This is a genomic window from Anaerocolumna sp. MB42-C2 (assembly GCF_030913705.1).
In the GTDB taxonomy this organism is placed as follows: domain Bacteria; phylum Bacillota; class Clostridia; order Lachnospirales; family Lachnospiraceae; genus Anaerocolumna.
Window position 1 is genome coordinate 3,730,514 of record NZ_CP133190.1, and the last position, 230,686, is coordinate 3,961,199.

The 230,686-nt window shown below is 37.0% G+C and carries 212 protein-coding genes, 2 pseudogenes and 1 other annotated feature (2 of these 215 cut by a window edge); of the genes and pseudogenes, 184 read left to right on the forward strand and 30 right to left on the reverse strand.

From position 1 onward, the window contains the following. From RBU59_RS16560 to RBU59_RS16575, 4 genes are all read left to right on the forward strand, one after another. Positions 1 to 773, forward strand: partial view of an L-threonylcarbamoyladenylate synthase gene (locus RBU59_RS16560; RefSeq protein WP_308143615.1) — the 3' portion only. The gene continues 283 nt to the left of window position 1, outside the view; only the last 773 of its 1,056 coding nucleotides appear in the window; its start codon lies beyond the left edge, outside the window; its stop codon occupies positions 771 to 773. A 75-nt stretch (positions 774 to 848) separates the two neighbouring features. Next, on the forward strand, positions 849 to 1,307 hold the full coding sequence (locus RBU59_RS16565) for a low molecular weight protein arginine phosphatase (RefSeq protein WP_308143616.1): 459 nt from the start codon (positions 849 to 851) through the stop codon (positions 1,305 to 1,307). After that, entirely contained in the window at positions 1,304 to 1,732 is a 429-nt protein-coding gene (gene rpiB / locus RBU59_RS16570; protein ID WP_308143617.1) for a ribose 5-phosphate isomerase B, read from the forward strand. The genes RBU59_RS16565 and rpiB overlap by 4 nt, the downstream gene beginning before the upstream one ends. 237 nt (positions 1,733 to 1,969) lie before the next feature. Next, complete coding sequence (locus RBU59_RS16575) at positions 1,970 to 2,779, forward strand: YwmB family TATA-box binding protein (protein WP_308143618.1); 810 nt, start codon at positions 1,970 to 1,972, stop codon at positions 2,777 to 2,779. A 152-nt stretch (positions 2,780 to 2,931) separates the two neighbouring features. Here RBU59_RS16575 and RBU59_RS16580 read toward each other — a convergent pair whose 3' ends face one another. After that, a complete protein-coding gene (locus RBU59_RS16580; RefSeq protein WP_308143619.1) occupies positions 2,932 to 4,689 on the reverse strand; it encodes a hypothetical protein in 1,758 nt (585 codons plus the stop codon). 327 nt (positions 4,690 to 5,016) lie between these two features. On the opposite strand from RBU59_RS16580, the gene RBU59_RS16585 reads away from it, so the two are divergent. The 3 genes from RBU59_RS16585 to RBU59_RS16595 all read left to right on the forward strand — a co-directional run bounded on the left by RBU59_RS16585 (position 5,017) and on the right by RBU59_RS16595 (position 9,964). Continuing rightward, positions 5,017 to 6,216 carry a class I SAM-dependent methyltransferase gene (locus tag RBU59_RS16585; RefSeq protein WP_308143620.1) on the forward strand — a complete coding sequence of 400 codons (1,200 nt, stop codon included), beginning with the start codon at positions 5,017 to 5,019 and terminating at the stop codon, positions 6,214 to 6,216. Positions 6,217 to 6,228: 12 nt separating this feature from the next. After that, a complete protein-coding gene (locus RBU59_RS16590) occupies positions 6,229 to 8,766 on the forward strand; it encodes a hypothetical protein (RefSeq protein WP_308143621.1) in 2,538 nt (845 codons plus the stop codon). An 82-nt stretch (positions 8,767 to 8,848) separates the two neighbouring features. Continuing rightward, the gene (locus RBU59_RS16595) at positions 8,849 to 9,964 is read left to right on the forward strand and encodes an aminopeptidase (protein WP_308143622.1); all 1,116 of its coding nucleotides are present in this window, start codon (positions 8,849 to 8,851) and stop codon (positions 9,962 to 9,964) included. Positions 9,965 to 9,972: 8 nt separating this feature from the next. Here the strand turns inward: RBU59_RS16595 and RBU59_RS16600 are convergent, their stop codons facing one another. Continuing rightward, a complete protein-coding gene (locus RBU59_RS16600; protein WP_308143623.1) occupies positions 9,973 to 10,326 on the reverse strand; it encodes a helix-turn-helix domain-containing protein in 354 nt (117 codons plus the stop codon). Positions 10,327 to 10,579: 253 nt separating this feature from the next. Here RBU59_RS16600 and RBU59_RS16605 point away from each other — a divergent pair, with 253 nt between their 5' ends. Continuing rightward, on the forward strand, positions 10,580 to 11,596 hold the full coding sequence (locus RBU59_RS16605) for a glycosyltransferase family 2 protein (protein ID WP_308143624.1): 1,017 nt from the start codon (positions 10,580 to 10,582) through the stop codon (positions 11,594 to 11,596). 59 nt (positions 11,597 to 11,655) lie between these two features. On the opposite strand, the gene RBU59_RS16610 is transcribed toward RBU59_RS16605, so the two are convergent. Next, positions 11,656 to 12,327, reverse strand: coding sequence for a phosphatase PAP2 family protein (locus RBU59_RS16610; protein ID WP_308143625.1), 672 nt, complete (start codon positions 12,325 to 12,327; stop codon positions 11,656 to 11,658). Between the two features lie 390 nt (positions 12,328 to 12,717). Here RBU59_RS16610 and RBU59_RS16615 point away from each other — a divergent pair, with 390 nt between their 5' ends. The 4 genes from RBU59_RS16615 to cysK all read left to right on the forward strand — a co-directional run bounded on the left by RBU59_RS16615 (position 12,718) and on the right by cysK (position 16,852). Further along, positions 12,718 to 13,887, forward strand: coding sequence for a phosphopentomutase (locus RBU59_RS16615; protein ID WP_308143626.1), 1,170 nt, complete (start codon positions 12,718 to 12,720; stop codon positions 13,885 to 13,887). Between the two features lie 9 nt (positions 13,888 to 13,896). After that, entirely contained in the window at positions 13,897 to 14,343 is a 447-nt protein-coding gene (gene dtd / locus RBU59_RS16620) for a D-aminoacyl-tRNA deacylase (RefSeq protein ID WP_308143627.1), read from the forward strand. A gap of 259 nt (positions 14,344 to 14,602) precedes the next feature. After that, positions 14,603 to 15,511, forward strand: coding sequence for a hypothetical protein (locus RBU59_RS16625; protein ID WP_308143628.1), 909 nt, complete (start codon positions 14,603 to 14,605; stop codon positions 15,509 to 15,511). 408 nt (positions 15,512 to 15,919) lie between these two features. Beyond that, positions 15,920 to 16,852, forward strand: coding sequence for a cysteine synthase A (cysK, locus tag RBU59_RS16630; RefSeq protein WP_308143629.1), 933 nt, complete (start codon positions 15,920 to 15,922; stop codon positions 16,850 to 16,852). A 109-nt stretch (positions 16,853 to 16,961) separates the two neighbouring features. Here the strand turns inward: cysK and RBU59_RS16635 are convergent, their stop codons facing one another. From RBU59_RS16635 to RBU59_RS16655, 5 genes are all read right to left on the reverse strand, one after another. Next, positions 16,962 to 17,774 (reverse strand): ABC transporter permease, encoded by an 813-nt coding sequence (locus RBU59_RS16635; protein WP_308143630.1) that lies wholly within the window; start codon positions 17,772 to 17,774, stop codon positions 16,962 to 16,964. 17 nt (positions 17,775 to 17,791) lie between these two features. Further along, positions 17,792 to 18,565, reverse strand: coding sequence for an ABC transporter permease (locus tag RBU59_RS16640; protein ID WP_308143631.1), 774 nt, complete (start codon positions 18,563 to 18,565; stop codon positions 17,792 to 17,794). Then, entirely contained in the window at positions 18,558 to 19,481 is a 924-nt protein-coding gene (locus tag RBU59_RS16645; protein WP_308143632.1) for an ABC transporter ATP-binding protein, read from the reverse strand. The genes RBU59_RS16640 and RBU59_RS16645 overlap by 8 nt, the downstream gene beginning before the upstream one ends. Positions 19,482 to 19,604: 123 nt before the next feature. Next, positions 19,605 to 20,522 (reverse strand): sensor histidine kinase, encoded by a 918-nt coding sequence (locus RBU59_RS16650; RefSeq protein ID WP_442871714.1) that lies wholly within the window; start codon positions 20,520 to 20,522, stop codon positions 19,605 to 19,607. Positions 20,523 to 20,531: 9 nt separating this feature from the next. Continuing rightward, positions 20,532 to 21,233, reverse strand: a complete 702-nt coding sequence (locus tag RBU59_RS16655) for a response regulator transcription factor (protein ID WP_308143633.1) — start codon at positions 21,231 to 21,233, stop codon at positions 20,532 to 20,534. A 301-nt stretch (positions 21,234 to 21,534) separates the two neighbouring features. On the opposite strand from RBU59_RS16655, the gene RBU59_RS16660 reads away from it, so the two are divergent. From RBU59_RS16660 to RBU59_RS16670, 3 genes are all read left to right on the forward strand, one after another. Then, positions 21,535 to 21,771 (forward strand): helix-turn-helix transcriptional regulator, encoded by a 237-nt coding sequence (locus RBU59_RS16660; protein WP_308143634.1) that lies wholly within the window; start codon positions 21,535 to 21,537, stop codon positions 21,769 to 21,771. Next, positions 21,758 to 22,144: a hypothetical protein gene (locus RBU59_RS16665; protein WP_308143635.1), complete on the forward strand. Its 387-nt coding sequence runs from the start codon at positions 21,758 to 21,760 to the stop codon at positions 22,142 to 22,144. The genes RBU59_RS16660 and RBU59_RS16665 overlap by 14 nt, the downstream gene beginning before the upstream one ends. Before the next feature lie 291 nt (positions 22,145 to 22,435). Beyond that, on the forward strand, positions 22,436 to 22,801 hold the full coding sequence (locus RBU59_RS16670) for a NusG domain II-containing protein (RefSeq protein WP_308143636.1): 366 nt from the start codon (positions 22,436 to 22,438) through the stop codon (positions 22,799 to 22,801). A gap of 227 nt (positions 22,802 to 23,028) precedes the next feature. Here RBU59_RS16670 and RBU59_RS16675 read toward each other — a convergent pair whose 3' ends face one another. After that, complete coding sequence (locus RBU59_RS16675; RefSeq protein ID WP_308143637.1) at positions 23,029 to 24,186, reverse strand: FMN-binding protein; 1,158 nt, start codon at positions 24,184 to 24,186, stop codon at positions 23,029 to 23,031. A 506-nt stretch (positions 24,187 to 24,692) separates the two neighbouring features. Here RBU59_RS16675 and RBU59_RS16680 point away from each other — a divergent pair. The 8 genes and pseudogenes from RBU59_RS16680 to RBU59_RS16715 all read left to right on the forward strand — a co-directional run bounded on the left by RBU59_RS16680 (position 24,693) and on the right by RBU59_RS16715 (position 29,181). Then, complete coding sequence (locus RBU59_RS16680) at positions 24,693 to 25,166, forward strand: acyl-CoA thioesterase (RefSeq protein WP_308148594.1); 474 nt, start codon at positions 24,693 to 24,695, stop codon at positions 25,164 to 25,166. 152 nt (positions 25,167 to 25,318) lie between these two features. After that, positions 25,319 to 25,579, forward strand: a complete 261-nt coding sequence (spoIIID, locus tag RBU59_RS16685) for a sporulation transcriptional regulator SpoIIID (protein WP_308143638.1) — start codon at positions 25,319 to 25,321, stop codon at positions 25,577 to 25,579. A 161-nt stretch (positions 25,580 to 25,740) separates the two neighbouring features. Continuing rightward, positions 25,741 to 27,093, forward strand: coding sequence for an APC family permease (locus RBU59_RS16690; RefSeq protein ID WP_308143639.1), 1,353 nt, complete (start codon positions 25,741 to 25,743; stop codon positions 27,091 to 27,093). Between the two features lie 104 nt (positions 27,094 to 27,197). After that, positions 27,198 to 27,683, forward strand: coding sequence for a ferritin-like domain-containing protein (locus RBU59_RS16695; protein WP_308143640.1), 486 nt, complete (start codon positions 27,198 to 27,200; stop codon positions 27,681 to 27,683). Between the two features lie 293 nt (positions 27,684 to 27,976). After that, a pseudogene (locus RBU59_RS16700) lies at positions 27,977 to 28,123 on the forward strand (sporulation transcriptional regulator SpoIIID); the annotation flags it as partial. 119 nt (positions 28,124 to 28,242) lie between these two features. Continuing rightward, complete coding sequence (locus RBU59_RS16705) at positions 28,243 to 28,464, forward strand: DUF3791 domain-containing protein (protein ID WP_308143641.1); 222 nt, start codon at positions 28,243 to 28,245, stop codon at positions 28,462 to 28,464. Next, positions 28,454 to 28,942 carry a DUF3990 domain-containing protein gene (locus RBU59_RS16710; protein WP_308143642.1) on the forward strand — a complete coding sequence of 163 codons (489 nt, stop codon included), beginning with the start codon at positions 28,454 to 28,456 and terminating at the stop codon, positions 28,940 to 28,942. The genes RBU59_RS16705 and RBU59_RS16710 overlap by 11 nt, the downstream gene beginning before the upstream one ends. Continuing rightward, the gene (locus RBU59_RS16715) at positions 28,939 to 29,181 is read left to right on the forward strand and encodes a hypothetical protein (RefSeq protein WP_308143643.1); all 243 of its coding nucleotides are present in this window, start codon (positions 28,939 to 28,941) and stop codon (positions 29,179 to 29,181) included. Before RBU59_RS16710 ends, RBU59_RS16715 begins: the two co-directional genes overlap by 4 nt. Before the next feature lie 180 nt (positions 29,182 to 29,361). Here RBU59_RS16715 and RBU59_RS16720 read toward each other — a convergent pair whose 3' ends face one another. Beyond that, positions 29,362 to 30,369, reverse strand: a complete 1,008-nt coding sequence (locus RBU59_RS16720) for a LacI family DNA-binding transcriptional regulator (RefSeq protein ID WP_308143644.1) — start codon at positions 30,367 to 30,369, stop codon at positions 29,362 to 29,364. A 279-nt stretch (positions 30,370 to 30,648) separates the two neighbouring features. Between RBU59_RS16720 and RBU59_RS16725 the strand changes: the two genes are divergently transcribed. The 5 genes from RBU59_RS16725 to RBU59_RS16745 all read left to right on the forward strand — a co-directional run bounded on the left by RBU59_RS16725 (position 30,649) and on the right by RBU59_RS16745 (position 36,443). Then, complete coding sequence (locus tag RBU59_RS16725; protein ID WP_308143645.1) at positions 30,649 to 32,019, forward strand: ABC transporter substrate-binding protein; 1,371 nt, start codon at positions 30,649 to 30,651, stop codon at positions 32,017 to 32,019. 83 nt (positions 32,020 to 32,102) lie between these two features. Further along, entirely contained in the window at positions 32,103 to 32,987 is an 885-nt protein-coding gene (locus RBU59_RS16730; RefSeq protein WP_308143646.1) for a carbohydrate ABC transporter permease, read from the forward strand. 10 nt (positions 32,988 to 32,997) lie between these two features. Continuing rightward, complete coding sequence (locus RBU59_RS16735) at positions 32,998 to 33,822, forward strand: carbohydrate ABC transporter permease (RefSeq protein WP_308143647.1); 825 nt, start codon at positions 32,998 to 33,000, stop codon at positions 33,820 to 33,822. A gap of 220 nt (positions 33,823 to 34,042) precedes the next feature. Further along, on the forward strand, positions 34,043 to 35,056 hold the full coding sequence (locus tag RBU59_RS16740) for a LacI family DNA-binding transcriptional regulator (RefSeq protein ID WP_308143648.1): 1,014 nt from the start codon (positions 34,043 to 34,045) through the stop codon (positions 35,054 to 35,056). Between the two features lie 142 nt (positions 35,057 to 35,198). Beyond that, positions 35,199 to 36,443, forward strand: coding sequence for an alpha-L-fucosidase (locus tag RBU59_RS16745; protein ID WP_308143649.1), 1,245 nt, complete (start codon positions 35,199 to 35,201; stop codon positions 36,441 to 36,443). Positions 36,444 to 36,598: 155 nt separating this feature from the next. Here RBU59_RS16745 and RBU59_RS16750 read toward each other — a convergent pair whose 3' ends face one another. Continuing rightward, entirely contained in the window at positions 36,599 to 37,546 is a 948-nt protein-coding gene (locus RBU59_RS16750; protein WP_308143650.1) for a magnesium transporter CorA family protein, read from the reverse strand. A 281-nt stretch (positions 37,547 to 37,827) separates the two neighbouring features. Here RBU59_RS16750 and RBU59_RS16755 point away from each other — a divergent pair, with 281 nt between their 5' ends. Beyond that, the gene (locus tag RBU59_RS16755; RefSeq protein WP_308143651.1) at positions 37,828 to 39,246 is read left to right on the forward strand and encodes an NCS2 family permease; all 1,419 of its coding nucleotides are present in this window, start codon (positions 37,828 to 37,830) and stop codon (positions 39,244 to 39,246) included. A gap of 114 nt (positions 39,247 to 39,360) precedes the next feature. Here RBU59_RS16755 and RBU59_RS16760 read toward each other — a convergent pair whose 3' ends face one another. Next, positions 39,361 to 41,550 carry an ABC transporter substrate-binding protein gene (locus tag RBU59_RS16760; RefSeq protein ID WP_308143652.1) on the reverse strand — a complete coding sequence of 730 codons (2,190 nt, stop codon included), beginning with the start codon at positions 41,548 to 41,550 and terminating at the stop codon, positions 39,361 to 39,363. Between the two features lie 187 nt (positions 41,551 to 41,737). Here RBU59_RS16760 and RBU59_RS16765 point away from each other — a divergent pair, with 187 nt between their 5' ends. The 48 genes and pseudogenes from RBU59_RS16765 to RBU59_RS17000 all read left to right on the forward strand — a co-directional run bounded on the left by RBU59_RS16765 (position 41,738) and on the right by RBU59_RS17000 (position 96,279). After that, positions 41,738 to 42,409, forward strand: coding sequence for a response regulator transcription factor (locus RBU59_RS16765; RefSeq protein ID WP_308143653.1), 672 nt, complete (start codon positions 41,738 to 41,740; stop codon positions 42,407 to 42,409). Between the two features lie 2 nt (positions 42,410 to 42,411). Beyond that, complete coding sequence (locus RBU59_RS16770; RefSeq protein ID WP_308143654.1) at positions 42,412 to 43,698, forward strand: sensor histidine kinase; 1,287 nt, start codon at positions 42,412 to 42,414, stop codon at positions 43,696 to 43,698. Between the two features lie 230 nt (positions 43,699 to 43,928). Further along, entirely contained in the window at positions 43,929 to 44,300 is a 372-nt protein-coding gene (locus tag RBU59_RS16775; RefSeq protein WP_308143655.1) for a GntR family transcriptional regulator, read from the forward strand. Between the two features lie 149 nt (positions 44,301 to 44,449). Next, positions 44,450 to 45,304, forward strand: coding sequence for an ABC transporter ATP-binding protein (locus RBU59_RS16780; protein WP_308143656.1), 855 nt, complete (start codon positions 44,450 to 44,452; stop codon positions 45,302 to 45,304). 4 nt (positions 45,305 to 45,308) lie between these two features. Continuing rightward, positions 45,309 to 45,944 (forward strand): ABC-2 transporter permease, encoded by a 636-nt coding sequence (locus tag RBU59_RS16785; protein ID WP_308143657.1) that lies wholly within the window; start codon positions 45,309 to 45,311, stop codon positions 45,942 to 45,944. A 267-nt stretch (positions 45,945 to 46,211) separates the two neighbouring features. After that, complete coding sequence (locus tag RBU59_RS16790) at positions 46,212 to 46,400, forward strand: hypothetical protein (RefSeq protein WP_308143658.1); 189 nt, start codon at positions 46,212 to 46,214, stop codon at positions 46,398 to 46,400. A gap of 51 nt (positions 46,401 to 46,451) precedes the next feature. Then, positions 46,452 to 47,954 carry a recombinase family protein gene (locus RBU59_RS16795; RefSeq protein WP_308143659.1) on the forward strand — a complete coding sequence of 501 codons (1,503 nt, stop codon included), beginning with the start codon at positions 46,452 to 46,454 and terminating at the stop codon, positions 47,952 to 47,954. A 215-nt stretch (positions 47,955 to 48,169) separates the two neighbouring features. Next, positions 48,170 to 49,414, forward strand: a complete 1,245-nt coding sequence (locus tag RBU59_RS16800) for an HD domain-containing phosphohydrolase (protein WP_308143660.1) — start codon at positions 48,170 to 48,172, stop codon at positions 49,412 to 49,414. Between the two features lie 89 nt (positions 49,415 to 49,503). Further along, positions 49,504 to 49,668, forward strand: a pseudogene (locus tag RBU59_RS16805) (sporulation transcriptional regulator SpoIIID); the annotation flags it as partial. A gap of 430 nt (positions 49,669 to 50,098) precedes the next feature. Continuing rightward, entirely contained in the window at positions 50,099 to 52,129 is a 2,031-nt protein-coding gene (locus RBU59_RS16810) for an NAD(P)/FAD-dependent oxidoreductase (protein WP_308143661.1), read from the forward strand. Continuing rightward, a complete protein-coding gene (locus RBU59_RS16815) occupies positions 52,122 to 53,102 on the forward strand; it encodes a polyprenyl synthetase family protein (RefSeq protein WP_308143662.1) in 981 nt (326 codons plus the stop codon). The genes RBU59_RS16810 and RBU59_RS16815 overlap by 8 nt, the downstream gene beginning before the upstream one ends. 155 nt (positions 53,103 to 53,257) lie before the next feature. After that, positions 53,258 to 54,178, forward strand: a complete 921-nt coding sequence (locus tag RBU59_RS16820; RefSeq protein ID WP_308143663.1) for a UbiA family prenyltransferase — start codon at positions 53,258 to 53,260, stop codon at positions 54,176 to 54,178. 194 nt (positions 54,179 to 54,372) lie between these two features. Beyond that, positions 54,373 to 55,482 carry a hypothetical protein gene (locus tag RBU59_RS16825; RefSeq protein ID WP_308143664.1) on the forward strand — a complete coding sequence of 370 codons (1,110 nt, stop codon included), beginning with the start codon at positions 54,373 to 54,375 and terminating at the stop codon, positions 55,480 to 55,482. Positions 55,483 to 55,705: 223 nt separating this feature from the next. Further along, on the forward strand, positions 55,706 to 56,782 hold the full coding sequence (locus RBU59_RS16830; protein ID WP_330698352.1) for an FAD:protein FMN transferase: 1,077 nt from the start codon (positions 55,706 to 55,708) through the stop codon (positions 56,780 to 56,782). A 255-nt stretch (positions 56,783 to 57,037) separates the two neighbouring features. Beyond that, the gene (gene rsxC, locus RBU59_RS16835) at positions 57,038 to 58,357 is read left to right on the forward strand and encodes an electron transport complex subunit RsxC (protein ID WP_308143665.1); all 1,320 of its coding nucleotides are present in this window, start codon (positions 57,038 to 57,040) and stop codon (positions 58,355 to 58,357) included. A 19-nt stretch (positions 58,358 to 58,376) separates the two neighbouring features. Beyond that, on the forward strand, positions 58,377 to 59,381 hold the full coding sequence (locus RBU59_RS16840) for an RnfABCDGE type electron transport complex subunit D (protein WP_308143666.1): 1,005 nt from the start codon (positions 58,377 to 58,379) through the stop codon (positions 59,379 to 59,381). Continuing rightward, on the forward strand, positions 59,374 to 60,015 hold the full coding sequence (locus tag RBU59_RS16845) for an RnfABCDGE type electron transport complex subunit G (RefSeq protein ID WP_308143667.1): 642 nt from the start codon (positions 59,374 to 59,376) through the stop codon (positions 60,013 to 60,015). The genes RBU59_RS16840 and RBU59_RS16845 overlap by 8 nt, the downstream gene beginning before the upstream one ends. Before the next feature lie 15 nt (positions 60,016 to 60,030). Beyond that, entirely contained in the window at positions 60,031 to 60,801 is a 771-nt protein-coding gene (gene rsxE / locus RBU59_RS16850; RefSeq protein ID WP_308143668.1) for an electron transport complex subunit RsxE, read from the forward strand. Positions 60,802 to 60,816: 15 nt separating this feature from the next. After that, positions 60,817 to 61,392 (forward strand): electron transport complex subunit RsxA, encoded by a 576-nt coding sequence (gene rsxA, locus RBU59_RS16855; RefSeq protein WP_308143669.1) that lies wholly within the window; start codon positions 60,817 to 60,819, stop codon positions 61,390 to 61,392. Positions 61,393 to 61,405: 13 nt separating this feature from the next. Continuing rightward, positions 61,406 to 62,281, forward strand: a complete 876-nt coding sequence (locus RBU59_RS16860) for an RnfABCDGE type electron transport complex subunit B (protein WP_308143670.1) — start codon at positions 61,406 to 61,408, stop codon at positions 62,279 to 62,281. A gap of 97 nt (positions 62,282 to 62,378) precedes the next feature. Further along, positions 62,379 to 63,023 carry a Gx transporter family protein gene (locus RBU59_RS16865; protein ID WP_308143671.1) on the forward strand — a complete coding sequence of 215 codons (645 nt, stop codon included), beginning with the start codon at positions 62,379 to 62,381 and terminating at the stop codon, positions 63,021 to 63,023. Between the two features lie 90 nt (positions 63,024 to 63,113). Continuing rightward, positions 63,114 to 64,136: a LacI family DNA-binding transcriptional regulator gene (locus tag RBU59_RS16870; RefSeq protein ID WP_308143672.1), complete on the forward strand. Its 1,023-nt coding sequence runs from the start codon at positions 63,114 to 63,116 to the stop codon at positions 64,134 to 64,136. 412 nt (positions 64,137 to 64,548) lie between these two features. Beyond that, positions 64,549 to 64,698: a 50S ribosomal protein L33 gene (gene rpmG, locus RBU59_RS16875; protein ID WP_161836870.1), complete on the forward strand. Its 150-nt coding sequence runs from the start codon at positions 64,549 to 64,551 to the stop codon at positions 64,696 to 64,698. Positions 64,699 to 64,831: 133 nt separating this feature from the next. Further along, positions 64,832 to 65,041 (forward strand): preprotein translocase subunit SecE, encoded by a 210-nt coding sequence (gene secE / locus RBU59_RS16880; RefSeq protein ID WP_308143673.1) that lies wholly within the window; start codon positions 64,832 to 64,834, stop codon positions 65,039 to 65,041. Positions 65,042 to 65,056: 15 nt separating this feature from the next. Continuing rightward, positions 65,057 to 65,572: a transcription termination/antitermination protein NusG gene (gene nusG, locus RBU59_RS16885; RefSeq protein WP_308143674.1), complete on the forward strand. Its 516-nt coding sequence runs from the start codon at positions 65,057 to 65,059 to the stop codon at positions 65,570 to 65,572. Positions 65,573 to 65,738: 166 nt separating this feature from the next. Then, positions 65,739 to 66,164, forward strand: coding sequence for a 50S ribosomal protein L11 (rplK, locus tag RBU59_RS16890; protein WP_308143675.1), 426 nt, complete (start codon positions 65,739 to 65,741; stop codon positions 66,162 to 66,164). Between the two features lie 124 nt (positions 66,165 to 66,288). Beyond that, entirely contained in the window at positions 66,289 to 66,981 is a 693-nt protein-coding gene (gene rplA / locus RBU59_RS16895) for a 50S ribosomal protein L1 (RefSeq protein WP_308143676.1), read from the forward strand. Between the two features lie 57 nt (positions 66,982 to 67,038). Then, positions 67,039 to 67,173, forward strand: a sequence feature (ribosomal protein L10 leader region). 65 nt (positions 67,174 to 67,238) lie between these two features. Further along, entirely contained in the window at positions 67,239 to 67,733 is a 495-nt protein-coding gene (gene rplJ, locus RBU59_RS16900; RefSeq protein ID WP_308143677.1) for a 50S ribosomal protein L10, read from the forward strand. Between the two features lie 85 nt (positions 67,734 to 67,818). Next, positions 67,819 to 68,187, forward strand: a complete 369-nt coding sequence (gene rplL / locus RBU59_RS16905; RefSeq protein ID WP_308143678.1) for a 50S ribosomal protein L7/L12 — start codon at positions 67,819 to 67,821, stop codon at positions 68,185 to 68,187. A 515-nt stretch (positions 68,188 to 68,702) separates the two neighbouring features. After that, a complete protein-coding gene (gene rpoB, locus RBU59_RS16910) occupies positions 68,703 to 72,533 on the forward strand; it encodes a DNA-directed RNA polymerase subunit beta (protein ID WP_308143679.1) in 3,831 nt (1,276 codons plus the stop codon). Between the two features lie 110 nt (positions 72,534 to 72,643). Then, a complete protein-coding gene (rpoC, locus tag RBU59_RS16915; RefSeq protein ID WP_308148596.1) occupies positions 72,644 to 76,381 on the forward strand; it encodes a DNA-directed RNA polymerase subunit beta' in 3,738 nt (1,245 codons plus the stop codon). A gap of 504 nt (positions 76,382 to 76,885) precedes the next feature. Then, positions 76,886 to 78,976 carry a ribonucleoside-triphosphate reductase, adenosylcobalamin-dependent gene (nrdJ, locus tag RBU59_RS16920; protein ID WP_308143680.1) on the forward strand — a complete coding sequence of 697 codons (2,091 nt, stop codon included), beginning with the start codon at positions 76,886 to 76,888 and terminating at the stop codon, positions 78,974 to 78,976. Positions 78,977 to 79,133: 157 nt separating this feature from the next. Further along, positions 79,134 to 79,553 (forward strand): 30S ribosomal protein S12, encoded by a 420-nt coding sequence (gene rpsL / locus RBU59_RS16925; protein WP_308143681.1) that lies wholly within the window; start codon positions 79,134 to 79,136, stop codon positions 79,551 to 79,553. A gap of 271 nt (positions 79,554 to 79,824) precedes the next feature. Continuing rightward, on the forward strand, positions 79,825 to 80,295 hold the full coding sequence (rpsG, locus tag RBU59_RS16930; protein ID WP_308143682.1) for a 30S ribosomal protein S7: 471 nt from the start codon (positions 79,825 to 79,827) through the stop codon (positions 80,293 to 80,295). A gap of 180 nt (positions 80,296 to 80,475) precedes the next feature. Continuing rightward, positions 80,476 to 82,596, forward strand: a complete 2,121-nt coding sequence (gene fusA / locus RBU59_RS16935) for an elongation factor G (RefSeq protein WP_308143683.1) — start codon at positions 80,476 to 80,478, stop codon at positions 82,594 to 82,596. Positions 82,597 to 82,798: 202 nt separating this feature from the next. After that, complete coding sequence (gene tuf / locus RBU59_RS16940; RefSeq protein ID WP_308143684.1) at positions 82,799 to 83,992, forward strand: elongation factor Tu; 1,194 nt, start codon at positions 82,799 to 82,801, stop codon at positions 83,990 to 83,992. A gap of 225 nt (positions 83,993 to 84,217) precedes the next feature. Further along, on the forward strand, positions 84,218 to 84,346 hold the full coding sequence (locus tag RBU59_RS16945; protein WP_308143685.1) for a hypothetical protein: 129 nt from the start codon (positions 84,218 to 84,220) through the stop codon (positions 84,344 to 84,346). 15 nt (positions 84,347 to 84,361) lie between these two features. Continuing rightward, complete coding sequence (locus tag RBU59_RS16950) at positions 84,362 to 84,715, forward strand: LytR/AlgR family response regulator transcription factor (protein ID WP_308143686.1); 354 nt, start codon at positions 84,362 to 84,364, stop codon at positions 84,713 to 84,715. Continuing rightward, complete coding sequence (locus RBU59_RS16955; protein WP_308143687.1) at positions 84,712 to 85,998, forward strand: sensor histidine kinase; 1,287 nt, start codon at positions 84,712 to 84,714, stop codon at positions 85,996 to 85,998. Before RBU59_RS16950 ends, RBU59_RS16955 begins: the two co-directional genes overlap by 4 nt. Positions 85,999 to 86,645: 647 nt before the next feature. Continuing rightward, positions 86,646 to 87,917: a uracil-xanthine permease family protein gene (locus tag RBU59_RS16960; protein ID WP_308143688.1), complete on the forward strand. Its 1,272-nt coding sequence runs from the start codon at positions 86,646 to 86,648 to the stop codon at positions 87,915 to 87,917. Between the two features lie 425 nt (positions 87,918 to 88,342). Beyond that, on the forward strand, positions 88,343 to 89,332 hold the full coding sequence (locus tag RBU59_RS16965) for a rod shape-determining protein (protein WP_161836858.1): 990 nt from the start codon (positions 88,343 to 88,345) through the stop codon (positions 89,330 to 89,332). Between the two features lie 73 nt (positions 89,333 to 89,405). Then, positions 89,406 to 90,179: a flagellar basal-body rod protein FlgF gene (flgF, locus tag RBU59_RS16970; protein WP_308143689.1), complete on the forward strand. Its 774-nt coding sequence runs from the start codon at positions 89,406 to 89,408 to the stop codon at positions 90,177 to 90,179. A gap of 31 nt (positions 90,180 to 90,210) precedes the next feature. Next, positions 90,211 to 91,026 (forward strand): flagellar basal-body rod protein FlgG, encoded by an 816-nt coding sequence (gene flgG, locus RBU59_RS16975; protein ID WP_308143690.1) that lies wholly within the window; start codon positions 90,211 to 90,213, stop codon positions 91,024 to 91,026. A gap of 13 nt (positions 91,027 to 91,039) precedes the next feature. Then, positions 91,040 to 91,375 carry a rod-binding protein gene (locus RBU59_RS16980; protein WP_308143691.1) on the forward strand — a complete coding sequence of 112 codons (336 nt, stop codon included), beginning with the start codon at positions 91,040 to 91,042 and terminating at the stop codon, positions 91,373 to 91,375. A gap of 168 nt (positions 91,376 to 91,543) precedes the next feature. Next, on the forward strand, positions 91,544 to 93,766 hold the full coding sequence (gene recD2, locus RBU59_RS16985; protein ID WP_308143692.1) for an SF1B family DNA helicase RecD2: 2,223 nt from the start codon (positions 91,544 to 91,546) through the stop codon (positions 93,764 to 93,766). 395 nt (positions 93,767 to 94,161) lie between these two features. Continuing rightward, positions 94,162 to 95,070, forward strand: coding sequence for a nucleotidyltransferase family protein (locus tag RBU59_RS16990; protein WP_308143693.1), 909 nt, complete (start codon positions 94,162 to 94,164; stop codon positions 95,068 to 95,070). 59 nt (positions 95,071 to 95,129) lie between these two features. Then, positions 95,130 to 95,852: a ComF family protein gene (locus RBU59_RS16995; protein ID WP_308143694.1), complete on the forward strand. Its 723-nt coding sequence runs from the start codon at positions 95,130 to 95,132 to the stop codon at positions 95,850 to 95,852. Positions 95,853 to 95,865: 13 nt separating this feature from the next. Further along, entirely contained in the window at positions 95,866 to 96,279 is a 414-nt protein-coding gene (locus tag RBU59_RS17000; RefSeq protein WP_308143695.1) for a flagellar protein, read from the forward strand. A 152-nt stretch (positions 96,280 to 96,431) separates the two neighbouring features. Here RBU59_RS17000 and RBU59_RS17005 read toward each other — a convergent pair whose 3' ends face one another. Together RBU59_RS17005 and RBU59_RS17010 are read right to left on the reverse strand one after the other, a co-directional pair. Further along, positions 96,432 to 97,379, reverse strand: coding sequence for a CvfB family protein (locus tag RBU59_RS17005; RefSeq protein WP_308143696.1), 948 nt, complete (start codon positions 97,377 to 97,379; stop codon positions 96,432 to 96,434). Between the two features lie 106 nt (positions 97,380 to 97,485). Then, the gene (locus RBU59_RS17010) at positions 97,486 to 98,187 is read right to left on the reverse strand and encodes an acyl-[acyl-carrier-protein] thioesterase (protein WP_308143697.1); all 702 of its coding nucleotides are present in this window, start codon (positions 98,185 to 98,187) and stop codon (positions 97,486 to 97,488) included. A 258-nt stretch (positions 98,188 to 98,445) separates the two neighbouring features. Here RBU59_RS17010 and RBU59_RS17015 point away from each other — a divergent pair, with 258 nt between their 5' ends. The 3 genes from RBU59_RS17015 to RBU59_RS17025 all read left to right on the forward strand — a co-directional run bounded on the left by RBU59_RS17015 (position 98,446) and on the right by RBU59_RS17025 (position 101,031). Then, positions 98,446 to 98,823: a RidA family protein gene (locus RBU59_RS17015; protein ID WP_308143698.1), complete on the forward strand. Its 378-nt coding sequence runs from the start codon at positions 98,446 to 98,448 to the stop codon at positions 98,821 to 98,823. A gap of 549 nt (positions 98,824 to 99,372) precedes the next feature. Next, positions 99,373 to 99,909: a class I SAM-dependent methyltransferase gene (locus RBU59_RS17020; RefSeq protein WP_308143699.1), complete on the forward strand. Its 537-nt coding sequence runs from the start codon at positions 99,373 to 99,375 to the stop codon at positions 99,907 to 99,909. A 6-nt stretch (positions 99,910 to 99,915) separates the two neighbouring features. Beyond that, the gene (locus tag RBU59_RS17025) at positions 99,916 to 101,031 is read left to right on the forward strand and encodes a CPBP family intramembrane glutamic endopeptidase (protein ID WP_308143700.1); all 1,116 of its coding nucleotides are present in this window, start codon (positions 99,916 to 99,918) and stop codon (positions 101,029 to 101,031) included. A 224-nt stretch (positions 101,032 to 101,255) separates the two neighbouring features. On the opposite strand, the gene RBU59_RS17030 is transcribed toward RBU59_RS17025, so the two are convergent. Further along, positions 101,256 to 101,432 (reverse strand): YjfB family protein, encoded by a 177-nt coding sequence (locus tag RBU59_RS17030; protein ID WP_308143701.1) that lies wholly within the window; start codon positions 101,430 to 101,432, stop codon positions 101,256 to 101,258. 176 nt (positions 101,433 to 101,608) lie between these two features. Between RBU59_RS17030 and trxB the strand changes: the two genes are divergently transcribed. The 15 genes from trxB to RBU59_RS17105 all read left to right on the forward strand — a co-directional run bounded on the left by trxB (position 101,609) and on the right by RBU59_RS17105 (position 119,720). Continuing rightward, positions 101,609 to 102,532 (forward strand): thioredoxin-disulfide reductase, encoded by a 924-nt coding sequence (trxB, locus tag RBU59_RS17035; RefSeq protein ID WP_308143702.1) that lies wholly within the window; start codon positions 101,609 to 101,611, stop codon positions 102,530 to 102,532. A 231-nt stretch (positions 102,533 to 102,763) separates the two neighbouring features. Then, positions 102,764 to 104,065, forward strand: coding sequence for a C40 family peptidase (locus RBU59_RS17040; protein WP_308143703.1), 1,302 nt, complete (start codon positions 102,764 to 102,766; stop codon positions 104,063 to 104,065). Between the two features lie 1,184 nt (positions 104,066 to 105,249). Next, positions 105,250 to 105,777 carry a ribosome hibernation-promoting factor, HPF/YfiA family gene (gene hpf / locus RBU59_RS17045; RefSeq protein ID WP_308143704.1) on the forward strand — a complete coding sequence of 176 codons (528 nt, stop codon included), beginning with the start codon at positions 105,250 to 105,252 and terminating at the stop codon, positions 105,775 to 105,777. Between the two features lie 405 nt (positions 105,778 to 106,182). Next, entirely contained in the window at positions 106,183 to 108,753 is a 2,571-nt protein-coding gene (gene secA, locus RBU59_RS17050) for a preprotein translocase subunit SecA (protein ID WP_308143705.1), read from the forward strand. 28 nt (positions 108,754 to 108,781) lie between these two features. Beyond that, positions 108,782 to 109,892, forward strand: a protein-coding gene (gene prfB / locus RBU59_RS17055) for a peptide chain release factor 2 (protein WP_308148597.1) whose coding sequence is annotated in 2 segments (ribosomal slippage) — positions 108,782 to 108,856 and positions 108,858 to 109,892 — 1,110 coding nt in all. Because the reading frame shifts where the segments join, the coding sequence is not laid out codon by codon here. 75 nt (positions 109,893 to 109,967) lie between these two features. Beyond that, positions 109,968 to 110,453, forward strand: a complete 486-nt coding sequence (locus RBU59_RS17060) for a chemotaxis protein CheW (RefSeq protein WP_308143706.1) — start codon at positions 109,968 to 109,970, stop codon at positions 110,451 to 110,453. 626 nt (positions 110,454 to 111,079) lie between these two features. After that, positions 111,080 to 111,520 carry an ACT domain-containing protein gene (locus tag RBU59_RS17065; RefSeq protein ID WP_308143707.1) on the forward strand — a complete coding sequence of 147 codons (441 nt, stop codon included), beginning with the start codon at positions 111,080 to 111,082 and terminating at the stop codon, positions 111,518 to 111,520. A gap of 86 nt (positions 111,521 to 111,606) precedes the next feature. Continuing rightward, positions 111,607 to 112,824: a homoserine dehydrogenase gene (locus tag RBU59_RS17070; protein ID WP_308143708.1), complete on the forward strand. Its 1,218-nt coding sequence runs from the start codon at positions 111,607 to 111,609 to the stop codon at positions 112,822 to 112,824. 150 nt (positions 112,825 to 112,974) lie between these two features. Continuing rightward, complete coding sequence (locus RBU59_RS17075) at positions 112,975 to 114,177, forward strand: cofactor-independent phosphoglycerate mutase (protein WP_308148598.1); 1,203 nt, start codon at positions 112,975 to 112,977, stop codon at positions 114,175 to 114,177. A gap of 85 nt (positions 114,178 to 114,262) precedes the next feature. Further along, complete coding sequence (locus RBU59_RS17080; RefSeq protein ID WP_308143709.1) at positions 114,263 to 115,471, forward strand: aspartate kinase; 1,209 nt, start codon at positions 114,263 to 114,265, stop codon at positions 115,469 to 115,471. A gap of 87 nt (positions 115,472 to 115,558) precedes the next feature. Then, on the forward strand, positions 115,559 to 116,206 hold the full coding sequence (locus tag RBU59_RS17085; protein ID WP_308143710.1) for an MBL fold metallo-hydrolase: 648 nt from the start codon (positions 115,559 to 115,561) through the stop codon (positions 116,204 to 116,206). Positions 116,207 to 116,336: 130 nt separating this feature from the next. Next, positions 116,337 to 116,969: a formate/nitrite transporter family protein gene (locus RBU59_RS17090; RefSeq protein WP_308143711.1), complete on the forward strand. Its 633-nt coding sequence runs from the start codon at positions 116,337 to 116,339 to the stop codon at positions 116,967 to 116,969. A gap of 55 nt (positions 116,970 to 117,024) precedes the next feature. Continuing rightward, a complete protein-coding gene (locus tag RBU59_RS17095; RefSeq protein WP_308143712.1) occupies positions 117,025 to 117,747 on the forward strand; it encodes a GntR family transcriptional regulator in 723 nt (240 codons plus the stop codon). Positions 117,748 to 117,756: 9 nt separating this feature from the next. Then, positions 117,757 to 118,428: a deoxyribose-phosphate aldolase gene (deoC, locus tag RBU59_RS17100; protein WP_308143713.1), complete on the forward strand. Its 672-nt coding sequence runs from the start codon at positions 117,757 to 117,759 to the stop codon at positions 118,426 to 118,428. Between the two features lie 236 nt (positions 118,429 to 118,664). After that, entirely contained in the window at positions 118,665 to 119,720 is a 1,056-nt protein-coding gene (locus tag RBU59_RS17105; protein ID WP_308143714.1) for an NAD(P)-dependent alcohol dehydrogenase, read from the forward strand. Positions 119,721 to 119,962: 242 nt separating this feature from the next. On the opposite strand, the gene RBU59_RS17110 is transcribed toward RBU59_RS17105, so the two are convergent. Next, on the reverse strand, positions 119,963 to 121,750 hold the full coding sequence (locus RBU59_RS17110) for a sigma-54-dependent transcriptional regulator (RefSeq protein WP_308143715.1): 1,788 nt from the start codon (positions 121,748 to 121,750) through the stop codon (positions 119,963 to 119,965). A gap of 315 nt (positions 121,751 to 122,065) precedes the next feature. On the opposite strand from RBU59_RS17110, the gene RBU59_RS17115 reads away from it, so the two are divergent. The 9 genes from RBU59_RS17115 to RBU59_RS17155 all read left to right on the forward strand — a co-directional run bounded on the left by RBU59_RS17115 (position 122,066) and on the right by RBU59_RS17155 (position 131,780). Next, a complete protein-coding gene (locus RBU59_RS17115; protein ID WP_308143716.1) occupies positions 122,066 to 123,346 on the forward strand; it encodes a four-carbon acid sugar kinase family protein in 1,281 nt (426 codons plus the stop codon). Beyond that, positions 123,322 to 124,476: an iron-containing alcohol dehydrogenase gene (locus RBU59_RS17120; RefSeq protein ID WP_308143717.1), complete on the forward strand. Its 1,155-nt coding sequence runs from the start codon at positions 123,322 to 123,324 to the stop codon at positions 124,474 to 124,476. The genes RBU59_RS17115 and RBU59_RS17120 overlap by 25 nt, the downstream gene beginning before the upstream one ends. Positions 124,477 to 124,525: 49 nt before the next feature. Beyond that, positions 124,526 to 125,419: a 4-hydroxy-tetrahydrodipicolinate synthase gene (gene dapA, locus RBU59_RS17125; protein ID WP_308143718.1), complete on the forward strand. Its 894-nt coding sequence runs from the start codon at positions 124,526 to 124,528 to the stop codon at positions 125,417 to 125,419. A gap of 104 nt (positions 125,420 to 125,523) precedes the next feature. Further along, on the forward strand, positions 125,524 to 126,528 hold the full coding sequence (gene pdxA, locus RBU59_RS17130) for a 4-hydroxythreonine-4-phosphate dehydrogenase PdxA (RefSeq protein ID WP_442871715.1): 1,005 nt from the start codon (positions 125,524 to 125,526) through the stop codon (positions 126,526 to 126,528). A 91-nt stretch (positions 126,529 to 126,619) separates the two neighbouring features. Then, entirely contained in the window at positions 126,620 to 128,260 is a 1,641-nt protein-coding gene (locus RBU59_RS17135) for a hypothetical protein (protein WP_308143720.1), read from the forward strand. A gap of 84 nt (positions 128,261 to 128,344) precedes the next feature. After that, positions 128,345 to 129,310, forward strand: coding sequence for an ABC transporter permease (locus RBU59_RS17140; RefSeq protein WP_308143721.1), 966 nt, complete (start codon positions 128,345 to 128,347; stop codon positions 129,308 to 129,310). Positions 129,311 to 129,331: 21 nt separating this feature from the next. Next, positions 129,332 to 130,228: a carbohydrate ABC transporter permease gene (locus RBU59_RS17145; protein ID WP_308143722.1), complete on the forward strand. Its 897-nt coding sequence runs from the start codon at positions 129,332 to 129,334 to the stop codon at positions 130,226 to 130,228. A 54-nt stretch (positions 130,229 to 130,282) separates the two neighbouring features. Beyond that, complete coding sequence (locus RBU59_RS17150; protein WP_308143723.1) at positions 130,283 to 131,470, forward strand: sialidase family protein; 1,188 nt, start codon at positions 130,283 to 130,285, stop codon at positions 131,468 to 131,470. Then, positions 131,442 to 131,780: a hypothetical protein gene (locus RBU59_RS17155; protein ID WP_308143724.1), complete on the forward strand. Its 339-nt coding sequence runs from the start codon at positions 131,442 to 131,444 to the stop codon at positions 131,778 to 131,780. The genes RBU59_RS17150 and RBU59_RS17155 overlap by 29 nt, the downstream gene beginning before the upstream one ends. Positions 131,781 to 131,887: 107 nt before the next feature. Here the strand turns inward: RBU59_RS17155 and RBU59_RS17160 are convergent, their stop codons facing one another. Both RBU59_RS17160 and RBU59_RS17165 read right to left on the reverse strand, forming a co-directional pair. Beyond that, a complete protein-coding gene (locus RBU59_RS17160) occupies positions 131,888 to 132,790 on the reverse strand; it encodes a GNAT family N-acetyltransferase (RefSeq protein ID WP_308143725.1) in 903 nt (300 codons plus the stop codon). 292 nt (positions 132,791 to 133,082) lie between these two features. Beyond that, entirely contained in the window at positions 133,083 to 133,904 is an 822-nt protein-coding gene (locus tag RBU59_RS17165) for a PocR ligand-binding domain-containing protein (RefSeq protein WP_308143726.1), read from the reverse strand. Between the two features lie 254 nt (positions 133,905 to 134,158). Between RBU59_RS17165 and RBU59_RS17170 the strand changes: the two genes are divergently transcribed. The 14 genes from RBU59_RS17170 (at position 134,159) to RBU59_RS17235 (ending at position 150,059) form a co-directional block, all read left to right on the forward strand. Next, positions 134,159 to 135,079, forward strand: coding sequence for a sugar phosphate nucleotidyltransferase (locus RBU59_RS17170; protein ID WP_308143727.1), 921 nt, complete (start codon positions 134,159 to 134,161; stop codon positions 135,077 to 135,079). 24 nt (positions 135,080 to 135,103) lie between these two features. Continuing rightward, positions 135,104 to 136,234, forward strand: coding sequence for a phosphotransferase enzyme family protein (locus tag RBU59_RS17175; RefSeq protein ID WP_308143728.1), 1,131 nt, complete (start codon positions 135,104 to 135,106; stop codon positions 136,232 to 136,234). Between the two features lie 311 nt (positions 136,235 to 136,545). Next, complete coding sequence (locus RBU59_RS17180; RefSeq protein WP_308143729.1) at positions 136,546 to 138,690, forward strand: Tex family protein; 2,145 nt, start codon at positions 136,546 to 136,548, stop codon at positions 138,688 to 138,690. A 344-nt stretch (positions 138,691 to 139,034) separates the two neighbouring features. After that, a complete protein-coding gene (locus RBU59_RS17185; protein ID WP_308143730.1) occupies positions 139,035 to 139,718 on the forward strand; it encodes a hypothetical protein in 684 nt (227 codons plus the stop codon). Further along, on the forward strand, positions 139,687 to 141,105 hold the full coding sequence (locus RBU59_RS17190) for a sugar transferase (RefSeq protein ID WP_308143731.1): 1,419 nt from the start codon (positions 139,687 to 139,689) through the stop codon (positions 141,103 to 141,105). Before RBU59_RS17185 ends, RBU59_RS17190 begins: the two co-directional genes overlap by 32 nt. Positions 141,106 to 141,115: 10 nt before the next feature. Then, positions 141,116 to 141,862: a CpsB/CapC family capsule biosynthesis tyrosine phosphatase gene (locus RBU59_RS17195; protein ID WP_308143732.1), complete on the forward strand. Its 747-nt coding sequence runs from the start codon at positions 141,116 to 141,118 to the stop codon at positions 141,860 to 141,862. A gap of 205 nt (positions 141,863 to 142,067) precedes the next feature. Continuing rightward, positions 142,068 to 142,853, forward strand: coding sequence for a YveK family protein (locus tag RBU59_RS17200; RefSeq protein WP_308143733.1), 786 nt, complete (start codon positions 142,068 to 142,070; stop codon positions 142,851 to 142,853). After that, positions 142,840 to 143,529: a CpsD/CapB family tyrosine-protein kinase gene (locus RBU59_RS17205; RefSeq protein ID WP_308143734.1), complete on the forward strand. Its 690-nt coding sequence runs from the start codon at positions 142,840 to 142,842 to the stop codon at positions 143,527 to 143,529. The genes RBU59_RS17200 and RBU59_RS17205 overlap by 14 nt, the downstream gene beginning before the upstream one ends. A 47-nt stretch (positions 143,530 to 143,576) precedes the next feature. After that, positions 143,577 to 144,404 (forward strand): hypothetical protein, encoded by an 828-nt coding sequence (locus RBU59_RS17210; RefSeq protein WP_308143735.1) that lies wholly within the window; start codon positions 143,577 to 143,579, stop codon positions 144,402 to 144,404. Between the two features lie 55 nt (positions 144,405 to 144,459). Further along, positions 144,460 to 145,188, forward strand: coding sequence for a CpsB/CapC family capsule biosynthesis tyrosine phosphatase (locus tag RBU59_RS17215; RefSeq protein ID WP_308143736.1), 729 nt, complete (start codon positions 144,460 to 144,462; stop codon positions 145,186 to 145,188). A 317-nt stretch (positions 145,189 to 145,505) separates the two neighbouring features. Next, positions 145,506 to 147,515 carry an Ig-like domain-containing protein gene (locus RBU59_RS17220; RefSeq protein WP_308143737.1) on the forward strand — a complete coding sequence of 670 codons (2,010 nt, stop codon included), beginning with the start codon at positions 145,506 to 145,508 and terminating at the stop codon, positions 147,513 to 147,515. A gap of 78 nt (positions 147,516 to 147,593) precedes the next feature. Next, positions 147,594 to 148,469: a hypothetical protein gene (locus RBU59_RS17225; RefSeq protein ID WP_308143738.1), complete on the forward strand. Its 876-nt coding sequence runs from the start codon at positions 147,594 to 147,596 to the stop codon at positions 148,467 to 148,469. Then, complete coding sequence (locus tag RBU59_RS17230) at positions 148,466 to 149,140, forward strand: class D sortase (protein WP_308143739.1); 675 nt, start codon at positions 148,466 to 148,468, stop codon at positions 149,138 to 149,140. The genes RBU59_RS17225 and RBU59_RS17230 overlap by 4 nt, the downstream gene beginning before the upstream one ends. A 49-nt stretch (positions 149,141 to 149,189) precedes the next feature. After that, positions 149,190 to 150,059: a hypothetical protein gene (locus RBU59_RS17235; protein ID WP_308143740.1), complete on the forward strand. Its 870-nt coding sequence runs from the start codon at positions 149,190 to 149,192 to the stop codon at positions 150,057 to 150,059. A gap of 244 nt (positions 150,060 to 150,303) precedes the next feature. Here RBU59_RS17235 and RBU59_RS17240 read toward each other — a convergent pair whose 3' ends face one another. Continuing rightward, complete coding sequence (locus RBU59_RS17240) at positions 150,304 to 150,651, reverse strand: helix-turn-helix domain-containing protein (RefSeq protein ID WP_308143741.1); 348 nt, start codon at positions 150,649 to 150,651, stop codon at positions 150,304 to 150,306. A gap of 308 nt (positions 150,652 to 150,959) precedes the next feature. Here RBU59_RS17240 and RBU59_RS17245 point away from each other — a divergent pair, with 308 nt between their 5' ends. The 20 genes from RBU59_RS17245 to RBU59_RS17340 all read left to right on the forward strand — a co-directional run bounded on the left by RBU59_RS17245 (position 150,960) and on the right by RBU59_RS17340 (position 170,685). Beyond that, a complete protein-coding gene (locus RBU59_RS17245) occupies positions 150,960 to 151,163 on the forward strand; it encodes a hypothetical protein (protein ID WP_308143742.1) in 204 nt (67 codons plus the stop codon). Next, positions 151,160 to 152,572, forward strand: a complete 1,413-nt coding sequence (locus tag RBU59_RS17250; protein ID WP_308143743.1) for a sugar transferase — start codon at positions 151,160 to 151,162, stop codon at positions 152,570 to 152,572. The genes RBU59_RS17245 and RBU59_RS17250 overlap by 4 nt, the downstream gene beginning before the upstream one ends. A gap of 91 nt (positions 152,573 to 152,663) precedes the next feature. Next, entirely contained in the window at positions 152,664 to 154,382 is a 1,719-nt protein-coding gene (locus RBU59_RS17255) for an Ig-like domain-containing protein (RefSeq protein ID WP_308143744.1), read from the forward strand. 173 nt (positions 154,383 to 154,555) lie between these two features. Continuing rightward, positions 154,556 to 155,365: a hypothetical protein gene (locus tag RBU59_RS17260; RefSeq protein ID WP_308143745.1), complete on the forward strand. Its 810-nt coding sequence runs from the start codon at positions 154,556 to 154,558 to the stop codon at positions 155,363 to 155,365. Positions 155,366 to 155,383: 18 nt separating this feature from the next. Beyond that, positions 155,384 to 156,067, forward strand: a complete 684-nt coding sequence (locus RBU59_RS17265) for a class D sortase (RefSeq protein ID WP_308143746.1) — start codon at positions 155,384 to 155,386, stop codon at positions 156,065 to 156,067. Then, on the forward strand, positions 156,064 to 156,906 hold the full coding sequence (locus RBU59_RS17270; RefSeq protein WP_308143747.1) for a hypothetical protein: 843 nt from the start codon (positions 156,064 to 156,066) through the stop codon (positions 156,904 to 156,906). Before RBU59_RS17265 ends, RBU59_RS17270 begins: the two co-directional genes overlap by 4 nt. Positions 156,907 to 156,946: 40 nt before the next feature. Continuing rightward, a complete protein-coding gene (locus RBU59_RS17275; protein WP_308143748.1) occupies positions 156,947 to 157,678 on the forward strand; it encodes a CpsB/CapC family capsule biosynthesis tyrosine phosphatase in 732 nt (243 codons plus the stop codon). A 10-nt stretch (positions 157,679 to 157,688) separates the two neighbouring features. Next, complete coding sequence (locus RBU59_RS17280) at positions 157,689 to 158,474, forward strand: YveK family protein (protein ID WP_308143749.1); 786 nt, start codon at positions 157,689 to 157,691, stop codon at positions 158,472 to 158,474. A 6-nt stretch (positions 158,475 to 158,480) separates the two neighbouring features. After that, the gene (locus tag RBU59_RS17285) at positions 158,481 to 159,185 is read left to right on the forward strand and encodes a CpsD/CapB family tyrosine-protein kinase (RefSeq protein ID WP_308143750.1); all 705 of its coding nucleotides are present in this window, start codon (positions 158,481 to 158,483) and stop codon (positions 159,183 to 159,185) included. Between the two features lie 708 nt (positions 159,186 to 159,893). Then, entirely contained in the window at positions 159,894 to 160,343 is a 450-nt protein-coding gene (pssD, locus tag RBU59_RS17290; protein ID WP_308148599.1) for a PssD/Cps14F family polysaccharide biosynthesis glycosyltransferase, read from the forward strand. 12 nt (positions 160,344 to 160,355) lie between these two features. Then, positions 160,356 to 160,871 carry a glycosyltransferase gene (locus RBU59_RS17295; protein WP_308143751.1) on the forward strand — a complete coding sequence of 172 codons (516 nt, stop codon included), beginning with the start codon at positions 160,356 to 160,358 and terminating at the stop codon, positions 160,869 to 160,871. Next, positions 160,868 to 161,596 carry a glycosyltransferase family 32 protein gene (locus RBU59_RS17300; protein WP_308143752.1) on the forward strand — a complete coding sequence of 243 codons (729 nt, stop codon included), beginning with the start codon at positions 160,868 to 160,870 and terminating at the stop codon, positions 161,594 to 161,596. The genes RBU59_RS17295 and RBU59_RS17300 overlap by 4 nt, the downstream gene beginning before the upstream one ends. Before the next feature lie 13 nt (positions 161,597 to 161,609). Next, a complete protein-coding gene (locus RBU59_RS17305; protein ID WP_308143753.1) occupies positions 161,610 to 162,563 on the forward strand; it encodes a glycosyltransferase family 2 protein in 954 nt (317 codons plus the stop codon). A gap of 21 nt (positions 162,564 to 162,584) precedes the next feature. Next, positions 162,585 to 163,835 carry a hypothetical protein gene (locus tag RBU59_RS17310; RefSeq protein ID WP_308143754.1) on the forward strand — a complete coding sequence of 417 codons (1,251 nt, stop codon included), beginning with the start codon at positions 162,585 to 162,587 and terminating at the stop codon, positions 163,833 to 163,835. A gap of 644 nt (positions 163,836 to 164,479) precedes the next feature. Beyond that, positions 164,480 to 165,292, forward strand: coding sequence for a glycosyltransferase family 32 protein (locus tag RBU59_RS17315; RefSeq protein ID WP_308143755.1), 813 nt, complete (start codon positions 164,480 to 164,482; stop codon positions 165,290 to 165,292). Positions 165,293 to 165,403: 111 nt separating this feature from the next. Continuing rightward, complete coding sequence (locus RBU59_RS17320) at positions 165,404 to 166,816, forward strand: lipopolysaccharide biosynthesis protein (protein ID WP_308143756.1); 1,413 nt, start codon at positions 165,404 to 165,406, stop codon at positions 166,814 to 166,816. After that, positions 166,817 to 167,944: a polysaccharide pyruvyl transferase family protein gene (locus RBU59_RS17325; RefSeq protein WP_308143757.1), complete on the forward strand. Its 1,128-nt coding sequence runs from the start codon at positions 166,817 to 166,819 to the stop codon at positions 167,942 to 167,944. It begins immediately after the preceding gene. A gap of 36 nt (positions 167,945 to 167,980) precedes the next feature. Next, positions 167,981 to 168,946 carry a Coenzyme F420 hydrogenase/dehydrogenase, beta subunit C-terminal domain gene (locus RBU59_RS17330; protein ID WP_308143758.1) on the forward strand — a complete coding sequence of 322 codons (966 nt, stop codon included), beginning with the start codon at positions 167,981 to 167,983 and terminating at the stop codon, positions 168,944 to 168,946. A 137-nt stretch (positions 168,947 to 169,083) separates the two neighbouring features. After that, positions 169,084 to 169,284: a 4Fe-4S dicluster domain-containing protein gene (locus tag RBU59_RS17335; protein WP_308143759.1), complete on the forward strand. Its 201-nt coding sequence runs from the start codon at positions 169,084 to 169,086 to the stop codon at positions 169,282 to 169,284. Between the two features lie 384 nt (positions 169,285 to 169,668). Beyond that, positions 169,669 to 170,685 carry an acyltransferase family protein gene (locus tag RBU59_RS17340; protein ID WP_308143760.1) on the forward strand — a complete coding sequence of 339 codons (1,017 nt, stop codon included), beginning with the start codon at positions 169,669 to 169,671 and terminating at the stop codon, positions 170,683 to 170,685. Between the two features lie 311 nt (positions 170,686 to 170,996). Here the strand turns inward: RBU59_RS17340 and RBU59_RS28805 are convergent, their stop codons facing one another. Beyond that, positions 170,997 to 171,113, reverse strand: a complete 117-nt coding sequence (locus tag RBU59_RS28805; RefSeq protein ID WP_442871691.1) for a winged helix-turn-helix transcriptional regulator — start codon at positions 171,111 to 171,113, stop codon at positions 170,997 to 170,999. A 102-nt stretch (positions 171,114 to 171,215) separates the two neighbouring features. Between RBU59_RS28805 and RBU59_RS17345 the strand changes: the two genes are divergently transcribed. The 16 genes from RBU59_RS17345 (at position 171,216) to RBU59_RS17420 (ending at position 184,513) form a co-directional block, all read left to right on the forward strand. After that, positions 171,216 to 171,356 (forward strand): hypothetical protein, encoded by a 141-nt coding sequence (locus tag RBU59_RS17345; RefSeq protein ID WP_308143761.1) that lies wholly within the window; start codon positions 171,216 to 171,218, stop codon positions 171,354 to 171,356. Between the two features lie 624 nt (positions 171,357 to 171,980). Further along, a complete protein-coding gene (locus RBU59_RS17350; RefSeq protein WP_308143762.1) occupies positions 171,981 to 172,352 on the forward strand; it encodes a trypco2 family protein in 372 nt (123 codons plus the stop codon). 78 nt (positions 172,353 to 172,430) lie between these two features. Further along, positions 172,431 to 173,336 carry a hypothetical protein gene (locus RBU59_RS17355; RefSeq protein WP_308143763.1) on the forward strand — a complete coding sequence of 302 codons (906 nt, stop codon included), beginning with the start codon at positions 172,431 to 172,433 and terminating at the stop codon, positions 173,334 to 173,336. A 22-nt stretch (positions 173,337 to 173,358) separates the two neighbouring features. After that, a complete protein-coding gene (locus tag RBU59_RS17360) occupies positions 173,359 to 173,865 on the forward strand; it encodes a hypothetical protein (protein WP_308143764.1) in 507 nt (168 codons plus the stop codon). Positions 173,866 to 174,010: 145 nt separating this feature from the next. After that, on the forward strand, positions 174,011 to 174,874 hold the full coding sequence (locus RBU59_RS17365; protein ID WP_308143765.1) for an aminoglycoside 6-adenylyltransferase: 864 nt from the start codon (positions 174,011 to 174,013) through the stop codon (positions 174,872 to 174,874). 200 nt (positions 174,875 to 175,074) lie between these two features. After that, positions 175,075 to 175,941, forward strand: coding sequence for an AraC family transcriptional regulator (locus RBU59_RS17370; protein ID WP_308143766.1), 867 nt, complete (start codon positions 175,075 to 175,077; stop codon positions 175,939 to 175,941). Between the two features lie 4 nt (positions 175,942 to 175,945). Continuing rightward, a complete protein-coding gene (locus RBU59_RS17375; RefSeq protein ID WP_308143767.1) occupies positions 175,946 to 176,401 on the forward strand; it encodes a GyrI-like domain-containing protein in 456 nt (151 codons plus the stop codon). Position 176,402: 1 nt separating this feature from the next. After that, positions 176,403 to 177,353: an ABC transporter ATP-binding protein gene (locus RBU59_RS17380; protein ID WP_308143768.1), complete on the forward strand. Its 951-nt coding sequence runs from the start codon at positions 176,403 to 176,405 to the stop codon at positions 177,351 to 177,353. After that, on the forward strand, positions 177,353 to 178,108 hold the full coding sequence (locus RBU59_RS17385; RefSeq protein WP_308143769.1) for an ABC transporter permease: 756 nt from the start codon (positions 177,353 to 177,355) through the stop codon (positions 178,106 to 178,108). Before RBU59_RS17380 ends, RBU59_RS17385 begins: the two co-directional genes overlap by 1 nt. 874 nt (positions 178,109 to 178,982) lie before the next feature. Further along, positions 178,983 to 179,588 (forward strand): lactate utilization protein, encoded by a 606-nt coding sequence (locus RBU59_RS17390; protein WP_308143770.1) that lies wholly within the window; start codon positions 178,983 to 178,985, stop codon positions 179,586 to 179,588. 163 nt (positions 179,589 to 179,751) lie between these two features. Continuing rightward, a complete protein-coding gene (locus RBU59_RS17395) occupies positions 179,752 to 180,192 on the forward strand; it encodes a GNAT family N-acetyltransferase (RefSeq protein WP_308143771.1) in 441 nt (146 codons plus the stop codon). Between the two features lie 247 nt (positions 180,193 to 180,439). Next, entirely contained in the window at positions 180,440 to 180,619 is a 180-nt protein-coding gene (locus RBU59_RS17400) for a hypothetical protein (RefSeq protein WP_308143772.1), read from the forward strand. 218 nt (positions 180,620 to 180,837) lie between these two features. Next, entirely contained in the window at positions 180,838 to 181,968 is a 1,131-nt protein-coding gene (locus tag RBU59_RS17405; RefSeq protein ID WP_308143773.1) for a hypothetical protein, read from the forward strand. A gap of 151 nt (positions 181,969 to 182,119) precedes the next feature. Next, complete coding sequence (locus tag RBU59_RS17410) at positions 182,120 to 182,755, forward strand: hypothetical protein (RefSeq protein WP_308143774.1); 636 nt, start codon at positions 182,120 to 182,122, stop codon at positions 182,753 to 182,755. Between the two features lie 63 nt (positions 182,756 to 182,818). Beyond that, positions 182,819 to 183,829, forward strand: coding sequence for a phosphotransferase enzyme family protein (locus RBU59_RS17415; protein WP_308143775.1), 1,011 nt, complete (start codon positions 182,819 to 182,821; stop codon positions 183,827 to 183,829). 72 nt (positions 183,830 to 183,901) lie between these two features. Continuing rightward, complete coding sequence (locus tag RBU59_RS17420) at positions 183,902 to 184,513, forward strand: histidine phosphatase family protein (protein WP_308143776.1); 612 nt, start codon at positions 183,902 to 183,904, stop codon at positions 184,511 to 184,513. Positions 184,514 to 185,264: 751 nt separating this feature from the next. On the opposite strand, the gene RBU59_RS17425 is transcribed toward RBU59_RS17420, so the two are convergent. After that, on the reverse strand, positions 185,265 to 186,632 hold the full coding sequence (locus RBU59_RS17425; RefSeq protein ID WP_308143379.1) for an ISNCY family transposase: 1,368 nt from the start codon (positions 186,630 to 186,632) through the stop codon (positions 185,265 to 185,267). A gap of 577 nt (positions 186,633 to 187,209) precedes the next feature. On the opposite strand from RBU59_RS17425, the gene RBU59_RS17430 reads away from it, so the two are divergent. From RBU59_RS17430 to RBU59_RS17475, 10 genes are all read left to right on the forward strand, one after another. Then, the gene (locus RBU59_RS17430; protein ID WP_308143777.1) at positions 187,210 to 189,402 is read left to right on the forward strand and encodes a helix-turn-helix domain-containing protein; all 2,193 of its coding nucleotides are present in this window, start codon (positions 187,210 to 187,212) and stop codon (positions 189,400 to 189,402) included. A gap of 214 nt (positions 189,403 to 189,616) precedes the next feature. After that, entirely contained in the window at positions 189,617 to 190,597 is a 981-nt protein-coding gene (locus RBU59_RS17435) for an ABC transporter permease (protein WP_308143778.1), read from the forward strand. A gap of 12 nt (positions 190,598 to 190,609) precedes the next feature. After that, positions 190,610 to 191,479, forward strand: coding sequence for a carbohydrate ABC transporter permease (locus RBU59_RS17440; protein ID WP_308143779.1), 870 nt, complete (start codon positions 190,610 to 190,612; stop codon positions 191,477 to 191,479). A 38-nt stretch (positions 191,480 to 191,517) separates the two neighbouring features. Continuing rightward, positions 191,518 to 193,101: an extracellular solute-binding protein gene (locus tag RBU59_RS17445; protein WP_308143780.1), complete on the forward strand. Its 1,584-nt coding sequence runs from the start codon at positions 191,518 to 191,520 to the stop codon at positions 193,099 to 193,101. A gap of 64 nt (positions 193,102 to 193,165) precedes the next feature. Beyond that, positions 193,166 to 193,306, forward strand: a complete 141-nt coding sequence (locus RBU59_RS17450) for a hypothetical protein (RefSeq protein WP_308143781.1) — start codon at positions 193,166 to 193,168, stop codon at positions 193,304 to 193,306. 54 nt (positions 193,307 to 193,360) lie between these two features. Beyond that, positions 193,361 to 195,277, forward strand: a complete 1,917-nt coding sequence (locus RBU59_RS17455; RefSeq protein WP_308143782.1) for a right-handed parallel beta-helix repeat-containing protein — start codon at positions 193,361 to 193,363, stop codon at positions 195,275 to 195,277. 38 nt (positions 195,278 to 195,315) lie between these two features. Beyond that, positions 195,316 to 196,908, forward strand: coding sequence for a hypothetical protein (locus tag RBU59_RS17460; RefSeq protein WP_308143783.1), 1,593 nt, complete (start codon positions 195,316 to 195,318; stop codon positions 196,906 to 196,908). Between the two features lie 73 nt (positions 196,909 to 196,981). Further along, positions 196,982 to 197,980: a hydroxyacid dehydrogenase gene (locus tag RBU59_RS17465; RefSeq protein WP_308143784.1), complete on the forward strand. Its 999-nt coding sequence runs from the start codon at positions 196,982 to 196,984 to the stop codon at positions 197,978 to 197,980. 286 nt (positions 197,981 to 198,266) lie between these two features. After that, a complete protein-coding gene (locus tag RBU59_RS17470; RefSeq protein ID WP_308143785.1) occupies positions 198,267 to 199,058 on the forward strand; it encodes a sugar phosphate isomerase/epimerase family protein in 792 nt (263 codons plus the stop codon). A 50-nt stretch (positions 199,059 to 199,108) separates the two neighbouring features. Continuing rightward, on the forward strand, positions 199,109 to 199,609 hold the full coding sequence (locus RBU59_RS17475) for a hypothetical protein (RefSeq protein ID WP_308143786.1): 501 nt from the start codon (positions 199,109 to 199,111) through the stop codon (positions 199,607 to 199,609). 66 nt (positions 199,610 to 199,675) lie between these two features. On the opposite strand, the gene RBU59_RS17480 is transcribed toward RBU59_RS17475, so the two are convergent. Beyond that, positions 199,676 to 200,194 carry a transposase family protein gene (locus RBU59_RS17480; protein ID WP_308143787.1) on the reverse strand — a complete coding sequence of 173 codons (519 nt, stop codon included), beginning with the start codon at positions 200,192 to 200,194 and terminating at the stop codon, positions 199,676 to 199,678. A gap of 554 nt (positions 200,195 to 200,748) precedes the next feature. After that, entirely contained in the window at positions 200,749 to 200,934 is a 186-nt protein-coding gene (locus RBU59_RS17485) for a hypothetical protein (protein ID WP_308143788.1), read from the reverse strand. Between the two features lie 148 nt (positions 200,935 to 201,082). Here RBU59_RS17485 and RBU59_RS17490 point away from each other — a divergent pair, with 148 nt between their 5' ends. From RBU59_RS17490 to RBU59_RS28810, 7 genes are all read left to right on the forward strand, one after another. Continuing rightward, positions 201,083 to 201,268 (forward strand): hypothetical protein, encoded by a 186-nt coding sequence (locus tag RBU59_RS17490; RefSeq protein WP_308143789.1) that lies wholly within the window; start codon positions 201,083 to 201,085, stop codon positions 201,266 to 201,268. A 600-nt stretch (positions 201,269 to 201,868) separates the two neighbouring features. Then, positions 201,869 to 203,233 (forward strand): ABC transporter substrate-binding protein, encoded by a 1,365-nt coding sequence (locus RBU59_RS17495; RefSeq protein ID WP_308143790.1) that lies wholly within the window; start codon positions 201,869 to 201,871, stop codon positions 203,231 to 203,233. A gap of 17 nt (positions 203,234 to 203,250) precedes the next feature. Beyond that, positions 203,251 to 204,171, forward strand: a complete 921-nt coding sequence (locus RBU59_RS17500) for a carbohydrate ABC transporter permease (RefSeq protein ID WP_308143791.1) — start codon at positions 203,251 to 203,253, stop codon at positions 204,169 to 204,171. After that, on the forward strand, positions 204,168 to 205,007 hold the full coding sequence (locus tag RBU59_RS17505) for a carbohydrate ABC transporter permease (RefSeq protein WP_308143792.1): 840 nt from the start codon (positions 204,168 to 204,170) through the stop codon (positions 205,005 to 205,007). The genes RBU59_RS17500 and RBU59_RS17505 overlap by 4 nt, the downstream gene beginning before the upstream one ends. Before the next feature lie 343 nt (positions 205,008 to 205,350). Continuing rightward, positions 205,351 to 206,895, forward strand: coding sequence for an alpha-N-arabinofuranosidase (locus tag RBU59_RS17510; RefSeq protein ID WP_308143793.1), 1,545 nt, complete (start codon positions 205,351 to 205,353; stop codon positions 206,893 to 206,895). Positions 206,896 to 206,913: 18 nt separating this feature from the next. Continuing rightward, entirely contained in the window at positions 206,914 to 207,168 is a 255-nt protein-coding gene (locus RBU59_RS17515; RefSeq protein ID WP_308143794.1) for a DUF6171 family protein, read from the forward strand. Between the two features lie 451 nt (positions 207,169 to 207,619). After that, complete coding sequence (locus RBU59_RS28810; protein WP_442871692.1) at positions 207,620 to 207,892, forward strand: DUF6171 family protein; 273 nt, start codon at positions 207,620 to 207,622, stop codon at positions 207,890 to 207,892. Positions 207,893 to 208,093: 201 nt separating this feature from the next. Here the strand turns inward: RBU59_RS28810 and RBU59_RS17520 are convergent, their stop codons facing one another. Continuing rightward, positions 208,094 to 208,417, reverse strand: a complete 324-nt coding sequence (locus tag RBU59_RS17520) for a type II toxin-antitoxin system RelE family toxin (RefSeq protein WP_308143795.1) — start codon at positions 208,415 to 208,417, stop codon at positions 208,094 to 208,096. Position 208,418: 1 nt separating this feature from the next. Next, positions 208,419 to 208,742, reverse strand: a complete 324-nt coding sequence (locus RBU59_RS17525) for a type II toxin-antitoxin system Phd/YefM family antitoxin (protein WP_308143796.1) — start codon at positions 208,740 to 208,742, stop codon at positions 208,419 to 208,421. Positions 208,743 to 209,156: 414 nt separating this feature from the next. Here RBU59_RS17525 and RBU59_RS17530 point away from each other — a divergent pair, with 414 nt between their 5' ends. The 4 genes from RBU59_RS17530 to RBU59_RS17545 all read left to right on the forward strand — a co-directional run bounded on the left by RBU59_RS17530 (position 209,157) and on the right by RBU59_RS17545 (position 212,560). Next, positions 209,157 to 209,756, forward strand: coding sequence for a DUF421 domain-containing protein (locus RBU59_RS17530; RefSeq protein ID WP_308143797.1), 600 nt, complete (start codon positions 209,157 to 209,159; stop codon positions 209,754 to 209,756). A gap of 718 nt (positions 209,757 to 210,474) precedes the next feature. Beyond that, on the forward strand, positions 210,475 to 211,476 hold the full coding sequence (locus RBU59_RS17535; protein ID WP_308143798.1) for a glycoside hydrolase family 43 protein: 1,002 nt from the start codon (positions 210,475 to 210,477) through the stop codon (positions 211,474 to 211,476). An 86-nt stretch (positions 211,477 to 211,562) separates the two neighbouring features. Further along, positions 211,563 to 212,018 carry a VOC family protein gene (locus RBU59_RS17540; protein ID WP_308143799.1) on the forward strand — a complete coding sequence of 152 codons (456 nt, stop codon included), beginning with the start codon at positions 211,563 to 211,565 and terminating at the stop codon, positions 212,016 to 212,018. Further along, positions 212,015 to 212,560, forward strand: coding sequence for a VanZ family protein (locus tag RBU59_RS17545; protein ID WP_308143800.1), 546 nt, complete (start codon positions 212,015 to 212,017; stop codon positions 212,558 to 212,560). Before RBU59_RS17540 ends, RBU59_RS17545 begins: the two co-directional genes overlap by 4 nt. Positions 212,561 to 212,653: 93 nt before the next feature. On the opposite strand, the gene RBU59_RS17550 is transcribed toward RBU59_RS17545, so the two are convergent. Continuing rightward, positions 212,654 to 212,881 carry a hypothetical protein gene (locus RBU59_RS17550; protein WP_308143801.1) on the reverse strand — a complete coding sequence of 76 codons (228 nt, stop codon included), beginning with the start codon at positions 212,879 to 212,881 and terminating at the stop codon, positions 212,654 to 212,656. 76 nt (positions 212,882 to 212,957) lie between these two features. Between RBU59_RS17550 and RBU59_RS17555 the strand changes: the two genes are divergently transcribed. The 3 genes from RBU59_RS17555 to RBU59_RS17565 all read left to right on the forward strand — a co-directional run bounded on the left by RBU59_RS17555 (position 212,958) and on the right by RBU59_RS17565 (position 218,081). Further along, entirely contained in the window at positions 212,958 to 216,608 is a 3,651-nt protein-coding gene (locus RBU59_RS17555; protein WP_308143802.1) for a DUF4073 domain-containing protein, read from the forward strand. A 300-nt stretch (positions 216,609 to 216,908) separates the two neighbouring features. Beyond that, the gene (locus RBU59_RS17560) at positions 216,909 to 217,511 is read left to right on the forward strand and encodes a hypothetical protein (protein WP_308143803.1); all 603 of its coding nucleotides are present in this window, start codon (positions 216,909 to 216,911) and stop codon (positions 217,509 to 217,511) included. Between the two features lie 15 nt (positions 217,512 to 217,526). Beyond that, positions 217,527 to 218,081: a hypothetical protein gene (locus tag RBU59_RS17565; protein ID WP_308143804.1), complete on the forward strand. Its 555-nt coding sequence runs from the start codon at positions 217,527 to 217,529 to the stop codon at positions 218,079 to 218,081. A 105-nt stretch (positions 218,082 to 218,186) separates the two neighbouring features. Here the strand turns inward: RBU59_RS17565 and RBU59_RS17570 are convergent, their stop codons facing one another. The 4 genes from RBU59_RS17570 to RBU59_RS17585 all read right to left on the reverse strand — a co-directional run bounded on the left by RBU59_RS17570 (position 218,187) and on the right by RBU59_RS17585 (position 221,759). Further along, entirely contained in the window at positions 218,187 to 219,194 is a 1,008-nt protein-coding gene (locus tag RBU59_RS17570) for an FkbM family methyltransferase (RefSeq protein ID WP_308143805.1), read from the reverse strand. Positions 219,195 to 219,402: 208 nt separating this feature from the next. Then, on the reverse strand, positions 219,403 to 219,546 hold the full coding sequence (locus tag RBU59_RS17575) for a hypothetical protein (RefSeq protein ID WP_308143806.1): 144 nt from the start codon (positions 219,544 to 219,546) through the stop codon (positions 219,403 to 219,405). 178 nt (positions 219,547 to 219,724) lie between these two features. Continuing rightward, on the reverse strand, positions 219,725 to 220,306 hold the full coding sequence (locus tag RBU59_RS17580) for a response regulator (protein WP_308143807.1): 582 nt from the start codon (positions 220,304 to 220,306) through the stop codon (positions 219,725 to 219,727). Positions 220,307 to 220,391: 85 nt separating this feature from the next. Continuing rightward, the gene (locus RBU59_RS17585) at positions 220,392 to 221,759 is read right to left on the reverse strand and encodes a sensor histidine kinase (protein WP_308143808.1); all 1,368 of its coding nucleotides are present in this window, start codon (positions 221,757 to 221,759) and stop codon (positions 220,392 to 220,394) included. 624 nt (positions 221,760 to 222,383) lie between these two features. Here RBU59_RS17585 and RBU59_RS17590 point away from each other — a divergent pair. The 6 genes from RBU59_RS17590 to RBU59_RS17615 all read left to right on the forward strand — a co-directional run. After that, positions 222,384 to 224,759 (forward strand): putative bifunctional diguanylate cyclase/phosphodiesterase, encoded by a 2,376-nt coding sequence (locus RBU59_RS17590; protein ID WP_308143809.1) that lies wholly within the window; start codon positions 222,384 to 222,386, stop codon positions 224,757 to 224,759. A 461-nt stretch (positions 224,760 to 225,220) separates the two neighbouring features. Beyond that, on the forward strand, positions 225,221 to 226,756 hold the full coding sequence (locus RBU59_RS17595; RefSeq protein ID WP_308143810.1) for a serine hydrolase domain-containing protein: 1,536 nt from the start codon (positions 225,221 to 225,223) through the stop codon (positions 226,754 to 226,756). Between the two features lie 36 nt (positions 226,757 to 226,792). After that, on the forward strand, positions 226,793 to 228,322 hold the full coding sequence (locus RBU59_RS17600) for an ABC transporter substrate-binding protein (RefSeq protein ID WP_308143811.1): 1,530 nt from the start codon (positions 226,793 to 226,795) through the stop codon (positions 228,320 to 228,322). A gap of 100 nt (positions 228,323 to 228,422) precedes the next feature. Continuing rightward, positions 228,423 to 229,319, forward strand: coding sequence for a carbohydrate ABC transporter permease (locus RBU59_RS17605; RefSeq protein ID WP_308143812.1), 897 nt, complete (start codon positions 228,423 to 228,425; stop codon positions 229,317 to 229,319). Further along, positions 229,316 to 230,164 (forward strand): carbohydrate ABC transporter permease, encoded by an 849-nt coding sequence (locus RBU59_RS17610; protein WP_308143813.1) that lies wholly within the window; start codon positions 229,316 to 229,318, stop codon positions 230,162 to 230,164. Before RBU59_RS17605 ends, RBU59_RS17610 begins: the two co-directional genes overlap by 4 nt. 245 nt (positions 230,165 to 230,409) lie before the next feature. After that, on the forward strand, positions 230,410 to 230,686 hold the start of the coding sequence (locus RBU59_RS17615; protein ID WP_308143814.1) for a LacI family DNA-binding transcriptional regulator. It continues 701 nt past the right edge of the window; 277 of the gene's 978 nt are visible here — the first part of the coding sequence; it begins with the start codon at positions 230,410 to 230,412; its stop codon lies beyond the right edge, outside the window.

A 230,686-nucleotide genomic window follows, 5' to 3' on the forward strand; every position in this document is an offset into this window, starting at 1 on the left:
GGCCGGGCCCCCTTACTTTAATCTTTAATAAGAGCAGCAAGGTGCCGTATAGTACAACCGGAGGCCTGGATACGGTAGCTATTCGAATGCCGTCCCATCCAATAGCATATGAACTGATACGAAAGTCCGGTATTTATATAGCTGCTCCCAGTGCTAATGTTTCAGGAAGACCCAGCCCGACAAAAGCGGAACATGTTATAGAGGATATGAACGGAATTATTGATATGATTATTAACGGTGGTAAAGTAGATATTGGATTAGAATCAACGATCGTTGACGTAACCGCTGAGATACCTACGATATTAAGACCTGGTTATATTACGGAAGAAATGATTAAGCAGGTGGTAGGTGAAGTAGAATATGACAAGGCTGTTCTGTCCCGGGTGCAGGACGCTGGAGTGAAACCGAAAGCACCGGGTATGAAATATAAACATTATGCTCCCAAAGGAGATCTTACCATATACGAAGGAAATATAAAGAGCGTTATAGATGCCATTAATCAATCAGCTGAAGAAAAACTTAAAGCTGGGTTTAAGGTAGGTATCATAGCAACGGATGAAACTTTCTCATACTATCAAAAAGGGTCAGTCAAAACCATAGGGACCAGAAAAGATGAAAGTACCATTGCAAGAGGTTTATTTGAAATTTTAAGGGATTTTGATTCAGAAGGAGCTGATTATATATTTACAGAAAGTTTTTCTAATAATAGATTAGGACAAGCTATTATGAATCGATTGCTAAAGGCAGCAGGATATCATATAGAAAAAGTTTAACTTGGAAGAATTTATATAGCAGCTTATTTACGGATAATTCGGCTTCCGAATTGTATATCCAGAAAAGAGGTTTATATGATAAAATATGAAAAAATCATATTTGTATGTACCGGTAATACTTGCAGAAGTCCAATGGCAGAAACAATATATAAAAGCCTGGAAACCAACAGTGATATAAAGGTGATGTCCAGGGGACTGGTAGTTTTATTTTCCGAGCCATCCAACCCCAAGGCAGATACTGTACTGAAAAGCCATAATCTGCAACTGGAGGGGCATATATCCAAAGGATTAAAAAATTCTGATATTGATGAGAATACCCTTATTTTAACTATGACGGACAAACAAAAAAAGAGTATTATAGATAATTTTGAGAATACGGACAATGTGTATACCATAAAAGAATTTGTAGGAGAAAACGGTGATGTAACCGATCCTTACGGTGGTACTTTGATTGATTATGAAGAATGTTATGTTGAACTGGCACGCTTAGTGAAAAAAACCGTATACAAACTTAACGAGGAGGAAACAGTATGATAGCAATCGGCAGTGATCATGGCGGCTTTGAACTGAAAAAGGAAGTAATGGAGCATTTAAAGGAAAGAAATATAGAATTCAAGGATTTTGGAACTTACTCAAAAGAATCCTGTGATTATCCTGTATATGCTAAAAAAGTTGCGGAAGCAGTTTTAAGTAAAGAATGTGAACTAGGGATCTTAATTTGCGGTACAGGAATTGGAATTTCCATAGCCGCTAATAAAATAAAAGGAATAAGAGCAGCACTCTGCCATGACTGTTTTAGCGCAGAAGCAACAAAATCCCACAATGATGCTAATATATTAGCAATGGGTGCAAGGGTAGTCGGACCTGGGTTGGCACTTAAAATAGTAGATACCTTTTTAGATACGCCGTTTTCCAATGATGAAAGGCACATAAGAAGAATTAATTTAATCGAGGATTAACTTATATTGACAATTACTTATATTAATAAACGCGCATGCGGACCGACACACTCGCAAAGCGCGTTTTTTCTTATATAGGTAAGTTCTCCGGGTGCGTTAACACTCCATTTGTATAAACTTTTAAATTAAGGATAGAATACTGGAAAAGATTTATTTTTGTTACTCAGTAATCAGAACTCGATTTAGATTTGAACGGTACTAGGCAATGCAGTGACCGTTAATTTGGAGGTTACCAAAATGAATGCGGCAAATAGTCTATCAAAGCAGTTGAAGCAATTGTTATTTGAGAAAAAGACAAAATTAACAATATATGTTATTGGAATATTATGGATTGCAGTTATTATGCAGGTTGCAGTTAATACAATGCTGCGGCCGCAAAGTAATATCCTTGAAGCTTTTGTCAGTACGAATTCAGAAGTTTCATCTTTTGAGTTGGAAATGGCAGCAGATTATGGAACAGGTTATTTAAGTGAAGCAGACAAAAAGGAACTTATTTTATATGTTGCTAATCAAATTGGACTTAATGTGGAGAAAGAAATAAATGTAAATAAAAACGGTGATGATAGTGAAGTATATACCGAGAAAATAGGTAAAAACGCTGAAACGTTAATTAAAATTGTAAGTATAAAAAAAGAAAATTCTTCCGGGTCAGATGAGATGAATCATTATCTTATGGTTAATCTTAAATTATATAAAAATATGGATAATTTATTAAAATATCGTGATTTATTAAAAGAAGTATTCAAAGATTTGAATACTAAAGAGGTTCAAACAACGATGCAGTTATCCAGTAACTATAAAGGTAAGTTAAGTCTGGATACTATGAATAAGATTGCGGATAATATGATTCAGAATCTGGAAGGAAAGGTTGCTTATGAAAACAGGAAAGAGAATTTATTTACTATTTACGCATATAGCGGCCTGCTAGATGAATATGTAACTTCAATGGGTACAAAGATAAACATTCATGTAGCTATGAATTATGATGAAGCAATGGATACCACTCATGTATATTTAGGAACACCGGTCATAAACGGAGGTTATTAAATATTTATTAAGATAATATCATGAAGTATTATAAGAATACTCCCCTTTGTAAACTACTATAAAGGGGAGTAACTTTTTAACATAAGAGCCGGAAGATAAGGATATCTTGATATTCATATAAGCAGACTGGCTTTTGATATAAGATATCGATTCTAGAACCAGCGTCTTCTTCCTCTGTAACGTCTGCGGCGGTTCAAAATTTCATTAAATAATAATACTTCAATTAGATCTCTTAGCCATCTTGGACGGCGGTCTCTATGATCCCTACGATCACGACGCCAGTCTACATCATATTGGTTGGATTTAACCGACTTTTCTTTATTATCGTAATCAGATTTTACAGAAGAGATGCTTTCAGCACTTATTTCGTTTTCATCTTCCATGTATTGGAATTTGGTATAAATTCTGTCAACAATTCTTCCTAAATAAACTTTATCAGGATATTCGTCAAACATACAGCTGCCATCATACTCTAATTTGTCGCATTCATCTTCAATTTCCCTAAGTAACTTCTTAGCGGTAACCGGATACATTTGTTTCATATAATCCCAGTCTTTATCACCATCTTCACAGTTGTCATATCCATATAAAGGCATCATAGGAACACCCATAGGTACGCGGTATGGGTTCATATCTGCCATATACATTCCGTTGTTCCCATATACAGGAAAAGCGGAATAATCGTAATCTGTATTACCGTTTCCAACGTAGTTATTATAGGATTCCTGATAGCGTGGTTTGTTATAGACATTTGACTGAAAAGCCATATTTTGACTGGTTGCGCCGGGAGTAGATGGAATAGCCGGAGCAGTAGTTCCAGGCTGTGAACCTGGGGTCGTTATATTTGGCATTGATGGCATTCCTGGTGTAGTGGTTCTTGGAGGAGTAGTCATGCCTGGAGTAGTGGGAGCGGTACCAGGCATACCAGGAGTCATACCCGGAGTAGTGGTTCTTGGAGGAGTAGTCATACCTGGAGTAGTGGGAGCGGTACCAGGCATACCAGGAGTCATACCCGGAGTAGTGGTTCTTGGAGGAGTAGTCATACCTGGAGTAGTGGGAGCGGTACCAGGCATACCAGGAGTCATACCCGGAGTAGTGGTTCTTGGAGGAGTAGTCATACCTGGAGTAGTGGGAGCGGTACCAGGCATACCAGGAGTCATACCCGGAGTAGTAGTTCTTGGAGGAGTAGTCATACCGGGAGCAGGGGGAGCGGTTCTAGGCATACCCGGAGAGGTACTTGGAGTAGTCGGAGTGGTACCAGGCATACCAGGGGTCATACCTGGAGTGGTGGTTCTGGGAGTACCAGGTGTTGCGGGAGGGGTCATACCCGGAGTGGTAGTTCTTGGAGGAGTGGTCATGCCAGGAGTAGTGGGAGCGGTACCGGGCATACCAGGGGTCATACCCGGAGTAGTAGTTCTTGGAGGAGTAGTCATGCCAGGAGTAGTGGGAGTGGTTCTAGGCATACCCGGAGTGATACTTGGAGTAGTCGGAGCGCTACCAGGCATACCGGGAGTCATACCCGGAGTAGTTCTTGGCATGCCCGGAGTTGTTGAACCTGGCATTGTAGGAGGCTGAGGACCAGGCATAGCAGGTGTAGTAGAGTTACCATTACCATTGGAGGGAGTTGTGCCTGGTACCATGGTATCCGGTATCATTGGACTGGTAGTCCTAGGTTGAGTCTGCATAGTGGAGTATTCTGGAAAAGGTTGTATCGTATTACCAGCCATGTCCGAGTAATATGGATTAGCTAACGGTTTATAATAATATCCAGTTGAATTATTTGGCAATACAGTTGTATAATTTGGTATACCTTTTCTTGATGCAGCCTTCATACTGCCTTTGAAGCTGATATTCGATTCTTGATCATTTGGGTTATTAAAGGGTGAATATTCGGGCAAGGAATATTTCATTAGATCCTCCTTAAAGTTCAATATCATTTTATTTACCAATATATGCGATGTAAGGTGAACCGTGCATAAATTAAGATTAGGAAGTTTTTAAAAATAGTAGGAATATTTTAACTAGTATGATAAAATACTTAATGGAGAATTGCAGTGCCAAAACGCTGCCTCCTCGTTTTGTGTGCATCGCGAAGTCTGTTATTGTTCACGGAACTGCTGCTTTTTGCAGGAGAGTGAACCAGTAAATTCTTAAGAAATAATTGATTGATTTTTAAGAATTCTTTCTCATATCTGAGTTAACATTGTGTTACAATTTAAATGAAGGGTAAATATTGAATGGATCAGAATATACTCGAAATAATCAGCAATAATTTAGATATAGATTTTATAGATATGATACTTAGTAATCCGCCGGCAGGCTCGGAAATTAATAAAATTAAGATCCGCCCGGTGTTACTGAAAGAGAAATTCATATTTCAGGTTTCTGAATTTAAAAATAAGCAGGTCTTCCATAGTAACTATACTAAGGATGAGCTGCTTAGCCGGTTGTCAGAATGGTTAGATAACTATATGAAGCAGGTTCTTTTGAGAAGACAAACCAAACAGTTAACCATATTGATCAGTAAAAAAGGTAAAGCTACCATAAAAACTAAGATCTTTGATAAAAAAGATACGATAACTGAACTAACACCTGACTTAAGCCATAACCGGGAGAAAGTCTATATCCTGAAAGAGGGCAGTCCGGTTCCTTTTCTTATAGACTTAGGGGTAATGACTGACGAGGGTAATATAATTAAGGCAAAATATGATAAGTTTAAGCAAATCAACCGTTTTTTGGAGTTTGTGGAGGATATAATACCTCATTTGGATACGACGAGAGAACTAACGATTATCGATTTCGGGTGCGGTAAATCATATCTGACCTTTGCCATGTATTATTATTTAAAACAATTAAAAGGTTATCCCATAAAAGTAATCGGGCTGGATTTAAAAAAGCAGGTGATTAACGATTGCAATAAACTGGCATCCCGTTACGGTTACGACAAATTAACTTTTATTGAGGGTGATATAGCTTCTTACGAGGGTGTGGATAAGGTTGATATGGTAGTTACTCTTCATGCCTGCGATACTGCTACGGATTATGCCTTATATAAAGCTGTTTTATGGAATGCAGATGTAATTTTATCCGTACCCTGCTGTCAGCATGAATTAAACTCTCAGATGGATAATGATATGTTAAAACCTGTATTTCGTTATGGATTGATTAAAGAGCGTATTGCATCATTGACAACGGATGCCTTAAGAGCTGAACTTTTAGAGATTATCGGGTATAAAACACAAATACTAGAATTTATTGATATGGAACATACGCCAAAGAATATTCTTATTCGTGCCGTAAAAAAGCAAGTGAGCAATGCTAAAAATTCGATAGTAGATGAGAAGCTAAATTCTTATGAAGAATTAAGAAAGTTTTTGGGAGTTCAGCCGACTTTATATAAGCTGTTATCTGATCATTTTATACCACGAAAGCAGTAAGGAAGTGAAACTATGTTAAAATTATTATACAGAATTATTATTTTATTGGCTGTCTTTGCTGCCTCTCTATTTTATTTCGGGCGGGATATTAAAGAAGAGGTGTATGATATACAGAAAACCATTGAAATGGGTGAAACCTCTTTTCCTATACTTACTATAAGATTAGATAAGAATGAAATAAACCTGCTGCATGGCTATAGTAATAACCTGAGTGCCAATTTGGTCAGAGATTCTATTACTCCCTTAGATGCAGTACAAAGCTTTGATGTAGTAATTGATGGGAAAGAAAATGATGTAAAACGTGTTATTTATGAATTACGTTCCGTATCAGATAATAATTTATTAGAGACGGACACGATAAATGCTTTAGAAAAAGAAGAAAATAAAAAGACAGCCAGGATAAAATTCAAATCAGAATTAAAAGAGGAAACTGAATATGCAGTCAAGATCACTCTGGTCACCAGTGAAAGCAGAAAAATGAATTATTACACCAGAGTAAAATTAGAGCCGTCCTCCCACTATCAGGAAAAGATGGATTTTGTAACGGATTTTCATAATGCTATTATGGATAAAAAAAAGGCAGAGAATATAGCAATGTATCTGGAACCCGATGGGGATGCGGATAATACATCATTAGCCTATGTTAATATACATTCCGGTTTTGATTTAATACATTGGGGAGATCTAAAGCCAAAGGTAATGGGAGATGTTATACCCACAATTAATGAAATTAATGATGACACCGCTTCTATTATGTTAAAATATATGGTTTCGGCAAAAACGGAATCCGGTGATGAGTTATATTATGTGAAAGAATTTTATCGTGTACGTTATACAACTTCAAGGATGTATCTTTTAGATTATGAACGAACCATGGAGTCCGTATTTGATATTAAATTAACCAGTTTAGTTAAAAGTCAATTAAAACTTGGCATCACCAATCAAAAAGATACGAATCTAGTAACCAGTACCGATAATAATAAACTTTCTTTTGTCAGCCAAAGAGAATTATGGTATTACAATTTAGCTGAGAACCAGGCAGTTAAAGTATTTTCTTTCCGGCAAAAGAATACAGATTATGTCAGGGATATTTACGATGAACACGATGTTAAAATTCTGAATATGGATGAGGACGGTAACATTGACTTTTGTGTATATGGCTACATGAACCGGGGTGTTTATGAAGGCCGGGTAGGTATTGTTTTATATAAATATTACAGCGGGGAAAACCGTATAGAAGAATTAGTTTATATACCAATGAATGTTACTTACCAGATGTTAAAAGAAGAACTGGATAGTTTTAGTTATGTAAATCAACTGGATGTTTATTATTTTGCTCTTAACCATAAAATTTACTCTTATAATCTGATCACAAAAGCTTTAACAGTGATAGCCTCCAATATAAGCAGCGAGGACTATGTTGTTAATAAGAACGATCATTTTATTGCATGGCAGAATAACAGTAATCCAAAGGAAGCCACTGAAATTATAATTTTGGATTTAGAAAGCGGTACAAAACAAAAGATTACGGCACCTACCGGTGATAATATAAATTTACTAGGTAAAATAGATAATAATTTTATCTACGGTTATGTTAAGCATAATAGCATTTCCGAACAAATAGACGGAAGCTTATTGGTCCCCATGTATAAAATAGATATTGCTGATTCTAAGTCTCAGATTCTTAAAGAATATTCCAAGGACGGTTTTTATGTATCGGATATAACGGTAAAAGACAATGTGATAACCTTAAAACGAGTAAAGAAAAAAGGAGCTAATAAATTTGAGCCCTGTGAAGCGGATAATATTTTAAATACTGTAACCGATAAAGAGGAAACAATCGGGTTAACCGCAAGAGCAATGCAGAAAACAATGACGGAATATTATATTTCAATGCCATCCGGTTTTAAAATGGAGAAAAAACCAAAGTCCTACAGTACGATTAACACAATTATTAATGAGGATACAACCCTTAGGTTAGAGGATTCGGAAATCATAGTCGAACCCTACACAGTTTATGCGTTTGGGGGTATAGCCGGAATATATGAACAAGCGGGGGATGCGATTAATCAGGCATATAATACCTCGGGTGTTGTATTGAATAAAAACCAGCAGAAGGTATGGGAAAGGGGTGTAAGAAGCAGTATAAAAGCTTTAAACAATATTACGCCTGTCTATACGTCAGGCGGTGTCGACAGTATTAAAGCATGTGTTCAGATGCTTCTTAATTACCGAAGCGGCGGTTTTAATTCAGGGAATATCAAATCAGGTACGGTTAATGAAATGCTGAACCAGAATATTGGCAATTCTGTATTAAATTTAACAGGGTGCAGTCTGGATGAAGTACTTTATTATATTGATAAGAATATTCCGGTCATAGGCATGAAAGATCAGGATAATGCCGTATTGATTGTGGGTTATGATACCTATAATATAACAGTGATTGATCCGAATCTTCACCAGTCCAAAAAGATTGGACTAAATGACGGAACAGCAATGTTTGAACAGGCCGGAAATTTGTTTTTCAGTTATTTAGCAGATAATAAATAAGTTATTATTTATATTCAAATAAATTTTAGTAACCAGTTTGACTGGTTATACAACATTCTAATTTAGAAAGGGAGATTGTAACATGGATGAAAGAATAAAAGTTTTAGCTCATAATTTAGTGAATTACTCCATGAGTGTAAAAAAGGGAGAAAAAGTTTATATCCATTATGTTGGTAATTCTACAAAAGAATTGGCTGGACAAATTATTAAAGAAGTATATTTGGCCGGCGGGCTGCCATTTCCTCATTTTACCGATCAGACGATTCAAAGAGAAATGCTCTTAAATTGTACGAAAGAGCAATTAAGCCTTATGGCAGAAGTAGACGCGAAAGAAATGGCTCAGATGGATTGCTTTGTGGGTGTCCGTGGCACAGATAATGCATCTGAATTAGCGGATGTTCCTGCAGAGAATATGGAGTTATATGAAAAATACTATAACACTCCGGTTCATCATGATATTCGTGTAAGTAAAACCAAATGGGTTGTATTACGTTATCCAAATTACGCAATGGCACAATTAGCGAATACCAGCCTTGAGAGCTTTCAGGATTTTTATTTTAATGTGTGCAACCTGGATTATTCTAAGATGGGAAAAGCTATGGAAAGTCTGGTAGCATATATGGATAAAACAGATAGGGTTAAAATTGTGGGGCCTGGAACCGACCTTACTTTTTCCATCAAAGGAATTCCGATTATTCCTTGCGCCGGTGAGTGTAATATTCCTGACGGTGAAGTATATACTGCCCCGGTTAAAGAGTCCATTAACGGCACCCTTTCATATAATACACCGGCTGTATTCCAGGGCTTTACTTATGAGAATATTAAATTGACCTTTAAAGACGGTAAAATTATTGATGCAACTGCGAATGATACGGAGAGAATTAATAAAGTATTTGATACGGATGAAGGTGCAAGATATATTGGTGAATTTGCCATAGGAGTTAATCCATATGTATTAACTCCTATGAAAGATACCTTATTTGATGAAAAAATCATGGGATCTTTCCACTTTACTCCGGGCAATTGTTACGACATAGCTCCAAATGGCAATAAATCAGCAATTCACTGGGATTTAGTATGTATCCAGACTCCTGAATTCGGCGGTGGTGAGATTTATTTCGATGATGTTTTAATACGAAAAGACGGACGTTTTGTTATCCCTGAATTAGAATGTTTAAATCCGGAAAACTTAAAATAAATATGTGGTTAACTTGTTTTTTTGAATAGTACTTTATCAGTGCTTATATCCCTGTCAAGGATAAGAGTCTTAATTATAAGCAGGCATTGTTCCTTATCCTGAGCAGAAAGGGAATCGAATAAACGGTCAAATTGTACCTTGGGGGATTCAGGATTCTCTGATTTAATAATATGACCTACTAACCTGTCAATGGAAATTTCAAAATAGTCAGCTATCTTTACAAGAGTATCAATGTTAGGGGAGGAGATATCTTTTTCATAACTGCTTATCATCTGCTGTGTTATGCCAAGGGTACTCCCTAACTTACTCTGGCTGATTTTATGTTCTTTTCTCAATTTTTCTAAATTTAGACCGAATGACATATATAACCTCCGGAAATTATTTGTAATATTTCTTAGTAAAAATGCTAAGAATTAACTTAGTATATTACTATGCTTGGTATTCCTCATCCGCTTTTATTATATCATTGGGTATATGGCAAAACAATGAAATATTTCTTACATTTACCTTACTAAAAGTTAATATTTCTTAATTTATCGGAATACTGTTTTATGTTTAAATTTTATGTTTTATAATTAGGTATGGATTTTATAATCATTAGGAGGAAGATATAAAATGAAACTATTAAGTGTGGCAATACCCTGTTATAATTCAGCTGCCTATATGAAACACGCCATCCAAACATTATTAACCGGTGGTAATGACGTAGAGATTATTATCGTTGATGATGGATCAGTGGATGACACTGCAAAAATAGCAGATGAGTTTGCCGCCAAATATCCTGAAATAATCAGAGCAATTCACCAGGAAAACGGAGGACATGGAGAAGCAGTTAATACCGGACTTCTAAATGCGAAAGGTTTATACTTTAAGGTGGTTGACAGTGATGATTGGGTAAATGAAGCTGCTCTTAGAAAGGTGCTTGATAAATTAAGGGAATTAGTTCAAGACGGGCAAAGTCTGGACCTTATGCTGGCAAACTATGTTTATGAAAAGCCAAGTATCAATAAACATAAAATAATGGATTATAAAACAGCTCTGCCACAGGACCGACTCTTTACCTGGAATGATATTATGTTTTTTAAACAGAGCCAGCAAATTATAATGCATGCAGCAATTTACCGTACAAAATTATTAAAAGATTGTGGATTGAAATTACCGAAACACACCTTTTATGTGGATAATATCTTCGTGTATCATCCCCTGCCCTATGTAAAAACCATGTATTATATGGATGTTAATCTGTACCGTTACTTTATAGGCCGTGAAGACCAGTCAGTAAATGAAAAAAATATGATAAAACGTATTGACCAACAGATTTATATTACGAAAATAATGATTGATGATACGGACGTTATGTTAATTAAAAATAAAAAATTGCGGAATTATATGATCAAATATCTGTGTATGATGATGACGGTTTCTTCCGTTTTTCTAATAAAAGAAAATACAGAGGAAAGTCTGGCTAAAAAACAGGAACTTTGGGATTATTTAGAGAATGCGAATAAAAAACTGTTTGTAAAGATTTATAACAGGTTCTTAGGCAGATCCATGAATCTGCCTGGTAAAGCAGGTCGTAAAATAGTTGAAGTCGGATATAAAATTTCGAGAAAAATATATGGTTTCAGTTAGTTAACTGAAACCATATATTTTAATCTTTTTATATTATTCAATCATATATAATGTTAATATTAATACTGTGCATATACTTTCTTTTCTTTGGTTTTCGCTGCCTGCTTATAGTCACTCCAGCCATAAACCAAATAATACATTACTATACTTAATGCAATGGCAGCAATTGCGTCAAAAGCAGAATGCTGTTTTAAGAACATGGTTGAGAGAGATATTAAAACGGTTAGAATTGTAGAACCTATTCTTAACCATTTATATTTTTTTAATTGTTCACATCGAAGTATAGCTATGTTAGCACCAATCGAGTTAAATACATGAATACTGGGACATACATTCGTTGAGGTATCTGTAGCATAAAGTGCTTTAACAACCCGAATAAATATATTATCCCTACCGATAGTGGATAAATCCGGTCTTAAGTTTTGACCATTCGGCCAAATTGTATAAATAATAAGACAAATGGTCATTCCTATAAATAAAAAGGCTGTGACTTTATAAAAATCTTCTTTTGACTTTAAGAAAAAATAAGCCACAGTTGAAAATATAAAGAAAAACCATAAATAATACGGTATTACAAACCATTCATTAAAGGGAATATAATCGTCCAACCATATATGAACGGGTGTATAATTGGTTGTTACTTTCTTTTCAAGTAAAAAAAACCATATTATATAAATAAAGAAATACGATAATATCCAACCGTGTTTATATTTTTGAATTAGATCTTTCAACTAAATCAACCTTTCTGGAATTTTGCGTTAAGCATATCCATAGACAGTATAGTTAATATAGTACAAATATATTATTGTTACTCATTCGCGATTATAGCACAAAGCGCTTCGTATCACAATATCTATTAAAGAATATTCAAATAAATTAAGGAAAATGTAAGAAATGTGAAGCCAGGTCATAACAAATGCGGCTATTCTTCAGGATTTATGCCCATAAGGCATGGGCGTTAGTGTGAAAAAAGAATTTTAAGATGCCGAATAAACGGCATCAGAACAAGAACAGTGAAAGAAAATATAAATCAGGAAAGGATGCCACATAATAATCTTTCACTATACTTTTATTGTGGCGGTACCGTTGATCCCATCTTCGGTATGTTAGGGTGACATGTTATGAAAAGAGTTTTTCTAATTGTTTTAGACAGTTTTGGTGTTGGTGAAATGCCGGATGCTGCTGATTTTGGTGATACCGGAAGTAATACATTAAAAGCCGTGTCAGGCAGTAAGGCTTTTCATGTACCGAACTTAGCTGAATTAGGTTTATTTCATTTGGACGGAGTGGATGTGAAAGAACAAAGGGCCGAGAAAGTTTTAGGAGCTTATGCAAGAATGGCGGAAGCCTCTAAGGGTAAGGATACCACGATCGGACACTGGGAAATAGCCGGTGTTATTTCTAAAAATCCTATGCCAACTTTCCCTAATGGGTTTCCGGATGCGCTGCTTCAGGAATTTTCAAAGCGTACCGGCAGAGGTATAATCTGTAACAGGCCATATTCCGGGACCGAGGTAATTAAAGATTACGGGGAAGAACATATGAGGACCGGAGATCTGATTGTATATACTTCTGCGGATAGTGTATTTCAAATAGCAGCCCACGAAAAAGTCGTACCGATACAGGAATTATACCGTTATTGTGAAATAGCCAGAAGTTTATGTCAAAATGACTGGGGGGTTGGCAGAATTATTGCCAGGCCGTTTGAAGGAGAAGCCCCTGATTTTAAGAGAACTTCCAGGAGGCATGATTACTCCCTTACACCACCTGAAGCCACCATGCTGGATGAAATAAAAGAAAAAAATCTGGATGTACTGGCTGTGGGTAAGATAAATGACATATTTGCCGGTCAGGGTATTACGGATATGGTCAGAACGGCAAACAATGCAGAGGGTATAGAGCGTACTTTGGAATATATGAAAAAAGACTTTGAGGGTTTATGTTTTACAAATCTGGTTGATTTTGATATGGTTTACGGACACCGGAACGATGTTGAGGGATATGCGGCTGCATTAACTTATTTTGATACCAAACTGCCGGATATCATGGCAGGACTAAGGGAAGAAGATATTTTATTAATAACTGCGGATCATGGTTGTGATCCAAGCACAGAATCCACGGATCATTCCAGGGAATATATCCCCTGTTTAATTTATGGTGCTCCTGTAAAACAGGGTATAAATTTAGGAACCAGAAGTACGTTTGCCGATATAGCCGCTACTGTACTGGACTATTTAGATATTAAGGGAAACATTGCCGGCACTTCTTTTTGGAGTGAAATTGCAAAATAAGGAGTTATTATGAGAATTGTAATACAAAGGGTAAAACAGGCCTTAGTAACTGTAGACGGAACCTGTATCGGCAGAATCGGTAAGGGATTATTATTACTGATCGGTATCGGCAGGGAAGATACAAAAGAGGTAATTGATAAATATATTGATAAACTGTTAAAGCTTAGAATTTTTGCTGATGAACAGGGTAAAACGAATTTATCTCTCAGTGACATACAGGGAGAAGTGCTGGCTGTATCCCAGTTCACCTTGTATGCTGATTGTAAAAAAGGTAACAGGCCTAATTTTTTACAGGCTGCCGACCCGTTAAAGGCTGAGGAGTTATATTTATATTTTCTTAAAAGCTGCAAAGAAAAATTAGGTAAAGTGGAAGCCGGTGAATTTGGAGCAGATATGCAGGTGGATTTAATAAATGACGGGCCTTTTACAATTGTGTTGGATGAAACCGCTTTTTAATCTACATTTACTTAAGAATAGATTAGATTCGCCCTTATTATGATAATAGAATTTGGCTATTACAGATAGGATAATACAAAATATAGGATTGAATAAGTGATTTTTAGTAAAAATCCGTTGCATTTCATCAAAAAAGGTGTGATGTTGCCGTCGAACGATTTCCCCCGTTTTCGTTTGTAACCGGTTTGTATTTAAGGTATAATTAATTGCTGTAAAAAATTGGATAAGGCAAATATCTTATATAAATCGGAGGATTGTCATGAAAGGGAATAATTTAATCCATAATTGGATTATCCTGTTTGTATTAGGTCTAAGTATGTGCAGCCTTTGCATCTTTTATGCGACAACGGTGGAGGCAGATACGAATTTAAATAAAACCAATGTAATCAACTATATTTTTTCGGAAGAAAACCCGGATGATTTTAATATTAAATTAATTTCTAATGCAAAAGACGAGGATATAATTGATCATGCCAAGCAAGATATCGGTTACCCTTTGGAGACTTATATTGAACATAATTATAAAACTTTGAATATTGGCGGAGTTGAGGCTTTTCATTTAGAGGATTTTAATAATGGACTGGTTAATCTGGCTATTGACTACTCTTTGACCAAGGAGAAAGATAGGGAGTCATCAGAGAGTGCCAAAGCGGGTATTTATGATCTGGGCAGTATACCTTTCTTTTATACCGGGGAAAATCCCTATTGGCGTATTGTAAATCATAACGGATCCTGGGGTATTGGTATACCTGACATAGGAATACCGGATAAAATTCTTGAATTAATTCCTGAAAATTTAACTGGTTTTAGTGGTTATAATATGGTGAATTCTATTAATCAAGATGCAGTAAAAGGAACTGTTGTTATCGGAAAATTTTCACCTCATACCGGAGAAATTACGGAGATAAAATTAAGCAGCTTAGGATTACCGCAGAAAATAAATCAGGAACTCTGTGCAAACGGTGAAAAAGAAAGTACTTTAGAAATTAAAACGAATTATTATTTTAGTGTACCGTTGGGAATAAATGAGAAAACCAGTAATGAAATGAGAATTCCCACTATGGCGGCCAACTTGCAGTTCCTTACCAATCATCCGCAGATTCAGGGTAAAATTACGGTAACAATAAATATAAAAGTAATACATGATACGGAAAACAATATACCTTGAAATAACAACAGGAATTATAGAGATAAAAATAACCACTATAAAATGATAAGAATTCGGGCTGTTGCAAAATTAATTAACTTAACGTGCCTGAGACCGTAACACAATTCATATTCGGTCCCGGGCAAGATAGGTAGAATTTTGCGGCAGTCTCTTTTAGTTAATATCCTGAATAAAAAAATAAATTAAATAATACAATAATCACAGTATTAAAACGGAACTTATATAAATTCGTTACAGCTTAGTCATTGGCTCAAATAATCTCAATCTTAAATTCATACTAATCATATATGAAATATAAAAATAATCATTGACAATTAATTAGTACTGTGATAGATTATATATAAACCAAACGAATTTAATGAATTCATTATATATTTCTAATAATAAAAAATAAAGGAGAATCATAATATGGCAAAAATAGCAAAGAGTTTAACAGAATTAATCGGAAGAACCCCTCTCTTGGAATTATCAAATTATGAAAAAGCAAATGATGTGGCTGCTAAAATTGTGGCTAAATTAGAATATTTTAATCCAGCAGGAAGTGTGAAAGACAGGATTGCAAAAGCAATGGTTGATGATGCAGAGGCAAAGGGCATCTTAAAACCAGGTGCAACCATTATTGAGCCTACCAGTGGTAATACCGGTATCGGTCTTGCCTCCGTAGCAGCGGCAAGAGGGTATAAGATCATCTTAACCATGCCGGAAACAATGAGCATTGAACGTAGAAATCTATTAAAAGCTTATGGTGCCGAATTAGTTCTTACCGAAGGTGCTAAAGGTATGAACGGTGCCATTGCCAAAGCGGAAGAATTAGCGAAAGAAACACCGAATTCCTTTATTCCGGGACAGTTTATCAATGGAGCTAACCCGGAAGTTCATAGAAATACCACCGGACCTGAAATTTGGGAAGACACCGACGGTAAGGTAGATTTCTTTGTAGCCGGCATTGGAACAGGTGGTACAATAACAGGTGTTGGTGAATACTTAAAGAGTAAAAATCCTGATGTGAAAATTATTGCTGTTGAGCCGAGTGCTTCTCCTGTTTTATCAAAGGGTACTCCGGGACCGCACAAGATTCAGGGTATTGGTGCAGGATTTGTACCGAAAGTTCTTAATACAGAGATTTATGATGAAATTATAACAGTTGATAATGAAGATGCTTTTGCAACCGGTAAAGCAATCGCTAAAAACGAGGGATTATTAGTGGGTATTTCTTCCGGAGCAGCAACCTGGGCAGCTACACAACTTGCCAAACGACCTGAGAATGCCGGAAAAACTATTGTAGTATTACTTCCGGATACGGGAGAAAGATATTTATCAACTCCGTTATTCGCTGAATAATAAACACATCATCAGAAAGAAAGCTCCCCGAAATGCACATCGGGGAGCTTTCTTAACAATTTGGATAAGGTTTTTCTCTAAAATCACTATCCTTTTCCAGCGTTTGTAATCATCGGCCTTTCTGCCCCGCACGGAGGAACAACCCTGCTGTTTTGGCTTTTTTACGTTGAAAGGCTGCCTGTGGCGGTTTTATAAGCATCACTATGACGATTGAAAATAAAAGCATGGCGGTCAAAGATAAAATGGCCAAATCAAGACTCCCAGGTTCTGAAGTATTCATGAATGTTCCCGTGTCAAATCCCATAACAGTCAGTCCAGATAGGACCGGGTATAGGCTGCGCACTGTGGCATCTTTGATGAACATGGCGCAATAGCCAAATAGAAACGCTACGATAACGCCACCCATATAAATCCCCGGTTTCCTGCTTGTAAAAGCAACAATGGGCAGAATGGCAAGGTATGTGAAAGCCGCTGTTCCTAACATCTGAAAAAGCCCAGTGAACAGAACAGTAGTATTAAGCCCGGCAATACCGGAAAACAATCCGACGATCAGTGTTACTGCATAACTGTATAATCCAAACAGCACACTTAAGATTCCTATCGTCAGCAGTTTCCCGAACAGCAGGCGCCTAAAGCTTACCGGAACAGGAAAAATAATTTTAAGCGTGTTATCTGTGTATTCCCGATTGATAAGATATCCGCCTATCAATGTAAAAATAACAGGCATAAAAATCGTTGCACTATTCCATATGGTACTGCTAAAGAGAGAGGAAAATTCAAAAGTTCCTGCCGCAGCTTCCGGGGTCGCAACTGCCTGTGTGAATACAGATAAGATGGCGGGAAATATCATACCGATTAGGCCAATGAGTAGAATATGAAATCTCTTTAATTTTAAGAATTCGGTTTTTATAATACGAAGCATAAAAGATACCCCCTTTCTCAAATTTCCCTACGCTGGTAGATACGTATCATCAAAAAAAGACAAACGGCCGCTTCCATTAAGAGCACCCCAAAGCATATAGGTGCCGACACAAAATATTGGCTGAAACGGTTGTAAAACTTGGTTTGTAATTCACCGGCAGGTGTATAAAACTGGTACAACCATCGAAAAATCATAGGAACAGGCATAAGCGTTCCCGTATTTAGGCCAAAAGGCTGCATCATAACCGCATCACTGAAATGCATGACATAATTCAACAGTGTGTAAAAGAACACGATAATCACAGAGAGGATGTAGCTTTTATTAAACCATACAACCAGTACTACACAGGGAAGAGCTGCCGCCCACATAAGCACCCCTGTTGAAGCGGTGAGCGAAAGTTGAATTCCCAAATTATTCAAAGGAATATTCTGAAAAGCAGCAATTACTGTACTGATTACAAATCCCGTTAATTGGAATACAATTGAAAAAATCAACAAAACCAGCAGCTTTACAAAAACCAACTGATTTTTTGATACCGGTATACTCAGTAGATTTTTTAAAGTGTCATTATCCTGCTCTACAAAAAATAGATTTGCCGCTAAAATAATTAGCAAGGGCATCAACAGTAAAAAGGCGTTATCCTCTCTAACTCCGGATTGGATACTTGCAAAATTAGAATCCGATAGTAATACGGCATTAATAAGCGGAAAAATGATAGCTGCCAATAATCCGAACAGAAATATCTTCTTTCGTTTAAATTTCTTAAATTCATAGAGAAGCAGGTTACGCAATACCCTCACCTCCGGTTATACGCTTAAAGTATTTTTCTAAAGTATCTTCACAGGTGTGCGCTTCGGATACTTCCAATCCGTTTTCAATAAAAGCACGGTTAAGAGCAGCCACGGAAAGTTTGTTATCATATAAACGAAGGCTATGATCATTTTCCACCGTAAAACTTTTGGCTCTAAAATTTCTCTCCATAATTCTGGCTGCCTGTGCTGTGTCGGAGACGATGAAATGAATGTATTTGCCGTTCTTTACTTCCAGCTCGGCAAGACTTTCTTCTTCCAACAGTATGCCGTGATCGATAATACCGATATTATCAACCAAAAGCGCTATTTCCGAAAGAATGTGGCTGGAAATCAGAATCGTTTTTCCTCTTGTGTCGCACAAATCCCGGATAAATGAGCGCACTTCAGCGATACCGATGGGGTCTAGACCATTAATTGGTTCATCTAGAATTAATAGTTCCGGATCATGCATGATAGCTAGGGCAATCGCTAAACGCTGCTTCATACCAAGGGAGTATTGGGAGAATAGCTTCTTATCGCCATAGGGAAGCCCTACAACTTCTAATGCATCTTTGACTGCGGTAGACTTGGATACACCTCTGAGCTGCGCAAATATTTTCAGGTTTTCTGTGCCTGTCAGGTTTGGATAAAACCCCGGGGCTTCAATCAAACTGCCAATGCGGGGCAGAATTTTCTTTTCGTTTCCCTGAATGCTTTTGCCAAAGATCTGGACTTCTCCGGAAGTGGGTCGTGTCAGATTTAACAGCATTTTCATGGTGGTGGTTTTTCCTGCGCCGTTCCTGCCGAGCAAGCCATAAATACGCCCTTTTTCGATATGTATATTCAGATTAGCAACACTTTTCTGCTCACCATATTGTTTGGTGAGATTTTTGGTTTCAATGATAAAATCACTCAAATAAAGAACCTCCTTTTCTTAATGGGATCAGTTTATCATGCCAATCTTGCATTAACCTTGCCGCATCCTTGCATTAACCTTGCAATTAAAAAAAACGATCCCTTCCGTTAGCCAGGGATTCGCTCAAGCATCAAAAGGAAAGAAAACAGTGAAAATGGTATATTGGTTCTGCTCACTTTGTACCGTGATTCGACCATTCATTTTTTCCACCATCTGACGGACAATTGCAAGACCTAATCCGCTTCCCTTGTCCGAACGCCCTTTATCACATTTGTACAGTCTTTCAAAAATATGCTGTAAATCGTATTTATCAATTCCGATTCCATTATCCGATATGCGGATTTCAATTTCATAGTTCTGTTTTACCATTTTAATTTTGATCTGTGTAGCCTGACTATGATTTATAACATTTTGAACTAAGTTATTGATAATGCGGGCATATCCATCCAAATCCACTTTTGTAAACAATGGTTTTTCCGGAAGCTCAATTTCATAATTCAGATTTTTTTCCTCAAAAATAGGAATCCAGTCTTTGAGGATATTGCGAGTCAGTTCCGCAAGCTCCGTCTGCTCTATGGATAAAGAGAATTCACTGGAGTTAAGCTTAAACCAATCAAATAACACATTGATATATTCTTTTAGATTATATGCTTTTCGTCTCGCTATTTCTAAGTAATCCTCGCGCATTTTTCCGGTAACAATCCCTCTGTGTACAGCATCCAGGTAACCCAGCAGAGTTGTAAGCGGCGTTCTCACATCATGGGAAAGGCTGGTCATAAGCTGACGATTCGTTTCATCCGCTGCCCGCAGTTTAGAAAGCTGTTCTTCATAAGCATATACGATTTCATTCATTTTATATGAAAGCTCTGCGGTCAGTTCATTGTCTGCTGCGAGGATTTTTCGATTGCCGTTTCCGGCCTGAATATCACTCAAAGCCTCAGTCATATCGCTAAGCTGCCGTTTTACACTCATTAGCTTTATACAGCACATAATACTAAACAAGAGGGCAAAGCAAAATAATATGCCCAAAATCACATCCAGAAGCATAGTCTATACCTCCTTGTTAAAGCGATATCCAATTCCTTTTACTGTTTGGATATACAACGGTGCTCCGGGGTCAGGTTCAATCTTTTTACGAAGTCTGCTGATGATAGCCATAATATTGCTGTCATCATAGACATAAGGCTCACCCCAGACTTCTTCATAAATTTGCTGCTTGGTTAAAATTCTACCCTGATTTTTAACGCAAAAGAGCAGCAAATCAAATTCTTTTGGCGGCAATACAAAGGTACCGTTTTGCGTGGTCACACTTCGGCTGTCTAAGTCTATGGTCAGCCCTTTGTAAACAAGAGGCTGTGAATAATAAGCAGGTGAACTAAAGCGTGTGTATCTGCGTATTAAAGAAATGATTCGGGCAACCAGTTCTTCCATATCAAATGGTTTCGTTAAATAGTCATCTGCACCGGACCGCAGTCCCTGTACTTTTGACATGCTGTCATTTTTAGAAGTGAGCATCAGAATGGGTATGCTGCTTTTCGCTCTTATTTTCTCCATGGTCTTAAAACCGTCCATTCCCGGCATCATCACATCTAAAAGAACAAGCTGGTAATCGTTTTTTTCAAGCAAAGCAAGTCCATCTGTACCGGAGTAGCAGCAATCAGAATTTATTTGCTCTTTCAACAGACTTTGTTTAATTAAAGCGCATAATTCTTTGTCATCGTCAATAACTAAAATATTGTATGTCAAGTTCATCCTCCTTTTTTATTTTCTATTTAGGCATTTCGGCCTCTGGGCAAGATTCAGCTCTGAAATTGTTTTACTGCATCCATTTTGATATAATTAAGCATTTGCATTCTGCCATTTTGCATCTATGACTTTTAGTGTAAACGTCGATGCAAATAAAATCAAGAGAATAAATTTTAACTTTATCAGCAGCTCAGTATTAAATTACTGTTAAATTCTTACTTCTTAGACTTGACAAAATATCATAAACGGTTTAATATGAAATAAAGTTCACGTGAAGTTTATTTCACTATTTTCTGGAGGTGACAGTTTGAAGAAAGAAATACCTGTATTACTATCCAATAAAATTAGAGAGTATCGAATCGAAAAGAAATTAACACAACAGCAGCTAGCGGATTTGGTGGAAGTATCGTCAAGAACAATTATTTCTCTTGAAAAAGGTCAGTACAATCCATCAGTATTACTTGCTTATAATTTAGCACAGATATTCGACTTAACAATTGAAAATTTATTTAATTTTGAGGAGGTAGACCATGAGAAAGAGTAAAAAATGTTTTGCTTTGATTGTAATTGGTGTCGGAATAATTATGTTAATTTTAAGTTTAATAAAAGCATTCCCAACAGAGTTTTTTATCGCCATAGGAGCTATGTTTATAGGGTGGGGAATTGTCAGCTTTGCTATTGAACATTTCGTCCATAAAGTTGCGCGAGCGAAAATCATGGACGATGATGAAAGAAATATCCTTATTAATGGAAAAGCCTATACAATAACTTCAGAATTCTCAAATTTAGGTATAGCGGCACTGGGACTTTATCTTTATCTAAAACATGATATGACAGGTTTCACTTTAGCAATTATATTGTTTTTGTTGCTCCAATTTGTTTTTGTAATCGCTTTTAGATATTTTGATGTGCATTAAAAGAAAGTAATATTCAAAAAAAGCAAAATCAGCGATTTTGATGTAGAAAGCAAAGTCTCTGTTTTTGCTTTTTTTAAACGGAATAGCATCCTCTACAGTATCAGGGATAGGAAAATCTTAGCTACTATTCACGGAACTGCTGCTTTTTGCAGGGGAGTGAACAGTAACAAATCTTAGGTATTTTAACAGTTTCTATCAAGAATGCATTGCATAATGAACGGTCATCATTGTATAATAGGGAAAGCTTAATCGGACTGATTGTCTTAATAAGCAGAAAGGTTTGGTGTTGTGATGAAACGAAATGATATCATATTAATTATAATTATATTAGTATTTGCTGCTGCCGGTTTGCTATTTATGAATTTCACTAAGAAAGACGGGGATATGGTAGTTGTAAAAGTGGATGGGAAAGTATACAAAGAATTACCATTGAATAAAGATACAACCTTTGAAATAACTGGAGTTAGAGGAGGACGAAATCTCCTTGTCATAAAAGACGGGCATGCAGATGTCGTAGATGCAACTTGTCCGGACAAGCTTTGTGTAAATCAAAGACAAATTGATAAGGATGGGGAAACCATAGTATGTCTTCCGAATAAAGTAGTTGTTGAAATTGAAAGCTCCAAAGAAAGTGATGTAGATGCGGTAGCACAATAAAATAGAAGAATATTTTTTGATAGCATGATACAAAAAGATTAGTTCATTCGGAGCCGGACATATGCTTTTATGAAGTAAACAGCGGTAATAAAGCTTAATTACAGGGGTATATTATGTACCGCGGTTTCTTACGGCTGTTTTTGAACTATATTCTGTATCATGCCAAGTTTATGTAAATGTATAATTTGAAGAATGTAAATTATTGGTCTGTTCCCTGAATTATAGGGTTATTTGGCCATTACAAAATCTTTTATAAAAGACTGTGCCTGATTAATACCATTAACAATTGCAGTTGAAGATATAGTGGCACCTGATACGGCGTCAATTTGTCCCGGTACCGTTTTAGTCTCATCCTTCGTTGAGGTAACCTCAGAAGCTGTTGAACCGGAATTTTCCGCTGTGTCTTTAGTATTGGAATCCAAAGATTCGGCAGTATTATCAGAAGTATTATCCAAAGTATCCTCAAGTGTTGCCACAGGAGCCGCTTTTGTTAAACATTCCTTAACTAAGCTGATAAAATCATTTATCGAGATACTGGCACCGGATACGGAATCAGTTATCCCGTCTTTATTTACGGAAAAGGCATCAACAGATTGGTTCTCAATTAAGAAATTAGCTATGGCAATCGATTGCTCCTGCCAGGTCGGCCCGTGTTCAGTCATTTCATAAGCACCGTCTGCAGATAAGACACTTTTTAATTCCCCTTTATCGTTATAAGCGTCCCAGGTAACTTCCGTTATTTTATTATTCTGAATCGTTAAGGTTACTTTATCTTTATAACCCTGATCATCAAATTCCGCTTCTTCCGCCTCATATGTACCATCAGCCCATACATTGCCTTTTTCTGTGGTATTATCTGAAGTACTCGCATCTGTTGTTTCAGTTTCTGCAGTATCCTTTGTATCATTGCCTGTTTCGGTCGTTTGCGCATCTTCTGAATCGACAGTAGAGGGATCGGCAGCTGTTTGTCCTTTTAATGAAATGGGAGCAGTTATGCCCATAAACTGGATTAAGAAAGCATTATCAGTAATCTTATCTCCATAACCCTCTGATTCTTTCTGATCTTTTATATTGATTGATTTAACCGTATTACCGGTATTATCAAAGGTAATATCCATTAAAATATTTCCGTTGTAACCCTTACTGGAAACCGTAACCAGATAACCATCGATTTTACCGTCCCCTGTATAGAGATAAGATGCGGATTTGATTACAACATCGCCTGAATTGGAATAACCGGTAAGGTCAATTGCACCCGGGTTATCAGCATCCATGCCGGAGGTTTTTTTGGTCAGGTTGAAAATAAGGAAACCGCAGATTATTACTGCCAGCAAAATGATAATTACAACACTTACGATTCCTATCTTTTTTTTATTTTTGTTCATTTAAATACCCATTGCATAACACATCTGCGTAGATGTATTATTGTCATACAATAATATGTGAAACATATTTCACGAAGGAAAAGAGTCTATGTATGACATACCTTTCTTTAATCAAAGTTTAATGGCTGCGTTTGTTTTTTTGAGAGACAATTTTTACGAATTATTGGGGATTATATTCATTAGTTGCCGCTGTGTTATTTTATTTATTAGAAAAATAATAGATATGGACTTGTTAAATATTTTATCATAATATGGTTATGCAGTAAAGACTTTCCCCAAAAATCTCAGCTTTTATCGATAAGAAATAAGTGGACAATTGACTGCAAAGCAGTATATAATATAATGTCTGTAATTAATTTAGTTACATGATTTGTGGATCAAAAACATACAAATGTTTTACATTCATTACATTAGTGTGATGATGAATTTAGGTCGAAAAGTAACTGTACAATCACAGTTTCAATACAAGGAGAAAAAAAGTGAAAGAAAATATAGAAGAGTCTAAAATGGAAAAAGTAAAACGGGTGGAAGATTCCCTTACGGAGCAAATACAGCTGCTGATGCCTCAGCATATTAACGGAACCGGAAGGTTATTTGGGGGTAAACTCTTAGAATGGATCGATATAGTAGGCGGAGTAACAGCCAGAAGACATTCGGAATGTGATGTTATTACTGCTGCTATTGATAACCTGCAATTCAAAGAGGGAGCTTATCAGAACGATACACTGGTTTTAATCGGGAGGGTTACTTATGTCGGAAACTCCTCTATGGAGGTCAGAGTAGACACTTATGTTGAGGAATTAACAGGAATCCGCAGACCGATAAACCGGGCTTATATGGTATTTGTAGCACTTAATAGAGAAGGAAAACCAACCCGTGTGCCTCGATTAAGCATTGAAACGGAAAATCAGCGTGGCGAATGGGAAGGTGCATTAAAACGCAACGAATTACGTAAAATAAGAAGAACAGAAGGGTATTAGTAAATAGTACAACCTTGCATAGATTTCACTTAAATCTGCACCCGTTATTATCGCTGGTACTGATATTAAACGAACTTTATGCAAGGCTGTACTAGACATAACATGGGACAAACAAGCATATATTAGAAAAAACAAGCTTGGGGGCCCATAGGATGCAGCAATACATTGAAGATAGAATAATCGAGCTGGCTTATTATACCATTGAGACAAAAGCAACTGTAAGAGAAACGGCTCTAAAATATGGGATCAGTAAATCTACTGTTCATAAAGATCTGCAGGACCGTTTACCTTATGTCAATAAACAGTTGTATCATGCCGTTAATGAAATACTCATGACGAATAAGTCGGAAAGGCATATTCGCGGCGGGTTGGCAACAAGGCAGAAATATCGGAGTATTGTTGAGACAATGTAAAACCAAAGGGTGTCTTTGTAAACATGGATCGAAGGCACCCTGATATTTTTTTACCGGGTATTAACTGGCCGGTAAAATATAAATGTTTTAATTTCATTTTAAAGGATACAAGCAGCAATAACAAAAAACAATTGATAAAATTCTAAAAAACAGGAGAAATTATGGAAAATAAAAAGGAACATTACGGATTATTAACCGCAACTACCATGATTATTGGTATTGTGATTGGTTCGGGTATTTTTTTTAAAAGCGATGATGTGTTAAGTTACACAGGGGGAAATATTGGGTTAGGCATCCTGGTATTATGTATCGGAGCATTCAGTATTATTTTTGGAAGTCTGACACTTGCAGAGCTGTCTATGAGAACTAAAAAAAACGGAGGATTTGTAGGATATTACGAAGATTTTATATCAAAAGGAGCAGCCTGTGGTTTTGGATGGTTTCAGACTTTTGTCTATTATCCTTCTCTCATAGCGGTTGTTGCATGGGTATCCGGAATTTATACCGCTTCGCTTTTTGGTATAAAGGGCACCTTGGAGAATCAAATAGTCGTCGGTTTTTGTTTTATGACCTTATTATTTGTAGTTAATATTATGTCTTTAAAACTCGGAGGATACTTTCAAAATCTCTCCACTGTAATTAAATTAATCCCCTTATTGGGTATTGCTTTATTGGGTGTTTTTTTAGGTTCTGCTAATCCTGAAATTCCTAAGGGCATTGAAGTGATTGGAAAAAGCAATGTTGGATTCGGCTGGCTTGCCGCACTGGCTCCCATAGCATTTTCCTATGACGGCTGGATCATTGCAACCAGCATTACTAACGAAGTAAAAAAACCGGAAAAGAATATGCCGCTTGCTTTAATCATAGGACCCCTTGTAGTACTTGGGGTTTATCTTCTGTATTTTCTGGGGATTACTAATATGCTGGGCACCAGTTATATTCTCTCAACCGGTAATGACGCCGTAAATAAGGCCGGTGAGATCCTTTTGGGGGATAATGGAAGTAAAATTATTTTGATTTTTATCATTATTTCTATCCTGGGGGTAGTAAATGGGATAACATTAGGAAGTTTAAGAATGCCCCAAGCACTTGCAAGTAAAGATATGATACCCGGCGCCAAGAAAATAGCTGAAATACATCCTAAATATCAATTATCCTTAAAGTCCTGCCTGTTATCGTATCTGATTACTCTTATCTGGATGGCACTTCATTATATTACACAGAAAAGCGGTGTAATCGGAAAAAGTGATGTGAGTGAAATTGCTATTGTATTCAGTTATGTATGTTATATAATATTGTATTTGAAAGTTATGAAAATGAAGAAAGATAATATAATAAAAAGTACATTTAAAGGAACGATATGCCCGATTTTCGGTATATTGGGTTCTGTAATAATTTTGATCGGAGGTATTGTCTCCAATCCTTTCTATGTACCTGTATTTATACTGTTCTGTCTTATTGTAGGCAGTATAGGTTATTATTATTACTATTTAAAAAATAAATCCAGGGCATAATTTTATGCTTAGAGCTGCTGTTTATTGATGTGAGAATCTTGACAAAAAAAGTAAAAACCGATATGGTTAAGATATAAAATTCAAAAGAAAAGGAGCAGATGGATATGGACACTTTAGAATTAGCACTTTCACTGGAGTTTGATCTTGAGAAGTATTATGGGGCACAGGCAGAGAAGAATAAAGGTAACAGCTTATTCGTTGTTTTCACTATGCTGGCGGAAGAAGAGCAAAAGCACACGGAGATTTTATTAGGAAAAGCAGATGTACTTGATCTTAATATTCAGGATAAAAACATTCTTAAGGAAGCCAGAGAATTATTTTCCCAGATGAGGGATTTTAAAAGTGATATTAAGGAACTTCCGAGTCAGTTAGATTCCTACCGGATGGCTCTTGAGATGGAAGAAAAAAGTTTGAAGTTTTATAAAAACCTCCGTGATATGGCCGAAACGGATAAGGAAAAAGAAACCTATCAGTATTTGATCAAGCAGGAGGATGTCCATTGTATTATTCTGGAAGAACTGGTTAAGTTAACAACCAGGCCGGAAGAATGGGTGGAATCTGCCGAATTTGGATTACGGGAAGACTATTAAGCTGCATTTATATTTTGCTAATTGAATATATGAAATCCTTTATTATAAGGGGTTGCTGCAAGGCTCTAAAATAAAACCTGCGGGAGAATATACGATACTCCTTGCTGATTAAAGAGAGAAAGGCTTTGTAACAACCCCTTAACTATTAATAAATAATAAATTTTAGAACAAATTTTTTCTAAAAAAATAGAGATGTTGTTATTTTTTCAACTAAGTTAGTAAGACTAAATAGGATATAATTTATAGCATTCACGCATACAATATAGAAACAAGTACAATAGGGGGATATCCTTTTGAAAGGCTATATAGAAGAACGGGCAGTAGAAATTGCCAATTACATAATCGATAATAATGCAACCGTGAGGCAGACGGCCAAACAATTCGGCATTTCGAAATCAACCGTACATACGGATGTAACAGAAACGAACGTTTTTATAAACAGGAAGTAATATTTTATTTATTATGAGTGGATTAATTTAATATTAAAAATTAAAATAAGTTCATTATCTGCCTTTTGATTAATATAAATAGTATAGGGAAATGTATTGGAGTGGCGTTTTTGAACCAGGCAGAGCGAGATATGAATTTAATGGTTGTGGAAGCAATAGAGGGTTATGCTTACAATCATAAACTAACTGCAAAAGAGGTATATGAATTCTTTTTGAAAAAGGGTATTATACCTTTACTTCGTTCTCAATACCAGGCTTTACATACACAAAGTCTGGAAGAGAGCATCTATTTTGTGGAAGATGTTTTAAGGAGAGAACGAAATGATGGATGATAGGATTGTATTCCACGGTACCAATGTAGTATTTAATCAGGTTGATCTGGAACATTCCAAGGATAAACGGGATTTCGGTAAAGGATTTTATACCACTACCGTGGAGGATTATGCAGCGAATTGGGCTGAGAATATGTACATTCGTTATGGCGGTGAAGGCAGATATGTAATGAAGTTTAAATTAAAACCGGATCCGGGATTAAAAGTGAAAACTTTCAATGGGTTAACCAGAGAGTGGCTTACCATGATTAAAAATAACAGGATGTACGGCGGAATACAACATGATTATGATATAGTAATTGGTCCGGTAGCCAATGATAATACAATGCGAACAGTGGCTTTATATGTAGCGGGCATTTATAATGAAGAAATGGCAATCGAGCAGCTGAGAACATATGAAGCTCATGACCAGGTTTCAATACATACGAAAAATGCATTAGAATGTCTGGAGTATCTAGGGAGGGTTACGATATCATGATTAATCGGTATTTATATAAAGGTCAGGATATTACATTGGATATAATTATGAAAATTGAACATGTAGTACGCATAATATCTGAGCAGACCCAGAAACCATTTGATGAATGCCTTTATGAATTCTACCAGTCTAAAGTCTATGAAGCATTACAAAAAACAGGTTCTCTTATGTGGTGCGAAAGTGCTGAATTCATTGTAGATGAGTATTTCAGAGAAAAAAGAAAGGAAGACAGTATATAAAATTTAATAAGGTTGGTGCAAAAATGAACTATTTATCTTGGCCGGAGAGTGCTAATAGCAGGCTGAAATAACAGCTTTTTGAATTGCACCAACCTTTTTAGGCCTTATTAGTAGTATCGGTAGGCCTTTCGTATAATATCAACCGATTTGACTAATGGAAACTTATCCAGCGTATTTTTGCTACATTGTTGATATGTTAGCAACAGATTTCCGAACGATTAATTTTGTTTCTATCATTTTTGTCTCCGGATATAATTCATAATCACCGTTAATGCGCTTTATCAAAAGCCCGGTGGCCTGTCTGCCGATTTCATTTAAATTTTGTACCACCGTTGTGATCGGCGGATTAAAAGCAGAGAATATCTCATCGTCGTCGAAGCTAATCAGAGAAAAATCCTTTGGTATCTGCAGGCCAAGCTCACTTAAGGTGAGTATGGTTCCAAGGGTATAGTTATAACTTAACATAAGCATAGCAGTCGGATGATTTGGCATACTCATTATATTCCGGAAAAAATCTGCACTGGAAGCAATGTCTCCGCCGTATATATATAAATTATCTTCAGGAATGTTATATTCCCGGCATGCATCACGCATACCGCTAATGCGTTCTTTCATGGTGTAACTTGTAAGGTCTCCGCCAATTGCACCAAATATTTTATGACCATTTTCCAAAAAATATTTTGTTGCCTGATAAGCGGAGGTACGGTTGTTTGATGTTACAAAATCAGAGGACAGTCCGTTTAATTCCTGATCCAGGCATACAAATGGAATATGAGCTTCTAAAAGTAAAGACGGAAGAGTGATAGATCCACTGTATTCTGGTACAAGTATTACTCCATCAACCTGTTTGCTTAAAAGAAATTGTAATTCCGAGGTATTATCATCTGAAAAAGCATCATAAGAAGAGATTATGGTTGAGTAATTATATTTCCTTAAATATTCTTCCATGATACTGCAAAGGAATCCCCAGAAATAATCTCCTATAAAAGGTAAAAGGATGCAGATTGTATTTGTCTTTTTAGAACGCAGGTTTTGGGCTGTCTTATTTGGCTTATAACCCAATTTTTTAATACTTTCCTCAATTAACTTCTTATTTTCCGGCAGAATATTCTTACCATTCAAGTATTTTGAAATAGTTGCAAGAGACAGATTCGTATCTTTTGCAATATCTTTTATCGTGCTCCCCATCAGCGTTCCTCTTTCTACATAAAAAGTTATTAATAATATAACATGTAAAACGTTTCGTTGCAAGTAATATAAAATATCACAATATAACGAAACGTTTTATTATATAATATGAAAAAAATATGTTAAATAAAGCTATAAAATATATAATATGAAAAAATAAATGTATAAAATAAACAAATATATGTTGACAAATAAAAGAAGACGAAATAAAATGTAAATGTAATCGCGAAACGTTTTGCTTTATAACTTGTAAATTATTATTTTATGGGAGGACGCATTATGAGAAAAAAAGTAATTGCATCATTACTAGCAGGAATTATGGTAATGTCGTTGGTAGCCTGCAGCAGTAGTTCAACAAAAACTACAGACAATACGAACACCGCCAGCAGTAACAATTCAAGTAATTCACAGTCAGAATCTTTAGAAGCTGCTTCCGATAAGGAAGTAATAACAATTAAGGTTGCTTCCAGATATGGATCGGACGTACCGGATGAGAAGTATTACAGAGACAAGGTAGAAGAATTTAATAAACAGAATAAAGGAATCAAGGTGGAGATGGATAATATACCTACGGAATCCGATTATCTTGATAAACTGAGAACTTCCTTTGCTAACGGAGATACTCCTAATGTTTTTATTGAATATGGCGGTTCCAGAGTACTGGATTATGTAGAAAGTGATGCGTTAGTAGATATGCAGCCTTATTTCAGAAGTGATCCTGATTGGTACAGCAGTTTTTATGAAAGTATGTTTGGAGATTTGCAATACGACGGATATGATGGAATCTGGGGTGTTCCGTTTAAATCCTATACGGTCAGCTTATTCTACAATAAAGAAATTTTCGATCAACAAGGGCTTGCCGTTCCAACGAGCTGGGATGAACTTATGAATGTGTGCAAGAAATTAAAAGATGCAGGAATTAAACCGTTCCAGGCAGGTGAAAAAGATGTATGGAGACTTGGGCATTTACATAACAACCTGGTTATTAAATCACTTGGAACTGATGCGGTAGCTAAATTAGCAGACAGAAGTTTAGCTTATGACAGTCCCGAAATGATTAAAACCTATCAGTTAATATCGGATCTTGTATCTAACGGATATTTAGGTGATGACATTCTTAATACAGATTACAATACGGAAAAATCCACTTATGCAGCAGGTGATTGCGCTATGAGATGGGATGGATCCTGGTATGTATCTGAAATTTACGGAACAGACATATATGATAAAACAGGTGTTGCCCCATTTCCTTATATAGATGAAAAATATAAGGATCAGGCCCAGGGCGGAGCTTCCGATATGTGGTTTGTCTCTAAATTGAATAAATCAGAGGAAGAGATTAAGGCATCCATAGAATTTGTTAAATATATTACTTCACAAGAGTATACCGCAGGGAATAACGAAGTGGCTTCAGTTATCTATCCGATAAAATTTACTCCAACTGATAAAACACCTGCTAATCCTATGCTTGATGAGATTAAAGGTTTTGTTGAAGGATATACGGCTATGAAGTCGGATATACAGAACAGTGATCCGGAATCCTTTATGCTTGATACGGTAAGAAATGCGTTGCAGGGCCTTGCAATGGGTAATGCACCGGAACAATGCGGGAAAGAAATTGTAGACCGAATTGCCGAGGGCAGTGAATAAGAAATAGCTTTTAGTTTAAGATTATAGGGGCTTTTGTAAATATACCCTCTACAAAAGTCCCTTTAGGAATAGGAGATGGTATTTTGCGCCAGAGAAAAAAGAATGAAAATGTTATCGTTGTCACCTTTTTATTGCCGGCATTAATCCTGTTTTTTGGACTTATCGTTTATCCGGTAATTAATACAATCTTTTTATCTTTTCACAGCTGGAAAGGGGTGTACGGCGCAGCTAAGAAGTTTGTCGGATTAGCTAATTATGCAAAGGTATTATCAAGTGAAAGTTTTTGGAATGCAATGCTGAATTCAGTTTATTTTATGATCGGCGGATTTGTTATTCTCATGCCGCTGGCATTTGGACTGGCATTGCTTATTACTTCGAAGCTTAAAGGTACTAAATTAATGAAAACTGCATTTTTTATGCCGGTTATGCTGTCAACAACTGCAGTTGCATTAATGTGGGTATACATTTTAAATCCAAGTTTTGGCGCAATCAATGGTTTGTTAAGATCTGCCGGTTTAGACGCCTTGTGCAAAGACTGGCTGTCTACACCTACATTAAATGTTTGGTGTGTGGTTTTGGTTAATGAGTGGATGTATGCCGGTTACAATATGCTGATATTTGCAGCCGGTCTGGTAGCAATTCCGGATTCCTTATATGAAGCAGCGGAAATAGACGGATGCTCAAAATGGAATAAAATCCGGCATATAGCAATACCGTTATCAAAAGAATCTTTTAAAATATTCTCTGTATTATGCGTAACCGGATGCCTGAAAGCGTTTGATTTAATTTGGGCTATGACAAAAGGGGGACCGAATCATACTTCGGAAACCCCGGCAACCTTATTATATAATGAAGCTTTTACATTTAAGTCATTTGGCAAAAGCAGTGCAATCGGTGTAGTTCTTTTAATATTGGGGGTTGTTTTAAGTCTTTTATTGAATCGTATGTTTAAGCAGGAAGAAGTGTAGGAGGTGGAAAATGAAATTAAAAATAGGTAAAGCATGCAGTTATTTATTAGCATTATTATGGGGGCTGATTACCATTTTTCCGTTATTCATTACCTTTCTGTCTTCGGTAAAAGATAACCAGGGTATTAATCTTGGGATGTTTAAACTTCCTGTAAAATGGCTGTGGTCAAATTATAGTGCAGCATTTGTAAGTGCCAATATTGGGAAAGCAGTTTTAAACTCTGTTTTTCTGGGAATCGTATCTACATTAATTGTTACAATCGTAGGAATGCTTGCAGCGTATGTGCTGTCCCGAAAAAAGTTCAGGTTAAAATCCATAGTATACAGTTTATTTATTGTAGGTGTCATGGTTCCGGTACATTGTACCATTATTCCTATTTCCAGTTTAGCCACAGGAATTGGAGGGAGAAACTCCTATTGGTATCTTACACTGGTTTACGCTGCATTTAACTTATCACAGGCAATATTCTTATTTACCGGATATCTTAACGATATAAATAAAGAATTGGATGAAGCGGCTATTATAGACGGCTGCAATGATATTCAGCTGTTGTTTAGGGTATTGACACCGGTGTCCATACCAATTATTTCTACCCAGGCGATTTTAACCTTTATCTATGGCTACGGTGAACTGATATTTGCTATGATACTGATTTCAGATGAAAAGAAATACACAGTATCACGTGCAATGCTTTCTTTCTCTGGAGGATATCAGCAGCAGTTGGGTCCAATCTTTGCATGTATTATTGTAGCGGTTCTTCCAATGATTATACTGTACATATTATTTCATGAAAAAGTCCAGTCCGGTATGTTATCGGGTGCAGTTAAAGGTTAATAAACATTTGGATGGGGTAAAAAGTTTATAGGATTTAACGAAAGCAATTGTTCCGGTTTGTTTTTAGCCTGATTATATAATACTGTATTGTCTGTCCGGTCTGGGTATATAATAATTACTTAATCCAGCTGGTATTGTTGAATAAACTAAAATATGATATGATTCAGTCAAAAGCAATACGGTATAAAAAGTTAAATTTATAATAAAAAGGGGCTTAAATATGGCGGTTACAATAAAGGATGTAGCAAAGGAAACAAATCTGGCAATATCAACGATTTCGAAGTATATGAATGGGGGAAATGTACGCCCGGAAAATCAAAAATTAATTGAAGAGGCGATCAGAAAATTAGGGTATCGTCCTAATGATAATGCAAGAGGTTTAAGGAATTCAAAAACATATACCATAGGCGTATTGATTGATTCTCTGGGAAGTCAATATTTTGCCAAGGTTACGCAGATGATAGAAAAGATCTTAAAAAAAGAGGGATATTCCGTTTTGGTATGCTGTCATAAAGATAATGTAACGGCAGCTAAGAAAGCGATTGAATTTTTAGCATCAAAACAGGTAGACGGTATTATTATAGAACCGGTGGCAAGCGAGGAAGATTATACGGCACCGATTCATTTTAATAAAATTCCTGTTGTGGCGATAGACCGGGCATTAAGTTATGTGCATTGTGACCGTGTCATGTCTAATTCAACTTTTGGTGCCTATCAGGCTACCGAATACTTAATTCAGAACAATCATAAGCGAATAGGTATTATCAGCGGAACCTCAAAAAAAAATCTTGGTTTGTTAGCTGCAAAAGAACGGCTTAGAGGATATCTAAGAGCGATGGAAGATTATGAGCTTCCTATTCTGGATGAGTATATTATGCAGGGAGATTTTAAGTTTGAATCAGGATATCAATGTATGCAGAAGCTCTGGAAAATGAAAAAACGGCCAAGTGCGGTATTTGTTTCTAATTATAATATGTGCTTAGGAGCAATGACAGCAGTCCATAATATGAAAATCAGTATTCCTGAGGAATTATCATTAATAACATTTGACGATCTGGAATTTTCCGTAATATCAAATCCCAAGCTTACCGCTATCAGGCAGCCTATGGAAAAAATAGCAGAAAAAGCAGTAGAGCTTGTATTAAAAAGAATTGACGGTGATTACGGAGAGTATCCGCAAAATATAAAACTACCAACGGAATTAGTGATACGTGATTCAGTGGTGAAAGTTTGACTAAAATGGAGGTAAGAGTGAAAGAAAATTTAGAAAAGGAAAGGTTGCCACATATGAATCTTTCACTCTGCGAAACTTTTGTTTCGCATTTTATTCTGTGGCAGTATCGCAGGCCGCCTGCGATATGCAATGGGTGTAAAATATGAAAGACACAAAACAGCAATGGTTTAAAGACGCAAAATTTGGTTTATTTATTCATTGGGGGCTATACTCAATTTTGGCAGGTGAATATAAAGGAAAAAAGACGGACCGTATAGCAGAATGGATTATGAATCATTTAGATATACCGGCAGAAGAGTATGAAAAGCTTGCTGCCCAGTTTAATCCTATAGAATTTGATGCCGAAAAAATTGTTAAGAAAGCAAAAGAATGGGGTATGCATTACATCGTTTTTACATCAAAACATCATGAGGGATTTGCAATGTATCATTCCAAATGCAGTAAATACAATGTAGTTGATGCCACTCCTTTTAGACGGGATATTCTAAAGGAATTGCAGCTGGCCTGTGAAAAATATGAGATGAAATTAGGTCTTTATTATTCCCAGGCACAGGATTGGCATGATCCGGATGGATTTATGTACGGAAAAGATAATTCCCATAAAGATTATCAGGCATATTTGGATCGAAAAGTAATGCCCCAATTACGTGAGATATTAACTGATTATGGTGAAATTGCTCTTATCTGGTTTGATACCCCTATGGATACTACAATGGAACAAAGCCAGGCTATGATTGATCTGGTAAAATCCATACAGCCTAATTGCATTATCAGCGGCAGAATCGGTAACCAGATGGGCGAATATATGACTACCGGGGATAATTTTATACCGAGACTTCCCTATGAGGGTGACTGGGAATTGCCGGCAACTCTTAACGATACCTGGGGATTTAATAAACATGACCATAATTGGAAAAACCCGGACGATATTATAAGATTATTGTTGAAAATTAACAGCAGGGGCGGAAATTATCTGCTTAATATTGGTCCGGACAGCCTTGGAAGAGTCCCGGAGGGAAGTATTAAAGTTTTGGATACGGTTGGAAAGTACGTACAGGAAAATGCAGAAGCTATATTCGGAACGAAACGTGTTGAAATATATGCCTATGAATTAGAGTGGGCTCAGTTTACCAGAAAAGATTATAAGCTGTTTGTGCATATGCTTGAGCCGAAAGTACGTATTGAACTATTGAATGTAGGAAACCATGTTAAGCGTGCGTATCTTGTGAAAGACGGTGCAGAATTGCCATGTAAGGTTATGACAGTGTGCGAAGGGGATTCCATGATAGAAGTAGAACTCCCTGAGTATTTACAGAATCAGAAAAATTATTGTGTATGCATTGAAACGGAAGAAAAAGATCCGATATTTGAATCCATAAAGGGTTAAAATAGGGATCGCTTGAAATTCCAAAATGGATTCTATAAATAAAGATTATTGCAAGGTTTATTTTATTAACCTGTTACCCGGAATATGTGTTTTTATCTTGGATAAGATACATATTCCGGGAATGAATAAGATGATTTGATAAATTGCATATATTCTTATAAAAATTTTTTCTTCTTAAAGTAAAAAATACATAGAATAGCCACTATGATGCTGATTATAATTACAAACAGATAACCGTATTTCCAATGCAGCTCAGGCATATAGGTGAAATTCATACCATACCAGCCTACAATCAGGGTAAGGGGAAGGAAAATGGTAGTTACTACGGTAAACATCTTCATAATGTTATTCAGGTTATAATCCAGCTGGGCATGGTAAGAATCCCTTACATGGTCACTGTAGTCCTGAAGCATTCTGGTGTTATTGCTAAGGCGGGTGACCCGGTCTGTAAATAATTTAAAATACCTCAGATTATCTGCACAGAAGATATCTATTGCGTTTTCTTCCAATTCTTCACCGATTACAATCAATTGCTCGTAAAAATTATCTAGGAGAAGCAGTCTTTTTCGAATTCCGGTTATTTCATAATTGAAATTCCGGTCTAAACGGTTATCGTTTATTTTGTCTTCATGATCACTAATCTCTTCTTCGATTTTCTCCAGAGAGGAATAGTTATTGAGTATCAGCCGTTCCAGGAAACCATAGATCAAACGCTCCAAGGTTACTTTTGAAAGGTTGACATGTTTTAAGGATTCAAACAATTCCACTCTCATACTGTCGTCCTGGTCTTCTATCACTACAATCAGAAATAAATTACTTTTTATATAGATTCCGATTCGGTCCTGGACTCGGATAAAATGTTTGGTTTCGATACCGGTTATAATTCCAAAGTGGTAATCGTCATAAACTTCAATCTCACCATGAATTTCATGGGTATCATTTTTACATTCCATAACGGTAGCAAGAGCAAAACCAAAACTTTCATAGCACTCATCCAATTCGTCCAGGGTAATGATTCCGAAAGTTAAGATATCCGGGTTATAATCCTTAAGGGTTATAGGTGATATTTCATTTTGTATCTGATAATACATGGTTTGTTTCATTTCCTTTCATCGGCAATATTATTCTGAGTATATCATACTTCCAAAAAATTGAAAATAAGATAAAATGAAATATAAATAGAAATAACCTATATGAATCTATATCAAATATAGGCATTCAATAAGTGATTAATTAATTTTTTTAATAAAGTCTTATTAAAAAGTTATTTAAATATGAAAAATAATCATGTATAATATACCATGTTATAAATATTTTATAAATTTTATTACAATAATATTAAGAGGAAAACTCTTAAGATAAAACAAGTTAAAAGGAGAAAGTTATGGAAAAATTTTTCAAACTTAAGCAAAGTGGCACTACAGTATCTACGGAAGTAGCTGCCGGATTTACAACCTTTTTTGCAATGGCCTACATTATCTTTGTTAACCCGCAGATGTTAAGCCAGACTGGAATACCAAGTGGAGCGGTATTTCTGGCGACCATTATAGCATCCGCCACCGGTACCCTGATTATGGGACTTTTTGCAAATGTTCCGTATGCACAGGCTCCGGGTATGGGATTAAATGCATTTTTTACTTACACAGTATGTTTTGGTTTGGGATTTTCCTGGCAGCAGGCTTTGGCAATGGTATTTTTATGTGGTTTAATCAATATCCTTATTACCGTTACCAAAATACGTAAATTAATAATTAAAGCAATTCCTGTCAGTGTACAGAATGCAATCGGCGGCGGAATTGGTATCTTTATCGCTTATATTGGTATTAAAGACGCAGGACTTCTTCAGTTTACCTCTGACCCAGGTAAAAATATTGTATTAGACAGCGGTACCGTTGTTGCTGACAGCAGTATTGTACCTGCTTTAGTTAAATTTAACAGCCCCGCTGTTGTTTTATCCTTAATCGGAATTTTAATTATGTTTGTACTCTTAATTTTAAAAGTAAGAGGTGCAATTTTAATCGGTATCGCTGCAACGACGATTATCGGAATTCCAATGAGAGTTGTTAATTTATCAAGCGTTAGTGCAACTGCTGGTTTAGGTGATTCATTCACCCAGCTTGGGACAACCTTTGGTGCGGCTTTTGGCAAGGAAGGTCTATTGACTTTATTCAGTGATACAGCTAAGATACCACTGGTTCTGATGACAATTTTTGCATTTAGTTTATCCGATACCTTTGATACTCTTGGAACATTTATCGGAACAGGCAAAAGAACAGGAATTTTTGATGATGCTGATGAAAAAGCACTTCAGGAAGGATCCGGATTTAAATCCAAGATGGACAAGGCATTATTTGCTGACTCTGTTGCTACTTCCATCGGTGCTATCTTTGGTACCTCCAACACAACCACTTATGTTGAAAGTGCAGCCGGTATTGGTGCCGGTGGACGTACCGGTTTAACTTCCGTAGTTACTGCTGCTTTATTCCTTATCAGCATGTTTCTTGCTCCGATTGTAGGAATCGTTCCCGCACAGGCAACGGCACCTGCTTTAATCGCTGTTGGTATCATGATGTTATCCTCCTTTAAAGAAGTTAACTGGACAGATTTAGATGAGGCAATTCCTGCATTTTTTGCCGCAATCTTTATGGCATTCTGCTACAGCATTTCCTATGGTATTGCTGGCGGATTTATCTTCTACTGTTTAGTTAAGATCTGTAAAGGCAAAGCAAAAGAAGTACATCCGGTTCTCTGGGTTGCAACGGGATTATTTATATTAAATTTTATTATTTTATCTGTATTATAATAAACCATACTAACTCATAAATTTTATTATAAGGGGCTTATATACCATGCTTTACTCAGCAATGGCGTATAAGCCCCTTAATTGATAAGGAAGATCAATATATTGAATTTGTTCTTATTCGTTAAGATATGTTTTCAATTTATGTATTATATTATCTGCGGTTTCATCAGCGGTAAGCTTTCCTAAAAAGAAATCTTTGGTCTGCTCTTTAAATACCTTAACAAGCTGCTCATTACTTTCGGCTTTAACAGACACGGTAGAACAATAATGAACAAGCTGGTCAATTTGCTGCTTTGTGGGTGGGTTAAAAACAATACTGCTATAACTCCCATCTTCATTTTCAATATCTGAGGAAGCACTATCATTTGATCTGTCATTCTTTGAGGCAAGTAATAAAGCCTTTCTATTAATTGAAAAACCATCATATAAATCATATTTTTGTACTTCTTCCGATAATAACAGGGTTATAAATTCTTTACAAAGGTCTTTATTTTTGCCGGCATTATTGATTCCAATTTCATTTAAAGGTGTAAAGGAATTTTCAAAAACTGTAAAACTGCCTTTTGCATAGTCCACGATTCCCAAAGTAAATATAGAATCCAGAAAGCCAGAACATTGATTTATATTTGCTTTAATACTACTGGCAAGTTCCCATAGATTACTTCCTCTCCCTTTTGGCGGATAACTATCTATAAGATTACTGTTATCTGCAATTTTTTTTAAGTAATTTAATAAGGTAACCAGTTTTTCTTTATCAATAGTATTATCACTGCTTATAATATTTCCTGAAAAATATGGAGCAAATGTTGATATAAAATCATTTACAGTCATAGTGCCCAGTAATGTTTTATTTTTTGACACCGGATTATAATCAGCCAAAGCAGCAATTGAATTCAGGTTTTTAAACTCTTGTTGGTCAGCACATAATAAGTTAAGAGCAAATCGGATTGGTACAAAATAAAATTTATTATTCTTTTTGTAATTATCAATAATATTGGGATACAATTCCCCTTTCTCAAGCATTGGATTAATTATATCCGATATATCTGCAAGCACTCCTTTTTCAACAAAAGCGTCAGCAGGAAGTCCGGTAAGCATTAAAATATCCGGTCCATTGCCTGACAATAGTTCCGTATTTAAGGCACGTACATAATCCTCCCTTATGGTGGAATCCGCAGAATCATATTCCTCCTGAGTCATTTCCGCTGTAATAATAACCCTGACTTCGGGATGGATCTGCCCGAATAAAGCCGCGGCCTGCCTTATGGTGGAATTATCCGTTAATGCATATAATTTCAGCTCTATGGACGGAAGAGCGGCAACTGTTTTATCAAAGGTGTATTTCATTAAGGAATAACCTGAGTTATCTAAGTTATACAGTATGTAGTAATCAGCTGCTTCAGTTGCAAGAAACCCAACAGGCCATATGGTCTGCAATGCTAAGGAGGTCATAGTTCCGTCCATAACTGTCTGCCATAGAGAGGTCCCATTTTTCAATACATGTACTCCATTCGTATTACACATAATCAGATCTTTCCTGCTAGTTGTATCAATGTAAGAATCCCCGGTTAGGACTGAATTTATGGGATAATTTGTTTGTTTATCCTTATCTAGATCATAAATAGCTACACCTGTTGTTTTATGAGACTCATCAATTGTTCCTATTATCAGGGATTGGTCCATGGATAATAAGGAATTTTGTGAATATACGGTACCGGTGATACTCCTTTCTTTCTTCATGGTTTTACCATTATAGAAATAGATGTTTCTGCCGTGATATATAGCAGCTATGGTTCCATCATGTAAAACACATACATTATCTGGTGCATCATAGAAACCATCCTTAGTCTTATCTTCCCAACCCTCCGGTTTAAGGGTTTTGCAGGTTTTTAAATCATCTGAACAGAAAAGGTTACCTTTAAAACAGTCATTAATAATTTCAATATAATATAGATACTGTGCTCCGCTCAAATTATCAAATATTTTAAATTGATAAATATTTTTGTTTATTTTTATTTCTTTTAACCATTTTGGAGTAGCTTCTATCCAAGAGCCATCCTTTTCCATTTGATATCCGGTTATGGTTCTGGGATTCACAGCTTTAAGTACATACAAAAAAGGTTTATCATCTTTTTTCGTAAGCTGTAACTTATCGTTTGGATTAATACCTTTGGGTAGAGAAAGTTGTGATTCTACGTATCGCCCCATTAAAACTTTTTCCGTATCATTGACGTCCCTTTTGCTACTGCATCCATAAGCTGAGAACATACAGAAAATAAGTAATGTTAGAATGACTTTTTTCATTTTATAATTCCTTTCCTATAAAACTTGAGTGTTGCATTCAATTTATAAATATGTTATAACGTGCTTATCTCTAAATAACCTTAAATTGGCAAAAATAAATAGCATCATTTATAATAATACACAATATATGATACAAAACAATCAGAAAGCAATAAAAGTAATTTCTAAAGATGGAGGAGTTAAAATCTTGAGAATTTTAGTGATTGAGGATGATAAGGAATTATGTTCTATTATTGAATACCAACTAAAAAAGAATGGAATGGAAGCAGATTTTTGTTTCAATGGGGAAGATGCTTTATTTTATGGTTTAAAACAAACTTACGATATTATAATGTTAGATCGAATGCTTCCGGGAATGGACGGTATTACCATTCTGAAAAAAATAAGAAATGAAAGAATTACCACACCTGTAATTATGGTTACAGCCATGAGTAATCTGAATAACCGGATTGAAGGGCTGGATACTGGTGCAGATGACTATCTTGTTAAGCCATTTGAAATGGAAGAATTACTTGCAAGAATCCGTGCATTAGCGAGGAGACCCACAAAAATAGAAAACGTAAACGAATTTTATTTTTCTGATTTCTGTCTAAATGAGGGAAAAGTACAGTTGATTCGGGGGGATGAAATTTGCAGCTTATCTAAAAGGGAAAGTGATCTTTTAGCGTTTTTTATTAAGAATAAAGGGCAGGTATTGACCAGAGAATTGCTGTTAACCAGAGTATGGGGTGCAGACAGCTTTGTTACGGATGGTAACTTAGATAACTTTATTTGTTTTCTTCGAAAGAGATTAAAATCTGTACATAGCCATGCATCCATTAAAACGATTCGCTCTGTTGGTTATCAGTTGGAGGATTAGATATGTTTCGTAAGCTCAAGAGTCGTCTGGTTTTATTATATGGATTAACCTCCAGCATCATACTTACCACGATTGTTGCCGGTGTATTCCTTCTTAATTTCAAACAAAATCAAGATCAGATCCGTCTGCTTTTTGAAAAAAATATGGAACAGATTATTGAAAAAATACGTACGGATAATGTAGTAAGCAGCAGTTGGTTATCAAAAATGCATTTGGAAAATCACATACTGATTTTCATTGACAGCAATGGAAGATCTCTCACTGATATAAAACATTCGAAAACATTGCCTGATCTGGATACTTTACTAAACAGAATTAAAAATAAATCAGAAGAAAGTGGTATTTACCTTGATCGGAAACAGCCATTGAATACCATGAAAAAAACACCCGTGTATAGTCTCAGTAATAGGAGCCCTTATATTTCACTGGGTATGGCCGCTATTATCTCGGATAAGGAAAACTGGGTAACCATTAGGGGTATTTATTATGATACATATGGAATCTATAATTTTGTCAGACAAATCATCCTATTTACTTTTATTGATTTAATTGGAGTCGCTGCCTTTTTTTTAATCAGTTCGCTGTATATCGGAAAAATATTAACTCCATTAGAAGAAGGACAGAAAAAACAAAATGCTTTTGTTGCAGCGGCATCCCATGAACTACGCTCTCCGCTTACCGTAATAAAAGCCGGTATCTTATCCATAAAGGAGGATATCACTAAAACAGAGCAGTTTCTTCCTCATATCGAAGGAGAATGTAATCGTATGACACGTCTTATCAGCGATATGCTTTTACTTGCTTCTTCAGATTCTAAATCCTGGAGTCTTAATAAGGAACCGGTGGATATGGATACACTTCTGATCGAAAGTTATGATATGTTCTGTACCTGTGGTAATAATAAGAATCTTAACCTTACGCTGGAATTGTCGGATCAAAACCTTAAAAAAGTGTATGGTGACAAAGAACGTATCAAACAGATACTTACTATTTTAGTGAATAATGCCATGGATTATACACCTCCCAACGGAACAATAGTGATACGGGCATATAACCAGAAGCATTATGTTACAGTAGAGATCGAAGATCATGGCCCTGGGATCAGTTTAAAAGATAAAAAGCTTGTGTTTGAACGTTTCTATCGTGGAGATGAATCACGAAATGATAAGAAGCATTTTGGACTTGGTCTTAGCATAGCGAGAGAACTTGTTGAACTTCATGGCGGTGACATAAGCCTTAAGGATACCGCAGGAGGCGGGGCTACTTTTATGTTTCGCCTGTTGTGCTAATTTAGTCTTACGAGTAAGCAGCGCAGCAGTCCTTAGAATGATTGTTTTGACTTTCGCATTACTAAAAATCCCTTACTTAAAAGTTTGGGATTTTTTTTAATCGTTTTTAATTCCTGGATAGACGAAGTAATTTCTATTAGTTCTTAGAATCTTGTTGACAAAACAGAAAAATAAGTATATATTGTATATAATGAATATACACAATAATTACACGTGAAAGAAGTGAACAAGTGGAGATCATTATCAGTAACTCAAGCGGAAAACCGATATATGAGCAAATTACCAATCAGATTAAAAATATGATAATAAGCGGAGAATTAAAGTCAGGGCAGTCCCTGCCATCAATGAGGCTTCTTGCTAAAGAATTAAGAATCAGTGTCATTACGACCAAGCGGGCCTACGAAGATTTAGAAAGAGACGGTTTTATTACAACTCTGGTTGGAAAAGGAAGTTACGTTTCAGAAACAAATACAGAATTTGTTAAGGAAGAACAGCTTAAAGTAATAGAAGAATATTTGCTTAAAGCTGCAGAAAGTGCCAAGGTAAGCGGAATTAAACTGGAAGAATTACATGCTATATTAGACGTAATTTATAACGAGTAAGAGTAATGCCATGCTGCTACCGGCATCGGCATGTTAAAACGAGTGAAAGAAAATATAGAGAAAGAAAGGTTGCCACAAGTGAATTCTTTTACTCCTTATTGTTTGTGGCAGTATCGCAGAATACCTGTGATATGCAATAGGTGTAAACTATGGATAATGCAATTGTTTTAGATGGTGTTACGAAACAATACAGTAACTTTAAATTAGATAAAATCTCATTTTCTGTGCCCAGGGGAAGCATTATGGGTTTTGTAGGAGAGAATGGAGCAGGTAAGACTACAACCTTAAAAACAATCTTAAATCTGGTTCATAAAGAGGCAGGTAATATCAGGGTTTTTGACCTGGATCATATTAAGGAGGAACGTAAAATAAAGGAACAGATCGGAGTTGTATTTGATGAAAGCTATTTTCATGACAATCTGACACTTGGACATATATCTAAAATAATGAGTAAGATATATTCTACTTGGGAGGAAAATACTTTTGAAAAATACACAAACCAGTTAAAGCTGCCGGGGGATAAGACGATTAAAGAATTTTCCCGGGGGATGAAAATGAAGTTATCAATCGCGGCGGCACTTTCCCATAAGGCGAAGCTCCTTATATTGGATGAGGCAACCAGTGGATTGGATCCTATTGTGCGGGATGAGATATTGGACATTTTTCTGGATTTTATTCAGGATGAAGAGCATACTATTCTGATTTCTTCCCATATAATCAGTGATTTAGAGAAAATTGCCGATTATATTACCTTTATCCATGAGGGTAAAATCGTATTCAGTAAAAGTAAAGATGACCTGATATATAATTACGGAATTGTACGCTGCAGAAAAGAGGATTACGATAAGCTGGATAAAAACCACATAGCAGGTGTACGCAGAAGCCAATTTGGTTATGAAGTTATGGTAGATAATAAAACAGAACTGGAACGTTTTCGAAAAGACCTAATCATTGACAGCACGTCAATTGAAGATATTATATTATTTAAAGTAAAGGGGGAATAGGAGGATGGCCGGATTATTTATTAAAGATTTATATAATATAAGAAAATACGTAAAACAAATCGGTTTAACCGTTATACTTTTTGCTTTTTTTGCAATTAATCTAAAAAGTCCATCCTATTTGGTAGGGATGATAGTTATGATGTCATCTATGCTGGTTATAACAACCATGTCTTATGATGATATAGCAAAATGGGATAAATATGCCTTAACTATGCCGATTGTAAGAAAAGATATCGTATTATCAAAATATATATTTTTATTTTTCACTGTAGTTACGGGAACCGTGATATCCGGTATAGCAGCAATGATTATGTCAGTGGTTATGAAAATACAAAATCCAATGGATAACCTGCTCTCAAGTGGTTTTATTGCTTTAATAGCAATATTTATGTTTAGTATTTTATTGCCTATTTTATTTAAATATGGAGTAGAAAAGGCGCGAATCATGATGTTTGCAGTGTTTGCAATTCCTTTTTTGGCAGTGGTGGGGCTGGTTAAGTTATTAGAACGTTTTAATATTCCAAAACCCGGTATGGAACAGTTGAAAATGTTTGGATTTGCTTTCCCGGTGATTGTATTAATAGCAGTGTTTATATCCTATAATTTATCTGTAAAAATATACAGTAAAAAAGAATTATAGAAGACTTAAACGTTCCATTCATGAAATACAGGAAATAATATTAGATATACTTACAATAATACCTGGATAGCAATTGAGAAAAACAGTCCCAGGTTGATGTGCTCCCTTGCGGTATGCGGTTTAAATAATAAAACTGTATACCACAAGAGGAGCATATTTTTATGGAAAGAAAAGCAGGAATCCGACAGCCTTAAGATTTCATATTAAAACAAGCATATCTAAAATAATACAATCATAGTATGTACAAAATGTAAATTGGCAGAATAAATGGAATTGAATAAACAATATCATCTTAATTATCAGAATGGACAGGAAACAAAAACAGAAAGACAAGCAAAAGGGAGGAAGAATAAAAATGAGGAACTACAGATATCTTTTCATAACCCCAACTCTGAACTGGATACAGCGAAATTTATAGCCAGATTAATATTAGATAGTCTGGACAAACCGGAATGAGATACGAGGGAGGCAAAAAGCCTGATAAGTACCAAGGAAAGGAGACAATCGATGAAAGCGGTGGCTTATTGCAGAGTATCTACAAATAAAGACGAACAACTGGACAGTCTGGAGAGCCAACAGAATTTCTTTGCTGAATATGCGGCGAGAAATGCATATGATTTAGTTGATATCTATGCGGATGAAGGGAAAAGCGGTACCAAGATAAAAAACCGAACCCAGTTACTAAAACTGTTAGCGGATGCAGGTTCAGGTAAATTTGAGATCGTCCTGATAAAGGATATATCCAGACTGGCAAGAAATACGGTTGATTTCTTAACCAGTATAAGGAAATTAAAAGCTCTTAATATTCGAGTCATTTTTGTAAATTATGATCAGACTTCCTCGGACAGTTCAGAATTTATGCTAACTATGTTAAGTGCAATAGCACAGGAAGAGAGTGCCAATACTTCTAAGCGTGTCCGATTTGGAAAAAAACAGAATGCCGAACATGGAAGGGTACCAAACTTAATCTATGGATATGATAAGATAACCGGAGATTATTTTCATCTTAATATTAATATTGAAGAAGCAGACGTGGTAAGACGGATATATGACCTTTATACCAATAAAAATATGGGTACAAACCGTATCGCTTCCTTATTAAACCGGGAGGGAGTTCGTACAAAGCGAAACTGCTCCTGGACCCAGAATGCGGTAAACCGCATATTGTCCAATGAAATTTATGTGGGAAAAATAATAAACGGAAAAGAGGAAATTGAAGATTTCTTAACCGGCAAACGAAAAAGCAGGAATGAAAACCAATGGATGATTGTAACAAATCCGGACCTGAGGATTATATCGGATACCACCTTTTTAAAGGCAAAAGAAATACGTAATAAACGAATAAATTCCTTCCCCCCAGATACCGGTTCAAATAAATATATATTAAGCCAGCTAATTAAATGTAAATACTGCAAATCAACGTTCCGCAGACTTGCAAGAACCTATAAAAATACATATGTAACCTGGGTATGCAACGGACGTAACAGCAAGGGTACCTGCTTCTGTAATAATTCAACATCTATAGAAGAAACAAAATTACTGGAAGCTATTAAGAATTATTTTATAACCATATTAAAAAACAATCCCGAAACCTGCCGGATTTTTGTGAAAGAGTATAATAAGAAATTAAAAAGAAAAGAGCGGACATCCGATAAAGAAAAAGAAAAGGAAGCGAGAATTAATAAACTAAACAGAGAAAAACAGAAGTATATGGAATTGTATACCAATGATCTTATAACTATGGAAGAGTTAAAAATTAAGGTAAATTCCATACAAGAAAAAATAAAGGAGTACCGGATGGTTGAGCAGGAGGCTAAAAAGCTTTATAATACTCCTGCATACAATATTGATTTACCCCGGTATCTGGAGGAGTTTTTAAAGGACAGTAATGTGGCTTCCGTTCTATTACTCAGAAATCTTCTGGACAGGGTAGAAGTAGATATAAATGGGAATATTGATATATATCTGGGGGTATATCCTGTTATGAAAGAAGAAAACCATAAGTTATAATTTGTGGCACTATCAGCTTCCGTTGATAGTGCTTTTACTTTTTTGTGTATTTTTTTTGCCAATATAACTTGATTAAACAGCAAGAATAATGGTATAATTTGTCTAAAAAGCAAGAAAATTACAAAAATGATGTAAACCGTGGGAGGGTTTGTTTCAACAGGAAATAGAATATTAGAGTCTATTGTCTGATAACAATTTTGTCGGGGGTTATTATAATGTCATATAAAATCAGGGAACTGCTTGATGTTAATTTATTGGAGAAATCAATACATGATTTTTATAAGTTAACGCATGTACCAATATCATTTGTTGATATAAACGGGGAAGTGATTTACAATGCCGGATGGATGTCTGCATGCTCCAATATCGAGTGTAACTATCAAGAGTTTCAAAATTTATGTATTAGAGAATGCTGGAAAAACAATGATACCTGTTTACAGTCTGAAAGAGAAATCAGTTGTATTTGCGGTTTAAAGATGTATAGAATACCGGTATGTATAATGAATTCTGTTATTGCTAATATTTTTTTATGTGAGATCAAAGAAGAAACCTGTATAGATGTTTCAAAAGCGGCTGAATCTGCGGAATATACTGCATCTGATTTTTCACAGCGAAAGTGTAAGGATTTTAATACATTAATCGATTTTATGGAACGAAATATTCATTTATTCAGCGATTTTTTCTCCAGACAGATGAAAGAACAGGAAATGGGCAATAAACTTCTGGATAATTATGCAGAGATGAAACTATCCTATGATCAACTGATAACAGTTAATAATGAGCTTAAGTTTAACATTTGGGAACTACAACAAAGAATTAATAGAGAAGAAATGATCAGAAACCCAAAGATAAGACCGGTTGAAAAAAAGTATTTTATGAATACAGTAACGGCACTGGGATTACTGATAGAAAAAAAAGATACTTATACAGCCAGGCATCAGAGAAGAGTTGCTTATCTGGCATGCAGAATTGCTACGAAAATAAAGCTGGAAAGAGAACGTTTTGAGGGGCTGTACGTAGCGGCTATGCTTCATGATATAGGAAAAATCGGAATACCATCGGAAATTTTAGCAAAACCGGATAAGTTAACGGATGCAGAATATGAATTAATCAAAACACATGTGGCAATTGCATATGAAATATTGAGCAAAATAGGATTTCCCTGGCCGGTGGCAGATATTGTTTTACAGCATCATGAGAAGATAGACGGCAGCGGTTATCCGAACGGGCTTTTAGGAAAAGACATACTTCTGGAAGCAAAGATTATCTCAGTTGCCGATGTTGTAGAAGCTATTACAGCCCACAGGCCATATAAACCTGCTTTAGGTATAAATTATGCCTTGGAAGAAATAAAGAAATATTCCGGTATCTATTATGACCCTGAGATTGCGGAGGTATGTATTCAGGTATGTACCGATATGAACTGGGATATTATATATCAGGATAAGAGGTTTTATTAAGTTTTATATTACTGGTAAATGTTTACACCCAAGTCAATAGTTTATGATCAATAATTTGGTAAACATTCTAAACGTTCGTTTCTGTAACATCCATACATAAAGACGTTACAGAGCGTCTTGGGCAGATTAATCCATCCCTTGCCAACAGAGCCAGAGTCGTTTTGGACCTCAACAAATCTGAAAGGCATATAAGAGGAGGCTTGGCAACAAAAGAAAAATACCTTCATAAATCAAAATACAGCCAGATCTATTAAGTAATTTTATGAGTGAAATGCAGCCTCTAAAGAAAATTGAGAATTGTAGATATAGGATGACATAAAAAGGAACCGGTTTAAGGACCGATTCCTTTTAACGTTACCGAGAATTTCTAAGTGAAATAACAAATTTTTTTAGAGTTGTTTGACAATTCTGCAATATTAAGGTAATTGTTTGCAGATGATTAAATTTTTTGTTGAATAAAGAGTATTAAATTTTTAAATTATATGTTATAATGGTATCATTAAAAAAATGCGTAAAATTGTATTTGTCGATTTTTGAAAAAATTTGGTTATTGTTCACAGTTTTTCGCAGGAGAGTGAACAGTAACAAAGTATGAAATCGATGATTAATATTTTAACAAATACAATTGACGGATGCAAATAAATTTGATACAATTCATCTGTAATTTTGGCGAAGGAGAAGAAGATGGAGAAAAAGATAGTAATTATCGGTGCAGGGTATTCCGGTATCCTTACGGCTAAAAAATTAGCCAAAAAATTTAAGAAAAACAGTAACGTAAGTATAACAATCATTGATAAGAATCCATTTCACACTATGCTGACAGAGCTTCATGAAGTAGCAGCCAGCCGTGTAGATGAGGACAGTATAAAGATCAGCCTGACAAAGGTTTTTGCAGGAAGAAACGTTGATGTAAAGCTCGATACCGTAACCAGTATAGATTATAACGGTAAAACTGTAATTGGTTCCAATGCATCCTATAAGTATGACATTTTAGTATTGGCAGCGGGTTCCAAACCTACTTATTATGGTGTGCCGGGTGCAGAAGAATATACGTTTAAATTATGGTCTTATGAGGATGCTGTTATATTAAAAGATCATATTCATAATACGTTTCGCAAAGCAGCTTGTGAACCAAATACAGAAGAAAGAAGAAAGATGTTATCTTTCTATGTGGTTGGTGCAGGTTTTACCGGTGTTGAGATGATTGGTGAATTAGCAGAATATGTACCGATTCTGTGTGAAAAATACGGTATTAATAAAAGTGATGTAACCATGTTTGATGTGGACGGGTTAAGCAGACCTATTCCGAATCTGCCCGAGAAGTTATCGGATAAAGTTGCAAAACGTTTGGATAAAATGGGCGTTCAGCTGATTATGAATGCTACTGTAAGCAGTGTTGGAACTGACTATATTGAATTAAAGCAGAATGATAAAATATTACACAATACAGCAGGTACCGTTATCTGGGCAGCGGGTATCCAAAGCACGGATGTTACTCAGAACTCAGGAAGCGCGCTGGAGATAACCAGAGGCGGACGTGTTCAGGTAGATTCTTACCTGCGTTCCACCAAGAATGAAAATGTATATATTACCGGTGATAATATGTTCTATATTCCGGAAGGAGAAGAACGTCCGGTTCCTCAGATGGTAGAAAACTGTGAGCAATGTGCAGATGTGGCCGCACATAATATAACATGTGCGATTAACGGACAAGGTAAGATGGAAGTTTACAAACCTGCTTTCCATGGGGTTATGGTTAGTATCGGCGGACGTTATGGTGTGGCTCATGTTGGTTTGCCGGGGCATTTCTTCAGCCTGCCTTCATTCCTTGCAATGTTTGCAAAACATTTTATTAATATCATTTACTTTATACAGGTTCTTGGATGGAATAAAATATTCAGTTACGTAAAACACGAATTCTTTACGATTAGAAATTGCAGAAGTTTTGTAGGAGGTCATTTCTCCAACAGAACCCCTAGCTTTTTGCTTGTTCCTTTACGAGTATGGCTTGGCGCGGTTTGGGTTTTTGAAGGTATTATGAAGATTGCAGAGGGCTGGTTTAATAAGGCCATGCTTACTGACTTTTTCGGTGGCGCAAATTCATGGTATAACAGCATATTAGGTATCACAAATACCCCAGGCGGTACAGATGCCGTATCAAGCGCTACCACAGCAGCGGCGGAAAAAGCAGCACCCGCAGCGGATGCGGTAACAGCAGCAACAGGAGCTGCCGCCGATGCAGCAGGAGCAGTTGCCGATGCGATTGGTAAGGTTTTAGTTCATTGGGATATCTTGGGATTGGTTAAAGTTATATTTGTAACCGGTAAAGATTTAGCAAGTTCTACAATCAGTGACTATGCATTTAAATTAGATATTCCGGTTATGAACTGGTTTGTCCAAACGTTAATACTGCCGAATTCCGGTGTACAGATTGCAATGCAGATATTTATTGTACTATCTGAAATTCTAATCGGTCTGGCATTAATGGGAGGTTTATTTACAGCTCCTGCAGCAGCATTTTCACTAATACTAAATTTTATGTTTGTAACGACAACCGGATTATATTTAAATACTTTCTGGATGATTTTTGCCGCTATAGCAGTATTGATCGGAGGCGGAAGATCCTTAGGACTTGATTATTATGCAATGCCTGGACTTAAGAAATTATGGAAGAGAATACCACTTGTAAGAAAGTTGTACATTTATAATGATTAATGATAAAACAAAAGTGAATGATACGATTCAGTTGATAAAATTTGATGATGCGCTTGAGCTTGTGAAAAAGGAATCGGATACGGTTTTATCCAAGTCACCGCTTATAATCAGGGGATACACCAAACATCTCATGGCATCAAGGGGAAAGTACATCCGTGCAATGTCTGTAATTATTTGTGCAGAAGATAAAAACGGGATGGTTCACCCGAATGCCGTTAAAATAGCAGCTGCAATAGAAATATTGCATCTTGCTACCCTGGTGCACGATGATGTTATTGATAATGCGGATCTACGAAGAGGTGATGTAACTCTTCAAAAAAAATACGGAAAAAGAACCGCAGTTATATGCGGGGATTATCTCTTGTGTGCGGCGCTGAATTTAGCAGGTTCCATATCAGGTAAACAGGACTACCTGGATTTAGATATGCCTGACTATATGGGGAAAGTATGCCTGGGTGAATTAAACCAGCATATTAACAATTCCAATTTAAATTTATCCGTATATCAGTATTTAAAAATTATTTCCGGTAAAACGGCAGCTTTATTCGAAGCATCTTTTCATGCAGGCGCAATTTTTTCTGACTGTGATAAGTCAGAATGCAGAAAGTATAAACAATTAGGGTATCTTATAGGTATGATTTTTCAATTAACGGATGATTGTATTGACTTTGAAGATACGATGGAATCAGCAAAAAAACCGGTGCAATCGGATTATGAACAGGGAGTAATTACCCTCCCCCTTATACATGCTTTAAAAAATATAAGCGGGTTCAGTGAAAAGGCAGCAAATTCCGGTATATCAAGAACTGAAATCAATGAGGCGGTTTCAAAAGCCGGAGGATTGAACTTTACTCATATGGTAGTGAAAAAATATTATAATAAGGCTGTAAAAATAATAAATGGTTTAGAAGTTTCAGATAATAAAAAAGAGAAACTTATGACCATATTAAGCAAAGCGGCAAGAGCAATCTGATTAGACGATTCTGAATAATATTATACTTACCTGTTATAATAAATCATACGAATACCAGAATCAGACTTTAAAGGCTACTAAAACGATGGAATTCGTATTAATTATAGGGTATATGGAAAAGATGATAACCTGGCAGATGAATATGAGGAAGATTCATGATTAGAAAGTTCTTAAACTATGTTGAGATCAGAACGAAAATAACCAGTACTTTTACATTCGCAATGGCAATTGCTTTTCTTATGTATCAGGGACAGGTAATAGACTGGAAGCTTACGTTACTGTTTTTTGTTTCCATGTTTTTATTTGATTTAACTACAACCGCTATTAATAATTATATTGATTCAAAGGGTAATGAGCAAATATTACCGGGTAATGTGCAAATATTACCCTTTGAAAGAAAAACGGCTTTGGTTTTGATTTATATTTTATTAGGGGCAAGTATTTTACTTGGTTTAACGCTTGCTTATTTTACTGATATGGTCATTCTGATAACCGGCGGAGTCTGTTTTTTATGCGGTATTTTATATACTTACGGCCCAGTTCCCATATCCAGACAACCATTAGGTGAGGTTATGTCCGGAGCGTTTTACGGAATTTTAATTCCGTTTATTATATTCTATATAAATACACCAAAAGGTACTTACATTACACTTAGTTTAAGTTTAAGTACGATTTCTTTTACATTACAGGTAGTACCAATTTTGACACTTCTGCTATTTGCTGTTATACCTTTTTGCTCAACAGCAAATATTATGCTGGCAAACAATATCTGTGATCTGGAAAAAGATATTGCCGTGAAAAGACATACATTGCCCTATTACATCGGTAAAAAAGCACTTGCGCTGTTTGCGTTGCTTTATTATGGGACATATGCTGCAGTTTTTATTATGGTTGTATTTAAGATACTATCTCCCATTTGTCTGCTATCCTTGCTTACTTTATTTGCAGTGCAGAGGAATATTAATAAATTTTATAACAAACAGGAGAAATCCACTACATTTATATTGTCTATCAAAAATTTTATAATTATTATGGGTACTAACGTTTTGCTGATTCTAATCAGCGTTTTTGTTTAACAGGAAGATTTTCTGAACTCCTCTGTTAAATAAAAATACTGGAAGTGAGATGCTGATTCGTTTGATTTATATACGTTTAATTTGTAGGATTTTTGTCAATATGTTGTATTTTAGCAATTAAGGTTTATTCTTCCGGTTCTTTAATTAATCAGAATCGGATTGAAATAAAAAAAATATTTAGGAGGAAATATTATATGAAGAAATTATCAGCTTTATTACTTAGCTTAATTCTAGTGGTTACAATGATTACTGGATGCGGCAGCAAATCATCACAGACGAATGGTGATGCAACAACAGCTACAGTAGAACCAACAACTGCAGCTGCAACAACAGAAGATACGGCTGCAACAGAAGAAGAAACAGCCAGCACCGGAACACCGGTTAAAACTGGTCTTGCAGTAATCAATGATATCAGTTCATCTACATCTGCAACTGCTGATGCTGATGGTGTAAACCAGACAAATTCCGTAGTAGTGGCTGTAACAGTTGGCCAGGATGGTAAAATCTTAGATTGCAAACTTGATATGGCTCAAACAAAGATCAATTTCTCTAAAGAAGGTAAATTAACTACATCTGCTGAATCATTTAAATCAAAACAAGAACTTGGTGCGGATTACGGTATGAAATCTGCTTCCGGTATCGGTAAAGAATGGTTTGAACAAGCAAATGCTTTTGCTGATTATGTAACCGGTAAAACTGTTGACGAAGTAAAAGGGATCGCAGTGAATGAAGAAGGCGTACCTACTGATGCTGATTTAGCATCATCTGTAACAGTACATATCGGTGATTTCGTTGCCGCTGTAGAAAAAGCAGTTGCCAATGCACAGGATTTAGGTGCTACAGATGCTGATAAACTTGGTCTTGGTGTTACAACCAATATGGAAAACTCCAAAGATGCTGCAGCTGATGCTGATGGTGTAGCTCAGGCTTATTCTTATTATATCGTAACTACTTCAGATGCAACCGGTAAAATCACAAGCTGCCTTATTGATGCTTCCCAGGGTATTGTAAACTTCGATGCAACCGGTAAAATCACAAATGACATTACAGTAGCTCCTCAGACAAAAGATGAGTTAAAAGAAGCTTATGGCATGAAGAAAGCATCCGGACTTGGTAAAGAATGGTATGAAGAAGCAAATACCTTTGCTCAGTATGCTGTTGGTAAGACAGTTGATGAATTAAAAGGAATCGCTGTTAATGAAGAAGGCGCTCCTACTACTGCTGACTTAACAAGTTCTGTAACAATTGACATCAAAAACTTCGTAACATCAATTGAAAAGGCTGTTGCAAATTCAGCACAATAACTTATAAGTAATTGTTTTTCTGTTTTGTGTTAAAAGATATTAATTAATATAGGGCTGTTGCATAGTTTATAAGCTTAATTACTTGCGGAAGAATTAGTGTTGTGTTTCGCATATATATTACAACATGGATCCAGCTTCAAGTTCGGCAGGTTGTAGATTTTGCAGCAGCCCGATTTTTATGATAAAAAACCGGCAGCCGGTAACATTTAAAGAGGTGATTAATTTGAGAAAAAAATTAATAGCATGTTTATTAACCATAGTTTTTGTCTTTAATTTAACAGGCTGTTCAAAATTTAATTTACCATATTCAACAAAATTAAAGCGTTTCGATGCGAGCTTTCTGGAGTTGTTTGATACGGTAACAACAATTACCGGTTATGCAAAAGATAAAGAAGAATTCACAAATTATGCTCAGATGATTTATGATAATTTAAAAGAATATCATGAACTTTATGATATATACAATGATTATGACGGAATTAATAATGTTAAAACAATCAATGACAATGCCGGTAAAAAACCGGTTAAAGTTGACCAGAGAATTATTGATTTATTGAAATTCTCAAAAGAAGCCTATAAGCTTACAAACGGGCAGATGAATGTTGCGTTTGGGGCTGTACTTAGTGTTTGGCATGATTACCGCACCAGGGGTGTGGATGATCCTGGGAATGCCAAATTACCTCCTATGGATCTGCTTAAGGAAAAAGCGAAACATACAGATATTGATAAAGTAATTATTAATGAAAAAGATTCAACCGTGTACCTTAAAGATCCGGAGATGAGCCTTGATGTTGGGGCAGTAGGCAAAGGGTTTGCAACGGAAAAGGTTGCTGATATAGCATATAAAAATGGTTTTAAAAGTGGCTCCATAAGTGTGGGAGGTAACGTACGTACCTTAGATCCCAAAGCAGATACCGGTGAAGCATGGAGCATAGGTATTCAAAATCCTGACTTGGAAAGTAAAGATAAATATTTATATATATTAAACTTAAAGAATATGTCACTGGTAACCAGCGGCGTTTATGAAAGATATTATACGGTGGATGGGAAACAGTATCATCATATTATTGACCCGGATACTTTAATGCCGGCTAAAGGTTACTTATCTGTTTCCATCGTGACAAAAGATTCCGGAATGGCAGATGCTCTGGCTAAAGTTATTAATATGCCCTTTGAGGAAGGGCTTAAACTAATAGAAAGTATTCCGGATACGGAAGCAGTGTGGGTATTTGAAAACGGAGATATTAAATATAGCTCGAATTTCGAATCTTATATAAAAAAGTCCTATGTTGTAAAATAAATATTTAACAATAAAAGCTGGTGCTCCCTGGTGTTTTTTTGGGAACCGGCTTTTGTTGAATTCTTAAATTACTTGAGTTAATGCAAAAATATGCTCCATTTGTTTAAAAAGTGTTTGTTAAAAATTTAATTATACGACAATTCACAAAAAAAACTACAAAAAACATTTGTTTTGTGTTATATTAATATACATGACTGCAATTTTTCAGCATAAAGATTCAATTACTATATTAAAAATAGAAAGAAGGAAATAAATATGGGAACAGCGACATTTATAGGCGGCATTCATCCCTATGAAGGTAAGGAATTATCGAAAGATAAGCCAGTCACCGAATTAGTGCCCAGGGGTGAAATGGTATATCCATTGGCTCAGCATATTGGTAAACCGGCGATGCCGCTCGTATCTAAAGGTGATTATGTTTTGATGGGGCAAAAAATTGGGGAAGCCGATGGATTTGTTTCATCCAATATAATAAGCTCCGTATCGGGTACCGTCAAAGGAATCGAACCAAGACTGACAGTGTCCGGCATTATGGCATCTGCTATCATTATTGAAAATGATAATAATTATAAAGCTCTGGAAGGACTGGGGCAAAAGAGGGATTATAGCAAATTAAGTAAAGGTGAGATTAGGGATATCATAAAAGAAGCCGGTCTTGTAGGACTTGGTGGTGCAGCTTTTCCTACTCATGTTAAATTAACTCCTAAGGATGACAATAAAATTGACTATGTAATTGTTAATGCGGCAGAATGTGAGCCGTATCTGACCTCTGATTACAGAATGTTAATCGAAGAACCTGAAAAATTAGTTGAGGGTCTTAAAATTGAATTGAGCCTGTTTCCTAATGCAAAAGGTATTATTGCCATAGAAGATAATAAGCCGGATGCGATTGCTAAGATGCAGGAATTAGTAAAAGAGGAATCCAGAATTGAAGTAAAACCTCTTAAGACGAAATATCCTCAGGGAGGAGAACGTTTTCTGATCTATGCTGCAACCGGACGCAAGATAAATTCTTCACTTTTACCGCTGCATGCCGGATGTATTGTAAATAATGTTGACACTGTAATTTCGATTTATATGGCTGTTGCAATGTCAACTCCTTTAATGCGCAGAATAGTTACGGTTACGGGGGATGCCATAAAAGATCCCAGGAATTTTAATGTAAAGATAGGTACGAATTACAGAGAATTAATTGAAGCGGCAGGAGGATTTATAAAAGAACCGGAAAAGGTAATATCCGGGGGTCCCATGATGGGTCAGGCTTTATACTCCTTAGATATTCCGGTTACAAAAACTTCCTCAGCACTGCTTGCCTATGGGAAAGACAGGGCGGCCAGAATGCAGTCTTCAGCCTGTATACGTTGCGGCAGATGTGCAGCAGCCTGTCCTAGTCGTATTATACCCCAAAAATTATATGAGTATTCACAGCGGTTTGACAGTGAGAACTTTATTAAATTTAATGGAATGGAATGCTGTGACTGCGGCAGCTGTACCTTTGTGTGCCCAGCAAAATTAAACCTGAATCAATCCTTTAAAGAGATGAGAGCCAGTATACTAAGCAGCAGAAAAAAGTAGAAAGAAAGAGGTGCCGATTTTGAGCAATTTGTATAATGTGTCCGCTTCTCCTCACACAAGAAGCCGGGTGACCACAACAACAATTATGCAGGATGTGGCGATTGCGCTGATTCCTGCCAGTATATTCGGAATTTTTAACTTTGGTTTGAAAGCCTTATTGATTATCTTAACATCTATTGTAACCAGTATATTAACGGAATATGTATACGAAAAGGCGATGAAAAAACCGCTTACGACAGGGGATTACAGTGCTGTTGTCACAGGTTTATTATTAGCCCTTAATCTTTCAGCTTCTGTGCCGTTATGGATTCCGGTAATAGGTAGTATTTTCGCTATTCTTGTTGTAAAAATGCTCTATGGCGGTATCGGTCAGAATTTTATGAATCCGGCTCTGGCAGCAAGGTGTTTTTTATTAATCAGTTTTGCCGGAAGAATGAATAACTTTCAGATATCTGCAATTACGGACACTGGATCCGCACCAAATCTTTTCCAGTATTTAAGTAAAGGCGTAATAGCCATAGACGGTGTATCCGGTGCAACTCCTCTTGCAGCTTTACGCGCGGGAGAATCAGTTGATATCATGAATCTGTTTATCGGAAGAACAGCCGGGACCATAGGTGAGACCAGTGTAGCCGCAATCTTAATAGGTGCTGCTTATTTACTCCTTAAGAAAGTTATAACCTGGAGAATTCCGGTAATGTATCTGGCTTCTTTTTCCTTATTTGTTGTATTATTCGGAGGAAAAGGATTAGATCCGAACTTTTTAATCGGCCATCTGTTCGGAGGCGGCCTTATGTTAGGCGCTTTCTTTATGGCAACGGACTACTCCACCAGCCCAATTACTACTAAGGGGCATATTGTATACGGAATCATCCTGGGTATTATGACCGGACTGTTCCGGCTATTCGGGGCATCTCCGGAAGGGGTATCCTTTGCAATAATATTCTGCAACTTATTGGTTCCGCTGATTGAGAAATTTACTCTGCCAAACATGTTTGGAAAGGAGGCCAAAGCAAATGAGTAATGAAATAAATGTAAGTAAAAAAGGCACAATTTTAAAGGATGCCTTAATACTGTTTGCCATCACTTTAATTGCGGGATTTGCTTTAGGCTTTGTACATGAAATTACAGTCCCTGCAATAGAGGAGCAGAATCTAAAGGCTAAGATGGAAGCTTACCAAACAGTATTTCCGGGAGCTTTAGAGTTTAAAGAAGATAAAACATTGACACTTAAAACCGGTGAAGCAGCTAAAGTATTAGAGCCAAAGGGGTATACCAATATAAGTATTGATGAAGCGCTTATTGCAACGGATGAAGCCGGTAACAAGCTTGGTTATGTGGTAGTAGTTACCACACAGGAGGGTTATGGCGGAGCGATTACCTTATCCTTAGGTTATGCTGAGGATGGTACGGTTAAAGGAATGGAAATTCTATCCATGAATGAAACAGCGGGACTTGGTGCAAAAGCTTCGACAAAAGAATTTAAACAACAGTTTGCAGACAAAAAAGTCGCTGAATTTGCTTATACCAAAACCGGTGCAAAAAATGAAAATGAAATCGATGCTTTAAGTGGTGCCACAATTACCACAAGAGCAGTGACAAATGCAGTGAATTCAGGATTATGCTTCATTACGGATTTAGTGGAAGCAGGAAATTAAAAAGGAGGGGATAGGATGAGTCAGAATAACGAAAACAGTAACAAACTGCAAAAAGAAGAAAAGAAAAATTACCTGGAACCTTTTATGAACGGACTTATAAAAGAGAATCCTACTTTTATCTTAATGCTTGGTTTATGCCCTACTTTAGCTGTTACAACCTCGGCTAGCAATGCAATCGGAATGGGGTTGTCTTCCACTGCGGTATTGGTATGCGCTAATTTTTTGGTATCCTTATTAAGAAATATCATACCAAGTAAAGTAAGAATGCCTTCTTATATTGTTATTGTAGCTTCTTTTGTTACAATAGTACAATTTTTATTACAGGGTTATGTACCGGCCATATATGAATCGCTGGGTATTTATATTCCACTTATCGTAGTAAACTGTATTATCCTCGGCAGGGCGGAAGCTTATGCAAATAAGCATTCTGTGGGTCTTGCCGTTATGGATGGTTTAGGAATGGGATTTGGCTTTACGATAGGTCTTCTGTTTATAGGAATGTTTAGAGAGATACTTGGAGCAGGGACAATCTTTAATATTCAGATTATGCCAAAAGCATTTGAGCCGGCGACAATCTTTATCTTGGCTCCGGGAGCTTTCTTTGTATTGGCAGTCTTAACAGCGCTTCAGAATAAGTTTAAATTAAAATCTGCTACCAATGGCTCGTCCCCGGATTCAAACCTTGCCTGTGGGGGAGATTGCCAGGCCTGCGGTGGGATTTCCTGCATGGTTAACAGAGAAAAGTTAGAATTCGATAAAATAAATAATAAAGCAGATAAAGAATAAGGAGGAAAGATTTAGATGGGAGAATTATTACTGATCTTTATAGGATCCGCATTAGTCAGCAATGTCGTACTAAGTCAGTTCCTTGGCTTATGTTCTTTTGTCGGCGTATCCAAAAAAGTAAATACGGCAATGGGAATGGGGTTTGCAGTTATCTTTGTAACTACAATTGCTTCAATCTGTACCAGCTTAATCTATAAATTTATATTAATACCCAGTGGTCTTGAATATTTGCAGACAATAGTGTTTATCTTGGTTATAGCAGCTTTGGTGCAATTTGTAGAGATGGTTATTAAGAAATACAGTCCTGCACTTTATAATGCACTGGGTGTATATCTGGCCTTAATTACAACCAATTGCGCCGTATTAGGTGTGGCCCTCATTAATGTTAAAAAAGATTATGGTATTCTTACCAGTATTGTTAATGGTGTGGGAACAGCAGTCGGTTACCTGATAGCCATAATTCTTTTGGCGGGTATCAGGGAAAGAATCGAACACAACGATGTCACGAAATCATTTCAGGGAATGCCCATCGTACTGATAACGTCAGGACTTATGGCAATTGCATTCTTTGGTTTCTCCGGTTTAATATAGGAGGTAGGAATAGATGAATATAACAATTATAAATGGTATTCTGCTAAATAGTTTTCCTGTTTTAGCTCTTAATTTAGCCGGAGTAGGAGTAGCAACCCTGTTAATCAGTGCGACCGGAATTATCATCGGCCTGTTTCTTGGCCTGGCTGCTAAAAAATTAGAAGTTGAAATAGATGAAAAAGAACAGTTAGTACGAGAGCTTTTGCCCGGAAATAACTGTGGAGCCTGCGGATATCCCGGTTGTGACAATCTGGCACAGGCAATTGCGTCAGGTAATGCACCTGTAAATGCCTGTCCGGTAGCTAACAGTAAAGTTCATGGGCAGATTGCCGAAGTAATGGGTACGGTTGCTCAGGAGACAGAAAGACAAGTTGCATTTGTAAAATGCGCCGGCACTTGTGATAAAACAAAAGTAAAATATAACTATTACGGAATTCAAGATTGTAAAAAGGCAGCTTTTACACCGGGAAAAGGTCCGAAACAATGCGGTTATGGCTGCACCGGTTTTGGTTCCTGTGTTAAGGTATGTCAGTTTGATGCAATCCATGTAGTAGACGGTGTTGCAATCGTAGACAAGGAAAAATGTACTTCCTGCGGTTTATGTATTAAAGAATGTCCTAATAATTTAATAGAATTAGTACCTTATAATTCCGGACATTTTGTAAGGTGCAATTCAAAGGATAAAGGTAAAGAGGTAAAAGCGGGCTGCAGTATTGGCTGTATCGGTTGCATGATGTGTGTGAAAGCCTGTGAGTTTGATGCGGTAAAAGTTGAAAATAATCTTGCCCGGATTGATTACACGAAATGTACGAATTGCGGTAAATGTGCAGAGAAATGTCCTACCAAGGTAATTCTGGCAGATTTGAAAGAGCATTCCGTCAGTTTATAGATAAGAAACAGATTGAAGTTTTTGGCTGATAAAACAATAAGAATGAGGTTAACTCAATCATAAAATGTATTAAGGGTATGCCGATTAAGAGAAGGGGATGCTGCGAAATTCAAAGCTTTTTTGGGAGAAAATAAAAGGAAAGCCCAGGTTTTGCCCTGTAAGTGAATTTTTTGCAGCAGCTCCTTTTGGCATATTTATACAGTTAATGTATATGGGAGTAGAAAAGAAAGGAAGATTACAGATGAATAATTCTAAAGCTAAAAGAGTAGCGTTTTACGGAATGTTTGTTGCTCTGGCTTTTGTATTCAGCTATATAGAAGTGCTGATTCCCTTCTCCGTAGGAATTCCGGGCGTTAAGCTCGGGCTTGCGAATATTGTGGTCTTGACGGCATTATACGCGATGGGAGTTAAGGAAGCCTTTGTTATATCCTGTATACGTATTGTACTGGTTGGATTTACTTTTGGTAATATGTTCAGTATTTTATACAGTCTGGCAGGAGGAATCTTAAGCTGGCTGATTATGTGCATTTGTAAAAAATCTAAAGTATTTAGTATGATTGGTGTCAGCATAGCCGGAGGTATCAGCCATAATATCGGACAGATAGTGGTGGCGGCTATTGTTCTCCGAACGCAAAGTATTGTATATTATCTGCCTGTTTTACTCATTTCAGGTATTATAACAGGGCTTCTGATAGGACTTCTCGGAGTCTGGCTGTTAAAAGTACAGATGAAGATGTTGTGACTATCATGGCTTTAGTTCCGGCAGACACAGATATGTTTTTTCGGAGGACTGAATAGTTACAAAATATTAGTGTTTTAGAGGTAAAAGACAGTGGCAAAAAAAGTGGCTACAATAAAAGATATTTCACTAAGCTGCGGTGTATCGGTTTCTACTGTAAGCAAAGCATTAAACGGATATCAGGACATTAGTGAAGCAACAAGGGAAATGATTATAAAAGCAGCCAGGGAAGCCGGATATTTTCCGGAGGCCAATGTAAGGGCGTTAAAGATGAAAAAGACGTATAACATTGGCGTTTTATTTTCTACACTTTCTAAGCATGGATTGCGTAATGAATATTTTGCACATATTTTGGCTTCCTTTAAAGAAAAGGCAGCTAAACGGGGTTATGATATTACTTTTATAGAACACAATATAGGTAATCGGAAAATGACTTATCTGGACCATTGCCGTTTACGGAATTTTGATGGAGTGTTTATAGCATGTGCGGAATTTACGGAACCGGAAGTTCTGGAATTAGTAAACAGCGACTATCCTGTTGTTACCATAGACCATGCATTTAACGAAGCAATATCCGTTTTATCCGACAATGTTGAGGGTATGCGTCAGCTGACTCAATATATAATAGACCAGGGACATAGAAAGATAGCTTATATTCATGGAACGAAATCATCCGTTACTCATAACAGATTGGTAAGCTTTCATAATGTTTTAAAGGAAAATGGTATAACTGTTCCTGAGGAATATTTTGCCCAGGGTATATACCGAAGTGCGGAATCCTCAGAAAAATTAGCACTGCACCTGCTTAACCTTAAGGATCCGCCTACTTGTATTATCGCATCAGATGATTATGCTGCTTTAGGTGTAATGAATACGGCAAGGCGGATGGGCCTTAAAATCCCTGAGGATATTTCTGTAGCAGGATACGATGGAATCTCGGTTGCCCAGGCGCTTGAACCGAAGTTGACGACAATCAAGCAGGATACGGATAAGATAGGTTTCGAAGCGGCTAGACAGCTAATTAACTTAATAGAAAATCCGATGTCTACATCGCTGGATACCATTTATCTAAAAGTTCAACTGGTTAAGGGTGGATCTGTCCGTAATCTTCGTTAGTTTGATTGCCGGGGGTCTCCTTGTGTTGTTACAGTTAAGCCTTACGGCTAAACTGTAACAAATGATACATAGCACATAAGTCTCGGGGGTTCTCAGTTCTTGACTTCGCTACATTCACAAAAAACACGTCGCGTTGTTGCCTGTGAACAGTAACAACAGTTATCCTGTATTTCACTTATTTATAAATAAAACTTGAATTATTTCTTAAGAAGTATTATAATTATATAGCATTTTAAAAAAAATATTGACGTATGTTGTAGAGTATGTTATATTAGACTAGCGATGGAAGAGGTCTTTTTTTTATGCCTAAAAACCCTGTGTACCGTATATTTTACACAAAATCTTAATTATCAGCAAATTAAGGGTAAAATGAAAGTTCACTAATTTTAAAATTTAAGCGGAGGTGGAAGTTGTGCGCGTAAAGATCACATTGGCATGTACAGAATGTAAACAACGTAATTATAACATGACAAAGGAAAAGAAAACACATCCAGACAGAATGGAAACAAAAAAATATTGTAAGTTCTGTAAGTCACACACATTACACAAAGAAACAAAATAAGATGTCTAATCTTCTATACAAGCAGAGCAATTATATAAAGAGTTTAAGTGTGTTCTGTAACTACAGTTTATAAGAACCGGTACAGATGCTTAACAACTTTATAACTGCATTGTTAAGAAAGGAAAGTGAAAACATGGGAGAAACTGCTAATACCACAGAGAAAGCTCCAAAGAAAAGTTGGTTTAAAGGCCTGAAAGCTGAATTTAATAAAATTGTTTGGCCGGACAGGGAATCACTTGCGAAGCAGTCAGTGGCAGTCATTGTAATATCCGTAGTTTTGGGTGTAATAATCTCTATATTGGATTTAGGTATTAAATACGGTATAGATGTTCTTATCAAATAGGATATAGGTGATTATATGTCAAAGACGAATTGGTACGTTGTTCATACTTACTCAGGATATGAGAATAAGGTAAAAGCCAACATTGAGAAAACAATTGAAAACAGAAAACTTCAAGATCAAATCTTAGAGGTTTCCGTTCCGCTTCAGGATGTTATTGAGGTGAAGAACGGTGTTAAGAAAAAAGTCCAGAAGAAAATGTTCCCTGGGTATGTTTTACTTAACATGGAAATGAACGATGATACTTGGTACGTAGTTCGTAATACGAGAGGCGTCACAGGATTTGTCGGTCCCGGATCGAAACCAGTTCCGTTAACGGAAACAGAAATGAAGTCAATGGGAATCAAAAAAGACGATATTGTGATAGATTTTGAGCTTGGTGATACGGTTGAAGTAATCTCCGGTGTGTGGGAGAATACCACAGGAATCATTAAGCAGATTAATACTCATAAACAAATCGTCACAATCAGTGTTGATATGTTTGGTCGTGAAACTCCTGTCGAGATAAGTTTCACTGATATCAAGAAAATGTAAAAAACATCTAGAATACCTAAATTCCGTTGCAGATAAAGTGAATCTAGATGGTGGGAGGGTAATGGTTGCATTACAGCCATGGAAAATTGCTTCGTAATTTTCAAAATACATGATAAGAATTTGTGTATACTCCCGATAACACCACAATTTTAGGAGGTATGCTATAATGGCAAAGAAAGTTACAGGTTACATTAAATTACAAATCCCTGCTGCAAAGGCTACACCGGCTCCACCGGTTGGACCAGCTTTAGGTCAGCATGGTGTTAATATCGTACAGTTTACAAAAGAATTTAACGCAAGAACAGCAGATCAAGAAGGAATGATTATTCCTGTTGTAATTACAGTATATCAGGATAGAAGCTTCAGCTTCATTACAAAAACTCCGCCTGCTGCAGTTCTTTTAAAGAAAGCATGTAATCTTAAGTCCGGTTCTGCGGTACCGAATAAGACCAAGGTTGCTACCATAACAAAAGCAGAAGTACAGAAAATAGCAGAACTTAAGATGCCTGATTTAAATGCAGCAAATATTGATTCAGCAATCAGTATGATATCCGGTACTGCAAGAAGTATGGGAATCACTGTAGTTGACTAAGTAATAGCAATTACGTGGGAGGGTAATGGTTGCAAGGCAGCCATAGAAAATTGTTTTGCAATTTTCGCTAGGCGTAAGCAACGCTTATGCATACTCCCGATACTACCACTAGGAGGTTAATAGAATGAAAAGAGGAAAAAAATACGCTGAAGCTGCCAAGCTTATCGACAGGGCAAGTTTTTATGATGCAGCAGAAGCAATTAGTTTAGTTAAAAAATCAGCAGTTGCTAAATTTGATGAAACAGTAGAAGCTCACATCAGACTCGGTGTTGACGGACGTCATGCTGACCAACAGGTACGTGGTGCGGTTGTACTGCCTCACGGAACAGGTAAAACTGTTAAAGTTCTTGTATTTGCAAAAGGTGACAAATTAAATGAAGCACAAGCAGCAGGAGCAGATTATGTTGGCGGTGAAGAATTAGTGCCTAAGATTCAAAACGAAGGCTGGATTGATTTTGACGTTATCGTTGCAACTCCGGACATGATGGGTGTTGTTGGTCGTTTGGGACGTGTATTAGGACCTAAGGGATTAATGCCAAACCCTAAAGCTGGTACTGTTACTATGGATGTAACAAAGGCTGTTAAGGATATTAAAGCAGGTAAGATCGAGTACAGATTAGACAAAACAAATATTATTCATGTGCCGTTAGGTAAAGCTTCCTTTACCGAAGATCAATTAGCGGACAACTTCCATACGCTGATCGGTGCAATCAATAAAGCAAAACCATCTGCTGCAAAAGGACAATATCTTAAAAGCGTTACATTAGCATCCACTATGGGACCTGGTGTAAAATTAAATACAGCTAAATTAAGTTAATAATTTTGCAAAGAAAATTTGATTTATGGTTGACACTATAATAGATTAATGTTATACTTTTGAATGCAATAACTGCCGAAGACAGTAGGTGCCGCAAGGCATAAGGAAAAAACGCCTACCGAGGGATAGAAATCTTTTAGATGACTTTTAGAATCCCTTACTGCTTTGCAGTAAGGGATTTTTTATACCGTCGTACCCCAAAGCAGTGAGGCAAAAGAAAAGAATTTTTTGCAAAATCTATAAGGAGGTGTACTAGAATGGCAAAAGTAGAAATCAAACAACCTATCGTTGACGAAATTAAGGGTTATGTGAATGACGCTAAAGCAATAGTAGCTGTAGACTACCGTGGGCTTACTGTAGAAGAAGATACGAAACTTCGTAAGCAGTTAAGAGAAGCAGGTGTTGTATATAAGGTTTACAAAAACACATTGTTAAAACGTGCGTTTGAAGGAACTGTATATGAAGCGTTATACAAGCATTTAGAAGGACCAACTGCTGTAGCATTTGGAATCAGCGATGCAACTGCTCCTGCGAGAATCATCAATGACGTAATCAAAACTTCTCCTAAGTTAGAGTTTAAAGCCGGTGTTGTTGAAGGAACCTACTACGATGAAACAGGTATCCAGAAAATCGCAACAATCCCATCAAGAGAAGTGCTTATTTCCAAATTACTTGGAAGTTTACAGTCTCCTATTACCAACTTTGCTCGTGTTCTTAAGCAAATCGCTGAGAAACAGGAAGGCGTAGCATAAGATATCGTAGTAACTGAGATTTAGTCGGGAAACTGAAAGTAACATTAAATTACAGTAAAACAAATATAAATGGAGGTATTTAATAATGACAACTCAAGAATTTATTGAAGCTATCAAGGGCTTAACCGTATTAGAATTAAATGATTTAGTAAAAGCATGTGAAGAAGAATTTGGTGTATCTGCAGCAGCAGGTGTAGTAGTAGCTGGACCGGCAGCAGGCGCAGCAGCAGCTGAAGAAGAAAAAACAGAATTCGACGTAGAATTAACAGAAGTTGGTCCTAACAAAGTTAAAGTTATCAAAGTAGTTCGTGAGATCACTGGCTTAGGCTTAAAAGAAGCTAAGGATCTTGTTGATGGAGCTCCTAAGACTCTTAAAGAAGCTGCTTCTAAAGATGAATCAGCTGATATCAAAGCTAAACTTGAAGCTGAAGGCGCTAAAGTTACAATCAAATAGTTTAAAGACTATTATCAAGTCTGTCCCTTAATACTTTTGGGACAGACTTTTTTGTTTCACAAAAAGCAGGGGTTACGGTATAGACTATGTAATTTTGGGTATACAATTAAGTTAAGGAATTATTTGCTAATTATTAGAATTGTTCACAGGTGATAAACGCGACGTGTTATTGTTCACGGAACTGCTGCTTTTGGCAGGGGAACGAACAGTAACAAATATTATGAAGAAATAGAAAAAGTCAACAAAAATATGTTGACATCTTGAAAAGCTTGTGATAATATGAAAGATGCACTATTGTGCTGTGATATACCTACAATATCTATTATAGCACATATATGTGAAAATGAAAAGTATTTTCACAAAATTATTCTATAATATTTCTAAACATGTTAGTTAAAAGTAAAAAACGGCTATTTCTTGGAAATATTTATGGATATCAGACAACGGCTTTTGCAAAAGCAGAAGCTTCGGTAAACGTCATATGTTAAATAAAATTTCAAGGGGTGAAAACGTCAATGGATAAAAACAGGATACGTCCAATCAAAGTTGGTAACGGCGTAAGAATGAGCTACTCGAGGCAAAAAGAAGTATTGGAAATGCCAAATCTTATTGAAGTTCAGAAAAACTCATATCAATGGTTTTTAGATGAAGGACTTAAGGAAGTATTTGATGACATTTCTCCAATCGAAGATTACAGTGGTCACTTAAGCTTAGAGTTTGTGGATTTTGTGCTGTGTGAAGATGATGTCAAATATTCAATTGAAGAATGTAAGGAAAGAGATGCAACTTATGCAGCTCCTCTTAAAGTTAAAGTCAGACTTCACAATAAAGAGAACGATGAAATCAATGAGCACGATATTTTTATGGGCGATTTACCATTAATGACGGAGACTGGAACATTCGTTATTAACGGTGCTGAGAGAGTTATCGTTAGCCAGTTAGTACGTTCCCCCGGTATATACTTTGCAGTTGGACATGACAAAATTGGTAAAAGATTATATTCTTCAACTGTTATTCCTAACCGTGGTGCATGGCTGGAGTATGAAACAGATTCTAATGATATTTTCTACGTCCGCGTAGACCGTAACAGAAAGGTACCGATTACCGTTCTGATTCGCGCGCTGGGTATTGGAAGTAACGCCCAGATACAGGAATTATTTGGTGAAGAACCCAAAATTACAGCAAGTATAACGAAAGATCCATCTGATAACTATCAGGATGGTTTACTTGAGTTATACAAAAAATTACGTCCGGGCGAACCGCTTTCCGTAGAAAGTGCAGAATCATTAATTAATAGTATGTTTTTTGACCCGAGAAGATACGATCTTGCTAAAGTAGGTCGTTTTAAATTTAATAAAAAACTGGCACTTAGAAACCGTGTAGTAGGTTTTACGCTGACGGAAGACGTAATTAATAAAGAAACCGGTGAAATTATTGCAGAAGCAGGTAACGTAATTACAGAAGAAATAGCAAATGAAATTCAGAACGCTGCAGTCCGCTCTATTATTGTACAAGCGGAAGAACGTAATGTTAAAGTTCTGTCCAACTTGATGGTTGACCTGGCTTACTACGTTGATGTTGATAAGGAAGAACTGGGAGTTACGGAGGAAGTCTATTATCCGGTACTTAAAGGCATTTTAGATGAATTTAAAAATATAGAAGATATCAAAGCAGCAATTAAAAAGAATATTAATGAATTAATTCCGAAACACATAACAAAAGAAGACATTATTGCATCTATCAATTACAATATTCATCTGGAATATGGTATTGGCAGTGCTGATGATATAGACCATTTAGGTAACAGAAGAATCAGAGCAGTCGGTGAATTATTGCAGAATCAATATAGAATCGGTCTTTCCAGAATGGAACGTGTAGTAAGGGAACGTATGACTACGCAGGATCTGGAAGGGGTAAGCCCTCAATCATTAATTAATATAAAGCCTGTAACTGCTGCAGTTAAGGAGTTCTTCGGAAGTTCCCAGCTGTCACAGTTTATGGATCAGCATAATCCTTTAGGTGAATTAACTCATAAAAGACGTCTATCCGCATTGGGACCGGGTGGTTTGTCCCGTGATCGTGCAGGTTTCGAAGTTCGTGACGTTCATTATACTCATTATGGCAGAATGTGTCCTATTGAGACGCCGGAAGGTCCGAATATCGGTCTTATTAACTCATTGGCATCCTATGCGAGAATTAATGAGTATGGATTTATTGAAGCACCATACCGTAAAGTGGATAAATCTGACCCTGCGAATCCGAGGGTAATTGATGAAGTAGTTTACCTTACTGCAGATGAAGAAGATAAGTATGTAGTAGCCCAGGCAAACGAACCATTGGATGAAAACGGCTATTTTATTGGAACGAATATATCCGGCCGTTATAAAGAAGAAACCTCCGAGTTTGAGAAATCCAAAATCGATATGATGGACGTATCACCTAAGATGGTATTTTCCGTGGCTACTGCCATGATTCCTTTCCTTGAAAATGACGATGCGAATCGTGCCTTAATGGGTTCAAACATGCAGCGTCAGGCCGTACCTTTATTAATCACCGAATCACCGGTAGTTGGTACTGGTATTGAGATGAAGTCTGCAGTTGACTCCGGTGTATGTGTTGTTTCCAAAAAAGCCGGTGTAGTAGAAAGAGCAACTTCCAAAGAAGTTGTGATAAAGAACGATGACGGAACGAAAAATTCATATAAATTATTAAAATTTGCAAGAAGCAACCAAGGTACCTGTATTAACCAAAGACCTATCGTTATAAAGGGTGACAGGGTGGAGGCCGGCCAGGTAGTTGCAGACGGACCATCCACTTCCGGTGGTGAATTGGCACTTGGTAAGAATCCTCTAATCGGATTTATGACCTGGGAAGGTTATAACTATGAGGATGCTGTATTATTAAGTGAAAGATTAGTACAGGAAGATGTATATACTTCTGTTCATATTGAGGAATATGAAGCAGAATCCAGGGATACGAAACTGGGACCGGAAGAAATCACAAGGGATGTACCAGGTGTCGGTGATGATGCTCTCAAGGATCTGGATGAAAGAGGTATCATAAGAATCGGTGCAGAAGTACGTGCCGGGGATATTTTAGTGGGTAAAGTTACACCTAAGGGTGAAACCGAGCTGACTGCGGAAGAAAGACTTCTTCGCGCAATTTTTGGAGAAAAAGCCAGAGAAGTAAGAGATACTTCCTTAAGGGTTCCTCACGGCGAGTACGGAATTATTGTTGACGCCAAAGTATTTACAAGGGAGAATGGCGATGAATTATCACCTGGTGTGAATCAGACAGTACGTGTTTATATTGCCCAGAAGAGAAAAATCCAGGTTGGTGATAAGATGGCCGGACGTCACGGTAACAAGGGTGTAGTTTCCCGTGTGTTACCTGTTGAAGATATGCCGTTTTTACCAAACGGAAGACCTCTAGATATTGTATTAAATCCGTTAGGTGTGCCCTCCCGTATGAATATTGGACAGGTGCTTGAAATCCATTTAAGTCTTGCAGCAAAAGCACTTGGTATTAAAGTCGCAACTCCGGTTTTTGATGGTGCTAACGAGTTTGATATTATGGATACGCTTGAATTAGCCAATGATTATGTAAATACGGATTGGGAAACCTTTGAAGCAAAATATAAAGATGTATTAGATCCAGGTTTATTGGATTATTTAAATAATAACAAAGCCTATAGAGAAGAATGGAAAGGTGTTCCGATCAACCGTGACGGTAAAGTAAGACTTCGCGACGGCCGTACCGGAGAATTCTTTGATGGAGCTGTAACCGTAGGTTTTATGCATTACTTAAAGCTTCACCACCTGGTAGACGATAAGATTCATGCACGTTCAACCGGTCCTTACTCACTGGTTACTCAGCAGCCTCTCGGCGGTAAAGCACAGTTTGGTGGTCAGAGATTCGGTGAAATGGAGGTTTGGGCACTGGAAGCATACGGTGCTGCTTATACACTTCAGGAAATATTAACAGTTAAATCCGATGATGTCACCGGTCGTGTTAAAACTTATGAAGCTATCATTAAAGGCGAAAACATTTCTGAGCCGGGTATTCCTGAATCCTTTAAAGTACTTCTAAAGGAATTACAATCATTGGCGCTGGATGTTATTGTTTTGGATGAAAATGGTCAGGAAGTCAAGATGACTGAGAATATAGACTACGGCGATGGAGATTTGACACCATTAATTGAGGGTGACAATAATTTCAGATATGATGAAGATTACAATGATGCCGGATATCGTGAGACTACAGCGGAAGAAGAAGAGAGTTTCTTTGATTCCTTTGATGAGGATTCCGTTGACCTTAGTGATATGGATGATGACCTTGAAGAATAATTATGGCTGTTGGAGTTAATCAGCATACTAGACATCCGTTTTAACGGATGTCTAATGTAATAAGACGGATTTCATCTATAATCCGTTACTATGAAAGGGAGTGCCAGATGATGCCAGAAGTAGTAAATAATCAAAATGTCGGGGAAATTACCTATGACGCCATAAAAATTGGTTTAGCTTCTCCGGAGAAGATTAGAGAATGGTCGCGAGGCGAAGTAAAAAAACCTGAGACTATAAATTATAGAACTTTAAAACCGGAAAAAGACGGTTTATTCTGTGAGAAGATTTTTGGACCAAGTAAAGACTGGGAGTGTCATTGCGGTAAATATAAGAAAATCCGATATAAAGGCGTAGTATGTGACAGATGCGGTGTAGAAGTGACGAAAGCCAGTGTCCGCAGAGAAAGAATGGGCCATATTGAACTGGCGGCTCCGGTGTCACATATATGGTATTTTAAAGGAATTCCAAGTAGAATGGGGCTTATATTAGACTTATCTCCAAGAACTCTTGAAAAAGTACTTTATTTTGCTGCTTATATCGTATTGGAAAAAGGAAGTACCGATTTACAATATAAACAAGTTTTAAACGAAAAAGAATATAGAGAAGCCTATGAGAAATACGGTAATAAATTCCGTGTTGGAATGGGTGCGGAAGCGATTCAGGAGTTATTGCTTGCTATTAATCTGGAAGCGGAATCTGTAGAACTTAAAAAAGGTTTAAAGGATTCTACAGGTCAAAAGAGAGCCAGAATCATTAAAAGACTTGAAGTTGTTGAGGCTTTCAGAGAATCCGGTAACAGACCTGATTGGATGATTCTTTCCGTAGTTCCTGTTATTCCTCCGGATTTAAGACCTATGGTACAGCTAGACGGAGGACGTTTCGCTACCTCTGATATGAACGATTTATACAGAAGAATTATTAACCGTAACAATCGATTAAAGAGACTTCTGGAACTTGGTGCACCGGATATTATTGTTCGTAACGAAAAGAGAATGCTTCAGGAAGCAGTAGATGCCCTTATTGATAACGGCAGAAGAGGAAGACCGGTTACCGGTCCGGGAAACCGTGCATTAAAATCCTTATCTGATATGTTAAAAGGTAAGCAGGGACGTTTCCGTCAGAACTTACTTGGTAAACGTGTTGACTATTCAGGACGTTCCGTTATCGTTGTTGGTCCGGAATTAAAGATTTATCAGTGTGGTCTTCCGAAAGAAATGGCAATTGAGTTATTTAAGCCTTTCGTTATGAAAGAATTAGTTGCCAGAGGAACTGCTCATAATATAAAATCAGCTAAAAAGATGGTAGAAAGACTTCAGACTGAAGTTTGGGATGTTTTAGAAGAAGTAATCAGAGAGCATCCTGTTATGTTAAACCGTGCTCCAACTCTTCACAGACTTGGTATTCAGGCCTTTGAACCGGTATTGGTTGAGGGTAAAGCAATTAAACTTCATCCATTAGTATGTACCGCTTTTAACGCCGACTTTGATGGTGACCAGATGGCTGTCCATCTGCCTTTATCTGTTGAGGCACAGGCAGAATGCCGATTTTTACTTTTATCTCCCAACAACTTATTAAAACCATCCGATGGTGCTCCGGTTGCCGTTCCTTCTCAGGATATGGTACTTGGTATCTATTATCTGACCTTACAAAAACCGGGTGATATGGGAGAGGGTCATTGTTTTAAGAGTGTAAATGAAGCAATTCTTGCTTATGAGAATGGTGCTATTACCCTGCATGCACTTATTAAGGTCAGAAGAACGGGCATTAATAGTGAGGGTGTATCAGAAACCAAAACGATTGAATCAACTTTAGGCCGATTAATTTTCAATGAAATTATCAGTCAGGATTTAGGATTTGTTGACCGTTCCAAACCGGAGAATTTCTTAATACCGGAAGTTGATTTCCATGTTGGCAAAAAGCAATTAAAGAAGATCCTTGAGAAGTGCATTAATACTCATGGAGCTACAAAGACAGCTGAAACACTGGATGCAATTAAGGCACTTGGTTATAAGTATTCTACCAGAGCTGCCATGACAGTATCTATTTCCGATATGACAGTACCGCCGCAGAAGAAAACTATTATTGCGGAAGCAGAAGCAAGGGTAGAAGAGATCTCCAAGAATTTCCGCCGTGGTCTTATGACGGAAGATGAAAGATATAAAGCAGTAATTGATACCTGGAAGGTTGCCGATGATGATATTACGGAAGCACTTCTTACAGGACTTGATAAATATAACAATATTTATATGATGGCTGACTCCGGTGCCCGTGGTTCCGATAAGCAGATTAAACAGCTTGCAGGTATGCGTGGTCTTATGGCAGATACATCCGGCCGAACCATCGAGTTACCTATTAAATCAAACTTCCGTGAAGGACTTGATGTTTTGGAATACTTCATTTCCGCCCATGGTGCAAGAAAGGGTCTTTCCGATACCGCTCTTCGTACCGCCGACTCCGGATATTTGACACGTCGTCTGGTTGACGTATCTCAGGATTTAATCATTCGTGAAGTTGACTGCTGTGAAGGCAAAGAGACTCCTGGTATGTGGATTAAAGCTTTTACCGACGGCAATGAAGTAATTGAAAGTCTGGAAGAACGTATCACCGGAAGATATTCCTGTGAGACCATTACAGATGATAGCGGCGAAGTAATTGTAAAAGCAAATCACATGATTACACCAAGAAGAGCAGCCAGAATCGTTGCGACCCAGAAAGTCCAGGAAGCAGGATTTAATGCGAAGATTAAGATTCGTACGATTCTTACCTGTAAGTCCCATATTGGTGTATGTGCTAAGTGTTATGGTGCCAACATGGCTACCGGTGAAGCAGTTCAGGTTGGTGAAGCAGTAGGTATTATTGCTGCCCAGTCTATCGGTGAACCAGGTACACAGCTTACTATGCGTACTTTCCATACCGGTGGTGTTGCGGGTGATGATATCACACAAGGTCTTCCTCGTGTCGAAGAACTTTTTGAAGCAAGAAAACCTAAGGGTCTTGCAATTATCGCTGAGTTCGGCGGAGTTGTAACCATTAAGGATACTAAGAAGAAACGTGAAGTAATTGTCACCAATGAAGAAACCGGTGAATCCAAAGCATATTTAATTCCTTATGGATCCAGAATAAAAGTTTTAGATGGTGATATATTAGAAGCCGGTGACGAGTTAACAGAAGGTAGTGTTAACCCTCATGATATTCTTAAGATTAAAGGTGTTCGTGCCGTTCAGGATTATATGATACAGGAAGTTCAGCGAGTATACCGTCTGCAGGGTGTTGAAATTAATGATAAGCATATTGAAGTTATTGTTCGTCAGATGTTAAAGAAGATTCGTATTGAAAACAGTGGTGATTCTGAATTACTGCCAGGTAAATTAGTGGATACCTTAGATTTTGATGATATCAACGAAAAACTGGAAGAAGAAGGATTACCAATCGCAGAAGGTAAGCAGGTTATGCTTGGTATAACGAAAGCATCTTTGGCGACCAATTCTTTCCTTTCCGCAGCATCATTCCAGGAGACAACGAAAGTCTTAACAGAAGCAGCGATTAACGGTAAGATCGATCCATTAATTGGTCTTAAGGAAAATGTTATTATTGGTAAGCTAATTCCTGCCGGAACCGGTATGAAGAGATACCGTTCTGTTAAATTAGACAGCGATATGGATGAAGAATTATTAATCTCAGAAGATTATGAGGATGAGGATTATGACAGCTTCCGCTATAACGAATCAACGTTGGACGATATAGACGGTATTGAAGTCGATGAGTTTGATGATAATGAAGATATATCTGAAGATGACCTTGATGATGAAGAATTTGTTTTAAATAATTATTCTGAAGATAATGATTGATAACACGAACAAATAATATATTATAATAAAAAATCTGCTAAAACGAAAAGTTTAAGAATTCGTTTTAGCAGATTTTTTGTTATTAGGAAAATATCAAAATTGATAATAACAAAGTCAGCTGACAATGAGTATTATATTGAATATATGAAAAAATAATGAATCAGTAGGTTTGTTCAATATTATAGAAATACAGGTTAAATAAAGGTGTATAAAAATTTAAAGATGATTGAGACATTAAATGAGAATATTACTTTATGGTGGAGCAGATAATGAAAATAAACTGTCGAACGAAAGTTAAACCATCCAATATTGACATATATATTGTGCTGCTGTATAATTGAAACACAATATATAGTGCATAGAAGCACTTGATTGATAAAATACAAGATTGTGATCAAAGACTATTCGGTTTGGGATCATATAACTAAATTTGGAGTAATTTTCAGAAGAAGTAATCATAATAGGATAGAATGATTATATTCTGAATAGATCGGAGGAATCAGTATGGCAGGTTTATTAACGGAACAGTTTTTAAATAAATATAAAAATCAAAAAGCACCTTTAAGTCCAATCGGGGAGTTTGTATATCTTAGAACTTATTCCCGGTATATCGAAGATAAAAAAAGAAGAGAAAACTGGTTTGAGACCGTATTAAGAACAACGGAGTACAACATTGAATTAGGCATACAATATAAGAGGAATCTGGGTATGTTCATAGATCTAACAGAAGAACAAAAAGAAGCGGAGCAATTATTTGACAATCTTTATAATTTAAGAACCTTTACCTCCGGACGAACATTATACATGGGAGGAACGGAAATTGTAAAGGAATATCCTTTATCGAATTACAACTGCTGTTTCACCAAAATTGAGAACATGTGTGACTTTGTGGATGTTTTCTATCTGCTTATGTTAGGGTGCGGAGTCGGTATTCGTATTGACAAAAATTTGATCCACAAGATGCCTAATGTCAGGAAAGTGAAATTGGATGGAATCTATTTGGAGAACGTGCGTAAAGAAACTAAGAAAGAGCTTATGGAGAATACGGACTTGGATATAGATTACCCTAACGGACATATTGCTAAGGTTAAAGTAGGCGACAGTAAAGAAGGCTGGTGCAATGCTCTGGAGATTTATTTTAAATTAATTACGGAAAAGATATATGAGGATATAGACACCATTATCATCGATTATAGTTATGTAAGACCGGAGGGTGAGAGATTACGCCGGTTTGGAGGTAGAGCTTCCGGACATAAGTCCTTAAAAAGGATGTTTGAAAAGATAAATAAGGTAATACTTAATAATGAGGATAATAAACTGTTGTCCATTGATGTTCTGGATATTGCTACGATAATCAGTGAAAATGTGGTGTCCGGCGGTGTCAGACGCAGTGCCATGATGATAATATGTGATGAAGGTGAGGAAGAGGTCATTAATGCCAAAAAGGATATCTATACTGTCTTTGATGGTGAATGGATTGAAAATGCTGACATTTCCCACCGCAAAATGAGTAATAACTCCGTTCTCTATTCCGGAAGGCCGTCTCTTACAAGAATTAAGGAAATACTCAATTCCATACGGATCAACGGGGAGCCGGGGTTTATCAATGGGGCAGAGGCCAAACGAAGAAAAGGTACCTTTGAGGGTCTGAATCCGTGTGGTGAAATACTTTTACAATCCAAGCAATGTTGTAACCTTACAACAAATAATCTTCTCTCTTTTGTTGATGATCAGGGTAAATTAGACCTTGGAAGTCTGGAGAATGTTTTAAAGTTATCGACTCGAGTTGCTATTCGTATGACATTAGTTGATGTAGAACTTTCAGAATGGAACGATGTAATGAAAAAAGACAGGATCGTAGGAATATCATTAACCGGCATCATGGATATGGTGAACAAAACTAAGATGAGTTATAAGGAACTTGGAGTACTCTTAAAACATTTAAGAGAGATTGTTCATCTGGAGGGAAAAAGATATTGTGATATTCTTAAAATTTCTGTACCAAAGCTAATGACTACAATAAAACCGGAGGGTACTTTATCTACTTTACCTTGTGTAAGCAGCGGTATTCATTTTGCACATTCAAACTACTATATCAGAAGGGTGCGAATTGCCACATCAGATCCGCTTTTTAAAATGATTGAGAAACAAGGGTGTTATCCTGTCTATAATGAAGTAGGACAAACGGATGACAATTGTACGATTAAGGTAATTGAATTTCCGGTGAAAGCGCCTGAGGGCAAAACAAAATATGAGGTGGGAGCCATAGAACAACTTGAGTTGTATAAATTATCCATGTTAAACTGGACGGATCATAATACCTCCATTACTGTACATGTAAGGGAAAATGAGTGGGATGACGTTGCAGATTGGCTGTATGAAAACTTTGATTACAGTGTAGGAGTTACATTTCTGCCATTATATGAAGAAACATATCCGTTGCTTCCTTTTGAGCGTACATCCAGAGAAGATTATGAAAAACGGCTAAGCAGTATAAAACCAATTGATTTTGAGTTACTTGCCCGTTATGATGTGAATGAGACCCAAGAGCTTATAGACGGAGATTGTGAAAATGGTTTTTGCCCGATCAGATAGAATTGAAGAATTTTTTAATAGCTCTTGACAAGATACAAAATTTAAAGTATAATCAATAAGCGCGATTTTATATTGCGTCAATGATTGTGTGCATTTAATGCAAAGAGACAATAGGGCAGCCCAAGTAATTCTAATAATCATCAGGAGGTGAAAATTAATGCCTACATTTAATCAATTAGTTAGAAAAGGTAGAAAGACAGTTGAGAAGAAATCTACTTCTCCGGCTCTTCAAAAAGGATTTAACTCCTTAAATAAAAGAGCTACTGACAGTTCAGCACCACAAAAAAGAGGTGTTTGTACAGCAGTTAGAACAGCTACACCTAAGAAGCCTAATTCAGCTCTTAGAAAAATTGCCAGAGTTCGTCTTTCTAACGGAATCGAAGTAACAAGCTATATCCCAGGGGAAGGTCACAACCTTCAGGAGCATAGTGTTGTTCTGATCAGAGGTGGTAGAGTTAAGGATTTACCTGGTACTCGTTATCACATTGTCAGAGGTACACTTGATACAGCAGGTGTTGCTAAGAGAAGACAGGCTCGTTCCAAATATGGAGCGAAGAGACCGAAAGCAGGTAAATAATCATTCAGTTTTTTCACTAATCATTAAGTGCCGGGTTAATTTTTAATTTCAGATTTCAGATAAAATTTCTGGGTTGCGTTTTATCACCGAATCCTAAAGAAACTTGTTTTTCTATAGACGGAATAGATTTGAAAGAGAGTTAAACTGAGCGCGAACACAATGAAAGTACGGGTTAATCCCGCACTGCCCCTAATAATGGGGATATGTGAGTACCGATGATTTAAGAAAATCTTATTGAATTTCAATAAGGATTATTAAGGAGGGAAGAAACGTGCCACGTAAAGGACATATACAAAAAAGAGATGTATTAGCAGATCCGATTTACAACAGCAAAATTGTTACCAAGCTTATCAATAACATTATGTTAGATGGTAAGAAAGGTACTGCACAGAAGATCGTATACGGAGCATTTGACAGAGTAGCTGCTAAAACTGGCAAAGAAGCAATCGAAGTTTTTGAAGAAGCTATGAACAATATTATGCCAGTATTGGAAGTTAAAGCAAGACGTATCGGTGGTGCAACATACCAGGTACCAATTGAAGTTAGACCGGACAGAAGACAAGCATTAGCTCTTCGTTGGCTTACACTTTATTCTCGTAAAAGAGGAGAAAAGACAATGGAAGAAAAATTAGCTAACGAGCTTATGGATGCAGCTAACAATACTGGATCCGCTGTTAAGAAAAAAGAAGATATGCATAAGATGGCTGATGCAAATAAAGCATTTGCACATTATCGCTGGTAAGATAAAAAGCGGTAACCATATTACTTCTGGTAGTAATCATACATTTAGTATAATTACTGCCTTTAGTGGTATATTATCAAAAGCAGTTATCTTTAAATATTTTACTGTGTAATTATTGATATAACCTATTTATCGTTTAAGAACGAATGGGTGAACCACTTGAATTAAGGAGGAATTTCCTTGGCTGGAAGAGAATATCCATTAGAGAGAACTAGGAATATCGGTATTATGGCTCATATCGACGCCGGTAAGACAACACTTACCGAACGTATCTTATATTATACCGGTGTAAACTATAAAATCGGTGATACTCACGAAGGTACTGCAACCATGGACTGGATGGAGCAGGAACAGGAAAGAGGTATCACAATTACTTCAGCCGCTACAACCTGTCACTGGACTCAGGAATTTGAACACAAGAAGATACCTGGAGCTTTAGAACATCGTATCAATATTATTGATACACCAGGACACGTTGACTTTACAGTTGAAGTTGAGCGTTCCTTACGTGTACTTGATAGTGCAGTTGGTGTATTCTGCGCTAAGGGTGGTGTAGAACCTCAATCAGAGACAGTATGGCGTCAGGCTGATAAATATAACGTACCAAGAATGGCATTTGTTAATAAAATGGACATTTCCGGTGCAGATTTCTATAATGTAATAAGCATGATTAAAACAAGATTAGGTAAAACTCCTGTACCGATTCAATTACCAATCGGTAAAGAAGACAGCTTTATCGGTCTGATTGATTTATTTGAAATGAAAGCTTACTATTACAATGATGATAAGGGCGAAGACATTTCAATTAAAGAGATTCCGGATGATATGAAGGAATTGGCTGATAAATATAGAGCTGACATGATCGAATTAATCTGTGAAACAGATGATGTATTAATCGAAAAATTCTTAGAGGGTGAAGAACCTACAACTGCAGAATTAAAAGTAGCTCTAAGAAAAGCAACGATTGATGTTAAACTTATACCAGTTACCTGCGGTTCCGCATATAAGAATAAGGGCGTTCAGAAAATGCTTGATGCCGTTATTGAGTATATGCCTGCACCTACAGATATTCCTGATATCAAAGGTGTTGATGAAGAGGGCAATGAAGTTCATAGAAAGTCTTCTGATGATGAACCTTTTGCAGCATTAGCATTTAAAATTATGGCCGATCCTTTCGTAGGAAAGCTTGCTTTCTTCCGTGTATATTCCGGTACATTAAACTCCGGTTCCTATGTACTTAACTCTACTAAAGGCAAGAAAGAACGTGTAGGCCGTATCTTACAGATGCATGCAAATAAGAGAGAAGATCTAGATAAAGTTTATTCAGGTGATATTGCAGCAGCCGTTGGTTTTAAAGCTACTACTACCGGTGATACAATCTGTGATGAGAAATTCCCTGTTATACTTGAATCCATGGAATTCCCTGAACCGGTTATCGAGGTTTCAATCGAACCGAAGACAAAAGCAGGTCAGGATAAGATGGGTGAAGCTCTTGCAAAACTTGCAGAAGAAGATCCTACTTTCAGATGTTATACCAACGAAGAAACTGGTCAGACAATTATTGCCGGTATGGGTGAGCTCCATCTTGAAATTATCGTAGACAGACTTTTAAGAGAATACAAAGTGGAAGCTAACGTAGGTGCACCTCAGGTTGCTTACAAAGAAACCTTTACCAAAGCAGTTGATGTTGACAGTAAATATGCAAAACAATCCGGTGGTCGTGGACAATACGGACACTGTAAAGTTAAATTTGAGCCAATGGATGCTAATGCAGAGAAAACGTTCGAATTTATATCTACCGTTGTTGGTGGTGCTATTCCTAGAGAATATATTCCAGCAGTTGGAGCAGGTATCGAAGAAGCTACAAAAGCCGGTATCCTTGGAGGATATCCAGTTCTTGGTATTAGAGCGACTGTTTACGATGGTTCTTACCATGAAGTCGATTCCAACGAAATGGCATTTAAGATTGCCGGTTCCATGGCATTTAAAGATGCAATGCACAAAGCAGGCGCTGTTCTTCTTGAGCCTATCATGAGAGTTGAAGTTACTGTTCCGGATGATTATATGGGTGATGTTATCGGTGATATCAGTGCACGTCGTGGACGTATCGAAGGATCCGAAGATATTAACGGCACTAAATTAATCAGAGGTTTCGTTCCGTTATCTGAAATGTTCGGTTATTCAACCTCCTTACGTTCCAGAACACAGGGACGTGGTGCTTACTCCATGTTCTTCTCAAATTACGAACCAGTTCCTAAGAATGTACAGGAAAAAGTACTGGCAGCTAAAGGTAAAAACTAATAAATTAATTTTTTGTTTAAAATGGATTATACGCAAAAAGTTTGCGTGATTCATTATTTTAGCTTGAAAATATTTCTAAATTGAAATATAATTAGGCATATAAGACAAACCCAAGCCCTTATCGGGCGCAGTGCAGATAAGTATAGACTTATCGTAAGCACATGCTTATCAAAAGCATTTAATTAAAGGAGGACTTTATAAAATGGCTAAAGCTAAGTTCGAAAGAACCAAACCACATTGTAATATCGGTACCATTGGTCACGTAGATCATGGTAAAACTACATTAACAGCAGCAATTACTAAGACTCTTCATGAAAGATTAGGAACTGGTCAGGCAGTAGCATTTGATCAGATCGATAAGGCACCGGAAGAAAGAGAAAGAGGTATCACTATCTCTACAGCTCACGTTGAGTATGAATCAAAGAATAGACATTACGCTCACGTTGACTGCCCAGGACATGCCGATTACGTTAAGAACATGATTACAGGAGCTGCTCAGATGGATGGAGCTATCCTTGTTGTTGCTGCTACAGACGGTGTTATGGCTCAGACAAAAGAGCACATCTTATTATCCCGTCAGGTAGGTGTTCCTTATATCGTTGTATTCATGAACAAATGTGATATGGTTGATGATCCGGAACTTCTTGAATTAGTTGAGATGGAAATCAGAGACTTATTAACTGAATATGAATTCCCTGGCGATGATACACCAATCATCCAAGGTTCTGCTCTTAAAGCACTTGAAGATCCTTCCAGTGAATGGGGCGATAAAATTATCGAATTATTCGACGCTGTTGACACATGGATTCCTGATCCTCAGAGAGAAACTGATAAACCTTTCTTAATGCCAGTAGAAGACGTTTTCTCCATCACAGGTCGTGGTACTGTTGCTACAGGCCGTGTTGAACGTGGTGTTCTTAAGGTATCTGAAGAAGTTGAAATCGTTGGTATTAAAGAAGAAACTCGTAAAGTAGTTGTAACCGGTATCGAAATGTTCCGTAAACTTCTTGATGAAGCTCAGGCTGGTGATAACATCGGTGCTCTTCTTCGTGGTGTTCAAAGAAATGAAATCGAAAGAGGACAGGTTCTTTGCAAACCAGGCACAATCAAATGCCACAAGAAATTTACTGCTCAGGTTTATGTATTAACAAAAGATGAAGGTGGACGTCATACTCCTTTCTTCAACAACTACAGACCACAGTTCTATTTCAGAACAACTGACGTAACTGGTGTTTGTAATCTTCCAGAAGGCGTAGAAATGTGTATGCCTGGCGACAATATCGAAATGAACATCGAATTAATTCATCCTATCGCTATGGAGCAAGGTTTAGGCTTCGCTATCCGTGAAGGTGGTAGAACAGTTGGTTCAGGTAAAGTTGCTACAATCATTGCTTAATTAAATATGAGCCTAGACCCTTGATTTTCTTGGGTTTAGGCTCTTTTTTTATCCTTTTTTCAAGAGAAATAACCCGTCTAATGCACATTATTGAAACTTATCCGTATGTTGTTGAAACTATACGGATAAGCATATATAATATATAATATGTTTTTACATCTGCATGGAGGCGAACCAATTGAGCAGTTTATGAGGATATATCTCGTCGCGGGAAGCGTCATATATATGGGACGTATCAGAGCGGCATCAATACTGTCAAGATGGGCGAATACCAAGCGTTTCCCGCTTTGGGCGCTTCCGGGCTATTCCGGTGGATGCAAAAAAGCCCACCGCCCCCCCGTAAAAACAACTTGAAAGGAAGCGAACCCTATGCTGCGTATAGCCATCTGTGATGATCAGCCGAAGGAATTGGAAATCATCAATGAACATATAACAGAGTACCTTGACACCCATACACTAGAAGCAGTGGTGAGCAATTTTTCTCACCCGGATAAATTGCTCACCGCCATTGAGCTTGGGAACTTTCATCTTTACATATTGGATATTGTTATGCCTATGGTCAGTGGCATTGAGCTCGACAAAGAAATTCGCCGTCTCGACCGTGAAGCGCAAATTATTTATGCCACCACCGAGGCGCAGTTCGCTTTGGAGGCCTTCAAGCAATATGCTGTAGTACGGGATAGCTATACGGATCACCTAATGGCGAAGGGGGAAAAGCGATGATCGAACATTTTTCCGACTTTCTGCGTGCAGCGGTTTCCACCACTGCGAATGTCCTGCTCATGGGGACTCTTTTACAGCCAAAGTACTCAAAAAAAATCACCGTGCTGACTTTGTTGGGGATTCTCGCCGCCGATTTAGGCACGGCGGGCTATTGTTATCTCAACGGAAATCTCACCTTGCTTTCAAAGCTGGATATCGTCCTGTTTGCGGTGCTTTGCTTTGCAGTACGTCCACTTTTTAAGGACACCTTCATGCAGTGGCTGTTTTCTTATATTACCCTCCAGAACATCAGCGATATCGTTATAATCCTCAGCTTCGAAGTCTGCAGGTATTTCCCTTATCCCGCTTATACCAATACGCTGCTGCGTGCGGTTCTGTTCAGCGCTTTTCTGCTGGTCATGTCGCGCCATGTGCGTCCGTTGTACCGGCAGGCAGTAGAGCATTGGTCTGCGTATTTCGTTGTTGCTTTAGGTCTTTATATTACATTTACCTACTATATCCTGAGCGCGGACGATATTATCGTGATGCTGACAGAACAGGCTATACCGCTGCTTCTGGTGATCTTTATGGGGCTTGCTGCTTACACCTCCATTTTTCTTTCGCTTAAAAATCTTCAGCGAGAGTTTCAGGTGAAGGAGGAGAACCAGAAAATGCAGGCAGAGCGAGAATACCTGCAACTGGCCGCAGGCAACATGTCCCAGCGGCTTATGCTTATGGAAGAAGTGTCGGCGCAAAACAGCCGCGCTGCCCATGACCGCCGTCATTTCAACAATGTGCTTCTGGAGCTTTTAGAGCAGGGGAAAACCGGCGAGGCTAGCGCTTTGCTGCAAAGTCAATATCAGAAGACGCATGTAATCAGTAAGGTCTATTGCGAAAACCCTGCTGTAAATGCCGCTGTTTGCCATTATGCGGGTCTTGCGGAGCAGGAGGGTATTCTCACAGAGATTGAACTGGATATTCCACACGATTTGACCGAAGATACCTTGGAACTAGCCATGGTGGTCTCGAACCTGATGGAAAACGCAGTCCGTGCCTGTAAAAGACTTCCGGGAAATCAGACCCCATATCTTAGCTTTACTTGCCGTAGAGTGGGGCGTCTGTTGCTGGAAATAGAAAATCCCTGCACAGAGGATACTGTACTGGATGAAAAGGGTTATCCTATTGCGCGCGAAGAAGGACATGGAATCGGCAGTAAAGGCGTGATTGCCTTTGTGAAAAAATATGATGGCGAATTGTTGTATAAGATAGAAAAAGGTGTTTTTCGTGTGCGCATTTTGGTGTAAAAGCTTACCGCATCCCGTTTATCAAGAGCAAATTTTAAATGAATAGCTTTTTTAAAGTGTAAAAATGAGTCTTTTAAGTGTATAGACTCATTTTTATTTGTTTTCGGGAGTATTCTTACTATTGATATTTTAAAAAACACCAAATCGTTGGAGGAAACGAAATGAAGCAAAAATTCTCTCGTTGCTGCTGGCATTCAGCGTGGTAATTTCTTTGGCCCTGTTCACAAGCGGCTGCAAACCGGTGAGACTTCCCTCCAGGCAGGATGCGCATGACGCACTTAAGGAAGCTGTCACTGTCGTGACAGCGCGTCAGAATCTTTTTCTTGTTGAAAGTGGAAGAAAGTGTATAAATATGTTAAAAAGTGGAGATTATTAAATAGTTATGGCTAACTATATAGTACCTGAAGTTGAATCCTTTACCTGGGTAAAGTTGCTATTATTATCCCTTAATTAAATAATTAACCCCTATCGGACAGGACGTACCGGAGCATCATCGGAAGTAGGTTTAATTACTTAGATTATGGAAAAAATTGATGAATCAAAAAAAAATAAAAAAAGTTCTTGATTATTTTGGCGAAATACTGTATTATTTAGAAAGTTTAGGCTTTAAAAGCTTAGCAACCTAAAACAAATATCAGGAGGAGAAAATGGAAAAGACACTTAATAAAAAATTAGTCTTAGGTATCCAGCATGTTCTTGCAATGTTTGGTGCCACAGTATTAGTTCCTGCATTAACAGGTCTTAATACTTCGATTACATTATTTTGTGCCGGTGCAGGTACCTTATTGTTTCATTTCATTACTAAAAAGAAGGTTCCCGTATTTTTGGGATCCAGTTTTGCATTTATGGGCGGCGTGATATCGGTCATAGGTGATTCTAGAATTGGAGATGCTGATTTTTTAAGTAAACTGGCAGCAGTTAAAGGGGCATTAATAATAGCGGGTTTGATTTATGCTGTATTTGCATTAATCATTAAAACTGTAGGGTATGATAAGGTTGACAAATTATTGCCACCTATTGTTACCGGACCGATTATCATTGTAATTGGTTTAAGACTCAGTGGATCAGCTATTAATAATGCCTTTTATTATAAGGGTGAATTTAGTTTGAAATCATTACTGGTTACGGTATTGGTTCTGATGACGGTGATATGTATATCCGTGTTTGCAAAAGGTATATACAATCTTATGCCGATTCTCTTTGCTATCATAGTTGGTTACATTGTAAGTATTCCTTTAGGTTTTGTAGATTTAACTCCTGTTAAAAACTCTGAATTCATCTCAATTATGGATTCTAGTATTAGGGCTCAGCTTTTCTTAGCACCTACTTTCCGTTTGGATGCAATCCTGGCTATCGCACCAATAGCCTTGGTAACACTGATTGAGCATGTGGGTGATATAACTACCAACAGCGCGGTTGTTGGTAAAAACTTTATTGAAGATCCAGGTATACACAGAACAATCTTAGGCGATGGTTTAGCTACTGCTTTCGCAGGTTTACTGGGTGGACCGGCTAATACAACTTATGGAGAGAATACAGGTGTTTTGGCCGTTACAAAAAATTATGATCCCTCTGTTATTCGTATTGCTGCCGTAGTAGCAATGATACTCGGTATAATAGGTAAGTTCGGTGGTTTTGTTACGAGTATACCACAGCCTGTAACCGGCGGTATCAGTATCGTACTCTACGGTATGATATCTTCAGTTGGTATCCGTATTCTAATAAATTCAAAATTAAACTTCGGTAATAGCAGGAATTTAATTATTGCGGCATTAATTCTGGTTTTGGGAATTGGATGTGACAGTATACCGATTACAGCAACAGTTACTATATCAGGTCTTGCACTTGCAGCAATAGCAGGGATCTCCCTGGCACTTATTCTTCCGAGAGGAAAAGATGATGTTCTGGAAGAAAATTAATAGGGGTTATAATTACTGATATGACTTGGCATAGATATACTTTAATATCGATATACTTACAGCATAAATATACTGTAGAAGCGTATTAAACAGTTATAAAGAAACCCCGAATCTTTTGAAAAAAAGGTTTGGGGTTTCTTGTGTAAAGCTGAATTATATACAAATTCTTAAGTCTTTCTTAAAAAAAGTCTAAATAGATATATTTTTAAAAATTTCCTTTGAAATATTCCAAAAATATGTATATAATATATTCAAGTATGTTTAATTGACAGCGTATTGGAAAAAATTAGATTATACAATACAGAGTAAAAGCTGGAAGATGTCGTAATAATGACATTTGTACAAATGAATATAAAAGTCCGTAACATATCATATTGGACCAGAGTTACGGGCAGAATAGGAATAGGAAGTGAAAGGAGATAATTATGTTAGGCAGTGATATAGGAATTGATTTGGGAACAGCTAGCGTTTTGGTTTATATAAAGGGTAAAGGTGTTGTTTTAAAAGAGCCTTCCGTTGTTGCATTTGATAGAGACACTAATAAAATTAAAGCGATTGGAGAAGAAGCAAGATTAATGCTTGGCAGAACTCCCGGTAATATAGTTGCAGTGCGTCCGTTAAGACAAGGTGTAATTTCAGATTATACCGTAACAGAGAAGATGCTTAAGTATTTTATTCAGAAAGCAGTTGGAAAACAGCGTTTCCGTAAGCCAAGAATCAGTGTCTGTGTACCAAGTGGTGTTACTGAAGTAGAGAAGAAAGCAGTAGAAGACGCAACTTACCAGGCTGGTGCAAGAGAAGTTGCAATCATTGAAGAACCTATTGCAGCAGCAATCGGGGCAGGAATCGATATTTCCAGACCATGCGGTAATATGATCGTAGATATCGGCGGTGGTACTTCCGATATAGCAGTTATCTCCTTAGGAGGCACCGTAGTCAGTACTTCCATTAAAATCGCAGGAGATGATTTTGATGAAGCAATCGTAAGATATATGCGAAAAAAACATAATCTTTTAATTGGTGAAAGAACTGCAGAAGATATTAAAATTAAGATAGGTTCTGCATATAAACGTCCGGAAGTAGTAACCATGGATGTAAGAGGACGTAACCTGGTTACCGGGCTTCCAAAAACCATAACCGTTACTTCTGACGAGACCGAAGAGGCATTAAAAGAGACTACTTCTCAGATTGTTGAAGCAGTACACAGTGTGTTAGAGAAAACTCCGCCGGAATTAGCGGCGGATATTGCTGATCGCGGTATTGTGTTAACAGGCGGCGGTTGTTTACTTTATGGACTGGAAGAACTAATAGAATCCAAGACAGGCATTAATACAATGACGGCAGAAGATCCGATGACTGCCGTAGCAATTGGTACAGGAAAATTTGTAGAGTTCTTAAGTGGAAAGAGAGATTAGCCGATATATAGGTTATGACATAAGATAAAGACAACTTTATAAACCCAAAATGACGGGGAGACAGGAGTAAAGTATGGTAAGAGGTCTATATACGGCATGGTCAGGTATGGCCAATGAACAAAAAAGACTGGACATTGTATCGAATAACCTGGCTAATGCAGCAACGGTTGGTTATAAAAAAGATAATGTTACCAATCAGTCTTTTGACAATCTATTAACCTTAAAAATCAAAGATTCGTCAGAACAATACAATGACAGAGCGATAGGCAAAATGAGCCTTGGAGTGAAATTAGGTGAGGTTTATACTAATTATGGACAAGGCTCTTTAAGAGAAACCGGTAATCCATATGACCTGGCAATCGAAGGAAAAGGATTTTTTAATATTTCCACGAAAGATAAGAATGGAAATGAAGAAATCAAATATACCAGGGACGGTTCTTTTACAATGAACCAGGATGGAAAGCTGGTGGATGCCAATGGTTATTCCCTGGTAGGTGAAAGCGGAGAAATTACAATTCCGGTTAATACTGGGAATGTAACAATTGATGGAGATGGTTCTATCTATGCAGATGGTGTTTATATTGATAAAGTAATCACTACTGATTTCGAGGATTATAACTACCTGCAGAAACAAGGTGACAGTATGTATGTAGCGCTTGAGGGAGCGAATGAAACAACGGGAACGGCTAATATCAGACAAGGGTTTACCGAACAATCCAATGTAAATGTTGTTTCAGAAATGGTTGATATGATCGCTGTCACAAGAGCTTATGAAGCAAATCAGAAAGTAATACAGACGGTGGATGGTACTTTGGATCTTGCAGCTAATTCAGTAGGGAAAGTATAAATAATTATCACATAAGAAAGGATATATGCCTATGATGCGTTCATTATGGACAGCCGCTTCCGGTATGATATCACAGCAAACAAATGTTGATACCATTTCGAATAACCTGGCTAATATTAATACAACAGGATATAAAAAAGAAAATGCGCAGTTTAAAACATTGTTATATCAAACAATACAAGCAAAATCAACAGATGCAAACAATGAGGATAAACCATCAGGAATACGGGTTGGGTTAGGAGTTAAGAACTCAGATATTGTATCACAATATACACAAGGTAATTTAAATGAAACTGGAAACGATTTTGATTTTGGTATCCAGGGTAATGGATTTTTTAGGGTACAGACAAGCGATGGAAGTATTGGTTATACAAGAAACGGATCGTTTGGAATGTCTATCGGTGCCAATGGAATTACGTTAGCTACAACGGAGGGATATCCTATTTTGGATACGACAGGTGCACCAATTGTATTGGATTCTAATATAGATACATCGAAGCTTAAGATTGATGAGAGCGGTAATCTTTTATATCCAGATGATAATGATAAATTACAATCAATGGATATTCAAATAAGTCTTGCACAATTTAATAATCCTGCCGGATTAGAAAAAACTTCTGATAGTATATTAAAAGAAACAGCAGCTTCCGGTGCTGCACGATTAGAGAATGAAGATGCCAACATTAAAAAGAGTGTAATTAAGATAGGATTTTTGGAAGGTTCCAATGTGCAGGCGGTAAATGAGATGGTAGATCTTATTGTTGCACAGAGAGCATATGAGATGAATTCCAAGTCAATTACTGCGGCAGATGAAATGTTACAGCAGGCTAACAATCTTCGTAGATAACAGGGGGTAGAATATGAATTTTGCAATAGGTAATGATTCTGTATTTACTACTGCTTCCTCTTCACTTAATACCTCGAATAACACCGGTAAACTGGAAGCAAAGCTAAACGGCAATATCAAAGATTCCTCGGATAAAGAGCTAATGGATGTATGCAAGAGTTTTGAATCTTATTTCGTTGAGCAGGTTTTTAAAGAAATGAAGAAAACAGTACCGAAAAATGAAGAAAGTAATGAATATCTTGATTATTTCGGTGACAGGCTTTATCAGGAATATGCGGGAGAAGTAACGGAAAGCGGAGACCTGGGTATTGCACAAATGCTTTATGAATCCATGAAAAGAAATAAATAAAATACATAAATATTCTTTATATAGTAATACGCCTAGAAATATGACTAACCTATATTAATTTTACTTATTACAGAGATATGATAAAATCATAAAATCTCCGTATAACAGATATAGGTTCAGGTTTTCGTTCTAGGCGTTATTGTTACTGTAGGAGGAGGTGGGAATAAATTGTCTGAAGTTTTAGAAGGGTATATAGATAAGATAGTATTTCGGAATGCTGAAAATGGATATACAGTATTAACTTTAGTAAATGATGATACAGAAATGACCTGTGTCGGAACATTTACATTTATAAGTGAAGGTGAATTTATTCGTGCCACCGGAAATTACACTGCACATCAGTTGTATGGAGAGCAATTCCAGGTTCAGAGTTATGAATTTATGGAACCGGAAGATTTGCAGTCCATGGAACGATATTTGGGTTCCGGTGCGATCAAAGGTGTTGGTAATGCCCTGGCCGCCCGTATTGTAAGGAAGTTTAAAAAGGATACGTTCCGCATCATCGAAGAAGAACCGGAACGGCTGGCAGAAGTAAAGGGTATCAGCGAGAATATGGCAAGGGAAATTGCGAAACAGTTTGATGATAAAAAAGAGATGCGGGGAGCTATGTTATTTCTTCAGCAATTTGGTATTACGACCGTTCTGGCAGTTAAAATATATAAGGAATACGGCGCCAAAATGTATCAGATTGTAAAGGAAAATCCCTACAAACTGGCTGAGGATATAAGCGGTATTGGATTCAAATTAGCCGATGAGATTGCTGCAAAAATAGGTATCGGTACGGACTCTGATTATCGTATGAAAGCAGGAATTCTATATATCTTACTTCAGGCAAGTTCCAGTGGACATGTATTTTTACCGGAAGAGGTATTAGCTGCCAGGACAGCAGAACTTCTGGGAACCGATGTAAGTGGAATTGAACATCATATGATTGACCTGGCTATGGAGAAAAAGCTGATAATTAGAGAAAGCGAGGGTATGAAACAGATCTATGGCGCCAGTTTATTTTACCTGGAATTAAATTCTGCCAAAATGCTTTGCGATTTAAATATTAAGTATGACTTATCATTAACAGAAATTGATTATCGATTAAAAGCTGTTGAAAAACAGTTTCAGATAGAATTAGATGAAATGCAGCGGACTGCTGTAATAGAAGCTGCAAGAAATGGGCTTTTAGTGGTAACTGGAGGACCTGGTACCGGTAAAACTACGACGATTAATGCAATTATTCGTTTTTTTGAAGCTGAGGGGATGGATATCTTATTAGCAGCACCAACAGGAAGAGCCGCTAAGCGAATGACCGAAACTACGGGTTATGAAGCAAGAACCATACATCGTTTGCTGGAGATATCAAAAATGTCCGGTGATATGGATAATAAATTAGTTTTCGAGAGAAATGAAGGGAATCCACTGGAAACGGACGTAATTATTATTGATGAGATGTCCATGGTGGATATTAGTATTATGCATGCATTATTACGTGCTATTACAGTCGGAACCAGATTGATTCTTGTTGGAGATGTTAATCAGCTGCCTTCCGTGGGACCCGGTAATGTATTAAAGGACATCATTAATTCTCATCAATTCAATGTAGTTAAGTTAACAAAAATCTTCAGACAGGCCACGGAAAGTGATATTATCGTTAATGCTCATAAAATCAATGCAGGGGAACAGATTAATCTGGATAACAAAAGCAAAGATTTCTTTTTACTGAAACGGGATGACGTAACCGTAATCATTCAGGTCATTGTTGCACTGGTCCGTGATAAAATGCCGAAATATGTTAATGCCACATCCTTTGATATTCAGGTATTAACTCCCATGAGAAAAGGTGAATTAGGAGTAGAACGGTTAAATCAGGTATTACAGCAGTTCCTTAATCCTCCCGCACCTGACAAAAAAGAGAAAGAGTCTCATAACTGCATATTCCGAGAAGGTGATAAAGTAATGCAGATAAAAAACAATTATCAGCTGACCTGGGAGATAAAGAGCAGATACGGAATTACAACCGAAAACGGTACTGGTATTTTTAACGGTGATACGGGAATCATAAAAGAGATAAATCTATTTGCCGAACAGGTAACAGTAGAGTTTGATGAGGGCAGAATGGTAGAATATACATTCAGTCAGCTGGAAGAACTGGAATTAGCTTATGCAATAACGATTCACAAATCTCAGGGAAGTGAGTATCCGGCAGTAGTAATGCCTTTATTGACCGGTCCAAGAATGCTGCTTAACCGAAATCTTTTATATACGGCAGTAACCAGAGCCAAAAATTGTGTTACCATTGTAGGCAGCCAGAGTATTGTACAGATGATGATAGACAATGAAAGTGAACAGAAAAGATTCTCCGGACTTTCTGAACGTATCAAAGAGTTATACCTGAAATGAGGACAATTTACTGATGCAAAATGTGGAAGTCTGGGTTATAATAATAATAGGGTAAAAATTAATCCAAAGAGTAATAATAATTATAAGAGGTTTTAAAATCAGTGGTTCATAACACTGAAAAATCTATGTACTGTTCACAGGCAACGACGCGACGTGTTTTTTGTGAATATATTGTCACAAAAAATCGGAGAATTGCAGCGCCAAAACGCTGTTCTTGCGTTTTGTGTGCATCGCGAAGCGTGTTATTGTTTGCGGAACTGCTGCTTATTGCAGGGGAGTGAACAGTAACAAATCTATTAACAACCAATAAAATAAGAATAATTACTTATTGGAATTGCACAAAAGATAGATTATAATATTGAATTTGAAGATATGGGAAACGAAAGGGGCAAATTATGAAAAAAACTACGTTAGTAATTATGGCGGCAGGCCTGGGAAGCAGATATGGAGGAATCAAACAGTTAGAGCCAGTGGGACCTGGCGGTGAAATAATTATGGACTATTCTATTTATGATGCGATAAAAGCGGGTTTTAACAAAGTTGTATTTATAATACGTAAAGACCTGGAGCAGGATTTTAAGGAAGTCATTGGAAACCGTATCTCCAAAATTATTGAAGTGGAATATGTATTTCAGGAAATGGATAATCTGCCGGCAGGTTTTGAAAGACCTGTAGACAGAACGAAACCCTGGGGAACCGGACAAGCAGTATTATGCTGTAAAGACGTTGTAAAAGAGCCGTTTGCGGTTATTAATGCAGATGATTATTATGGTAAGGAAGCATTTAATAAGGTTCATGATTATCTGGCTAATTTAGAATCCAATGAAACAAATGATTTCTGCATGGCTGGTTTCGTATTAGGAAATACACTAAGTGAAAACGGTACAGTTACCAGAGGTGTTTGTCAGGTTGATGGGAATGGTTTCCTTGTAGATATTGTTGAGACGAGAGAAATCGAGTCTAAGGGAGATACAGCAGTTGCTTCAGACGGAAAAGGCGGAGAGATAAAGATTAATTTAAACAGTGCAGTATCCATGAACATGTGGGGATTTACAACAGGGCTTTTTAATGAATTGGAAACAGGATTCGTAACCTTTCTAAAAGAACATGGAAGTGAATTAAAATCAGAGTATTTACTTCCTGAAGAAGTAGGAAGATTAGTAAAGGAAGGCAAAGCAGCAGTACATGTTTTAAGCTCCAATGATAAATGGTTCGGTGTAACCTATAAAGAAGATAAACAGATGGTGGTAGAATCCTTCAAAGCGTTAATCAGCAAGGGAGTATATCCGAATAAATTATTTTAACCAAAGTTGTCAGATAGGGGAGAGTATAACAGGGGAAAGTATATTATGGGGGGTAAGATTTGTTAGAGTCTATTAAAGATATTTTATATCCGCGAAGATGCCCAATTTGTGGTGAGATTGTAAAACCCAGAGGACGGTTAGCTTGTCCTCCTTGTAAATTAATATTAAAACCAATAGAAGAGCCTCGTTGTAAAAAATGCAGTAAACCTATAGAATCTGAGGAAAGGGAATACTGCCATGACTGCGAGAGGAAGAACCATCATTATAGTAAAGGGTATGCTATGTGGGTTTACGATTCATCCATGAAAAAATCTATAGCAGATTTTAAATTTCATGGAAGAAGAGAATATAGTGATTTTTATATTGATGAGATAATAAAATGTTACAGTAAGGAAATTAAATCAATTGCTCCGGATGTATTGGTACCCATACCAATACATGATTCGAAGTTAAAACAAAGAGGTTATAATCAGGCTGATATTCTTGCTCTGGGTATTGGCAAAAAGCTGAATATAACTGTATTATCCCATCTTCTGCAAAGAGATAAAAAGACATTGCCTCAAAAGCTGTTAAATGATAAAGAAAGGTTAAAAAACTTAGAGAAAGCATTTACTTATTCGACGGAAGAAAGTAATAAAATATTATATCCGATTAATAAGGTGATGTTGATTGATGATATTTATACCACCGGCAGCACGATAGAAGCCTGTACGAATATATTATTACAGAATGGTATAAAGGAAGTTTATTTTCTAAGCATTTGTATTGGTAAAGGATACTAAGGAGGAGAAAGATATGGATGTACGAAACTGTAAGAATTGCGGAAAATTATATAATTATATCAGTGGGCAGCCCCCTCTGTGCAATGCCTGTTTAAAGGCCCTTGACGAAAAATTTTCTGTAGTTAAAGAATATATCTATAACCATCCCGGGGCCGGAATTGCTGAGGTATCAGAAGCAAATGAAGTTTCAACCATGCAGATCCAGAAATGGATCAGGGAAGAACGTCTTACGTTTTCCCCGGATTCCCCGATTGGTATTGAATGCGAGAATTGCGGTACCATGATTAAAACAGGCAGGTTCTGCAAGGCCTGTAAAGATAAACTGCTAAATAATTTTGGCAGTCTGTACCCGGAAGAAGAACCACAGTATAAGAAAAGGGATTTTAAGGATCCTAATGGTAAAATAAGATTTTTGGACAGAAAATGACAGATGGGATATTCATATAACCTATTATATCATTATTAATTTAAAAAACTGAAATAATGGAAAGAGGATAACAGTAATTATGAGTTACGGTTATCCTCTTTAATAATTTATAGATAGGGCCCTGCGTTTTCGGAGTGTCTCGGGAGCCAGACTTATTTTTCTTTAACTTCAGTAATTCCGGTATCCGCTATCGTTATTTTTTCTTCTTTCATAAGTCTTCCGATTGCCCTTTTATATGCATTTTTACTCAGGTTAAACTGGGATTTAATGACCTCGGCATCAGTTTTATCATGATAGGGAAGAAAACCGCCGGCTTCCTGTAAACGATTAAAAATCAATTCAGCATCGGAATCCAGTTGCACATAAGATTTCTCCCTGATACTTAAGTCCAGTTTACCGTCATCTTTGACCTGTGTAACTCTTGCCTCTACGCTGTCACCTACTTTTAGAGGGCGATATAACTCCTTAGTGGGGATTAAAGCACAATAACGGTTATCCACCGCGACAAAAGCACCGAAACTTTCTACAATTTCATATACTGTACCAATAACCTTATCATCTTTCTGATAAGGGGAATAGCAGTCCAAAAGCGAATAAACTTTCATTGTAGCACATAAGCGTTCACTTTTATCGATATAAAGGGATACTAGAACATCCTCTCCGGAGTGAACTCTGGAAGTCTGTTCTTTAAATGGAAGTAGTAAATCCTTTGCCAGACCCCATTCCAGGAAAGCGCCGATAGAGGTAACCTCTTTGACTCTTAAAAGAGCTGTCTTACCTAATGTCAGCACGGGAATGGTTGTTGTTGCAATAGGGCGGTCTTCTGAATCCTTATAGATAAAGACCTCGATTTGATCTCCTAACTTAATTCCGTTTGCTACCTGGTTTTTCGGCAGCAGAATTTTACTTAGTTCATTAATGTGTATGGCTTGTCCTGTCTTGGTTTGTCTATTTCCGTTATTACTCTTGCTTTCCCATTTTGGGCGGCTTGTATTTGAAGAATCCTCCGAACTGTAATCCTTACCAGGTTCACCAAGATAAACCCCAAAGTCAGTGGTTTTTATAACTTCTAAAGTTTGAACTTCACCTAATTTTATCATTATTACCTCTCTTTCTGCCGCAGGATGCGGCATAAAATCTCTCGAAAAAAACTTTTCTGCGGATTCTTTCTAAGTGTATTAAGTTCTATAATTCACTTTTCTCCTGTTATTTAAATTCAATAATAGTAAACGGTTTTCCTTCCTGATTAGCGAGAACCACGGTATATGTATTACTTTCCCTACATACCATGGGCACGATAATATCTCCTAAAACTGCTGACATTCTGTATTCTGCTCTCATTTGCCTGATTCTAAAACCGCTTGGCAGGAATTCTTCCGCCATTTTTATATATTGCCCATTATTTACATGATTATTGGTATCGATGTTAGACCGGATCACCGGAAATTCTGGTAAACTTTCAAGATTTTTGGGTATATTAATTTTACGGGGAGCATAATCCATCTCGAATTTTTTTTCGGGATTATACCCTCGAATATCCGCTTCGGTGACCTTTATAGGGCGATAACTTTCCGTATCCATATAAACCCAGATGGAATTTGCGACTGCTGATATCTGACCGTTTGAATCTTCAATCATAAAATTACGGTATCCGTACATACTGTTAAAATCATAAGCCCAGGTTGAAACAGTAATTTTTTCTCCCAAAGAGGGAAAGCGATTGACAATTATCTGCCATGCATTCATTAACCAGACACGTTTATTTTTCTCTAAATATGCCAGTCCCATACCAATATCTTCTGACTGAAAAGTACTGCAGTCCTGGAAATAATTGATAATAGAGTACATATCCATTTTTTTCTCTTTATCTACTTCGCTGTAGCGTACGCGGCTTTTAAAACTGTACATAATATAACTCCTTAGTTGGTTTACCATTTATTATAGCATTATTTTAAATAATTGGATACTAAATTATTAGATTTGTCATTGAATCACTGTGAAGCATGTTATTGTTCGCGGAACTGCTGCTTTTTGCAGGGGAGTGAACAGTAACATGATAGTTTAGCAGTGTATAAGTTTATTTCAGAAAAGTAGTGAAATCCTGTTACAGTTGGTATATAATTGTGATATTAACGGTAAATTATTATATGGAGGTCAAACAAAAATATGAAAAAAGTAATTAGTACAACTAAAGCTCCTGCAGCGATCGGTCCTTATTCTCAGGCAATTGAGATAAACAATATGGTTTATACATCCGGTGTGATACCCATTAATCCGGAGAATGGAACAATCGTAGAGGGTGATATTACTGTACAAGCAGAACGAGTACTAAAAAGCTTATCAGCTTTATTGGAATCCTGCGGTACCAGTATGGATAACGTGGTAAAAACCACTGTATTCATAAAGAATATGAATGATTTCGCAGCTATGAATGATGTTTATGCCAGGTTCTTTACCAAAGACTGCCCGGCCAGATCTTGTGTAGAAGTTGCAAGGCTTCCCAAAGACGTTTTAATAGAGATAGAAGCAATAGCTGCTTTATAATTTTATATTATGGTTTCGTCAATTTACACATATTACATTTGGATTGCGTGACGCAGAACCTGATTCATTCATAACTCGTTCTTGCTTGGATGAAGTTCGTAGTGGCAAAAAGGCACCAAAATACAAGACCTAAGTACCAACGACTTCATACAGTTATGCATCGAACTATATTCTGCATCATGCTAAGGTTGAGTAATAAATGTGTAAATCGACGAATGTGAATTATTTGCCTCAGTTTAGTCGTAAGGGCTCGACCGTATTGTAATAAAATTCCGGTGTAATATACTGGATATTTTATCTATTGTTTGCTATAATAATAACATTGCAGGTTAATAACAAGTTTTTAGTAAAATCATAATACCGATTTTTATTGCGCGATGACAGGAAACACGTAAAAAGTGTTACGATCGTGTGGACCGGAGAAACCGGCTTAACAGGTTTCTTGCGGTTGTAACCGTATTGAGATTGAAAGGATGGGTTTTGTTGGACTCGATAGACTATTATAATAAGTACGCGAATTTATACTTTGAAAGTACAGTGGAATTAGATATGGGAGAAATTTTAGAACAATTTATCAGCTATTTACCGGAAGGCGGAGAAATTCTTGATCTGGGCTGCGGCTCCGGCAGAGACAGTCTAAATCTGATCCAAAGAGGTTTCGATGTAACTGCGATAGATGGTTCAAAAGAATTATGTGAATTAGCTGCCATACATATTGGACAGGATGTTCTTCATATGCAATTCACTGAACTGGATTTTGATGAGGTATTCGACGGTATTTGGGCATGTGCATCTCTTTTACATATAGCGCCGGATGAATTTGAAGAAATCTTTGGCAAAGTAATAAAATGCTTAAAACCAGGCGGCGTATTATATATGTCATTTAAACATGGTGATTTCTCAGGCTTTAGAAATGGACGGTATTTTAATGATTTTAGAACAAAAGAATTAAAAGATATCATTAATAAATTTACCGAACTTGAGATAATCGAGATTTGGAAAACTCCTGATGTCAGAAATGAACATGGGGAGGAAGTTTGGTTAAATGTATTAGTTAAGAAAATAGATGATGAAAAGCAGGTGTAAAGCTTAATGAATAGAATAAAGTCCGTGAACCTGGTATTTTTAATAACGGTTCTATTGTCCATAGTGGGATCTGTGATAAATACCTGGATTTTTAGATTAACGGGAAATTATTTTCTAGTACTTTTAATGTCCCAGATTATTCTCGTAATTCCATCAATGATTTATCTTATTATACAGAGAGTTAATGTTGCTCAGGCTATCCGCTTTAAGAGATTAAGATTGTCCAATATTATTTTAATTATTATCTTAGCCTACCTGATAACACCTTTAATGAATTTGATTAATGCCATATCCATGCTGTATGTGCAAAACGACACCACGGATATCATGAATAACATTGTTGAAAATAATGGCTTTTTCTTAAGCCTTATTATGGTGGCTTTGGTGCCATGTATATTAGAAGAGTCCGTATACCGTGGTATATTCTATAATGAGTATAGCAAGGTAAATGTTTTAAAGGGAATGATTTTAAGTGGATTTTTATTCGGAATCATACACGGTAATTTAAACCAGTTCTCGTATGCCTTTGCCATGGGAATTGTATTTGCCCTTCTGATTGAAGCAACGGATTCCATATTGGCTACCATGATTGTGCATTTCTTTATCAACGGTACCTCGGTAGTGGTTATGGCTGTATATCCGAAACTGTTTCAGTTTTTGGAGACGGTATACGGCTCCGACAAGTTTAATGCCGAGGAATTGATTAAATCCATGAATTCCGGTATTCTTGATGACATGACCTTAGGATATGTTATTCAGAGCTATGGTATAACCGCATTAATAGCTTCAGTGCTGGCGTTTATTGTATTTAAAACAATTGCGAAGAATTCCGGCAGGTGGGAACATGTGAAAAACATATTTAAGCGAGAAAATAAAGGTATAACAGGATACTCTCCGAAAGAAAAAGATGTCAATTATACGGTAGAGGGCGACATAAGCCTGCAGGATTCTTATTATGAAGTACCGGATATTAAAAGCAAATTAATTACGGTAAGCCTGGTAGCCGGTATCCTTATATGTGTAGTTCTTATGATATCAAAAGAGCTGTTTACTGTTCAAGTACCGGAGCAGAGTACTGAAAATTTTTATACAATGATACGTTTGTTTATATTTAATAAATAGGATTAAAAATATGCCCGGCTTAAATGGATGTCCATTTAGGCCGGGCATTTGATAATTCGGGATAAATAATATGATTTGAGCAGCCAAAGTCGATTCATATTATGATTCCGGGAATAAACACAGTTATATTTTATTACGAAACGCAGAGTCATGAGGTGTAATTAACGAATGTAAATGTTTTGTATGGCACTAGAGACTGGAAAGAATAAGAATATTCCGAAAAACTATATTCTGATATCTATATTCTGTCCGACATTAGGGTTGACGGACTGCTCCATCATTTTAACAAGGCCGTCGCCCATTCCCTCTACAGTATCCAGATTCATATTAAGTACTGCTGTACTAACCTGTGTAATTAATTGCGATTGACTTTGTAACATGGATGCCATTGAAATATCCATAAGCAGTTCTCCTTTCCGGTTTCGTTTTAAGGTACAGTTTTTGATGTGAATTAGATTTTTAATATTTAATATAATGTGATATAATATTGGTGAAACGTTATAATTCTTATTATAACATAAGATGATAAAAATTAGAATACATGAAAGAAAAAGAATGAATAAATGGAGGAATTAATATGGATAGAATTTATGATTTAATTATTATCGGTTCCGGTCCGGCCGGTTTAGCAGCAGCGTTATATGCAGGAAGAGCTGAATTAGATACTATTATTATTGAAAAAGCACCTATTAGCGGTGGACAGATTATTAATACCTATGAAGTTGATAATTATCCAGGTATTCCCGGTATAAGCGGATTTGAGTTAGGTACCAAATTCAGGGAACACTGTGACCGTATGGATATGAAATTCATAACCGGGGAGGTAGTAAACTTCAGTGTAGATGACGGAATAAAAATAATCACATTGGATGACGGTGCCATATACCGTAGTAAAACAGCAATTATAGCAACCGGTGCCAACCCACGTAAACTTAGGGTAGATGGAGAAGAAAAATTATCCGGAATGGGGGTATCTTACTGCGCAACCTGTGACGGGGCATTTTTCCGGAATAAAACAACAGCAGTTGTAGGCGGAGGAGATGTAGCTGTGGAAGACGCCATATTCCTGGCCAGACTATGCAAAAAAGTCTATGTAATCCATCGCAGAAATGAATTCAGGGCAGCAAGAAGTTATATTAATAAACTGACTTCTCTTGATAATGTTGAGATTATATGGGACAGTGTCGTAGAAGAAATTAAAGGTAAGGACCAGGTGGAACAAATTGTTGTTAAAAATGTGAATACAGAAGAAAGTACTGAATTATCCATTGACGGAATCTTTATTGCCGTAGGTAATATGCCAAACTCCGAAGTATATAGATCCGTTGTTCAGGCAGATGCCTCCGGTTATATTATAGCCGGCGAAAATTGTGAAACTAATATACCGGGTGTATTTGCGGCCGGTGATGTAAGAACCAAAGAATTAAGGCAGATTATTACTGCGGCTTCCGATGGAGCAAATGCTATTACAGCAGTAGAAAAGTACCTAAATACTTTGTAATTTATAAAATTGCATATAAAATAATAAAAACAGTGTCGGTTTTAGTGAAAATGGATAAAAAATATGAATAATTTTGCCATATTTCGGTTGACAGGAGTAGAATGATTTGATATAATGACCTCAGTGTATTTAATAAATTCGTAACATTTATTCTTAGAAATGAAACAAATGATGACTTATTATGAATGGATTGTTACATTCATATGACTTTACAAGGAGGTCACTTTTCATATGATAAAAGGAATTGCTCTTAAAGCATCCTTATGTACTGCGGCATTGTTGCTATCGTTAAGTTATGGCAATACAGCAAAAGCAGCAACTAGTACATCGGATATAGGAATTGCAGGTATTACTCCTGTATTAGACAATTATTATACAGCTACGGCAGATAAGAAAACCGGTGATGCAGAGAAATTATTAGAAACCTTATCAACAAAACAGGTTAAAAAATTAAGCACTTCGGAAGAAACAGAAACTAAGATTGAATCACCATATGCTAATCTTGGAATTTCTATCGCTGCTGAAAACAGTTATGTTAATATAAGGAGCAAGCCGGATCAGGAAAGTGAAGTAGTAGGCAAGTTATATCCTGGATGTGCCGCAGATATTCTTGAAACCGAAGATGACTGGGTTAAAATTCATTCCGGCAGTGTTGACGGTTATATAAAATCAGAGTTTTTAGCGATTGGTGAAGATGCCGAAAAACTGGTAGATGATGTTGCAAGCAAATATGCGGTCGTAACAGCGAAAGGTGTTCGTGTCAGGGACGGTAAAAGTACGGACACAGCAGTTGTCGCATTAATTCCTGAAGGAGATAAATATTACATAAAAAAAGAATTTAAAGATTGGGCCGAAATCTTAGTTGATGAAGATGAATCCAATGATATCCAACAACAGATAACAGGTTATGTATCTAAGGATCTGGTAAAAGTAGAAGTAGAATTTAAATATGCTATTTCTATTGAAGAGGAAAAAGCTAAATTAGAAGCAGAAGAGAAGGCGAAGCAAGCCGAGCAGGAACGCCTGCAGAAATTAGCCGAACAGCAGGAAGAAGAAAGACAAAGAGAGAATCAGAATAAAGCAAATTCAGAGAATGCGGCGGAAGATGCTGAGCAATCCAGAAATGATGATTCTTCTTCAGATAATAACAATTCAAGTTCCGGAAGTTCAACCGGTAATGAAATTGCAGATTATGCATTAAACTTTGTTGGTAATCCATATGTTTATGGTGGTACAAGCTTAACTGGCGGTACAGACTGTTCGGGTTTTGTGCAATCAATATATTCTCATTTTGGTTATAATATTTCAAGAACCTCCAGCAGCCAGTCTCAATCAGCTGGTTCGGAAGTAAGTATGGGTAATCTCAAAGCTGGTGATTTGATTTTCTACCGTAACAGCAGTGGAGGCGTTGGCCATGTTGCTTTATATATCGGCGGCGGCAGGGTTGTACATGCAAGTAATCCAAGAGATGGTATTAAGGTATCCAATTATGATTACCGAACACCTTATAAAGCAAGAAGAGTCTTAAATTAATTATATTATATATGCTGATTATGATAATTCATAATCAGCATTTTTTTATTGCATAGGAGTATGTCCAGCGAAGCTGGACCACACCAGCCGGTGTAAGTCCGGTCACGGTAATCGCCAGTGAGCCGTGTAGCCAAATCCGGTGCGTTGCAGTAATGCAGGGAGCTAAGGCGAGTGGGTAATGTAACTTCGAAAGAAGTGCTAACAATCGTGCAGACCGTAACATAAAGTAAATTCTGCCGTATCGTAAAAGGCCCGACCGGCAGGATGCACACGAGATGCAAAAAAAGATAATATCCTTTGGCAGATGTCACTGGTGTGACTGCATTTGGCGCACATAGCGGTCAAATCCTCCATGATTGAGGGATTCAGGAAGTTGATGCGGACTTGCCCGCTTTCTTCCTTTGTCACATATTGTATGCACCGATTGAAAACAGATCAGTTTTGCAACCGCTTTTTGGGAAAAAGATGAATTTTTCAGTCAATATTACACATAATATTACTTATCAGAAGAAGTTGCATTCCAAACTTCTGATGAAAGGCGCTGTTTAGCACCGTACATCTGACAATTGGAAGCTGTTCTTTCCTATTGTATAGAATGTGATAAAATGTTTCGAAAATTGTATGAATTTTATCGAAATGCAATTAATTCGTAAACTGGAAGAATCCATTCAGATCATGGCTTTGACAAATTATACTATATACAAATTGCACAAAAGAATAGTATATGCTTTGGCATGTAAAGATATGAGCGTTATTACCTGTGTATTTATCCAAAAGTTATCCACAATTTAAATACTTGATTTTTCATGAAAAAGAAGTTATGCACCAAGTTATCCACATTATCCACAATGAATAATCACCACTGTCGAACAGTAAAGGCTGTCAAGCGCGAATATTTGTTTTGTAAGTAATGATAAAAATGGCAATAAATTCATATTATAGTATAAAGAATACTTCTTTAATTATTGTCAAATAAATTAGAAATATGTTGTACAATTAATTATAAATGGACGAAAAATTGCGATATATAGGATTATTATAAATAATAATAAATAAATTTGTAGTATTAAAGATAAATATTAATACATATTAGCACAAACCAGGAAATAGCTTGTCACCTCCTGCGATTTATGTTATAATACAGATACAAAGTTATATAAGAAAGTTAAAAGGAGTTGATTCATATGCGTTATATTATTAGCGGTAAAAATATTGAAGTGACAGAGGGTCTTAAGACTGCTGTTTATGAAAAAATCGGCAAACTGGAAAAATATTTTACTCCTGATACTGAAATCCATGTAACAATGAGTGTAGAGAAAGAAAGGCAGAAAATTGAAGTAACAATTCCTATGAAAGGAAGTATGGTACGTGCAGAACAGACAAGTAACGACATGTATGTATCTATTGATTTAGTAGAAGAAGTAATTGAACGTCAATTAAGAAAATATAAAAATAAAATTATAGAACAAAAACAGGCTGCAGCTAACTTAAATCAGAATTTTATGGATGATGATTTCGATGAAGACGATACGATTAAAATTATCAGAACCAAGAAATTCGCCATAAAACCAATGGATCCGGAAGAAGCGTGTGTACAGATGGAATTATTGGGACATAATTTCTTCGTATATAGGAACGCAGAAACAGATGAAGTAAATGTAGTGTATAAACGTAAGGGTAATACTTATGGTTTGATAGAACCGGAATATTAAACGGAATGAATGGTATTGTTACTAATACCAGTAAGGAAAGATAGAATACTATTTTATTTAATTGGGGGGCTGCGAAGCCCCCTTTAATAATTTGACAGGTAATACGAGTATCCTGTAAACAAAAAGGTCATCTGGTTTGTATAAAAGACATTTACTTGCGAAAATATTTCCAATAGAGTATACTTTACGAAAAGTGTTGAATAGTATAAGCGTAAATGATACAATATAGGTTGAATTGTAAAAAAGAAACTGTTATTTAATCTTTTTAAATATTATAATAGTTCCAATAAGATTTATTATAACATTTCCGCTAATTAGGATACGACATTCAAGGCCGCCTGCGGAAGCCGTAACACTAAAACCGGTCATTTACTGATTACAGAATAATACAGGAGTGAAACGAATATGAGCTTTATAACTAAGATATTTGGTACACACAGTGAAAGAGAAATAAAATTAATTATTCCTATTGTAGATCAAATCGAAGCACTTGAACCTACCATAGTAAATCTTTCCGATGCAGAATTAAGAAATAAAACAATAGAATTTAAAAATAGACTTAAAAACGGCGAAACCTTAGATGATATTCTGGTAGAAGCTTATGCAGTAGTAAGAGAAGCAGCAAAAAGAGTTTTAGGGCTCAGACATTTCCGGGTTCAGTTAATGGGTGGTGTTATACTGCACCAGGGAAGAATTTCTGAAATGAGAACCGGTGAAGGTAAAACATTAGTTTCAACCCTGCCTGCTTATTTAAATGCCTTAGAGGGCAAGGGTGTTCACATTGTTACCGTTAATGATTACCTGGCAAAACGTGATGCCGAGTGGATGGGTAAAATTCATGAATTTTTAGGACTTAAAGTCGGTGTTATCTTAAATAATATGGATAATGACGAAAGAAGAGAAGCTTATGCCTGTGATATAACCTATGCTACCAATAACGAATTGGGTTTTGATTATTTGAGAGATAATATGGTTATCTATAAAGAGCAGCTGGTTCAGAGGGGACTTCATTATGCGGTTATCGATGAAGTTGACTCCGTATTAATTGATGAAGCCAGAACTCCGCTTATTATTTCCGGACAAAGCGGTAAATCCACCAGATTGTATGAAGCTTGTGATATTTTAGCAAGACAGCTGGTACGTGGTAAAGAAAGTGCTGAATTAACTAAAATGGCAGCCTTAATGAAAGAAGAAATCGAAGAAGAAGGCGATTTTATTGTTAATGAAAAAGATAAGAATGTTAACCTGACTGCAGAAGGTGTAGAAAAAGTAGAAAACTTTTTCAAAATCGAGAACCTTGCAGATCCTGAACATTTAGAGATACAGCACAATATCATATTAGCATTAAGAGCGCATAACTTAATGTTCCGGGATAAAGATTATGTTGTGAAAGATGATGAAGTATTAATCGTAGATGAATTTACCGGCCGTATCATGCCGGGAAGACGTTATTCCGACGGTCTTCATCAGGCGATAGAAGCAAAGGAAAAAGTAAAGGTAAAAAGAGAAAGCAAAACTTTGGCAACCATTACATTCCAGAACTTCTTTAATAAATATAGTAAGAAGAGCGGTATGACCGGTACTGCATTAACAGAAGAAAAAGAATTCAGAGATATCTATGGAATGGACGTAATTGAAGTTCCTACGAATTTACCGGTAGCTCGTATTGACAGGCAGGATGCGGTTTATAAGACAAAACGAGAGAAGTTAAATGCGGTAATCAATGAAATTATTGAATCTCATAAAAAAGGTCAGCCGGTACTGGTAGGTACCATTACGATTGAAGCTTCCGAAGAGATCAGTGAATTGTTAAAGAAAAAAAATATACCTCATAAGGTGTTAAATGCGAAGTTTCATGAATTGGAAGCAGAAATCATCGCTGATGCAGGACAGCCTGGTGCCGTAACCATCGCTACCAATATGGCAGGACGTGGTACGGATATTAAATTAGGGGAAGGAGTAGTAGAAGCGGGTGGACTTAAGATTATCGGTACGGAACGCCATGAATCCAGACGTATTGATAATCAGTTAAGAGGTCGTGCCGGACGTCAGGGTGATCCTGGTGAATCCCGTTTCTTTATTTCCCTGGAAGATGATTTAATGCGTTTATTTGGTTCCGAACGTTTAATGGGTATGTTCAATTCCCTGGGGTTACCGGAGGGCGAACAGATTGAACATAAGATGTTAAGTAACGCCATTGAAAAAGCTCAGACAAGAATAGAGAATAATAACTTTGGTATCAGAAAGAATTTGTTAGAGTATGACCAGGTTAATAATGATCAGAGAGAAATCATTTATGCCGAAAGAAGAAGAGTTCTTGACGGCGAAAGTATGAGAGATTCTATCTTTAAGATGATTACAGATACAGTGGAAGACTGTGTTAATACCAGTATCAGTGATGACCAGCTGCCGGAAGAATGGGATTTAAATGAATTAAATAATTTATTAATACCGATTATTCCGTTGGAACCCATAGTGCAGGATCCATCTGACTTGAAATATTTTAAGAAAAACGAACTGATTCAGAAATTAAAAGAAGATGCTGTAAGCCTTTATGAAGCAAAAGAAGCAGAATTTCCGGAAAAAGAACATCTCAGGGAAATTGAACGTGTTATCTTGTTAAAGGTTATTGATAGAAAGTGGATGGATCATATTGACGATATGGATCAATTACGTCAGGGCATTGGTCTGCAGGCATATGGACAAAGAGATCCGTTAGTAGAATATAAATTTATGGGATTTGAAATGTTTGATGAGATGACAGCTGCAATCCGTGAAGATACGATAAAAGCTTTGATGCATGTCAGAATTGAACAGAATGTGGAAAGAGAACAGGTTGCTAAAGTAACCGGTACCAATAAAGATGATACGGTGCAGCAAGGACCGGTAAGACGTGTTGGCAAAAAGATTCAGCCAAATGATCCATGCCCATGCGGAAGCGGTAAGAAATATAAATATTGCTGCGGAAGAAGTTAATAAATTATATATTGAAAGAGGTGAAATTGTGGTTGAATTAGATCAGTTAAAATATACCCTTAGTACCTATGAACAGCCATTAATCGAAGTGGGGGATTCACTTTGACCTTGCAGGCAAATTAGATAGAATCGACATGATAGAACATATCATGGAGGAACCTAATTTCTGGGATTCTGCGGAAAAGTCCGGGGGATATGTCAAGGAATTAAAGAATTTAAAAGATATTGTAGAAGAATATAATACTTTAAAAAGAGATTATGATGATATTGCTACCATGTTAGAGATGGGTTACGAAGAGAATGATCCGTCTCTGATTCCGGAGATTGAAGAAATGCTTAACAAATTTAAGGAAGAGCTGGATGAGCTGCGTCTGAATACTCTTTTGTCCGAAGAATATGATAAATATAATGCCATATTGACCTTACATGCAGGCGCCGGAGGTACGGAAAGCTGTGATTGGGCCAGTATGCTCTGCAGAATGTATCAAAAGTGGGCGGATAAAAAAGGATATACGACTGAAATTCTGGACTTTCTGGATGGGGAAGAAGCAGGGCTTAAATCTGTTACATTGCAAATCAACGGATTGAACGCTTACGGACACCTAAAATCCGAAAGAGGCGTACACCGTCTGGTACGTATTTCTCCGTTTAATGCAGCAGGAAAGAGGCAGACATCCTTTGTTTCCTGTGATGTTATGCCTGATATTGAAGAGGACACCGGGATTGAAATCGACGAAGGTGACTTAAGGATTGATACGTTTCGTTCCAGCGGTGCCGGTGGACAGCATGTTAACAAAACTTCATCGGCGATTCGTATTACTCATTTACCAACCGGTATCGTGGTACAATGCCAGAATGAACGTTCTCAATTCCAAAATAAAGATAAAGCCATGCAGATGTTAAAGGCTAAACTGTATTTGTTAAAGCAGCAGGAAAATCTGGACAAAGAATCCGGTATCCGGGGTGAAATGAAGGAAATCGGCTGGGGAAGCCAGATCAGATCCTATGTTATGCAGCCGTATACCATGGTAAAGGATCATAGGACCAATGCAGAAGTAGGTAATGCGGGAAGCGTACTGGATGGTAATCTGGATCCGTTTATTAATGAATACTTAAAATGGTTAAGTATAAATAAATAATAAGACAATCTAATTAGCGAAGTGTAATGGTTAACACTTTGGTTGAATCGCTGATGGATGAAAGGGGTACGAAAGATGGAGATAACAAAAAACGTACAGAAATACCAAACAAAGCAGGTTATATTTACTTTAGGGGATGAAGAATTCGGTTTGGATATCATGATAGTAAATGCGATAGAAAAATATACGGATTTGATACCAATTCCGAATGCGCCATCCTATATTCGCGGAATAATTAACCTTAGAGGGGATGTTATTCCGGTATTTTCCCTGCGCAGGAAGTTTGGTTTAGCAGACAAGGAAATGGATGATAATACCAAACTGATTATTACAAAATCAAACGATATATTCCTCGCTTATGAAGTAGATGCAGTAAAAGAAATTCTGGAGATATCCGCTGAGAATATCATTGAAACACCGGCCATAGTTAAAACCATTCACACTTCTTATATCAAGTGTGTAGCTAACATTAATGGCAGGATGATACTTCTATTAGATCATAACGGTATATTATCATCAAAAGAACAGGAAAATATTCAAAGTATCATGGCGAATCAATAAAGCAAACTCTGCAATTGTCATGTTGAAATTAAGGCTGCTTTCAGAATTGGTTTTAATTTTGTCAAGGATAATTGCCTTGTTTGCTCTTTGAAGAGATTGTCTCAATAAGGAATAAGAGGCAATCTCTTTTTGTTTCATACGAGGAAAGTTCTCCGAACTTCCCTATGAAATATATAACCCTACCGGGCAGGAAGCGCTTTCGTGTGTATGGAATTATGCCGGCCCAGGGTGGGTGTACACGAGATGCAAAAAAGGATAGTATCCTTGGGTAGATGTCACTGGCGTGGCTGCATTCGGCGCACAAAGCGGTCAAGTCCCTCATGATTGAGGGGTTTAGGAAGTTGATGTCGACTTGTCCACTTTGTTCTATAAAATATGCAGAGGAATGAATATTTTGTGAGTTAAAATCCCTCGAAATTCTATATATTTTATCGAAATAATTGAATAGTTATGAGAATTTATTCAAAAAAGTAGTTGCATTTAGGGAAAAAGTATGTTAATATATCTTCCTGTGAAAGACATGTGTTTTTCCTGTACATACATATAAAACCCTAACAAATTTTAGGAAGTAACTCCCCGTTTAATCGGGAAAAAATATCCGAAAATAAGCATTCAGGAGAGCCAATATGGATGAAAGTAAATATTTCATAGTAAAGAAAAAGGCGGTTCCGGAAGTCCTGCTTAAGGTTGTTGAGGCAAAAAGACTTCTGGATTCAGAAAAAGTTTTTACGGTACAGGACGCTGCTGATATAGTTGGTATCAGTAGAAGCTCTTTCTATAAGTATAAAGATGACATTTTTCCATTTCATGAGAATGCAAGAGGTAAGACCATAACGTTTATGCTTCAGGTTGATGATAAACCGGGTCTGTTATCTTGCGTACTAAATTGTGTGGCTAAAAATGAGGCTAATATTTTAACCATTCATCAGAGTATTCCGGTTAATGGTATTGCCTCCTTAACCCTTAGCATTGAGATTCCGGGGCACATTAGTGATACTGCGGTTATATTTGATGAAATAGAGGATTTGGATGGCATTCATTACTTAAAAATACTAGCAAGAGAATAACTGGATAACTATTTTCGCAAATAAGCTTTGCGGAAATATATAAGTGAAAAATGTATGAATTAATAGATGTGCAGAGAGGAGACAGTATGGTTAATATAGCAGTATTAGGTTATGGCACAGTAGGATCCGGTGTTGTAGAAGTGCTTAACGTAAATGGCGATAGTATAAATAAACGCTGCGGGCAAGAGATTAACGTGAAATATATTTTGGATTTAAGGGATTTCCCGGGAGACCCCATTCAGGAAAAAATAGTCCATGATTTCAATATAGTTGTAAATGATCCGGAAGTCAAAATAATTGTAGAAGTAATGGGCGGTGTTGAGCCTGCGTACACCTTTGTAAAAGAGGCGATTTTGAAGGGGAAGAGCGTTTGTACTTCCAATAAGGAATTAGTTGCCAAGCACGGAGCCGAACTTTTAGAGTTGTCTAAAGCTAAAAAAGTTAATTTTTTATTTGAGGCAAGTGTCGGGGGCGGTATTCCTATTATCCGTCCTTTAAATCAATCCCTAACTGCAGATGAAATTGAAGAAATCACCGGTATTTTAAATGGAACAACAAATTATATATTGACAAAAATGAGCAATGAAGGCTCAGATTTTGATTCTGTATTAAAAGAAGCACAGAGTAAAGGTTATGCAGAGCGTAATCCGGAAGCGGACATAGAAGGTTTTGATGCCTGCAGGAAAATAGCAATATTATCTTCTCTTGCATTTGGAATGCAGGTGGATTTTGAAGATATTTATACCGAGGGTATTACCAAAATAACAGATGCGGACATTAAGTATGCAAAAGCCATGGGAGCCAGCATAAAGTTACTTGGTACCAGCAGAAAAGAGCAGGATCATGTATATGCCATGGTTGCACCTATGTTAATTAAGCCTACACATCCATTATTCAGTGTAAATGATGTATTTAACGGGATCTTCGTAAGAGGTAATGTAATCGGTGATGTTATGTTCTATGGCAGCGGTGCCGGTAAATTACCAACGGCCAGTGCGGTGGTGGCAGATGTTGTAGATGCAGCAAAACATATCGGTACCAATATCATGACTCTATGGAGCAGTAAAAAATTAAAATTATCGGACATTAAAAATGCGAAACACAGATATTTCGTTCGAGTTGCAGACAACTCCAATGAAATGAAAGAAAAGGTTGCTTATCTCTTCGGCCAGGTGGAAGAAGTGAAAGCACCCGGTTTAGAGAGTGAATATGCATTTATTACGATGCCGATGAGTGAAGAAATATATCAGGAAAAAGCATCAGACACGGATAAGATCGTAAGTATGATACGTGTTATGTTTTAATAGACGTGTGGTGCATGCAGTTAGGGAGTAAAGTTGAAAGAAAATAAAATAAGTGAAAGGAATGCCAGTTATGATTCTTTCAACTATTTATGATGGCAGTATCGCAGACAGGTCTGCGATATGCAATTGCAGATTGCAATGGGTGCAAAAATGAAGTACATTATTATACTGGGCGATGGTATGGCGGATGAACCAATTGAAGAATTAGGGGGAAAAACCCCGTTAGAATATGCGGTTACACCAACCATGGATGAATTAGCGAAAAAGTCAGAAATAGGGCTGTGCCACACTATACCGGAGGGTATGAAGCCGGGCAGTGATACCGCTAATTTATCCGTGCTTGGATATAACCCCAGACAGTATTATACCGGGCGCTCACCGCTTGAAGCATTAAGCATCGGTGTGGATATGAAACCAACGGATATAGCATTAAGATGTAATATTGTTACCTTGTCGGATGATAATCTTCCCTATGAAGAAAAAACCATTCTGGATCACAGCTCCAGCGAAATTTCAACAGAAGATGCAGCGGTATTGTTAGAAGCGGTAAGACAGGAATTAGAAAATGATACTTATAAGTATTATGTCGGGACAAGCTACAGACATCTTACCATATGGGATAAAGGCGAAGTAGTGGAATTGATTCCCCCCCATGATATCCTGGGCAGGGTAATAGGAACATATTTACCGCAGGATGAATATCTAAAAGATATGATGAAAAAAAGTTATGATATCTTAAATAATCATCCGCTTAATATAGAAAGAGCTAAAAAAGGTTTAAATAAAGCGAATTCCATATGGTTTTGGGGAGCAGGAACCAGACCGGCCTTAAAGGCTTTTGAAGAAAAGTTCCATAAGAAAGGTGCTATGATTTCAGCAGTTGACTTATTAAAAGGAATAGCAGTAGGAGCTAAGATGGAAGTCGTGGAAGTGGAAGGAGCGGACGGAACGCTTCACACCAATTATGTTGGAAAAGCCATGGCGGGAGTAAAAGAAATACTTGAAAAAAATTGTGATTTTGTATATATTCATATAGAAGCACCTGATGAGATGGGTCATCAAGGCAGTATCCCGAATAAAATAAAAGCAATAGAGTATTTGGATAATAAGGTCATTAAAATAGTAAAGGAACAGATGGATTTAAGTAAAGTTCCGTACCGGATGTTAATTATGCCGGATCATCCGACACCGATTTACTGCCGTACCCATACCAGTGATCCTGTACCCTATATGCTTTATGATAGTACTAAGGAACTTAATCACTCCTGGAACTACAATGAAGCGGAAGCAAGGTTAAGCGGTAATACTGTTAATCATGGATATGAAATAATTAATAAATTGTTTGAGGTATAATTCTTACAAAATTAAAAATATAAGCAAAATAATCTGAGGGGTTAACCTGCAGATGCAAGCGAAAAATGAATATAGGAGGCAGCGTATGCTTATTGTTAAAAAATTCGGCGGAACATCAGTAGCCGATAAGGAGAGAATTTTTAATGTTGCAGGTAGAATTATTGAAGATTATAAAAAAGGCAACGAGGTGGTAGTAGTATTATCTGCTATGGGAAAACAGACAGATGTCCTGTTAAACCAGGCGAAGGATATTAACCCTAATGCATCAAAAAGAGAAATCGATATGCTGTTAACAACCGGAGAGCAGATTTCCGTAGCTTTAATGGCTATGGCTTTGGACTCATTGGGAGTACCGGCCGTATCATTAAATGCATTTCAGGTAGCGATGCATACCACATCCGTATATGGCAACGCAAGGCTTAAAAGAATTGATTCCGAACGAATCAGAAATGAGCTTGCTAATAAAAAGGTGGTTATTATAACCGGATTCCAAGGTATAAATAAATTTGATGACTATACCACTCTTGGCCGCGGCGGTTCTGATACAACAGCAGTAGCACTTGCAGCAGCCTTAAATGCAGACGCATGTGAAATTTATACGGATGTTGACGGAGTATTTACGGCGGATCCAAGGCTTGTACCGACTGCCAGGAAATTGGACGAAATCACTTATGATGAAATGTTAGAGCTTGCTTCTTTAGGTGCAGGAGTATTACACAACAGATCAGTCGAAATGGCGAAAAAATATGGAGTACAGTTAGTTGTACGTTCTAGTTTAAATTTATCAGAAGGAACCATAGTGAAGGAGGAAGTTAAAATGGAGAAAATGCTTATTAGCGGCGTAGCTGCAGATAAAAATACTGCCCGTATCGCAGTGATTGGATTAGAGGATCAACCTGGAGTAGCTTTTAAATTATTTAATCACCTGGCAAAATATAATATTAATGTTGATATTATTCTTCAATCCGTAGGCCGTGACGGTACGAAAGATATCAGCTTTACCGTATCCGAAGACAGTTTGGAGGAAGCTGTTGAAATCTTAGAGCGTCACAGACAGGGTAGTTTAAAATGCCAGAAGATTGATGTGGAGAAATCCGTAGCGAAAGTATCCATCGTTGGTGCAGGTATGATGTCCAATGCCGGTGTAGCTGCTAAAATGTTTGAAGCACTGTATGATTGTGGTGTAAATATTAAAATGATTTCAACTTCCGAAATCAGAGTTACTGTATTAATCGATGAAATTTATGTTGAAAAAGCAATGAGAGCGGTTCATGATAAATTTAGCCTAAGTTAAGTTTAATATAAAAAAGCCGGAACCTTTGGGGATTGGATTCCTTTTTCTCAAGGTTCCGGCTTTTTTTATTTGGAGGAAGAAAATTTTATGGAAATAAATCAATTAAAGAGCAGAAACATCATTTTTACCTATAACATTCCGGACGGTTGGGATCTTAATCTACAACTGGTTAAAGGAAATAAGTATAATTACATCATTGACACCGGGTTAGGCTCTCTTAGTATCTTACCGGTGATCAACTATATAAAAGATGATAAGAAGCCAACCATTGTGATTAATACCCATTCCCATTGGGATCATATATGGGGGAACCACGTGCTGGGTGACTCAGTTATCATATCCCATTATCTGTGCAGAGAACGAATGGATCAAAACTTCGAGGATATGTTACAAAAGAAACGAAAGTATCTTAATGGTGAAACCAGGAAGTATCTTCCAAACCTTACTTTTGAAAATCAATTATATTTTCCTGAAGATGGAATAAGGCTTTTCTATACACCGGGCCATACAAAGGACTCCATAAGTGTATTGGATGAAGTTGATAAAGTAATAAATGTGGGGGATAACGTGGGTGATAACCTGGAAGAACTGATTCCAAGCTTGGAGTGTGAAAAATCCGAATATATGGAAACTATAGAGAACTATAAAAAGCTGGAGTTTGAATTCCTTGTATCCGGTCATAACACTATTTTGAAAAAAGATATATTTGATAAAATACAGGCAATGATATTATGATTAAATTTATCATGTAAACATTTCATATATATTTTTTGGGGGGGCTATGATATAATGTCTTCGTCATTCTATCAGCGCCGAACGAAGTGAGTGCGCAATTTAAATCAGAAACTAAAAGGAAGAATAAGTTATGAAAACATTTATAAAAGCAATAATGGCAGGAATAGCAATCAGTATCGGGGGAACAATTTATCTGACCTTGGAGAACCATATAGCGGGGTCATTCCTATTCGCCATAGGGTTATTTACCATTTATACTTTCGGGTTGAATTTATACACGGGTAAAGTATGTTATATCCCCAATGAAAAGCCGAAATTCCTGTTAACCATATTAATTGTTTTATTGGGAAATGCAGTTGGAACCGTAGGGATGGGATACTTGTACCGCGGTACCAAACTGGTTAAATTAGTGGAACATACCTCTGAACTGGTTCAGTTAAAATTATCGGATACAATCTTCAGTACCCTTATTATGGCTATATCCTGCGGATTAATGATGTGTATAGCAGTGATCGGATTTCAGACGATTAAAGACAGCGTGGGAAAACACTTAGCATTAATACTGCCGATCATGGTATTTATATTATCGGGATATGAGCACAGTGTTGCGGACATGTTTTACTTTACCCTGGCAAATGCCTGGAGCGGAAAAGCTTTTATATACATAATCGTAATTGCCATTGGCAATATGGCCGGTGGATGCTTATTGCCCATGGCCGCCCGGGTATTGGATCATGAAAAGTTAGGATGTCTGCATGAATAATCCGGTTTAGAATAATTTTGAAGTAAATAAATTTTTTCCATAGAAGGGGTTCCATATGAAAAAAGTTGAATTGGCATATCAGAAAATATACGGTTTAATTAAAAATGAAATTGAAAGAGGTAATTACCCTATAGGAACATTTCTGCCCATTGAAGCTGACTTGGAGGAAATATATAAAGTAAGCAGAACAACAATCCGGAAAGCTATGAAACTGCTTGCAGATGAGGAATATGTGGAAATCAGACAGGGACGGGGAACTATGGTTCTGGATCATAAAGCACAGCAGGATTTCAACGGGGTAACTTCTGTGACAGAATCTCTGAGGAACAAAGGTTATGAAGTGACAACCCAAAGTATGTATATTGACATTATTCCCGCATCCGTAAAGCTTCAATCCCAGCTGAAATTAAGGGATAATGAAGAAATAGCCAGGATTCAGAGAATACAGCTGGCTGATGGGAAGCCGATTTGCATCATGAATAATTATATTCCATATAGTCTGGTACCGGAAATTGAACAATACAATGGTAAATTTAGTGCACTTTATGAGTTCCTGGAGAAAAATTATCAGATAATGATTGAAAATACGGAGGATATTATTTATGCTGCCGCTGCGGAGTTATACGAAGCACAGGTACTTAATGTCACGCCAGGTACTTCATTACTTTATATTGACAGGATTTGTTATGCTAAAGAAAAGCCCATATGCCGTGACGAAGTAAAAATTATAGGCAGCCGTTATGAAGTCAGGGTATGTGCTTTTGGTCGAAAGAAATAGGAGGAACTAATGGATAAGGACTTTTTAAAAAATCTACCCAAACTTATGGATATCAGTTGTGTAAAAGCAGACAACAGTATGGAGGAGATAGAAGAAATGATTGAAGCCGCCTGGAAATACAGGTGTGCCTGTGTATTTACCCTGCCGGCTTTTGCCGGTTTAACCTTAAAAGAGCTCTCCGGCAGCGGGGTAAAAACTGGAGGGGTCATCGGTTTTCCGTCCGGCGGTGATACCAGCGGGGCAAAGCTGTATCAGGCAGTGGAATTGCTTTTGCTTGGCTGTGGGGAACTGGATATGGTTATTAACCAGACAGCTCTAAAAAGCCGTATGGATCAGTATATAACGGATGAAATCGGGTCCGTTGTTAAGGAAGCGGGAAAGGTTCCGGTAAAAGTTATACTGGAAATCAGTAATTTATATGAGGAAGAGATCAACCGGGGCTGCAATCTGGTAATTCAGGCCGGGGCAGAATACGTGAAAAGCGGTACCGGATGGACTGGCATACCGACAACGGTTTTGGATATTCAAAGAATCAGTGGGATTGTAAAGGGCAGGATTAAAATAAAAGCAGCAGGGGGAATCAGGAACCTGGATACCATGTATGAAATGTATCAATGGGGCTGCAGCCGGTTTGGCGTAGGATTAAAAACAGCCCAGGAAATATTAAAAATCTATACATAATCTTTTGATGATGAATCTAGATACAAATTCTTTCTGTATGTTAAATATTTGACAAAAAAACTCTGTAAATCTTTATTATTTCAACTTTATTTCCATGTAAAATTGTATATTCAGCCTATTTAAATATTGATATTGCTATGTAACTGAAATTACATTGACAAAAATTTAACAGATGATATAATAGGAATGTATTTGGAAACATACTTAATAGATTACTTAAGAAAGAGGTAAGGACTATGAAAGGTTATGCAATGTTAGGTATTGGAAAAGTTGGCTGGATAGAAAAGAATGCGCCGGAATGCGGGCCGCTTGATGCAATTGTAAAACCAATTGCCGTATCTCCATGTACATCCGATGTACATACTGTTTGGGAAGGTGCGATTGGTGAACGTTCAGATATGATTCTTGGACATGAAGCGGTAGGTGAAATTACTGAGGTAGGTAAATTAGTAAAAGATTTTAAAGTTGGTGATAAAGTTATAGTACCGGCGATCACACCGGACTGGGGCTCTATTGAGGCGCAAGCCGGATATTCCATGCATTCCGGCGGTATGCTCGCAGGTTGGAAGTTTTCTAATTTCAAAGACGGAGTTTTCGGAGAATATTTTCATGTTAATGAAGCAGATGCAAATCTCGCTATTCTGCCGGATGGTATAAAACCTGAGGATGCCGTAATGCTAAGTGATATGGTTCCAACCGGATTCCACGGTGTAGAACTTGCCGATGTGCAGTTTGGTGACAGTGTACTCGTTGTGGGTATTGGACCTGTAGGTTTAATGGCAGTTGCAGGTGCGGCTTTACGCGGTGCATCTAAACTCTACGCGGTAGGTTCCAGACCGAATTGCGCACGTATAGCCAAAGAATATGGTGCAACAGATATCATAAATTACCGTGAGGGAGATATTGTTGAACAGGTATTGGAGAAAAGTCACGGAACCGGTGTTGACAAGATTATTATTGCAGGCGGTGACAATGATACCTTTATTCAGGCAGTAAAAATGTTAAAACCGGGCGGAAGAATCGGTAATGTTAATTATTTGGGCGAAGGAGATTATATCAGAATTCCCAGAACAGAATGGGGCTGCGGTATGGGTCATAAAATTATAGCCGGAGGTCTTATGCCTGGGGGAAGACTTCGTATGGAAAAACTTGTTTCCCTGATGCAGACCGGACGGCTTGATACCAGTAAATTACTCACTCATAGATTTCAGGGTTTCGATCATATAGAAGAAGCTTTATTATTAATGAAAAATAAACCAAGTGATTTAATAAAGCCGGTTGTCACGATATAAGACTATATAAAATAGCGTGTGATAATTATTCAACAGAGACGTTTTCTCATTCGTTTGCCGCAAGCGGTACATAAGGCCATGCAGATAAGTGTATTGCCACAACCTAAGTACCGATGGCGGCAAACGGTCTCTTTGTGGATTAATGATCATACGCTAATCTATTGTTTATCACATACTCAAATCGCATTTCGTCTGATAAATCGATTTTTTCTACTGATATACTTTCTTTGTGGGTTGTCAGTTTATGATGGTGACTCTAACTTCTGGAGCATACGCCAAAGTGTAGAACGGCTGATGCCCAGTTTTTTTGCAACTTTGCTCTGGTTATTATTCTCCTGGTGTAACATGATCTTTAAGATATCTATATTAATCTGTTCCAGTGTCTGTTCCAGATTCACATAGGTTCTATCCCCATTACTGATAAAAGTATTGGATAATTCCTTGTTTAAGAAACTATTTACAGCAGAAGCCGTAATATAGGAAGTGCTTGCGGTAGTGACTAAGCTACTTAAAATACGCTTAAATTGATCGTAATTATATGGCCAGTTATATTCCTGAAGCATTCTTATAGCTTCCGGCTCAAGACCAACAATTCCTTTTGCAAAACGCATATTGAGCACACTGATATATAAGCTGGCCAGATTTGGTATATCCTCTTTGTGATCTCTTAAAGGAGGTATTCTAAGGGTAAGACAGGAAAGACTGTTAATAATTTTTTCGCATCGTTTTAAAGATTCCTCATTTTCAATGGAATCGGTAAATAAGATACGATTTCTGTGATGAAGATTTAAATCCTTTATAATGCTGCATAATTCTGAAAATTGGGAATATGTTAAAAAATTGATATTTTGGATATAGATGGTTATATTGGTATCGCTTAAGGGTGAGTTATTATCATTTGTTAAAAAATCCCAAGAACGTGCATTGATTCTTGCACAATCAATAATTGTCATAGGACAATTCTGCAATTTGCTTTTCACATAAAGCAGTCTTGCCAGCTGTCCTTTTCCAGTGCCGGCTTCACCCATTATCATAACAGGATAATTACTTTCGGCGTATTGTTCGATACTCATGAGATTCTTCTGAGTAGAGTGTGTTATACCGTAAAAACTGTTGAAAAACTTATCATTTGCTTCTTCTTTATTTAAATGGTATATTCCGTTTTTGGTAAGAGCCAGAGGAACCTTGCGCTGGTTTATATAGTAAATAATATAAGTTTTCTCATTTTCTATTTTTTTAGTTCCGATTAGCACATAGAGAAGCCCGGAATACTCAAAATAAGATTTCTGATAACCGTCGGTTAGAATTATAGGAAGCCTTTTTTTAATTTCTGCTAGTACAGGGGCAGGTTCGGAAGATAAACCGGAATAAAATACCTGATCGAAATTTTCATCAAATACGACATATGGCCTTGGATTGTTTTCCAGAATCATTTTATAAAAGTTAACATCGCTTCTGATTTTATTTATGGATTCAGACATCTGTATAGATAAATCAAAGGCAGCCTCTATGCTCTCCGAACCGGAAGTGATTAAAATAGCATTCATTCCGTATTTTTGGGCCAAAGAGCTTGTGATCATATCGCATAATACCATGTCATAACCCTCTAAGCTCAGGTTTTTTAGCGTGGCAGAGGCTTCTGATTCATTATGGATGGTATATATATTGATATTATAATTAAGCATGTCGCAGATAAAGTGGGCATTTTTGGTGATTGCGGGAAACCCGATTACTACATACTTATTCGTAGAATTTTCAGCTAATTTTATGGAACGGAATATGTCGTAGATACTTAAAGAAATATCAATAACAGGAATTTTGCAGTGTTGCCTTATTAATTCGGCGGTGCCCCCTCTGGAAACGATAATATCATAATCTGAGTTTTCATACCTTTGTGCGATAGCAAGTCCCTCGTTTAAATCACCGGTGAAAGCAGTCAGCTCTATATCAGTCCTTCTTTCGGCAATCTGAAGCATAAGTGATTTAATACCATCATAAGGTGCAATCCCTAAAATTTTAATTTTTTTCATTAATATCCCCCTTTCCTCTGTAGGTACTTCATTATATTACACTTTGTCAATTGTTATCATGGCAAAATAGAATAAAGTAATATAGTAAGTAATCTTCTGTTAAATATCGTATCATATTTAAACAATTAAATCAATATATTGCAAAGATGTTTCATAATAATACATAATATACAAAAAAACGACGAAAAACAACTTGAAATACGTTAATAAAACTGATAATATATACATATAAAGAAAAAATATTAAAACATAATTAAATTATACCATTGTAAAAAGATAATGTGTTTTAATATGAAACAGTCAGGAGCAGAGGGAATGGTAAAGCTTTTAATGATTTCGGATGATTTCACTGGTGCATTAGATACAGGAATTCAATTTGCGCAATATGGAGCGAACACTAAAATCATAACAACATCAAATTGGGATGAGAATTTGTTTGAAGATTACAGTACGGATGTATTGGTTATCGATGCACAAACAAGACATCTGTCAGGTGAGGAGGCGTATAAGAAAGTTTATAACCTGGCTAAGAACGCTGTATCAGCAGGAGTACCTCATATTTATAAAAAGACAGATTCCGGACTGAGAGGGAATATAGGCAGTGAACTAAAGGCACTATTGGATGCCGGTAATGAGACATTTTTACCTTTTATACCTGCATATCCTCAGATGAATCGTATAACAATTAAAGGACGTCATTATATTGATGGTCAGCCTATAGGTGAAAGTGTATTTGGCAGAGATCCATTTGAACCGGTGGCTTCTTCCGAGGTAAGGGATCTTTTTAATAAAGAGAATATCCATGTCGAAATTCTGGAACGTAATGGAATCTATGAATCGGATTTTGATACGCCCGTAATTGGTATATTTGATGCTGAAACTGAAGAGGATATGCAGCAGATTGCAGAATATTTAAATCATAAAAAGCAGTTAAGTATTATGGCAGGATGTGCGGGATTTGCTTCCTTTCTGCCTAAACTGCTAAACTTTAAAAAAAGGCAGATTCAATTTCCGAAATTAACTAATCCATTGTTTGTCATGTGCGGAAGTGTAAACCCGATCTCTCAGAGGCAGATAGAATATGCAGAGGAGAAAGGTTTTGGAAGAGTAATAGTGGAAGAATTACAGTCATTAGAACCCGATTACCTTTCATCGGAGGAAGGAAACCGGTGGATGGAATCGGTTGAAAACTTATTCACCAAGTACCCGGTTGTTATGTTGGATACAGGAAGTGAAGATCTGGAACCCATGGATACCAGTGGCAGCAGAAATACTTTACATGATACGAGGATTAAAATCGCTTCCGGATTGGGTCGGATTGTTAAAAAACTTTTGGATATAAATAAAAATCACACACTTATGATTATTGGCGGTGATACCTTATTAGGATTTTTTAATCAAATTCAGTGCGGAGAGATTTTTCCGGTATGTGAACTGGATGCCGGAACGGTTCTTTCTTATATAAATTATAAAGATCAAAAGCTGTGGATTATATCAAAGTCCGGAGGTTTCGGCAGCCGGGAAGTGATTTATGAAATTGTCCAAAAAATAAATTTGGAAGGAGGAGTTTTATGCCAGAAGAATATATGCTTATGATGCCTCGTAAGGTATTTGGCGGAGGGAGTGCTTTGGAGCAGGTTTTAGTACTTCTTAAGGATAAATATAAAAAAGCTGCCATATTTACCGATAAGGGAATTCGTAACTCCGGAATTACCGATTATCCGCTGGAATTATTGGGACGTTGTAATCTTGAAATTATAATATTTGATGAATTACCCACAGAGCCAAGCTGTGATGAAGCCCAGAAAGTAGTCGATGATTTCAGAAAGTCAGGTGCCGATCTGATTGTTGCAATCGGAGGAGGAAGTGTGATGGATGTTGCCAAACTTGCCTCTATTGCCTGTACGGATGTTTATGGAGTAAGAGATTTACTTAAGAAACCTCTGATAGGAAGGAAATTTGTAGAGGTACTGTTAATTCCTACAACTGCAGGTACCGGTTCGGAAGCTACACCGAACAGTATTGTAACTGTTCCGGAAAAGAACCTCAAAGTAGGAATTGTAAATACGGAAATGTTAGCAGATATGGTTATTTTAGATGGGAGAATGTTAAAAAAAATACCTCAACAGATAGCAGCAGCTACAGGAATTGATGCATTAGCTCATGCGATAGAATGTTATACCTCAAATAAAGCAAATCCCATTAGTAATATGTTTGCCTTGGAAGCCTTGAAGCTGATTTTTGAAAACATACTTCCGGCGTGTGAAGATCCGGGTGCAGTGAAAGAAAAGAATGATATGCTTCTGGCGGCTTTTTATGCCGGTGCAGCCATTACAGCTTCCGGTACCACAGCGGTACACGCGTTGTCTTATCCGCTGGGGGGAAGATATCATATACCCCATGGTGTAGCCAATGCCATTATGCTTCTACCGGTATTAAAATTCAACCTGCCAGCCTGTTTGAAAGAGTTTGCAGAAGTTTATGATGCGGTTTCAAAAGGAAATCATAATCTAAAACAAGAAGAAAAAGCAGAATGGGTTTTGAACAAAATCGATGAAATAATCCACGTTCTTAAAATTCCGTCCTCTCTAAAAAATTTCGGAATCAGTAAAACGGATTTGGAGGATTTGGTTCATGACGGAATGGAAGTGAAACGTCTGCTGAATAATAATAAGAGTACAGTTACCGCAGAGGATGCCAGAAAACTCTATCTGGAGGTACTGTAATTATAATTATAAAGTTGGATTGCTGTAATAGGAGCAGATTGGAGAAAATATGGAGTTGATGAAAGGAATTATAACACCGATAATAACCCCCATGAATGAGGATGAGAGCATAAATGAAAAAGAATTGAGAAATCAGGTCAACCGCCTGATAAATGCGGGAATCCACGGGATATTTACAGCCGGAACGAATGGGGAGGGGTATATATTAAGTGAAGAGGAAAAAGAGCGGGTATTGTCTGTGGTCATTGATGAAGCGGCTAAGAGAGTTGCAATTTATGCCGGTACGGGCTGTATCAGTACTAAAGATACCATAAGGCAGTCTGAAAATGCGAAGAAGTTAGGAGCGGATGTATTGTCCATTATTACACCATCCTTTGCCCAAGCATCTCAGGAAGAATTATATCAGCATTATAAAACGGTAGCAAAAATGGTGGACCTGCCTATTGTTCTTTATAATATTCCCGCCAGAACGGGTAACTCGTTATCGCCGGATACGGTAGCAAGATTGGCAGAGGTGGATAATATAGCAGGTGTTAAAGACAGCAGCGGAAACTTTGATAACATGCTTATGTACATTGAGAAGACGAAGAAAAGGAATTTTTCTGTATTAAGCGGTAATGATTCTCTGATACTATGGAATCTTATGGCAGGAGGTACGGGAGGAGTTGCCGGATGTTCTAATGTGTTTCCGCATAATATGGTGGAGATCTATGAAAATTTCGTTCAGGGTAATTTTGAAAAAGCAAAAGAGTATCAGGATAATATAAGAAATTTCAGAAATTGTTTTAAATATGGAAACCCTAATACAATAGTAAAAACTGCAGTTGCCATGTCCGGTTATCCGGTAGGTAAATGCAGAAGCCCTTTTAATCAGGTTACCAGGGAGGGACTCCAGGCAATTGAAGAGGTCCTTAAGGAATATAAACAGTTGGGAATTAACTGAGGAAACTGTATGCGTCTGCATTACAGCCACAAACGCAAGATGCACAATAGGGCAGCGCAGAAAAGAGGTTAAAAATGAAGAATAAACCGATCATTGGAATTACTATGGGAGACCCGGCAAGTATCGGACCAGAGCTTACATTAAAAGCATTAAGCCGGTACAACATTTACGAACGATGTGCACCTGTTGTTATCGGTGATGCAGCTATATTGGACAAAGCAAAAGAAATCCTCGGCAAGAAAGAACTCCGAATACACCCTGTTAAAGATGTAAAAGAAGCATTATTTTCACCCGGAGTAATCGATGTATTGGATTTGGGACTGGCAGATCCTAATAAAATAAAACCCGGCGAAGTATCTGCCATGGCAGGGGAAGCCGCTTTTCAATACGTCAAGAAAGTGATTGAACTTGCCATGGACAAAAAGATAGCTGCTACAGTTACCAATGCAATCAGTAAAGAGGCAATAAACCTGGCGGGTCATCATTATTCAGGTCATACGGAAATTTATGCCGATTTAACAGGAACGAAAAAATATACTATGATGCTTGCCTACAAAGATTTACGGGTCGTCCATGTATCTACCCATGTTTCCTTACGGGAAGCCTGTGACCGGGTAAAGCAGGAACGTATCCTGGAAGTAATTGAAATTGCGAATAAAGCCTGCATTGAAATGGGAATTTCATCTCCTGTTATAGGTGTAGCCGGTTTGAATCCGCACTGTGGTGAAAATGGTCTGTTCGGCATGGAGGAACAGGAGGAAATTATACCTGCAATTAAGGAAGCAAAGTTAAGAGGTTTCAATGCACAGGGACCAATACCGCCGGATAGTATTTTTTCGAAAGCCAGAGGTGGATTCTATGATATAGTCGTAGCAATGTATCATGACCAGGGACATATACCTTTAAAAGTCTTAGGGTTTGTATATAATAAGGATCTGAAAAAATGGGATTCTGTCGAAGGAGTGAATATTACCTTAGGACTGCCGATTATCCGGACATCGGTAGATCATGGAACTGCTTTTGACCAGGCTTATACCGGTCTGGCAAGTGAATTTAGTCTGGTAAATGCGATGGATTATGCTATCAGTTTTGCAGGAGGAAATATATAAGAGGACTGTTAGCCGGAATAAGTACAGGCATAATGGTAATCAGGCGGGCTGATCATAATAGATTAAGAAAAAATTTTAGGGAGGTATTTTTATGAAGAGCAAGAAAAAATTTATTGCATTGTTACTTGTATTGGTCATGACAGCATCCGTATTTTACGGCTGCGGTTCAACTTCTAAATCAGGAGGCAGCGATACTTCGTCCGAAACAGGGGAAACCAAAGGAGAAGTAAAGAACACGGCAGAAAGCGGTGGTGAATCAACATCATCAAGCTCTTATACCATGTTTATGAGGTCACAGTATGTTGACTGGATTAAGGAACTAAAGTGGTATGATGAAGCAGAAAAAAACACCGGAATCCATGTTGAATATGTGGAAGGACCGGAAGAAATCAGTGATACGTATACAGAAGTTGACCAAAGAATCGCAAGCGGAACCCTTCCGGATGCGGCGATGGTAAACCTGGCACAGGCTAAGGTATATGGCAGTCAGGGAGCTTTTGTTGACCTGGCTCCTTACATTACTAAATATGCACCAAATCTTCAAGCTTATATTGATGCGAATCCGGATTATAAAGCTTATGTTTCAAGTGATGACGGTGCAATATACGGTCTGGTTAAAGAATCACCTATCTTTGCAGACTTAATAGGATACCGTGCCGACCAGTTCAAAGAAGCGGGTATTGATGCCGCCACAATAAAAACAATAGAGGATTTTACAAAAGCGTTACAGACGTTGAAAGCTTATTATGGAGCAAAAGATGATAACTATTATCCATTATCCGGCAGAGACAGTGCCCTCCGTTTTGCAGCCTGGTTTGGTGCGGCAAGTTATACGGACGCCAATGGTTCCGGCGGTGTGTATTATAACCATGAAAAGGATGGGTCTTTTGACATAAAGGCAGCCGGTGCATATGACTGGATTAAAACTATGAAGCAGTGGTATGAGGAGGGGCTGATTAATCCATCCTGGGTAAGCGGAACTAACAGTGAGGGTGATTGGGAATCACAGACATTGGAAGGTGGCGCAAGCGTATTTTATGATTATTACAATCGTGCGGAGTGGTTTATGGAAAACGGCGGACCGGATAATAACCCGGACTATGATATGCAGGTACTGGATTTCCTGAAAGGCACAGACGGAAAAACAGTTCCTATAACTACTTCAACTCTTTATCAAAACGGATGCGTTACTGCAGTGAATTCCTCTTGTGATGAAGATAAGATTGCTACGATTCTGAAATTTATTGATTATTTTTACAGCGAAGAGGGTATCACATTAGCAAACTGGGGTGTAGAGGGTGAAAGCTTTAAAAATGAGGGCAACACCAAGTCCTTTATCGTGGATTATTCGTCGGAAGAATCCAAAGAACCCGGTGAAAAGAGATGGTCTTTCTTAAGTGACCGTTTTACTGTTACAAAACCGGTAGACCAGACAGCTTTTTACAGCTGGAATACAAAACTTATAGCAGATGCAGCTAATAAATATTTTGTCAAAGATAACTTCCTTGACCGGCCTACTTTAATCTACACAACCGATCAGGAGGAACAGCTTACGAATTTGGTGGCTTCCGTATATGAAGCCGAAAGTTTCGGATTAACTCATTTTATTATCGGAGATAAAGAATTAAACGAAGCAAACTGGAAGGCATTCGTTAAAGAGATGGACGATATGGGATTAGGAGATATTGAAAAAATCCAGCAGGAAGCTTACGCTAATACTTTTAACAAATAATAAACAATTCTGACAGTAAGTACTTAAAAAGGCTGCCTCTGTAAGAGGTAGCCTGTCAGATTGAGTAAGAAAGGGATGAAAATATTGAAAAAAGGAAATAAAGCAGTTGCAATTCCTGTTATAAAGAAATCGCTGAATCAGCGTATAAAGAATGACTTCAAAAAAAACTGGCAGTTATATTTACTTCTGGTACCAGGCATCCTTAGTTTAATATTGTTTAAATTCGGCCCGCTTTTTGGAATGACAATTGCTTTTGAGAATTTCAGTGCCTATAAAGGAATATTAGGAAGTGATTTGGTGGGATTGAAATGGTTTGTTAAAATATTCCATGATCCTTATATGCTTAAACTATTAAAAAATACTATTATTCTTGCGGTACTTTCCTTGGTTATCGTATTTCCTATCCCGGTAATCTTTGCATTATTCTTAAATGAGATAAAACGGAAAGCGGTCCGTAGTTTTGTACAATCTTTAAGTTTTATGCCTTATTTTATTTCCTCCGCGGTTATGGTCAGTATTCTTTTCACTATGCTGTCACCGACCAATGGGGTGGTAAACAATCTGATCAAGTTTTTAGGAGGAACTGCGATTCACTTTCAGGCCAGTCCGGTATGGTTTCGGCCTATGTATGTATTTTTGCAGGTTTGGCAAACGTTCGGATATTCGGCGGTTATTTATATTGCTGCCATGACAGCAATTGATCCCGCTCTCTATGAGGCGGCAGAAGTGGACGGTGCCAATCGGTGGGTCAAAATGTTTCAGATAACACTTCCTTCTATCTCAACGTCTGTAATTACTATGTTCATAATCAGTGTCGGCAATATTTTTACCGTGGATTTGGACAGGATACTTTTAATGTATAATACCAGTGTGTATTCAACGGCTGATGTCATTCAGACCTATGTATACCGTATTGCATTTGAAAGTTCGGGTTTTCCGAATTACAGCTATGGAACAGCCGTAAACCTTTTAAAATCAATTTTAGCCTTTGTACTGGTAATGCTTACAAATAAAGCGGCGAATAAGTATGCCGAAACCAGGCTGTTCTAAGGGAAGGGATGTGAATAAATATTGAAGAAAATTAGTAGTAAGGTAAAAAGAAAATTGACGGTCTTTGATACCGTAAATGATACAGTATTGATATTGGTTGCTTTGTTATGTATTTATCCATTCCTTTATGTGTTTTTTATTGCCTGCAGTGACGGAACTTATTTAACAAAAGGAGAAGTGGATTTCTTTCCTAAGGGGTTTAATGTCGAAGCTTTTAAATACGTTCTTTCGAATCCTAAATTTGATATTTTTACAGGTATGAGAAATTCTTTTATTTATACAATATTTGGTACATTGATTGCCGTACTTTTTACTTATTTTACGGCGTATGCCCTGTCAAGGCCAAGACTGAAACAGAGATATGTTATTATGGCCCTGTTTGTGATTACCTGGGTGTTTGAAGCAGGTATCATACCTCAGTATATTATTTACAGCAATCTCGGTTTTATTGACAATATCTGGGTCATGATTATTCCGGGAGCAATTAATGTCCAGTTTTTATTAATAACCAAAGCATTTTTAGACGGATTGCCTGGGGAGCTTGAAGAAGCGGCATTTATAGATGGTGCGACAGATTTTCAGTCCCTGCTTCGGGTTTTTCTTCCCATATCAAAACCAATTCTTGCGACAATAGCCTTATTTAATGCGGTCAGTATCTGGAATCAGTATCTGGTTCCCCAGATGTTTTTAAAGTCAGATAATTTAAAGACAATACAGCAGATTCTTAAAAGCGTGGTAATTACCTCCAGTAATTCCGGAACCGTTTTTTCGAATGTAATGAGAAATGGATATACGCTGAATCAGAATAATATGAAAGCAGCTGCTATCTTTATTGCTATGGCACCCATTGTCTGTGTTTATCCTTTTGTACAAAAATATTTTAAAAAAGGTATTTTAATTGGTTCCGTGAAAGGTTAACAGATTTGTAAAGACTTTACATTTGAAAATGATATTATGAAAACAGGAGCGACTATGGAAAGAGAATATATAAATATAGATATAATCGAGGAAAGCGGAAAGTTATATAAGAATGCCCTGATGGATACGGTAGAATCCCGGATTCCGAATACTCCTTATAAAAGCTGTCATGCGGCTGATTTGTTAGAACTTCCAAACGGAGACCTTCTTTGTTGTTGGTTTGCCGGAACGGATGAAGGAAATGCGGATGTCAGTATTGTGCTTTCCAGATTAAACGCCGGTTCCAGTGTATGGACCGATCCGGTTAAGGTATCGGATGATCCGACCAGGTCCGAGCAAAATCCCTCTCTGTTTTTAACACCGGAGGGATATATCTGGATTATGTATACGGCACAAACCGCAAGAACACCGGAGACGGAAACCGGATTTAATCTTCAGTACACAGCCGAAATCCGTAGAAAAATATCCAAGGATAACGGATATACCTGGGGACAGACAGAAGTGATGTTTAACCGCCCCGGATCCTTTTGCAGACAGAAGATACAGATACTCTCAAATGGCCGTTATATTTTCGGCAACTGGATCTGCTTTAGCGATGATTCCAGAAACGGCAGCGATATTACTGTCATGCAGATATCCGATGATAAAGGAAAGAGCTGGAGAGAAGTTTCGGTTCCAAAAAGCCAGGGAAGGGTTCATGCCAATGTCATTGAGACTGAACCCGGCAAATTAACCGCCCTGTTCCGAAGCCGTTTTGCGGATTTTATTTACCTTTCTAAATCTGAGGATAACGGAGAGAACTGGAGTGAGCCAATACGTACGGAACTGCCTAATAATAATTCCAGTATCTCGGCAATAAAACTTAAGAGCGGAGCAATTGGTTTAGTGTATAATCCGGTTTCCTTTAATGAGGATACGACCAGGACGGTTTGGCCGGATCAGAGGTGTCCGGTTACCCTGGCAATATCGGAGGATGGGGGTATGACCTGGCCTTACCGCAGAATCGTGGAGCTCGGAGAAGGTTTCTGCGGAAAATGGAATGATATTAATAACGGCAGATATGAGTACCCGGTTATGATGCAGGATAATATAGGTAAGATTCATGTTGCTTACAGTTGGGGTAATTTAAAATTCGGCAAGAGAAAATGTATCAAATATGTATGTGTGGACGAGAAATGGATACGTGGGGATGAGTTCAGTTTTGGAGCCGAAAATGATCCGTCCATGCCCTGCAGGCGTTAGAGAACAATTAAAGGACGTAAAAGGTTCAAAGAAAGTCGGCAGAAACTTAAACAGGCATTACTATACGGAGGCTGAAATCAAGCAGGAGACAGCTCGTCCGGTTGTGAAAGCCCTTCTGACTCTGATGCGGTTCAGGAACAACCACCCTGCTTTTGAAAGAGAATTCCTGTTAAAGGAGAGCAACGATAACACGCTGATTATCAGACGCCAATATGGCGATAATTACGCCGAACTTTCTGTTGATTTTATCACAAAGGAATGGAGTATCATTTATAGTGAAGAGAATCAGGAGAAAAGTTTAGTGGTTTAATTCCGGTCTTAAGAATACCTATAAGGACTGCAGCTTACAAAATCAACAAAATTCAGGAATAGCTGCAGTCCTTACAAATACTTTTAAGTCAAAATGAAGCTTGAAAACTAGCTGATATTATACTCAAAATAATTCATTACCGACATTTCTTGAAATCCAAATGCTTTATATAAATTCAAAGCATTTCTGTTTTTACTTTCCACATCCAGCTGGATATCATCAATACCCTTACTTTTAATAATATCCATAACGGCCTGGAAAGCAGCTTTACCGTATCCGTTTCTTCGAAACTCCGGTAGTATTCCAAAGCCATAAATAAATGCGGAATTTTCTCCGTATTCTACGTAAATTTTGCCGATAGTAGAATCCTTAAGTCGAACCAGATACATACCGTCCGTTAACATGGATTCGTCCATAGCAAGAATTTCACTTTCTTCCGTAGTGCCAAAGTAGATAGCATTCTGTCTGCTTATTTCCTTAATATCGGATTTTTCTACCGTTTTTAACTGGATAGCCGGATGTACATAAGAGGGTAATTCAGAAATAGTATGAGCATAATATTTCATACGGTATTCGGAAAAACTGTAAAGGCCGGATATATGCTGAATAAATGCTTTGCCCGATTCCGAACGTTCATCCGTTAATAATAAGAGCTTTTCAGGATTATCCCATTTTAACTCAGAAAGAGCCAGAGAGAAGAGTTTTGTGAACAAACCTCTTCTCCTCCATTCAGGGTGAGTCATACCGTTTAGTTCCGGTACATTTCCACCAAACACACAAATTCCAAGATAAGAAACCAAAACTCCATCGGCATAATACAAAAATTCCGTTATTTTTTTCAGACCTTTCTCAGTGTGTTTCGGTACAGATAATTTATAATCTAATTCCAGTTTTAAATTTACAGGGTCATCAGCAAAACAAACTTCCTGTAGTTTTTTAATATCTTCACAATCATTGGGGGTCAGAAATTCTTTTAATATAATAGTTTGATTTTGTTCTATCTGATTCATCGTTACCAGCTTTCCTGCTATTAATTTCTATAATTAACCTCTTACATTATAAGACCAGTAAAAGTATGTGTCAATTTATTATAATCTTTAAGCGGAATAAATCGTTACAGTTCAGCCTATGGTACCGCGAGGTGTTTTTTGTGAGTGAAGCGAAGCGAAAGTCACAGAAAACCCGAGACATACATGCATGTGCATCATTTGTTACAATTCAGCCATAGGCTGAACTGTAACTATAAATCAGATGATAAAGGGGAACAGCTGTATCTGTTTTTCATATAAAGAGATGCTAGTATTAGTGTAAGCTGTTCCGGTAGCCGCTGGGGGTGACACCGCAATGCTTAAGAAAGACCTTTGTGAAATAATTCTGATCGGAAAATCCGCAGGTCTGTGCAATTATTTTCATAGATAAAGAATCATTTTTAAGTAATGCTTTGGCTTGGTCAATTCTTATACCGGTGAGATAGTCCACGACGGATATCCCATAGTTTGCCTTAAAAGCTGAGGTCAGAGTCGTCTTACTGCAATAAAATTCTTTACAGAGATCCTCAAGTGTAATTTTTGCTGCATAGTTCCGGTTTAAGTACTTTTTAATTCGGGAAGATAAATCTTTATCGGTTGGTTTCCAGCCATTATGGAACGTTATATAGGAGGCGCATATTTTCATAATGGAAATACAGGATAATATCTTATCTTTTGAACTGATAGGGATATGACGGATGGCTTCTTTTAACCGTTCTTTGTCAGTAATGCAGGTAAGCGATTTGGAATACACGGAATCAGCACTCTCTAAACCGTTATCAATAGTTTGCCCCATCATCAGATATCCGGAAAGCACTCCATAATGGTACAAGGGTGAAACCGCTTCATATAAACCGAATCGGCACTGATAGATATAAGCCTGACCGGTTTTTCTAACCTCCTCAAATGCTTTGCAGTCATATTCCAGGCAGCTGTTTCTTCCCTCGTTACTTTTCTGGATACAAGTACAGAAATAACCTAATTCCTTAGGGTATGCGCATATTTCATGCTGTTCCGTATCATAAACGGATATTCTGAAACCTGAAATTGTATGCAGTTCTTTTAATACGGAAAATAAATTAATTTGCTCTTCCATAGACCACCTTTTAGTATTATTGATAAATGTGTACGATATTACTAAACATTATACGATATTATAGAGAAATTGTAAATAAAACTTCATATAATCAAGATAAAAGGGATACAGGATAAAATTCAGCTATGAAATTCGTGTTTGAGGGAAAGGCAGCTAAATTGAATATATATACGCTGGTATTCATTCATAATACAAAAATGACCTTTTGACACCTTAATCCTATGAAGTAGATATACCGAAAGGAGATTAATCATATGGAACCAGTATTAGTAATTATGGCAGCAGGAATGGGGAGCCGTTACGGAGGATTAAAACAGATCGACCCGGTAGATGAGCAAGGAAATTTAATTATTGATTTTTCTATTTATGATGCCATAAAAGCAGGATTTAAAAAAATAATATTTGTGATCAAAAAAGAAATAGAAAAAGATTTTAGAGAAGTAATCGGAGACAGGATAGCAAATTATGTGGAGACTACGTATGTGTATCAGGAACTTAATCATTTGCCGGAGGGTTACCAGATCCCTTTAAACCGGGTTAAACCATGGGGAACCGGACATGCTGTACTTAGCTGTAAGGATATGATTCATGGCCCTTTTGCAGTAATCAATGCAGATGATTATTATGGACAGGATGCATTCCGTATGCTGTATCACTCTCTGATATCCCAGAAAGACGATGAGAAATACCATTATACCATGATTGGGTATGTGCTTTATAATACCCTGACCGATCATGGACATGTTGCAAGAGGGATATGTTCGGTATCAGAGGATGGACATTTGGAGGGAATCAAGGAACGGACACAAATAGAGCGTAAGGGGGCAACAGGAGCTGCTTATTCTGAAGATAACGGAGCAACCTGGACCGGGATAGATGCCTCCAGCATAGTATCTATGAACCTGTGGGGTTTTAACGAAAGTATCTTAAGAGAGCTTGAAGAACGGTTCTGTCATTTCCTTGATACGGAGGTAACGGATAATCCGTTAAAGGCAGAGTACTTTTTGCCATCCGTAGTCGGTGAACTGATAACAGAGAAGAAGGCTTTCGTTCAGGTATTGACTTCGCCTGATAAATGGTTCGGAGTGACTTATAAGCAGGATAAAGAAGCAGTGACTTCTGCAATAGCAGAACTTAAAAAGAAAGGAATTTACCCGGATATTTTATGGAAATAGGAAATCAGGGCGGAGGAGGTTGCCATGTTAAGAGAGGAATATTGTGCAAAAATTCAAGAAGCGATTGATGTTATGAGCTTTGATGGGAAATATATAAAACATGAGCGGTATGGGAACGGGCATATCAATGATACTTTTCTGGCCTTGTTTCAGCTGGAAGACGGAGCTTATAAAAAGTATATCTTGCAGAGAATGAATCATGAGATATTTAAAAATCCGGAACAGTTGATGGAGAATATCTGTAACGTGACATCCTTTTTAAAAGAAAAAATCCTTAAAAGAAACGGTGACATACACAGGGAAACCATGAATGTTATTCCTACCAGGGCGGGATCACCTTATTTCATCGACAGTATCGGATGTTACTGGCGGGCTTATGAGTATATAACCGAGGCAGTAAGTTATGAGAAGGTGGAGAGGCCGGAAGATTTTTACCAGTGTGCTTACGCCTTTGGAGCATTTCAACATCTGCTGTCGGAATTTGATGCCGGGAAACTCCATGAAACCATCCCGGATTTTCATAATACACCGCTTCGTTTTAAGACATTTATAGAAGCAGTTGAAAAAGATGTGTGCGGCAGGGCAAAGGAAGTTTCTTATGAAATTGAATTCTTAAGAAAACGGCAATCGGATATGGAAGTATGTCTTAATCTGTTAAGAAAAGGAGAATTACCTCTCAGGGTGACCCATAACGATACCAAGTTAAATAATATCATGATGGATATTAATACGGGAAAAGGAATCTGTGTCATTGATCTGGATACGGTTATGCCCGGGCTTTCTCTGTATGATTTCGGTGACTCCATTCGTTTTGGGGCTAATAATGCGGCTGAGGATGAACGGGATTTATCCAAAGTATCCCTTAATTTGTCTTTGTTCGAGTTGTACACCTCCGGGTTTTTAAAAGGATGTAATAAAAGCCTGACGGAGAAAGAGATCGAACTGCTTCCCATGGGTGCAAAACTAATGACCTTGGAGTGCGGAATGCGGTTTTTAACGGATTATCTGAGCGGAGATACGTATTTCCGTATTCATCGGGACGGACATAATCTGGACCGGTGCAGAACCCAGTTCAAGCTGGTGGAAGATATGGAGAAAAAGTGGGCAGAGATGGAAAACATAGTGAAGCAGATACAGGATAAGGGCAGCTTATAAACATAATTGATTATAGAAATGCTATAAATTTTGGGATTGAAACCGGCTCGTGCCGCTTACTATCTAATCGTACGTCTTAAGGACAGGCGTTTGATTAAATAGCAGGCGGCACTATTTTATTTAAGGGATTCATTTTTAGAGTATAACACCCGATAAATTCTGTAAAATCCCTGTTGCTGTTCACAGGAAACAAATCCCTGGTAATATAGTCGCTGCACCTGCAGTAAGACTTGATTTTACTGAATGTGGATGATATGATGTAATGTATGGTTTTATGTAAAGAAAATGTTTCGTAATTAAAGGAGTACAACATGGATATTATAAAGCAATTAAGGGATGAACTCGGAATTAGATTAGATCAGGTAGAGGCAACCGTCAGATTAATTGACGAGGGTAATACCATACCTTTTATCGCCCGCTACCGTAAAGAAGTTACAGGCTCCTTAAATGATGAGGTTTTAAGAAATCTGCACGAAAGGCTTTTATATCTTAGGAATCTGGAGGATAAAAAAGCCAGTGTTCTGTCCAGTATAGAGGAACAAGGCAAATTAACGGAAGAATTAAAGGGACAAATCTTAGCTGCCACAACGTTGGTGGTGGTGGAAGACTTATACCGTCCGTACCGTCCGAAGAGAAGAACCAGAGCTACCATTGCCAAAGAAAAAGGCCTGGAACCTTTAGCTAATATTATATTGCTGCAGATGACGAATCAGCCGATAGAAAAAGAAGCGGAAAGTTATATTAATGCAGAAAAGGAAGTAAACACCGTAGAAGATGCAATAACAGGTGCAATGGATATTATCGCTGAGAGTATTTCCGATGAGGCGGATTACCGTATCTATATCCGTAAGGTAACATTTGAAGAAGGTTTTATTACCAGTACCGCAAAAGATGATAAGCTTGAGAGTGTCTATGAGATGTATTATAACTTTGAGGAGAAGCTTACGAAACTGGCAGGTCATAGAGTGCTGGCGCTTAACCGGGGAGAAAATGAAAAGATATTAACCGTAAAAATCACCGCACCTGAAGATAGAATATTACAATATCTTCAGACTAAGACCATAACCCATGATAATCCGTATACAACGGATATCTTAAAGAATGTAACCGATGACAGTTACAAACGCCTTATCGCCCCCGCGATTGAACGTGAGATCAGAAACGATCTGACGGAGAAAGCCGAAGACGGAGCAATTAAAGTATTCGGTAAAAACTTAGAACAGCTTCTCATGCAGCCCCCCATTGTGGGACAGGTCGTACTTGGCTGGGATCCGGCTTTTCGTACCGGATGTAAATTAGCTGTGGTAGACGGTACCGGTAAAGTACTGGACACGGTAGTGATTTATCCAACCGCACCTCAGAATAAAGTAGAAGAAGCAAAAAAAACAGTGGCCGGTTTCATTAAGAAATACGGAATCACTCTTATTTCCGTGGGAAACGGTACCGCCTCCAGGGAATCGGAAATGATCATCGTAGATATGTTAAAAGAAATAAAAAGTAATGTGCAGTATATTATTGTGAATGAAGCCGGTGCATCCGTGTATTCCGCAAGTAAACTTGCCACGGAGGAATTCCCTAATTTTGATGTGGGACAGCGTAGTGCCGTATCCATAGCAAGAAGACTGCAGGACCCGTTAGCGGAATTGGTTAAGATTGACCCGAAATCCATTGGTGTAGGGCAATATCAGCATGATATGAATCAGAAGAAGTTGTCGGAAGCATTAACCGGTGTCGTGGAAGATTGCGTGAATAAAGTCGGAGTGGATTTAAATACCGCTTCTGCTTCACTGTTAGAATATATCTCAGGTATCACCAAAACGATTGCCAAAAATATCGTAACATACCGAGAGGAAAACGGAAGATTTACCAGTAGGAGCCAGCTTCTTAAGGTAGCTAAACTGGGACCGAAAGCATTTGAACAGTGTGCCGGTTTTATGAGAATACAAGACGGCAAAAATCCGCTGGATGCAACCAGCGTTCATCCGGAGTCTTATGAAGCTGCCAAAAACCTTCTTGAAAAGCTTTCTTACACTACCAACGATATCAAGGCCGGCAGGTTAAGTGATTTAGGAAAACAGATTAAAGATAAAAAGGCCATGGCGAAAGAATTAGGAATCGGTGAGATTACCCTTACGGATATGATTAAGGAACTGGAGAAACCGGGTAGAGATCCCCGGGATGAGATGCCTAAACCGATTCTTCGTACCGATGTACTTGAAATGAAAGACCTGACAGAGGGTATGATATTAAAAGGAACGGTCCGTAATGTAATTGATTTTGGTGCCTTTGTGGATATTGGGGTACATCAGGACGGACTTGTTCATATCTCTCAGCTTACCAATAAGAAGTTTATAAAACATCCCCTGGAAGTAGTCAGCGTGGGAGATATTGTAGAAGTCAAAGTGATGAGTGTAGACTTGGCTAAGAAACGGATTCAGTTAACAATGATACTTTAAATACTGAGTTGCAGCAATTAATTTAACCTAAATATTAAAATAACGCCCATAAGCAAAAATCAGATTTTGCTTATGGGCGTTATTTTTTTGGAAAGATAATAAATATAAAAGTAATTCTGAAGAAAAAAAATATATGCCGTCATATCCTAATACCTTTTCTGGAATCTTGTTATATATTGCGGTGAAAAGCCCTTTTTCAAAGGATTTTTAACTTGTGAAATACTATAAGGTGAATTATAATCTTAAGGAAATGTTAAAAATTTACATTCATATGTTGCAGAGCAGAAAAGAAAGCCATTTTCATTAAGTTGGTCTTGTACTTTCTGATAAAGGGGGCAAAAAGTATGTTGAAACAAACCGCACCTGCACTGATATCCATAGGTATGCTGATAATAACCTTGAGCATGCTGATAGTGGCAGGAAGACTGAAAACAAAAGATGAGACTGGGGTTCCGATGATGACGAATACCGGAACCGTATCACAGGAAGAAAACATAAATACAACAGAGAAAACCATCCTTACCGTATTAGAAAACAGCTTCAGCCAAGCAGGCGGCCAAAAAAATATGGCAGGAAATGAATACGATACATACATCAAGCAACTGGATCATTATTTCAAAAACCCAGATGTGAACTTAGCAAAAACGAAATTAACAGAAGTAACCAATAAAGTGAGCCAGCTCATTGCATTGATGAAACTGGAACAAGAGAGTGATTTTACAAAAATGTCCTTTGACGGCAGGGAACTGGCTCTTCGTTTATCCTCGGAGATCTATAACATATGCGGTCTTAAATTATCGTTTGGTACGCAGGGCAATATAATGGAGGTAGAAGACTTATCAGGTAAAATTGTTTATGAAAATGAAAAAACTGCACAGCAACCTGAATTTCAATGGAATGCTTTACTCCTTTCCGTTGGGTTTATATTTTTCTTACTGCTTGTCAATGTGATGATTGCAAAAAAGCATCAACTGTTTGTGAAGGATGGGACCTATAATGGATTTAATGAAGAAGGATACGCCCAATAAGTATTTATTGTTTGTAGATCTGTGCTGTATTGTAATCTCCTTCTTACTTGCTACCTGGATACGGTACGGTAACATAACAAAATACTGGTACAATAACGTGTATAGTTTTGCATCGGTTTATGTACTTTTGTTATATACGGCGATTTATTATTTTTATGATAGTTACAGCAGATTATTTAAGAGAGGGTATTGGGAAGAACTGATAATCGTAATTAAGATAAATTGTATCTTAGCGGCTGCGGTCACCGCAGTTATCTTTATCTTTCAGGAGGGTACGACGTATTCCAGGTTATTTTTCTTCTGCTTTTTCCTATTGAATATTATGTTTATGTATATAGCCAGGCAATATTACAAGATCTTTCTTCTGGCGTTTTATAAAAAAAGTTCTTCCAGTAAGAAAATTATGATTATAACCACCTCGGACCAGGTAAAAGAAGTGTTAAGCCGGATTAAGAGGGAAAATGAATGGGAATATCAGATCACTTATTTAACGATTCTGGATAAACATATGGTGGGTGAAATCATAGAGGGAATTGAAGTGAAAGCCGACTTTATTGACATGTTCGAAGTTGCGAAACATCAGGTAATAGACGGAGTATTTATTCATATCCCAAATGATTTCCCGCTTAATCTGAATCTAGAGGAAACCATACTGGAATTTGAGAATATGGGAATTACGGTTAATTTAAGTATCAATACCTTTGGATTAAAGATTCATGAAAAAATTGTTCAGGAGTTAAGCGGATATCATGTCCTGACTTTCAGTTCCAGATTATTTGATGGAAGCCAGCTGCATCTGAAACGTATCGTAGACATTGCAGGCGGGTTAGTAGGCTGTATTCTAACGGTTATATTAACCATATTTATAGCACCTGCCATTATGATTGAGTCACCGGGGCCGGTATTCTTCTCCCAGATCAGGGTAGGTAAAAACGGCCGGCGCTTTCGTATCTATAAATTCCGCTCCATGTATGCAGATGCGGATGCCCGAAAACAGGAGCTTTTAGCTCAAAATGAAATGAATGGATATATGTTTAAAATAAAAAATGATCCCAGAATTACCAAAGTGGGTAATTTCTTACGCAAAACCAGTCTGGATGAGTTCCCTCAGTTTCTTAATATTCTAAAAGGCGATATGAGTCTGGTGGGAACCAGACCGCCCACGGAAGATGAATTCCTTCAATACGAAGGAAGACATAAGAGGCGCCTTGCCTTAAAATCCGGTTTAACCGGATTATGGCAGGTAAGCGGAAGAAGTGATATATCCGACTTTGAAGAAGTGGTAAAACTGGATTTGGAATACATCGATAACTGGTCTGTTTTAATGGATATTAAAATACTGTTTAAAACAGTTCGGGTTGTTTTATTCGGCAGAGGATCGAGGTAGGGGTGAATAGTTGAGTGAGACACAGAATAGAAATATAAATCAATTAATTGATATACATAGTCATATACTGCCCCAGGTGGATAACGGTTCGGTCAGTATGGAACAGACAAAAAACATGCTGAAAATAGCTTATGAAGAAGGAATTACTTATATCATAGCCACGCCTCATTACAGTGTGGGCTGCAGAAATGCCGATAAAGAAGAACTATATAATAAACTTAAAGCAGTACGGGCAGAAGCAGAGAAAATTAATGAGAATTTCACCATAGATATCGGGAATGAAGTTTATTACAGTGAAGATATTATAGAACACTTAAGAAAGGAAAAGGCACTTACACTTGCAGGTACCAGGTATGTTCTTGTGAAATTTGCCGAAACCGATCCCTATGAAACCATTAAAACCGGAATACACCGTTTGTTAATCTACGGCTATTATCCGATTCTTGCCCATGTAGAAAAGTATGACTGCCTGTACAATAATTATGAGGATATTTATAACTTAATCCATCTGGGATGTTATATGCAGATGAACATATCCAGTTTGAATAAGATAACAGATAAAAAAACAGCTTTTTGTATAAATTTAATTAAATACGACCTGGTCCATATTATAAGCACGGATTCCCATTCTGATTATAACAGGGCACCCAGAATGCTGGAAGGACTTAACAGAATTCGCAAAAAGTGCGGCGAGCAGGTAATCAATCAATTATTTATAGAAAACACAAGAAGGCTGATTCATAATGAAAGAATATAAGTTACAGTTCAACCTTTGGTACCGTCAGGTGTTTTTTGTGAGTGAAGTGAAGCGAAAGTCACAGAAAACCCGAGACATACATGCGCGAAATTATGCAGAATGCATAATTTCTGTGCATCATTTGTTACAATTCAGCCGTAGGCTGAACTGTAACAAATATAACCGCTTTGACGAAAGCTTAGAAAATGAAAGGCATGTGTGATAAATGGAGAAGGATAACAGAGACGAAATCGAAATTGATTTAAAGGAGTTATTTTTTGTTTTATTAGATAAAGTTTGGATCATTGTTTTTGCCGGAATTATATGTGCATTGTCAGCCGGTATATTTACAAAGATATTATTAAAACCCGTCTATGAGTCAACCACTAAGATATATGTTATTAACAGGCAGGATTCAGAGAAATTTACAACGTATTCCGACCTTCAAACAGGAACCCAGCTTACCAAGGATTATCAGGTACTGGTTAAAAGCAGGCCGGTAACGGAACAGGTAATCAGTGATCTGAACCTTAATATGACCCATGAAGAATTAAGTAATGCAATCACGGTAACTACTCCCACTGATACCCGTATCCTGGAGATCACGGTAAAATACAGTGATCCCTACATAGCAAAAAAATTAGCCGACTCCATCGGTGAGGTATCCTCTGAGCGTATGGTATCCATTATGGAGATGGAAAAAGCCAATATTGTAGAGCCGGGTAATATACCAGCCGGTCCCTCTTCCCCTGATTTTAAGAAGAACGTTATAATGGGCGGAGCAGCCGGGATAGTACTGTCAATATTTGCTATTCTTCTCATTTATCTGTTAGACGATACGGTTAAAAAAAGTGAGGATATCGAAAAGTACTTAGGACTTACAACCCTGGGAACCATTCCCATTGAAGAGAGTATCTTAGAATCCAAAAAAGTCAAGGCAGCACGTAAAAAAGCTTATAAGAAAGCTTATAAGAAAGGATATAAGGGAGGTGTAAGCAATGCAAGTTATTAATTTCGAACGTACGGCTAATTTTAATTTCAGCAGCAATGAAGCCTATAATACTTTAAGAACGAATATCTTATTCTGCGGTAAAAGTGTAAAAACCATATGTATTACCAGCTGTACTCCAAATGAGGGCAAAACAGTGGTATCGTTTCATCTGGCTACTTCCATTGCGGAAAGCGGTAAAAAAGTTTTATTTATAGATGGGGATTTAAGAAAATCGGTTCTGATTGGACGATTAAAGATAGATAAAGGAACGAAAGGATTATCGGAGTATCTATCCGGAATGAATCAATTGGAGGATATCATATACCATACGAATATTGAGAATCTGGATGTGATATTCACCGGTCCGATTCCGCCTAATCCTGCGGATCTGCTGGGAAGTGAGATGTTTAAGAAGTTAGTCGAATCGCAGCGGGAATTATATGACTATGTCATTATTGATACACCGCCTCTGGGCCTTGTGATTGACAGTGCCAACGTAGCAGAATTCTGTGATGGGGCGATTCTGGTGATACAGGCCAAAGCAATCAGTTATAAATTTGCCCAGAAAGTAGTAAAACAATTGGAGAAAGGCAACTGCCGGATTCTGGGTGCAGTATTAAATAAAGTGGGAATCAAACGTAACCGGCATTACGGAACCTATTACGGATCTTATTATGGAAGTTATTACGGAAAATAACAGATCGTAAGGTACAGAAAGATCTGCGTTATGCAGGAGGTATAAGTATGAAGAAGTTTATGATAGCGTCCGGTATAGGCATAGTTTTATTATTCGGCATATTGATCCGGTTACTGACGTCGGAAGATAAAACCGGTCCGATCATTACGTATGCTGAAAATTCTTATGTTTATACGGAAGATGAATCGGTGGATACCTTACTGAATAATGTTTCTGCAAAGGATAAGCGGGATGGCGATGTCACGAACATGGTTATGGTGGAGAATATTCTGCCTATGTTAAACAGTTCTACGGCGAAGATAACTTACGTTGCAAAAGATTCCAATAATAATATTACCAGAAAAGAGGTGATTGTGCCATACAAGCCAAAAACCGGCAGCCAGGAAAATAAATCAACCTTGATAACGGAATCCATTGGGAATATAGGGAATAAAGAGAAAACAGAGAATACAGCCAGGGAAGAAGCAGATACAAAAGCTTTAACCGGGCCTAAGGACAGAGACACAACAAAGGCAGCCGATCGTAAGAAATATAGTAAAGTCAAGGAAATAACCCTCCCCCAGGATACCGCTGATCCGGTGATCACAGGTCCTGCTGTTAATCAGATAAAAACTTCGGCTTCCTATCAGTATCCGTCCTTAAAACTAAAAACCCACGAAATTAAGTTAAAGCGGGGAGAGAAATTTGATGCCCTGTCCTATGTAGATAAGATCGTAGATGATAAAGATAATAATTATTACCTGTTTCAGCGAATTCACATTATAGGTTACTTTGATATGGATAAGGCCGGCGATTATGTACTGTTATATTATGCAATCGATTCGGATAATAACGAATCCGGGAAAGAATACCTGTGGCTTGAGGTGAGACAGTAGATTAAAGCAATGTAACGATAGGGTGCCCTCTGGAAATGAATACGAAGGAGCAGATATGGAAGACGGATATATCGATATACATGATCATATATTACCGGGAGTGGATGATGGAGCCCAAAGTATGGAACAGACCCTCCGTATGTTTAAAATTGCATACGAAGAAGGAATCCGAACCGTAATAGCAACCCCGCATTTTTATACAGGAAGTAAAATACCCTCCATGGCTGAACTTAGAGATTGCCTGATCAGGGTAACGGAAGAACTTAATAAAGTGTTGCCACAGATGAGTCTGTATCTGGGAGGAGAGATCTATTACAGCCAAAAATGTATCAGTCTTTTGATCAATAAGCAGATACCTGCTTTAGCAGATTCAAGGTACCTTCTGGTGGAATTCCAGGTTATGGCAGAGTATCAATATATTAAAAAAGCGGTACAGGAAATTCTGATCAATGGGTATATTCCCATACTTGCTCATATTGAACGTTATGAATCCTTGGTAAAAGAGTTGGGGCAGGTTCAGGAACTTGTTAATATGGGGGCTTATGTTCAGATAAACGCACAAAGTATTATGGGGGATAACGGTTTTACTTATAAAAGGATAACCAGAAAGCTGTTAAAAAACAATCTGGTACATATCATTGCTACCGATTCTCATAATGATGGAGAAAAAGCACCCAGAGTAAAAAAGTGCGCGGCGTATCTTACTAAAAAATACGGAGAAGCGTATACCAATGATCTATTGCAGGAGAACCAGAAGAAAATAATCAGGAATCAATATATATGATCGACTATACTACATACTTTCACCGGGCGGGATTTGGTCAAGGGATAAAATAGGAATGGATTCAAAGTAACGTGTTATATAGACAGAGATTCCATGATAGAAAAATGTAGGAATAAGTCAATAAACAGAGCTTTATAAGATATTAAAACGAATCTGGTTATATGCCGTTATATTATTGATTAATCGAGTATATTATAAATATTTCTGCGATAAATACTGGATAATTATTCAATAATTTGCTTGCTTATAAAAATGAACTGATTTATACTTTTAGAAGCTGGTAAACATTTACAATAAAAATAGGCGGAGGTGCAGTGGTGAAAAGAAAATATTCAAAAATAACAGCGTATATCGTAATGCTAGTAATGATAATAGCCGGAATATCCATTCATACCGGTATAGTGTCTGCGAAAGAATCAGCTAAGTTAAGCTTAAGCAAGACATCAGCAACGATCGCGGCAGGAGATAGTACCACATTAAAAGCAAAAGATCAAAACGGCAAGGCAGCAGCCGTTAAGTGGACCAGCAGTAATACCTACATAGCGAAAGTATCGGCAAAAGGTGTTGTTACTGCTTTGAAAAAGGGCAGTGTTACCATTACGGCAACAGGAACAATACAAGGAAAAGAATATAAAGCGGTATGTACCGTGAAAGTATATTCCCCTGTAAAAGTATCCGGTATTACCATGAAAAAAGCTCAGGAACTGGTAATCGGCGATAAGATCTGGGCAGATGAAGTTGTTCTTCCCAATAATGCCGCAAATAAAACACTTAAATTTGCCTCATCAAATAAGAAAGTAGCATCCGTTTCAGATATAGGTGAGATTACAGCAGTGGCTCCGGGTACTGCAACCATAACGGCAGCAGCAACCGACGGCAGTAACAAGAGTGCTAAAATGAAAGTAACGGTTCTTACAAATCTTACTTTGACCGGTAAGGATGTTATAGATGGTAAAATAACTGTTTCTGATCAATTATACGGTGATGTCTCCATAGATAATTCTGTAGGGAAGGCACAGATTGATTTTAATAAATTAAGAATAGCCGGAACCTTAAAGCTGGCGAATAATGCCGGATATGCCTTAAATTTAAACGATTGTGCGATTAAGAATGTGAGTGTAAAAGATATGCCAAAACAACCTCAGACTATGTTAAGTTATGGCTTATCGCTTGCAGATGAGATCAACATTCCGGTGATCAAGGTAACCGGCACTACAATGATCAGTATTATTATTACGGAAACTTCCGTAAAGATCATACAAGGGGACAAAAGTCAAGTTCAGGAAATAAAACTGGATTCAAAGGACACAGGTAATATCAGCTTATCCCTGGAGGGGTATAAAGGTGCAATTACCGTATCCGCAGCTTCCAATGCCAAAGTAGATATTAACATGAAAGCCTGTGAGATCACCAATCTGTCTGCTCAGGGTACTACGGGTCAGAGTCTGAGCCTGAATGATGTGGGAACCACCGAGGCGGAGAAATCTACAGTGGGGACTTTCGGTGTAACAGGTCAGTTAGCGGCAGTTGTTAATGTAACCGCAACAAACTTAACTATTGATGCAGCTTCCAGCGGAGCTTCCATAACCTGTAATAAACCGGTAACAACGATTAACAATGCCGGTCAGGGCAGCAATATTATAGTTACCTCCACGGTAGGTAATATCATATCTGCCGGTAATAATGCGACGGTTCATGTTGCAGACAGCGGTACGGTAGGTACGGTTTTATCCCAGGGTAATGGTTCAACCATAACCGGTGACGGTACTGTTACGAGTGTTAAGGTGGAGGGTAATAATAACAGTGTTGATGTACCCGGAGCAACCGTAGAAGTTGGTGATAATGCAGGCGGCACCGTGGTTGACGGTAAAGGCGTTGAATCCGGCGGTACCCATGAAATACCACAGACCGGCAATTCATCCTCCGGCGGTAGCAGCGGTGGAAGCAGTGGCGGCAATTCAGGCAGCAAGACTGTTAAGGAAACTGTGTATGCTTCCAATGCAAAATCAGGGAAAGCTACGGTTACAGTAGAGGGCGTCACCATTACGATTAATGATCTGGCGAATCTATTCAAGTTTGAGGTTGAGCCTGTTAATTTTGATTTCCCTTATCCTAAAGGCAATTATATTATCGTTGTAAAAGCAGTGAATGGGGAGGGTTATAATCCGATCCAGATTAAAAATAAAGACGGCTCCGCAGCTACTTCCGTATATTATATCAAAGTAGATACGGATGCCGGTACAGTTACCGTTAAAGGTAATACAACTACAAAGATTATCGTTCGTATAGGCGGTACTAAGATTGAACCAACGAAGGTTTATGAATAAAAATACATGAGATATAGAAACCGGATAATGTAGATGGAGAGTTCCCCTCATGGTATTTATACAGAGAGGAACTTTCTATTGCAAAGAAAGATAGCAGAAAGGAGTCAGGCCGATAATACTTTTATTGCCTGTTTGGAAAGAAGAGGTTTTAACAGTATTATCCTGAGAAAATCGATGAGGAAAATAATATATAGCGGATGCTTACTTATCCTGCTCCTTTTTCTAAGCAGTAAGGTCTGTTACGGGGCATCCGGAATTAACAGTAACGAACAAGAGATTATCAACCGGGTCAGGGCAGGTTTTATGGTAGACGGAAAATACTATACCGTAGATTCCAAATACATTAATCAAGGAATTAATTACCTGAACAAGGATGGGGTAGATATCACAGCGGAGCAGAAAAGTATGATATTTGCCAAGATGGCAGAGTTAGCTCCCCAGGGAGTTTCAAGAGGTTACTTAAAACCGGGTAATAAAGAGCAGGGGAAAATAGAAAAGGGTAATGAGGCGGCAGGTGGCAAGGAAAGTGGTAATACGAAAGGTAAAGATGCTGACAGTAACTCAGAGAGTAATAATAATTCTGAAACTGATCTGAATGCTTTAGTGATTCAAAGTACCTCCAAATACTTAAACAGTATGGGAAATTCTAAATCAGAAATAGCACAGAAAACACTGAGTTATACCAGGATGTCCTTAGAGGAGCTGATTAATTCCGCCAAAGAAATATCCTCCAGGATGGGAGTGTCCGTATCCTATGATTTTAGTCATAATGAAGTAAAGGTAATCGATCAAAAAGGAAAAGCAGTAATGTCTGCAGAATCGGTGATTAAAAACACCGGATTCCGGTTTAATGTAACGTTACTTGTCTGTGGAGTCCTAACTTCACTTATAATAATCTGTATCTTTTTGGCAAAGTATAATGGGTTATTTAACTCTTTGGAGGAAGATATATGAGCGGACACACGATAAGTCATAGGATTCATAACATAACAAAATATTTCTATATACCATTGTTATATACCATATTCGGATATAGTTTAATCTATATGGCAGGGCGGCCGGTAGTTGACATGGTATCTTCCGTAGCAGGTATGGTATTTACCAACAGCACTCCGAACTTTACGTCTGAGCTGGATTCCATCTATAATGAAAATAGTGTAAAAGCAGTGGATTTCATTCAAAATAAAGAGGTTCAGCTGCCCGAATATGAAACTCTATATGCAAGTCTTACCTGCGATCGGGTGAAGCTTGAGGCTCCGGTTTATTTCGGTGATTCGGATAAGGTTTTAAAAAAAGGGGTAGGACAATATATCGGAAGTTTTATACCCGGGAATAATAAACCAATTCTGATCGGCGGTCATGACAGCACCTTTTTCGAACCTTTAGAAACTGTGAAAAAAGGGGATACCCTTGTAATTACTACAAACTACGGTATCTATAATTACAAGGTAACCCACATGGAAATAAAAAATGCAACGGACACCGGTGCTTATGATCTAAATCAGGACAAAGAAGAACTGATCCTTTACACCTGTTATCCCTTTGGGGCAGTTGTAGGGATTAAAGATCAAAGGTATTTTGTTTATGCAGATAAGATAGCAGGGCCTGAGATCGTTTATAAATAGATTATTTAGAATATTATTATACATATTATAGAAACGATAGGTGTATCACATGGATAAGGTACAAGCAGAAAAGAAAATAAAACATAAAAAACGGCAGAGGCTGCGAAATGGCATAAGCCTTATACTGGCATTTGTTCTGTCGATGTTAATGTTGTGTATATCGGTTTTATTTGGAGTTTATGTCGGTGTATTTAATGAAGATGTAATATTAACACAATTAAATAAATCCGGATATTATCAAAAGGTAAGGGATACCATTGAAGACAATCTGGTAAGCGATCTCTTGCCCACAGGACTTCCCTGGGAAAAGATATTAACCAATGTAGTTACACTGGAGAGGGTGTACATAGATGCAAAACAAAATATAGAAGCAGCCTTGCATGAAAAAACAAGTACTTTAAAGGAAGCAGAGATAGAAGCAACAATTCAACATAATATGGAAGTTTATATCAGGGATAATAAAGTTGAAAGATCAGAAGAGGTAAATAAAGGAAGCAAGGAATTATCGGCAACATTAACAAAAGAGTATATAAGGCTTTTACAATTTCCATTTGTAAATTACTTTATTAAATATAAAGGAATCTATGAGAAACTGATGATACTGACCGTGCCCATTATACTTATACTGATGACTGGAATCATTATAACCCTTCTAAAGATGCAATTTTTTAAACACCGGGCCCTGCGGTATATGGCTTACAGCTGTACTGCCACCGCCATTATGCTGTTACTTATTCCCGCTTATCTTCTATCGTCAGGTATCTATCAGAATATCCACATAACTCCTTTGTATTTTTATAATTTTATTGTAAATTACTTAAAGTGGGATATTATAATCTTTTTGTATATCGGTGCTTTCTGGCTGGCAGTACTAAGCGGATTACTGATTGGTATCTTTTATGTGAAGAAAAGGGGATGAAGAAGCAGATAACCAGTTATAATAAATTATTTATAATATATTAAAGCTTTGCACGTATTCAGTGCCTTGTACCTTGACAACTAAATAGGATAGGATTTTAATTTATTACTTATGTTAAGGTCATGATGAATTGTTAGATAGATTGGTTATTAGGATACCAAGTAGAATTCTTTACATAATAAGAAAGAGTCTGGCAAGCCAGACTCCGGCGTTACAGTGATACCACTGTTTCGGGAACCCGTTCTTAGCCCTCTTTTTTATAAGAAGGTGTTTTATCCTGTTGACTTGTAAGGGATGCAAGGGTTCCTATGGCAATATCTTTGTATTTTGGGGTTAGATCATGAAAATAGCCCAGAAGAGTTAGTTCTCTTTCGGTTAAATTATTTTCAAGATTATTTCGCTTATCACTTAATCCCAGGAGATAATCTGCAGATACATGGAATATATCAACTAACCTGCAGATGGTATCATCAGTTAATGCCGCCCTTCCGGTTTCATATTTGGATATTGCCGCTTTTTTTACATTTAATAAGTTACCTAAGTATTCTTGTGTCCAATTGTTTTCTTCCCTCAATAGTTTTATACGATTCATTTGTAACCACCTTATTCTTTATAAAAATTTATAATGATTGTCGCATTTTAAATTATTATGTAATTTATTATATAATTTTAGTCAAATAAATGAAATTAATAATCCAAGATGGATACAAAATGTAAAAAATTCCTTGACAATATCTTTAGAGGATACTATGATATTAATGTGCTTTTTATCCTATAATGTAATATTTCGGATAAATTGGGGGTTTTATGAAACCAAAATCTTAGTATCACACAGTAAAAACTAAATTGGACAGATTGTGCTGATAAAATTGTATTAAAGACGCAGAAGGAGAGAATTATATGGAATTCATTAGTAATTTATTGATTGCCAGTGGTACAACAAATTATTTTTTTGGTGCCAGACCGGATGCGGCTATCATTTTTTTACTTTTTTTTGCAATAGCACTGTTTTTCTGCAGAAGAATCGCAACGAAGAACCATCTGTTTACTGCTTCTAATAAAAACGAATTAAATAAAGCCAAAGAATGTGAGACGATTAAATGAAAAGCTATAGTAAAGAACCACCCAGTATCAGGTTATTATTACTTGATTTGGCTACTCTGATTTTAGCTTATGTTTTAGCATTGTTTGCACGTTTTGGGGTGGTATTGAGTTACATTAATAATGAAAATTACAGCATATTGCTTATGGTTTGTATCCTGGTGAATATTGCTGTATTTTATATGTCGGATTCCAGCAGCGGGTTTTTCCGCAGAGGTTTCTTTCGGGAATTTAAAATCGTTGTATCCAGGAATCTGATTAATGTTCTGTGCGTAAGTACGATACTCTTTTTGTCTAGAAGAGGAATTATATATGCCCGGTTGTTTTTTGTAGAATTTTATATTTTTTACATATGCCTTAATTATTTGGCCAGACAATATTATAAAGTAATCATGCTGACTTATTTTAAGGAAAGTGAACGCAGCAATAAGATTATGCTTGTTACCACATATCGGAAAGCGCTTGAAATAATTACTAAAATGAGAAGTGCCAACCTCTCAGAGCAAAAGATAACCTCTATTGCAATCGTTGAGAAAGATATGACCGGTCAAGAGATTCTGGGTATTCCGGTTAAGGCGGGGAGGAATAATCTCCTTGATATAATACGGTATGAAACAATAGATGAAGTGTTCATCAGTGTACCTCCCAGAATGCAATTAAATCTTGAGGAAATGATAGAAGAACTGGAATTAATGGGAATTAAAGTAAAGCTTAATATCGATACATTCGGTTTGAACATTAAGGAAAAGAAGGTGGAGACCTATTCCGGGTATCATGTACTTGTCTTCAACAAAAAAGAATTCCAGGCTTCCAGACTTGTGGTAAAGCGTATGATTGATATTATAGGCGCAATAACCGGTATCCTGATAACAGGAGTATTAACACTTATTGTTGCACCTGCAATTCTTATGGAGTCTCCCGGACCTATATTTTTCTCACAGACCAGAATCGGTAAAAACGGCAGAAGATTTAAGATATATAAATTCCGCTCCATGTATCCGGATGCGGAAGAACGAAAGGCCGCTTTACTGGCACAAAATGAAATGCAGGGGTATATGTTTAAACTTTCGGAGGATCCCAGAATCACGAAAGTCGGCAGATTCATCAGAAAAACAAGTATTGATGAATTCCCGCAGTTTATTAACGTATTAACGGGAGACATGAGTCTTGTTGGGACAAGGCCGCCTACGGAAGACGAGTTTCTGAATTATGAAAGCAGACACAGGAGAAGACTTACCTTAAAACCTGGGCTGACCGGTATCTGGCAGACCAGCGGAAGAAGCAGCATTACCAACTTTGAAGAAGTTGTCCGTATGGACCTAGAATATATTGATAACTGGTCACTGAGCTTGGATATCAAATTAATTATTAAGACGGTGATTACCGTTCTGTCAGGCAAGGGAGCCAGCTAAACATAAGAGGAGATATTCCCGGGAGATTTATCTGCCCGTAGAATATAAATAATAACAGATATTAGTTATCTGAAGAAGGAGTGAATAGGGCATGACAAGGAGTACAAACACAGATAAGTTCAGAGTTACAGCTGGAAAGCTGTTAGCGGTTGTAATGACAGTTGCATTAATCATTACCTGCTACTCTCCAATATCTGCACAGGCAGCTGCAAAGCCGGCAATCTCCAAGACAGTTTCCGTATTAAAAGGAAAGAAAGTTGAGCTTAAAGTTAAAAATCCAACTAAAGGCGCAGCTTACAAATGGAAGACCGGTAACAAGAGCATTGCAACTGTAGACAGTAAGGGTGTAATTACAGGTGTGAAAAAAGGAAGCACTACAGTTTATTGTACTGTAACCGCTAAGAAAACATCCGTATATCTTAACTGTAAGGTAACAGTTGTTGAACCTGCCAAGAAAATTGTGATAAATAATAAAGTCACAAAGGTAAATGCCGGACAGGTTTATGATCTAAACAGAACTTTAACACCAGCTGCATCCAATGATCCAACAATCTGGAAGAGCAGTAATGAGAAAGTCTTAAAGTTTGGAAAATGGGGTAAATTTACCGCATTAAAAGAGGGTACTGTTACTGTTACTGCAACAACACTAAGCGGTAAGAGCGACAAAGTAACGATTAAGGTCGTAGATAAAGACGGTATCGTTACAACTCTAAAGGGATTAGAGGACCTGCTTGGAAGCGGTGCCGGACTGATCACCTTAAAGACAGAGGATGCAGCTGCCTTTACAATTCCTCAGGGCAACTACAGTAAACAAAAACTTGTGGTAGATGCGCCGAATGCAGATGTTACCAATAATGGTGTCTTTAAAGAAGTAGAAATTAAAGCTATTAAAGCTTCTACCTGGTTTGAAATGGCAGCAGGTAATATCATTAACGTAACCGCTGTGTCACCGGTAAGAATCATGATCGATAAGTTGGCCAGCGCTTCTGTTATTGCCAATAGTGCCAATACAGGTTTAACACTTGTGAATAATGGTACGATTACCGGATTAACAGTAAATGCGAATTCAGTTATTAGCATATCAGGAACCTCTACTGCAGTGATTCCGGTTGCAAACAACTTCGCAGGTGCTAACATTACTACCAGCATTCCGTTGGCAGTAACAGCTACTGCTAAATTTACGTTAACTGCATTACCGGGAGCTGAAGCAACTACCGTTGCAGCTGCTACAGCAGATGCTGTACCGGAAGTACAAGGTAATATTACAATTCCTGTAACAGTTGGTAATTCCAAACCGGAAGAGACCGGCAACCAGGGTTCTAGCGGCGGTTCCGGCGGCGGTTCCAACGGCGGTGGTTCTAATGGTGGTTCCTCTACTACTACGAAGACAATCACTAAAACTGGTGAAGGCGCTTATACCTTACCTGTAGAGTATACGAAGTTAAAGAAAGTTGTTGTATCCTATAATGGTGTATCTTATCAGGTTAGCAGCGAGATACTTACTCAGCTGAAAGGTTTCCTGAGTAATGAAGCTGCCACAATAGAGAAATGGAAGAATACAACAGAAACTACTAAGACTATTTCAGGACAGAAAGTAATTGTAACCGGTGAAAAAGGTGAACTTACCAAGACGGTTACTTTCTCAGACGGACTTTTAAACGGTAAGTCCTATGACGTAACGGTTGATGAAAAATCAGTAACAGTAACCGGCGGATCAGGTAAATCTTATACAATATCCAAGAGTGACGATAATAAGACCCTGTATATTGGCGATGCACCGGACAACTTAACCTTTAAGGTGACATATTAAGAATACTAATTGATAAAATGGGTTACTTAAAGACCAATTAACGCATATACCATATGAAGTCAGGGTATCCCTCATACCCTGATTCATATGGTTTATGAGTTTTTTTATAAATTGGTACAAAAGTTTAAAGGAACAATTAAACAGGTTTGCTACCTAAGTGGAGTGAAAAACGAATGAAGAAAATTATCCCGGTATTAGTGGTTGTCTTATTATTAATAGCCGGTAATGTACAGAGTGTAAAAGCCGGAGAACTAAATCAATATGAATCGGACCTTGTAGGCAGGGCCGGTGGGCAGTTTGAGAAAGATGGTGTAACATATCAAGCCGATTCTGCATATGTGCAGGAACTGATTAATTATTTGAGCCAGGACGGGGTAGACTTAACCGCAGCGCAAAGAGATGAGGCAGTCGCAGAAATGTATGCCAATGTAGAGGCTGGGATAGAGGAAGGATATTTAATTCGGGTATCCGGGCAGGAGAAAGAAAAGCCTGCGAAAGAAAAACCAAAGAAAGAAAATCTTGCAGAAGAAAAGCAAGAAAAAACAGAGGGTGAGGAAGGGGTCAGTACGAAAGAAGATAAGAAAGCCAATACAGCAGAAGAGGATAATGAGGCTGAAATGAAGCAAACGGAGAGCGGTAAGAAACCGGACAGTACCGGCGAAACAGAAACCGCCGAAGAGAATACGAAACAAACAGAAGATAAGAAAGAAGCAGTCACTGCTTCACAAGAAGAACCTACGGAAACAACCGGGGAAGACTTGAATCAATGGATAGGAAAACAACCGGTAACCAATACAGTTACTGATAAATATAGCGGTAAGATTAGCATTACGGATGAAGAGGGCAATAACCTTATGACCGTGGATACCGTAATAAAAAATACTGGGTTTAATATTAACCGGACAGTTTGGGTACTGTCAGGAATGGGTATCATTTTGGGAATTTGTATTATAGCGGCATATCGGTGGGGATTCTTACGTTAGGGCAAAAGGAGTTCATAATTGAAGAACAGGACAACAGGACAAATAATTTCTTATATAACCATGCCGATATTATTTACTGTCTTGGGATATCTGACAGTTATCATAGGAGGTGCCCCGGTGCTTGATCTGGTGAAGTCACATCTGTATATGATAATTGAAACAGGTTCACCGGATTACAATAATGAGTTTAATTCTGCACTGGTGGAATCCGGTATGTTAATGGAGGACAGTCCGGGTAATGGGAGCTTTCGGATACCGTCACAGGGAACCCATTATGGGAATATAAACTGTGACAGAATCGGACTGAAAGCACCCATCTATTATGGTGACAGTGAAGAAATATTGGAAAAAGGAGCCGGACAATATAGGGCAAGCGGTTTGCCCGGTGAAGATAAACCAATCTTAATCGGCGGACATGACGGAACCTACTTTAAACCTCTGGAAGAGATAACACTTGGCGACGTGATAAGCATTAGTACCAATTATGGTAAATATGAATATAAAGTAACAGGGACAAAAGTAGCCGGTGTATTCGATGATACGGCTTATGATTTAACGAAAACCAAAGAGCAGCTTATCTTGTACACCTGCTATCCCTTTGGGCAGTTAAACGGGAAGACGGATCAACGGTTTTTTGTATACTGCGACAGAATTAAGGATACAAAAGCAATAGCAAAACAGGGAGGTACACAATCAGAATGAAAGTTAATCACTCCCTTAAGAAAAAGTTATTAAGCTGTATTTTTTCTTTTATGTTATCCTTATCATTTACAACCCTGTTCGTATTAATTGGTCTGCAGCTTAGTGTATTTAACGATCGCCTTATCCTGGATAAGATAAATGAAAGCGGTTATTATTATGAAGTTCAAAAAGAATTAGACAACAGTGCTTCCTCAATTATTATGAATGCAGGTATGCCAACAGAACTGCTCTATGGGGTAATTACGCTGGAGAGAGTATACTTAGACGGCAGAACCTATATGGAAGAGGCTTTGGCGGATAAAACGGCGGTACCTGATACCGAGAAGCTTACCAAAGTATTAAAACAGAATATAGAGGAATATCTTAATCGCAACTCCATCCACCGGACAGAAGAGTTAGATGCCGGCATTGATGCCCTGATATCCTCTGTTAAGCAGGAATATAAAAGGGTAATAGAATTCCGGTTTATCCGGTATCTTGGAGAATATAAAGTATATTACAGGAATATAATGATAAAGGCTTTTCCCATAGCTTTATGTCTGGTTATATTCTTAAGTGGGATATTGATTCGAATGCATCGGTACAGACACAGAGGGGTGCGTTACATCACCTATGCTTTAACAGCCTCAAGCTTAAGTATAGGGGGATTAGCCTGTTATTTACTTATTACGAAAGCTGCTGACAGGAGGATAGGGACACCGGATTATTATCACAGGTTTTTAAGCAGTTATCTCAGAGGAAATCTACAGGTATTCCTTTATCTAAGCGGATTTGGTATCCTGCTGTCGATATTTTTAATCATCCTGACCGGATATCTTAAAAAGCAATATGCAGATTGACCGGTACCTATAAGGACTTAAGAGAAAGCAGGGAATATATATGTGTACAAATGAATTTATTGATATACATACGCACATTCTTCCGGGTGTGGATGACGGAGCAGAAAATCTGGTACAAACCATAGAGATGCTTCAGCAGGCAAAGCAGCAGGGGATTAAAACAATCATAGCTACCCCCCACTACACCTGCGGTGGCAGGAATAAACCGGCGACTACGTTGTTGGAGCTTCAGGAGCAGGTGCAGATGGAAGCAGCAAGGCATGACATAGAGATTCAGATTCTACCCGGCAACGAGTTGTATTACAGTGACGGTATCTTAAAAGCCCTGGAGACAGGAGAAGCTTTAACCCTGGCAGCCAGCAGATACGTTCTGGTGGAGTTTTCACCCAGTGAAGCCTACCAGACATTATACAGGGGATTGGGACAGCTTATACTTGCAGGCTACGTTCCCATTCTAGCCCATGTGGAGAGATATCTCTGCCTGAATAAAAAGGAAGAGCGGATTAAGGATGTGATTAATCTAGGTGCCTGTATACAGATGAATGGTGCCAGTCTGCTTGGCGGGTTCTTTAACAGAGAGGCCGCTTATAACAAAAAGCTGGTCAGAGCTGGTCTGGTTCACTTTATTGCCAGTGACTGTCACAATACCGGACACCGGCCGCCCTTGATGAAAGATATCTATAAGAACTTAGAGAAAAGTTTTGATGCCAGCTTGCTTCAGCGAATATTCCTGGAAAACCCCATGAAAATACTAGATGATAAGTACATATAAAGGAGTACGAATGGAACAGAATACGAACGACGAAATTGAAATCGATTTACTGGAACTTTTTTATGTTATAAAATCAAGAATATGGATCATATTATTAACCGGAATTCTGACTGCTATGGCAACCGGACTGATCAGTAATTTTTGCATCACACCTATTTATAATTCTACCACAAAGCTGTACATATTAAGTAAATCCACCTCTCTGACTAATTTAAACCTGTCAGACCTGCAGTTAGGAACCCAGCTTACCCAGGATTATATGGTATTAGTTGAGAGCCGCCCTGTGGTAACTCAGGTAATTGATAACCTGGGCCTTAACATGACTTATGAACAGATGATTTCCCGCCTGACAATTAAGAATCCCAGCAACACCCGTATCCTGGAGATCACAGCTGCATATCCGGATCCTTACATGGCGAAAAAAATAGTGGATGAATTCGCGAAAGTATCCTCCAACAGTATCGCCAAAATCATGGATACCACAGAGCCTGCTATCGTGGAGGAAGGATTTATACAACCTAGCCCCGCAAGCCCTAATAATATGAGAAATACACTGATCGGCGGGCTTGTTGGTTTATTCTTAGCAGGTACCGTTGTAATCGTACTTCATCTCATGGATGATACCATTAAGGACACGGAAGATGTGGAACGTTACTTAGGACTTAATACCCTTGGACTAATTCCAATCGAATCCGGTGCTTATAAGCAGGCGGAGCTTGATAAGAAGAAGAGAAAACGGAACCAGATCCTTGGCAAAAAAAGTGCTAAAACCGATACGGCGAAGAAAGGCAGGTAAGCAGGAATGGATAAGATAACATTTGCAAAACGGGAAGAGTTGGATTACAGAGCCAACGAAGCCTATAAGACATTAAGAACCAATATTCAGTTCTGCGGGAACGAGATGAAAGTCCTGGCCTTTACCAGTTGTACCCCAAATGAGGGTAAATCCAGTGTCTCCTTTAACCTGGCAGTATCCTTTGCGGAAACCGGAAAAAAAGTAATTCTCATTGATGCCGATTTAAGAAAATCCGTATTGGTCGGCAGATATAAGACCGGTGCCATTGAGGGAGGACTGACTCATTACCTCTCCGGTCAGAAACAGTTGGAGGAAGTTCTTCTAAGTACAGATATAAAAAATATGGATATCGTATTCTCCGGCCCGGTGGTACCCAATCCTGTAGAATTGCTGGAACACCAGAGATTTATCGATATGGTAGAGAAGTTAAGACAGGACTATGATTATATCCTGATTGATACACCTCCGCTGGGTTCCGTTATTGACAGTGCTGTAGTAGCAAAAGTATCGGATGGGGCAGTACTAGTGGTTGAAAGTAATGCCATAAGTTATCGATTCGCAAGGGATGTGAAGCTTCAGTTGGAGAAATCTAATTGCAGGATTCTTGGGGTGGTTCTAAATAAGGTAGCCATGGAGAAAAAAGGGTACTATGGGAAGTACTATGGGAAATATTACGGGAAGTATTATGGAACTTATGGGGATGAGAAGTGATGATAATGGAAAGGTTGAGATAAGTAAGAGTTAGTCATGAGAATTATTTAGTGATTTAAATTTTTTTATTATGTTCAATCACGATAATGTTTAATATAGTAGGATATATATAAACTGAGGCTAGATCAAAGATTACTGTAAAAATTTACATTTTATGGAAAGCAAAGTTAATAAGTTATTTGCTTTTATGAGTATTAGTATAAAATATAAAATGAGTTAATAACAACGATTTTAATGCAAACAACTCAATTATATTGCATTAGTAATGATAAGAATAATCAAATCACTTAAAAGAAAACAACTTCATCCATTGTGAAGCATGTGCAGCAGGTGAATTAAAGCAGGTACAATCACATTGATTGAGGATGGATTTATATGAGATTGGTGTTTATTCAAGGTGAGTGTACGAGAAAACTTTCTCAAATATGGCTGAGTGCAAGTTTCAAGAAGCTTATCTGATGGGACAAACTACAAATGAATAAAATGAAATTAGAGATTAAGTTGATTTTAATGTGTATGTACCAAGAGGTGGATGAGGACTTTGTGGGAAATTGACAGTTATACCGTTGCAATTGCCTGAGGTTATGTGAGCAATCTATGTGACTTAATGATTATATGCCGAGGAATTTGGTGAAATCATTGACTGTAAAGTAGGCGCTCTCATATTGAGGAGAACCATGGATGGCTGAGAAAGGTAAGTACGAGAGAATGAAAGTATGTTTAGTGGGATCATCTGGTGGGCATCTTACACACTTATATATGTTAAAGCCATTTTGGCAGGATAAGGAGCGATTCTGGGTTACTTTCGATAAGGAAGATGCAAGAAGCCTCCTTCAAGGAGAGAAGATATATCCGTGTTACTATCCAAGCAACCGTAGCATCAAAGCACTTATTATTAATACAGTAAAAGCTATAAATATTATTCCAAAGGAAAGACCAGATCTTATTATTTCATCTGGTGCTGCGCCAGCTATTCCGTTCTTTTACATTGGTAAGCTTTTTGGTGCCAAAACGATTTATATTGAAGTTTTTGATCGTATAGATACATCAACTATAGCAGGAAAGCTTTGCTATCCGGTTGCGGATAAGTTTATTGTGGAATGGGAAGAAATGAAAAAGGTCTATCCAAAAGCAGTAAATTTGGGAAGTATTTTCTAAGGAGGTGTGGACATGATTTTTGTTACAGTTGGTACGCATGAGCAACCGTTCAATAGATTAGTTGAGTATATAGACAATATGATAAGAGACGCACTAATCAATGAAGAAATAGTCATTCAGACCGGATATAGTACATATGAGCCGAAATACTGTACCTGGCAAAAGCTCTACCCTTATCAACAGATGGTAAAGTTTGTGAATGAGGCTAGAATTGTAATTACACATGGTGGACCATCTAGTTTTATTATGCCACTCCAAGTAGGAAAAACTCCGATTATAGTACCACGTCAGAAGAAGTTTGGTGAACATGTTAATGACCATCAGGTTGCATTTGCCCAAGAAGTTGCCAAAAGAATGGGGACAATCATTACAGTAGTAGATGTAGAAAAATTGGAGGATACCATTAAGGGCTATGATGAGATTGTTGCAAGAATGAAGAGTGGTACAAAAAGTAATAATGTAAAGTTTAATGTCGAACTTGGAAAGCTTGTTGATGATGTGATGACAGGAAGGAAAAAAAAGAAATGAGTATCCCGAAGATTATTCATTATTGTTGGTTTGGAGAAAATGAAAAATCGTATAATACTGTTGAATTTATAAAAAAATGGAGATTATTAAATCCTGATTTTGAAATAAAAGAATGGAATGAAACTAATTTTGATGTGAATATTAATGCATATGTTAGAGAAGCATATAATGCACAAAAATGGGCTTTTGTTTCAGATTTTGCAAGACTTTATGCTTTATATAATTACGGTGGAATATATTTAGATACGGATGTTGATGAAGTTAAATCATTCAATTCACTTTTGAACCATGTGGCTTTTATTGGAACCGAGAGTCAATTTTCTATGTGCACAGCAACAATTGGTTCAGAAATGCATTCTAAATTTATTAAAGAAATTATGGATAGTTATAACGAGAAACATTTTATTTTTAAGGGAGAAATGGATACTATCCCGAATTCTCAAAGAATCTATCAAATTCTTTCAAATAATTATAGGTATAAGTATTCTGAAAATGTTATACAAAATCTTGGAGTGTGTATAGTATACCCATCTGATTATTTTTCACCAATTAATTGTTATACATATCGTGAGGAAATAACAGATAATACAATTTCTATTCATAGATATGCTGGTACATGGAAAAGCAGGAAAGAAAAAAGGAAAGATAAGATAATGGGGTTACTAACTAGAGTGATAGGTGAAAATAGACGCGATGCAATTAAGAAAATGATTAAAAATAAATAAGGATAAGATAAATATGTTTTTCTCAATAATAATACCTATATATAATGTGGAGAAATATTTAAACAAATGTGTTAGTAGCATTTTGAAGCAGGATTTTGTTGATTTTGAACTCTTATTAATTAATGATTGTTCAACAGATAATTCCCTACAAATTGCTCAGGAATATGTGAAAGATAACAGAGTTCAGCTTATTAACAAAGAAAGTAATTCTGGATTATCAGATACTAGAAATATCGGTATTCGAAATGCAAAAGGACAGTATATTATATTTATAGATTCTGATGATTATGTCGAGCTGGGGTGTTTTCACAAATTATTCGAAGTAATAAGTGAAAATAAATTCCCAGATATAGTCTATACTGGATTTATTGAAGAACGTGGAAATAATTCTTTATTGAAGTATGGATACGCTAGTCAGAAGAATAGATATTTTGACGGAAATGCTTTTTTAAGGAGTGAGCTAAAGAAAAGAACATTATATGCGGCTGCATGTTTTGGAATATATAAGAGAGAACTATTAATTAGTAATAACCTTTTATTTAAGTCTGGCATTTTTCATGAAGATGAATTATGGACGCCACAGGTTGTATATCATGCTAATTCAGTGTACACGTCTGAAATGGCTTTTTATCATTACATACGAAGAAATGAATCTATTACAAAGGTTAAAGATAAAACTCAGAATGGACTAGATCTAATCGAAAGTTGTAATGAATTAGATAAAATATTTCAATCCATCGAAGACGATGAATTGAGACGATTAATGAATAATCATATTGCAATGTTATATATGAAAGCAATGTGCAGGGGAAAACTATACCGGAAAAAATATATACATAATATAGATAAGCGTTATCCATGGAAAAGAGTTCTTTTTATATATGATCGTATAAAGGCGATACTATTTAGTTTTAGCCTTAGGCTATATTATATGATTGATTTGAAAATAGGGGATAACGAAGTATAGTAAAGATATTGGAGAGTTGAGATGTCTATAAAAATACCAAAATTTAAACAGACTGAATGGTTAATAGTTTACATAATGTTTATTACAATTTTTGCAAGCATGATAAACAGTTTTATAGCAGGTGTCCATGCATTGTATTACACAATTGATATTGCCAACACTTTACTATTTCTAAATATTTTATACTGCAAAAAATATAAAGAACTTTTTAAAGGGTCAAGTAAAATAGTAGCTATTTGGATCTGTTTTTTTATCGGTTACGCTATATTTATATCAATAGTGAAGATAGACAATGTGGGTTTATTTTTATGGGCTATAAGAAATAATTTTAGATACTATATCTTTTTCTTTTCCTGTATTTTATGGCTAAAGGGAAATTTTAAATTTTTTAATAATTTAATAATAGCAAATTTCGTTGCAGTACTATTTGAGTATCTAATTCTTGGAAAAAGACAAGACTGGATTGGAGGTATATTTGGATTTATTGGAGGAGATGTAAATGCACCTTTAAATATATTTTTGATAGTAATAACAACATATTCTGTTATTTATTACTTAAACAAGAGAGAATCGTTTAAAACTTTTATACTTAAGACGGCAAGTTCATTTTTAATAGCAGCTATTGCCGAATTGAAGATTTTTTATATTGAGTTTGCAATTATATTACTTTTCGCAGTTCTTATTACCGATTTTACTATAAAAAAAATAATCATTGTGTTAGCTTTTGTATTAGGTGCGGTTGTTTCACTTCGTATGCTGTACATTGTTATGCCTGAACTGGATCCAGAGTTTTTCTCAATCAGCCATATGTATCTCTATGCAACTTCACACAAAGGATATACGGGCTCTGGTGATATGAATAGATTTAATTTCTTAAGCCAATGTAATGAGATATTAAAAACCAAATCTAATATGATTACGGGGCTTGGCTTAGGAAACTGTGAAGTGGCAACCAATATTGGTTGGTATTCTAAATTTTTTAGTACATACTCTTATACCCATTATAATTGGTTGTCTTCGACCTTTATGTACTTAGAACTTGGATGGATTGGTATTATTATGTATTTTGGTTTGTTTATCTTATTTTTTATTAAGATAATTCAATTGGGCCAAAATAAGAATAATCTTTTAAATAGTCAAATATGTGCAATACTTGCGCTAATGACAATAGTTTTGTTGTTCTATAATTCATCAATGAGAGGAGACTATGCTTATCTGATGTTTTATGCACTAGCAATTCCTTTCAAGAAAAGTAATATTAATACTGCTTAAGAGATGGAGAACTATTAAAAGTCAATAGTTTTTTGTAAAAATTGTTATTTAAAAAAAGGTAATCAAAATAACCTTTCAAAAATAATTTTTGTAATACTTATAAAAATATACTGCAGGCTGTCACTACTAATGCGTCTATTTTGATACGACTTAAAGACTGAGACTTACTAAATTTAGTGAGAAGAACAAGGTTAAATTCTATGAAGTTGTGAATTGGGCTTTTCAAGGAATAACTTCAGATTTAGAACATTATGAACAGTAGGTTCGAAATATATTTTTAATTCATCTTGGTGATCCAAAGATTGAAGAACTGCTTGGTGTTAATCAAACTCACCATCAGTGTTTTTGATGGTGAGTAAATATGACATGTCCTGTATCAGAAATAATGCAGCAATAATGTTTGTACTTGAATATGTCTATTCTGACATGATAGATATCACCTTAGATAATATTTTATGTTGTTTTTCTCAAGGATTCAAAAAGCTGTGGTCCGGGTCACCTCGAAATAGTCAAAACTGTAGAAAAATAGGAATAACTCACAATGCATCAGAGTAATAGAGATTACCCCAACAAAAAGGTTGGGAGAAAGGAAAATAATCCAATTAAACTCATTAAGTAGATGTTTAGATTATACGTGATAGAAAATGATACCGAAGGTGATAAATTATTGTTGGTTTGGTGGAGCGGATCTGCCGGAACTGGCAAATACATGTATAGAAAGCTGGAAAAAGAATTGTCCTGATTATGAAATAAAGCGATGGGATGAGAGTAATTTTGATTACAACGAATGTGAATATATTATGGAAGCGTATAAAGCGAAAAAATGGGCTTTTGTGAGTGATTACGCTAGGTTTAAAATATTATATGAAAATGGAGGTGTATATTTTGATACTGATGTTGAATTAATTAGACCGATTGATGATTTTCTAGAAAACGGACCATTCATGGGATGTGAGCCGGGAGATGTCTTACAAGCAGCTCCAGGATTAGGCTTGGCAGTAGAGCCGAAGAATGAGCTGTTTAAGGAGATAGTTGAATATTATAAAAATCAAAAGTTTCTGAGATCATATGGTACAGAAAATCCTGAAACAGTTGTATCAAGAGTGACAGCTATTTTGAAAAAATATGGATTTGTTGGGAATGGATCTATAGAATATATCAGAGGCATATGTATTTATCCACCAGAATATTTTTGCCCAAAGAATTATTATACAGGGGAAGTTAATCTTACGGATAAAACAGTTTCAATTCATCATTATAGTGCGACTTGGCATGAGCCAGAAGAAGATAAAAGCTATGTCTTAGAACAAAGGTTTAATAGAGTATTTGGCATAAAACTTGGGACAATACTGGGTAAACCAATTCATTATTATTACAGACTCAAGTTAAGAGCAAGACAAAGAGGTGGATATATTAATGCTTTGAAATATTTTGCATACAAACTTAAAGGAGGTTGAATTTTACTGGTCAAAAACAATAAATAGTTCCCACATAAACTATGAGATTGTTATAAAGAGAGAGAGGGTAAAGTGCTAAAACAAATTATAGATTTAGCAAGTATATAGGCCATGACTAAAGAAACAAAATTGTTAAAAAATACAGCAATTATTGGGATTGGTAACATTTGTACGAAGTGTATCAGTTTTTTTATGTTGCCTTTATATACGTCAATACTGACTACAGTACAGTATGGTACAGTAGATTTAATTGCAACATATTCATCTTTGTTGATGATAATTTTAACACTACAATTTGAACAAGGCGTTTTTAGGTATTTGGTAGAATTCAGGGAAGATGAAACAAAACAAAAAGAGTACATTTCAGTTGCAATTTTAACGGTTATTATAATAACAATAGTCTTTTCAATCATTGGATCAGTAATTTTAAGCGTTGTAGGGTATAAGTATACGATATTTTTTATTGGCACGTCGTCTATTGGAGCAATAAATGCAGTGTTCTTACAAATACCTCGCGGACTAGGTAATAATGCAGTATACGCTTTTGGAAGTCTATTAAGTGGATCAACTAACGTTCTTCTAAATGTTCTTTTTGTTGCTATTCTTCATTATGGAGTAAATGGCGTGTTGATAGCGAGTTTACTTTCTCTTTGTATATGTCTTATATACGTATGTATTAGATTGAAATTGTGGCAATGGGTTAAGAGGAGTATTTTTAGTATGGAATGCTTAAAAAAATTACTAAGATATTCACTTCCATTGGTTCCGTATACTTTGTGTTGGTGGATTATTAGTGCTTCTGATAGGATGCTCATAAGTAGATTTCTTGGTACATCATTTAATGGAATATATGCTGCAGCTTATAAATTTCCTTCTTTATTTAGCATGGTTACGAATATTTTTCAACTTTCATGGACAGAATCAGCATCAGAAAATATTAATGATGATAATCGTGATGAATTTTATAATAATGTATTTAATAAAACAATAAGATTTTATTCTTCTGCCAATATGGGAATTATTTGTTTAATGCCTTTTCTTTTTAATTTTTTAATAGGAGATGCATTTAAAGATACATATTATTATATTCCAATTTTACTATGTGCTGCATTATTTCACTCTATAGCTGCGTTATATGGATCCCTATATTTTGCATTTAAAGAAACAAAAAAAATATCGACAACAACGATGCTTGCAGCAGCTATTAATTTCATTGTTAACTTTGCTTTAATTCAGTTTGTAGGCTTATACGCAGCGGCTGGTTCTTCGCTAATTGCATATTTTATTATTACGATTATTAGACACTATGATATTCAAAGCATGGTTAAAATTATTATTTCAAGAAAATATATTATTATAGAATGCTTTATGTATTTAATTGTTCTATTTAGTTATTACCTAATGAATTGGGTGATAGAGATAGTGGTATTAGCTATTATAATCCCATATTGCTGTATTCAGAACAAAGATTTTTTTAGCTCTATTTTCAAAATGAGTCAGAAGGTATTTATGAGGAAAAATTAAATGAAAAAGAAGATTGGTATAGCGACGATAACATTTACTAAAGAGGAAAGTGTTGATTTTAATTATGGTAATATTCTACAAAATTATGCCTTAAGTACATATTTAAAAAAACAAGGATATTCAGTAGATACTATTTATTATACATCCTCGTACTATGAGGAATTAACATCTTTGATTTCTCATAAGTATCAGTTTGAGATAAAGCAATTTGCGGATGACATTGTTAGAATCTATAAAAGAAAATTGTATTGGAATGTTTTGCAAGGAAAAAGGGAGGTAAGAAAAAATAAATTTAATCTGTTTATAGAAGAAAATATTAAATATTCAGTTGATAAGTACAATATAAAATCGAATTTAAAGGAATTAGATACTCTGTATGATGCATTTATAACTGGAAGTGATCAAGTTTGGAATCCATATTACGAGGGATCAAATGAGTTTTATTATTTGTACTTTGCAAAAAAGGGAAAACGAATTTCTTATGCTCCTAGTATAGCGGTTGACGCTATACCAGAACTGATAAGAGAAAAGTATGCTGAATGGATTAGTAATATTGATTATTTATCCATTCGTGAAAAAAGTGGACAAATACTATTAAAGAATTTATATGGATTTGAGGCAAAAATAGTGTGTGATCCAGTTTTTCTTTTGGACAAGAAACAGTGGAGTCAGATATCAGTTGATGTTAACATTAATAAAAAATACTTTTTAATTTATATATTGGGTAAAAAAACAGTTAGTATAAAAAAGAATATTTGTATGCTTGAAAAAAGATATAATATTAAAGGAATAGATGTCTATAGTAAGGATGAAATAGAATCAATGTTTGCGGGCCCCAAAGAGTTCCTTGGACTAATAAAAAATGCAGAATTTGTTTTTACTAACTCATTCCATGGAGCTGCATTATCGACAATTTTTGAAAAATCTATTGTAATTTCAGATCGAGTTGGAGGAGAAAGAATGAATAGCCGTATTGATGACTTGTTAGCATTAATTGATGCTCCTAATAGAGAAATTCAATATATTTTAAAGAACCCTAATCTTATAGAAATGAAGTTTAATAATAAAAATAAGCTGGATATGTTGATTAATGATTCCAAAGAGTTTTTAAACAATGCACTTTTATAATCATTATAAGTAGGGGGATCGGGGTATTTTTAGAAAATGAAAAATATAATATTTGGAGCATATCATAAAGATGATGTAATAAGAATGGATAGTTCTTCCGGAGGAGTCTTTTCTGCAATTGCTATTGAAATAATCAATAAAGAAGGATATATCTTTGGTGCAAATTTACGAACGGATAATAATATATATTCATGTGAGCATATTATGTGCACAAGTGTTCAAGAACTGGAAAAACTTAGAGGATCAAAATATGTGCCAAGCAAAATTGGAGATACTTTTAAACAAATTGAAAAGTTACTAAAAGAAGACAAATACATTTTGTTTTGTGGCACGCCATGTCAGGTGGCTGGTTTAATTAGTTATTTAGGTAAGAAATATGAGAAACTATATACAATTGATTTTATTTGCCATGGTGTTCCCATTCCATATTTGTTAAAAAAAGTTATTGGTGAGGATAACAACAAAAAAGTTATTAGTGCTGTTGATTTTCGTAATAAAAAGCAAGGATGGCAGAATTATGCATTTTCAGTTGAGTATACAGATGGTTTAAAATCATATCAGTTAGGACGTGAGTCGAAGTATATGCAATTATATCTATCGGATATGTATTTAAGACCGTCTTGTTATACCTGTAATTATAGGTCGACCAACAGGTTTTCGGATATTACGTTAGGGGACTTTTGGGGAGTTGAATCATTTAAGAACATTACCAATGAGGACATGTTCAAAGGCATTTCCGTTGTCGTTATTAACTCAGAAAAAGGTCTTCAAATTTTCCATAAATCATCCAATCAATTGGTATGTTTTGAAAGCGATATTTCTGTCTTTGATAGCACAAATAGATATTATAAAGAACATGTAATAAGACCATATGATATAAAAAAATTCAGAAACTTAATCTATAAGCAGAAATGTGATGAAATAATTAATAAATACAAGAGATATTCTTGGTTTCGCGAATTTGTTAAGAAAGTTAAAAGGAAGATATATAAAATTATTTAAAAATTGTTACATTTACTTGAGAGTAATATGGTTTGGTAAAAAAGTTAAAAACTTTTATCATACATTTCTAAGGGTTTAGTGTGGATAAATCTAGCAAGTTTGGAATCTACGTATATTGTAAAAGAGGTACAACGATTATGAAAAAACTACCAGTTCTCTACAATAGAAAAGAAGAGTGTTGCGGCTGTACAGCCTGCTATGCAATCTGCCCCAAGGAAGCTATTTCAATGGTGGAAGATAAAGAAAGATTTGAGTATCCACTAGTAGATGGTGCTAAGTGTATCCGTTGCTACATGTGTTTAAAGGTCTGTCCAATCAAGACAGTTAATGGAACATAAATCTCCCACGTCCACTTATAAACTCTATTCAATATCTTCAAGAGTAGTGCGAGTATGACTTGACCAGCAAGATAAGTGATAATTGATGTGTTGGAATGTTTGGATAAGGAAATTGAAAATTGAATAGTGAAGTAGTAGATAAAGCCGCAGCGATGATCAGAAAATAAAGTACGGCAGGTGATGCTTTCTGAAAAAAAGAGAGACCTACATATACTTATAGGCCTTGAAGTAGATTGAGTCTTTGAGGTGGGAAAGATTAATGAAACAAGATAATTTGAATGCTAATGACATTTTACTAAAAGGTAAGAAACTACTGTTGTAAAAGAAATGCAAAATAGGATTGATGACTTGGTGTGGTTCAAATTAATAATGGGGGTAGAGCAAGTGCAGCAAGAAAGAAATAATTCTATAGACATGTTTCGTTTATTGGCTTCCTTAATGGTAGTTATTATACATACAGAACTTATGACTGATATTAATCAAACAATTGGTTTTATAATGACGCAAGTAATACCAAGAATAGCAGTTCCTTTTTTCTTTTGTACATCTGGATATTTTTATATAAAAAAAATAATAAATAAGAAGATGGAATTCATTACTACAATGAAAAAGCTAGTATTAGTATACAGTCTATGGAGTTTAGTATATTTTGCATCTGATTTATTAAGAAGTTTGCATAATGAGACATCTATACGGATCTGGGTTATAAACTGTTTGAAAAATTACTTTATCTATGGTTCTAGCTACCAATTATGGTTTTTCCCTGCTTTATTCTTTTGTATAATAATAGCATCTATAAGTTATAAATTTGGTTTACTTAAAATGCTAGGACATATTTCATTGTTGCTATACATTATCGGCTGTCTTGGTTGTTCTTATTATAGTATAGGGAATAGAATTCCGGTAATATCATTATTGATAAACTCGCAGCACTTTACATTGATAAGAAGGGTAGTTCTAATGGGACTGCCATTTTATATTCTTGGATATTGGATAAATATATTTGAGAATAAAATTAGTATAAAGAAGTTAAATATAAAGTTGATAATATGCATTGTTATGTTTTTATTAGAGATATATTTTGTTGTTAATTTTAAAATACAAAAATCTATTGTGATAACTATATTCTTATATGTACTGCTTGCTTTTGTTATGATATTTTTGCTCAAACATCCATTTTTTGAAAAGTCTAAAAGTGCTCGCATTATGAGAGGTATCGGTAATTTTATTTTTTATACGCATCCATTATATATTATGATAATTACAAAGGCATGGGATATAATCTTTGATGGAAAGATCGAAACTATTGTTCTTTATATAATCACTATTAGTAGTTCTGGATTATGTGGATATATAATAATAAAAATAAACAATAAATTTTTAAATCAATTTATATATTAACATTGGTGAAAAGCGAATGTCCGTAAAATAGCGGGTTCTTATCAGCATGAAAAATTTGTGAATGAGTAAGAAATGTCATAACAAGAGTTCTTATGTGGTATATGGTGTTTGTAAAGTTAAATGTGAACGGGAAAGAAAGAGTGCTCGTTCACATTTTGTTAAAAATCTTTGTGAAACTCATTTCTTCGAATTGTTAACTTAAAGAAAAACGAAATCGACCAAGATTCTTTATACAACCAAAACACATTTGCGAAAATAGACTAAGTAAAGATGCCGGAATGATTTTTCATTTTCTAACTCATCATCTCATACTAGGAGAGCAGTTTTGGTTCTGTGGGTTTATACTTATTTACAGTGTTCCGACTGATACCCAAGCTCTTTGCTATTTCTCGATCGCTGCATCCTTCGTTACTGTGTAACTTGTACATAACCTGTCCCTTTTTTCAAACCTCTTTTTATGACATGATTAAGTTTAAATTTGTGTGTTAGGTTGTACAACCTAATGCGACTTAATCAGGAGGGTTACACACATGAATGCTCAATCGTTGAAACACCAGCTTTCATTGCAAAAATGGACGAGAATCGTTAAGGCGCGTTCCCAGTCTGGACTTAAGGTGATTGATTTCTGCCGGCAGGAAGGAATCAGTAAGATGCCTATTACTACTGGCTGAGCCAGTTACGTTGATTCTGAATGAAAATCAGGAAAGTTATCCACAGCAGATTCCATTTTTTAATGTCGTCCGTAGTTTTTTCTTCAGAATTAAATAATCTTGCCTGGTCCGGTTTCTTCGGCACATACAATTGCACTAGCTTAATTTTTTCAGACACACTCCGGAAGGAGCGACTGCTAATTCGTTCTAACTCACAATCGTAGAAATGAATCTATATGAATATTAAAGTTCTTGCTAGAAAATCGTCCAGCAAGAACATTTCAGATGATGAATTAGCAAAACTTGCACCTTGGGATGAAACAGTTCAAGAACTTTGCAAGAACAAAAGGAGTAAAATGCCCGCATTCCGGAATCCTAGCAATAGGATCCGGAAATAAGTTTTTGGGTATGTCCCAAAACTATGCGCTTACGCTTTAAGTCACTGTCTTTACGATTAGTCAACATACATGAATCTCCTGACTCTAGTTCTTCCGATCTATATATGTATTGTAAATATAAACCAATTCTGATATATTAAACATAGAGCAAATTTATGTTGCTAAACGAGAAGACATGTGATGGCAGAACATCAATTTATCTATATTTAACTCCACTTTACTTGGAGAATTCAGGGGGAAAAACTATATGAAAAAACCAGAGGATATTACTGAAAAGATTATGTTAAAAGATATCATACGGAAAGTACAAACTGAACTTATTTTATCACAAGAGGAACGTGAGAAGAATGGGATTGATCCACTCTTTGAAGTCGAAAATCTAGAGATAGAATTGAATTTTGTGGCAGAAAGATCTGGAGAAAAGAATGGTAATATCAATCTTTCAATTATATCAGGCGAGTTAGTTAAGAACTATCGTACGGAGCAAATTCAAAGAATTAAAATATCACTTAAAACGGTTAAGAAGCAGAAAGAGATAGAGGAAGAGAATCCTTTTAAAAAACTTGATGGATCCTTACCTGATAAAGAAGTAAAAGATAATACCACCCCTCAAGCTTAGTCGGGTAGAAGGAATATGATAATAACAAACCAGCCACTTGAAATGGTGTTTGCAAACTATCATAGGGAGAAATATTTTATGGATAAAATATTAAAATTTGCCGATAGTTTTAAGCTTGCCGATTTACAGAACTATAAAATATTAGGGGAATTTAATTATGAGAGTTATTTGCTGAAATTAAATTGTACCTTGGAAGAATATATGGAAGACTTTGTAGTATTTGATAAAGATTACAAATCTCAAGGAAATATCCGGACATTTTTTCACGAATTAATTCATTTTTTTCAGTATAGTACTACTCCGATAGGTAATTATCTTTTACAGCTAAGTAATTTTCAAACTTTGCAGGCTGAACATATTGTGAGAAATTTAGATAGAATAGAGTATCCGCTTATTCCGTATATAAAAAAACATGTACCTGTGGAAAGTAATATTAGGGTTTGGTATCATCTGAGATATTGGTTCTTAAGTGAATTAATGAGGCTTTATTATACGGACGATTTGATGCAATATATAAATATATCAAAGGCAACCACCTTCTTAGAAGAGGGACTAACAGATCTGTTTTTAGAAGTTGAACAGGAAATTTGCAAAATTCGTAAATTAGATATATTCAAGAGACGTATGAATAACACTCATGATCATGAGCGGATGTTAATGGAACAGACTTTAGCACTAACAAGTAATAATGTCAATGTGTTTGAAAATCATGCACGTATTTCAGAGTACTGGTGGGATGTGGCCGGGGATAAGGGAAAAATAAAAGCAAATCAGGATTTATTTGAATATTCAGGATGGATATTGGCTTATAAGAATGTGTCAAATGCAGATACACTCGAACAATTTGTCAGTACATTTTCTGCAATTTCAGAACTATCGTTGTTTTCTACTATCTTACCATGTGAAAATGGTTTATCAAGCATTTATTCAGCGTTTGATTTTGCTCCCAGAAATCGAATGTATGAGTTGATTAATAAAATCTAAAAACATTAAGCCGGTACAAAATTTGAATGATTATAACAGGTTTGTGAAGGAGCTTTCTTCTGCAATGGGTTATCCCTCCGTGGAAACTATAGCAGATTGCTCTATACACAATTATAAGCAAAGCACCGGTATCTCATATATTGAAAATCTATTTATTACTTCGCAAAAAATACGTAGTGAAAATTTTTCAACATTTTTCAATCAAGGATTATGGCACAGTAAGGCACTTGAAATCGAGCCGTATTCAAGCTATTTTACACGAACTTTTATTCCGCCAGCAATTCAATTTAAAAATATAATTAAATTTCATAAAAATAAAGATATACTTTCTCAGCTATTTATTGGCTATTGCTTTCGTTCATATTTACGTGAACTACTTACGGGATGTTCTAAAAAGGGAAAAGCTAATCTTGTACCAGTAGAAACTCCTTACAGAATGCAACCGGATGAATTAACATATTGGCAAACTATTATCCAACAGTATTTAAATAACATATTAGGGTTTAATACAAATATTACGTTATATTAACACGACATTTTATATAAGATAAGCTGAAGAAGGGTTATGGCAGTGAATTCCATGGTAAAACAAAACCGCCCATAGAAATCGGAGAAACCAGGTGTATAACAGACCAGCGGGAAATTCAAAAGGAATTGGAAAGGAGAGGATTATCATGATATCAGCAGCAAATATGTTTTATGAAAAGTTAGAAAGAGATTTTGTTTCTTGGGCACTAACAGTTGATGACATAAGGGCAGCATTTATAGTTGGTTCTCGAGCCCGCAAAGACCATCCTGCAGATGAGTGGTCGGATATAGATATAGTTTTCTTTACCTCAAAACAGAATTATTATCTTTCAGATAACGAATGGCTTAAAAATTTTGGGAATGTATGGACTTCCCTTGTCTCACAAACAGCAGGTGGTGATCCCGAATGTCTAACGTTGTTTGATGGCGGGTGGCAGGTTGATTTTGTTATTCACACAATTAATAGTTTAAAGCAGAATGTTGAGAATAAAATTATTCCGAATAATTTCTATCGCGGAGTGAAAGTGATTGTTGATAAAGAAGATATTGCGGAAAATATTATGCCAAAATGTTTCAAAGCTCCTAAGGGAGTGACTTTAGCAGAAGATGTATTTATGCAATATGTTAATATGTTTTGGTTCCTGGCTCTTTACTTGGCGAAGCAGATATTACGGAAGGATTTATGGCTCGTAAAAGTCCGAGATGGTAATATGAAAGAACTTTTGCTTCAGATGATAGAATGGCACGAAAAGGCAGTAAATGGAACCGAGTATGATACATGGCATGCAGGTCGTTTTTTATGTGAATGGGCAAGTGAAGAAACACTGTCAGAATTACAGAACTCATTTGGCCATTTTGACAGCATTGATAGCTGGAAAGCTTTAATAGGTACAATCACTTTGTTTAAGCGCTTGTCTCATGATATATCCTTAAAGATGAATTATAAATATCCATATGATTTGGAGAATAATGTATTTCATTGGATTAATCAGAATAATCCTACTATATAGAATATCGTCAGGAATGGATACCCTCATCTCATATACATGAGATTTATTTGGTACTCGCATACTAATATTCTACCATAAATCCCTTGCTTTTGAAGTTTGGGATTTATTTTATTGCGCTAAAGTTAAGTTTACAAAAGAGGACAGCAAAAGCGAGGAATAAATTTACTATTTACAGTATGATTTAGTCAGGAGGTAAAGAAATGGAATGGTTGAAGAATCTGAGCAATGCCATTGATTATATTGAGAGAAATTTAGATGGCGAGATTTGTTGCGAGGAAGCCGCTAAAATTGCGTGTTGTTCTACCTACTATTTCGGGCGGATGTTTTCCTATGTAGCGGGTATATCCTTATCCGAATATATTCGCCGCCGGAGAATGACACAAGCAGCTTTTGAAATACAAACCACAGATACAAAGGTTTTGGAGGTTGCATTAAAATACGGCTATACCTCTCCGACTTCTTTTAACCGGGCATTTCAAAATGTGCATGGAATATCCCCAATTTCCGCAAAGGCAAAAGGAAGTATATTAAATGCATACCCGCCTATCAAATTTTCAGTCAATATAATAGGAGGTAATGTCATGCCCTACCGGGTCGAAGAAAAAGAAGCTATAAGAATTGTAGGTATCCGTATTCCATTAACAATGGATATGGAAGAAAACAAAAGGAACGTCCCACCTTTCTGGGAAAGTACATTGAAAAGTGAACAATTTGCTAAAATCTGTAACTTGTCAAACAGGCTTCCTAGGGGTGTTTTAGGAGCAACGGTCTACCAAAGTGATGATGAAATTTATTATTATATTGCTGCGGTAACTGACCAGCCTGTACCGGATGGAATGTTTGAATATCAAATTCCAAATGCCACATGGGCGGTGTTTGAGAGTAATGGTTTTTTTAAAGAATCTGTACAGGATATTTTCAAAAGATTTTTAACGGAATGGCTTCCTTTTTCGGGATATACCTATGCAGAATTGCCGGATATAGAAGTATATCCGATTAGCAAGGAATTAAACCGTTCGGGGCATTTTGAAGTATGGATTGCAGTAAAAAAGGAAAGGTCGAATTAAACTTATGGAATATCAAATTGAAATTAGGAATGTTGAGCCAATGCGTGTTGCTTTCCTGCATTATAAAGGAGTTGCAACAGAAGCGAACAAGTTTTTCCCTAATGTTTTTAAATCCATTCAGGGTAAAGCAAATGGTGCACCGTTTTTTTGTTACTATGTTATGAATCCAGAAACTAAAGTGGGAGAAATGGACTTATGCGTACCAACAGAGCAAAATCCTTTTGGAAAAGGAATTGAAGTAAAAGAATTACCGGCCATTAAGGCCATCTGCCTGGCACATACCGGCTCTTATGAAACTTTACATCTTGCTTATAAAGCAATCGACCAATATGCCACAGAGCATAATTTACAGTTGCAACCGCCGTTTCGCGAGGTTTATATCAAGGGGCCGGGAATGTTATTGAAAGGAAATCCAGATAAATATATCACCGAGATTTTGTTCCCAATCAGGGAGGAATAAAATGACTGCTATTTCCGTAAATGATTTGGTTAAAAAGTATAAAAGCGGAGTACAGGCCTTAGATGGCCTTACTTTGGCGGTAAAGGAAGGCGAAATATTTTCCCTTTTGGGACAGAACGGAGCAGGAAAATCTACACTTATTAATGTGTTGACTACTTACCTGCGTCCTACTTCTGGCAGCGTGACCATGTTTGGAAAAGACGCTTATCGTGAAGCGGCTGAAATCCGTTCAAAAATTTCTTGTGTTGCACAAAGAACTTCTATTGATACGCATTTATCGCTCACAGAAAATATGATGTTTCAAAGCAAGCTATATAAAGTGCCAAGGTCAGAAGCCATAAAGCGTATGGAAATGCTAATCTCCTGTTTTGGATTAGAGAGGTATTTGAAATATCCGGTTTCTTCCTATTCCGGCGGAGTAAAAAGGCGGCTTGATATTGCACTAAATCTAATGTCCAATCCCAAAGTGTTATTTTTAGATGAACCAACCGTTGGAATGGATATCGGGTCCCGAATGGCAATGTGGGATATGGTAAAGAAGATTAGAAACGACTTTGGGACCACGATTTTCTTAACAACTCATTATTTGGAAGAAGCCGACGAATTGAGTGATACAATCTGCATTATGAAAAACGGAAAAGAGGTCGTTCAAGGTTCTCCAAATTCTCTCCGGGCATACCTACGGCAGGATATGCTGAAAATCAGCTTTTCAGAAAAGAAAGAAGCTGAAAAATGTTTTGAAACCCTAAAGGGAACCATTGCTCTCAAAGAATCTAATTTACGCCATGATAAAATCATTACCAGCTTAAAAAGCGGACGAAGCGATTTAGAGAAAACGGCCCGCCTACTGTTGGAGCATAGTATTCCGTTCTTGGGAATCGAAATTATACAGCCCACCTTAGAAGATGTTTTCATCAGCCTGACCAGTGACAATGGAAAGGAGGCCAGCTAATGGATATTCTAACCTTGTTACACCGCAATATAAAATGGCGTTTTCATAATGCTTTTACTATCGTGATTACTATTTTACAGCCTATGTTATGGCTTGTATTGTATAGTGCTGTTGCAGGACAATCGATGAAAGGGATTGGAATTGCAAATTATACGGCTTTTGTTCTCCCCGGACTGATTGTGCTGGTTAGTTTCGGTGCGTGCAGCAGCAGCGGCATTATGAATTATTTGATGAAAGCAGATGGCAGCTTTTATCGGATATTGATTGCCCCGGTTAAAAGGAGTTCTATTGTACTGGGGCAGGTATTAGAAGCAGTCGTATGTACATTCATTGAAGTTACTATTATGTGCATAGTCAGTTTGTTTTTTTCGGTAAACATTGCAACTGGATTCACAGGTATACTCTTGGTAGCTCTCTTAGTATTTTTAACTGCATTTTTTATTTCGGGACTTACTTACGCTATTAGCCTTTGTCTACCAAACGAAGTCATGTATGAAACGGTAATGAACGCAATTGTTCTCCCCCTCTTTTTTCTAAGTACCGCATTGTTTCCGGAAGATGGATTGTCCGGGGGATTAAAAATTGCGGTCAACCTAAATCCATTTACCCATGTAATAAATGTTTTGCGAGATTTGATTTTACAAGGCGATATTGTTTATCGTGATGTCAGCTTTGTTATTGTTCTGCTGATAGGTATGTGTGGTATCAGTTTTTCATGGGCTTTTCACAGATTAAAAAAGGAAACGGCTTTATAGAAACATATAAAAACCGCCACTCGGCCAAGTGACGGTTTTTAGATGATTTCTAAACTTACTGTTTCAAATCCAACCGCATGTCGCGGTGCTTCTCTTATGTAAGTATAATAGAATGATAACAGTTGAAAATCAAGGTATCGCAGAGAGAAAATTTGTCAATACCTATTACGGACGTTACTGTTCACTCCCCTGCAAAAAACAGCAGTTCCGCGAACAATAACACGCTTCGCGATGCACACAAAACGCGAAAACAGCGTTTTGGCGCTGCAATTCTCCGGTTTTATTGTGACAATACACTCACAAAAAACACGTCGCGTTTATTGGCCTGTGAACAGTAACTTACGGACCACATTGGTGACAGGCGCCATGCCGGTACAGGAGCTCATTTTGGAATTACCAAAAACCACAAAATAAGAGACAAAACTATAATCCTCCTTTAACCCTTAAACGTAAGTGTTTGAGGGGTTTTGTCGTTATCCTAATAAAATTGACATTACTGTTAATATGACAATTGAAAACTTCTCTATTATATCAGAGAATTTATTACAAACTGCAGATAATACATACTTAGTTATGTCGTTTCCATAAATTGTGTATGTAATGAAGGATAATAACTTAGATAAATAATTTGAAATAATATCCATATAGTGATATATTTTAACTACATGTATTAGCAATAATGGGAAATTGGTCATGTGATATTTTGAATAAAAGATATGAAGTTAACTAATTTTTCTTCAGGTGGTAATTCCTTTGAGAACAATATTTCAAGAAATTACTGATGAAGACAAAGAAATAATTTGGGATTATGCTGCCAACCATATTGCATTTTTAATAAAAAAAGAAAACTAGTATGAAAAGGAGCGCCACAATAATGGAATTTACAAAACTCAAAAATAGTCTAGAGTGCTTAGGATATACCGTAAGTGAATTTAATGATGCAGAAGAAGCAACTAAGCATTTAGCTAATCAACTGAGTGATAGAACTATTGGAATTGGAGGTTCAGTTACTGTAGAAGAAATGAAACTGTATGATGCACTGGTGTCTCATAATGATGTGTATTGGCATATGCGATTACCTGAAAACATGAGTGCCATGGAAGCAAGAAAGAGAGCAAATCTGTCAGATTTATATATTTCCTCGGTAAATGGAATTGCCGAAACAGGAGAAATCATCAATATAGATAATACTGGAAATCGTGTATCTGCAATCAGTTTTGGACATGATAAAGTTTATTTAATTATTGGTGAAAATAAAATAGCTTCAAGTTATGAAGACGCCTTAGATAGAGCAAGAAATATCGCTGCACCCCTTAATGCCAAACGTTTAGGAGTAAAAACGCCATGTGCGATAAAGGGTGATAAATGTTATGATTGTAAAAGCCCGCAGAGAATATGCAGAAATTTTTCTGTACTATGGGAGAAACCTACAGGGAGTGAATATGAAGTTATTTTAATTCATGAAAAGCTTGGATACTAGATTAATGATATTTAATTGAGTAAATTCTATCAAGGTTAAAATGAAATACCAATCGAGATTATTGTTCTAGTTTTTTATATTATTTGCGGCGGCTTTGTTTTCTTTAAGAATAAAAAAAAGTATAGATTCAGTGACAAATTTGAATTTGGAGAGGAGATAAATAGTGAATATTAAAAAAGTTATGGGTGACAAAAAAGAATATATTTCTTTACTGTTATTGGCTGACGAACAAGAAAACATGATAGATAAATACCTTGAGAATGGTGAAATGTTTGTTCTGGATGATGATGGTATAAAAGCTGAGTGTGTTGTAACCAAAGAAGCCGAAGGTATTTATGAGCTTAAAAACATTGCTGTTTTGCCTGATTATCAACGAAGAGGTTATGGGAAAAGCCTGATAGAATTTCTGTTTGCCCATTATTCCGACTGCAATGTTATGTTTGTTGGAACTGGCGACTGTCACTCGACCCTTTCTTTTTATAATATCTGCGGTTTTACAGAATCACACAGAATAAAGAATTTTTTTACAGATAACTACGACCATCCAATGTTTGAAGACGGAATACAACTGGTTGATATGGTTTATCTAAAAAGAGAACGATAACTTACAGGAACTGATTACAAAGGGATATGGCTGCGCAGCAAAAGAGAAATCGGTCATTGTGATGCGGCTGACGTGGACTTCAATACGGTGGTAGATTTTATCCAATTCCGAGTAAGCATGAATAATAGATATAGTATTATCAGTTACAAAACTTTTTTGTTCATTTGCAACTTTCAATTGGATACATGGTAAGATACATATCGGAATTTACTGAGTTAAGTAGTTCGATAGAATTAAGGGAGGAAAAATGAATAAAAAAAATTTAATTAGAAATGGTGTTTCAGCAGTTACTTTTGGAGCTTGTTATGCTTTGATTTCATATCTATTTGATAAAACTGTAGATGTTGCTGAAATTGTTGTATCTACTGTCGCATATTTTGTAATTATGAGTCTTCTATATCTCATTGCACCTAAGCTAAGAAAATAATTGGTCATAACAAGTAGAATAACAACTTCCAGTTTGTAGGAGAGTTTTAAGGCTCTCCTACAAAAAATCTCATTTATCAACTATTTGTTGTGACATAGCCTAAATTAAATAGACTGGAAATTCCAATTTTTTGAGGTGTTGTAACTGCCCATTATATTTATTAAACAGTCAGTATAAGAAAAAAGGAATACATATTATTTATATTAGCGGTGATTATTATGAAATTATCAAAATCGATTGATTTTCTTCTCGAAAACGCGGGACCGGTGATTCAATATAGGCTACGGAAAGAAATTCTCTGCAATCTAAAGAAAACAGAGGAAGAAAACCTGTTGGAAGAAATCTATCAAACACCACATTTCAAACTAATGCAAAGATATATCAAGCCAAACGGATATATTGGTAGCGGGGCGCACAGTTGGGATAATTGGCGGGGCGTGATACTCCATGAAACACCCCTACAGGATGGTGAAACAGCTGCACGGCTATTGTCCTACTTTGCTATACCCAAAACTCACCCGATTGTTGTGAATTTTGTTGCAGCTATGCGTGACGAGGAAACTTTTCGAAAAGAATTTTCCTATATCCCGCCTGAAGTAGAGCGTTATGAAAATCGGTTCCGCGGAATCAGCAGTGGATTTTGTTTGATGATTTTAATCTATACTATGCAGGCGATGCTTGGTTACGGTGATGACGAGTATGTAAGACCCTTTCAAAATGTCGCGCTAGAAGCCTTTGAGAGCATATTATCTCTCTCATCGCTCAATGAAATAACGAAGATACGCCAAAGCAAAGCAAAATGCAACTACCCCTATCTCGAGGAAAGTGCGAGTTTCCCATGTCAATACCATTTAGAGGTTTTGGCTTATACAAACGTTTGGCGAACACCAGAAAATATAATGTTGATGGCTAATGCACTTAATCATTATAACGTAATTCTACATGGTACAAATCCTATGCACGTCAAGATTGGCTCGAAATATTACGTTCCCTTTCCACTGAATATGTCAAATAGCCCTATCCGGCCATTTCGTTCAGACGTAATTGATACCATAACTTACCGGCGCCTGCTGACAGAAATCGCAATGCTTGGAGTAGGTGAAAGTGTTAGTGTAATAAAGGATTCTATTGCGGGTATTGAGGACGCAATAGGCGACGATGGTATACTCAAAATGAGATTTGATTTGCCACATAACAAACGCTACTCCCCGAAGAACATTGAATATCCGACCCCCTATGCTGATGTGCGTCTGGAACCGGATTACAAGCGCAAATTCGCCCTTGAATGTGATTTGACCTTTTGGGCAGTGCAATTTTTATATCTCTGTGGCACTGCTGACTTCCACTAAATGGGCAAACGGTGAAGTTAATGCAACGTCCCATTATGAATATTAATTGCATAGATTTATTATAAAATGGAGCGATTAAGCAGGAGAAATTTGCAGTTGATGGAAACTGCGATTAACAATTTTTAATAGAATTATAAGGGGGATAAGACCAATGGATATGGTTGCTATTAAGCAGTTAACATACGAGCTTTTGGGTAATAAGAATAGCCATCCTTGGAAAGAAAAGGGCAATAAATACTATCATGGTGAGAGAGTGGCATCACTTGTTATTAGTCTCAGAAAGCTAATACTTCCAGAGGACGACAGCCACGATGATATACTTACCGTTGCGGCATGGTTTCATGACATAAGTAATGGTGAGGACCATCATGGGGAAGTTGGTGCAGTAAAAGCACGTGAGGTTTTGCGTGAATATTGTACCAAGGAAGAATTAGATGAAATTTGTGTTATAATATCGGTGCATGATGACCGTTATCATGGTCGAGATACCTATTCGGATTATATTAAGCTTCAACAGGATGCAGACCTTTTGGATCATTTTGGGTCCTATGATATTTGGATGCACTTTATTTATTCCAGCGCACATGGTCTGGCATTCAATAATGTCATCGATTGGTTGGTGAATGAACGTCCAAAGGATGATGAAAAATACCTTAGTGAGCTTAATTTTGAAATTAGCAGAAAAATATATAAGGAGAAGAGTGATTTTGTAAAGTCTTTTGCAGAGCGTTTTCGTACAGAAGGATCTGGGCAGTTCTGGAATTTGAGTACAATATTAGCAGATTAGACATATTGCCCTTATTAGCTGATTCTATTCAAGGTATTTTTATTTAGGTGGGAGGTTACTTAAATGTTAAATAATTTATTTCCATTGGAGGTATCTGTATTATCTTCAAACGCACTTTGCGATTATATTAGGCAAGAATATTTTCCTCAGATAACACTGCGATGCCGACTATTTTACAGGGGGTTACATGATATATATAAAGTTATCACAGAAAAGGAGACATATTTTTTTAAGGTATATCGTCAAGGAGTAAGAAGCATAGAAGAAATTCAATCTGAAATTGATTTGCTTAATCATCTAAAGTCATTAGATATTAAAGCAACATACCCTGTTTCTAAACAAGACCATACAATCATTGGACAGTTTAGGACCGCAAATGGAATAAGATATGGCGTTTTATATACATCAGTTGGAACACAAGAGTTTGACCAAATAGAGGAAACTGCTGAATCAAATGAAAGATTAGGAAGTTATATTGCTTCAATTCATAATGCATGGGATAAATGTGATTTTATTATTAACCGACCAAATTTAGATTCTCATACATTTATTGATGATTCTATGTGTGCTATAAAACAATTCTCAAATATCCATGATTTCGACATAAACTTTTTAGAGGAAATTGAAAAAAATGTAAAAATAAAATTAGCAAGTTTGAGTATCGAAAAACCTCAATATGGTATTTGCCATGGCGACATTTATAGCGGAAATATACGGGTTGACGCTAACAACAATCCTATACTGTTTGATTTTGATTTCTGTGGTAATGGATGGAGGGCATATGATATATCAATGTATGCATTCCCTTTTGGCATGGGAAGTGATATAACAAAATTAAAAAAGAGAGAGCAACGAAAAAATCAATTTTTAAATGGATATAACAAGGTTAGAGCTATGACAGAAAATGAAATCAAGTCAATTGAACTATTTATTCCTTTCCGAAGGATTTTTAATATTGGTACTCTATACATTTCTTTTCTTTCAAATACCTGGGGAGATTCTCTTGTCATTAGAAATGTTGATGATGATATTGTAAATCTTAAAAAATGGTTAGACCTCAACCCTATATTTTGAGTGGGCATTAAAATTAAACATAATTTTATTTCGAAATCTGAATAGAGAATTATAGATAGAGTGGAGGATATTATGAAAACAATTATTACAATTCAGCACACACAATCAATTCATCATACAAACGGCATGGTTGGTTCATGGACAGATTGGGATTTGTCTGAAATCGGTAAGGAACAAGCAGAGTGTATTGGAAAGAAATTATCAAAAGAATTAACAGATAATAATTACATTATGTACTCTTCTGATTTGAAACGTGCAAAGCAGACCGCAGAGATTATTGGGCAACACATGAATTTATCTCCTATTTTTGTGTCTGAATTAAGAGAGCGAAATCTGGGTAAGTGTGTTGGAAAATCAGTTCAATGGTTGAGAGAAAATATTGAATGCCAAGAAAAAACAGTTGATGATAAAATGTTTTCTGACGCTGAAAGTCGCAGAGATGAATGGAACAGACTGTTTCCATTTTATCAAAAGATACTTAATAGTAAAGAGGAGAATATAATTATAGTTTCACATGGGGATTTGCTAAGTGTTTTTAATACAATGTGGCTTGGTTTAGATGTAGTGTCACTTAATCAAGCAGAAATGTTTGGCTTGGCAGGCGGTGTTACTTTCATGTTTGAAAATAATGAGGGAAAACATTTTATTAAACGAATGAGTGATATGTCATATATATCGGCATAACATATTCTGATTTATTAAGGGAATTAATACATAAAGAATGGTTCGTAATATGAATAGAGAATTATACGAAGTAATGCGCAAAAAAAATCACCTATATTATAGGTGCCTATTGATATTCTATCTATAAACGCTACTCCCCGAAGAACATTGAATATCCGACCCCCTATTACAAGCACAAATACGCCCTTGAATGTGATTTGACCTTTTGGGCAGTACAATTTTTATATCTCTGTGGCACTGCTGACTTCCACTAAATGGGTAAACGGTGAAGTTAATGCAACGTCCCATTATGAATATTAATTGCACAGACAAACAACCAAAATGATATATGGTGGGTACAAAAATAATCCCACACAAATAAATACAAGCAGCTTTTTAAGGGAATGAAAATAGCCTAACCGACGTTTTATTGGTTGGGCTATTTTTATATGTAATATCTGCTCTACTGTCCATCAGAAGCATTGCAACATCCCATGCATGCTCCGTATAACACATATATTTTTCTTGATTGACATTGCCAGCATAACATCAAAGGTATAATTAATATAACTGGTATGTCTCGGACCTTTTCAACTCTAAAACTTCTTTGCGAATAAGCCCTGTGTCAACCGTTTTTGAAAATGTCCTCAAAAAGTTTAAACATAAGCACCAGATTTCTGGTGCTTAGTTTTAAATAGTACTTTAGGAGAAAATCCATAGCTCAGTCGGTATTTGGATAACCTTAATAAACCTACAGACTTCGAAATATCAGTTAAGCTACATCTTTTCTATGTAATTGACTTTTAGCGTACTTTTCAAATGATGCCTGCTTCCAAGGATGGTTCATAGGAGGTATGTATTTCTTTTTTGGTAATTCCGGAATGGTCGCTAAATCAAATGCTTTTGAAGAAAGCTTGTGTTCCGGAAGTAACTCAAGTGCATAAACCTGCTCACCAATACAACTAAAAAGTTCACCATTGAATGATCTAATTACCATTGCTGTGGTGCCCTTACGATGGTGTACAGCGATTCCTTGACTGTTTACAGGAAGATAGTATTCATTTTGATATTTCAGGCAACTTCCGTTATCTATCTTTCTAGAAGATAATACCGCCAACGTCAGATTGATTTTATCACTATCTGGTTGCATTTCGAACACAGATTTGATACTATCAATAGGTAAAGCGAACTGCTTATTAAATTTCTTTATATAGGTGTGGAGAAATTGATTGGCTTGCTGAATGCTGGTTACATTCGCAAGTCGGAGTTCAACAGGAAGGCGGGATTGAAGAGTGCCAAACATTCTTTCAACCCGCCCTTTTGCTTGTGCAACGCTGGAAGTACGAATGTCGATTCCTAATTGTTTGCAGGCATAACCAAACTGAGTAAAGGTATCTTTCTCTAAAGAGGTTTCATGCTTCTTTTTATACTCAAATACAGTTCGGTTGTCAGTAAAAAATTGATATGGAATGCCATAATTACTAAGAACCTGATAGAGAACATGATAATAGCCATTTAATGTTTCTTGTTCATCAAAGTAGGCGCCAACAATCTGCCCTGTGGCATCATCAACGGCGATGTGGAGTTGTGTTTTGAATTGCCCAAACCAAAGGTGTAGGGACGCATCCATTTGAAGCATTTCACCGAAATACGCGCATCTAGGATGCCTAGGATGCGAATCCTCCAGATCCATGATGGAACTTTGAATAATAGCTGCTTTCTTTTTAGACTTAGTCTTTGATTGAATAGCCTTTAGTGCTTTTTTTACCGCTTTCTTGGAAGAACGGTTTGCTTTAGGAGAAAGGATGTATTCCTTTCTAAGAATAGAAGTAATGGCACTGACAGATACACTGATATGTTCTTTTTCTTTGAGAAGTTCAGAGTAATGGGTCAGATTGCAGTCACTGTACTTGGTACGATATAAGTCCAAGATTAACTGTTTTGTATCTGTAGGAAGAGTAATGGCCGGCTGTCGCCCTCGGTTACCATGAATAAAGAAAGACTTACCTTGTTCTTGATAGCCCTTTATTAAGCGATTGATGTGTCGATCTGAACAACCTATTTTAAGAGCAGCTGTTTTCTTATTACCATTTGTGTCTACGAGTTTTTTAATGACCTCGTACTTTTGGTTTTCGTCCATTGTTAGTAATACCTTTCTGATTGTGTCCACCTCATTTCTAAGTCATGAGGTTCTATTATAATATATGAACGACTAATTGGGACATAATCATTTGTGGTACACTAAGACATTATCATAAATGAATCATACTAAAACTTCTTTGCGAATAAGCCCTGTTGTCTTCACACAAAAAATCAGTATAATTATAAAAGTTATTTTTGCTATAAATAAACTCCGCTTAGTGTTCTGATCGATTACACCCGATAATACATAAAATGTCATATAATATTGAGAATTAGGCCAGATGCGCTGGAAAATACCCTAGGTGAATATTAGGATTTCATTAATGCCGGATCAATGGAAATATTCAGATCTTAAAGAATAAATTTTATATGATAGTAGTATTCAGCTTAAAAAAGTATATGATCAATTTTTCCGATTATATTCATTTATTATTTTTTATGGTAAACATATTTTCTGTTTTCTCCAACCAGTTACATCGTAGTAATTAAGTAAGGCCAATGGTTTGAAAGATTATACGGGTAATGCTATAATGTATTTGCTATGGAGCAAGAATCGGAAGGATAGGATGTTAAATATGAAAAATGTTTTCTTCACCAAATTGATTACGACCTACTCAATTATTATTTTTAGTATCCTTTTTTGGGTATTCTTTTCATATTATTTTACCAATCAGAGCAATGCCCAAAAAAAGCTGCTAGAGGCAAACACAACGACATTTTCCCAAGTTGTTGATAAAAATGAAGTGTATTTGAAGTTTGCTATAGGGATAAGCAATGCAATTCTTAAAAACAGTGCAGCTCGCGACTATGCTTTAAGCTCATCCGCATCTTATTATCCAAGCTTAACTAGGCTTGTATATGAAAGCAATACGATTTCAAGCGGCCTGTCCTGGATGAATGCAGATATAGCAATTCACAAACTTAATGACGACACGGTGATTTTCAGGCAAACATCCGAGTCACTGGACACACTTCTGAATGATTTGAATATATCTCCTGCAGTTTATGAGGCAGCTATTATCACTCTTTCAAAAAGTACAAGGAAGTTCAATATGATACTTGTCACAGACAGTAAATTTATTTATATAACAAAAAACAGTTATGGTAACAAGGAAAAACTGATACTCATGGTAATAGCTGATTTATCGTCAGTTATCGGCAATTCGGGGGAAGCTGGCTTGCAATTTAATATACAGAAAAATGGCGACAGCTTTTTGGATCTACGGACAAAACCTACATTTAAGATAGAGGAAAAGGAATTATTATTAAGTGCCAATCAGGGTATCAAAATCAGAAAGGAACAATCGGGAGTTGCTTTAAATGCTACATCCGAGCTGGCGGACTTTTCATATATCGGTAGATTTGTTACTTCTGCCAGAAAAGATGATCTGTTTGCGCTTGCATACATTATTGTTATGTTTTTGGTAGCCTTCTTTATATCCTTCATTATTATTGCGTTTTTTTCTAAATGGCTATACAGGCCAATCGAATCATTGATTCAAACTTTTATGACCTTGGATATTAACAATGCGAAGGATATCCGAGTGAAAAATGAAATTGAATATATGGCAAAACAGGTAGTATCACTTCGGGAAAATTATTCAGAGCTGTCCCGAAGTCTCGTCAACAACCGTGAGGATATTGTAAATAAATTGATTTATGATATTTTTATGGGTACCCGCAATGCAGAGGATATTTATACAACTATTGGCACTGTTGACCTGGAGTGGCTTGATGAAGGTGTTTTTGTAGCAATAATTGAAATCCCTCTACAGCATGCGGAGCTTGAAAAAGTATTACAAATAGAAAAGATTATAAAAACAGAAGTTGAAAGAATTGCCAAACAGACTGGTATACTGCTTAGCTCCACCCGTCTTGGCTTAATCATCCAGGGTGATGATATCCAGCCGATTTTGAATTGCATGAACAGTGTTGTTGTATTGATTGACACGGCATTTTCCATCAGGCTGACTGCGGGAATCAGTAATCAGTGTGAAAATATGCAGGCTATCAAGAATGGCTACAGCTGTGCAGAGGTACTACTTGAAAAACGGTACTTTATGGAAACCCGTAATGTTTATATTGAGAAAGATCTTGAAGATATAAAAACAAATTTTGTGTTGTATCCTATCGATGTAGAATATAAGATTGTGACTGCAGTTGAGAAAAACAGGCAGGAAGAAGCTGTCAGTATCATGAATTATATCTTTGATGAGTATATCAGTCAAACAATATCCAGTGAAAACTGGATGCTTATCATTCTTGCGTTGATAAACACTCTTAATCGTTGTGCACATAAGGCCGGCTTGTCAGAAATCACCAGGAGTAACGAATTTATTCTTCTTGAGCTGAAGATATGCGGCAGTACGGAAGAATTGAGAAGTAAAGCTCTGGATGTACTGCAGGGAATTTTTTATGAGATGGAGCATTCAAGTGATATAAAAATAAACGCAATGCGGGATAGATTCATTCAATTTATAGATGACAATTTCAAAAGGGATATATCCCTGCTGGATATATCAGAGTATTTGAATCTTACACCCAATTATACAAGTACTCTGTTTAAAGCTATAGTTGGCGAGAACTTTAAGGATTTTCTTTCGAAGTACCGTTTTGACAGAGCAGTTGATATTTTGAAAACAAAACCTTCAATCAAGCTTTCGGATTTGAGTGAGGCTGTCGGAATAAGCAATGTTGGCACTCTTCTGCGTATTTTTAAAAGATATGCAGGCATGACACCGGGGCAATATGTAGATATGGGTAAGTAAAAAGGGAACAAAAACTTATTACCTGCAATATATAGAGGGTATAAAAAGTGGAAATACCCAAATCGTTGTTTTTAGCAGCAATCGTAAATTATGAATATTGCCGATAAACCAGCTGATCGCTATAATAGGGGCACAGGTTGATTATTTATGCATTACCTACGTAGGATGTAAATCAAATCTGGAAACATTATTAAAGGGGGAATGGAGATTTATTATGAACATGGTCGAAAATGGGATGTCGGACAAACCTGCAGTTTGCAAATCAAGAAACGGATTGTCTTCAGGTAAAAAATCGAAGGTGATCAGCTGTCTGATTCGCGACAGACAATTATACCTTATGATTTTTCCCATGCTACTATTCTTTTTGATTTTCTGTTATAAGCCGATGATAGGGTTCGTGATTGCTTTTAAAGATTACAGCCCGTTTAAAGGTATATGGAACAGTCCATGGGTAGGATTCAGGAACTTTACAGACTTTTTTAGCGGCCCATATTTTACGCGGACACTTGCCAATACACTTGTTATAAGCATGGCAGGTATTGTTATTGGGTTTCCCATACCCATTATTCTTGCGCTGTTGTTTAATGAAATCCGCTCAAAAAGCTTTGTAAAAACGGTGCAGACGATAACCTATGCACCACACTTTATCTCAGCAGTTGTAATTGCCGGCCTGGTAACAAATTTTTTGGCACCAACCAGTGGATTGTTCAATGTCATACTTGAGAGGCTTGGTATGGATAAGGTCCATTTTTTGGCACAACCTGAGTACTTTGTCCCTATATATACATTGATGGACGTATGGCAGAATGCGGGATTTAATGCAATATTATACATATCGGCCTTGACTGGTATTAGCGCTGAATTGTACGAAGCGGCTGCAGCAGACGGAGCAAGCAGATGGAGGCAGTTACTGCATATTACATTGCCTGGCTTGCTGCCAACGATTGTAATTATGCTGATTCTAAGGCTCGGGAATATACTGAATGTCGGATATGAAACCATAATCCTTTTGTATAATCCCGGAACATATAGTACGGCCGATGTTATCAGTACATACGTATACCGATCGGGAATTGAAGGCGGTAAATATGACTTTGCTACAGCAGTTGGGCTATTTAACTCGACAGTGGGATTTATCCTGGTTATTATAACAAATAAGTTCAGCAACAAGGTTGCGGATATTGGTCTATGGTAGGAGGAATACAAGATGCTGAAAAGAACTAAAGGGGAAAAGGTATTTAATGCATTTAATATTGCGTTTCTAATACTTCTATGCATTATTACCATTTATCCCCTCTATTATGTTTTTATCTGTGCATTCAGTGATGGTGCGGCAGTTGTATCCGGCGACGTATTGCTCTATCCGGTAAAACCAACCTTAAGTGCAGTGCGGCGTGTTTTCAAAATTGAATACTTCCTGAGTTCATTGGGAAACAGTGTTTTTTATACGGTAGCCGGTACTATAGTAAGTATTATTGTAACCACCATGGGTTCTTATACCTTATCCAGAAAACGTGTCATTGGAAGGCATGCCATGGGATTATTCATTTCATTTACGATGTGGTTTAGTGCCGGCATTATTCCGGCATACTTGAATTTTGACAGCTTGAATCTGATAAATACAAGAGCAAGCCTGATTTTTGGTTTCGCAGTAAATGCATTTTATGTAATTCTGATGCGAAGCTACTTTGACAGTTTGCCTGTTGAATTGGAGGAAGCTGCAAAAATGGATGGAATGGGGGATTTTGGAATATTCCTGAAGATAATGCTGCCAATGTCTACACCTATGCTTGCAACTATCGTACTATATTGTGCGTTGGATCGCTGGAACAGTTATTTTTGGGCAATGATCCTGCTTAAAAGTGAAAAGCTTATTCCTTTGCAGGTATTACTGCGCAAGATTATAGTGGATATGCAGGTGTTGGATACACTGGATGTGCCATCTAATATGGACTATTCACGAGAAACCGTGATTTATGCAACTATTGCGATTTCGATTATTCCTTCACTTGTTGTGTATCCATTTATTCAGAAGTATTTTGTTAAGGGAATTACTATTGGTTCGGTAAAAGGGTGAGGGAATTAAACAAATATATATTGGAAAGAAGGATATTTATGAAAAGAAGTATATGTTTTGTGATGGTATGTTTATTATCCTTATTGACGGCATGTAGTGGAAATGGAGCAGCCTCCGATAAGCAGCAGGAGGTAGACTCTGCAGTTGCAGTCTCTTCGGCAAGCACAGCTGATTTGGAGGATGGAAAAATTTCAAAAGATCCACTGAAATTAAAAATTTTCATGCACCAAATGAACAATGCATATGATGCCAACTGGCCTATTTGGAAAAAGGCAGCTGAAATAACTAATATATCTCTCGAAGGAACTGTAGCAAAGACTGCTACTGATCCGGCGCAGGAATTCAATCTTATGATCGCAAAGAAGGATATTCCTGATATTGTAGTGTATACAGCAGCAGAAATAAACCAATATGGGCAGGAAGGAGCATTCCTGGCATTGGATGACTTAATTAAAAAAGATGCCCCGAATATTGACAAATATTTTAGTGAGAATCCAGAAATTAAAAAGCAAGTCGCTGCTCCGGATGGAAAAATTTATAGGATTCCTGTAATTTTTGAAGGAGCTGTTGCATCAACCTGGACAATAAGGCAGGATTGGCTTGACAAGCTAAATTTGAAGACTCCGACAACTGTGCAGGAATATCATGATGTTCTTAAGGCATTTCTTGAGAAAGACCCCAATGGTAATGGAAAACAGGATGAAGTGCCTTACTTTAGCCGTTCGCAGCAGCAGGGTATAACGGACCTGTTATGGTTATATGGCTGCAGAGCCGGATTTTATGCAGATGACAATGGCAAGATTCAGTTTGGACAGTATTCTGCCGAATATAAGAATGCGATAAAAAATATAGCACAATGGTACAAGGAAGGCCTGATCGATAAGGAAATCTTTACCCGAGGCGGAAAAGCCAGAGATATACTGTTTGGAGATAATGTTGGTGGTTCCACACATGACTGGGTTACAAGTACTTCCTCATATAATGTTTCTTTGGCGGATAAGATTCCCGGGTTTAGCCTGGTAACCATTGCACCGCCTGCAAATATAAACGGTGTAATCAAAGAAATTGGTGCGAGGGAAACGATCGGCAACAATGGATGGGCTATATCGGCAGGCACAAAGTATCCGGATGAGGTTATGAAATACTTTGATTTCTGGTTTTCAGAGCAGGGACGTATGCTTAATAACTATGGAATATTGGGTGAGGATTATACTTTGGTTAATGGTGTACCGACCTATACCGATAAAATATTGAAATCGGGCAATCCGTTGAATATGACAATGTGGTCTATCGGTGGCTCCTATGAAATCGGGCAGACGCTGATGCTTTCAGCTGAAATGTCTACAATGACACCTCAGGCGGCAGCAGGTGTAAAAATGTATGACGAAAACAAGTACTGCCTGTCAAGGCTTCCTACTCTCTCATATAACACAGAAGAATTGAACACTATTACGAACAAAAATTCAGCTATCGACACTTATTGGCAGGAAACCATGCAATCGTGGATTTTTAGTCCCGACAAGATTGATGCTGAGTTTGACAAATATATATCAACCTTGAAGGGTATGGGAATGGATGAGGTAATTGCTGCAATGCAATCTGCTTACGATCGCATGAAATAGGCTGACGGACAGTCAGGTGGCTCATTTGAGCTGCCTGGCTGTTGATACAATGGAGTAATCGCAGATGAAAGGATTTCTTCAGGGAGAAGAAGCGTACAATTTCACAAGGAGTTTCGCAAATGGGCGTTGGGAAAGGCTGAAAGGGCTTATTGATATAGAAGATTTGGTTTATAGCCGGTACACCCCATATCGCAGGAACAGCTGACAATGAAATGTTACGAATGACTGATTTTCTACTTGGGCAGCTTGTTAATCTTATTTGAATAATTGTCAAGGAGGACTTATGATGGCTTTACATAATAAAAGATGTATTTCTATGTTACTTACTTTTGTGTTGCTTTTCGGTATGTTAATGGCCCTTTCTTCTACAAGTACGGTAATAGCCGCTGATAGCGGCTCCCAAACGATCTATTACTTTTCTGTGACAGGCAGTGACAGCAATGATGGAACAACGCCTGACAAACCTAAAAAATCGCTGGAGGAGGCTGTCAAGCTGATGCAGGCAGGAACGACTATCCTGCTGAAAAGGGGAGATTGCTGGTATGATGAGTCTGGAACGGTTGTGGAAATAAACGACAAGATTGGTACGGAGGCTGCACCAATTATAGTGGACGCTTACGGAACAGGGGATGCCCCGTTGATTGCCAACATGAAGCAGCTTGACACGGGCTGGACAAGCCTGGGCAACAACAAGTGGAGTTGCAATGTCAGCAGCTATGGTCCCATACACCGCTGCTTTGTCAACGAATCGCCGGTAGCATCTGTTGCGCTTGCAGATCTTGACCAGACAACCGAATTTACCCTTGATAACGGTATTCTCTATTTGTATTCGGAAAGTGCACCTGCTAAGGTGAAGGTTATTTTCAAATGTGGAGCAAATGCAGTAAGAGCATCCAATGTGCATTATCTGTATTTCAGTAACATTGCTTTCAAAGGCGGAACATGGACAGCGGCTTATGTGAACCCTCCTTCCACACGAGTTACATTTGACCATTGTAGTTTTACGGAGTTGGGTGATAATGCGGTTGTCTTTTGGTTTGATACAGCTAACAAGGATGCCTTCAATCAATCCCCGGTTGTAACCAACTGCTACATGAATAAAGGTTGGAGCACAGCTATGAACAGTCTCACGCTCGAACCCAAGGGCGAAGCGGTTGATATCTGGAATGCAGGTGATTCAGGGCTGATCAGTGGTAATACAATGATTGATTTTGGACACAGTTCTGTTTATCTCCGTTCGGTTGATGAGGGATATCATGGAACAAAGAACTTTATAATTGAGAAGAATGAAATCTATCTGAAGTATTCGAATTATGGCAGAGGCTTTGACATTCAGGGAATTGAAGGGCAGACAAGTAATAATATAGTACGTCGGAATTATATTCATGGCATGAAGGTTCCATCGCATCTGCTGGGAGACAATAACAAGGTTTACAGCAATATTATTGTAGATAATGCAATTACGGTACTTGATCATAATCAAGCAGGATATGCCATAGACCTGATCCCATGGGGTGAAAACCTAGTTTGTCATGACAACATTATTGCCAATAATACCATTGTTGATACGGAACAAAGCTGTATCCGCGTCAATGATGCTGCAGTTGGGCAGAATACCTTCAAAAACAATATTTTTAAAGCATGGGAGGTTGGAACAATCAAGTTCAATGCTGCAATTGAGGTCAACCTGCCGAGTGTAGAGCAAATAGTGGAAAACAATTGCGTCTGGAACGGAAGTACCTCCAACATTGCTTTCACTAATAACAAATTAATGGGAAATGCCAAATATATGGATGCACAATCCACCAATTACAACAATAATATTCAGGCAGACCCGCTTTTTGTAAATGAGGCCGCCGGCGATTATAACCTGAAAGCCAATTCACCGGCAAATACTTCCGGGCAGGCATTAACTGGTATGGGTGAAGGCTTTACCGATTACTATGGAAATGCATGGAATCCAGTAAAGCCCAGCATTGGAGCAGTTCAGTTCCAAGGTGTTCCTGAAGAACCAACTTTACCGCCTGATGATGATATACAGCCGACTCCCACGCCTGTAAATAAAAGTGTTGAGGCAATAAACGTAGGCCCTTGTAATGACGAAGCACATAGTATTTATTTAAAAGAACGTATGCTGAACACATATGGCATTCTTACCCAAGATTCAATAATTTGATAATAGATTATTAAAAGTAGCAAGAGTATGGAGACAATATGAAACCACAAATAATTAACATTATAAATTTTATCAGGGCAGTGGATCCCAGAGAGCCAGGGTTGGATTTAATCGAACCTGTTAAAAATCAGTTGGAGCTTTTGGAGAAGTATAAGCTTCAGGGTACATTCCTGATACAATATGACGCTATGCTTAAGCCAGAATTTGTTGATTTGCTGAAAAAGCCTTCAAATAGAAAACATGAAATAGGTGCTTGGTTTGAAGTGGTGCAGCCAATGGTGGAAAAAGCGGGTCTTAAATGGCGCGGAAGGCCGGGTTTTGCCTGGGACTGGCATGCAGATGTAGGCTTTTTGATAGGTTACACCCCAAAAGAACGTGAAATACTTTCAGATACTTTTATGGAGGGTTTTATGAATACTTTTGGGTATTACCCCAAATCTGTAGGGTCATGGCTGATAGATGCCTATACGCTTGATTATCTTGAAAGGAAATATGGGATTACAGCCTCCTGTAACTGCAGGGATCAATGGGGAACAGATGGATACACCCTTTGGGGAGGTTATTATAATCAGGCATATTATCCAAGTAAAAAAAATGTATTCTGCCCTGCCCAGACAGAGGAAAATCAAATAAATATACCGGTATTCAGGATGCTTGGTAGTGACCCGATATACCAGTACGATGCAGGGTTGATTACAGGTGATGTATTCAGTTCTTCCCCGGCCCAACCTGTTATAACATTAGAACCTGTATATCCAGTTGGTGGAGGTTCTGAAGAATGGGTCAAATGGTTCCTGAGTGAGATTTTTAACGGAAAGTGTCTTTCTTTCGGGTATACACAGGTAGGACAGGAAAACAGCTTCGGATGGCCTTCGATGGGGAAGGGCTTGAGTATGCAATTGAAACTTGTTTCGGAATATTTGGCTCAAGGTAAAATCAGGGTAGAAACTCTTTCTGATTCGGCGCAATGGTTCCGTCAGAATTTTAAGGTAACTCCAGCCTCCTCAATTGCGGCCGTATCAGACTGGAAAAAAGAAGGACATAGATCAATCTGGTATAGCAGCAGAAATTACAGATTGAATTTATACCAAGAGTTCGGACAACTATGGGTTCGAGACATGCATGTCTTCAATGAAAAATATGAAGAGCGTTATCTGAAAAACAAATGCGATATAAGCAGTTTTCACTATGACAATCTGCCTGTTATGGATGGTAATCGTTGGAGCCACGGCAGGACAAGAGCAGGGATTTATCCCGTAATTTTTGGAGAGAATGGCACAATAACTTCACTGGAAGTACTTGAACCTGAGGTCACAGATATGGGCGGCGGACTGTTGAGAATATCCTGGGAAATGGTTCAGGGAGGAGAATTCGAAGTGCTTTGCAGAGAAGAGTCAATTGATGTTTACTGTAATGGGGAAATTGCTGGAAGGTGGGGACTGAAAATGGCTTGGAAAGCTGATAAGGGTTTGCCTATTACTAATGTCACAAATAATAAACTTGAGTACTTGTTCAATGGCTTCAATTACAGTGTGAATTTTAGCAATACAAGTTTAAATGGGAAAATTGATGAAGGCAGTATTGTTATAAGATCACAGGAAAATAAGATTACAATAAATTGGGAGGACTGAAAACTTGCACGAAAGGAAGAATGGTCAAATTATTATACGAAAGTAGCAAGATTGGAACATGGAGGCATTAATAATGGAAATACTTGTGGCAATGCCAGTGGGAGATGTAAGAAATTCTTTTTTCCCGGATGAAGTTATCAGAAAGGTAGAAAGTCTTGGAAATGTAACTTGGAATACATCACAAAAACAGTTCAGCAAGAAAGAATTGAAAGATGCAATTAAGTCAGCGGATGTGTGCATAACAGGCTGGGGCTGTGAATGCTTGGATATGAGTATATTGGAAACGGCTCAAAAACTAAAAATTGTTGCTCATACGGGGGGGACAGTTGTGCCATATGTAAGTGATTTCCTATATAATAGGGGAATTAAAGTTATAAGTGGAAATACTATTTATGCGGAATCTGTATCAGAAGGAGTAGTAGCATACATATTATCGGCATTGCGTCAAATCCCTTTTTATGCCAATGAGGTGCAGGCAGGACGGTGGAGGAATGATGATGCTTATAACGAGAGCTTACTGGATAAAACAGTAGGTATTGTTGGCTATGGAATGGTTGCAGGGTATCTTGTAAAAATGCTTAAACCTTTCAAGGTTAAAATCAAGATTTATGCAAGTCATGTCACGGAAGAGGTATGCCGGAAGAATAAGTTTGAAAAGGCAGAGACACTGGAAGAGATTTTTTCTACATGTAAAATCATATCGCTGCACAATTCGTTGACACCTGAGACGCATCACATGATAGGTAAAGATCTGTTGCAGCTTATATCTGAAGGTGCATTGCTTGTGAATACCGCACGGGGCGCTATAATAGATGAAAAAGCTCTTGAAGAGGAGCTGCATAAAAAGAGATTTAAAGCAATACTTGACGTTTATGAGGACGAGCCGCTGCCGCCTGAGAGTAAACTTCGGAATCTGGACAATGTTATACTTATGCCTCATATGGCCGGGCCTACGGCAGATAGAAAAGGTATAGTCACATCTGAGCTTCTTGATGATATAGCAAACTTTTTTAATGGTATACAATTGAAATATGAAATCAGTAAAGAATATGCAGCATTTATGACACAATAATATAATTAAAATGGAGGAAATAGCTTTAAAACAGCACGGCAGTAGTTTCCAGGAAAGCACCTACAGATCAGGTGTTACCTTACCTGAAGGATTGATCTGCTGGTGGATCTTGACAGGAAAGGTAAACAGGTTTTGTAATCTGGAGAGATAGATATGGTGAGCCACGGGCTTAAGGAACATGGCTATGACAAGGGTATCAGGGGTTTAATTAACTATGCCGTGGAATAAACCGATTCCACAAGTTCCTGAAAGAACAGATTGATGCGGGTTGAAAGGAGGGAGTGACATGAAGTTATCTTTCAGTACCTTGGGATGTCCCAACTGGGATCTTGAAAAAATTGCAAGTAAGGCTGTAGAATATGGCTTTGACGGTGTTGAACTTAGGATAGGGGGCACACAGCATGTAGATCTGTCAATGTCAGCAGGAGAAAGAAAGGCTGTCAGAAAATTATTTGAAGGTTGCGGTATTGAGATTTGTTCTCTGGGAGGGTATTCACAATTTTGCAGTGAATATGAAAAAGATCTGAATGAGAATATGGATTTACTTTTTAATTATATCGAACTTGCACATGACCTGGGAGTGCCTTATGTGAGGACATTCATTGGTCAATATCCTGAAAAATTGACTGAAGAGGAGGCTGCTGAAATTGCAGCAAAATATTTAAATCTCTGTGGAGAAAAGGCAATTAGAAATAGTGTAAAAGTCCTAATTGAAACACACGACGCTTTTGGAACCGCAAGACAAGTACACAAAATTGTGTCTAAAATTCGAAATGAAGGTGTGGCAATCCTTTGGGATATACATCATACATGTTCGGGTGGGGAGACACCGGAATTAACATATGCCATTCTGGGAAAGCTTATTAAGCATATACATCTGAAAGATGCTGAGGAAGATAATGTTTGCCTCATGGGAATGGGCAGTCTCCCTATCAGAGAGACGATAAGCCTTCTGAAGAATGGAGGATTTGACGGGTATTTGTCTCTTGAATGGGAAAAGATGTGGATAAAGGAGCTTGAGGAGCCGGAAATTGCTTTTCCGCAATATATAAACTATATTCGCAATATTACTATGTAGGTATTTAACTGTTTGGGGAAAACTTTTCCTCCATGAACAGGAGATTTTTTATGTTATATCCTAAAAATAAAGAACAAAAACTGTCACCTGGACTTTTCAATAATCCAACTTCAGAATATAGGGGGAACTCCATTTTGGGCATGGAACTGGTAAAAACAGCACAGACCGAAGCAGAAGAAAATAAAATGCTATGCTGGTTATACGATGAAGATCGTTGGCCTTCCGGTTCTGCAGGCGGATATGTGACTAAAAATATTGAAAACAGAGCGAGATTTCTGGTGTTTAGTCCTGAAGGATATTTGGAAGATAAGATAAATGATAAGGACTTCTCATCATCCGGAAAAGCACAGGGAGGTGGTCTCCGGACGCTTCTGGGAAAATATGAAGTGACTCTTAAAGATGGCTGCCTAACCTCCCGTTCACTGACGATTTTGAAGAAACCTTCAGTAAAACTTACGGTGAGAGCTTACTGGAGCATCTTCCCGAACTTTTCTGGGAACTTCCCGAATCAGAAATATCGGTTGCAAGATACAGGTACCATGACCACTTGAGTGAAAGGTTTGCCTCTGCTTTTGCCGATACTGTGGGGAACTGGTGTAAAGCGCACAATATCATGCTTACAGGACATATGATGGAAGAACCAACTCTTTTTTCTCAGACAAGGGCACTTGGTGATGCCATGAGATCCTACCGTTCCTTTCAACCATACTTGTACCTGCATGTGAAACGCTTCGATCATCTACTGTAGAAAGACTTGAGGCCTTCAGTAAAGGCGGCGGAAAGGTTATTTTTGCAGGAGAGGCGGCAGTAAGTATTTTTGATACTAACCGTTTTGTCTTTTTGCCATGAGAATCTACAAAATCAAATTTTTCTGCAAAGGTTTTATGACTACATTCCGTATTAGTACAAAACATTTTTCTGGTATTGATTAAAAGAATTACTTGCCTATCTTGTATCGGTAAGTCCTGAATTTCACGTTGATACAAAGAATGAACTTTGGACGATGGATTATTACAATACGGACATACTACATCCTTTTCAATTGATGCAACTGTGAACACATACTGATTTTCTTTTGATTTACAATCGATACATTCCAGATTCATAGATAATGATTTAATAAGTTCATTTATCATATATAAGTACCATCCGATTAGATTTATAGTACCTAGAATACACCACTTTATTACAACAATTTCAACTAAGTTTGGAAAGAACCTATTGAGCGCTTACCTTTCTTCACAGCAATTCTATTATAATATCGGTTTTATCCTTACCAAAATGATATATGGTGGAAACAAAAATAATCCCACACAAATAAATAAATACAAGCAGCTTTTTAAGTATATGAAAATAGCCCAACCGACGTTTTATTGGTTGGGCTATTTTCATATGTAATATCTGCTCTACTGTCCATCAGAAGCATTAAAATATCCCATACATGCTCCGTATAACGAATATATTTCTCTTGATAGACATTACCAGCATAACATCACAGGTATAATTAATATAACTGGTATGTCTCGGATCTTTTTAACTTTAAAACTTCTTTGCGAAAAACCCTGTTATATTTTATCTAAACTAATTTTGGATAGAACTTAGTTAGGGAATAATAATATCTGAGCTAATTTAACTTTGTCGTTTTAATAATAATTTATAAGAGTATTACATATTTATCAGTCTCCGTAGTTTAGGGATTAGATTTGTTCTTTTTGGCTTCTTCTTGTTCTTTACGTATTGCTTCAAGCCCTAAGCGTATAAGCTCTACTGTTGCTTCGGAACGGGTTTGAAAGCGACGTTCAAAGCGGAAGTTTTCTATTTTCTCGAACAATTCATTATCAACTGAGACGGTATATCGTGGCTTATTTGTAGCCATATTCATCACCTCACTTGCGATTATACACCAGTGAACCAAGGAAGTAAAGATGAGAAATTATAAAATTCGTCCTTGACAGTGAACCACTGAACCACTATAATGTGCATATGAGATTCAGTGAACCACTACATAAAAGGAGGAAATACCTATGGCAACTGATGTTAAAAAATTTACAATTTCTGTTACACCAGATATTGAAGTTGATTTGGACATAGCTAAGAAAAGTTACTTTTATAAGACTACGCAGAATGAAATGATTAGAACTCTTATCATCAAAGGTTTAAATATTCTTAAAGCCGAAGGTAAAAATAGTGCTGGAAGACATACAGGATGACATGGCGCTGACGGCATTGAAAGAAGGAACTTTCAATTGTAATCTGACCTAAGGAAAAACAGCACCTTGGAGAAAGAATCTGCATGTGAAATCAACTTAATCATTGCAACTGATTACGGAATCAACCCTGCATACAAGTAATCCTCAAAGGTATGCAGAGGATTCATACAGTAAAAGTAAGTAAAGGTAAAGTATGAAACAAGAAGGAGATGATGCATAGGAAATAGTATAACGTCAGTACTTATTAGGAAGAAAGACTATGGTTATAGCCGATTAAAACTATGGTCGCGAGCAATTCGAAGCGAAAACTAAATAGGATTGGGTGTCAAAAGGTCTCTCAAACTGCATTTTATGAATATCGGTGTATATATATTCGATTTTGCGTCGACCGGCCGAGGACACTGCTTATATTTTGTCAAGACTCTGGCCAAAAATCAAGCTAAACAGCTTGATTTTTGAGACGTAAGAGGCTTGTAAAAAATATAGTGTTTGAGGGAAAGGCAGCTAAATTGAATATATATACGCTAGTATTCATTCAAAAACAAAAGTGACCTTTTGACACTTGAATCCTTAAAAACTATTTATTTTAGGAGGATACGTATGAAAAAGTTTAAAAAATTTATATCGTCTATTTTAGTGTTCTTAATGATTCTAACATTAATGGGATGCAGTTCCGGTGAGTCATCCGATAAGCCAACAGGCTCGGAACAGAATACAGATAACAATAGTAAACAGACCGAAACAACAGCAGCAACTGCAACAACATTAACCGTGTGGTCTGTAAATGAGATACATACTGATATGTGGAAGTTCGGGGAAGCAGCCTATAATAAAAAGCATCCGGAAACACCTATCAACGTGCAGGTTGAGATATTGCCCAATGCTGAAATGGCAAACAAGTTATTAATAGCGCTGCAATCCGGTACCGGTGCACCGGATGTTGCTGATATTAATATTAATTTCTACACTAATTTTACGTCAAAGGATATCCAGTTGGTACCGTTAAATGATGTTGTTGAGAAAGCATTTACGGAGGGGACTTATGAGAAGTCTCGCTTTGACCTTTATAAAGTAAAGGATAATTATTATGCACTGCCTACCCATGTAGGAGCGACTGTTACCTACTACAATATGGAGATTCTGGAAAAAGCCGGATTTACCATTGAAGATGTGAATGCAATTGAAACCTGGGATCAGTATAGTGCCATGGGGAAAACAGTTCTAGAGAAGACAGGAATACCGATGACCTGTTTTGAAGTATCCAATCAGAGACCGTTCTGGCCGATGATCGTTCAACATGGCGGGGATTACTTAACGAAAGATAATGAAGTCATATTGGATAGTGAGAGCAATATTGAAGTCCTTAATTATATGCTTGACATGTATAAATCGGGAATAGCAATTCAAGCAGGCGGCGGTTCCACGGCAGTGGAAGAATTTTATACCTTTATGAATGAGGGCAGCGTAGCGTCCTTAACAATGCCCGCCTGGTATATGTCCAGATTTATAAACTACATGCCGGATCTGAAAGGTAAGATCGCCATCAGACCGATGCCGGTATTTGAAAAAGGGGAACCAAGAACCGTAGGGATCGGCGGAACCGGTACTGCAATTACGAACCAGTGTAAGAACATAGACATAGCGAAAGAATTCTTATATGAAGCAAAGTTATCTTATGAAGCGAATATCAACATATGGGAGAAGCTTGCATTTGATCCGGTTAATCTGGATACCTGGAGCTCTCCGGAATTATTAAAGAAATCCGATTATTTTTATAAGGAATCATTTTTTGAGATTATGGGACCTTACATATCGGACTGTAAATCTCCTGCCAATGCAGACCTTTCCGTAGCGGCACAGGATCTGGTTAACAATTTTATTATGTACAGCGTATTGGTAGATCAGTCTAAGACACCGGAAGAAGCCCTGAAAACCGCTGCTAAGGAACTTCGTGACCAGCAATAGAAAGGGGAAGTTACCAAATGCAAACGAAGAAGCTTGCTTTATCAAAAATAAAGCACTTACTATATAATAAGAAAGCTGCACCATATATATTTTGTATGCCGTTTGTTTTAAGCTTTTTTATTTTCTTCCTATATCCAATTGTAACAACCTTTTATATGAGTTTTATGGATGTAATCGGGCTGGATCATATGAATTTTGTTGGGTTAAAGAATTATAAACGGTTATCCAATGAACATTTCTTTAACGCCATAAAGACCAGTACCATATATACCCTGAGTATGATTACTATTATGATGATTTTACCCATTACGATTGCTGCCTTATTAAATTCCAGGTTAATGAAGCTAAAGAATTTATTCCGGGCATTTGTGTTCTTACCCTCTTTAACCTCCGTTATTGTTGCGGGTATTGCTTTCCGATTGATTTTTGGTGATACGGAATTGGGGTTTGTGAATTCAATTTTATTAAAGTTAGGCAGAGAGATTGTTCCGTTTAAATTAGGATATGGGACAGGTATTCTGATTATGGTCGTATTGGCCTCCTGGAGAGAGATAGGCATTAATATGGTATATTGTCTTTCTGCACTGCAAAGTGTCCCGGAAGATCTGATTGAATCTGCACAGATTGATGGAGCCGGCACGTTTAAGAGATTTTGGTATGTCACATTACCCCAGGTTAAGCCAATCATCATATACATTCTTACCCTGACCATCATTAATGGATACCGTATGTTTACAGAGGGTTATGTATATTGGAATGAGACGAATCCGGGTGATAATGGTTTGACAATTGTGCGGTATATTTATCAGCAGGCATTCCAGAGAAATGATTTTGGCATGGGTTCTGCCATCGGTGTTGTACTGCTGGCTATTATTCTTATAATTAATATGGGGCAGCTTAAATTCTTTGGACTGTTTCGAAAGGAGGATCAGGAATGAAAGCAAAGAGAACGGTAGCAACGTTAATTTTGCTGATTCTATTTATAGTAATTGGTATCATAATGATCTTCCCGATTTATTATTTGTTTATGGGTTCTTTGCAAAAAAGTGATACCTTATTTGGCTCGGCAATGAAACTAGTATACGATTCCGGAATAATGGATTTCAATAATTATGTCTCTATTTTTACCTATAAGGGAGGAATCTATCTTAGCTGGTACAAGAACAGCGTATTGATCGCAATACTATTTACGGTTGTTTCACTGTTTTTATCCTCCATGGTAGGATATGGTTTAGGTGCATACGAATTCAGATTTAAGAATATTATCTTTGTTATGGTTATGCTCGTAATGATGATACCCCTTGAGATATTAATGCTGCCCCTTTATAAACTGATAATTAGTTTTGGTATCATTGACTCTTATCGGGGAGTAATATTACCCTTTATGGTGGCACCGGTAGCTATCTTTTTCTTCAGACAATATGTCTCCGGTATCTCCAAGGAGTTTATGGAAGCTGCCAGAATTGACGGCTGTACGGAATATGGAATTTTCTTTAAGATCATTAGTCCGGTTATGAAACCTGCATACGGGGCTATGACGATTTTACTCGCGATGCAGCAGTGGAACAGTTTTATGTGGCCCTTGATTGTACTGCGGTCCAACGAGCATTTTACCCTAACGATTGGTATTGCTTCCCTAATCAGCCCATATAGCGCTAATTATGAAGTTATGTATAGCGGATGTATTCTGGCTATTTTACCGATTCTAATATTATTTGTATTTAATCAACGCTATTTTATATCGGGACTCACTGCCGGTGGGGTAAAAGGTTAGTGAGTAAGAACTAAGATTGTGTTAGGCAATTACCTAAAAAGATTCGAGTGTAAAAAAGGTCTCTTAACCTGCACTTAATGAATATCGGTGTATATATATTCGATTTTGGTCGAATTATTTCGACTTCGGCCGGCCGAGGACACTGCTTATATTTTGTCAAGACTCTGGCCAAAAATCAAGCCAGATGGATTGATTTCCCCGACGGTAGAGGCTTGTAAAAAATATAATGTTTGAGGGAAAGGCAGCTAAATTGAATATATATACGCTGGTATTCATTCATAATGCAAAATTGGCTTTTGACACTCGAATCCTAAAAATTGTGTAAAGAAGAGGAGATTGAACTATGGCAAATCAAATGATAATTAATGCAAAAGCCGAAAAGAATACGATTAATAAAATGATCTACGGGCATTTTGCGGAGCATCTGGGAAGATGTATCTATGGTGGATTTTATGTGGGAGAAGATTCAGAGATACCCAATATAGATGGTATGAGAATCGATATCATCGAAGCATTAAAGAAGATTAAGATTCCTTGCTTACGTTGGCCCGGTGGATGTTTTGCCGACGAATATCACTGGAGGGATGGAATCGGAGCCAAAGAGGAGAGAAAAGAAATCATTAATTCTCATTGGGGCGGAGTAGTGGAGAACAATCACTTCGGTACCCATGAGTTCTTTAGGTTGTGTGAGCTGTTGGAGACCGAACCCTATATCTGCGGTAACCTTGGAAGCGGTACGGTTCAGGAAATGTCGGAATGGGTAGAATATATGACCTTTGACGGCAAGTCGCCTATGACAACCTTAAGAAAGAATAACGGACGTGATAAGCCCTGGAGATTAAAGTATTTTGGTATCGGTAATGAGAACTGGGGCTGCGGCGGCCGCATGAGAGTCGAATATTATGCGGATGAAGTGAACCGTTATAATCTATATGCAAGAGATTACGGAGATAATGTTTTATTCCGTATTGCGGCAGGTCCGAGAGGCGATAACTATAAGTGGACCAAGGTCCTTATGAGAGATGCATCCATGCACCTGGATGCCATTGCACTTCATTATTACACAAGGCTGGGTGACCCTGTTATTACCACCTCCATACCGGATGGCAACCGAAGATACCTTAGGGATAACTCCAGAACGAGAAAGTCGGCTACTCTATTTGATAAGAAAGATTGGTTCGGCATTATGAAATCGGCAATCTATATGGATGAGATGTTATATAAGAATGAAATCATTATGGATCAATATGATCCGGATAAGAGGGTATCCATGGTAGTGGATGAATGGGGAACCTGGTTTGATTGTGAACCTGGTACAAATCCGGGATTTTTATATCAGCAGAATACCTTGCGGGATGCGGTTTCTGCCGGTACTACCCTGAATATATTTAATAACCATTCGGAACGGGTACATATGGCTAATATTGCACAGACCGTCAATGTTCTCCAGGCAATGATTCTGACTGAGGGTCAGAGGATGATACTTACACCGACATATCATGTCTTTGATCTGTATAAAGTACATCAGGATGCCAAGTTACTTGATTATGCACTGCTTTCTGAAGAGTATGAATGTGATGGGGAGACCTTAAAACAAATCAATGCTTCCGTATCAAAAGCAGTGGATGGGTCTGTTAATATTACCTTGTGTAACATTAATCCTGAGAAAGAAGCGGAGGTAGTATGTTATATAGAAGACTTTGGACCATTCGGCAGGATCGAGGGTAAAGTGTTAACTTCCAGTTCCATGAATGCCATGAATACCTTTGAAGCTCCGGATAATTTAAGACCCTCTGCATTCACGAATTACACAGTGAAAGATAACAAAATTACACTTCATATACCCTCTAAATCCGTTGTCCTATTGACGGTAAAGGCACCGGAGTAATCTCGAAAGGAATGTAGAATGGATGGGTTAGATTGTGAAAGATGCCTCCTCCGGGAACTTTCGGATCGGGATTATGTTAAGACTGTTTCGGGATATATCAGTCATATTCCCAAGGAACTTAGAACGCCGGAGGAAACCTATAAATACCGGCTGGAACAATGCAAAAAGTGTCAGTACTTACTTAACGGCTTATGCAGATTGTGTGGATGTTTTGTGGAGATACGAGCCGCTGTCATTACTAATTATTGTCCCAGTACGAAAGTCAATTGGTAATAAATGAAACGGTTGTATTCAATGAAAAAATGAAAACAGAATCTTCCGGCTATGCTGGGAGAAAGAGCCGACGGTTGATTTAGTCGACATTGTTGACAGGATGGAAGACAACATGTGGGTTTATCGCTGTGGTCTTCCAACATTAACAGTCATAGGAATAATTGAAATAAGAATAAATTTATTTCATAATTATTTCATAATACATTGATAAATTGAAATAAAAAGCGCATAATATATTTATTATTTCAATTATGAAAAATATGATTAGTTTATTTGAGGAGATTGGTATTCTGCATTTAGCAGGAACTGCGCAAAGAAATAAGAACTTTATATATGAGGAGTATATAACTATTTTAAAAAGAGATACAGAAAAAATATAGGCCAAAAGTGACTGTCTTTGGATAAGGATATCTGACGTACTTTTTTACCGCCGATTTCTTAGTCAGGCAAGATGTGGAAAGAATGTATAATAATTTTATCTCAGCTTAATGATGAACTTAAGACTGAAAATATAATTTCGGATATATCTGAAGTGATAAAAAATGGTGGAATAACTTATGCAGAAGATATAAGAACGCCTGAGGAAACCTATAAATACCGGCTGGAACAATGCAAAAAGTGTCAGTACTTACTTAACGGTTTATGCAGATTGTGCGGGTGTTTTGTGGAAATACGAACCGCTGTCATTACTAATTATTGTCCCAGTAAAAAAGTCAATTGGTAATAAATGAAACGGTTGTAATCAATGAAAACAGAATCTTCCGGCTATGCAGGGTGAAAGATCTTGCATTGAGAAAAGTTTATACTAAAACAAATACAGGCACATGCCATAGATGGTATGTGCCTGCAAATTTATGATTCATTTTCTTCTTCTGGAGTCAGCAGTGTTAAAAATAAAGAGTGGGCTAATTAGCTCAAATAGTTTCTAAAGATGGTGATTTCCACGTCTTGTTTGAGCTTCTTTATAAACCTGTTCATCTGTACGAGCAGATATAACAATAATCTTCATTACTGAGTTTACAATTTCAATTTTGTAGACAATACGAATTCCTAAGTCCTTAAACTTGATTTTGTATAGATTCGTGAGATTTGTACCACCTTTATTACCTAAGGGTTTTCCGTATCCACCCTGAGAAAAGGGAAGAGGATTTTGACTAACTTTTTTGATCCCCTTTAACACTTGGATGCGAACAGATCCATCTAGCTTTTTAAATCCTGTTGAGCTTCTTCCAGAAATTCTATATTCCAACTCATTCTATCTCAACATCCTCTGCCTTATTGATTTCTTCTTCAGTAATACCAAGATTGTTAAGAACAGTATTATAATCTAATGAAGATTTTTCGGCGTTGTTTACTAAACGGTCATTTGATTCCATAAGAAGATTGTAGTCTGCTTCAAGTTCAGAGAGACGGGCATATTCTTCTGGAGATAAAATAATAGCCGACGGTTGATTGTTTTTTAAAACAACAAGCTGTCGCTCGGTACGTAGACGATCAAATATTTTAGCAGCTTGCCCACGATTAAATTGCGTAATTGATATTAGACTGTGTAGCATGTCTGATGTGATAGCCAAAATAACACCTCCAAAATAATTTCTTACTTTTATTATATGCATTTACCAGAAAATAATCAACATAATTTGAAGAAAATATCGTTAAATAGTAATGATAATTTGTCGAGAATACATTAGAACCCTTTGGTAAAATCGGTAGTACTGTCATTACATATCATTAAAATTATGTATGGTTTAGCGAATAATATTTCCACCATTATGGCAATACTCAAAAATAATATTTCCCCTCAAAGCATCGTACTACGGTAAAAGCACCTGAGTAATCTCGAAAGGAAAGATGAATTGGTTAGAATGTGCGGCTGTTTTGTAGAAATACGCGCCGGTGCCAAAGAAATTAACGAGTGGAAACTGGTTCGGATTTGACTCCACGGTTAATCTGGAGATAGTAAATATATAATGATAGGAGATGATGGTATGGATTATAGCTGGATATGGGAAACTTTTTTGATTTTCGTATCAGGAAAGATTATATTGAGAATAGGTGGAAGAAAATCGATATCTCAGATGACCATAACTCAAACAATTGTTATGATCGGTATTGGTTCATTATTAATACAGCCAATCGCAGAAAAGAATGTCCTGGTGACATTATTAGTAGCATTGGAGTTTACATTGCTTATGGTTATTTCTGAATATTTAGAAATCAAATTTGATGCATTTGAAACATTTTCTTCCGGTAAAGCGGTTATCATAATTGAAAATGGTATACTAAATTTAAAAAACATGAAAAAACTCCGACTCACTACAGACCGCCTGGAAACCCGCCTGCGCCAAAATGGCGTATCCTCTATAGAAGATGTTAAAACAGCAACGATTGAAGTAAGCGGGCAGATAGGATATGAGCTTAAGGATGATAAAAAACCAATCACAAAAGAAGATTTTGTCACAATGATGGCTGAAGTAACGGAATTGAAAAATTTAATGAAGGGTTATCAGAATACTAAAAATAAATCAAATAATAATATTTTTGATGAGATTCAACAAAAGAATCACGAAGGTAAAGCTGAACCCTAAAACTTCTGATTTAAAAAAAGACAGGCAAAGCAATGATAATAAGCACCACCAATATATAAGAAGGAAAGTAGGATAATCCCTACGTTTTATTATATTCCGGAATAGATATATAAATAAAAATTTAGTAAAAAGCCCCCGGACCTAAGGGACACCGGAGGACAAAATGACACATTTATTACAATGCATAATAGGCTAATAAATTAAAGACAATATGATATTTTGGGCATAGTCACCGAATTTTTCGCCGAACAGATTAAAACCACCGATATATGTTGCATCCGGTTTGTTGCCGATGCGTATGTCTATAGAGTTACTTTCTGCCAGGTTCAGATCCCTGATGCAGGTTGGAGAAGCTACCGCAATATCTTAGCCATAGTTAGCCCCTTTCCCGATTTGACGGTTTTCTGGTGTAGAATATTTTTAGATTATTATAACAATTACCACAAAAACTGTCCACTATTCAGCACAGAAAAAGAAAGGCAACCTTTGATTAAAACATAAAATAAGTTATAAATTATAAAATAACGAAAAAACTGTAGTAAAATGGATAAATTTACTAAAAGTATGTTATGTTCTCAATGAGCATTGATTAAATACAACAAAGATGCTATATTTGTATTGCAATTAAAACATAATTAATGTTTTAAAGAAACGGAAATTGTAATACGGACACATTTGACACAGTAATAGAAAATTAGATATCTAATTAGGAGGATTTATGGGAATCAAAAATGGGAAAGGCAGGATAATATTACTATTGGCTCTATTTCTATGTTTCACATCTGGGTGCAGAAAAAAAGAAGATTGGTCAAAGTATAGCACACTGCAGTTGTTTCAAGCGGACCCTACCATATTTTATGAAAAAGGGACTTATTATCTTTATGGTACGAATGAGACGGATGCATCTCAGGGGTTTCATGTTTTTACATCTGGAGATCTTGTACATTGGACAAACACAGAGAATAGCAGCTTAGCGTTAAAAAAAGGAACTTCTTTCGGAAACGGCGGTTTTTGGGCACCACAGGTCTTTTTTTATAAGAATTTATATTATATGGCATACACTGCAGATGAGCAAATAGCTATAGCAGAAAGTAAAAGTCCCTTGGGGCCATTTACTCAATCAGACTTAAAGCCGTTATTTCAAGGAATGTCCTATAAAACCATTGACCCCTATGTATTCTTTGACGATGACGGACAGATTTATTTGTACTTTGTGAAGCAAAACGGTGGGAATAATATCTATGTGGTGAAGATGAAAGATGACCTGTCCGGCATTGGGGAGGGGGATCAAATAGCCTGTATCACTGCAACCGAACCTTGGGAAAATACAGAGAAAACCTCCTGGCCGGTAACGGAGGGGCCAACAGTGATAAAAAAGGACGGTACCTATTATCTGTTCTATTCTGCCAACGATTTTAGAAATCCTGATTATGCTGTGGGTTATGCAACCAGCAAGAGCCCCCTTGGACCCTGGGATAAGAGGGAGGGACCGATAATAAGCAGAGATAATATAGGCGAAAATGGTACAGGACACGGAGATATCGTTGCCGGAAAAGATAAGCAGTTATATTATGTATTACATACTCACAGTAATAACGTTACTGCTACACCGAGAAAGACCGCAATCGTAAAGCTTAATTATGAGTTACAAAAGGATGGTGTCGGTGTATTCAGCGTTAATAAGAATAGCTTTAGCTATCTTAAACAATATAAGAAGTAAACGCAAGACATAAAATATCCATTGGTGGCGGCCTAATATATAACATATTTAAGAATGAGGATTATTTATAAACATTGGAGGAAATTATGCATTTAGGAAGTGTTTATCTGATAGTAAAAGATTTTAATAAATCTATTAATTTCTATGAAAAACTACTTGAAATGAAAGTTTCAAAACAAAATATGGATAGATTTGCCATGTTTGATTTTGAAGGAAAATGTATTGCAATTATGAGTGGCTATTTTGATACCCTTAATTCTAACAAGGTTGTACATAAGGGAGAATATAACCCATACTTTGACGATTTAAAACGAATAGCAGAAATGCCGAATTCAAGGAAAGTTGTTTTAAACTTTTGGGATGAAGATTTGAGACAAGAATATATGCGTGTAAAGCAATTAAATATTTCTGATAAAATTACAAAGATAAAATATGTATGCAATGCATGCCCGTATTATTATTTTCAAATGACAGACCCCGATGGGAATATAATAGAGGTAACTGGAGAATACACACCAGAAGAAGGCGAATTTTGTGAATGACATTATGGAATAATATGAATCAGTTATTGGGTAATATCGGGAGAGATTTGCTTGAGCCGGCTAGTTATATCCCTTATGGGATTTTAATGGGAGGTTTCTTTATATTACTTTGCATCCTCTGGAGCAGAGGACGTTCTCAAGTGGATAAAGCGGTATTACAAAAGAAGAAATGGATACTATTCCTTTGTATTGTCTACAGTACCGTATTATTAAATCTGGCGCTCTTATCCAGGGAACCTGGTTCAAGACAGGGTATAGAGCTTGGTTTGTTTGCGACTTGGGGGAATACTATGACATCCCATGCTTATTTTATCGAGAATATATTGATGTTCCTGCCATTTGGTATGCTATTTCCTCTTGCTTTTCATAAGCTGCAGAAGTTACAGGTCTGTTTGATGGTGGGATTACTTTCCAGTCTCTTCTTGGAATTTCTGCAACTGCTGACTCAAAGGGGTTTCTGTCAGTTAGATGATGTGGTAACGAATACATTCGGAACGGTATTGGGATGGTGTATTTATAAAATATCTCGGCTAAAAAGCTGACCCGTTCCAAGATAAGAATTATCTGAGGGTTGTTAGGTCAAATTGAAAAAGGTATTTTTCGTATTCGACTGCTGGTGTGAGAACAGAGAATTTTTATTTTTCAAGAGCAAATTTTAAAATAAAATAAGTTTTTAAGTGTAAAAATGAGTCTTTTAAGTGTAAAGGCTCATTTTTTATGTTTTTTATGGTATTTTTCTTGCTGTAATTAATAGGAAGGTCTATCTGCATTTCATCGTAAAGGAGAGTGATATTATGGAACATCGTCGGCGCAGGCAGGAGGATAGACTCCTTTCCTGGTACTGCCAAAGTGCCGATTTTCATTTGGACAAGCCCCGCTTTTTGGAAGTGGGTGTATGCTACTGGCCGAAGAAGACAGTAATCTAGGGGGAGAAACAGAATGAGAAAAAGCAGTGGCATTGGTGATGCTGCCACATTGTACGAAAAAAGGAGGAAAAAAAGAATGAAACATAACAGATTCATTGCATATGTAATTATGTTATCACTAATAATTACATTGGTTGGCATTCAGCCGAAGGAAGTCTATGCAGCTAATACAGCGGCAGTGCTTGGCGGACAGCGGACGAAAGGATGCCTTCAAATCAACGTAGCAAATGGAAATATTGATGTATACCGTTATGATGGAGCTTCGTTTGTGAGGCAATATTATACGGCGGCAGATGCCATATTGGATGTAAACGGAAGCTTATATGCGCTGGGAACTTATTTTAATCGCAATAAACAAATGCCTATTGCCGATCAGGTTGCGGATGAACATTCCGTGATTACGACCTGGAGAACTTCAAGTTTTGAACTGAGACAGACAGTAACGCTTCCTTCTGATACTGCACAGTATATCCAACTTGAATGGTCGGTAAAAAATATCGGAAGTACGTCTATGACGAATCTTCATTTCTTAAGAGGAGAAGATACTTTTCTGGCCGGAGGTGATAATGGTGCAGGATACTGGGAAGGTGCAACGAATTCCATTGGCGTCTCTAAGGTAGTAAATGGAGTTACGCAACGTCTTTACATGCAGGGAATTACAATTCCCAACAGTTATATGTCAACATATTATGGGTCGGTTCAAGCTGATGTTGGTAACGGTAGTGTGTTAAATAAAGAAATTAATCCTTATGAAAGTACAGATAACGGATATGCTCTGGAATGGAAAAATGATAGACTGAATTCCGATGAAACCTGGACAATCAGAGCAAATGAATGTTTTGTAAGCTCGGCTGTACTTGCAAGCGGTACCTCAGCAGTAACTTGCGCATCCGGAGCAGCGATTACGGTAGGATATACCGTTAATAACAGCAGTGCCATTCCCCAGCCGGTCAGCTATTCGGTGGAAGGCCCGGAAGGATGGACAGTTGAGCCGGATATTACAAGCGATGTCATAGCTCCGAATTCGCAGGGAGCGGTTAATGTTACGGTAACACCGCAACCGGACGCCCCTAACGGAACATATAATATTATTTTAAATGTTACGACACAGGATTCCACTTCCCAGTCGATCAGTACGGTAACAATCGCAGAACCTTTGGTTGCACCGGCTGTCACGGTAGATGATATTAATAATGAATTAATTGGTGCGGACAGTACCATGGAATATTCTACGGATGGAGGAACTGACTGGATTTCCTATAATAGCAGTAATCCGCCGGTATTTAGCGGGAATCAAACTGTTCAGGTAAGAGTTAAAGCAACAGCGATGAGTCCGGCAAGCGAAAGTACAACCGTAAGCTTTACCCAGCCTGCTGCACCGAATCTTACAGTAAATGATGATAATAATACCATTGTAGGAATCAATGATACCATGGAATATTCCACGGATGGAGGAACTGACTGGATTTCCTATGATAGCAGTAACCCTCCGGTATTTAGCGGAAATCAGACTGTTAAGGTAAGAGTTAAGGCAACAGCGGAAAGTGATGCCAGTGCCGCCGCAATTTTTAGATTTCATGGCGCAGTTGCTGTTGATGATGTCAATAATGAATTAGTTAATGTAGATTCCAGTATGGAATATTCTACGGATAATGGAGTAAGCTGGACCTCTTATGATACAGAGAATGCACCCACCTTTGCCGACGGTACTACTGTTCTTGTGAGAATAAAAGCAGGAGATTCTGTAGCAATCGATTTTACGGAGCAGGTGGTAACGGGAACATCGGTTTCAGTTGTTAGCGGCTCAGCTATTATGATATCAGGAACATCGGTTTCTGTAGTCAGTGGTTCCGCTGTGGAGGTGTTAACAGGGTCAGCACTTGCGGTTGATTTCTTAGGTCACAAAATGGCAGCAACCGATGATACCATGGAATATTCAGAGGACAATGGAAGCAGTTGGAATGATTGTGCCAAAGCTGCCGAGATCAATGTGACAGAGGGTGCAGCTATTCTGGTGCGTAAAAAGGCAGGCAGTATTCGAACAGTGACCTTTGCAGCTACAGATAATCCGACGAATCCTTCCACGCCTCCCGCGCCTTCTGTGCGTATAGACGATCAAAACAATAGGATCATAGGTGCAGACAGTACCATGGAATATTCCATAGACGGAGGAGCAACCTGGATTACCTATAATGAAACGAATCCGCCTGTATTTACAGGTACCGTGGAGGTTAAAATCCGGGTAAAAGCAAGAGGAGGTAATCCGGCCGGCGATATTACTACCTTATATTTTCACACTAATACAAAAACGTCCGGAAGTACCAATAATGGTAAATCTGATGAAAAACCAAAGCGGCAGGTAGAGGTATCCTTGGATTCTGTTCCGGCAGCTTCCATAGACATCATCAGAACAGAAGATAATAAGAAAGCAGTAGATTCTGTAATCGTGGATAAGAAAACAGTTGAAGAAATATTGAATAACAGGAAGAATACTGCTGATAATATTATAATTTATATTAATGACGATGAATTAAATCCAGCTGAAGAAATTCATTTCAATATTAAAGCAGATGCTTTAAAAATGATAGCGGGCGCAGACTTAAATGTTGAAATTAAATCAGATGATGTAACGATTATGTTGTCTAAGGATGGATTGCAGAATCTGGCAAATCAGAATAAAGATCTGTACTTCTATGTGATACCGATTAAAGACAGCGTTGTAAAAGAAGAGGCAATAAAAGATACCTTATCTTCTGAAATGGTTAAGAAATATGCGAAGTTTAGAACCATTGGTGTCTTCGGTACACCAATGACCATTGACACGAATTATGAGAATCAGAAAACCGATGTTGTGTTTTCAGCAAGGAATATAACTCTTCCGGAGGATCCGGCATTAAAAGAAAAAGTACTGAGTAATCTGGCGGTCTATGTTAAACATAGTGACGGTGAGAAAGAAATACTACCTGGAACATTGCTATATAATGTGGATGGAAGTCTATCCGGTGTTAAGGTTACCATTAATAAGTTCAGCACATTTAATTTCATAAGTACAATTAACTCTGCTCCAAGTATTTCAAAACTGGCAATCAAGTCGGCAGATAAGTCAGAGAACAAATTAGTAGTAACTTATTCCTATAAGGATGCAGATCAGGATAAGGAGGGAAAAACAAAATATCAGTGGTATTATGCAGATAATAAAGCTGGTAAGAACAAATTAAAAATCGCTTCTGCTAATAAGAGAAGTTATGTAATTACCCAGAAGGTTCGGGGAAAATATTTAATTTGTAAAGTAGTACCTTTAGCCAAAGAAGGAGTTTTAACAGGAAAAAGTTATACGGCAGTAAAGTTTGTTCCGTTACAAAAGACGGAGAAGAAACCTGCTAAGGTGACAGTTAAGAAAGCTGATAAATCGATAGTGAAAGCTCCGGCTTCAAAAAGTGGAGCCATGGTAAAGCTTGGATTGATCGGTAGTAAAAAGTACGCCGAGGAATTAAGTGATATTTTCAAGAATAAGTATCAGGCAATTAATGCCAAAGTAGTACAGGAAGGCCGCTATTACAGGGTGTCTGCAGAATTTTTAAATAAAACCCTGGCAGAAGAGGCTTGTCAGCAGATGAAAAATAATAATTATATCGTGAATTATTCTATTTCAGGAATTAAATAGAATTATTTAAATCAAGTAAGCCGGAGGTCGTAAGATCTCCGGCTTTTGGTTGTGAGTCAAACATTTGCTGGAAGATCGGAAGCATTGCCGTTTGACATAAATCCAGAATAATAGTATAATAATTATACAAGAGGAAAACATTTACAAAACATAATAACGGATTGGACAAGCTTTTCCTCATCATTGGCAGATGTTTACTGTTAGATGAGATACCGATACCGGTAATATATGCGATAATATGAGAATAATATATAGAAAATAGTTCATTCTTAATAAAATATTTACAGGAAGGTCACTCATATGCCATCAAAAACTCCTGGTGTTATTCAGTTAGAAGCGTTTCATGGTACAGATAAGAAGTTTGTATCAGGAATTATTAAGGATAAGTTTATTTATAAGCAGAATGATGAACACTGGCTTGGAAATGGGGCATATTTTTTCGCTGATTATTCCCTGGCAGAATGGTGGACAACAAATCCTACCAGTAAGTTTGGAGTTCAGGTTAAGGACAGAGCAATCATACGATGTGAAATTACGGTGCAAGAGGATGCAGTTATGGATCTCCGTAAATTATCCCACTTTAACCAGTTTGTTGATACCTACCGAGAGGAGTTTCATCCCCTGTTAATGTCCGGCAGGATCGTATGCAAAGGTGTAGATCCTGATCATATAGACAAGGATAATAAGGCAGCTACGAATAAAATTCGTTGTTTTTATTGTGATTATCTGAAATATAGATTTCCGTTAAAAATGATTATAGGGAATTTTTACAAACCGGATCAACCTTATTTACCTACAGAATATGGGGAACTATTTCAAAAGTTTGACATAACTTATATTGAAACCCAAATGTGTGTATTTGACCAGACAGTAATAATAGACAAAGAAGAAATAGCTTTATAGAATGGAGATGATATTATGTTGAAGAAAAGTGGACTTTCAATAAATGAAGCCTTTGAAAAAGCTTGCATTGATAATGACATAATATATCATAGATCAGATGATAATGCAGAGATTGATCCAATTACATTAGTAGACAGGGAAGGCAATTCATTTAAGATGAGTCAGGACTTGGCAGTAATAGATCTTCCCAGCGAGGACAGTATTGTGAAAGAGCAGTCCATAGATAGATTTAATACTGCGGTAAAGAAAGTTCAACATAGTATAGCGCGATTTCATCCTCTTAATGTAAAAACAAAGGATGGAACGGATATTGTTTTGGTAGCATTAGAACCGCGGCTGAATAACCCAATTTATAAGAATTATACGGTTGGTGATACTGTTTATGCAGTTCCTTATTTTTCTACAGGGAATAATGGGGCAGTGATTGAGGCGGCTGACCAATTTTCCGGTGAAAGCAGTGATATCGCACCGGATCAGAGTATAGCAGAAACTAAGCCACGTAATATAAAAAGCCAGGCAAAAAGCAATAATACGCTGCATAAAAGGACCCAAAGCAGAAAAAATAAATAAGGTGTAATTACCGCCTTGAATAAAAAGAGGGAATATTAGACTTGAATCCAACGAAATGAACCGGCTGAGCTTACCAAATAATCTCAGCCGGTTTTGTTTGCTATACTAAATTGCATACATAATATATTCAGTAGGAAATATGGGCGACCCGTAATAACGCATATAAAAATGATAGGAGGGGTCAGCTTCGTAAATAATTCGGGGCAGTTTCCAGATGTCTTTGTGATTATGATATACACTTAATGCAAGTTTAGGATGAGTTTCCTTGATTTTTGCCAAACAGCCCAAAAGAGCTGCCTCTTCTCCTCCTTCTATGTCCATCTTTATAAAGGTTACATTTTCTTCTATATCATCATCGATTTTTACGATGGGAACAGCAATATCTCCGCTTTCAGAAAGCTGGCTTACAGATGAAATCACATTATTAGAAAGGTACAGCGTGCCATCTCTGTCACTGGCACCTTTTTTTCTTATTATTACATTATCAAGATGAAAAAGTTCAATATTTTTTTCAATATATTCAATATTGGCTGGTACTATTTCATAGCAGTAGATCCTTTTATAACAGTTTTGACCAAAGGTCTGCGAATATTTAACCAAGGTATCACCTATATATCCTCCGATATCCACAAAAACCTCATTATTATTGCATTTTACTATATCAAGGTCAAAATACTGGTTAAATGTGCGCTCATGTATTTGTTCTATTTTCTTCGGATCTGACATAAGCCAGTAATAAAGTATATTAATGAGAATCCTTTTTGAACGGTAGTCTTTAAGAATATTATAAAACCATATAAAGTCATCCAGGTGTTCTATAAGGGCATGGGCTCTGTTGTCTGCAAGTTCATAATCTTCTTTCTCCGGGTAATATGTCCCCCACAGCTTGTGTTCATTGATGAAATTAATGGTGTTATTATATAGTAAGCTGTTTGTGTTGCTAAAATGCCTGAGATTTTGTTTGACAGCCTCAGTTATTTGGGGAAGATCTCTTGTCTTTATAAATTCTATAAAACGTTGAAATTCTATATCTATTTGGTTTGGTATACACGAAACGGCAAGGTTACCCTTGTCAGGGTTTTTGGATGTGAAAGCTCTTAATTGAAACGGCATTTCCATCAACCTCCTTATTTTTATATTCTCATTATCATATGAGACTTTAAGAACGGTTGTGTCGATTCACTGCATTTTTAGTTACAGAAAGTGGGGAATGCCGGTCACTTGCAAGTTTAGATAAGGCAAAAGAATGTGGAAAATTACGGTTCACGATATATCCGTATAGAATAATGATAAAATAAAAGCCGTGGTAATAGTATTCAGATTATTTCTTGGATTTCTTATACTCCTGAAGATACTTCAACTGCTCTTCATCTTCAATACAACGGTCATAATTTGACTGATTATTAATCAGACAATATAAAACATATATAATGATAAATGCTGTTAAGCTTGCAATCACAAGCATGATATTCCTCCAATCCGGCTGTTAAGAGAAGATACAATATATACTATTATAATACAAGTAACGATGGTATGCCATGTGCTGAAAGACCTATATTAATTATTACCATCCTGCGTATTAATATACCGGATTACGCTTTATATAAATAAATATAGAAACATATTATAAATAATTCCACATATTATAAATAATCCCCCAAAATATGAATCACTTCTTTCTGACTTTTTAGACCCAATTTTCTGAATATATTCGTCTTTTGATTGGCAATTGTTTTATTTGAAGAATAGATATCAATAGGATTCCCGAGAATTCTCTCCAATATAGTCCTCTCCGCAGAAGTTAACTGGCTGAGAATTAAGGACCGTATCAAATATTCATGAGGAGTATGCCCGGCAGCAGTCTGTTTTATATAAGGCAGAATGGTATCGAATTGGGTTTTGAATAGGTATCCCGATGCAAAGCTATGGATACAGGCATGAATAACGGTATCATAATCTTCAAAGGAAGTCAGGATGATTACTTTTGCGTTGGTTTGCCGGCGTATTTCCATGGAGGTTTCAATTCCGGCCAATTCATTGGAGGAAAGGTTTAAATCCATTAACACAATATCCGGTTGCACCTCACAGGCAAGACGTATCCCATCGGTTTTGTTGGTGGCATAACCGAGGCAGGAAAAAGTAGAATCTTTATGTAATAGCTGCTGTAATAAAAACACAAAATCCAAATCATTCTCTATAAGAATTACCTTAATATTTTTCTCCATAATAACCTCTCTATACGATACGTAATAATAGCTGACTCATAATTCACAGGTTTAAATTTAATTCAATTTAACTTTAATACACTTATCATTCCATCGGAAGATAAAGCGAAAACGTACTTCCCTTTCCCTCTTCTGTCTGTATATCGATATACCCCTTATGTTTATTCATTACATTATAACAATAAGATAAACCCAGTCCAAAGTGGCAATTTGTTTTTTTGGTAGTAAAATAAGGATGAAAAAGCTTATGAATATGCTCTTTTTTAATTCCCGTTCCCTCATCTGTAATGGAGATGGTTAACATGCGGTTGCGTTTGTTTTTATAACATTTTATTGAGATAGTACCCCGGTTATTCATAGCGTCCGCAGCATTTAATAATAAGTTGTTTAACACCTCTGACATGTGAGCCGTGTCACAGTTTATGAACTGATTTTCCTCACAGTCGATCTGACAATCGATTCCGCCTCCCGTAGTTTTCTTTATGGATAAAACAGAATCCGTAATCAGTTTTAACAAGGGCACGGTTTCTTTTCTCAATATAATATCATCGGAGTAGATCTGCGTCTTTTTTACAAATTGCTTTAGATGATTGGCAGACCGTTCAATAATAGCCAGTTCCTCCGGTGGGGAATCTTGATAAGTCTGGGACAGGTTATTAAGACACCATTCGATTTTAGCTATTTCGTTTTTTAGGATATGGCTTGTGTAAGAAGCCCCTTTGCTTGCGACTTTCATATCGGAATCCCATTGATAATTCTGGGATTGCAGCCTTAGTCCCATAATTCCTTCTTTAAAAGCAAGAACGATATAGAACAGGATGGAGACTGATAAGATAAAAGCATTTTGTTTCCATATCTTAAATAAGGCAGTGATTTGCAAACTATGTATTACGAAAATAGTGATTAACCAATACCACACAGGCGGAAGTATAATCAGACTGATCAGCTTTTTCTGACGTTTCTGTAAGGGTGATTCGGCTCGGTGGATAGAACCGATCATAAAGATTGTCATAAGGATACCAAAAGTTATATTGTAGACAGTTACCACATACCAGAATATACGGCTGTTATGCTGATAATAGCTGGTTTTGGCCGGATTATAGATCAGGAAAAGTATGATGCCGGGAAGAAAGCAGAAGTTTCTGATTTCATGAAATAATTTGATATTTTTCCGGTGAAAAGAAGAGAAATATAAAGCAAAGATAAGACTGCAGGGCATAACAAGGTTATACAAAATTGCTGTCATTACGGAATATAAGTTCTCCAGAAGGTTCTTGTTAATAACAGGGAATCTGTCTGAAAGGACAGGAGATAAATCATAGTAGATATATTCTTTGAAAGTACCGAAGCTGAAAATAAAAATTGTAATCGCGCACCATTGATTTATTTTATTGTTTTTAGCAGAGAAATAAATCAATAACATAAATGCCCAAAGCAGTGATGTAAATATCATAATCGACACCTCTTAAGTTGTTAATCCTTTATTTATTATAGTAGAAAATGTCATAAAATGGAATAGCTTTCTGTTAAAATATTGTAAATTCTTAACTTTATTTTAAGAATCATATACATAGAAGTTTATAGAATTAAGATCATTTTTTGCTGTAATTTATAATATATACTCCTATAATATATAGGAACAATTAATCTCCTTTTTGTGATAAAATTATATAAATGTAAAAATGAGGAAAACAGTAAGCACCTGTTAATGACTATTGCTGTATGTATATTCGATAATTATGTCACCTCCTACAAACATAATAAATTATGCCGGTTATTAAACCGGAATATAGATATGTCTATAATCATTTACAGGTCTTCTGATACACTTTTATTGTATTAAAACAATATAAATAAAAAATTTACCATATCTGTAATTATATGTATAAAATTCTTGCAATAATTGTATAATTATACCAATATTCTGCGTAATTTTCGAAAATCTTAGTACATTTTCTTGTATAATCTCATAATTTGTTATATAATGTAAGTAATAATCATCGTTAAATAATGTAAACACAAGTAATTATTTCCTTGTTTTTTAGTCAATTTTGCTATAAGAAAGGAATCTCATAAGATGATGATAAAAAAACTTAAGACTTATATAATAATTACTTTTATTCTTTATTTTCTATATGTGATTTCCGCCATCTTAAGGTTTGATAATTGGGCCAATATATTATCTCCCTTTGTGGGTTTCCTTTCTTTTGTTGTAATTATAAGAAATTATCAGGACATCAGAAGAAAGAGAAGGGATTCTTATAAATTCATATGGTTATTATTCGGACATGCCTGCATATCCTGGGCTATGGCAGATATGTTGTGGGCATTTTATTATTATATGCCGTTTTTTACTCCGGAGAAAAGTATTCTTCTTACCTGCCTTTATACCTTACCTAATATTTTTATCTGTGCTGCCGTAGTTTTATATGGATATCATCTCATGAAAAAATGGAACAGCCTCCAGCTCTTACTGGATTCCTGCTCCATTGCTCTCTCTCTAATTTTTTTATTTTGGATTATTTATTTTCATAAGGATTTGAATCTATATCAGATTTTATCCAATGATCGTATCATTAATTTTGTAAATATAAACATAGATATTATTATGATCGTCAGTATAAGTATATGGTACATATCGGTGCGAAAGGGGAAGATACCGGTGCACTTAAAGGTAATAGCCTGCACAAGCTTAATGTTTTGCCTTATTGATCTGCAATATTACCACATTTATTTTAGTCATACGTATAACCCGAATTCCATGATTGACATTATTTACCTGGGGAGTTTTGCAGGAATCAGTGCAGGTGCTTTTCTTGAGTTTAAATACAGGAATTCAGATACGAAAAGTACAGGATTAGAACTGGTTTATAACGTTGGTTTTACCAGGAAACATCTGTTGTTACTGGTCTGCCCGGTGTTGGCTTTCGCCTATGAGGGTTTTATCATCCGGGACTTACTTTTCTTCCTTACAATTATCATAATTCATCATATATTAGGAAATTACGTTAAGTTATATATTGATAATGAGCAACTTCTTATTAAAGAGAAGAAAATGAATCAGATTCTGGAGGAAAAAATAGAGGAGAGAACAAAAGAGATTATTGAAAAAAACAAACAATTAGAAGATAAAAATGAAGAGCTTAATTTCTTGTCGAAACAGGATACGGTTACTGCGCTTTATAATAGACGTTATTTCCTGGAGTCACTGGAAGAGAAACTTAAGACCATAGGTGAGAGGGAAACTCTTGCCATTATTTTTATCGATATAGACCGGTTTAAAACTATTAATGATATGTACGGCCATCACATAGGAGATAAAGTTCTAATTGAGATTGCAAAACGTTTACAATCTTTCTCAGGGGAACATTCATTTTTGGCCAGATTAGGCGGGGATGAGTTTGTTATGTGTTTCCATGGCAGATATGGTTATGCCAATATGGAACGTATATCCAATGATATAATAAATAAATGCAGTAAAGAATTAGAAGTGGAACAATATGTATTTCATTTAACCGTAAGTATTGGTATCTCCATTTATCCTTCCGATGCTAAGGACAGAAGTACTCTTATGAGAAATGCAGATATTGCTATGTATCAGGCGAAGTTGTTAGGCAAGAACCGTTGTGTCTCCTTCGATTTAAAATATATCGAGAAGTTAAGCCGCAAAAGTGATATAGAATATCATTTAAAAAGATTACAGTATGAGGAGGAACTTCAGGTTTATTATCAGCCTCAGTTTCGAATTACGGATAAAAAATTAATAGGTGCCGAAGCTCTCTTGCGGTGGAATAATAAGGAACTGGGATGGGTTACGCCATCCGAGTTTATACCTGTTGCGGAAGAGTTAAACATAATCAGTTCCATTGGTGAGTGGGTTATGGAGAAGGCGGTGAAACAAATCGGTTTATGGAATCGGACCTATGACTCCAGGTTAAAAATGGGGATTAATGTTTCACCGAAGCAATTGGATCATAAAACCTTTGTGCCAAACCTTAAGAAAGTCATGGAAGAGAGTTCGGTACCCTCAGAAGCTATTGATATCGAAATAACGGAGAGTTTAGCAATCGAGGGGGAAGAACGGATTGAACAGATCGAGTCCATCTTCCATAGTCTTGGGATCTCCATCTCCATAGATGATTTTGGCACCGGATATTCTTCGCTTAGCTACCTGAAGTTTTTCCCGTTTGAGCGGATCAAAATAGCAAAACCGTTAATTGACACCATATCCACAGACCATTATGATCTTCAGATCGTTAAAGCAGTTATTATGTTAGCAAAATCCCTTGGAATAAAAACAATAGCGGAGGGAGTGGAGTCTCAGGAACAATTTGATATTCTTGCTGCATTGGGCTGTGATGAGATTCAAGGATATTTCCTTGGCAGACCTGTCCCCTCGGGTCAGTTTGAAGAACTTTTTCTCAAAACTTCTAATACTAAAACGGCCTGTTAAATTCATAGAAGCTTGCAACAACTGATACTTTAGAACATGGTAAATAGTACATAAATTATAAAATTAAAAATTACCGTACAAGCAGTTCAGAATTATATTGCTACATGGTACGGTAATTTTTATTTATATTTATGTGTCAAACGATTGATATATAATATTTACGATGATGTCTGAAAATTATATAAAATTTATGAATATAGTACCGATTGATATAAAAATAACGATATAAATAAGAATATATAAAGAAATAACATGCAGTATGCATAATAAAATAAAATTTATTTAGCGGAAAAAGAACAAAATATATAACAAGCGGTTGACATATATATTATTCAGTGTTAGTATTAAGAAACAATAACAATAACAAAAAGCAATAGCAAGCAGCAATTTACAATAATAATTTACAAACGAAATACATAACCAGGTAGATACATCAATCTGCTATTTTAGGAGGGTGTTTTATGATAAGAAAAGAATTCGAAAGAGTATCACCCGAATCCGTAGGAATTTCCAGCAGGCATATAGAGGAATTGATATCCAGACTTGAAAGTGACCATACCGAAATGCATGGCATTATGATTATGAGATACGGGAAAGTATGTACGGAAGGCTGGTGGAATCCTTATTCTCCGGGTCTTAGACATGGATTGCAGTCATTGACGAAGACCTATGCGGCAACAGCGGTGGGCATTGCCTGTACGGAAGGCCTCCTCTCACTGGATACCAAAATCATTGATATATTTACAGAGGAAGCACCAAAACAACCAGAGGGTAATCTGGAGAATTTAAAAGTAAGAGATGTGCTCTGTATGGGCTGCGGTATGGAAGAGATGCCGAAAGCCACGAAAAACTGGATCCGGGATTTTCTGCATATACCGGTGAAGCATACACCGGGAACAACATTTATGTATAACAGTATGGGTTCCAGTCTGCTTGGAGCTATTGTACGAAAGTTAACCGGACTTGGGTTACAGGATTATCTAAAGCCCAGACTGTTGGATAAAATCGGCATAGATGCGGATAACTTACGCTGGTTTTATCTGCCCGATGGAATGGAAGTCGGCGGGGGAGGGTTATTTGCCACTACGGAAGATAATCTGCGCCTGATGAAACTGTATATGGACGGAGGGGTATGGGAGGGAGAAAGAATCCTGTCCGAGGATTATGTGATAAAAGCAACCTCCTTTCAAAATGCATCTGCTACAGAAGCTTTGGTAAATCCTCCCGCGACAGACAATTTTCTGGGATATGGTTTTCAGATCTGGATGTGCAAGCCGGAAGGAGTCTACCGTGCTGACGGTGCCATGGGACAGTTTGCCATCTGTTGCCCAAGGCAAGACATGATTATTGCTGTAAATGAAACCGCATTCGGTGCGGAGGGAATACAGATGACTCTGGATTATATATGGGAATTTTTGAATAAGATTGACCCGGATATAAAGCAGTTACCGGAAGATAAGTCAGCAGAAGATAAGCTTTCTTACCGAATGTCTCATCTTTCCATCAAAAATCCGGATTATTCGCCTTACCGAAAAGAATTTGAGAAATTCAACGGTTTACGATACATCATATCAGAGGGAAAGCCGGCATGGGAAATAAATATGATGCAGGAAATAGTAGGCGGTGAATTTTCAGACGGAATAAAAGAGTTTGAATTTTACTTTGATAGAACAGGTGTTATGCTGCGGTTTAAGCAGGATGGGGCAGACCATATACTAAGCATTGCAGTGGATGGAAGCCGCTTTTTTAATAAATTATCCGTAAAGGGTAGTGTAGTGGATAAGGTACTAATGAGCGGGTGTTTTATAAGTGAACAGATTTTTTCGATTACGGCAAGATGGCCAGAAACCTGTTTTGAAAAAACCTTGGAGTTTCACTTTAAGGGGGACGATCAGATTTCAATTAAAACTACTACCATGCCTTTTTGCACCACAATTCCAGGAGGTACGTTAAAAGCAAACGATCCGGAATGGGCTTCGGCCAAAACAATGGCTTAATATACAGTAACGAAACAAATTTAAGGAGGAATGAAAATGAAATTAAAAAGATTTGCAGCAGTATTAGTAACCGGTTTACTAATAACTTCTTTAACAGCATGTGGCGGCGGAAAAGGTTCGTCATCCGGTACACAGGCATCGGGGGATGGTAATACACAGGCAGCATCAAACGCAGGCAGCGAAGATTATGATTTCTATATTTTTAATGGGAAAGGTGAATCTGCAGATGCTCTTCAGAAAGCAGCAGATGCTTATAAGGCAGCTACCGGCACAAAAGCTAAAGTATTTTCTTTAGGATCAGGAACAGATAGTACGGAACTTTTAAGAGCAGAGATGAACTCTGATCATATGCCTACGATCTTTACCGTGCAAAACGCACAAAATTTAGTTGAGTGGGTAGAGGGTGGATTTGCCATGGATCTTACCCAGGCAACTGATGAGAACTTTAAGAAGATGGCTGGTGATGTTCCGCAGAATTTCTATTTAACAAGAGATGGTTCCACGAATTACGGTATTCCGTATAACATCGAAGGTTATGGTTATATCGCAGATAAAAACATGCTGGCGGCCCTTTTTGGTGAAGATAAAGTAGAAGATTTTATCGCGTCTTATAAGACAGCAACTTATGCTGAATTTGAAGCTATGGTATTAGCAATTGATGATTATATCAAAAACGGTACTGCAGCTGATATTACCTTAAGCGGAAAAACTTTTACACTGCTTGCCGACAAATCAGAAAAAGCAGCGAAACTAAAAGGCGTATTCTCTGTTGCAGGTGCTGAAAAATGGACTTATGGCGATCACCTTATTAATATAGCAATTGATGCGGTATTTAAAAATTCCCTTGATGTTGCAAATGCAACAAAGGACCAGATCGAAGCAGGCAGAGGAGCATGGGAGGCTTATGCTAAATTACTGGATCTTAAGACATCACATGCGGCTACAGCCAGAGGACCTGAATTAATCAATGCATCTACCAATGGATATGATGCAGCCGTAGCAACCTTTGCAAATGGAGAAGCAGTTTTTATCAAACAGGGTAACTGGTGTTACACCAATATTACCAAAGCAAATCCGGAGATTGGAAGCACTTTAACATTTTTACCGATTAAACTGGATGTTACACAGGAGGATATCAAAGCAGACGGTCTGACCGTTGACCACTTAAACAGCTCGATTCCGGTATTTGTACCGATGTACTATTGTATTAATGCAAAAGCAACAGACAAAGAAAAAGCTGCGGCAGAAGCATTCTTAGCCTGGTTGAATACAACCGAAGAAGGACTTAAGTTCGTAGTGGAAGATATGGCATTCATACCATACAATGCGGATCCGGAAGTAACAAGTGCGGGTTACAGCCTTGGCGATGACATTCTGTCTTATGTTAAAGAAGGACAGACAATTACAGATGCTTATGCAGGACTTCCCTCCGGATGGGCAACCAATGTATTTGGTCTTCAAATGCTTGAAAACTATGTAAATACTGAAAAATGGCCGGATACCGCATATTCTGATATTGCAGACTTTATCATTAACAGCTGGGAAGAAGCAGCCGGTTTGCAATAACATAATTGTAAGTTTAAAACTAAATGCATGATAAGAGGGTGCGTATGTTCAATACACACCCTTTATAAAAAAGGTAATATATTTATAAAGGAGCAGGTGTATGGATAAATATTATAAAAAACGTTTAGTACCTCTTGTACTGCCGGCAGCAATTTTATTTATATTGGTTATTTTACTGCCATTTACAGTAGGTGTTATTTACTCCTTCTGCGGTTGGAGGGGAACCTATTTTGTGGGTGGAGAACATTTTTGGGATGCTTTTGTGGGTTTTAAAAACTATGCCAATGTATTTAAATCGCAAAAATTTATCAATGCTTTTACTTATACCATAGCCTTTACGCTTGTTGCGGTTATATCCATTAATATTGTATCTTTGTTAATGGCGCTTTTATCCACAGCTCTTCATAAAGGTGCAGGTGTATACCGGACAATCTATTTCCTGCCGAATCTCCTTGGCGGGCTGGCACTTGGATATATATGGCAGTTCATTTTTGAAATTGTATTTTCTGAGATTATTTTCAGTGAAAAAGGTTTAATAAGCCTTCCATTCTTTTGCAACATGCTGCAGAATAAATGGAAAGCAATGTTTGCGCTGGTTATTTTAGTTACCTGGCAGATGGCAGGTTATATGATGTTAATTTATACTACGGGGCTTAATAATATACCGAAAGATCTTTCGGAAGCGGCCTCCATAGACGGAGCCGGAGTGGTGCAGAGGTTTAAAAATATAACCATACCAATGCTGATGCCGTCTTTTACTATTGTATTTTTCCTGACCTTATCCAGATGTTTTATGCTGCTGGACCAAAACGTAGCCTTGACCGATGGTAACTTCAGTACAAGACTTCTGGCTACACAGATTTTAAGAACAACCAAAGATACCAATCCACCGGATTACGGTCTTGCACAGGCGCAGGCGGTTATCTTTTTTGTATTAATTGCGGTTGTTTCCCTGACACAGGTAGCTGTTACTAAGAAAAGGGAGGTGGAATTATGATATCCATGAATGGGCGCCATAAATTACTGCAGACGGTGTTACATCTTGTATTGATTATCATGGCGATCAGCACAGTTGCACCTTTAGTATTTTTGATGTTTAACTCCTTTAAATCCAATAATGAGATTGTGGCATCACCGATTGCGCTTCCGAAAGAGTGGAGTTTTGAGTATATAGCAAATGCCATAGATAAAATTAACTTTATCGGTGCATTGGGTGTTACCTTTATGATCACTTTCTGCTCCATTGCTTTGCTGGTGCTGGTGTCGTCTTTCTCGGCATGGGCTATGGTTAGAAGTAAATCGGTTGTCTCCAATATTATGTTTATGTGCTGCACCGCTGCTATGCTCATACCATTCCAGTCTTTAATGTATCCTCTTTTGGATATCTTTGAGAAGCTGGGACTGAAAAACGTCGGCGGGCTGGTTTTAATGTATGGTGGGTTCGGGCTGAGTATGTCAGTTTTTCTATATCACGGATTTATCAAAAGTGTACCGGCCTCTTTGGAGGAAGCGGCGTTTATAGACGGGGCAAATTTATTTCAAATGTTTTTTAAAGTTGAATTCCCTTTATTAAAAGGGACAACGGTTACAGTCATAGTCTTAAACGGTATGTGGATCTGGAACGACTATTTATTGCCTTTCCTTGTAGTCGGTAACAAGGAAGGTTTTAAAACCTTAACGTTGGAATTATATTTTGCCAAGTTAACTTCCGGTCAGTACGGTAATCCGTGGGAATTAATATTTCCAGCGGTATTTATAACAATTATACCGATTATTCTTCTCTATATCGTACTCCAGAAATATATTGTTGCCGGTGTAACGGACGGTGCAATTAAGATGTAAAAGGGGAAATATGATTCGAATATAATTTATATAAAATTAGGTACGTAAAACTGAAGTTGCCAGGGATTTTTGCAAAGTAAAATCCCATCATTGTGGATTGACGAATCTATGAAATCGATGTGATATATGGTATAATTAAGAGGTATCTTAAAACCAGATAAACGATACCATCTGGATGAAATTCCGATATTGTATCAGAAAAATAAATCATCGATTCTATGCTGTGATAAATTGGGGAGGAAAAAATGGCAACTTTAAAGGACGTAGCAAGAGAAACAGAACTGACGGTTAGTACCGTTTCCAGAGTACTTAATAACAGGGGATATATCAGTGAAGAGACCCGTAATAAAGTCTATGCGGCAATGAAAAAACTGAATTACCAGCCGAATGAACTGGCGCGGTCCTTGTCAAAACGAACGACCAACACATTGGGAGTGATTGTTCCGCATCTGGATCATCCTTATTTCTCCAAATTAATCAGTAATCTTGAAGCGGCAGCATACGAATATCATTACAAACTGC

Bases quoted from the DNA above. Each gene is read 5' to 3' on its own strand.
- RBU59_RS16565 (WP_308143616.1), top strand. From the start codon at position 849: ATGATAAAATATGAAAAAATCATATTTGTATGTACCGGTAATACTTGC.
- rpiB (WP_308143617.1), top strand. From the start codon at position 1,304: ATGATAGCAATCGGCAGTGATCATGGCGGCTTTGAACTGAAAAAGGAA.
- RBU59_RS16575 (WP_308143618.1), top strand. From the start codon at position 1,970: ATGAATGCGGCAAATAGTCTATCAAAGCAGTTGAAGCAATTGTTATTT.
- RBU59_RS16580 (WP_308143619.1), bottom strand. From the start codon at position 4,689: ATGAAATATTCCTTGCCCGAATATTCACCCTTTAATAACCCAAATGAT.
- RBU59_RS16585 (WP_308143620.1), top strand. From the start codon at position 5,017: ATGGATCAGAATATACTCGAAATAATCAGCAATAATTTAGATATAGAT.
- RBU59_RS16590 (WP_308143621.1), top strand. From the start codon at position 6,229: ATGTTAAAATTATTATACAGAATTATTATTTTATTGGCTGTCTTTGCT.
- RBU59_RS16595 (WP_308143622.1), top strand. From the start codon at position 8,849: ATGGATGAAAGAATAAAAGTTTTAGCTCATAATTTAGTGAATTACTCC.
- RBU59_RS16600 (WP_308143623.1), bottom strand. From the start codon at position 10,326: ATGTCATTCGGTCTAAATTTAGAAAAATTGAGAAAAGAACATAAAATC.
- RBU59_RS16605 (WP_308143624.1), top strand. From the start codon at position 10,580: ATGAAACTATTAAGTGTGGCAATACCCTGTTATAATTCAGCTGCCTAT.
- RBU59_RS16615 (WP_308143626.1), top strand. From the start codon at position 12,718: ATGAAAAGAGTTTTTCTAATTGTTTTAGACAGTTTTGGTGTTGGTGAA.
- dtd (WP_308143627.1), top strand. From the start codon at position 13,897: ATGAGAATTGTAATACAAAGGGTAAAACAGGCCTTAGTAACTGTAGAC.
- RBU59_RS16625 (WP_308143628.1), top strand. From the start codon at position 14,603: ATGAAAGGGAATAATTTAATCCATAATTGGATTATCCTGTTTGTATTA.
- cysK (WP_308143629.1), top strand. From the start codon at position 15,920: ATGGCAAAAATAGCAAAGAGTTTAACAGAATTAATCGGAAGAACCCCT.
- RBU59_RS16635 (WP_308143630.1), bottom strand. From the start codon at position 17,774: ATGCTTCGTATTATAAAAACCGAATTCTTAAAATTAAAGAGATTTCAT.
- RBU59_RS16655 (WP_308143633.1), bottom strand. From the start codon at position 21,233: ATGAACTTGACATACAATATTTTAGTTATTGACGATGACAAAGAATTA.
- RBU59_RS16665 (WP_308143635.1), top strand. From the start codon at position 21,758: ATGAGAAAGAGTAAAAAATGTTTTGCTTTGATTGTAATTGGTGTCGGA.
- RBU59_RS16670 (WP_308143636.1), top strand. From the start codon at position 22,436: ATGAAACGAAATGATATCATATTAATTATAATTATATTAGTATTTGCT.
- RBU59_RS16675 (WP_308143637.1), bottom strand. From the start codon at position 24,186: ATGAACAAAAATAAAAAAAAGATAGGAATCGTAAGTGTTGTAATTATC.
- RBU59_RS16680 (WP_308148594.1), top strand. From the start codon at position 24,693: ATGGAAAAAGTAAAACGGGTGGAAGATTCCCTTACGGAGCAAATACAG.
- spoIIID (WP_308143638.1), top strand. From the start codon at position 25,319: ATGCAGCAATACATTGAAGATAGAATAATCGAGCTGGCTTATTATACC.
- RBU59_RS16690 (WP_308143639.1), top strand. From the start codon at position 25,741: ATGGAAAATAAAAAGGAACATTACGGATTATTAACCGCAACTACCATG.
- RBU59_RS16695 (WP_308143640.1), top strand. From the start codon at position 27,198: ATGGACACTTTAGAATTAGCACTTTCACTGGAGTTTGATCTTGAGAAG.
- RBU59_RS16710 (WP_308143642.1), top strand. From the start codon at position 28,454: ATGATGGATGATAGGATTGTATTCCACGGTACCAATGTAGTATTTAAT.
- RBU59_RS16715 (WP_308143643.1), top strand. From the start codon at position 28,939: ATGATTAATCGGTATTTATATAAAGGTCAGGATATTACATTGGATATA.
- RBU59_RS16720 (WP_308143644.1), bottom strand. From the start codon at position 30,369: ATGGGGAGCACGATAAAAGATATTGCAAAAGATACGAATCTGTCTCTT.
- RBU59_RS16725 (WP_308143645.1), top strand. From the start codon at position 30,649: ATGAGAAAAAAAGTAATTGCATCATTACTAGCAGGAATTATGGTAATG.
- RBU59_RS16735 (WP_308143647.1), top strand. From the start codon at position 32,998: ATGAAATTAAAAATAGGTAAAGCATGCAGTTATTTATTAGCATTATTA.
- RBU59_RS16740 (WP_308143648.1), top strand. From the start codon at position 34,043: ATGGCGGTTACAATAAAGGATGTAGCAAAGGAAACAAATCTGGCAATA.
- RBU59_RS16745 (WP_308143649.1), top strand. From the start codon at position 35,199: ATGAAAGACACAAAACAGCAATGGTTTAAAGACGCAAAATTTGGTTTA.
- RBU59_RS16750 (WP_308143650.1), bottom strand. From the start codon at position 37,546: ATGAAACAAACCATGTATTATCAGATACAAAATGAAATATCACCTATA.
- RBU59_RS16755 (WP_308143651.1), top strand. From the start codon at position 37,828: ATGGAAAAATTTTTCAAACTTAAGCAAAGTGGCACTACAGTATCTACG.
- RBU59_RS16760 (WP_308143652.1), bottom strand. From the start codon at position 41,550: ATGAAAAAAGTCATTCTAACATTACTTATTTTCTGTATGTTCTCAGCT.
- RBU59_RS16770 (WP_308143654.1), top strand. From the start codon at position 42,412: ATGTTTCGTAAGCTCAAGAGTCGTCTGGTTTTATTATATGGATTAACC.
- RBU59_RS16780 (WP_308143656.1), top strand. From the start codon at position 44,450: ATGGATAATGCAATTGTTTTAGATGGTGTTACGAAACAATACAGTAAC.
- RBU59_RS16785 (WP_308143657.1), top strand. From the start codon at position 45,309: ATGGCCGGATTATTTATTAAAGATTTATATAATATAAGAAAATACGTA.
- RBU59_RS16790 (WP_308143658.1), top strand. From the start codon at position 46,212: ATGGAATTGAATAAACAATATCATCTTAATTATCAGAATGGACAGGAA.
- RBU59_RS16795 (WP_308143659.1), top strand. From the start codon at position 46,452: ATGAAAGCGGTGGCTTATTGCAGAGTATCTACAAATAAAGACGAACAA.
- RBU59_RS16800 (WP_308143660.1), top strand. From the start codon at position 48,170: ATGTCATATAAAATCAGGGAACTGCTTGATGTTAATTTATTGGAGAAA.
- RBU59_RS16810 (WP_308143661.1), top strand. From the start codon at position 50,099: ATGGAGAAAAAGATAGTAATTATCGGTGCAGGGTATTCCGGTATCCTT.
- RBU59_RS16815 (WP_308143662.1), top strand. From the start codon at position 52,122: ATGATTAATGATAAAACAAAAGTGAATGATACGATTCAGTTGATAAAA.
- RBU59_RS16820 (WP_308143663.1), top strand. From the start codon at position 53,258: ATGATTAGAAAGTTCTTAAACTATGTTGAGATCAGAACGAAAATAACC.
- RBU59_RS16825 (WP_308143664.1), top strand. From the start codon at position 54,373: ATGAAGAAATTATCAGCTTTATTACTTAGCTTAATTCTAGTGGTTACA.
- rsxC (WP_308143665.1), top strand. From the start codon at position 57,038: ATGGGAACAGCGACATTTATAGGCGGCATTCATCCCTATGAAGGTAAG.
- RBU59_RS16845 (WP_308143667.1), top strand. From the start codon at position 59,374: ATGAGTAATGAAATAAATGTAAGTAAAAAAGGCACAATTTTAAAGGAT.
- rsxE (WP_308143668.1), top strand. From the start codon at position 60,031: ATGAGTCAGAATAACGAAAACAGTAACAAACTGCAAAAAGAAGAAAAG.
- rsxA (WP_308143669.1), top strand. From the start codon at position 60,817: ATGGGAGAATTATTACTGATCTTTATAGGATCCGCATTAGTCAGCAAT.
- RBU59_RS16860 (WP_308143670.1), top strand. From the start codon at position 61,406: ATGAATATAACAATTATAAATGGTATTCTGCTAAATAGTTTTCCTGTT.
- RBU59_RS16865 (WP_308143671.1), top strand. From the start codon at position 62,379: ATGCTGCGAAATTCAAAGCTTTTTTGGGAGAAAATAAAAGGAAAGCCC.
- secE (WP_308143673.1), top strand. From the start codon at position 64,832: ATGGGAGAAACTGCTAATACCACAGAGAAAGCTCCAAAGAAAAGTTGG.
- nusG (WP_308143674.1), top strand. From the start codon at position 65,057: ATGTCAAAGACGAATTGGTACGTTGTTCATACTTACTCAGGATATGAG.
- rplK (WP_308143675.1), top strand. From the start codon at position 65,739: ATGGCAAAGAAAGTTACAGGTTACATTAAATTACAAATCCCTGCTGCA.
- rplA (WP_308143676.1), top strand. From the start codon at position 66,289: ATGAAAAGAGGAAAAAAATACGCTGAAGCTGCCAAGCTTATCGACAGG.
- rplJ (WP_308143677.1), top strand. From the start codon at position 67,239: ATGGCAAAAGTAGAAATCAAACAACCTATCGTTGACGAAATTAAGGGT.
- rplL (WP_308143678.1), top strand. From the start codon at position 67,819: ATGACAACTCAAGAATTTATTGAAGCTATCAAGGGCTTAACCGTATTA.
- rpoB (WP_308143679.1), top strand. From the start codon at position 68,703: ATGGATAAAAACAGGATACGTCCAATCAAAGTTGGTAACGGCGTAAGA.
- rpoC (WP_308148596.1), top strand. From the start codon at position 72,644: ATGCCAGAAGTAGTAAATAATCAAAATGTCGGGGAAATTACCTATGAC.
- nrdJ (WP_308143680.1), top strand. From the start codon at position 76,886: ATGGCAGGTTTATTAACGGAACAGTTTTTAAATAAATATAAAAATCAA.
- rpsL (WP_308143681.1), top strand. From the start codon at position 79,134: ATGCCTACATTTAATCAATTAGTTAGAAAAGGTAGAAAGACAGTTGAG.
- tuf (WP_308143684.1), top strand. From the start codon at position 82,799: ATGGCTAAAGCTAAGTTCGAAAGAACCAAACCACATTGTAATATCGGT.
- RBU59_RS16945 (WP_308143685.1), top strand. From the start codon at position 84,218: ATGGGACGTATCAGAGCGGCATCAATACTGTCAAGATGGGCGAATACC.
- RBU59_RS16950 (WP_308143686.1), top strand. From the start codon at position 84,362: ATGCTGCGTATAGCCATCTGTGATGATCAGCCGAAGGAATTGGAAATC.
- RBU59_RS16955 (WP_308143687.1), top strand. From the start codon at position 84,712: ATGATCGAACATTTTTCCGACTTTCTGCGTGCAGCGGTTTCCACCACT.
- RBU59_RS16960 (WP_308143688.1), top strand. From the start codon at position 86,646: ATGGAAAAGACACTTAATAAAAAATTAGTCTTAGGTATCCAGCATGTT.
- RBU59_RS16965 (WP_161836858.1), top strand. From the start codon at position 88,343: ATGTTAGGCAGTGATATAGGAATTGATTTGGGAACAGCTAGCGTTTTG.
- flgF (WP_308143689.1), top strand. From the start codon at position 89,406: ATGGTAAGAGGTCTATATACGGCATGGTCAGGTATGGCCAATGAACAA.
- flgG (WP_308143690.1), top strand. From the start codon at position 90,211: ATGATGCGTTCATTATGGACAGCCGCTTCCGGTATGATATCACAGCAA.
- RBU59_RS16980 (WP_308143691.1), top strand. From the start codon at position 91,040: ATGAATTTTGCAATAGGTAATGATTCTGTATTTACTACTGCTTCCTCT.
- RBU59_RS16990 (WP_308143693.1), top strand. From the start codon at position 94,162: ATGAAAAAAACTACGTTAGTAATTATGGCGGCAGGCCTGGGAAGCAGA.
- RBU59_RS17000 (WP_308143695.1), top strand. From the start codon at position 95,866: ATGGATGTACGAAACTGTAAGAATTGCGGAAAATTATATAATTATATC.
- RBU59_RS17005 (WP_308143696.1), bottom strand. From the start codon at position 97,379: ATGATAAAATTAGGTGAAGTTCAAACTTTAGAAGTTATAAAAACCACT.
- RBU59_RS17010 (WP_308143697.1), bottom strand. From the start codon at position 98,187: ATGTACAGTTTTAAAAGCCGCGTACGCTACAGCGAAGTAGATAAAGAG.
- RBU59_RS17015 (WP_308143698.1), top strand. From the start codon at position 98,446: ATGAAAAAAGTAATTAGTACAACTAAAGCTCCTGCAGCGATCGGTCCT.
- RBU59_RS17020 (WP_308143699.1), top strand. From the start codon at position 99,373: ATGGGAGAAATTTTAGAACAATTTATCAGCTATTTACCGGAAGGCGGA.
- RBU59_RS17025 (WP_308143700.1), top strand. From the start codon at position 99,916: ATGAATAGAATAAAGTCCGTGAACCTGGTATTTTTAATAACGGTTCTA.
- RBU59_RS17030 (WP_308143701.1), bottom strand. From the start codon at position 101,432: ATGGATATTTCAATGGCATCCATGTTACAAAGTCAATCGCAATTAATT.
- trxB (WP_308143702.1), top strand. From the start codon at position 101,609: ATGGATAGAATTTATGATTTAATTATTATCGGTTCCGGTCCGGCCGGT.
- RBU59_RS17040 (WP_308143703.1), top strand. From the start codon at position 102,764: ATGATAAAAGGAATTGCTCTTAAAGCATCCTTATGTACTGCGGCATTG.
- hpf (WP_308143704.1), top strand. From the start codon at position 105,250: ATGCGTTATATTATTAGCGGTAAAAATATTGAAGTGACAGAGGGTCTT.
- secA (WP_308143705.1), top strand. From the start codon at position 106,183: ATGAGCTTTATAACTAAGATATTTGGTACACACAGTGAAAGAGAAATA.
- RBU59_RS17060 (WP_308143706.1), top strand. From the start codon at position 109,968: ATGGAGATAACAAAAAACGTACAGAAATACCAAACAAAGCAGGTTATA.
- RBU59_RS17065 (WP_308143707.1), top strand. From the start codon at position 111,080: ATGGATGAAAGTAAATATTTCATAGTAAAGAAAAAGGCGGTTCCGGAA.
- RBU59_RS17070 (WP_308143708.1), top strand. From the start codon at position 111,607: ATGGTTAATATAGCAGTATTAGGTTATGGCACAGTAGGATCCGGTGTT.
- RBU59_RS17075 (WP_308148598.1), top strand. From the start codon at position 112,975: ATGAAGTACATTATTATACTGGGCGATGGTATGGCGGATGAACCAATT.
- RBU59_RS17080 (WP_308143709.1), top strand. From the start codon at position 114,263: ATGCTTATTGTTAAAAAATTCGGCGGAACATCAGTAGCCGATAAGGAG.
- RBU59_RS17085 (WP_308143710.1), top strand. From the start codon at position 115,559: ATGGAAATAAATCAATTAAAGAGCAGAAACATCATTTTTACCTATAAC.
- RBU59_RS17090 (WP_308143711.1), top strand. From the start codon at position 116,337: ATGAAAACATTTATAAAAGCAATAATGGCAGGAATAGCAATCAGTATC.
- RBU59_RS17095 (WP_308143712.1), top strand. From the start codon at position 117,025: ATGAAAAAAGTTGAATTGGCATATCAGAAAATATACGGTTTAATTAAA.
- deoC (WP_308143713.1), top strand. From the start codon at position 117,757: ATGGATAAGGACTTTTTAAAAAATCTACCCAAACTTATGGATATCAGT.
- RBU59_RS17105 (WP_308143714.1), top strand. From the start codon at position 118,665: ATGAAAGGTTATGCAATGTTAGGTATTGGAAAAGTTGGCTGGATAGAA.
- RBU59_RS17110 (WP_308143715.1), bottom strand. From the start codon at position 121,750: ATGAAAAAAATTAAAATTTTAGGGATTGCACCTTATGATGGTATTAAA.
- RBU59_RS17115 (WP_308143716.1), top strand. From the start codon at position 122,066: ATGGTAAAGCTTTTAATGATTTCGGATGATTTCACTGGTGCATTAGAT.
- RBU59_RS17120 (WP_308143717.1), top strand. From the start codon at position 123,322: ATGCCAGAAGAATATATGCTTATGATGCCTCGTAAGGTATTTGGCGGA.
- dapA (WP_308143718.1), top strand. From the start codon at position 124,526: ATGGAGTTGATGAAAGGAATTATAACACCGATAATAACCCCCATGAAT.
- pdxA (WP_442871715.1), top strand. From the start codon at position 125,524: ATGGGAGACCCGGCAAGTATCGGACCAGAGCTTACATTAAAAGCATTA.
- RBU59_RS17135 (WP_308143720.1), top strand. From the start codon at position 126,620: ATGAAGAGCAAGAAAAAATTTATTGCATTGTTACTTGTATTGGTCATG.
- RBU59_RS17150 (WP_308143723.1), top strand. From the start codon at position 130,283: ATGGAAAGAGAATATATAAATATAGATATAATCGAGGAAAGCGGAAAG.
- RBU59_RS17155 (WP_308143724.1), top strand. From the start codon at position 131,442: ATGATCCGTCCATGCCCTGCAGGCGTTAGAGAACAATTAAAGGACGTA.
- RBU59_RS17160 (WP_308143725.1), bottom strand. From the start codon at position 132,790: ATGAATCAGATAGAACAAAATCAAACTATTATATTAAAAGAATTTCTG.
- RBU59_RS17165 (WP_308143726.1), bottom strand. From the start codon at position 133,904: ATGGAAGAGCAAATTAATTTATTTTCCGTATTAAAAGAACTGCATACA.
- RBU59_RS17170 (WP_308143727.1), top strand. From the start codon at position 134,159: ATGGAACCAGTATTAGTAATTATGGCAGCAGGAATGGGGAGCCGTTAC.
- RBU59_RS17175 (WP_308143728.1), top strand. From the start codon at position 135,104: ATGTTAAGAGAGGAATATTGTGCAAAAATTCAAGAAGCGATTGATGTT.
- RBU59_RS17180 (WP_308143729.1), top strand. From the start codon at position 136,546: ATGGATATTATAAAGCAATTAAGGGATGAACTCGGAATTAGATTAGAT.
- RBU59_RS17185 (WP_308143730.1), top strand. From the start codon at position 139,035: ATGTTGAAACAAACCGCACCTGCACTGATATCCATAGGTATGCTGATA.
- RBU59_RS17190 (WP_308143731.1), top strand. From the start codon at position 139,687: ATGGATTTAATGAAGAAGGATACGCCCAATAAGTATTTATTGTTTGTA.
- RBU59_RS17200 (WP_308143733.1), top strand. From the start codon at position 142,068: ATGGAGAAGGATAACAGAGACGAAATCGAAATTGATTTAAAGGAGTTA.
- RBU59_RS17205 (WP_308143734.1), top strand. From the start codon at position 142,840: ATGCAAGTTATTAATTTCGAACGTACGGCTAATTTTAATTTCAGCAGC.
- RBU59_RS17210 (WP_308143735.1), top strand. From the start codon at position 143,577: ATGAAGAAGTTTATGATAGCGTCCGGTATAGGCATAGTTTTATTATTC.
- RBU59_RS17215 (WP_308143736.1), top strand. From the start codon at position 144,460: ATGGAAGACGGATATATCGATATACATGATCATATATTACCGGGAGTG.
- RBU59_RS17230 (WP_308143739.1), top strand. From the start codon at position 148,466: ATGAGCGGACACACGATAAGTCATAGGATTCATAACATAACAAAATAT.
- RBU59_RS17235 (WP_308143740.1), top strand. From the start codon at position 149,190: ATGGATAAGGTACAAGCAGAAAAGAAAATAAAACATAAAAAACGGCAG.
- RBU59_RS17240 (WP_308143741.1), bottom strand. From the start codon at position 150,651: ATGAATCGTATAAAACTATTGAGGGAAGAAAACAATTGGACACAAGAA.
- RBU59_RS17245 (WP_308143742.1), top strand. From the start codon at position 150,960: ATGGAATTCATTAGTAATTTATTGATTGCCAGTGGTACAACAAATTAT.
- RBU59_RS17250 (WP_308143743.1), top strand. From the start codon at position 151,160: ATGAAAAGCTATAGTAAAGAACCACCCAGTATCAGGTTATTATTACTT.
- RBU59_RS17255 (WP_308143744.1), top strand. From the start codon at position 152,664: ATGACAAGGAGTACAAACACAGATAAGTTCAGAGTTACAGCTGGAAAG.
- RBU59_RS17260 (WP_308143745.1), top strand. From the start codon at position 154,556: ATGAAGAAAATTATCCCGGTATTAGTGGTTGTCTTATTATTAATAGCC.
- RBU59_RS17270 (WP_308143747.1), top strand. From the start codon at position 156,064: ATGAAAGTTAATCACTCCCTTAAGAAAAAGTTATTAAGCTGTATTTTT.
- RBU59_RS17275 (WP_308143748.1), top strand. From the start codon at position 156,947: ATGTGTACAAATGAATTTATTGATATACATACGCACATTCTTCCGGGT.
- RBU59_RS17280 (WP_308143749.1), top strand. From the start codon at position 157,689: ATGGAACAGAATACGAACGACGAAATTGAAATCGATTTACTGGAACTT.
- RBU59_RS17285 (WP_308143750.1), top strand. From the start codon at position 158,481: ATGGATAAGATAACATTTGCAAAACGGGAAGAGTTGGATTACAGAGCC.
- pssD (WP_308148599.1), top strand. From the start codon at position 159,894: ATGAAAGTATGTTTAGTGGGATCATCTGGTGGGCATCTTACACACTTA.
- RBU59_RS17295 (WP_308143751.1), top strand. From the start codon at position 160,356: ATGATTTTTGTTACAGTTGGTACGCATGAGCAACCGTTCAATAGATTA.
- RBU59_RS17300 (WP_308143752.1), top strand. From the start codon at position 160,868: ATGAGTATCCCGAAGATTATTCATTATTGTTGGTTTGGAGAAAATGAA.
- RBU59_RS17305 (WP_308143753.1), top strand. From the start codon at position 161,610: ATGTTTTTCTCAATAATAATACCTATATATAATGTGGAGAAATATTTA.
- RBU59_RS17310 (WP_308143754.1), top strand. From the start codon at position 162,585: ATGTCTATAAAAATACCAAAATTTAAACAGACTGAATGGTTAATAGTT.
- RBU59_RS17315 (WP_308143755.1), top strand. From the start codon at position 164,480: ATGATACCGAAGGTGATAAATTATTGTTGGTTTGGTGGAGCGGATCTG.
- RBU59_RS17320 (WP_308143756.1), top strand. From the start codon at position 165,404: ATGACTAAAGAAACAAAATTGTTAAAAAATACAGCAATTATTGGGATT.
- RBU59_RS17325 (WP_308143757.1), top strand. From the start codon at position 166,817: ATGAAAAAGAAGATTGGTATAGCGACGATAACATTTACTAAAGAGGAA.
- RBU59_RS17330 (WP_308143758.1), top strand. From the start codon at position 167,981: ATGAAAAATATAATATTTGGAGCATATCATAAAGATGATGTAATAAGA.
- RBU59_RS17335 (WP_308143759.1), top strand. From the start codon at position 169,084: ATGAAAAAACTACCAGTTCTCTACAATAGAAAAGAAGAGTGTTGCGGC.
- RBU59_RS28805 (WP_442871691.1), bottom strand. From the start codon at position 171,113: ATGTACAAGTTACACAGTAACGAAGGATGCAGCGATCGAGAAATAGCA.
- RBU59_RS17345 (WP_308143761.1), top strand. From the start codon at position 171,216: ATGAATGCTCAATCGTTGAAACACCAGCTTTCATTGCAAAAATGGACG.
- RBU59_RS17350 (WP_308143762.1), top strand. From the start codon at position 171,981: ATGAAAAAACCAGAGGATATTACTGAAAAGATTATGTTAAAAGATATC.
- RBU59_RS17355 (WP_308143763.1), top strand. From the start codon at position 172,431: ATGGATAAAATATTAAAATTTGCCGATAGTTTTAAGCTTGCCGATTTA.
- RBU59_RS17365 (WP_308143765.1), top strand. From the start codon at position 174,011: ATGATATCAGCAGCAAATATGTTTTATGAAAAGTTAGAAAGAGATTTT.
- RBU59_RS17370 (WP_308143766.1), top strand. From the start codon at position 175,075: ATGGAATGGTTGAAGAATCTGAGCAATGCCATTGATTATATTGAGAGA.
- RBU59_RS17375 (WP_308143767.1), top strand. From the start codon at position 175,946: ATGGAATATCAAATTGAAATTAGGAATGTTGAGCCAATGCGTGTTGCT.
- RBU59_RS17380 (WP_308143768.1), top strand. From the start codon at position 176,403: ATGACTGCTATTTCCGTAAATGATTTGGTTAAAAAGTATAAAAGCGGA.
- RBU59_RS17385 (WP_308143769.1), top strand. From the start codon at position 177,353: ATGGATATTCTAACCTTGTTACACCGCAATATAAAATGGCGTTTTCAT.
- RBU59_RS17390 (WP_308143770.1), top strand. From the start codon at position 178,983: ATGGAATTTACAAAACTCAAAAATAGTCTAGAGTGCTTAGGATATACC.
- RBU59_RS17400 (WP_308143772.1), top strand. From the start codon at position 180,440: ATGAATAAAAAAAATTTAATTAGAAATGGTGTTTCAGCAGTTACTTTT.
- RBU59_RS17405 (WP_308143773.1), top strand. From the start codon at position 180,838: ATGAAATTATCAAAATCGATTGATTTTCTTCTCGAAAACGCGGGACCG.
- RBU59_RS17410 (WP_308143774.1), top strand. From the start codon at position 182,120: ATGGATATGGTTGCTATTAAGCAGTTAACATACGAGCTTTTGGGTAAT.
- RBU59_RS17415 (WP_308143775.1), top strand. From the start codon at position 182,819: ATGTTAAATAATTTATTTCCATTGGAGGTATCTGTATTATCTTCAAAC.
- RBU59_RS17420 (WP_308143776.1), top strand. From the start codon at position 183,902: ATGAAAACAATTATTACAATTCAGCACACACAATCAATTCATCATACA.
- RBU59_RS17425 (WP_308143379.1), bottom strand. From the start codon at position 186,632: ATGGACGAAAACCAAAAGTACGAGGTCATTAAAAAACTCGTAGACACA.
- RBU59_RS17430 (WP_308143777.1), top strand. From the start codon at position 187,210: ATGAAAAATGTTTTCTTCACCAAATTGATTACGACCTACTCAATTATT.
- RBU59_RS17435 (WP_308143778.1), top strand. From the start codon at position 189,617: ATGAACATGGTCGAAAATGGGATGTCGGACAAACCTGCAGTTTGCAAA.
- RBU59_RS17440 (WP_308143779.1), top strand. From the start codon at position 190,610: ATGCTGAAAAGAACTAAAGGGGAAAAGGTATTTAATGCATTTAATATT.
- RBU59_RS17445 (WP_308143780.1), top strand. From the start codon at position 191,518: ATGAAAAGAAGTATATGTTTTGTGATGGTATGTTTATTATCCTTATTG.
- RBU59_RS17450 (WP_308143781.1), top strand. From the start codon at position 193,166: ATGAAAGGATTTCTTCAGGGAGAAGAAGCGTACAATTTCACAAGGAGT.
- RBU59_RS17460 (WP_308143783.1), top strand. From the start codon at position 195,316: ATGAAACCACAAATAATTAACATTATAAATTTTATCAGGGCAGTGGAT.
- RBU59_RS17465 (WP_308143784.1), top strand. From the start codon at position 196,982: ATGGAAATACTTGTGGCAATGCCAGTGGGAGATGTAAGAAATTCTTTT.
- RBU59_RS17470 (WP_308143785.1), top strand. From the start codon at position 198,267: ATGAAGTTATCTTTCAGTACCTTGGGATGTCCCAACTGGGATCTTGAA.
- RBU59_RS17475 (WP_308143786.1), top strand. From the start codon at position 199,109: ATGTTATATCCTAAAAATAAAGAACAAAAACTGTCACCTGGACTTTTC.
- RBU59_RS17480 (WP_308143787.1), bottom strand. From the start codon at position 200,194: ATGATAAATGAACTTATTAAATCATTATCTATGAATCTGGAATGTATC.
- RBU59_RS17485 (WP_308143788.1), bottom strand. From the start codon at position 200,934: ATGGCTACAAATAAGCCACGATATACCGTCTCAGTTGATAATGAATTG.
- RBU59_RS17490 (WP_308143789.1), top strand. From the start codon at position 201,083: ATGGCAACTGATGTTAAAAAATTTACAATTTCTGTTACACCAGATATT.
- RBU59_RS17495 (WP_308143790.1), top strand. From the start codon at position 201,869: ATGAAAAAGTTTAAAAAATTTATATCGTCTATTTTAGTGTTCTTAATG.
- RBU59_RS17500 (WP_308143791.1), top strand. From the start codon at position 203,251: ATGCAAACGAAGAAGCTTGCTTTATCAAAAATAAAGCACTTACTATAT.
- RBU59_RS17505 (WP_308143792.1), top strand. From the start codon at position 204,168: ATGAAAGCAAAGAGAACGGTAGCAACGTTAATTTTGCTGATTCTATTT.
- RBU59_RS17510 (WP_308143793.1), top strand. From the start codon at position 205,351: ATGGCAAATCAAATGATAATTAATGCAAAAGCCGAAAAGAATACGATT.
- RBU59_RS17515 (WP_308143794.1), top strand. From the start codon at position 206,914: ATGGATGGGTTAGATTGTGAAAGATGCCTCCTCCGGGAACTTTCGGAT.
- RBU59_RS28810 (WP_442871692.1), top strand. From the start codon at position 207,620: ATGTGGAAAGAATGTATAATAATTTTATCTCAGCTTAATGATGAACTT.
- RBU59_RS17530 (WP_308143797.1), top strand. From the start codon at position 209,157: ATGGATTATAGCTGGATATGGGAAACTTTTTTGATTTTCGTATCAGGA.
- RBU59_RS17535 (WP_308143798.1), top strand. From the start codon at position 210,475: ATGGGAATCAAAAATGGGAAAGGCAGGATAATATTACTATTGGCTCTA.
- RBU59_RS17540 (WP_308143799.1), top strand. From the start codon at position 211,563: ATGCATTTAGGAAGTGTTTATCTGATAGTAAAAGATTTTAATAAATCT.
- RBU59_RS17545 (WP_308143800.1), top strand. From the start codon at position 212,015: ATGACATTATGGAATAATATGAATCAGTTATTGGGTAATATCGGGAGA.
- RBU59_RS17550 (WP_308143801.1), bottom strand. From the start codon at position 212,881: ATGAAAATCGGCACTTTGGCAGTACCAGGAAAGGAGTCTATCCTCCTG.
- RBU59_RS17555 (WP_308143802.1), top strand. From the start codon at position 212,958: ATGAGAAAAAGCAGTGGCATTGGTGATGCTGCCACATTGTACGAAAAA.
- RBU59_RS17560 (WP_308143803.1), top strand. From the start codon at position 216,909: ATGCCATCAAAAACTCCTGGTGTTATTCAGTTAGAAGCGTTTCATGGT.
- RBU59_RS17565 (WP_308143804.1), top strand. From the start codon at position 217,527: ATGTTGAAGAAAAGTGGACTTTCAATAAATGAAGCCTTTGAAAAAGCT.
- RBU59_RS17570 (WP_308143805.1), bottom strand. From the start codon at position 219,194: ATGCCGTTTCAATTAAGAGCTTTCACATCCAAAAACCCTGACAAGGGT.
- RBU59_RS17575 (WP_308143806.1), bottom strand. From the start codon at position 219,546: ATGCTTGTGATTGCAAGCTTAACAGCATTTATCATTATATATGTTTTA.
- RBU59_RS17580 (WP_308143807.1), bottom strand. From the start codon at position 220,306: ATGGAGAAAAATATTAAGGTAATTCTTATAGAGAATGATTTGGATTTT.
- RBU59_RS17585 (WP_308143808.1), bottom strand. From the start codon at position 221,759: ATGATATTTACATCACTGCTTTGGGCATTTATGTTATTGATTTATTTC.
- RBU59_RS17590 (WP_308143809.1), top strand. From the start codon at position 222,384: ATGATGATAAAAAAACTTAAGACTTATATAATAATTACTTTTATTCTT.
- RBU59_RS17595 (WP_308143810.1), top strand. From the start codon at position 225,221: ATGATAAGAAAAGAATTCGAAAGAGTATCACCCGAATCCGTAGGAATT.
- RBU59_RS17600 (WP_308143811.1), top strand. From the start codon at position 226,793: ATGAAATTAAAAAGATTTGCAGCAGTATTAGTAACCGGTTTACTAATA.
- RBU59_RS17605 (WP_308143812.1), top strand. From the start codon at position 228,423: ATGGATAAATATTATAAAAAACGTTTAGTACCTCTTGTACTGCCGGCA.
- RBU59_RS17610 (WP_308143813.1), top strand. From the start codon at position 229,316: ATGATATCCATGAATGGGCGCCATAAATTACTGCAGACGGTGTTACAT.